The sequence below is a fragment of the Enterobacter sp. MALB-1 genome (genome assembly GCF_041021625.1).
GTDB classification, from domain to species: Bacteria; Pseudomonadota; Gammaproteobacteria; order Enterobacterales; family Enterobacteriaceae; genus Enterobacter; species Enterobacter oligotrophicus.
Map to the genome: position 1 here is coordinate 1,721,477 of NZ_JBDPJL010000001.1, position 228,835 is coordinate 1,950,311.

Here is a 228,835-nt window from a genome sequence, read left to right on the forward strand (position 1 = left end):
ACTTCAATAATAGGATTACCAATTAATAGTGGGGAATATCATCCATCTATATCAACATCAACCCACGATGGCCCGGTAAAGATATTTTATAGCAAAAAACCGCATATGGGTGATTATTATAAGAAAGGATATAAATATTTCGATGAAGCCCTTGCGATTTTAGATGAAAAGAAAATCTCTTATCAGTTAGTCACTGCTAATGGTATACCCTTCGAACAGTATAAAGCATTGTTAGCCGACTGTGATATCTTGCTGGACCAGACATTATCTTATGACAAAGGTATGTCGGGCATCATCGGTATGGCAAACGGTATGATCACATTTAGCGGAAATGAACCAGATATCGAAAAATTCTATGGTCGAAAGATACCCTGTATCAATGCTGAACCTGACGCTAAAGCATTAGCAATAAAATTAACACATATAATTGAAAATTATGAGGACTATAATTCTCTGCGAATTTCTGCTAAAGAGTATATAGATAAATACCACTCATCTGATGTGATTTGCTCAAAGTATATTGAGGTATGGAATAAAGAATGATTTTTTTCATTTTTATTATTTGCATCACGATGCTTGTCATTTTATGTCGAAATCGCGTCACCCTCGCATTTTGGTTTTTACTGGCTTTAATTGCTGCAATCAGATTTGAGGTTGGCACCGATTATCCAAATTATGTTAATTTATTCTATGATATAAGAGATGGATTCCAGAGTTATTTGCATATGGAGCCTTTCCATCTTGCAGTAAATGAGTTCGCTTTATACGCGGGATTTGGGCCACAATTTATATTTTTTATTTATGCAGTCTTAACGACATTATTCTTTGCGATGTTCTTCTATAAAATGTCGAATGCATTTACTGACGTTGAACCAAAAATAGTATTTGCATTATGTACAATTCTGTATTTAGGTAATTATTATTTCTTGAGTTTGAATAGTATTAGATCTTGCCTTGCTGCGAGTCTTTATGTATTAGGCTTATACTATTACATACAGCGAAGATCGTTCCTTACTATCCTGACATTTATTGCAGGCTGTTTTATTCACTTCAGCATGATACCCATTGCGTTAATAACCTGGTTGTCATTGGCCTTTATCTTTCCGGTCAAACGCAAGACGTTTATTGCTTTTGTAACAATAATTCTCCTTAACCCGTTGAGTCTGGTTGCTTATATTTTTGTAAATTATAAGCTAATGTATTACAACTATTTCCTTTCAGATACTTATGCTGTACCGGCAACATTTATTGGACAACTTTCGGCCTATGGTGGTGTTGCCCTTGCTCTGTTATTTTACTATTTCTTTATGAAAAAAATTGGTATCAAAGATAACAGAACAAAAGGAATTTTCCAGCTTTCAATTATCCTGTTTATCGCTTTCAGGATCTTTTCAAATGAACTGTTTATTTTTGCAAGGTTATCGAGGTATCTTTCTCCTGTACTCTATTTGTTTACTGCTTATAGTATCGCCTATTTTATTAAATACAAAATTGCAGACAATTCAAAATCGCTGGCATTGCTTGGCTTTGTTGTATTCTTAACTATAACTAATATCATAATGTTTGTGCCTCGTGGTCTGGAAGATGATTCCTATGGTAATTATAAAATAAACTACTGTATATTAAGTAATGAAATATGTGATGTATCAATTGATACGAGAAATTAAATAAAACTTTTGGATTTGATTCGTTATGTTATATATTTTGGTGGATGATATAGTTAAAGCTCGTTTTTTTTCGTGTTTTCAACAAGTTAATAATGTAATTTATTTAACGAATAAGATATCGTGCTTTCTTTTTCTAAGAAAAAAAACAAATAAAAAAGTCATCTTGCTTTCTGGATCTTCAAAGCATGAATCTGATTCCATTGTGGATCGTGCTCGTTTGTCAAAAACCATCTCTGTTCTGAATGGTCGGCAAACTTTGGACGATGCCATTAAAAACTATTGCGCTGTAAGAGCATCGTTATTTTCTAAAGTTATAAATAATATCGGTTGCAATGATACGGTGATTGTTTTCAATGGTAATCATGCCAGTGCTATTGCAACAACTGATGTTTTTAACAGCAAAGGCGCTAAAACACTTTATGCTGAGATAAGCAATCTTCCAGATAAAATGGTATTTGACCCTAAAGGCGTTAATGCACAATCCATACTCTATTCAAAACCCGAGGTATTGGACTCTCTGGAAAGTGTATCAGACGCTCAACATGAAGCATGGGTAAATGATTATATTACCTATAAAGAAAAACCCATTCCACAGTCAAAAATAAACGTCCCAACGTATTTATTGCTTGCTGTTGATGATATATTCGCAAGGCTTTTTAAAAATATAATAATAAAGGAAGACTCTCTCTCCTTTATCGATAAAGTCAAAATGTTTCGCAGTAAATTTAAATCAAGAAAAATCCTCAATTCTGCTGAGCACGCTGATTTAACTCAACCCTATATTTTCTTCCCTACGCAAGTTACCTCTGATACGCAACTTAAAATTAATAGCGATATTGATAACCTTCAGGCTATGAGTATTATTTTAGAGCGTGAAAAAGATATCGATATATACGTTAAAATCCATCCAGCTGAATCAAATATTGAAACTATTAATTATTTTTTAGAGTTAGCGAAACAAAAAAGAATCCGAATTGTAAGTAACAATACTATTGCATTGATTAAAAATGCCAAAAGAATATATACAGTTAATTCGACGGTAGGTCTTGAGGCACTGATTTTTGAAAAAGAACTAACTGTTTTAGGGCGTGCAATTTACAGTAATTTCGATAAGACCAGATTGAGACTATATATTCATAGGTATTTAATGGATTTAAACTATTTTGGTGAAAATACATTAACTGAAATTCATTTCGATAAATTATCCAGGCTGAGTGAGCTATAACTTATGTATGATTATATTATTGTAGGGTCCGGGCTTTTTGGATCGGTTTTTGCTCATGAAGCTAAGAAAGCCGGAAAAAAAGTCAAAGTAATTGAAAAACGTTCCCATCTTGGTGGTAATATATATTGTGAAAATATTGAAGGCATTAATGTCCACAAATATGGTGCGCATATTTTCCATACCAGTGATAAAGAAGTTTGGGACTATGTCAATAAGTTTGTCGAATTTAATCGTTTCACAAATTCGCCTGTCGCTATCTCAAAAGGCAAAGTGTATAATTTGCCTTTCAATATGAATACATTTAATCAGCTTTGGAACGTTGTCACTCCTGAACAGGCAAAAGAAAAAATTGCCTTACAGAGTTCCGAATTAAATGGAAAGGAACCTGAAAATTTAGAAGAACAGGCAATTTCTCTGGTTGGAAGGGATATTTATGAGACTCTTATAAAAGAATATACCGAAAAGCAGTGGGGCCGTCTTTGTAAGGAATTACCTGCTTTTATTATCAAGCGTTTGCCTGTGCGTTTCACCTACGATAACAACTACTTCAATGATAAATACCAAGGGATTCCTACTGGTGGCTACAATGCTTTGATTGATGGGTTGCTGGACGGCATTGAGGTCGAAGTTAATACCAATTATTTTGATCGGAAAGAATATTGGGATTCATTAGCTGATAAAATTGTATATACAGGCCCAATTGATTTGTACTTTGATTATTGTTTCGGTGCCCTTGATTATCGATCACTTAGATTTGAAACTGAGGTATTAGAGACTGATAATTATCAAGGTAATGCTGTTGTTAACTATAATGATAAAGAGTTTGCGTTTACCAGAATTATAGAGCATAAATTCTTTGAATTTGGGCAGCAACCTAAAACTGTTATAACACGTGAATTCCCAAAAGAATATGCTGTAGGTGATGAGTATTATTACCCAGTGAATGATGAAAAAAACATGCATATTTATAAAAAATATCGTGAAAAATCAAAAGAATTGGATAGCGTGATTTTTGGCGGCCGACTAGCAGAATATAAATATTATGACATGCATCAGGTCATAAAATCGGCGTTGACCAGTTTCCGAAAAGAGGCGAATATTAGTGAATAAGGATGTTGTCGCAGTTATTGTAACGTATAACCGTAAAGAGTTATTAGGTAAGGTTATCGATGCGGTTGCTAATCAAAGCTATCCATTGAAAAAGATCCTTATCATCGATAATAACAGCTCGGATGGTACGAAAGAGAGCGTAACCAGTAAATTGTCCTCCGTCGTTGAATATATCAATACTGGTGGCAATTTAGGTGGAGCGGGGGGATTCCATTTTGGCTTTAAAGAGGCAGAGAAGCATAGTTATGATTATCTGTGGCTGATGGATGACGATTTGATGCCCGCTCATGATTGCCTTGAAAAATTATTATCAACAAACCCTTTGGGGATTGCTCAGCCTGTCCGTTATAATCTGGATGAAACTTGTGCTGAATTATCTCCATTGCGTTATGATCTTTCCAATCCGTTAAAACTAAATCCGAAAGGTACTCCGCTCAAGGTTTATCTTGAGCAGAATAAAGAAACAGATCGGCTGATAAATATCGAAGCAATTCCATTTGAAGGGCCTTTAATCTCAAGAAAAGCCGTTACGGAAATCGGACTTCCTAATCCTGCGTTTTTCATCTTCTGCGATGATATTGAATACGCGATTAAAGCCAAAAGGAAAGGCATCCCTATCGTTTGTGACCTTGAAGCTAAAGCCTATCGTTTACTGATAAACAATCAGGGAAACGATCTGCTTTCCTGGAAAGGTTACTTTATGCTCAGAAATTTGTTCTACCTTCACAAGAATTACGGTACAAATGTTTTCGTGCGTAATAAGCCGATAGTTCTGGCAATTGGCTATGGTTGTTCTTGCCTCGTTAAAGGGCAATTTAAGCAATTGAAAGTGCTTTGGCGAGCATTCTGGGACGCTGGTTCGCTAAAAAATACTGACCTATTCAAGCCTGGGGCGAAAAAGTAAAAGCATCTTCCGCTATCACCATCACTTTGACCTGAGTTAACATCTAAGCCACATTTAAAACCGCGCACGTCTCGCGCGGTGACCACACCTGACAGGAGTATGTAATGTCTAAGCAACAGATCGGCGTCGTCGGTATGGCAGTGATGGGGCGCAACCTGGCGCTCAACATCGAAAGCCGTGGTTATACCGTCTCCGTTTTCAACCGCTCCCGTGACAAAACCGAAGAAGTGATTGCCGAAAATCCAGGCAAGAAACTGGTGCCATTCTATACGGTCCAGGAGTTCGTTGAGTCTCTGGAGACGCCTCGTCGTATCCTGTTAATGGTGAAAGCGGGTGCGGGTACAGATGCTGCCATCGACTCCCTGAAACCTTACCTGGAAAAGGGCGACATCATTATTGATGGCGGTAATACCTTCTTCCAGGACACTATTCGTCGTAACCGGGAATTGTCTGCTGAGGGCTTCAACTTCATCGGAACCGGTGTATCCGGCGGTGAAGAGGGTGCGCTGAAGGGGCCATCTATCATGCCTGGCGGTCAGAAAGAAGCGTACGAGCTGGTTGCGCCGATCCTGACCAAAATCGCTGCTGTCGCAGAAGATGGCGAGCCGTGTGTGACCTATATCGGTCCGGACGGTGCGGGTCACTACGTGAAAATGGTTCACAACGGTATCGAATACGGCGACATGCAGCTCATTGCCGAAGCCTATTCCCTGCTGAAGGGCGGCCTGAACCTGTCCAATGAAGAACTGGCTGAAACCTTCACCGAGTGGAACAAAGGTGAGCTGAACAGTTACCTGATCGACATCACCAAAGACATCTTCACGAAGAAAGATGAAGAGGGTAAATACCTGGTTGATGTGATTCTGGACGAAGCGGCGAACAAAGGTACGGGTAAATGGACCAGCCAGAGCTCTCTGGATCTGGGTGAGCCACTCTCCCTGATCACTGAATCCGTATTCGCACGTTACATCTCTTCTCTGAAAGAACAACGTGTTGCGGCATCTAAGGTGCTGTCTGGCCCACAGGCTAAACCAGCCGGTGACAAAACCGAGTTCGTTGAGAAAGTTCGTCGCGCACTTTACCTGGGTAAAATCGTCTCTTATGCGCAAGGCTTCTCCCAGCTGCGCGCGGCTTCAGATGAAAATAACTGGGATCTGAACTACGGCGAAATCGCGAAGATCTTCCGCGCAGGTTGCATCATTCGCGCTCAGTTCCTGCAGAAAATTACCGATGCTTACGCTGAAAATGCGGGCATTGCAAACCTGCTGCTGGCACCGTACTTCAAGAAAATTGCTGATGAATACCAGCAGGCGCTGCGCGATGTCGTAGCTTACGCGGTACAGAACGGTATTCCGGTTCCAACCTTCTCTGCGGCTGTGGCGTACTACGACAGCTACCGTGCTGCTGTTCTGCCTGCGAACCTGATTCAGGCGCAGCGTGACTATTTCGGTGCACATACCTACAAACGCACTGATAAAGAAGGTGTGTTCCACACCGAATGGCTGGATTAAGTTAATCTGCTTTAAGCCATCAAGACCCGGAGATCTCTCCGGGTTTTTTTTACACTAAAATTGACGATTGTTATTCGAAGTAGTCTGAATGTCGCCCCATTAGCGGGGAATCATCCCGCTTCGCCTTGACAGTTCTGTCGGCCAGGAGGTACAAAGCCCAACAGTTATGTTTATCGCGATGGTCAGATGACCATCTGTACAGTTAACTCACAGAAGTCATTAGCGAATGAAAATAACAATCTCCGGAACAGGTTATGTTGGTCTTTCAAACGGTATCCTGATTGCGCAGAACCATGAAGTGGTCGCGCTGGATATCGTGCAGGCCAAAGTGGATATGCTTAATCAGAAGAAATCCCCGATTGTTGATAAAGAGATCCAGGATTACCTTTCGAATAAACCGCTGAATTTCCGTGCAACGACGGACAAAGAAGATGCTTACCGCAATGCGGATTATGTCATCATCGCGACGCCAACTGATTACGATCCGAAAACCAACTATTTCAATACCTCCAGTGTTGAAGCTGTGATCAAAGATGTCACGGCTATCAATCCAAACGCGGTAATGATCATCAAATCGACCATTCCGGTGGGATTCACCAAATCAATCAAAGAAGAGCTGGGTATTGAGAACGTTTTCTTCTCACCTGAATTCCTGCGTGAGGGGAGGGCACTCTACGATAACCTGCATCCGTCGCGCATTGTGATCGGTGAACGCTCTGAGCGTGCAGAGCGGTTTGCGTCGCTGCTGCAGGAAGGTGCCATTAAGCAAGATATCCCGGTGCTGTTTACTGATTCCACCGAAGCAGAGGCAATTAAACTCTTCGCTAACACCTATCTGGCCATGCGCGTGGCTTACTTCAATGAACTGGACAGCTACGCAGAAAGCCTGGGGCTGAATACCCGTCAGATCATTGAAGGCGTCTGCCTCGATCCGCGTATCGGTAACCACTATAATAACCCGTCATTTGGTTACGGTGGTTACTGCCTGCCTAAAGATACCAAGCAGTTGCTTGCCAACTACCAGGCTGTACCAAACAACCTGATTTCGGCCATCGTCGATGCGAACCGTACGCGTAAGGATTTCATTTCGGATTCTATCCTCGCGCGCCAGCCTAAGGTTGTGGGGGTGTATCGCCTGATCATGAAGAGCGGTTCTGATAATTTCCGCGCCTCTTCCATTCAGGGGATCATGAAGCGTATTAAGGCGAAAGGTGTTCAGGTCATTATTTATGAACCAGCGATGCAGGAAGACGAGTTTTTCCACTCTCGCGTCATTCGCGATCTGAATGCCTTTAAAAAAGAAGCCGACGTTATTATCTCTAACCGAATGGCAGAAGAACTGGCGGATGTGGCAGATAAGGTCTATACCCGCGATCTGTTCGGCAGTGACTGATACAATAAAAAACCCGGCGTCGTTGCCGGGTTTTTTGTATTACACCTTATAGAAGTTGCGATACCAGTCCACAAAGTTCTTCACCCCGTCTTTTACGGAGGTTTGTGGTTTAAAGCCAATAACGTCATACAGCGCTTTAGTGTCGGCGCTTGTTTCCAGCACATCGCCTGGCTGGATCGGCATCATGTTTTTCTCTGCCTCTTTGCCCAGGGCATCTTCCAGCGCGGTAATGTAATCCATCAGTTCAACGGGTGAGCTGTTGCCAATGTTATAAACGCGATACGGCGCGGAACTGGTAGCGGGTGAGCCCGTCTCGACAGTCCAGTTCGTATCGGCCTGCGGAATCACATCCTGAAGGCGGATAATCGCTTCAGCGATATCATCAATATAGGTAAAGTCGCGTTTCATCTTCCCGTAGTTGTAGACGTCGATACTCTTACCTTCAATCATCGCTTTGGTGAATTTAAAGAGCGCCATATCCGGGCGGCCCCACGGCCCATAAACCGTAAAGAAGCGCAGGCCTGTCGTCGGTAGGTTATAGAGGTGCGAATAAGTATGCGACATCAGCTCGTTTGCTTTTTTGGTGGCCGCATAGAGTGATACCGGGTGATCGACTGAGTCATCCGTTGAGAACGGCATCTTGCGGTTAAGACCATAAACGGAGCTGGAAGAGGCGTACAGAAGGTGTTGAACCTTATTATGACGGCAGCCTTCAAGGACGTTGAGATGCCCCGTCAGGTTAGCATCCGCATACGCATGCGGGTTCTCAAGGGAGTAACGCACCCCGGCCTGGGCCGCCAGATGGATAACGCGATCGAATTTTTCATCAGCAAACAGTTTCGCCATACCTTCCCGATCGGCCAAATCCAGTTTCTGGAAAGTGAAATTGTCGGATGACAGAAGATCAAGGCGTGCTTGTTTCAGGTTGACGTCATAATAGTCATTCAGATTATCAATCCCGACAACCTGGTGGCCCGCTTCCAGAAGACGTTGGCTGACGTGGAAGCCGATAAAGCCCGCAGCGCCGGTGACCAGAAATTTCATACCTTTCCTCATCATATATCTACTCTGTAGGTGCGAAAACGCACCGGAATGGGGCTAATGATAGCGCGATGTACCAGGGTTACCAAACCTATCTTTTCGATATAACTAACAGGATTCCTATAGAAAATTTCACAACAGGCGATACACTAGTAAGCAAATATAATTATGCGATTTTTTGTCTTTTAAGGATTGTATGACGCAGAGCAACAATAACGTGGTCGACCGAAGCAATGACCCAGAGCAGATTGATTTAATTGATTTAGTGATGCAACTTTGGCGCAGCAAATGGACTATCGTTACGTTTGTTGTCATTGCTATCGTGTTGGCAGGAGCGTATTTGCTCATTGCAAAAGAGAAATGGACGTCAACGGCAATCATCTCCCAGCCTGATGCTGCACAAGTTGCCACCTACAATAACGCCCTCAACATTCTGTATGGCAATGCTGCGCCTTCCATGACGGAGGTTCAGACCCGCGTTATTGGTCGTTTCAACTCTGCATTTTCAGCCCTTTCTCAGGCGCTGGATAATCAGGAAGTTCCTGAAAAACTGTCTATTGAACCTTCCGTTAAAGGGCAACCTTTGCCTTTAAGCATCACATACACCAGTGATAGTGCAGAAGCTGCGCAGAAGCAACTGGCACAGTATATTCAACAGGTGGATGAGCAGACGGCGAAAGAGTTGGGCGTTGACCTGAAGGACAACATCAAACAACAGATTACGATACTGAATGACTCTCTTGAGAACCAGGAGAAAGTTGCCCAGGAGCAAAAGGATCTGCGTATTAAGCAGATTTCCGAGGCCTTAAAGTTCGCTGATGCGGCGAAAGTTTCTACCCCTCAGGTACAGCAAACACAGGATGTCACCCAGGAAACCATGTTCCTTCTGGGAAGCGAAGCGCTGAAATCGATGATTGAAAACGAATCGAGTCGCCCGCTGGTTCTCTCCCCGGCGTATTATCAGACTAAACAGAATTTGCTGGATATTGAAAAACTTAAAGTGGACCCTGCCACTATCCATGTGTACCGTTACGTGATGAAACCGGATCTGCCAATCCGCCGGGACAGCCCGAAAAAAGCCATTGTCTTGATCCTTGCCGTACTGCTCGGTGGGATTATCGGTTCCGGCGTCGTGTTAGGACGTAACGCACTGCGGAACTACAAGCCAAGAGGCTGATTCGCAGACAAAAAAAGACCGGGTTTCCCCGGTCTTTTTTTATTTGTGCCGTTTGCGAAGATTCTCTATCACCGCGGTTAAATCCAGCGACTGATCCTGCAGTAGCACCAGCAGGTGATACATCAGATCCGACGCTTCGTTAGTCAGCTCTTCCCGGTCATGCACCGTCGCGGCCAGCGCCGTTTCAACACCTTCTTCACCCACTTTTTGCGCAATACGCTTAGTCCCGCTGGCATACAGCTTTGCAGTATATGAACTCGTTGGGTCAGCCGTTTTACGCTCCGCCAGCAATTGTTCCAGTTGATACAGGAACAACCACTGGTGACTCGCCTCACCGAAGCAACTGCTGGTTCCTTTGTGGCAGGTTGGGCCAATCGGATTGACCAGTACCAGCAGGGTGTCATTATCGCAGTCCGGCGTAATGCTAACCACATTCAGGAAGTGGCCGGAGGTTTCCCCTTTGGTCCACAGGCGCTGTTTTGTGCGTGAGAAGAAGGTCACTTTGCCGCTGTCGAGCGTTTTCGCCAGCGCGTCCTGGTTCATATATCCCAGCATCAGCACTTCGCCTGAAACCGCATGCTGTACAACCACCGGCAGTAATCCGTCGGTTTTTTCCCAGTCCAGCTGTGCCTGTTGTTGCTCTGTTAACATACCCTGATCTCCACGCCCTGGCCTGCCAGGTACGTTTTTAACTCACCAATATTGATAATCTGTTTGTGGAACACGGAGGCGGCCAGCGCCCCGTCGACGTTCGCATCACGGAACGCTTCGAGGAAGTGTTCCATGGTTCCCGCACCGCCGGAGGCAATCAGCGGGACGTGGCAAACCGCCCGGACTTTTTTCAGTTGCTCAAGGTCGTAACCGTTACGCACGCCGTCCTGGTTCATCATGTTCAGTACGATTTCACCGGCACCGCGTTTTTGAACTTCCTGCACCCAGTCCAGTGTCTCCCACTGGGTGACGCGGGTGCGGCTTTCATCGCCAGTGTACTGATTGACGTGGTATTTGCCCGTCGCGGCGTCGAACCAGGTATCAATACCCACCACAACACACTGCACGCCAAAGCGATCCGCCAGGCGGGTAATAAGCTCAGGATCGGCCAGAGCAGGGGAGTTAATGGAAATTTTGTCGGCACCAAAAGAGAGTATTTTGGCTGCATCGTCGGCGGATTTAATCCCGCCCGCCACGCAAAACGGAATATCGATCACCTCCGCCACGCGTGCCACCCAGCTTTTGTCCACCACGCGACCATCGCTGGAGGCGGTGATGTCATAAAACACCAGTTCGTCTGCACCTTCATCGGCGTAGCGTTTTGCCAGTGGAACAATGTCACCAATGATCTCATGGTTGCGGAACTGCACGCCTTTCACTACCTGACCATCGCGCACGTCCAGGCAGGGGATTATCCGTTTTGCCAGCATTGAATCGCCTCCGTTACCGTAAATTTGCCTTCCAGCAGAGCGCGACCAACAATCACGCCACGCACACCCGTTCCGCGCAGTGCTGCGATGTCGGCTAAATCGCCGATGCCGCCAGACGACTGAAACGCCACCTGCGGATAACGCGCGCAAACTTCTTCATATAAAGAGACGTTCGAACCCGCCAGCGTCCCGTCACGGGAGATATCCGTACACAGCACGTGCTTCAGGCCAACGGGCTGATATATATCCACCAGTGCTTCCAGCGTCACGCCGGAGTTCTCCTGCCAGCCACTGACCGCCACCTGCTTATTTCCTTGCTCGTCAATGCGTACATCCAGCGCCAGCACCAGCGCATCCGCACCAAAGCGGCGGAACCAGCCTTTGACCTTTTCAGGATCGTTAACGGCGGTAGAACCAACCACCACACGCGCCACACCAGCGTCCAGCAGCGAGGCAACATCCTCTTCCGTACGCACGCCACCGCCGACCTGCACGGGAATATCCACGCCAGCGACCAGTTTTTTAAGCAGAGGGATCTGGCGTTTCGCCGGATCTTTCGCACCGGTCAGATCGACCAGGTGCAACACCTCCGCACCCTGGGCGGCATAATCCTGCAGACGCGGCAGCGGATCGTTACCGTAGTCGCGCTGCTGGCCGTAATCGCCCTGATGGAGGCGGACAACCGTGCCGTCAATTAAATCTAAAGCGGGAATAATCATCACATCTCCAGGAAGTTTTTCAGCAACTGTGCGCCTGCGGCACCAGAGCGTTCCGGGTGAAACTGCACGCCGTAAAAATTATCTTTCTGCACCGCCGCAGTGAAAGCCTCGCCATAATTGCACTGGGCGATGGTGTACGGATTTACCGGCATGGCGTAACTGTGGACGAAGTAAAAATACGCGCCGTCTTCGATACCGCGAAACAGCCGGTCGCCCGCTTTCGGGTAGACACGGTTCCAGCCCATATGCGGCAGAGGGAGGCCGTGGTCAGCCATCTTTGGCACGTCTTCTTCAATTATCCCGAGCAGGTCGATGCCGTTCGACTCTTCACTACGCCGCCCTAACAGCTGCATCCCTAAGCAAATGCCCAGCACTGGCTGAGTACAGGCTTTGATAAGCTCAACCAGCTCACGCTCGTGGATCTGATCCATCGCCGCCTGCGCTGTCCCCACGCCCGGCAAAAAAAGTTTATCCGCGCGCAACACCACATCGGGATCGCGGCTTACCACCGGCTCATAGCCGTGGCGAATGATTGCCGATTTCACGGAGTTCAGGTTGGCGCATCCGGTGTCCAGAATCACCACGTTCATTACAGCACTCCTTTCGACGAGGGAAGGGCGTCACCTTCAACGCGGATCGCCTGACGCAGGGTACGGCCAAAGGCTTTGAACAGGCTCTCCACGCGGTGGTGATCGTTCTTGCCTTTGGTTTTGAGGTGCAGCGTCAGCCCCATGGTGTAGGAGAGCGAACGGAAAAAGTGTTCCACCATTTCGGTGCTGAGATCGCCCACGCGCTGGTAGGTGAAGTCGGCTTTATATTCCAAGTGCGGACGCCCGGAGATATCCATCGCGCAGCGTGCCAGGCACTCGTCCATCGGCAGGACAAAGCCAAAACGGTTGATGCCGCGTTTGTCACCCAGCGCCAGCTTCAGCGCTTCGCCCAGCGCCAGACCGGTGTCTTCAACGGTGTGGTGATCGTCAATATACAGGTCGCCTTTAACGGTAATTTCCATGCGGAAGCCGCCGTGCGTGGCAATCTGGTCCAGCATGTGGTCGAAGAAGCCGACGCCAGTGTGGATCTTGCTGCCGCCTTCGCGGTCCAGCCAGACCTTCACGTCAATCTGCGTCTCTTTGGTGATGCGCTCAATGTGCGAGTAGCGGTCACGTTTGGTTAGCTGCTCGCCAATCATCGCCCAGCTCAGGTTGTCGCGGTTGTAGCGCAGGCCCGAAATCCCCATGTTTTCGGCAAGCGTAATATCGGTAACACGATCGCCAATGACATAGCTGTTGGCTTTATCCAGCACCTCTTCTGCCAGGTAGCGCTCAACCAGTTTCACCTTCGGCTTACGGCAGTCGCACTCATCGGCGGGAAGATGAGGGCAAATCAGCACTTCATCAAACGCCACGCCCTGCGAGGTGAGGATCTGCATCATCAGGTTATGCGGACCATCAAAGTCGGCCTGCGGGAAACTGTCCGTCCCCAGGCCGTCCTGGTTGGTGATTATCACCAGCTTAAAACCGGCCTTCTGCAGCTTAAGCAACACCGGGATCACGTCGGGTTCAAAGGCCAGTTTGTCGAAACGATCGACCTGAAAATCGGTTGGTGGCTCCGAAATAATGGTGCCGTCACGATCGATAAAGAGGGTCTTCTGACTCATACTTTCTCCGCTTTCAGGGCGTCAATGACGCGCTGGCTCTCTGCACGGGTGCCTACGGTAATCCGCAAACAGCCGCTTAAGGATGGTTGTTTATTTTGGTCTCGTAAGATAATGCCCTGATCCCACAAAGATTTAAATATGGCGCTGGACGCGGTGAAGCGTACCAGTATGTAGTTGGTTTCAGAGTCAAACACCTGTTCAACGCAAGGGATCTCTTTCAGGGCGCTGACCAGGTACTGGCGTTCCACCAGAATCTGCGCCACGCGCTCGCGCATCGCGTTGATACCCTGCGGAGCCAGTGCCTGGGCGGCAATATCGGCGACTGGCGTCGAGAGCGGGTAGGGGGCGATCACTTTCAGCAGCAGGTTGATAACTTCTTTATTGGCCAGCGTAAACCCACAGCGCAGGCCAGCGAGGGCGAAGGCTTTGGACAACGTGCGCAGCACCACCAGATGCGGGTACTCCTCAAGCCAGCCTGCCAGCGTCGCCTGCGGGCAGAACTCAATATAGGCCTCATCAGCAACCACCAGCGCTTTGCCGCGGGTCATTTCCAGCAGGGTACGGATATCCTGCGGATTGATAATTTGTCCTGTCGGGTTGTTTGGGCTACAAACAAACACCACTTTCACACCGTCAAGATTATCGGCAATGCCCTGCAGATCGAGCTGCCAGTCGTCCAGCGCCTGCACGTTACGACACGCCACGCCGAAGGTTTCGGCGCTAACACTGTACATCCCGTAAGTGGGCTGGCAGTACATCACCGCATCTTTGCCAGGCTCGCAGAAGGCGCGGATCAGCAGTTCAATGCCTTCATCCGCGCCACGGCTAACTAACACCTGCTCAGGCTTTACACCCGCGTATTGCGCGTAGTTTTCAATAACCGCTTTTGGCTGACACTCCGGGTAGCGGTTCAGCGTTTGCTGCGATAACTCAAAGGCGACCGCCGTCGGGAATTCGTTGGCGTTCAGCCAGACATCACCGTTACCGCCCAGGCGGCGGGCAGACTGATAGGGCGTCAGTCGACGGACATTTTCACGCGCTAATTCTTCAATGTTCATGCTTGCTCCTTCAGGGCTGCCACGCGCAGCGTCACGGCGTTTTTGTGGGCGGTCAGGCGCTCGGCAGCGGCCAGGGTTTCAATGGTGGAAGCCAGTGACGCAAAGCCTTCACGAGAAAGCTCCTGCACGGTCATGCGCTTCTGGAAATCCGCCAGCCCGAGGCTTGAGCAGGTTGAGGTGTAGCCATACGTCGGCAGGACGTGGTTGGTGCCAGAGGCGTAATCACCCGCCGATTCCGGTGACCAGTCACCGAGGAAAACCGAGCCTGCACTGGTGATGCTGTCGACCAGATCGCGCGCGCTGCGGGTCTGAATGATCAGGTGCTCCGGGCCGTACTGGTTGGAGATGGCAATGCACTGGTCGAGATCGCGGGCCACAATCAGGCGGCTGGAAGAGAGAGCCTGACGTGCCGTTTCAGCACGCGGCAGATCGGCCAACTGACGCTCAACGGCTTCACCTACGCGTTTCGCCATGTCCGCATCCGGTGTCAGCAAAATGACCTGTGAGTCCGGGCCATGTTCCGCCTGAGATAACAAGTCAGATGCCACGAAGTCCGGCGTGGCACCGCTGTCGGCAATTACCAGCACTTCAGACGGTCCGGCAGGCATATCGATGGCCGCACCGTCCAGACGCTGGCTGACCTGACGCTTGGCCTCGGTTACATACGCATTGCCTGGCCCGAAAATTTTGTCTACTTTCGGAATGGATTCGGTGCCAAACGCCAGGGCAGAGATGGCCTGCGCACCGCCCACTTTGTATACCGCCTGTACGCCACAGAGCTTAGCGGCATACAGAATTTCATCGGCAATCGGCGGTGGGGAGCAAAGCACCACTTTCTGGCACCCGGCGATACGCGCCGGTGTCGCCAGCATTAATACGGTGGAAAACAGCGGAGCTGAGCCGCCGGGGATATAAAGCCCCACGGACGCGACCGGACGGGTCACCTGCTGGCAGCGAACGCCTGGCAAGGTTTCCACATCAACGGTCTGCAATTTCTGCGCGGTGTGGAAGGTATCAATGTTTTTCACTGCGACGGCCATCGCCTGTTTGATGTCATCTCCCAGACGATTGCTGGCATCAATGATTTCCTGTTCGGCAACCTGTAATGCGCCGACGTCCGTCTTATCAAATTTTGCACTGTATTCACGCAGCGCATCGTCGCCACGGGCTTTGACGTTATTGAGGATCTCAGCCACGGTACGGGTGATGCTTTCAGATGCGGAAATCGCCGGGCGCATCAGTAATTCACTTTGCTGCTCTTCAGTACAGCTATTCCAGTCGATGATGGTATTAAAGCTCATAATCGTCTTCCTTTTTTGCCGGATGGCTGGTTGTTTATCCGGCCTGCGGGTCTTGTAGGCCCGGTAAGCGAAGCGCCACCGGGCAGCATACGTGGAATTACTCCATCATCTTCTCAATCGGCAGCACCAGAATGGAGCTTGCCCCCAGCGCCTTCAGTTTTTCCATGGTTTCCCAGAACAGGGTTTCGCTGCTCACCATATGCATCGCCACGCGCTGCTGATCGCCCGCCAGCGGCAGAATGGTTGGACGCTCAGCACCTGGCAGCAGGGCAATCACTTCATCCAGACGTTCGGTTGGCGCGTGCATCATGATGTATTTGGATTCACGTGCCTGAATCACCCCCTGAATACGGGTCAGCAGCTTGTCGATGAGTTGCTGTTTGGCATCGGCCATTTCGCCGTCGCGCTGGATCAGGCAGGCTTTGGAGCGATAGATGACTTCCACTTCGCGCAAACCGTTTGCTTCAAGAGTCGCACCGGTAGAGACGAGGTCACAGATGGCATCGGCCAGACCCGCGCGTGGAGCCACTTCAACGGAGCCGTTCAGCAGGCAGGATTTAAACTGTACGCCTTTTTGATCCAGGTAGCGCTTCAACAGGTGCGGGTAAGAGGTGGCAATGCGCTTGCCGTTCAGTGCTGCCGGGCCGTCCCAGGCTTCATCAGCCGGCGTTGCCAGCGACAAGCGGCAACCGCCAAAGTCCAGACGACGCAGGGTAAAATAGCGAGGATCTTCGCCCTGGGCGCGGCGGGTCAGAAGCTCTTCTTCCAGTACGTTTTCGCCGATGATCCCCAGATCCACCACGCCGTCCATCACCAGGCCCGGAATGTCGTCATCACGTACGCGCAGAATGTCGATGGGCATATTTTCAGCAAGGGCAATCAGGCGCTGGGTATGCAGGTTGATTTTAATCCCGCAGCGGGCCAGCAGTTCGCGTGAATCGTCACTTAAACGGCCTGATTTCTGAATAGCTATGCGTAAACGTGAGTTATCTAACATTCTTTATTCCTCGTTAACCTGTTTTAACCTGTCTGAATGCGGTCCAAAAAAAAGCCCCCGGAAGATGATCTTCCGGGGGCTTTCTCATGCGTTCATGCACCACTGGAAGATCCAAACGTCTTCCAGCACACATCGCCTGAAAGACTAGTCAGGATGATGGTGATGATGGTGGTGTTTAAATTGAACGCGTGTCATATAAATTCTCGATGAATGCTTATTCATTTGATGTCTTTTAACCTAAACCACTTGCACCGCAGAAAGCAAGGGCTTTTTTTAATCATTAATTCATTTCATATTGATGCTATGAATTGAGTGTTCGCCAGTGCTGGCGTAGCCTTAATAAAAACGTGTGTAAGCCTGGAGAATTCGCATGAAAAAGGTCGCGATTGTCGGTTTAGGGTGGTTAGGAATGCCGCTGGCGATGTCATTAGCCGCGAAAGGCTGGCAGGTGACCGGGAGTAAAACCACGGCGGACGGGGTGGAAGCCGCGCGGATGTGCGGTATTGACGGTATTCAGTTGCGTCTTGAGCCAGAGCTTGTTTGCGATGCCGACGAGCTGGACGAATTAATGAACGTTGACGCGCTGATCATCACCTTACCGGCGCGGCGCAGCGGGCCGGGTGAGTCGTTCTATCTGCAGGCCGTGCAGGAGATTGTCGATAGCGCGCTGGCGCACCATATTCCGCGCATTATTTTTACCAGCTCAACATCGGTCTATGGTGATGTTGAGGGAACGGTGAAGGAAAATAGTGAACGGCACCCGATCACCGCAAGCGGCCGGGTGCTGAAAGAGCTGGAGGACTGGCTGCATAATCTGCCGGGAACCCAGGTGGATATTTTGCGCCTGGCAGGGCTGGTAGGGCCGGGGCGTCATCCCGGCCGTTTCTTTGCCGGTAAATCGGCTCCGGACGGACAACATGGCGTCAATCTTGTGCATCTTGAAGACGTTATCGGCGCAATTGAGTTGCTATTACAGGCTCCGAAAGGAGGGCACATCTATAATATATGTGCGCCTTCTCATCCGGCGCGTAGTACCTTTTACCCTCTGATGGCGCGCCAGCTTGGGCTGGCTCCGCCGGTATTTGGTGACGCGCAGGGTGAAAGCAAAGGCAAAATCATTGATGGTAATCGTATTTGCCATGAACTGGGATTTGAGTATCAGTATCCCGATCCGCTGGTCATGCCCATGGAATAGTGTCATAGCGGAGGACGATTGCGCACCGTAAGGGGGCGAACATGAAACCGCTGCTGGATGTTCTTGTTATTCTTGATGCGCTGGAAAAAGAGGGGAGCTTTGCTGCAGCGTCGGCGAAGCTCTATAAAACGCCCTCGGCGCTGAGTTATACCGTTCATAAACTGGAAAGCGATCTTAATATCCAAATCCTCGATCGCTCCGGGCATCGCGCTCGTTTTACCCGTACCGGGCAGATGTTGTTGGAAAAAGGGCGCGACGTTCTTCACACCGTTCGCGAGCTTGAAAAGCAGGCCGTGAAACTTCATCAAGGCTGGGAAAATGAGCTGGTGATTGGCGTCGATGATACGTTTCCCTTCTCGCTGTTGACCCCGCTTATCGAGGCTTTCTATCAGCGCCATAGCGTGACTCGGCTGATTTTTATTAATGGTGTGCTGGGTGGTTCATGGGATGCCTTAACGCAGGGACGGGCAGATATTATCGTGGGGGCATTGCGGGAGCCGCCCCCATTGAGTGAATTTGGTTTTGCCCGTTTGGGCGTGCTTGAGCAGATCTTTGCTGTCGCCCCACATCATCCTTTAGCAAACGAGCCGGAACCGCTTAATCGCCGGGTTATTAAGGGATTTCGCGCTATCGTCGTGGGTGACAGTTCCCGCCCGGAATGCGCCGTCTCTTCGCAGCTGCTGGATGAACAGGAAGCTATCACCGTTTTCGATTTCAAAACTAAGCTGGAGCTGCAAATAAGCGGGCTGGGCTGCGGTTATCTTCCCCGTTATTTAGCGCAACGGTTTATTGAAAGCGGAGCGCTGGTTGAGAAACAGGTTATGGCGCAAAGCAGTAATGAATCGGTATGGGTGGGCTGGAATGAACAAACCGCTGGCCTCGCCAGCGCCTGGTGGCGGGATGAGATTTTAGCAAATAGTGCTATCGCTGCCGTTTACACACAGGCTGATATTGGTAAATCAAACGGTTAGTGAAAATAATTTATTGATGAGTTTCTCAATCTATTGCCTTTTGTATCCAAAGTGGGGCAAAATGCCGCCGCTGCAAACAAATGAATAATCGACGATATAAAAGGCGTCGGTTATTTTTTTTTGCATGTACGAAACGAAACTAAAAACCAAGAGGCCGGGCTTCGTACCGGATAGATATTTACTAAAATCCGACAGTTGTTGTCGCTGAGGAATAAAGAAATGGGGCAATTTTTCGCTTACGTGGCGGTTATCACCGTAAAGGAGAATAACTATGTCGCATAACGCAACTCCAAACACCTCTCGCGTGGAATTACGTAAAACGCTTACGTTGATTCCGGTTGTTATGATGGGCCTGGCCTATATGCAACCAATGACGCTGTTCGATACATTCGGTATCGTATCAGGCCTTACTGACGGTCACGTTGCGACGGCATATGCCTTTGCGCTGGTCGCCATTCTCTTTACGGCGCTGAGCTACGGTAAACTGGTTCGCCGTTTCCCGTCTGCAGGCTCTGCCTACACCTATGCTCAGAAATCCATTAGCCCGGCGGTTGGCTTTATGGTGGGCTGGTCATCTCTGCTGGACTACCTGTTCATGCCGATGATCAACATTCTGCTGGCAAAAATTTACTTCGAAGCGCTGGTGCCTTCCGTGCCGTCGTGGATCTTCGTTGTGGCGCTGGTGGCCTTTATGACCATCTCTAACCTGCGCAGCATCAAGACCGTGGCTAACTTCAACACCCTGATTGTTATTCTGCAGATGGGTATCGTTGCGGTTATCGTGGGTCTGATCATTTATGGTGTATCCCACGGTGAAGGCGCAGGTACGCTGACCAGCACCCGTCCGTTCTGGTCTGAGGGTGCACACGTGGTGCCGATGATCACCGGGGCGACCATTCTGTGCTTCTCGTTCCTGGGCTTCGACGGTATCTCTTCTCTGTCTGAAGAGACCAAAGACGCGGAGCGCGTGATCCCGAAAGCGATTTTCCTGACGGCGCTGATTGGCGGCCTGATCTTCATCGGTGCGTCTTATTTCCTGCAGCTGTATTTCCCGGACATCTCCCGCTTCAAAGATCCGGACGCGTCACAGCCTGAAATCATGCTGTACGTGGCAGGTAAAACCTTCCAGTGGGGCGTGCTGATCTTCTCAAGCGTAACCGTTCTGGCCTCTGGTATGGCGGCGCATGCCGGCGTTTCTCGCCTGATGTACGTGATGGGCCGCGACGGTGTGTTCCCGACCCGTTTCTTCGGTTACGTTCATCCGAAATGGCGTACTCCGGCATGGAACGTACTGCTGGTTGGCGCAATTGCACTGCTGGCGATTAAATTCGACCTGGTTACCGCAACCGCGCTGATTAACTTTGGTGCGCTGGTGGCGTTCACCTTCGTTAACCTCTCCGTGATCTCTCAGTTCTGGATCCGTGAGAAGCGCAACAAAACGCTGAAAGACCACTTTAACTACCTGGTTCTGCCGGTGTGTGGTGCGCTTACCGTTGGTGCGCTGTGGATTAACCTGGAAGAAAGCTCTATGGTTCTGGGGCTGATTTGGGGCGCTATCGGTCTGATTTACCTGGCCTGCGTTACCAAAAGTTTCCGCAACCCAGTGCCTCAGTACGAAGACGTTGCGTAATATCATGTCGGGCGGCGGCTACGCCTTACCCGACCTACAAACCCGCAGGCTCGCGTAAAAGCGCAGCGCCACCGGGCAAAAAAAAGCCGGAGACATCGCCTCCGGCTTTTTTTTTACCCATCACTCAAACAATCTCTTGCGCGTACTGGAACAGCGCTTTCAGCAGTGCCTGCTTCTCTGCATCCCCTTCATACTGGCTATAAAGCATCTCCAGCTCCTGGGCATAAGCATGCAGGAATTCCGGCGTAAAGACGTTACGGCGATGCTGCAGCCAACGTTCCTGCTCCACTTCATCCAGCGTGCCGGGATAGTTTCGCGCACGATAATTAAACATCAGTTTCTCGATGCGCTTGTCAGCAAAGGTAATATCCAGCGCCGGTAAATTGCGCGGGTCGGTTTGCAAAACAATCTTCATGGCGGCACGGTCAGCATCGCTAAAGAAGCCGTTATAGAGCTGCACATCGACATTTTCAGACGGTACAAACGGCTCCGCTTCAGCAAAGATCGCCACGACTTTTTCACGCACCTGAGGGTTGTCACGCAGGATTTTGAGGTTATCCAGGCAATGCTGGCGGTTTATGCCCAGTCTGTCGGCATCCTCCGGACGCAGCGTATTGGCTTGCGCCAGCACCGGGCATTTATTGATATGAACCAGTTTTACCGGTACTGCAGGCAGGTCACCCAGTTCATTTTTCGGCGTATAGAGCCGCTCACGCAGGGTATCGCTGTCAAGTTCCAGCAGCGGTGAGATATCACCGGCCAAATCCACCATGATGACGGCATTCCGGTTGTCAGGATGCCAGGCCAGAGGAGCGACCCAGCTTGTATTTCCCCGCCATGCGCCGAACATGCCGGAAATATGCACCAGCGGTTTCATTTGCGGGACATCAATCAGGGTGATGAGTTTATGTTTGCTGCGGTGGCTCAGCAGATAGTCGAACAGACGCGGTTGCGCGCGCTTCACCAGTTTCGCCATTGCGATGGTGGCATAGACGTCGGCCATTGCGTCGTGGGCATTACTGTGCTCAATGCCATTAGCGCGTGTCAGGTGTTCCAGCCGGAAACTCGTTAACCCTTCGTCATTTTCCGGCCAGGTGATCCCCTCCGGGCGCAGGGCATAGCACGCGCGCATGATGTCGAGTAAATCCCAGCGCGAATTGCGGTTCTGCCAGCTCCAGGCATAGGGATCGTAGAAGTTGCGGTAGAAGATATTGCGCGTCACTTCATCATCAAAGCGGATGTTGTTGTAGCCCACCACGCAGGTATCAGGCACGGTAAACAGGTCGTGGATACGGCGGGCGAACTCGGCCTCGTTTACGCCTTTGTCACGCGCTTCCTGAGGCGTAATACCCGTGACCAACACCGCGCCTGGCTGTGGCAGGTAGTCATCGGCGGGCTTGCAGTAAAAGACTTCTGGCTCGCCAATAATATTGAAATCATCGTCAGTGCGAATGGCGGCAAACTGCGCAGGGCGATCCAACGCCGGATGGGTGCCAAAGGTTTCGTAATCGTGGAATAAAAAAGTGGGGCGCGCGGCAGAGTCAGACACCAGTAATACCATCCTGTTAAAAAATGACATTGCTATGGTAAACGATCGTGATGCACAGACCGAATAAAAAGCGCCTTTATCAATGAAATTTGCGAGCTGACTTCAGGGGAAAACATGCCTCCTGTCACATTTTTTTGCAATTAAGGCAGGTAAGGACATCAGAACTCCCGTAAAAAGGTCAACGATTTTTAATGACCTGAGGATATACCGTTGAAACGCCGTCTGTTTATTGCTGTTTCTTTACTCGCTTCGAGTATTTCATCTGCGCTGGCTGCCGAACCACTGGATTTTTCACCGCAGCCTCCGACCATCCAGGCTGGCTCCTGGGTACTGATGGATTACACCACGGGTCAAATCTTAACGGCGGGCAACGAACATCAACAGCGCAACCCGGCAAGCCTGACCAAGCTGATGACTGGCTACGTCGTCGATCGCGCTATTGATAGCCATCGCATTAGTCCTGATGACATTGTTACCGTAGGCCGCGATGCATGGGCAAAAGGTAATCCGGTGTTTGACGGTTCATCGTTGATGTTCCTGAAAGAGGGCGATCGCGTCTCCGTGCGTGACCTGAGCCGTGGCCTGATTGTTGATTCCGGCAACGACGCCTGCGTGGCGCTGGCTGACCATGTGGCCGGAGGGCAGCCACAATTCGTGAATATGATGAACGACTACGTGCAAAAACTGCACCTGCGCGACACTCATTTTGAAACCGTGCATGGCCTGGATGCACCGGGACAACACAGTTCTGCCTATGACCTGGCGGTACTTTCACGCGCGATCATTCACGGTGAGCCTGAGTTCTACCATATGTACAGCGAAAAAAGCCTTACATGGAACGGCATCACCCAGCAAAACCGCAACGGCCTGCTATGGGATAAAACCATGAACGTTGACGGGTTAAAAACAGGCCATACCTCAGGTGCCGGTTTTAACCTTATCGCTTCAGCGGTAGACGGCCAGCGTCGTTTGATTGCCGTGGTTATGGGCGCGGATAGCCCGAAAGGCCGGGAAGAGCAGGCTCGCAAACTACTGCACTGGGGGCAACAGAATTTCGATACCGTGCAAATTCTGCATAATGGCAAAAAAGTGGGCACCGAGCGCATCTGGTACGGCGATAAAGAGCAGGTGAAATTAGGCACCGATCAGGATTTCTGGCTGGCCTTACCGAAGGCGGAAGTGCCCAATATCAAAGCAAAATACGTCCTGGATAAAAAAGAGCTGGACGCACCGATTGCCGCGCATCAGCGCGTCGGGGAGATCCAGCTATTTGACCGCGACAAAGTCGTCGCGCACTGGCCGCTGGTGACGCTGGAAAGCGTTGATAAAGGTGGATTTTTCTCACGGATGGGTGATTACCTGCATCATAAACTCTGACGCTGCAGATGAGCCGCGACGAGCAGACTGGCAGGGTTGCGAGTCTGCTCGCATAATAAACACTCCTTGTTTGCTGAACAGCGAAAATCTGCTTTATAGTGTATAAATACACAGTAATAAACGGAGGCAGCATGAACTACAGCATCAGACAGCAACAGAAACGTAAGATCGCGGGTTTTCACCTTGTCGGACCATGGGAAAACACGGTCAAACAAGGCTTCGAACAGCTGGTCATGTGGGTTGATGGTCGTCATATTCAACCTCTGGAGTGGGTTGCGGTTTATTACGATAATCCCGATGAGGTTCCGGCAGAAAAATTACGCTGTGATACAGCCGTCACGGTGCCCGATGATTTTGTCATCCCTGAAAACAGTGAAGGGGTGATGCTCACTGAAATCGCCGCGGGGGATTATGCCGTGGCAACGGCGCGTGTCGAAAACCACGACTTTGCCACACCCTGGTATCAGTTTTTTAATTCCCTTCTTGAAGACACACACTATCAAATCGCGCCAAAGCCCTGTTTTGAACGCTACCTGAACGACGGTAATGCGGATGGCTACTGGGATATCGAAATGTTTGTGCCGGTTGAGCACAAAGCGGGTTAGGCCTGTAAATAACAGGGTTTTTCAACCGGGTGTGATCCACCCGGCTGAAAACACAGTACAATTGTGGTTTGCCGTGTAGCTGGAGAGCGGGTGTGCGTCCCGACAAATCATTAACGCCTTTTGAAATCCGGTTGTATAAACATTACCGCGTGGTACATGGATGCCGTATCGCGCTGGCGTTTATTCTGACTTTTGTTCTGGTCCGTTTGCTGGATGTCCCTGAAGGAACATGGCCGCTGATCACGCTGGTGGTCATCATGGGGCCCATCTCATTTTGGGGAAATGTTGTCCCGCGTGCTTTTGAGCGTATAGGCGGCACTGTCCTCGGTTCAGCGCTGGGGCTTATCGCCCTGAAACTCGAACTGATCTCATTCCCGGTCATGCTGTTGTGGTGCGCGGCGGCGATGTTCCTCTGCGGCTGGCTGGCGTTGGGCAAAAAACCGTATCAGGCCTTACTGATTGGTATCACGCTTTCTGTTGTTGTTGGTGCTCCGGCAGGAGACATGACGACCGCGCTATGGCGAAGTGGGGATGTTATCCTCGGCTCGCTGCTGGCAATGCTGTTTACCGGCATCTGGCCCCAGCGCGCGTTCCTGCACTGGCGTATTCAGATGGCAAACTATGTCACAGCGTTTAATCGGGTCTACCAGGCGGGGTTTTCGCCAAACCTGGTCGAACGGCCGCGGCTGGAAAAACATCTGCAAAAAATCCTCAGTGATGTGGTTAAGATGCGTGGGTTGATCACGCCGGCCAGCAAAGAGACCCACATCCAGAAAGCCATTTTCGAAGCGATTCAGACTGTGAGCCGTAATCTGGTTTGTATGCTGGAGCTGCAAATCAATGCTCACTGGGCATCCCGTTCCAGCCATCTCTTAATGCTTAACGCGCATACGCTGAAAGAGACGCAGCAGATGACGCAGCAAACGCTGCTAACCATTGCCCACGCGCTGTATGAAGGCAACCCACAGCCAATCCTGGCGAACAGCGAACGTCTGAATGAAATCGTCGCCGAGCTGAAACAACTGATTAACGAGCGGCAGGGCGATAACGTGGCGGAAACGCCGATTCATGGTTATGTCTGGTTGAGCATGGAGCTGGCGCGACAGCTAGAGCTGTTGTCACATCTGATCTGCCGGGCGCTGCGCAAATAAAAAGCAGCTATTGCCATATGTGACGCCTGCTGCTTCGATTCAGCAGCAATTGGGGTTATGATAGCTTTAAACGATATACTCATTGTCATTCGCGGCCGCTGTCAGTAAGGTTACTGTTACAACGGTTGCTTTAACGAATCCGAATCTCACATTATCAGGGGTGTAAAAATGGAAACTACCAAGCCTTCGTTCCAGGATGTTCTGGAATTCGTCCGCCTGTTCCGCCGCAAAAACAAACTGCAGCGTGAAATCCAGGACGTTGAGAAGAAGATCCGTGACAACCAAAAACGTGTTCTGCTGCTGGACAACCTGAGCGACTACATCAAGCCAGGCATGAGCGTTGAGGCTATCCAGGGCATCATCGCCAGCATGAAAAGCGATTACGAAGACCGTGTTGACGACTACATCATCAAGAATGCTGAGCTGTCCAAAGAGCGTCGCGATATCTCCAAAAAACTGAAAGTGATGGGCGAAATCAAAAACGCTGAAGTAAAAGGCGAATAATCGCGTAGCATTGTGAAAAAGGCTCCCTGGTGTCAGGGAGCCTTTTTTATATCTGCAGGTGGCAGAAAAGCAAAAAGCCTGCTTTAAAAGCAGGCTTTTTAAATTTGGCTCCTCTGACTGGACTCGAACCAGTGACATACGGATTAACAGTCCGCCGTTCTACCGACTGAACTACAGAGGAATCGTGTGAACGGGGCGCATATTATCGATGCTCACCCATGATGTCAAAGGCAGAATGCAGATTTCTGATCGTTTGCCGATTTATTCTCCACTTCGTGCATTTGTCAGGCATTCTGGCGTTTCAGCGGCAACAGGTTCGGGTTTTATGCGCGGGTATTTCCATAACCAGCGTCCGCTCACCATTCGCCAGTAGAACAGCGTACCGCGCACTGCCCAGTCAAGGAACATCCCCAGCCAGACGCCCACTACGCCCATTCCCAGCATGATCCCTAGCGTATAGCCCGCAACCACGCGACAGCCCCACATACCAAGCATTGATACCCACATCGCAAAACGGGCATCACGTGCCCCTTTCAGCCCGGCGGGCAGAACCCAGGACGCCGCCCAGATCGGCATAAACGCGGCGTTCAGCCAAATCAGAATTTTAACGACTTCTTTTACGTCATTCTCATGGGTATAAAACGATGCCATCAGTCCGGCAAAGGGGGCCGTTCCCCAGGCTATCGCCGTTAGCCCGATAGTCGATAACCAGAAAACATGACGCAGTTGTCGCTCCGCCTGCCCTATCTGCCCTTTCCCGAGACGTTTGCCGGTGATGATGGTGGATGCAGATCCAAGCGCGTTACCTGGCAGGTTAATCAAAGAGGCGATGGAGAAGGCAATAAAATTACCGGCGATAACGTCGGTTCCCATACCGGCAACAAACATTTGCGTCAGCAGCTTCCCTCCATTAAACAGCACCGATTCAATACTTGCCGGAATACCAATCCCCATCACTTCCCAGATAATGGCAAAATTGAGTGGACGGAAATAACTTTTCAATGTGAGGCGCAGGGATGGTGTAATGCCGGTCATCAATACGCCTACGATTGCCGCCGCACCGATGTAGCGCGAAATGGTCAGCCCAAGCCCGGCTCCCACAAAACCCAGGCCGTCCCAGGAAAAAACACCATAGATCAAAACGCTGCTGATAATAATATTCAGGATGTTCATCCCGCCGTTGATCAGCAGCGGGATTTTGGTATTTCCTGCACCACGCAGTGCCCCGCTGCCAATTAAAGCGATAGCGGCTGCCGGATAGCTAATGACCGTCATTTCCAGATAGGTTAGCGCGAGATCTTTAACGTCATTTGTCGCTTCGCCCGCGACGATGTCGATAATTTCTTTACCGTAGTAATGAATCACAGCCGCCAGCACGATCGAAAAAAGGGTCATGATCATCAGCGACTGCCGGGCTGCTTCGCGTGCGCGTTTCGGATCGAGCTTGCCCAGACTGAATGCGACGACAACGGTCGTCCCGAGATCGATAGCGGCAAAGAAAGACATCACCACCATATTAAAGCTGTCCGCCAGGCCGACACCTGCCATCGCCTCCTTCCCGAGCCAGCTCACCAGAAACGTGCTCAGTACACCCATCAACAGGACGCAGGTGTTCTCCAGGAAAATAGGTACAGCAAGGGGGGTGATTTCACGCCAGAACAAAACACGATAGCTTTTACGTTTTGCATACCAGGGAGTGCGCATAATCGCCTGGCGTAGGGGGGCTGTGACGTTCAAAATGGACCTTAGCGAGAAAGTTGAAACTCCATTTCAAATGATGGGGTAGAAATGCCCATCCTGCAAAGTATTTTCCATAAAATATGTTTGGTTTTACAACAAACTGTCGACAGAAACAGCAAACAGCCGTGATTCCCAAAGATCGGGTTTGACAAAACTTTTTTCGCCGCTAAGATAAGCCTCCACAACGATTCCTCTGTAGTTCAGTCGGTAGAACGGCGGACTGTTAATCCGTATGTCACTGGTTCGAGTCCAGTCAGAGGAGCCAAATTTGAAAAGCCTGCTTTTAAAGCAGGCTTTTTGCTTTTCTGCGCCAGAGATTACCGGCTCACACGAATCGGCGCGGTCGCTTCAAATAGCCACGGACGCGCATCACTATCCACCAGCGGCGACAGCGCCTCACGCACTTTCTGGTGGTACTCATCCAGCCACTGTTTTTCCTGCTCGTTTAACAGGTGTAGCTCAGCCTGGCTTAGATCAATTGGGATCAACGTCAGCGATGCAAACGCGCAAAATCCCGGACGACTTTCCACGATTTCCACCTGGTTTTCAATGCGAATGCCGTGACTTCCGGCCAGATAATACCCCGGTTCAATGGTCATAATATTGCCTGCCATCAGCGGCCACGGGTTGACCTTTTTCGCAAAACGGTGCGGATTTTCGTGGATCAGGAGCTGATGTCCCACGCCATGCCCGGTGCCATGATCGTAATCCAGCCCCATCTCCCACAACGGACGGCGCGCAAAGGCGTCGAGCTGATGTCCCTGGCTGCCGGACGGGAACTGCAGCGTAATCAGAGACAAAAAGCCCCGTAATACCGCGGTGTAGTGTAAGCGCTGCTGCGGGTCGACCTTGCCCCACGCCAGCGTGCGCGTCGCATCAGTGGTGCCGTTGTGGTACTGGCCGCCAGAATCATTGAGATAAAAATGATCGTGACCGAGGGTTTTATTGCTGGCTTCGCTTGAGTGGTAATGGCACATCGCCGCATTGCTGGAAGATGCGGAAATTGTCGCAAAACTCTGCTCAATAAAGCCCGGTTGCTGCTGACGGAAAGCAAGCTGCTTTGCCTGTACTTCAAGCTCCGTCAGGGGCTGCCCAGCGGCCTGCCGCTTAGGCACCTCGCGGCTCAGCCAGGCGAGGAAATTGACCCACGCAGCACCGTCCTGATGATGGCACTCACGATATCCCGCCAGCTCCACTGGGTTTTTATGGGCTTTCATCAACGTGATGGGATCGGTCTGCCAGATAATTTCCCCGTCGGGTTCAATGGCAAAGCGCAACGCTACCGGGGCGGAATCGGCGTCGACCATTACCCGCTTACCCTTCGCAAGCTGCTGACAGCGTCCGATAAAGGCGTCCTGCGGCGCAATCGTGACAGTATGTCGAAACGAATCCGGTAAATTGCTCAGCTTGTTGTCGTTAACAAACCACTCGACGTGCCCGTCGCGGCCAAGCAGCGCAAATGAGAGCGGGACCGGGCTGGTAGAGATATCTGAGCCGCGCACGTTCAGCAGCCAGGCGATATTGTCCGGCTGGGTGATGGCCAGGTAGTCGGCCGCTTTCCCGGCCAGGATTTCAGCCACGCGCTGGCGCTTGTCGGCACTGCTTTCGCCGCTGATATCGTCTGGCATTTCACGGATAAGCCCCGCCGGTGCGGCAGGGCGGTCAGTCCAGAGCGTATCAAACGGCGACAGGTCAAGCGGCACCAGCTCGCACGGTGTAGCTGAAAGCTGCGTGAATTCTGCGTTGGTCATCAATAGCGCTTCAAAGCCAATCCGCATTCCTGCTTCCGCATTTTTCAACAGCCACTCGGCCAGCGGTTCGTTATGCAGATGATGAATTGCAATGTCATCCATGTTGACCTGTACGCGAGCCTGAACCTGATAGCGACCATCGACGAATAACAGGGCTTTGTCTTTCAGTACCAGCGCCAGCCCGGCTGAACCGTCGAAGCCGGTCAGCCAGGCCAGTTTTTCGTCGTACGGTGCACAGTATTCGCTTTGCCAGGCGTCCGCGCGCGGGACGATCATTCCGTCGAGGTTGTTTTCCTGTAGCCACTGACGCAGGGCGGATAACGGTGATGTGGTATGCATAGCTTTTCCTTACTGATATCAGCGGAATGGCGGTTCGTTGAAGGTGCGCAGCTTGCGGGAGTGCAGCTTGTCGCCTTCTGCCCGAAGTAAATCAATGGCACGAATACCAATTTGCAAGTGCTCAGAAATAGCGCCTTCGTAGAAACGGTTAGCCTGACCTGGCAACTTAATTTCGCCGTGCAGCGGCTTATCGGAAACGCACAGCAGCGTGCCGTAAGGGACGCGGAAACGGTAACCCTGCGCGGCAATAGTGGCGCTTTCCATATCGATGGCAACCGCGCGGCTCAGGTTGAAGCGTAGCGCCGAGGCGGAGTAGCGTAACTCCCAGTTACGGTCATCGGTGGTCACGACGGTGCCTGTGCGCAGGCGTTGTTTAACCTCTTCCCCTGGCATTCCGCTCACCTCTTTCGTGGCGTCATACAGCGCACGCTGCACTTCTGCGATGCTTGGGATCGGGATATCCGGTGGAAGCACTGCGTCCAGCACATGATCGTCACGCAGATAAGCGTGAGCCAGCACGTAGTCGCCAATCAGCTGGCTTTCACGCAGGCCGCCGCAGTGACCAATCATCAGCCAGACGTCCGGGCGCAGCACTGCGAGGTGGTCGCAGATGGTTTTGGCGTTCGACGGACCGACGCCGATGTTGATCAGCGTGATCCCCTGACCATCGGCAGTGATCAAGTGCCAGGCGGGCATTTGATGTTTCTTCCAGGCCAGATCGGAAATGGCCTGCTCGGGGGCTTCGGTTTCAGCGGTGATCCAGATCCCGCCCGCGCACGAGAGCGCAATGTACGGGCTGTCCGGGTCAAGAATTTGGCTGCAGCCCCAGCGGACAAACTCGTCAACATAGCGGGTGTAGTTGGTGAACAGCACAAAAGGCTGGAAGTGTTCGGCTGGCGTACCGGTGTAATGACGCAGGCGTGCCAGCGAAAAATCCACACGGCGGGCATCAAAGTGCGACAGCGGCGAGAATTCCGCCGGATGATAAATACCATCCGCCGTCTCATCGCCAATCTGCGAAAGTTCGGTGGTTGGGAAATGACGCGTCAGTCCCGCGCTCATAGAGCGGTCGAGCGTCAGCGCAGAGCCGTCGATCACATACGGATACGGGATCTCATGCAGCGAAGGCTCAACGGAAATATGTGCGCCGTAATCCTGATAAAGCAGCGTGAGTTGTTCTTCAAGGTAGGGCCGGAAAAGTGCCGGACGGGTGACGGTGGTGCTGTAACAGCCGGAGTGGGTAAAGCGCGCATAGGCACGGGTTTTTGGCGTTGTGCTGGCGCTGCCGTCCCAGGTTACAGAGAGCGATGGATAAACAAAAAGGCCCTGGGTTCTGGCCTTTTCGTCGGGGAGTTTCCCTGTTTCAATGTATTCACTAATGGCGCTGCGCAGTGCATTGACGGACTGTTCGTACAGCGCGTCAAGTTTTTCCAGCGCCTGAGCCGGGGTCAGGCTGGAGCCCTTATTATTCATGTCTGTCTCCTTGTTCCACAGGTGTGCGGCGTTACCCGATAGTATGTCACACGCTTGTGAAACAAAAGTGAGATCAGCTGTGGCTCGTCTCTTTCATAAACAGCGCCGTGGCGGCAGACAGCAGGCAACCCACCAGCAGATAAATCGCCACGCTGTGCCAGTTCCCGCCGGAGAAAGTCACCAGCGCGGCAGCAATAAACGGTGTAAACCCGCCACCGACCACGCTTGCCACCTGATACCCTACGCCTGCACCGCTGTAACGATAGCTCGCGCCAAACAGTTCGGTGAACATCGGCTGCTGTACGCACACCACCATGTCATGGGCGATGTTAGCCAGCATGATGGCGAAGAAGACAATCCAGAATACCGACTGCGCTTCCAGCGCCATAAAGAACGGCCAGGCGCTGAGTGTGCCAATCAACGCGCCAGTAATGTAGACCCGGCGACGGCCGAACCGGTCCGCCAGCCAGGCGAAACACGGAATGGTCAGGCAACTGATCCCACCAACCACCAGACCAATGTTCAGAAACAGTTCACGTGGTAAGCCGAGGTTTTGCGTGGAATAGTTCAGGGCAAACGCGGTAACGATATACATCGTCAGCAGCTCGCACAGGCGCAGGGCGATAATTTTCAGAAAAGCGCCAGGGTGCTGGACCAACGCTTCCATTACCGGCAGCCGTTTTTGGGTAGCGGGCTTTTCCCGCTGCTGCTGTTCAAATTCCGCAGACTCTTCCATTCCGTTGCGTATCCACAGCGCGGCGATCACCAGCACGATGCTGAAGATGAACGGAATGCGCCAGCCCCAGCTCAAAAACTGTTCGTCCGTTGTGAGCTGGCTTATCAGCGACACCAGCCCGGTGGAGAGCAGCAGTCCGACGCCATATCCCACCTGCACACCGCTGCTGTAGAACGCCTTCTTGTTTTTCGGTGCGCTCTCGACGGACAACAGTGCCGCGCCGCCCCATTCGCCACCCACGGCAAAACCCTGAATGGCGCGCAGCGTGACCAGCAGCACCGGAGCCCACCAGCCGATGGTGGCAAACGACGGTAAAATACCGATAAGCGCGGTGGCGATCCCCATCATCCACACGGTGAGCATCAGCATGCGTTTGCGGCCCAGCCGATCGCCAAAGTGGCCGAAAATCACCCCACCCAGAGGGCGGAACAGAAAGCCCACGCCAAAGGTGGCAAACGCGGCGAGCGTGCCCATGGCGGGGCTGATCTGGGGGAAAAATTCACGGTTAAACACCAGCGCGGCGGTGATGCCATAGAGCAGAAAATCATACCAGTCGACAACCGCACCAGCGAAGCTACCCAGTGCGGCGCGGCGGGCGCGGTTAAGCGAAGATGTCTCCTTGCGGGAACGATCGGAGATGAGGGTGGAGTCCATAGTTGTCCTGTCTGTACTGATTTTTAATTATTGGTATAAGAAAAGGTTACTCACATTGCAGCCATCATTGATGGAACGTATGAGACTACCGCGACAGGAGGCGAGAGAAAACTGATTTTATTTCCTGATGGGGATGCAAAGCGGCTACGCTATGTTTATCAAATATCGGGAGCGACTAAGGAAGGGATTATGCGTCGTCATATTCTGTTGGGCTGTTTAAGCGCGTTATTCATGAGTCAAACAGTGCTGGCGGTGAGTTATCCTCTGCCGCCTGAAGGAAGCCGCCTCGTTGGTGCGCCAATAACCATCACCGTACCTGATGGCAACACGCTGCCGCTCGAAGCGTTCGCTGCACAGCACGGGCAAGGGCTCAGCAATATGCTGGAAGCGAATCCGGGAGTCGATCCGTTTCTGCCTAAAGCCGGTACGCAACTGGTGGTGCCCCAGCAAATCATTCTGCCCCCCACGGTACGTGAGGGGATTGTGGTGAACGTCGCGGAAATGCGCCTCTACTATTACCCAAAAGAGGGCAATACCGTTGAGATCCTGCCGATTGGCATAGGCCAGGCCGGGCGCGAAACGCCGCGTAACTGGGTGACGACCGTTGAGCGCAAGCAGGAAGGGCCGACCTGGTCGCCAACGCCGAATACGCGTCGTGCGTATGCGAAAGAGGGGAAAACCCTGCCTGCATTCGTTCCCGCCGGGCCAGATAACCCGATGGGGCTGTATGCTATTTATATTGGCAGGCTGTACGCCATTCACGGTACAAACTCGAATTTTGGCATTGGGCTGCGCGTGAGTCAGGGCTGTATACGCCTGCGCAATAGCGATATCAAATACCTGTTTGACAATGTGCCTGTCGGGACGCGCGTGCAGCTTATCGATCAGCCACTGAAAATGACCACGGAGCCGGACGGCAGCCGCTGGATAGAAGTTCACGAACCGTTGTCGCGCAATCGTGCGGAATTTGAGTCGTCGGAGAAAGTACCGCTGCCCATCGCGCCCGCGTTGCGGACACAGCTAAAAAATGAGGGAGCCGATGCGGAACTGGAACGCCGGTCGGGAATGCCGGTGAAGATTGGTATTTAAGCCTTGCTGCGCGGTAATGTTTCAAAAGCAAAAAGCCTGCTTTAAAAGCAGGCTTTTCAAATTTGGCTCCTCTGACTGGACTCGAACCAGTGACATACGGATTAACAGTCCGCCGTTCTACCGACTGAACTACAGAGGAATCGTGTGAACGGGGCGCATATTATCGACGTCTGCCGGGCTTGTCAAAGGGTGGCACCACGCATTTGGTTCGTTTGCTGACAAAACAGGCAAAGTGGCTTTTTTGGCAACGAATTGCACCGTTATTGTGCAGATATACCTCTTATGGGGCAGATCATAAACCGCTGTTTCAGTAATAAAAGGGGCGTCAGTAATTAGGTTTCCTTATTTTCAGGCAGTTAGCGAACATATCAGACCTCTTCCCAAAACTGGCATTCATATTGCAAAACCTGTTTAAACAATGACAGCCGGTTCCGGCACAGCATGACAACAGGGGGCAAAATGAACTTAAGACGACTGAAATACTTCGTAAAAATCGTCGATATCGGCAGCCTGACTCAAGCGGCAGAAGTGCTGCATATTGCGCAGCCTGCCCTGAGCCAGCAGGTGGCTACGCTGGAAGGTGAGATGGATCAGCAACTGTTGATTCGCACCAAGCGCGGCGTAACGCCAACCGAAGCAGGAAAAATTTTGTATACCCATGCCCGGACGATTTTGCGTCAGTGTGAACAGGCGCAACTGGCGGTGAATAACGTAGGGCAGACCTTAAGCGGGCACGTCTCCATTGGTCTGGCTCCCGGAACCGCTGCCTCCTCTATCACGATGCCGCTGCTGCAGGCTGTGCGATCTGAACTGCCTGAGGTGCTGGTTTATCTGCATGAGAACAGCGGTTCTGTGCTGAATGACAAGCTGCTCAACGGCCAGCTGGATATGGCCGTGCTTTACGACCGTTCTCCGGTAGCCGGGATCACCAGCCAGCCACTGCTGAAAGAAGATCTTTATCTGGTGGGTACCCGCGACTGTCCGGGGCAAAGTGTCGATCTGACCGCAGTTGCAGAGATGAATTTGTTCCTGCCGCGTGATTACAGCGCCGTGCGCGTGCGTGTGGATGAAGCCTTTTCGCTGCGTCGCCTGACGGCTAAAATTATCGGTGAAATCGACTCCATCTCGACGCTGACGGCCGCGATTGCCAGCGGAATGGGCGTTACCGTATTACCTGAATCCGCCGCACGTTCGCTATGCAGCGCAGCAAACGGCTGGATGGCACGTATCACGACACCGTCCATGAGTTTGCCGTTGTCGCTGAATATGTCCGCGCGCGGCTCGCTGACACCACAGGCGCAGGCGGTGAAAGAGATTTTGATGTCTCTGGTGAGCAAGCCGTCGCTGGAGAATCGCGAACTGCAGCTTGTGAGCTGATATTCCATAAAAGCATAAGATGCTGGTTTTTATTATTTGTTCTGCAGCCTGGCTAACTCTAACAATAGAGCCATGTCACAAGCGCCGGAGTGAATCGTGAATTTCCAGCAACTTAAAATTATTCGTGAGGCGGCCAGGCGGGATTACAACCTGACTGAAGTCGCCAATATGCTTTACACCTCGCAGTCGGGCGTGAGCCGCCATATTCGTGAGCTGGAAGAAGAGCTCGGTATTGAGATTTTCATCCGCCGCGGTAAGCGTCTGCTGGGGATGACGGAGCCTGGCAAGGCATTGCTGGCTATCGCTGAGCGTATTCTCAACGAGGCCAGCAACGTTCGCCGTCTGGCCGATCTCTTCACCAATGACGCCTCGGGCGTGCTGACCATCGCCACTACCCACACGCAGGCACGCTACAGTTTGCCGCCCGTGATTAAAGCATTTCGCGAGCTTTTCCCTGACGTCCGTCTGGAGCTTATCCAGGGCACACCGCAGGAAATTGAAGTGCTGCTGCAGAATGGTGGAGCAGATATTGGTATCGCCAGCGAACGACTCAGCACCGATCCACTGCTGGTGGCTTTCCCCTGGTTTCGTTGGCATCACAGCCTGCTTTTGCCAGCCGATCACCCGCTTAACCAGGTATCACCGCTGACGCTTGAAGAGATCAGCAAATGGCCGTTGATTACCTATCGACAGGGCATCACCGGGCGTTCACGTATCGACGAAGCCTTCAACCGCAAAGGGTTGACGCCGGATGTGGTGCTCAGCGCTCAGGACTCCGATGTGATCAAAACGTATGTAGCGTTAGGGCTGGGTATCGGTCTGGTGGCGGAGCAATCCGGTGGCGAGCAGGAGTCAGGAGAACTGGTGCGTCTTGATACCCGTCACCTGTTTGATGCGAATACCGTCTGGCTTGGCCTGAAACGTGGTCAACTGCAGCGCAACTACGTGTGGCGTTTTATCGAGCTATGCAATGCGGGATTATCGGTCGATGAGATCAAACGCCAGGTGATGGAGCCGGAAGAAGTGGCGATTGATTATCAGATTTAAATATGGCTGAAGCCGATGGCGTTGCTGACCGGGTTATTCACCAAAAGCAAAAAGCCTGCTTTAAAAGCAGGCTTTTCAAATTTGGCTCCTCTGACTGGGATCGCCTTTGCCATTAACTGGCTGATTGTTAAGCTAAATCTAAAATTTAGGGTTGTCAAGACCACCAGAATGACCACCTTTTTAGCCAACATCGAACACACAATGAGTAAGCCTTGTAGATTCAACTATTCCATATATTTCTTAGCAAAATTTGCCAATTCTTTCGCCCTGGCAGGTTCCCAGCCGTTATTGACTGCAAACTGTCTGATTGCCTCTTCAGTTGCTCTGAATCCTTGCTTTTTTAGGTCAGAAAAAATTCGCTTTGCCATGTCTTTATCACATGGATGGCTGAGCCCTGTTGCCATGTTGATGCATCTGACCTGCTCCCCGTTGATTAACACACCCCGATGTTAGTAATGTCTTCATAAGCCACATGAGGACATCCCCATGAAGAAGCGTTTTTCCGACGAACAGATCATCAGTATTCTTCGCGAAGCGGAAGCCGGGGTTTCTGCCCGTGAGCTCTGCCGTAAGCACGCCATTTCCGATGCCACTTTCTACACCTGGCGCAAGAAGTTTGGTGGCATGGAAGTTCCTGAGGTGAAGCGGCTTAAATCTCTTGAAGAGGAGAACGCCCGCCTCAAGAAGCTGCTTGCCGAAGCCATGCTGGATAAGGAGGCGCTTCAGGTGGCTCTGGGGCGAAAGTACTGACGACAGACCACAAGCGGGAAGCCGTTAAGTTTATGTGTGATGCGACCGGTCTGTCGCAACGTCGTGCCTGCAGGCTTACTGGTTTGTCTCTGTCGACCTGCCGCTACGAGGCTCAGCGTCCGGCGGCTGATGCGCATTTATCAGGGCGCATCACTGAACTGGCATTGGAGCGCAGGCGTTTTGGCTACCGCCGTATCTGGCAGTTGCTGCGTCGGGAGGGCCTTCACGTCAATCACAAGCGGGTATACCGTATTTACCACCTTAATGGACTGAGCGTAAAACGCAGACGACGCCGTAAAGGGCTGGCAACCGAACGGTTTCCGCTTCTGCGCCCGGATGCGCCGAACCTGACATGGTCGATGGATTTCGTTATGGACGTACTGGCCAACGGTCGGAGGATCAAGTGCCTGACCTGTGTGGATGATTTCACTAAGGAGTGTCTGACGATCACCGCTGCTTTCGGTATTTCAGGCGTTCAGGTCACGCGTATTCTGGACAGCATCGCGCTGTTTAGGGGCTATCCGGCGACAATAAGAACCGATCAGGGCCCGGAATTTACCTGCCGCGCGCTCGATCAATGGGCCTTTGAGCATGGTGTGGAACTACGGCTTATCCAGCCAGGTAAGCCAACGCAGAACGGATTTATTGAGAGTTTTAACGGATGCTTTCGCGATGAGTGTCTGAATGAACACTGGTTCAGCGATATTCTTCATGCCCGGAAAACGATTAATGACTGGCGGCAGGATTATAACGAGTGCCGTCCCCATTCATCGCTGGATTACCAGACACCAGCTGAATTCGCAACGGACTGGCGAAACAGGAAATATGAAGAAAAACCAACCGACATTACTAACTGAAGGTTGTATCTAATCCTGGGGGCAGGTCAGTTCCAGTAGTCGAAGGGCACGGCGAGCCGCCCAAAGATAATGAAACTGATCGCCATCTCTACTGGTGCGAACAAGCAGGCTGTCAGACATTGAGCATCGTCCTTATGTCAGTTAGGCTACGAGAATTATAACTTCTTATTTTTTAATACACTATCTCTATAAATGATTCCGATAATACCCACTCCATCCATTCTGCTCTCTGTGAGCCTAAAAAATCTGATTCTGACAATGAACATTACTTATTGGAGTCTTCTCTGTGGTTATAACCCTCATATCTGACAGCGATTTGTATTATTTCTCTTTCGCTTCACAACGGAGTTTACCGGGCTGATTGACTTACACCTGTTTTGGTAGGGCAATGAACAGGTTTTACAGTTGGCGCCTGACAATCGATACCCTTTAAGTACTTATGAATATATGTATTTTATATATTGTGAGTTATCTTTATAGTATGTTTCATTATTTTATCCGATAATTTGAAAACATCGTGCGCTGAAATTTTATATTTTTCTGAAATCTTAAAAATATCCTCTGCATCATTTTCTTTACCAGAACCTGGGTCTGGATATCGACCAGCCCAATAAACAAAGTGTGTCAGCCCACGAAGAATTGCCAACTCTTTTTCACTTAAGTCGGGAATGAAAGTAGCTAGCTGATGTAATCTGTGATGCCGGTTTTGTGCCTCCATGGCTTTGTATCCTTCTATACCTTCCTTCATAATTATCATCGATTTAAGGCATATTTCTAAGCTATAGCCAACAAGCATTAAACCCACAGCGCAGTATTGGCTGTCGCAAACTCCGCGGATCAATACAGGCATGCTTTCAAAGTCTTGGTCTTTTCTTAAAACAGCAACCGCAGCTTCAGATAGCGCATGAGCCTGTGATAACCAAAGAATTGGGTTCTTTAATTCATCACTTGTCGCTGGTTTTGTTATATCCACAGGAAATCCTGCACTAGTGCTAGCCATTCCTAACATTTGGCGAGCGAATGCACTGTATCCGAAGGGATCGCTGGCGAAAATAGATCTATTTGGTTCTATATGTTTGCTGAAATTATTCATGTGATTTATCTATCATTGCATCAAAAAATGTTGGTTTGTACTGATTAGTCAGTATAAATATGAAAGCCTATGTTCTTATTGGTTTTTTGCTCTGTTAGCAGCATTCTCTTGACTTTAAACCGAAATACTATTCCAGCCTCAGCCTCTCCCTGAGTTCCTTCACCAGCGACATATCATCCAGCTCCGCGCTAATCTCATGACGAATAGCATTACTGAACTGCTCGCTACGCTCACAGCTATCATGATAACCATGTGACAGCCAGTTCCAGCTCCCGAGAACAATGTAGCGGCCATCGATCATCAGCACCTTTTCATGAGTACCTTCGGTCAGGCGGATAACATTGTCTTTTCCCAGTTGTTCGCGGTACTCAGCAATCAGAGTTTCATCATTATCCTCTTCACGGTCCAGACGTTGATGGTAATACCCGTAATAGACTTTAACGCTGACACCACGCCGCTGTGTTGCCACCAGTTGTGCCAGTTCCGGCCTTTGATATTGTTTACCGCCCCGACGGATCCATGGAGTGATAATAACCAGCTCCTGTTCACACTGGCTCGCCAGAGCACTGAATGCGGCGATATGTTCGCAGTCGCGGTAATAACGCTGCAAACGCGGTGTCTGGCTCAGGCTGGCGAAATTTGGATGCTGGCTGCCCTGTTCAAGAAGGAAATCTTCAGCAACAGTGTCCGCAAGAACTTTCAGGTATCCACCTGCCTGTCGCAACCGGTGGTGGTTACCTACCACGATAAACTGCTGTTTTGCGCGTGAAACCACGACATTCAGCATGTTTGGCGCATCGTTCTGAAAATTTGGATTATCAAGAGGATGAAAAATTACCGGGCTGTAAATGATGACCTCAAAGCCCACGCCCTGGAACTGATGCACTGTACCAATGCAGTTTTTCTGCCAGTGATTCATTCGCTGGGCAAGGCGCTTGATCAGTAATGATTTCTGATTGCTATAGGGAGTGACGATGCCCACATCGGTAGTCAGATCGTAACCGGCTTCTTCCAGCTTATTCAGCAGTAGCTCAATAGCATCGACTTCATCCAGATTAGTGTTAACCATATCGCCTTTCTGGCCTTCTACGCTGTAGAACATCAAATGATGCCCGCCAGACTTTTCAAAGGCACTGGCAATGCGGTCGGAAGGGGAGGACGTTTCCACGCTGACGCCATGATAGCCCGCCAGCCGGATAAAGAGATCGGCAATAGGTTTCTGGCACCGACGATGCTCATCGAGAATAATACCGTTGCCGGTATCATCCACTCGTCCGGAAAGTGTACCTGCCGCGCGGTGCCAGCCTGTAACGCTTGCAGGTGAAACCCGCTCATATAACGTATTATTGTCAGCAAAATGACGATCACGCAGTTGTGTTTGCAGGTTTTCTGACAGGTTTCTGATGGGTTCGATTTGCAGGGGATCTCCGACAATCATCGCTTTTTCGCTGCGACTCAATAGTGGCACCAGAGATTCAAGCGAAATCATGCCTGCTTCATCGCACAGTGCCAGATGCCAGGGTTTGTGCCCCCTGAGTTCATCAAGTTTACGATAACCCGCCACTTTCCACGCGGAGACCAGCGTGGTAGCCATTACCGGATACACCAGTGACAGTGCGCGAAAGAATTCATCCAGCTTGTCCAGCCAGCGATAGTAGCCCGCGCTGCGGCGATTACTCATCAGAGCCCGCCAGTGGGTCAGCACCTCTTCCAGCTCAATTTTTCGCTTCAGTTGTTCCTGCCAGAGATAGCCGATAGCAGCTTCAAACATTTCCCGGTGTTGCCTGATGAAGCGTTTACGCAAAATGTCACACCAGTTACCTTCGGGATAATGCTGTTGATACTGAGCCATAACCTGCTGTGTCCGGGTGACTTGCTGCCATTGTTTCCTGAGCGTTGTGATATCAGCACACAGCTTCACCAGATTTTCTTCCTGCTGCCCATCGGGTTCGTCCTGCATGAGCAGTTCCAGCAGGGCCAGATTGTCTGGCTGATGTGACAGCATCTCTCCCGCATCAGCCAGAGCCGCTAACTGGCGATGGGGCAGGGAAGAAAGACTGAAATGCTGAAAGTCCTCCGGTGCAGCAAGGCTCATTTGTTGCAGCCGTGCCGGATATTTTCCCTCGAACAGGCGGGCCAGATGACGTTTTATCCCCTTACGCGGATAGTCACGGTAATGCAGTTCCAGTGCGGGGCGTAGTGGTGAATCCATCCAGCGCAGTATTTGCGCCAGATCATGTCGTTGTGGCCATGTCGCCTGCAATGTCTGGTAAATTCTGCTGGCCTGCAAACGCTGGGCTTTTATCCCGCGAAGTTCCTGCAGGCGTTGTTCCAGCAGGCTGGTTAAGTTGTCCAGGTCGTCAGGATGATGCAGTGAAACGTCAATCCCCAGTCGTTGTGCATGAGCGGCTACCGGCGGGATTTTTGCCATAAAACGTGCCGGAAGCTCTTCTGCGTTTGTGGTGTTCAGATCACAATCCACAACAGACTGTATCGCGGTTGCCTTTTCATTCAGATACGCCCGGTAACAGGAGTTTAACTCGTCGCGGTGCCTGAGCAAAACAGCCAAAAAATCGCGCTGGTGCTGTTCATCATAGCTTTCCTGCCGCCAGCGGCTGAACAACTGCTCAAGCCGGGTAAGCTCATGCTGAACCTGTTCGTTCGATCCGCTATGAAACCATAACCAGTCAAGATCCCGGGTTGCAGGGTCACTTCGCAGATCGTCGATGATATTCTCCACCGCTTTTATTGCCGTGGAAGTTACCAGCATGCCGAAGTTCTGGTCCTTTCCATCAGCGATTGCCAGTGCTCTGGCAACCAGTTGTTGTGCGATGAGTGACTTGAACAGCGTTGTTTTACCCGTATCCTGGACGAATTACCGCGGGTGACAACTCTCTTTCTGAAGCCAGTGCCTGTGGAGGATGATGCTGCATTGCAGGAACTTCATGAGGCTGATGATGTGGCTGAAATGGCTGAAAATTATTTCCGGCATTTCCAGGTCCGGGCGGATGATTTCTCTGTCGATAATTATTATCCCTGGCGAACGAAGCCAGTATTTTCCTGCAAAACGGTCACGCAAAAGAAATCGCCTCTGACAATCCGCATGTTTATTGAATCTGCCAGGGCAGGACACTGGTTATATAAATAATTTCAGACTGCCCGTTCCGGGGCAGTCAGGTAAAACAGATTAACACCACGGAGTCATTATTATGAGTCTGACGGATACGTTGCAGAATACCCTTTCCGGTTTGATTAATACCACCCTGAATCGTTATCAGCTTGACATTCCCTCCTGTACCTCACCGCTTGATGTCGAAGATTTTTGCGGGACAGAAACACTGAGCCAGCTCTACCGCTATGACATCAGTTTCACCAGTACGGACAGGAATGTGGATGCCAGCCAGCTACTGAGCAAACCGGCGACGCTGACGATGGGCGGCAGCATATTACAGAGCCTGACTGAACATAAGCGGGTACATGGCGTGGTCACGCATTTTGAGCGAATCAGCAGTTCTGCTGACCAGACAGAATACATGATAACCCTCGAACCGTTCCTGTCCCTGCTGGATAAACAGTTCCGCAGCCACCGTTTCTTCGTCAACAAATCGGTGCCGGAGGTGGTGGAGCAGGTATTGCAGGAACACGGTCTGCACGGCTGGGAATATGAGTTTAACCTCAGACAGAGCTACCCGAAGCGCGAGCAGATAAACCAGTACCAGGAAAGCGACCTGGCGTTTATTCAGCGCCTGCTGGCAGAGGTGGGGATATTTTATTTCTTCACCTTACAGGAAGATGCGCAGAGTGAAGTGGTGCATTTTGCCGATGCGCAGCGGGCGCTGATGTTTGGTAAGACCCTCCCCGTAAACAGCCCGTCCGGGATGAGCGACAGCGGGGCCGACTCGGTGTGGGGGCTGAACGTCACCCATAACGTGGTGGAGGCGAGTGTCACCGCCCGGGATTACAACCACCGCGATGCTCAGAGCATCCTTCAGTCTGCGCCTGCAGATATGACCCGCGGCGACGGTGAAGGGGTAACCTATGGTGATGTTTATCACTACCGGCTGCGTCATCTGGCGCGCGGCGATAAAATCGACCCGCAGGCAGAAACCGCCAACTTTTACGCCCGCCTCGACCATGAGCGCTTTCTGGCGAACCGGACGCTGATTACCGGCAGCAGTACTGCGGCATGGCTTGCGCCGGCACAGATACTGACCATCACCGACGGCCTGCCGCCAACCCTGCCTGCACTTCTGCAGGATCCGGTATTAATCACCGGCACCGGGTTTACCGCCAGCCGTAAGGAGGCACTGCGGGTGACACTGCTGGCCGTACCCTACAGCGAAACGGTGTGCTGGCGTCCGCCGCTGCTGCCGCGCCCGAAGGTGACCGGGACCATGACGGCGCGGGTGAGCAGCGCAAAGGTCAATGATATCTACGCCTGGCAGGATGCGTCCGGTCTGTACCGGGTGAAATTTGACGCCGATCGTGACGGGAAAAGCCTGGGCCAGGAAAGCATGCCGGTACGCCTCGCCAGACCTTATGGCGGCGACGTGTACGGCTTTCACTTCCCGCTGATCCAGGGCACGGAAGTGGCGATCGCGTTCCATGAAGGCGATCCCGACCGCCCGTATATCGCTCATGCAATGCACGACTCCCGCCACGTTGATCACGTCACTGAAGCCAACAGCACCCGAAATGTTGTCAGGACTGCAGGCCTGAACAAACTGCGGATGGAGGACAAGCGCGGCGAAGAGCATGTCAAGCTCAGTACGGAGTATGGCGGAAAGACCCAACTCAACTTAGGCCACAATGTAGACGCCTCTCGCACCCTTCGTGGCGAAGGTGCGGAGTTACGCACCGATAAATGGGTGGCCGTTCGTGGCGGAGCCGGTGTATTCATTAGTGCGGACAAACAACCATCCGCCAGTGACAAAATGCTTTCTATGAAAGAGGCTGTGGCACAGCTTGAAAATGCGTTAAGTATCGCCAGAAGCCTTTCCGATGCGGCAGAAAGTGCTCTGGCGTATCCGGCGGATATCCAGAGCCAGAAAATGCTGACGGATGCACTGACAGAACTGGTACAGCCGGGGATGGTATTGAATGCACCGCAAGGCGTTAGCATCAGCAGTCCGGAAGGTGTACGCGTTTCCTCGGGTAGTGCCAGCGTGGGGATTGTAGCGCAAAATAATGCAGACATCAGCGCTATGAAGCGTTTCACGGTTGCGGCAGGTGAAGCTATCAGTATGCTGGCCCGTCAGGCGGGTATGAAGCTGTTTGCGGCGAAGGGGAAAGTCGAAATTCAGGCGCAGGATGATGCACTGGACGCTATCGCCAAGAAAGATGTTACGGTAACGAGCGCCGAAGGCAAAATTGAAATCACAGCAGCAACGGAACTGGTCGTTAACTGTGGTGGTGCCTATATCAAGTTAAGTGGCGGAAATATTGAGCTAGGTTGCCCAGGGAATATTTTACTGAAATGTACCAATGTCCAGAAAATGGGAGCAGCCTCGCTGAACACACCTGCTTCTGAATTTCCAAAAGGGTATGGTGGAGTTTACTCTCTGACTGACGAAGAAGGGAAAATTATCTCTCAGACTGAATATAAAGTGACGACAGCTGATGGGCAGGTATTCCATGGAATTTCAGATGATAATGGCAAAACACTGCCGATTTATACCACAATGCCCGGAAAATTAAAAATTGAGATCCTTGGAACCGGCAATTCAACAACAGGAAGTGAATAAGTATGAGTGATTACCATGCATGGGAAGCCAGTGATTGCGAGCATTTCACTGATGTTAATATTTCCGAGAAAACAGTTGTCTGCAAACGAAAACCCGTTCCGGGGATAACCATCACGATCGGGATGTTTTTTGATGGAACAGGGAATAATGTGTTTAATACCCAGAATCGCATCCTGGAGTCCTGTTCTCATCTTGACGTTGGAATGAAGCCAGAAGACGCTGAAGCCTGTGCCAAAAAACTAGGGAAAAATGTTGATAATGCGGGGAGTTATATTGGCTATTATTCAAATATTCACTGGCTCAATACACTTTATGCTACCAATGATGAAGTAATTGAAGGGCAGTCAGATTATCAACGTGCTATCTATGTTCAGGGGATCGGTACCGATAAAGGTAATAGCGATAGTGCTATCAGTATGGGGACCGGCGGTTGGTTTTATGGTGTCGTTGAAAAAACTGATGAAGGCGTCAGCCTTATTTCTGAACAAATTTCGAAATTCCTGGTTCTTAACCAAGGGCAAAATTTTGCAATTGAGAAAATCCAGTTTGATGTTTTTGGATTTAGTCGCGGTGCGGCGGCGACTCGCCACTTTGTTAACCGTGTAAGAAACAACGATAAAGCCATACAGCAGGCTATAACGAAAGGGCTTGGTGGTCGAAATCAGCATGGGAAACCTGCAGGTGAAACCCGCTTTCTGGGGTTATTTGATACCGTGTGCGCGGTAGGTACAGTCAGTAATCTATTTGATGTTCATAGTGGTGTGAACCCCGGCGTTGAGCTGGGCCTGCCTCCAGATATTGCACAGAAAGTCTTTCAGATCTCGGCAATGCATGAGTGCCGATACAACTTCAGCCTGAACAGTATTAAGGAATCCTGGCCGGAACTGGCTTTGCCGGGAGTTCATTCGGATATCGGCGGTGGCTATAATCCAAAGGAAAAGGAGTATCTTTTTCTGACCCAGCCCCAAAATGAAACTGTCAGTGAGAGTATCCCTCCTGAAGTGACCGATATCTACCGGCGTTCAGCGGCTGAAATACCTGACTTAAAGAGCCTGCCAGCGTTAAGTGCGATAATTCCGGGTGGTGAAGTAAAAACAGAAACCTGGTACGACTATCTTGTTAACGAGGATAGAAAACGTGGTGGCATCACACAAAAACGTGTTGGTGCGGCAGTCACTATTGAGAGGGTAGTAACTAATGACTGGAGTAAAGTTAGTTTACGAGTGATGCTGGATGCGGCACAAGAGGCTGGGGGAGTGTTTAATGAGATCCTCCCCAAGGATGAGAATTTCTCTTTACCGCCTGAGCTCGAAGCTTTATGTCAAAAAGCAATTGACCAGGGAAAGGCTGTGAGAAATGGTGGTGTGCTGACGCCTTTTATCTCACCAGAATTACAGTTAATTGGCAAATATATTCACTGCTCTGCTCACTGGAACCCTGTGGTTGTAAAAGATGTCTGGCTGGACGGGAATAAAGTGAAAACCATCTACGGGGCAGTGAAATCATCCGATCTATTTTTTTATATCAATCGCCCAAATCCGGGGTGGCTTCGAGCTGTCTGGAATATGCAGGGAGGTAAATCATGAAATCAATCGCCAGAATAATTTCGATCTTATTTCTTTTGGACTCTGTTAATGCCTGTGCTAGTGAGAAAACTAACAGCCTCAAAACTCCCTGGGACAAGTGGTATTTCGCTTTTACCACACCAAAAGCTTTACCAGCACAGGTTACATTGTTAAAACTGTTGGATGTTGATGGTTATGCATCGACGTATCGGACTATCGATCAGCCACAAGGGATCAGTGTAGATAAATGGAGTAAACGTAACTCTGCGGGGAATACACAATTTAATAAAGCCAACAGGTTGCCACAGATAATGATATTCTGCTGGGATTCGATTATTGATAAAAAAACATATCAGTCAACTTTATTTTTTACGCATGATACATGGGCTAAAATGATTAACCCTTACCCTGATGTCTTAGAACCTGGGAAAGATGCATACCGGCAGACGATGCTGATAGGGTTGGCCCCGGAGGGGAAAGTACGAGTCTGGCTAAGACAATATGGCCATTCGGACATCTCATTGAATGATACAAAAATAACGACTGTTTCAGGTAAAGACCTTGACATGTGCAAAGGTGAAACGAACTTTCCTAATGGCTATGAATATAGCGAGGGTATAATGAAATTTATAAATGGGAAAAAATACCCTTATGGGTCTTGGTGATAACTCACTAAAATAACTCCATTATTACGAGATCTGCCTGCTGAGTGCCCATGCAGTTAATCCATAGTTGCCAATGCTATTTATCTTGGCTTGCACGAGGTTTGATCGTGATGTTCTAAAGTGAGGTGAACTATGAAATGTAATATATTTAAGGCATTTTACGCTCTATTGATTGTGTTCGGACTCACGTCTTGTCTTCCTCCGATGTATGCGAATGGGTATAACCCTACATCAAGTAGCGATGATACTGGGTATATAATACACCCCTTAACATTTAATGTTGGGGCCTTTATAAATCAATGTTGGCAATCAAAGTATTATACTGATGAATTGCATGATGAAATGCTGTCTGCCTATATTGCAGAGCATGAAAAAATAACAGGCTTGAAACCAGTTGTAACCGACTATAAGCAGTATGTTGATTACAGCATTTGCAAAAAGCTTGTCTGTAATTTTGTTAATCTAGGATACATTCCAAGCGTAAATAAGAGAGAAGAAAAATGGTATAAGAAACCGGAAGGGGGAACTTGGGAGCTTGTAAAATAAATATGCTATTGGATATGGATAAGCGTTATTTGGCTTTGATTTACTGGGTGAGATGCATGCATTGCATTAAAATTATTTAATAGGTCTCTTATGTCTAAAGGCTTTGTATTGATTGGTGATAACACCACGCACGCCGACCAGGTCATTTCTGCCTCATCAACAATGGTAGTAAATGGAAAAAATGTTGCCCTCGTGGGTGATAAGGTCAGTTGCCCAAAAGATGGGCATGGCATTAATGCCATTATTGAGGGATCGCCTGAATGGACCTCTGACGGTAAAGCTGTGGTTGTGGATGGTTGCCATTGTGAGTGCGGTTGTCAGGTGATCTCCAGTGCACCGGATTGTGTAATAGGATAAGTAATGAGCTGGGAGCGTCAGAAATCAACAATATCGACTAAGCCTGAAGAGCCTTCATTTATCTTGTGGATGATGCTAGGGGTTTTCGCGCTGGTCGGTTGTGTACTGCTGTTTGTCCTGCATGCCAATAAACTGGCCGGGTCACTTCAAACATTTAATCTTTGGGCTGTCACCGCAGGCCCTGCAGTTGTCTGGTTTTTCTTTCTGTGTCTGCGTGGCTGGATCTATAACAATGCTTTTGACAGACACGAATTTGAAACCAATGAGGCAGAGTATGCGCAACAACAGTGGATGGAGTGGTCTGGACGCAATATCGCAGTATTACACAGTGGTGTAATGCTGCCTGCAAATCTGACACCTCAAAATTTTATTGCAGCCCCGCCAATGCTGGAGCAGAGCACATCTCTGACCCAACGAATGTGTCTGCAAGATCATGAGACACATTTTTCAGTTCTGTTGACCGGGTTAAGTCCTGTACTGGCAAAGTTGCCTTTAGATTTAATACCCGCTGTCACGCTACTGACAGATTTCCACGATGACATTCTGGTATTGCAGGATGCATTTGTGCAGGCCTGGCAGACAGCCATTCTGGATCTCCCTGTTCCACAGTTGACGATTCTTACGTCAAAGACCTTCCTCTCACTGGATGAGCGAATTAAATCACCAACGCTGGATGTGGATTTAATCCTTATTCACCAGACACAGGGACGGGACGCGTACAGTGATGCACTCGCAATCCTGTTGTTGACCTCTGATGATGTCGCCACAAAATATAATCTTTCGCTTAATGCCCGTCTTTTGCGTCCAATGGCTCTTGATATGGCGATTTCAGAAAAATCGCTGGATACATTTTTCTCGACACAAACTCAGGCTTGTGCCACTGCCAGTATTGTCGGCGACAGAGTGGAATGGGGTAATGCATTTTCTGATTTACTCGCAGCGACACAGGATTATGGCGGTCACTGGAAACCTGAACAACTCCACTGGCTGGAAAAATATGCCGGGCTCAGCGGCCCCTTTTCTCCATGGATAATGGCAGCAGTCGCCAGCGATATCGTGAACATACAAAAAGCAGACTGTCTGATGCTTTCTACAGATGGTGAGCAGAAATTTATTAATACAGTGCAAACAGGGAACCGAAACGATGACCACGGGTGATTCAGCATGGCGCGGAGGCTGGGGAAGACTGGGCTTCTCTGCGCTTTTATCAGGCGGAATTGCCTGGGGTATCTGGCACTTTGGCGATCAAATGGGGCTGCATACTCCGTTACTTAAAGGGCTGGTCATTGCCGGTGCCCTGGTTTTATTGATGCTGTTGCGCCATGGCAAAACCATTACACTTGCCATCAAACAGGGCTGGCATCGCTTTCAGTCAAAACGCAAAAATGTTCTGCCCGTCGATGAGGGACGTGTTGAGCAGACTGCCCCCCGTAACGTCACCGTTGACACCATCCGTGACGCCATGCGTAACCTCTACGGTCGTAGTTGGGGCCGTAAAACACGCTTTCTGCTGATAACCGGCACCGCCGCTGAGGTGGAACAACTGACTCCAGGCCTGACGGCTCAGCTCTGGCAGGAAGACCGCGGCACGCTGTTGTTGTGGGGCGGTGACCTCAATACGCCAGCGGACAGTGCCTGGCTGACCGCGCTGCGCAAACTGCGCCGCCGCCCGGTGGACGGGCTGGTGTGGGTCACCTCGGCTTTTGACCAGCTCTCAGCACCAGGGCTGGAGCAGCCGCTGCCGGTACCGTCTGAAAGCACCATGGATTCCCTGTCTCACGCCATCAGCGCTCGTATGGAAGCGCTTGGCTGGAAGCTCCCGCTGTATATCTGGTCACTGCACCCGCGCGCCGGTAAACCGGAAGGGCGCATTACTCAGGCTACCGGTTGTCTATTACCTGCCGGTTGCCGTACCGAAGGGCTGGCTGAGCAACTGTCCGCCCTGGCGCCGGACCTGACCTCGCAGGGTCTGCAGCAGACCTGTGGTGAGGTGAAACATAACTTCCTGCTGACGCTTGCCGACCAGCTCATTCGTGAGCCGGAAAGCGTGACCGCACCACTGTCGGTGATGCTCAATCCGTACCGCCCGCTTCCACTGGCCGGCGTGGTGTTCAGTCAGCCTTCAGCCGGTGCCGAACGTGCTGTGCCGCACCACTGGGGCATGGATAAACGCTGGGATGCCCTGCCTGAGTCTGTCCGGACACTCCCTGCCGGACTACGTCCGTGCAAGCCCGGCATTCCCTGGCGCAAAGTGTTTGCGTCGGTTGTCGCCCTGTCGATGGTGGGCTGGGCCGCGTGGATGGGGCTTGCGTATATAACAAACCGCAGCCAGATCGACGGCGCTAATGTCCAGGCTGCACTTGCCGCCCGGCAGAACCAGCCGCTGGAGCAGCGCCTGCACGCGCTGTCTGAACTGCAGAAAACGCTGGCCCGCCTGCAGTACCGCGCGGAGCATGGCGTGCCGTGGTACGAGCAGGCCGGACTGAGCCAGAACAATGCGCTGCTGGCCGCACTCTGGCCTCGTTACCAGCACAGCGCACTGCCGCTGTTGCGGGATGCCGCCGCTGACCATCTGCAGGGACAACTGAATGCCTTTAATGCGTTGCCGCCGGGCAGCCCGCTGCGCGAGCAGATGGCCAGAACCACTTATGACCAGCTCAAACTCTATCTGATGCTGGCCCGCCCGGAGCATATGGATGCATCCTGGTTCAGTTCTGCGTTGATGAATGACTGGCCTACGCGTGATGATGTGAAAGACGGCGTCTGGCAGGGTATGGCCCCGTCGCTGCTGTCATTCTATGGCGCACAGCTGGTCACACATCCTGAGTGGAAACTGCGAGCCGATGAAAACATGGTCAGCCAGGCGCGTTCCCTGCTGGTTCGCCTGATGGGGGTACGTAACAGCGAATCGACCCTGTACCAGAAAATGCTCTCTCAGGTGGCGCACCTGTATGTCGATATGCGGCTTGAGGTACAGGCCCGTCATCTGAAACTCCTGCGGCTGAAAGCTGGTCGCAGTGAGGCTGACAAGGCGCGACTAACACCAGTGATGGATCTGTTACTGTCCGGACTTATTCACCTTGATCCGGCACGAGCCGCTATTTTATGTGGATGATGAATAATGAATAAAAATGTCGGAACAAGTTACCTGGAAGGGTGGAAGAAAACATTTATCTATAAAGGGAATGCAACGCGCCAGGATTTTTGGTCTTTTATTTTAATTAATATAATTGTGGTTTTAATTATTGCAGCAGGAAGTTACTTAATCCTGGTTGGCGTTATCGCTGATCATACCAGTAGAGGTGGTATGGCGCTGGTATGGATGTATTTTGTTTATCTACCTCTTTGCGGTTTTGTCCCATTGATTTTATTCCTGCCCATTCTGTCTCTTGGTGTCAGGCGTATGCATGATATTGGGAAGTCAGGATGGTGGTTTAGTGGTCCACTGCTCATTGAATTAGTGGGAGGGCCCATCATCATCTCTGCTGTTTATTATCTATTGGTGAAATTCCTTAGTGAAGAAATGAGTCTGTTAATATTAAATGTAATTAACATGATATCTTCTGCTATTATTGTTATTGGCGTTATTTGGTTATGTTGTCAACCAGCAAACCCAAATTCTTCTGTATCACATTCTGAATTGTGACTTTTTATTGTTTCTCTTGAAAACTAATTTTTATTGATAAGGATGTTTACATGGTTCGCAAGAACAGAATTTTGGCAATGTTACTGGCATTTTTCTTTGGTTTCTTAGGTCTGGATCGTTTTTATCTGGGAAAAATCAAAACAGGAATATTGAAAATCATAACTTTAGGTGGCTTTGGTATCTGGTGGTTTATTGATGCCACACTGTTACTTTTGGATGCATTTCTTTATTCCTTGGGAAAAGATCATGGGTTTGTGAAAGATAAACTCGGACAGGATCTTAAATATGGTCTTTCTGCATATCGTTTTAAAGCAGGAGCATTCCACAAGGACTGGTTTGCAGATGATCTAAATACTGCGGATAAAGAGCCCACAGTATCACATGGGGATGTTCAGTCTCAGACGGTCCCTAAAAACTGGCTGGGGAGGAACTGGAAATGGGTAATTCCCTTTACCTTTGCTAGTCTGATTGCTGCTGTCTTTATCGGCATAATGTCGATGATGAAAAGTAGTGAAGTATACATAGTGTCTATGGCAGCAGTAAAAAATGATACCCGTATCACCAGTTTACTGGGTACAGATATCTCTGATGCATTTTTCGTTTCCGGGGAATTCAGCGGTAGTGCTGCCAGCATGAAGATCCCGGTCAGTGGAAGTAAAGGCAAAGGAAATGTTTATGTACAGGCCACAAACACCACCGGGCACTGGGAATACCTGATTCTGACGCTACATACTGAAAGTGAAGACATCGATCTTCTGACAAAAGAATAATTCCTGACGTAATGTCAGTGGCGCGACTTTCCCGGCGTTATTTAATAATGGAATCTCAAAGAAGTTGATTTCTACGGAAATACAAATGAAAGACCTGACTCTGCGTTACTACGATGCAGAAATGCGCTACCTGCGTGAAGCCGCAAAAGAGTTCGCGCAAACCCATCCCGATCGTGCAGCGATGCTCGACCTGGATAAAGCTGGTACACCGGATCCGTATGTCGAGCGTCTGTTTGAAGGCTTTGCTTTCTCGATGGGGCGACTGCGCGAAAAGATAGACGACGACCTGCCGGAACTCACCGAAGGGCTGGTCAGTATGCTCTGGCCGCATTACCTGCGCACAATTCCGTCGCTTTCGGTGGTGGCGCTGACGCCGGCACTTAATGCTGTGAAAATGGCCGAAGTCGTGCCCGCGGGGCTGGAGGTGTACTCCCGCCCGGTGGGGCCGAAGAATACGGTCTGCCGCTATCGCACCACGCAGGATGTGATGCTCAACCCGCTGAATATTTCAGGGGTGACCATGACCACTGAGCCTGACGGACGTTCGCTGTTGCGGATGCGCCTGGCCTGCAGCAGCCAGGCCGACTGGTCACACGCTGACCTCAGCCGTCTGAGCCTGTACCTCGGGGCGGATGCGCCGGTCAGCAGCCAGTTACACCTGATGCTGACGAAGCGCCAGGTGGCGCTGTACATGCGCCTGCCCGGGCAGACCGACCGTATCCGGCTTGACGGCTGGTTCTCGCCGGGAGGATTTGCGGAGGAAGACGGGCTGTGGCCGAAGGGTGATACCGCCTTCAGCGGCTACCAGCTGCTGCTGGAGTACTTCACCTTCCGCGACAAGTTTATGTTTGTCCACCTCAACGGTCTGGACGGCATCACACCGCCTGCCGGGGCAGAGTACTTCGATATTGAAGTGGTGTTCAGCACGCCGTGGCCGTCTGATCTGCCGTTCAGCAGCTTTCGTCACAAGGGTGGGATGATGCGCCGCCAGGCGCCACCGCGTTACTACCATACCCGCTTGAAGCGCAGTGTGACCGGGCTGTATGACACCTGGCTGATTCTGGGGGGGCACCAGTGGCAAGATGACCGCCTGTTTAGGCGCGAAGCTTCTATGTCTTTCAGTAAGGCAGTGAAATGCTGCGTTTTCAGCAGGGTAACGGGCAGATGGCCAATAACGGGGAAAATATGGTTGTTCATACTGGCAAGCAGACGAGCGGCATAATCAGCAGACCATTTTTTATCGGCTCTGCTTTTATGCCATTCCAGCGCCACGACTTTAAAGCATTTATCCGGGGAACGAGCAATCCGTTCGTTGGCCCGGTGCCGGGTGGGGTTGATGTTCTGGGCAAGGAGTTTACGGATCCCTTCCCGTTGTTGCCGGGCCTCGGAAAGAGAAACCTGAGGATACGGACCTAAGGCAATGCGAGATTCTTTACTGTTAAAGCGGTATTTCAGGTACCAGAGACGTGAACCGCCGGGATTGATAAGTAAGTACAATCCATGAGCATCAGTCAAATTAAAGGGAGATGTAGATGGTTTTGTATTGCGGATTTTTGTATCGGTAAGAGACATATGGTGGTCACTCCATTATCGAACTGAAATGACCCCAAATCAGACCACCAATTTGTCCCGATGCGGAGAGATAAATCAATATGCAATGAGACAAGTTTCTGTGCTAACTCCTTGAATCAAAATACTCTTGAGACATCCTGAGATGCATAGAAACAAGAATTTGGCTCCTCTGACTGGACTCGAACCAGTGACATACGGATTAACAGTCCGCCGTTCTACCGACTGAACTACAGAGGAATCGTGTGAACGAGGCGCATGTTAATGGCCTCGCTAATGTGTGTCAACACTAAAATTAACTCGCTGATTCAACTGGTTAATTAAGATGCAAACTGCTGTTTTAGTGTACCTGAGTGGCTATATTACCGCCGAGGGCATCATTTTTACGTAAACGCTGAAGCGGATCTTGCTGATAGAAATGGCAAAAACGTTGCCACAGTGCCGGGAAACGAGGAGCGAAAAGTTCCGGGGCGCTGAAGAAATACTCAGACAGCACGGCAAAACATTCCGCCGGGTCGCTTGCGGCGTAGGCATCAATGCTGGCGGCGCTTTCACCGACGAGATCGATCTCATCCTGGATATTGTCCATTGCTGCATGCAGATCATGCTCCCAGCCAGCCACTTCACGTAGCGGAATGAGCGGCACACCGCTGGCACGATCGCCATTGCGGGTGTCCAGTTTATGTGCCACTTCATGGATAATCAGGTTGAAGCCGGATGCATCGAATGAATCCTGAATATCCAGCCAGTTCAGGATGATCGGCCCTTGCTGCCAGCTTTGCCCGGACTGAACAACACGCTGATTATGCACAAGACCAATATCATCTTCCCATTCGTCGTCCACGATGAACGGAGCCGGGTAAATGAGCACTTCGTGGAAGCCATCCAGCCACTCGATACCGAGTTCCAGTACCGGTAAACAGAAGAGCAGGGCGATACGCGTGCTTTTTAACGGTTCCAGTTCGAAGCCCTGAAGAGGAACCAGCCGTTTTTGCTGCAAAAAACGATCGGCCAGGTGAATCAGCTTTGACTGTTCTTCCGGCTGGAGATTAGCCAGCACAGGAATCGCCAGCGCCTCATCCCAGGGCAGTGCCATATTTCGACCAGTATCATTCGATTTCCAGGGCCACTTAATCATCGCTTTGCTCGCAAACTCGTCACTTGAACAAAATTGAAAGGTCAGGTCTGTTAACATGCCAAACAACCCGGCATGATAGCAACCCTCGCCACACACGTTACCACTTCGCTTCTGTCTCAAGGTAGTGCTTTGCCACTATGTCATTCATTTTGTGAAGTAAGTCGTAGCTTGCTTTGTAACCGCTGTAGAGAAATCATTCAGCATTGCTGGCTTTACACCAACTCTCTGTCTTGTCAGTGTTAATCAGATTAATGGGCAATGCATTAAGAAAGTTCAGATCCGAATATTGAGCAGTGAGCCATCCATGGCCATATTCGCGGCTAACGCAATTCTCTCGCTATCGCGCTAAACGTGCAGAGAATCTTTTCCTGCAGGATCACGGTTTGCCGCATTCATCTTCAGGCAACCAGTGGAAAACCTCAGCGCTGTGAACATCCGTTGCACTGTTTATTCTGGATCTGCTGGAAAAAGTCGTTGCCTTTGTCATCCACCAGGATAAACGCCGGGAAGTTTTCCACCTCAATTTTCCAGATGGCTTCCATACCCAGCTCAGGATACGCCACGCACTCCAGGCTCTTAATGCTGTTTTGCGCCAGCACCGCCGCCGGGCCACCGATGCTGCCGAGGTAGAAACCGCCGTGTTTGTGACAGGCGTCCGTTACCTGCTGGCTGCGGTTGCCTTTCGCGAGCATGATCATGCTCGCGCCGTGGGATTGCAGTAAGTCCACATACGAGTCCATACGGCCCGCGGTGGTTGGGCCTAACGAACCGGAGGCATAACCTTCTGGCGTTTTGGCCGGGCCAGCGTAATAGATCGGATGATCTTTTACGTACTGCGGCAGCGCTTCGCCGTTATCAAGCAGCTCTTTCAGCTTCGCATGCGCAATGTCGCGCGCCACGATGATGGTGCCGTTCAGTGACAGACGGGTAGAAACCGGATGGGCAGAGAGCTGCGCCAGGATCTCACTCATCGGTTTATCGAGATTAATACTGACCACGTCGCCTTCGCCCTGTTGACGCAGGGTTTCAGGAATATACTGGCCTGGGTTGTGTTCCAGCTTTTCGATCCAGATACCGTCACGGTTAATTTTTGCTTTGATGTTGCGGTCAGCCGAGCAGGAGACACCCATGCCGATCGGGCAGGAGGCACCGTGGCGTGGCAGGCGGATCACGCGGATATCGTGGGCGAAGTATTTGCCACCAAACTGCGCGCCGAGGCCGAGGTTCTGCGCTTCCTGGAGCAGCTCCTGTTCCAGCTGCACATCGCGGAATGCCTGGCCGTGTTCGTTGCCTTCGGTTGGCAAAGCATCGTAATAGCGCGTCGAGGCGAGCTTGACGGTTTTTAGCGTGGCTTCCGCAGAGGTGCCGCCGATGACAAACGCAATATGGTACGGCGGGCAGGCTGCGGTGCCCAGTGTGCGCATCTTCTCAACCAGGTAGTTTTTCAGCTTCGCCGGGGTGATCAGCGCTTTGGTTTCCTGATAGAGGTAGGTTTTGTTGGCAGATCCACCGCCTTTGGCCATGCACAGGAATTTATACTCGTCGCCGTCGACGCTGTAGAGGTCAATCTGTGCAGGCAGGTTGGTGCCGGTGTTCACCTCTTTATACATGTCCAGCGCCGCATTCTGGGAGTAGCGCAGGTTATCTTCGATGTAAGTGTTATACACGCCCTGGCTCAGCGCCGCTTCGTCACCGCCGCCGGTCCAGACGCGCTGGCCTTTTTTGCCCATGATGATCGCCGTGCCGGTATCCTGACAGGTTGGCAGCACGCCTTTCGCCGCAATGTCAGAGTTGCGCAGGAACTGCAGGGCGACGTATTTGTCGTTTTCGCTGGCTTCCGGGTCGGTGAGAATGGCGGCAACCTGTTTCTGGTGCGAAGGACGCAGCATAAAGGCGGCATCGTGGAAGGCCTGCTGTGCCAGCAGGGTCAGGGCTTCCGGCTCCACTTTCAGCACTTCCTGACCGTCGAATTCCGCAACGGAGACGTGTTCTTTGGTCAGCAGGTAGTATTCGGTGTCATCGTGTGCGAGAGGGAAGGGGTTCTGGTAGTAAAAGGGTTTGTTTGACATAGCTTGCTCCACAAAAATAAAACCGCCGGAGGGTTACCCCGGCGGTCAGAAATCAGAACATCATGGACATCCACGGATAACCAATCAGCAGCAGGGCCGCCAGGAAGATGGCACCGAAGATGGTGCCCAGACGCCAGTAGTCTTTGGTTGGCAGATAACCGCTACCGTAGTAAATCGGGCTTGGGCCAGTTCCGTAAGGCGTGATGATCCCCATGATACCTAGCGACGTCACCATCAGCAGGACGAATACTTCCATATTCATGCCCGGAATGGTGGAGGCGATGGTCAGCATCGCGGGCAGCAGCGCCGTGGTGTGCGCGGTGGTGCTGGCAAACAGATAGTGCAGCAGATAAAACGCCAGCAGCAACACAATGGTGGCGACACCCGGAGAGATACCGCTCATCAGCATGCCCCCCTCTTTACCCAGCCAGCCGATGAAGCCGGTGGAGGAGAGGCCGTCTGCCAGCGCAACCAGCGTGGCGAACCAGACGAAGGTGTTCCATGCCGCTTTGTTACCGGTGATGTCGTTCCACTCCAGCACGCCGGTCCACAGCATCAGGCCGACGATCAACAGGGCAGCCATCGCGGGTTCAATCCACGCGGCCGCAAAGATCCACATCAGCAGGGCACAGCAGACGAAGACCAGCAGAAGGATTTCGTTACGGGACAGTTTTCCCAGTTTCTCCAGTTCACGGCTTGCCCACAGCGGCACTTCGTCGTTCACTTTCACTTCGGGTGGATAGAACCAGTACGCCAGCAGCGGCATGGTCAGAATCAACAGCACACCGAGCGGCAGGAAGGCGATAAACCAGGTGCCCCAGGAGATGTTAATCCCTACGGTGCTTTTCACCAGCGCCAGGGCCAGCAGGTTAGGCGCGAGAGCAGAGAGGAACATCGAGCTGGTGATACAGGCTGCGGTGATCGCCACCCACATCAGATACGAGCCAATTTTACGCGCGCTGGGATCGTTTGGTTTTGAACCGTACAGCGGCGGCAGGTTAGCGATAATCGGGTAGATGGTCCCGCCGCTGCGTGCAGTGTTGGATGGGGTAAACGGTGCCAGCAGCAGGTCCGCGAAGGTGATGGCGTAACCGAGCGTCAGGCTGCGACGGCCCAGATATTTCACCAGAATCAGCGCCAGACGGCGGCCGAAGCGGGTTTTATCATAGCCTGCGGCGAACATAAAGGCTCCGAAAATCAGCCACACAGTCGAGTTGCCAAAGCCACCGACAGCCCATTTAAAGGAGGCTCCTGCCAGCTTGAATTTCGGGTCGGCCAGTTGCTCCGGGCTGAACAGCACCCACTGGCTGCACAGGGCAATCGCCACCACGCCGGTCAGGCCAATGACGGCACCCGGCAGCGGTTCGAAGATCAACCCGACGATCACGCCGACAAAGATCGCGAAGTAATGCCACGCATAAGGCGGCAGCCCTTCAGGAACGGGAACAAACAGCAGCAGCACGGCGACGATAATCGGCAGCGCCATCATCAGCAGACGTTTTGCATTTCCGTCTGATGCTTTACTCGCCGCAGGAGGCGTTACAGCAGTTTTTGTGGTCATAGTTTTCACGTCTTAAGTTGTCAAAAATTCGTTCGTACGGTGAAATGACAAATCCGCTTTATTTAGTTGCTTTGCTTTTTTTAGTTATTAAACGTGCGGTTTTGTTATTTCAGTAAATAGTATTTGACGCATTTTTATATGCGCTAAATTAAAAAATATGATGTTTATATATTGCGCCTTCGGAGACCAGATCTGTTGATCGCGATCAAATAAATAGAATCTGAGGTGTATTTTTATTCGTTTTCAAATAACCACTCGGATGTATGTGGGTATTAGGTGTTTTCTGCTTTGTTTTTTATCATTGTGATAACATGATAAAATTGGTTTTTTTCTATCTTGTTGATATTTATTGTTTTTATGTATCTTGTTGTAATTGGTCTTACCTTCAAAATTTTAACGAATTTTAAATTGTTGTGAATGATGCAATCTATATTGCTAACACCAATGTGTTATTGATGTTATCGCAGGGATTAAATAGTTTTTTAACTAACGTAATATCTTTGGAAACTAAAAAAATCATTATATTACTATCATGACATCGGCATAAAAAAACGAAATAAAACTGAGCCCGATAACGAATTCTTAATTTTAAAGTTTGGAGTTTCTATTATGAGCACTAACGAACGTATTCTAAGCCCTTTCACATTACCGAATGGCACTGAACTAAAAAACCGTTTGTTAATGGCCCCCATGACAACCTGTACGGGCTATTACGATGGCACAGTCACCAGCGAGCTGGTGGAGTACTATCGCGCGCGTTCGGGCAGCATTGGCACCATTATTGTGGAGTGCTGCTTTGTGGACGATCTCGGCCTCGCGTTTCCGGGGGCGATTGGTATCGATAGCGACGAGAAAATCGCCGGGCTGGCGAAAATTGCCGAGGCTATTAAATCCAACGGCTCAAAAGCCCTTCTGCAGATTTACCACGGCGGCCGCATGGTCGATCCTAAACTTATCGGTGGCCGCACACCGGTTGGCCCAAGCGCCGTTGCCGCGCCGCGTGACGGTGCTGCGACGCCGGTGGCCCTGACCACGGCAGAAGTGGAAGGCATGATCGGTAAGTTTGGTGAAGCGGTGCGTCGTGCCATTCAGGCCGGTTTCGACGGTGTGGAAATCCACGGGGCAAACACCTATCTGATCCAGCAGTTTTACTCGCCAAACTCAAACCAGCGCGACGACGAGTGGGGCGGCAGCCGCGACAACCGTGCGAAGTTCCCGCTGGCGGTGCTGGATATTACCCACAAAATGGTGCGCCAGTACGCCGATGATGCCTTTATTATTGGCTACCGTTTCTCTCCTGAAGAGCTGGAAGTTCCCGGCATTCGCTTTGAAGACACCATGTACCTGCTGGAAAAACTGGCGGCGCGTGGCGTCGATTATCTGCACTTCTCCGTCGGTGCCACCCTGCGCCCTTCCATTGTCGACACGCAAGATCCCACTCCGCTTATCGAAAAATACTGTGCAATGCGTTCTGAAACGCTGGCACAGGTTCCGGTGATGGGCGTGGGCGGCGTGGTGAATGCAGCCGATGTGAATGAAGCGCTGGATCATGGTTACGACCTGATCGCCGTGGGTCGTGCCACCATCGCCTACCCGGACTGGACCGACCGTATTGCAGCCGGTGAAAACCTGGAGCTGTTTATGGACAGCACCAAACGCGAAGAACTGAACATTCCTGAACCGCTGTGGCGCTTCTCGCTGGTGGAGGCGATGATCCGCGACATGAGTATGGGAGAGTCAAAATTCAAACCAGGCATGTTCGTTGAGAAAGTGCAGGACGACGCAAACGAACTGGTGATTAACGTCAGCCTGGACACGGACCGCATTGCCGATATCGAACTGGCCTCTGGCCCGAGCGAAGACGTTGAGTTCGTTACCAGCTTTGAAGAGATCCGTACCCGCATTCTGGATGCGAACACGCCGCATGTGGATGCCATCACCGGCGCAACCAGCCAGAGCGAAGCGGTGAAAAAAGCGGTATCAAAAGCCATGCTGAAATCCAGCAAAGCGCTGGCGGCGGAAGAGGGCGTTGACCCGAACGAAACCAAAAGCGTGGACGTGGTGGTGGTCGGTAGCGGCGGGGCCGGTCTGGCGGCAGCGATTCAGGCGCACGATGAAGGTGCGAGCGTACTGATTATCGAGAAAATGCCGACCATCGGCGGCAACACCATCAAAGCATCTGCCGGGATGAACGCGGCAGAGACTCGCTTCCAGCGTGTGAAAGGCATTCAGGACAGCAAAGAGTTGTTCTATCAGGAAACGCTGCAAGGCGGCGGAAACAAGAACAACCCGGAACTGCTGCGCCGCTTCGTGGAGAATGCGCCAGAGGCCATCGAGTGGCTGGCAACGCGCGGTATCATGCTGAACGACATCACCACTACCGGCGGGATGAGCATCGACCGTACTCACCGCCCGAAAGACGGCTCTGCAGTCGGTGGCTATCTGATCAGCGGCCTGGTACGTAACGTTAACAAACGTAACATCGACGTGATGCTCGATACCTCGGTCAGCGATATTATTTTCGAAAACGGTGAAGTGACCGGCGTGCGTCTGACCACCGAAGAGAATGAAGCCATCACGGTGGCAACCAAAAGTGTGATTGTGGCGACGGGGGGCTTCAGCGCTAACAGCCAGATGGTGGTGAAATACCGTCCCGATCTGGCAGGGTTCGTCACCACCAACCACAAAGGGGCCACCGGTGGCGGCATCGCGCTGCTGGAACGCATCGGGGCGGGCACCGTGGATATGGGTGAAATTCAGATCCACCCGACCGTCGAGCAGAAAACGTCGTACCTGATTTCTGAATCCATTCGTGGTGGCGGGGCGATTCTGGTGAATCAGCAGGGGAACCGTTTCTACAACGAAATGTCGACACGCGACAAAGTGTCCGCGCAAATCATCGCGCTGCCAGAGAAATATGCCTACATCGTCTTTGATGAGCATGTTCGTACTAAAAATAAAGCGGCGGATGAGTACATTGCCAAAGGCTTTGTCACCAGCGCCAGTTCACCAAAAGCACTGGCTGAAGCACTGGGGATGGATCACCATGCCTTCCTGGCGACGCTGGAACGCTATAACGGTTTTGTGGAAAAACAGCACGATGATGACTTTGGCCGTACCACCGCGCTGCGTGCGCCGATCAACGAAGGGCCGTTCTACGCCATTCAGATTGCGCCGGGCGTTCATCACACTATGGGGGGCGTGACCATCAACACCGAAACCTGCGTGCTGGATAATAACCACAACGTGCTGCCAGGGGCGTTTGCCGCCGGTGAAGTGGTCGGTGGTATCCACGGTGGCAACCGCATCGGCGGTAACGCAGTGGCAGACATCATTATTTTTGGTACGCTTGCCGGACATCAGGCGGCGATGCGCGCGAAAAGAGCATAAGTCAGCCGTTATGGTTTGCCGGATACGCGTCGTGTATCCGGCATTTCAACCAGGGAGCTTGCACCATGTCTTCTGATCATCGCGTTTACAGCTATTCCGCCGTCCTGATGGGCTCTCCCATCCTCCTGAAACTCTTTTCCCATGACGAGGCGCTCGCCTCCCGCGTGTTTCGCCTGATCAAGCAGTATGAAGATCTGCTTACCGTCAATCGCGCCCACTCGCAGGTCATGGATATCAACCATGCTGCCGGTCAGCATCCGGTTTCTGTCAGCCGCCCGGTGTTTGAACTGATCCGCTGCGCAAAAGCGGCAAGCCTGTTCAAAGAGAGCGCATTTAACCTGGCGATTGGACCGCTGGTGAAGCGCTGGAAGATCGGTTTTAAGGGTGACAGCGTGCCGCCAGCCGCTGAAATCGCCGCGTTACTTAGCATTACCCGTCCGGAAGATGTGGTGCTGGATGAAACCTCCGGCAGCGTGTTTCTGGCAAAAGCCGGGATGGAGATTGATCTTGGGGCTATCGCTAAAGGGTATATTGCCGACCGCGTGCGGGATTATCTTCGTAAAGAAGGTACGACGCTGGGCCTGATTAACCTGGGCGGTAATATTCAGACGCTAGGCTCGCCGGAAGGGGGCTGGCACGTAGGGCTTAAAAAACCGTTCGCGGAAAATGAGCTGATTGGGTCGATGACGGTAGAAAACCGATCCGTCGTGACATCGGGAACCTACGAGCGTTACTTCGAACAGAACGGCAAACGCTACCACCACATCCTCGATCCGCGCACCGGGTATCCGCTGGATAACGAACTGGATAGCGTCACCATTCTGTCAAAAGAGTCCATCGACGGTGATATCTGGACCACGCTGCTGTACGGCATGGGCGTAGAGAAGGGCTGTACTGCGTTGCGAGCCCGTCCCGATATTGAAGCCATCTTTGTGACGAAAACCAAAGAAGTGGTGATCTCATCAATGCACCACTTCCGCTTTACGCTTCTGGATGACCGCTATCGCGTTACTGACAATACTGTTTGAGTAGCCCTGTCTGCTCCGGCTGGAGCCGGTAACGATACACCGGACGCCCGGTCGCACCGTAGTGAATGCTGGTGAACAGAATGTTAATCTGCGCCAGCCAGATTAAGTATTTACGGCAGGAGACGCGCGAAATATTGACCGCGTTTGCCAGGTCATCGGTAGAAAACTCCATTTCCGGGTGCGCGTCAATCCACTGGCAAATGGTGCGCAGCGTTTGCGGCGTTAACCCTTTCGGTAATTTCTTGCTGTCTGCCAGTTCCGGCGCACCGCCGTGGATCAGTCTGTCGACATCGGCCTGCTCATAATACTGGTGTGATCCCATCATGTTGTGCTTCGCCTTCCAGCCGTTCAGCGCCTCTTCAAAGCGCGGAAACTGGAAGGGCTTAATCAGATAGTCCACCACGCCATAGTGCATGGAGGTCTGGATGGTGGTGGCATCCGAGGCCGAGGAGATCATAATCACGTCGATCGGGCGGCCTGAAGCCCGGATGACGGGCAGCAGATCCAGGCCGTTATCCTGCTGCATATAGACATCCAGCAGCACCAGATCAATGGGCTGGTCGGGATTATTGATCAACGCCTCGGCCTGGTTGAGCGTGGAGGCGACGCCGCAGCAGCGAAAACCCTCAACGCGGTTCACGTACAGGCGGTTGAGGTCGGCTACCATAGCGTCATCATCGACAATTAAAACATTTATCACGCGATATTCCTCTCGCTATCCCAGGGGATCTGAACAAAAAATTGGGTAAATACGCCAGGTTCCGACTCGACGGTAATATCACCGCCCAAATTCTGGATCTGCTGGCGTGCAAGGAACAGCCCAACGCCACGGTTTTCACCTTTTGTTGAGTAGCCTTTGGTAAAAATAGCCTCCAGCTGCACCGGATCGATACCGGGGCCGTCATCGCTGACTTCGCAACTGAGCCAGCCATTCTGGTAATGCAACAGCAGGCTGATCTCGCCTTCTGGCTGGCCTTCCATTGCATCCAGCGCGTTTTCTATTAAGTTACCCAGCACGGTGATCAGCACTGCCACCTGCTCTTCGCTGGCAGTATCCGGCAACTGACACTCATCAGCCAGCGTCAGGGTGAATCCTGCTTCTTTAGCCCGATTGATTTTACCCAGCAAAAAGCCCGCGATCACTGGCGATTTAATTTTGCGCTGGATAATCCCAATGTCAGTCTGGTAATGATGCGCCGTTTGCAGGATGTACTCTTCCAGCTTGTCGTAACGCTTCATGTGTAAAAGCCCCAGGATCACATGCAGTTTGTTCATAAACTCATGCGTGTGGGCGCGCAGGGCGTCGACGTAATTGACCATGCCATCAATGCGCTGCATCAGCTGGCTGATTTCGGTTTTATCACGGAAGGTGCTGATAGCACCGATCACCTGGTTCTGGCTTTTCACGGGCACCATATTGCACAGCAGCAGTCGCCCGTTACAGCTGATCTCCTGATCCTGTCGCGCAATACCGGTCTTCGAGACTTCCCGCAGGCTTGCCAGCAGCGGTTCGCTGGTATTTTCAGAGTGCTGGCCGGAAGGCAGAAGTAAAATTTCGCGGGCGGCATGGTTAATCATCGTCACACGGCCATGAATGTCCACCGCCATCACGCCTTCCCGGAGCGACTGCAGCATTGCCTGGCGCTGTTCAAACAGTGCAGAGATCTCGTAAGGCTCCAGCCCGAACAGAATGCGTTTCAGGACGCGAACCAGGCCCCAGATCGCCAGCGAACTCATCAAAATACTGAACAGAATGGTCCATATGGCATTCAGCCGCCCGCGGGCGATCTGCTCTTCCACTTTATTCAGGGAGATCCCTACCACCACAACGCCAATTTGCTCATGCCGGGCATCATAAATGGGGGTAAATACGCGCAGCGCTTCGGCGAGTACGCCCCGGTTAACAGAGACGTTCTCTTTTCCTTCCAGTGCAGGCGTGAGGTCATCGCCGATAAAATGCAGGCCTAATAGCGCCTCGTTCGGGTGCGAATAACGGATGCCCCGCATGTCGGTCACGACTGTAAACAGCAGATCGTTGCGGGTTGTTACGGCCTGGGCAATGGGCTGAATGATATCCGCCTGCGGCGATTGCAGCAGGCCGCGCTTCACGTCCGGGCTGTCGGCAAAGGTCCGGGCAATACCCAGCGCCGTATCTTTGACATCATCGCGTGTGGCGCGCGTGATTTGCACGGAATAGAGTGCAAACACCAGCAACAGAACAGAGCCGATAATGGCACAGACCATCAGCGTGACCAGCGTGTTCAGTTTCATGGGGCGCTTGCGCGTCGGGGGGAAGGGCTGCAAATCGCTCATCAATACTCCGCGATGAAGAAGTAAGGGCTAATTATCACCGATGAAGCGCTTTTCTTAAAGCCATGTAAAAGCATGCATTCTGTCCTCTTTTCGTGAGGCTCCTCGCAGGTCATCTATATAAAACACTTTATAGTGTGTGGGAACTCATAATAAGGAGGCTGTTTATGAGCATTATGCTTACCGGTTCAGTCAAGGAAAGACGGCACGCCAGCACGATGAATATCGATAGATTGTCCACGCTGGACATGCTGAACGTCATTCACCAGGATGATGCACAAATCTCCGATGCTATTACTCCCTTTTTAACAACCCTTGCCCGTGTGGTCGATAACGCGGCGGCAACACTCAGCCATGGTGGTCGTCTGGTGATTGTCGGGGCGGGGCCATCCGGACGCGTGGCAGAGCAGGCAGCAGAAGAATATGCCCCCGGAAAACATCCCGTTTTAGCCATCTCTGCTGGCAACGATGCCGGAAACTATGAGCGCGGAGTTGCCGACCTGCAGACGATGACGTTTGGTGAGCACGATATGATGCTGGCCCTGACGGTCAGCGGTAAAACGCCCTGGGTCTGGGGGGCAATGCGGCATGCATGGTCGCTGGGCGCAGCCGTTGCCGTCATTACGGGCGATCCGCAAAGTGAAGCCGCGCAGCTGGCGAGTATGGTCATTGCGCCGGATCTGGGGGCGGATGTGGTCGCAGGGTATGCGAATACCAAAGCGGGGATAGCCCAAAAAATGATCCTCAATATGGTGATGACCGGACTGGCGATCCGCACCGGGCGCGTATACAGCAACCTGCGTGTGGATCTGGAGGCAAGCAACACCCGATGGGCAGAGCGGCAAATTGCCATTGTGATGGAAGCCGGCGGATGCACCCGCGCCGTAGCAAAAGCGGCACTGGAAAGCTGTAATCACAATTGTAAAACGGCGGTCCTGATGGTGCTGACGGGGCTGGATGCATGGAAGGCGCATGAACTGCTGGCGCAGAACAATGGCTTTATTCGGGTTGCGCTGCAGGAAGCGCCGTAACGATTGAGTGCATGAGATAAAAAAAGCCCGCAGAGCGGGCTTTAGTATTTATGGGGATTAGAACTGGTAAGTCATACCAACGCCAACAATATCGTCGGTCGCAATACCGTTGTCATTGTAGAAGGCATCGTCTTCATCCAGCAGGTTGATTTTGTAATCAACATAGGTGGAGAAGTTTTTGTTGAAGCTGTAGGTCATGCCCAGGTCGATGTAGTTAACCAGATCCTGGTCCACATAGTCATAGCCATTGCCTGGGTGGTAATCGTTGCCGCCCAGATCGATACCTTTTGAGTAAACCCATGCCAGGGATGGACGCAGACCGAAGTCGAACTGATACTGCGCTACGGCTTCGAAGTTCTGCGTTTTGTTGGCAATGCCAGTGTCGCCGTATGGCGTCATGTTGCGGGTTTCAGCATACATCATCGCCAGGTAGTAACCCTGCGCGTCGTATTTCGCGCCGATGGTCCAGGCTTCTGCCGTTTCACCACCAGCAAATTTGCTGAAGCGGTTATTGCTGCCTGCACCGTAAGCAACTTGCTCATTAGTACGATCGGAAGAAGAGTATGCAGCACCCAGGCTCAGACCGAAGTCGAAGTCATAGGTCGTTGACATACCGAAGCCGTCGCCATTCTGGAAACGAACATTTTCGTGACCATTTTTGGTGCCTTCCTGATCTTCGTTAATATTCGTACCTTCGTTGTTGCCCTGATATTGCAGCGCGAAGTTCAGACCATCAACCATACCGAAGAAATCATTATTACGGTAAGTCGCCAGACCGTTAGCACGGCCATTCATAAAGTTGTCAGTCCAGGTGTAAGAGTCGCCACCAAATACTGGCAGCATATCGGTCCATGCTTCGACGTCATACACAACGCCGTAATTACGACCGTAATCAAATGAACCGTATTCACCATATTTCAGGCCAGCGTAAGCCAGACGGTTAAAGGAGGTATCGCCCGCGCCTTCGGTATCGTTAGCGTAGGTTTTATATTCCCACTGACCATAGCCAACCAGACCGTTGTTGATCTGCGTTTCGCCTTTGAAACCAATCTGGACGTAGGTTTCATCGCCATCATCACCCGCGTGGTCAGAGAAAGTATGACGCGCGTCGACTTTACCGTACAGGTCAACTTTATTACCGTCTTTATTGTACATTTCTGCCGCATTTGCTGCGCCAGCCATTAATAACGCGGGTACAAGAATTGCCAAAACTTTTCTTTTCATTATATATTCCCTTTAAAGATAATTTATATGAATATATGTAATCACCCTCCGTAATTACATCGTCGATACTATTCTACGAAGAATGATTTTGGTTCAAAAATAAATGTAATTAAATTATATAAAATATTGCAAAATATTTCTTATTGTCACTTTATTATTCTCGCGAATTGATATATAAAATATATATGTCGTAATTATTATTAAGTATTTGGCGGTTCTATTTTTTAATTGAATTAATTCGGTTGTGTTATAGTTCGTTCTCTTTTTAGTGACTGGGCAGGGTTATGGATCTCGCACTGTGGCAACACCGCTTTGAACGTTGGCTCAAGGACAACCACGCGACGGATGACGCGGCGCATGATATTTCTCATTTCCGCCGAGTCTGGATGACGGCGCAGAAAATGCTGTCTCACCAGACGGTCAATCCGCTGGTGGTGCTTACCGCCTGTTACTTTCATGACATTGTCAGCCTGCCGAAAAATCATCCCGAACGACACCAGTCATCAAGGCTGGCCGCGCGTAAAACACGTGACATTCTGTGCCACCATTTCCCGGACTTCCCGCCAGAATGCTATGCCGCCGTCGAACATGCTATTGAAGCGCACAGCTTCAGCGCCGGGATTGCACCGCAAAGCCCTGAAGCCAAAATTGTGCAGGATGCTGACCGGCTGGAAGCGTTAGGCGCTATCGGCCTGGCGCGCGTCTTCGCCGTGTCCGGTGCGCTGGGCGTGGCACTGTTTGATGCGGACGATCCGTTCGCGGAAACGCGCCCTCTGAATGACAAAGCCTACGCGCTCGATCATTTCCAGACCAAGCTGCTTCATTTACCTGAAACCATGCAAACGGAGGTCGGGCGCGAACTGGCGCGACATAACGCCGATTTTCTGATCCAGTTTCTGGCGAAACTGAGCGCCGAATTGCAGGGCGACTGCCTGGGATTAGACAGCCAGGTGCAGCGTCGTTTCCATCGCAGCTTGAGATCCTGAACTGTGGTACTCTGTTTTCAGTCTTTATTGTCCGGTTAAGAGAATGCAGGAAAATCGATCTGTGACTGAGCCCGCGCCTGAGCGGAGTGAGAAATCAACGGCAGCGGTGCAGGCATTACTGCGTCAGCTGATGGATATCTATGATGCCAGAACGCTGGCGAACCAGCTGGAGGCTCACGGAGAAAGTCACTGGAGCCCGGCAATCCTGAAGAGACTCCTGAACAGCGAGCGGGCAGGGCACCGCCTGAGCGAAGGTGAATTTCGTTATCTGCAGAACCTGCTCCCGCGGCCTTCTGCCGCACACCCGGATTATGCCTTCCGTTTTATCGATCTCTTCGCCGGTATCGGCGGCATCCGCCACGGCTTTGAAGCTATCGGCGGCCAGTGCGTCTTTACCAGTGAATGGAATAAACACGCGGTACGCACCTACAAAGCCAACTGGTACTGCGATCCGCACGCGCACCATTTTAATGCCGACATCCGGGATGTGACCCTGAGCCATAAAAGTGGCGTCACCGATGAAGAGGCCGCAGCGCATATTCGCAACACCATCCCCGCCCATGACGTGCTGCTGGCGGGCTTTCCGTGCCAGCCTTTCTCGCTGGCCGGTGTGTCGAAAAAGAACGCCCTGGGACGCGCGCACGGTTTTGCCTGTGATACGCAGGGAACGCTCTTTTTCGATGTCGCCCGCATTATCGATGCCCGTCGTCCGGCGATTTTTGTGCTGGAGAACGTCAAGAATTTAAAAAGTCATGACGGCGGAAAAACGTTCCGCATTATTATGCAAACGCTGGATGAGCTGGGCTACGACGTAGCGGATTCACAGGATATGGGGGCAGATGATCCGAAAATTATCGATGGCAAACATTTCCTGCCCCAGCATCGCGAACGTATTGTGCTGGTGGGGTTCCGCCGGGATCTTAATCTGAAGGGCGATTTTACCCTTCGGGATCTCCCGTCGTTATACCCGGCGCGCCGTCCGACTATCGCTGATTTGCTGGAACCCGTCGTTGACGCGAAATTTATTCTCACGCCGGTGCTGTGGAAATACCTGTATCGCTACGCCAAAAAGCATCAGGCCAAAGGCAACGGCTTTGGTTTTGGCATGGTGAACCCTGATAATCCGGATAGCGTGACCCGCACGTTGTCTGCCCGTTATTACAAAGATGGCGCGGAAATCCTTATCGACAGAGGGTGGGATAAAACACTCGGTGAAAAAGATTTCGACGATCCGCAGAACCAGCAACATCGTCCGCGTCGGTTAACGCCCCGCGAGTGCGCCCGCCTGATGGGATTTGAGACGCCACAAGGCTACAGTTTTCGTATTCCGGTATCGGACACTCAGGCGTACCGCCAGTTTGGTAACTCGGTCGTGGTGCCCGCGTTTGCGGCGGTGGCGAAGCTGCTGGTTTCACGCATCAATAAAGCGGTGATGTTGCGAAAAAGTGAGGCCGTCAATGACGGATGTACACGACAAAGCAACGCGCAGTAAAAACATGCGTGCGATTGGCACGCGTGATACTGCCATTGAAAAGCGGCTGGCCGGGTTGCTGGCCGGGGCGGGGTTTACGTTTCGGGTGCAGGATGCGGCGCTGGCCGGACGCCCTGATTTTGTGATTGACCCGTACCAGTGCATCATCTTTACCCACGGCTGTTTCTGGCATCATCACGACTGTTATCTGTTTAAAGTGCCCGCCACGCGCACCGATTTCTGGCTGGAGAAGATAGGCAAGAACGTGGAGCGTGATAAACGGGATGTCGAAACGCTTTTGGCGGAAGGCTGGCGGGTACTGATCGTCTGGGAGTGTGCTCTGCGCGGCAGGCTGAAACTCAGTGATGTGGCGCTGACGGAGCGGCTGGAAGAGTGGATCTGCGGCGGCGGTCAGGCGGCGCAGATCGACACTCAGGGCATTCACCCGGTTACGGTTTCTCAACCTCACACGGTGCCACCACGGGCTTAGCGGGCAGCAAATATTTGCCCAGCGTCACCAGCACCACGGCAAAAACAATCACCCCCAGCGCCAGCCATTCAATGGTCGACAACACTTCGCCAGCAAAACCGGTGCCCAGCAGCACGGCGACCACCGGGTTAACATACGCATAGCTGGTGGCGACAGCCGGGGAGACATTGCGGATCAGGAACATATAAGCATTAATGGCGATGATGGAGCCAAACAGTGCCAGATAACCGACGGCGAGCAAGCCAGACAGATCCGGCATTGCCGTCAGCCTTTCCCCGGTCAACGCTGAGGCAATCAACAGCACAATACCCGCCGCAAGCATCTCAATGGCACCCGCCATCATGCCGGAAGGCAGTTCGATACGTGAGCCGTAGACCGAGCCAAAAGCCCAGCTCATGGAGCCAATCAGGATCAGCAGCGCCCCCCACGGATTCCCGCTCAGATTACCGCCACTGTTGAGCATAATAATCCCGGCCAGACCGATTGCGATCCCCAGCCATTCCAGTTTTCGTGTGCGAATGCCAAACAGACGGCTAAAGCAGAGCGTAAACAGCGGCACGGTGGCGACCACGACGGCCGCAATACCCGACGGCACGTTCTGGTGCTCGGCGACGGTGACAAAACCATTCCCCACCGCCAGCAACAGCAGGCCAATCAGCGCCGCGTTGAGCATCGGGCGCAGCGGTGGAAGTTTATGCCCACGTAGCAGTAAAAAGGCCATCAGCAGCACGCCTGCCGAGAGGAAGCGAACGCCTGCCATCATCAGCGGAGGCCAGCTCTCCACGCCGATACGAATGACAAAATAGGTCGAGCCCCAGATGATATACAGCGAAAAAAGCGCTCCTGTGAGCGGTAATAAGTGCCGGAAACGCATAGTCCCTCACGACGGAATAAAAAGGTCGATCATAGTAAACGTGAAAACTATCGCGCTGGCGAGTCCTTTAATTGTGGCGTTGATGTGAATTTTTTGTTGACTTGAGCTACCTGTTTCAGGGTTTCCGGTTTTGCTCCATACTATTCACTTAATTACCAAAAAAAGAAGGATAGAGATTTTGGCAGGAAGTAGCTTATTAACATTGCTCGACGATATCGCCACCTTGCTGGATGACATTTCCGTCATGGGAAAACTGGCAGCGAAAAAGACCGCTGGCGTACTGGGGGATGATTTATCACTGAACGCGCAACAGGTGAGCGGGGTCAGGGCGAACCGCGAGCTGCCGGTGGTGTGGGGCGTGGCGAAAGGCTCCTTTATCAACAAGGTGATCCTGGTTCCGCTGGCGTTGCTGATCAGCGCTTTTATTCCCTGGGCCATTACACCGTTGCTGATGATTGGCGGGGCGTTTTTGTGCTATGAGGGCGCAGAGAAAATAGTGCACTCCTTCGCTGCACGCAAAGAGAGCGATACACCCGAGGCGCGACAGCAGCGTCTGGAAGCGCTGGCCGCGCAGGACCCGAAAACGTTTGAACGCGATAAAGTCAAAGGCGCTATCCGCACTGACTTTATTCTGTCAGCCGAGATCGTTGCCATTACGCTGGGGATCGTCTCGGACGCGCCGTTGTTCAACCAGGTGCTGATCCTCTCCGGTATCGCGATTCTGGTGACAATAGGCGTATACGGCCTGGTTGGGCTGATTGTGAAGCTGGACGATATTGGCTTCTGGCTGGAAGAGAAATCAAGTGTGCTGGCGCGAGGTATCGGCAAAAGCCTGCTGGTGCTGGCTCCCTGGTTAATGAAGAGTTTATCCATTGTGGGCACGCTGGCGATGTTCCTCGTCGGGGGCGGAATTGTGGTGCATGGTATTGCGCCGTTGCACCATGCGATCGAACATTTTGCCGCAGCGCAGGGCGCTGTTGTGGCGGCTATTCTGCCGACGCTGCTCAATCTGGTGCTGGGTTTTATCCTTGGCGGTATCGTTGTGGCTGTCGTGACGCTGGTCGAAAAAATGCGCGGAACGTCGCACTAATTGTTTCTTTCTGAAGGATGCAAAAAGGCCATTCCTCGTCTAAATTGAAACAGTTTCACCCTGATACAGGAGGCAGGTATGGTCTTTTTGGTCAGTGATGAAGTAAAGCCTAAGAATGGCGGTCCACGCATGATCGTTACCGGTTATTCCAGCGGAATGGTGGAATGCCGGTGGTATGATGGGTACGGCATCAAGCGGGAGGCGTTTCGTGAAGACGAGCTTCAGCCGGGTGACAGGCGGCAGAACCGCGACAAGGCTTAATCACTTAACGCCCGGCCTGGCCGGGCGTTTTTACTGACGCAGGCTTATCGTATTGGGTAAAGAGTGGCAATCAGGGAGTGTGTGTGCAGCGCGATACCAACCGTGTAAAACGATCTTTTCTGCAATGGCTGCATAAGCGCAGCAATCCCGGTCTGATTGTTAATAGCTGTTTTCTGATCGTGCTGATCTTTTCCACTCTTCTGACCTGGCGTGAAGTTGTCGTGCTGGAAGATGCCTACATTTCCAGCCAGCGTAACCATCTCGAAACGGTCGCGAATGCGCTGGACCGACAGCTACAGTTCAGCGTCGATAAAATGCTTTTTTTCCGTCACAGCATGGGCGATGCGCTGCAAACGCCGCTGGCGTTCGGCGTATTGCATGATGCAGTGCTGCGCTTTAGTAGCCTGCGGGCCACCCCAAACTGGCAGATTGCACTGGACCGGAAACGCACGCTGCCGATAAATGGCGTTTCCGACGCGTTTGTCGAAAAAACCACGCTTCTTAACCGCGACAACACCCGTCTTAACAGTGAGCTTTCTGCCGCCCTGGAAGTGGGGTATCTGCTGCGCCTGGCATCGTCAGATAAACGCAAAGAAGTGCGCGTGGTGTATGTTTCTCGCGCCGGGTTCTTTCTCGCAACCGATGCGACGGATAAATCAGAGGATATTGCGCCTCGCTATTATCAACTGGTCACTCAACCCTGGTTTACCCAACAGTCTGAGCGCGGAAACCGGGCGCGTGCCGTGCGGTGGTTTATTTCACCGGCTTCGGCTTTTGTCGGGAAAGAACCGCTGATCACCGCCAGCGTGCCAATTTATTACGACCATTTCTGGTACGGCGTGGTGGCGATGGATTTCACCTTTGGCACCATGAAGCGTCTGCTTGAAGATGCCATGGATGATCATACGGAAGGGGAGTACCAGCTTTACGACACTCGCCTCAACATGATTGCTACCTCGGAAAGACCAGACAATCAGGCAAGCCGTTTTGATAAGCGTGAGACAGCGCAGATCGCCCGCGCCATTGAGAGCGATACGCAGGGCGGTATTCGCCTGGGAAGCCGCTTTATCAGCTGGGAGCGGCTCGATCATTTCGATGGCGTTGTCCTGCGTATCCATACCCTGAACGAAGGCGTGCGCGGGGATTTTGGCAGCATCAGTATTGTGCTGGCGCTGTTGTGGGCGCTGTTTACCGCCATGCTGCTGATCTCCTGGCTGGTTATTCGTCGCATGGTCAGCAATATGTATACCCTCCAGCATTCCCTTCAGTGGCAGGCCTGGCATGATCCGTTAACCCGGCTGCATAACCGTGGAGCCTTGTTTGAGCGAGCAAAAATTCTCGCCATGCAATGTCAGCAGCAGTCGCGACCGTTTTCCGTCATCCAGATCGATCTTGACTGTTTTAAGAGCATTAATGACCGCTTCGGGCACCAGGCCGGCGACAAGGTTCTTTCCCACGCCGCAGGGATTATTGCGAGCGGATTACGTGAGGGCGAACTGGCAGGGCGTGTCGGGGGAGAAGAGTTTTGCGTGGTTTTACCTGGCGTGGCGCTGCCGGAAGCGGCGGCAATTGCTGAACGTATTCGCTCACGTATCAACAGCAGAGAAATTCTGGTTCAAAAAAGTACGACGTTACGTATCAGTGCATCATTTGGGGTGAGTTGTGCGCATGAGAAGGGCAACTATGAGTTTGAACAGCTACAGTCTATTGCTGATACGCGGCTGTATCAGGCAAAACAGGGCGGGCGCAACCAGGTCGTCTGGCAGGATCACCCCAGGAAGTGATCGAGGCCCTCGCTCCAGCCCGCCGGACCGGGAAGCTGAGTGTGGTAAACCCGCTCAGGGTTATTATCCTGAAGCGTTATGCCGAGTCGGTTAATACCTTTGACGACAACGGCGAAGTCAACGCAGTCCAGCAGAGGGGCATCGTTAGGGCCATCACCGAGCCCCAGCGTCGTTGGCTCTCTGTCTTCATACTGGCGATAGCGTTCAACCATCCACTCAATCGCGATATCTTTACCACAGCGGGCATCCAGAACATGCCAGAAGCGTGCCCCCTGTACCAGTTTCAGGCCAGCCTGTTCCAGCGAGTCTTCAAAGCATGCGAGTTGCCGGTCGCTGTCGCGCCAGATTAACGTCACGGAGGCTTCATGCTTGCGCGCAAGCGTGGAACGCGCGCGGTTAAGCCCCGTCCAGTCGCTAATGATCTGTACATCCACATCATCAAACGTGGTGAATTTATAGCCCTCACGCGCGCGAACCTGCTCAATCACGCGGCGGATGTCAGGGTGCGGTATACCTCTGAGCAACCGTGATGCATTTTCCCAACGAATGTCAGGCTGAATAACCGCACCGTTTTCAGCAATGAACGGAAGTCCTTCCAGCCCCAGATCCTGCTGAATCTCGTGCATTTCCGCTGCGGTTTTGCTGCTGCATAAAATGACAGGGATCTGTTCATCCTGGAGCCTCTCCAGCCAGGACGCCGCAGGTTGCCAGTCATAGGTATGAATATCCAGCAATGTTCCGTCGAGGTCGGTGAAAATCAGTAAGGTCTCCTGCAGCGAAAGCATAATGGCTCCTGGTGATTGATAGCGGGAGGTTCTAAGAAAAATCCTAAATAACGGACACGGCAGAGGAGGGCTGGTTATGGAAACGATCCCGTCAAACCCATACGCCACGCACGTTTATGCTCATAACCAAAAATCACATGTATAAAATATTATATTCGTCAGAAGAATATATGCTTGTCAGGCAATTTTGTTGGGGATAATGTTTTCGTACATCAGATTTCCTGGTGTAACGAATTTTCAAGTGCTTCTTGCATAAGCAAGTTTCATCCCGGCCATCCCCATGACCGGGATTTTTTTCGCCTCAACGGTTCGCTTCAGACACGCTAAAGTCATGGATATCGAGCTCGAAGGCCTCGGCCAGCTCACGGTAGGTGTGGTAATCCCTGCCGTTCACAATCACTCTGTCGGAACCATCGTCCGTGCGACGAACCTCAGATTCGCTGATCTCATTGATAGCGGCGAGCAGGGCATCAACATCCACTTCCACGTCGCGTTTGATGGTGTCGCTGTACTCTTTATCGGTCTTCATTACGGGGTCCTCATTTAACCGTGTCCGTTTTTAAGTATAGACCGCACACAAAAACGCCATTCGAACCCGACGTCGATGCCAGGAAATGCGTTTTGTTCTACACTGGCTCAAAACCACAGGAGGAATGTATGAAGGTCAACGATCGGGTAACTGTCAAAACGGACGGTGGACCGCGCCGCCCCGGTGTGGTGCTGGCAATAGAAGAGTTTAATGAAGGCACGATGTACCTGGTGTCACTGGACGACTACCCGCTCGGCATCTGGTTCTTCAATGAACTGGGTCACCCGGATGGTATCTTTGTGGAAACGGCAGAATAGCAGGTGGTCGGGTGGCGTTCAGCGTACCCGACTTCTGCTGCTGTAAAAGCAAAAATCTCTGGCCAGGCCAGAGATCAAGGTAGGGTACGACAGCAGTGAGGCACACTAGCGCATATTGACGAAAATTCCATTTGTCACATTATCAGTCAGGCGAACGACGTGATAGATCACTTGCTTATTATGCGTTTTAATCTTCCTCTTAATATTTCCTTTGTGTGATGAAACGGTTTTTGCTTTGATATTCATCTGGTCAGAGATCTGAATTGTCCCTTGCCCAGCCATCCACATTCGTAACATACTTGATTCAGTTCTGCTTAATGATAGGGTGGGTAAGTTAACCGCCCCTACATTCTTCACTTCTTTATTCAAATAATCACCCAGGATGTCATCCAGCGACTCTGGTTTAATCGACTTAGAACTGATCAATAAATTTTTACGGACCAACAAATATTCATCGAAATGGATATTCGCGATCGCCATAAAAACAATAAACAGGGTTTTAGGATGCTGATTAATGATCTGCTTAATGTGCTGACTGTTGGCTGGATCGTGAATGAAACAGTCCTCATTAATAAACACCACGCCGGGCTTGTGTTCATCACAAGCGGCTGCAAGTTCGTCAACGGTGTGTGCATCGTTGATGTCTCTCTTTCTTACCCCTCTGCTTGCTAAGTACCCGGTTAACCCTAGCCGGGTGTAGCTGCATAAATCCATAATGATCGTTGACATGGCATACCCTCACTCAATGCGTAACGATAATTCACCATCTGCCTGAGAGCTCATAAACAGCCATACGGGATGGAAAAACGTAATAAAACCTGTGAGCATGACAAAGACTTTCAGGCGAACTCACTATCCCGTAAAGTTACGTATAATTTGCCAGGAATCATCTTAAAGTAAAGTAAATATTAAGTATTGTGAGGTGGTTAGAAACAATTAAACCGCGTCAGATATATCCTGGAAGATGTTTTTCGATTTTTATTTTAGGAATATCCTCAGAAAGACACCGTAAAGATTGCGGATTATTATTTGCGTGGTAATTCGCTAACAATATCTGCTAAGAGATTGAATATCTCGCTGAATAAATGTTCGCAGAAGGGGGCGATAAGTGGCATTAGCAATGACATTAATAAAAGTCCGACCGTCAGCGTCACCGGAAAACCGATAACAAATACCGATAACTGTGGTGCCATTCTGTTCAGTAAACCTAATGACAGGTTAACGGTCAGCAGCAGAGTGATGATCGGCAGCGCCAGCATCAGTCCGTTGAGGAATATAAGCCCGGCTGCACGGACGAGGGCCAGAAATGCGTTACTGTTCACCGGGTTCTCTCCAATTGGCAGGGTATGGAAGGTGTCTACCAGCATTGAGATCAGCCACAGGTGGCCATTGAACGAGAGAAACAGCAGCATCGCCAGCAGATCGATAATACGCGCCAGTACCGGCATGTTGAGATGGCTGCCGGGGTCGACGAAGGTCGCAAAAGATAAACCCATCTGCAGGCCGATCAGTTCGCCCGCAGTACGCACGGCAGCAAAAGCCAGCTGCATGGTAAACCCGACCGCGACGCCAATCATCACCTGCTGCAGGGCAACCCACACGGCGTTAGGGGAAAAAATGGGGATATCAACCGGCGGCAGTGAGGGCGCAACAATAATCGTGATGATGATGCCCAGCCCCACTTTGACGCGTTTAGGGACGGTTTTTTCACTGAGAATCGGCGCGGTTGAGATGAGCGCCATAATGCGCAGCATCGGCCAGAAGTAGACGCCAAGCCACTGAACCCACTGGTCGCTGGTGAAATGCAGCATCGTGATATCAGCCGATGATGTACGGCAGATTGGTAAACAGGTTGCGCATGTAGTCCAGCAGCAAATTGAGCATCCACGGCCCGGCGACGATAATCGCCACGAACACGGCGATGATCTTCGGAATAAATGACAGCGTCATTTCGTTAATTTGCGTGGCGGCCTGCAGGATACTGATAATCAGGCCGGTGACGAGCGCAACAAGTAACAGGGGCGCGGCGACGGCAATGGCCACTTTCATCGCTTCCGTGCCCATCATCATGACCGATTCTGGCGTCATTACGCGCTCCTCAACTGTAGAAACTCTGCGCCAGCGAACTGACCAGCAACTGCCAGCCATCGACCAGAACAAAAAGCATGATCTTAAAGGGGAGGGCAATGGTTGCAGGGGGCACCATCATCATACCGAGTGCCATCAGGACGCTTGCGATCACCAGGTCGATAATCAGGAACGGGATAAAAATGGTAAAGCCAATCTGGAACGCGGTTTTCAGCTCGCTGGTGACATACGCAGGCAGCAGAATGCGCATCGGCACCGCTTCCGGCCCCTGTAACTCACCGGTATTGGACAGGCGGGCAAACAGGGCCAGATCCGCTTCACGCGTCTGACGCAGCATAAATTCACGCAGAGGTTGAGCGCCTTTTTCCAGTGCATCCTGCATGGAAATTTTGTCTTCGCTGAATGGCTGGTACGCGTCGGTATAAATCTTGTCAATAACCGGCGACATAATGAAAAAAGTCAAAAACAGAGCCAGGCCAAGCAGCACCTGGTTTGGCGGTGCCGACGGTGTGCCTAATGCATTACGCAGCAGACCAAACACAATGATGATGCGGGTGAAGCTGGTCATCATCAGCAGGATCGCCGGAATAAACGTCAGGGAGGTGATGAAAACCAGCGTCTGAACCGGAAGCGACCAGCTTTGCCCGCCACCTGCCAGTGGCGTTGAAACCAGGCCAGGCAGTTGCGCATAGACGGCGGGAGCAAACAGGGCCAGGCCCGCAAGCGTAAGGGATAACAAACGGCGCATCAGGATCTCCCGGAACGCTTAAGCAAACTCTTCATAACGGACTGAAAATCCGCGGGTGTGTCGGCGCTGGCGTCCGCAGTTTCAGGCGCAGGCGGCAATGTATGTAATACGTTGATATGTGAAGCCGTCACGCCCAGCACCAGACGCGCATCTTCCACATCAACGATGACCACGCGCTCGCGCGGCCCCAGTGAGGTACTGGCGCTGACCTTCAGGCCACGCGCACCGGCGGTTTTACCCGCCAGACCAAAGCGCTTTGCCAGCCAGGCGGCGATCAGAATAAAGGCAATAATACCGAACAGAGCACCGCTCACCTGGAGCAGCGGCGAACCCGGTACTGCGGAGGGTTGGGATATTGTTGCCTGGGTTTTCATGCTTAACGGCTCAGGCGACGCATACGTTCAGACGGCGTGATGATGTCGGTGATACGCACGCCATATTTGTCGGCCACGACCACGACTTCACCCTGCGCAATCAGATAACCGTTGATCAGGATATCCAGCGGCTCACCGGCCAGGCCGTCAAGCGCCACCACAGAACCCTGCGTCAGGCGCAGCAGCTCTTTAATGGTCATGCGGGTGCGACCCAGTTCAACGGTCAGCTTGACCGGGATATCCATAATCAGATCGATGTCCTGCAGCGTGCCGCTGACGTCGCCGCCGCCTAGCTGCTGGAATACCGCATCTGCCGCGCTTTTGCTCGGGGTGGTTTTTTGCTCGTTTAATGCGTCAGCCCACAGATCGTCCAGTGCTCCGCTGTTTTCATCGGACGGATTGTTCATGTCACTCATTTGGGCTGTTCCTCATTCAGCGAATTCAATATCGGGTTGATCAAGTGCTCAACGCGTAACGCATACTGACCGTTTATCGTGCCGTACTGGCTTGTCAGCACGGGTACGCCATCCACATGGGCAATAATGCGGTCGGGTTTGTCTATCGGCAGAACATCGCCGGGTTGTAATTTCAGGATCTGGGATAACCGCATGGAGATGTCGGCAAAATTCGCCACCAGCTCCAGCTGAGAGTGCTGCACCTGACGTACCAGGTTTTCACGCCAGTTCTGATCTTCATGACGTGAGTTCTCCAGCGGCGGGTTCACCAGCAGCTCGCGCAGCGGTTCAATCATGCTGAACGGCAGGCAGATATTGAACTCACCGGTCAGGTTACCAATCTCTACGTGGAACGGCGTGTTCACCACGATATCGTTCGGCGAGGTGGTGATGTTGGTGAACTTCACCTGCATCTCGGAACGGACGTACTCCACTTCCAGCGGGTTAATCGCTTTCCACGCGTCGCTGTAGGATTCCAGCGCCAGCTTCAGCATGCGGTTAATGACGCGCTGCTCGGTATGGGTAAATTCACGGCCTTCCACTTTGGTCGGGAAACGGCCATCGCCACCGAACAGGTTATCAACCGCAATGAACACCAGGCTCGGCGAAAACACCACCAGCCCGGTGCCGCGCAGCGGTTTCAGATGGATCAGGTTAAGGTTGGTTGGCACCGGCAGGTTGCGGGCAAACTCATGATACGGCTGAATGCGGATCGCACCGACCGTGATATCCGGGCTACGACGCAGCAGGTTAAACAGCCCCATACGGAACTGACGCGCAAAACGTTCGTTAATGATCTCCAGCGCCTGCAGACGTTCACGTACCACGCGACGCTGGGTATTCGGGTCATAGGGACGAATATCACTATCGCCGCCAATACCCGGTTGCGGATCATCACTCTTATCGCTGTCGCCGTTAAGCAGCGCATCGATTTCTGCCTGAGAAAGAATACTGTCGCCCATGTCGTTACCGCAGTATGAAGGCTGTATACAGAACGTCAGTGACTTCCTGCTTAGGTTGGCCGTTTACCAGCGGTGTCGCCAGCGTCTGTTTAATGGCGTCGACCAGCTTTTGCTTGCCTTCATCGGTGGCAAGCGTCGAGGCATCCTGACGAGAGAACAGCAGCAGTAAACGGCTACGCACTTCAGGAAGATAATCGTTCAGACGAGAACGGGTTGCTTCGTCTTTCAGGCGCAGCGTAATCCCCACGTACAGCACACGATCCGCATCACCCAGGTTAACGGTGAACGTATCCAGTGGAAAGAATACCGGAGCCGGTGGTGGTGGGGGTTCTGCGTTGGCCGCCGTGGCGGCCGGTTCCTGCTGCATACGCCAGTAACTATAGCCCGCAGTAGCGCAGGCGGCGAGCGTGATCAACACCAGCAGCGGAACCCAGATGGAACGCTTACTTTTTTTGGTGATAGCGGAGTCAGTCATCTGATACGAGCTTCCTGTTTCGGTACAGCTTAATAAGGTGATTATCCCGTGTCCGGCTTAGGTCAAAGCGTGGAAAAGACGGAGATAATCACGTTACCTCTGGCGTTTAGGCGAAGATGTCTACGGCACTGTTGCCACGTGCGGCAGATTGCAGTGCGGCAGGCGTCGGCAATAACTCGTCGCTCTCTTCATTAAAGCCGCCATGCTGACCGGAACGCGACGCCTGCTGTTGCTGCTGAGAAGATGACTGCTGCTGCCCGGCGAAGCTCTCACTGCTGACGCTGCTTTGCGATAGCTGAATGCCATTTTCAGCAAGCTGAGTGCGCAGTATCGGCAGAGCCGCTTCCAGCGCGGCGCGCACATGGCTGTGTGGAGAAACCATCTGCAGCTGGGCCTGGTTATCATCCAGCTTGAGCGAAATTTGCACCTGACCCAGATCTTCCGGGTGCAGACGCAGTTCCGCTGTTTGTTGCCCTTGCTTAGTGAATAGCGTGATGTGCTGGCTCAGCGTCTGCTGCCATTCGCTGGTTCCGAGCGGCTGGCTCAGCACTGGCGCGGTAGCCACGGTTGCGGCAGGCTGTGCTGTCGCCTGGCTGCTGACAATCGGAGCCAGTGTTGAGGTCGGCGTCGTGGATGAGGCGTTACTTGCAATATCCTGCTTCTCAGCAACCACCGCCACGGCAGGTGTGACGGAGGCTGTAACCGGTTGTGAATCGTCTGGCGTCAGTGCCTGATAGGGAGACTGCGCTTTTTCATGCCCGGCAGTATTGTTCAGCGTCGCAGGCTGTTGACCGATGCCGGTCTGTGCCAGCGTCGACGTTGCAAGTGCTTTGGTGCTCACACCATCAATGCCGCTGGCCTGTGGCGTCATCGCGGTGGCGGTCTGCTGGTGTGGCAGCATCGCCATCAGTGCGCTTAAGCCTGCCAGCTCTTCTTCATTCAGCTCGGTTTTACGCTCATCCTGGGGTGCTGCGCCGGTCAATGATTTCAGGGCGTCGCTGTGTGTCGTCGGGACCAATCCGGAAATCAGCGTCTGCAGCGCATTGGTTTGCGCAGCGTCATTGCCGGTCAGGGTATCCTGACGCGAAAGCAGGTCGGCAATTTTTGCCTGCAGTGTGGCCTCGCCATCTTCCTTCTGCGCCGCTTTCGCCAGCTTACTTCCGGCGGCTTTCAGGTCAGCCAGGGTCAGCGGCGCATCCTTGCCCTGACCAGTGGCGTCGGTCAGCGCGCCCGCCAGCAGGGAGAGAAAATCTTGTGCACCCTCGGTGCCTTTCCCCGTCTGCGTGCTGCCTGACAGGTCACTGTCGGTCATCAGCAGTTGTTGCAGTGTGATCATTCCGGTTTCCTCATTGATGCGCGCTGGGCAAACTCATCCATTTTTTTCTGATCCAGGCGGTTTTCCGCCAGGGTTGTCGCGGCTACCTGCCGGTCCTGTAACGTTTGCCAGGCCTGCAGCCGCTGTTTTTTCTCGCGCCAGAAATTCAGCGCGTTATCGACTTTTTCAGTCCACTGGTTTAGCTGCTGGCGATGCTGCTCTATCGCCTTTTCCAGCGTCTGGATAAACTGCTGATAGTTAATCCAGCGCTGGCTGCCAATGCCCTTTGTCATATCGGTATTAAGGTTGGTGCGATATTCATGCTGATAGTCGATTAACATCTTCAACTGTTCTTCAGCCTGCTGACATCCGCGTCGCATTGCGCCAAGCTGCAATGCGGCATCATCAACTTCTTTTTCAGCCAGATCTTTTAGCGTTGATAACGCGCTGTTTTGCGCCATGACCTTCGCCCTCCACCTGTGTTACACCTGCGGGAAAATCAGTTCCAGAGCCTGAATTGAGTCTTCCCAGTCGGCGCGTTCAAAAATGCCTTGTTGCAAAAACGCCTCCAGCTGCGGCCACAGGGAAATCGCTTTGTCGAGCATTGGGTCGCTGCCTTTGGCATACGCCCCAACGCTCACCAGATCGCGGTTACGCTGGAAGCTGGAGAGCAGTTGTTTGAAGTTACGCACGCGGGCGTAGTGCTTCTCGGTGATCAGTGCCGTCATGGCGCGGCTGATTGAGGCTTCGATATCAATGGCCGGATAGTGCCCGGCTTCGGCCAGACGGCGCGATAACACAATATGACCGTCGAGGATTGCACGCGCGGAGTCGGCAATCGGGTCTTGCTGGTCATCGCCTTCGGTCAGTACCGTATAAAACGCCGTGATGGAGCCACCGCCGCTAATGCCGTTTCCGGCGCGTTCAACCAGGGCGGGCAGTTTGGCGAAGACAGAAGGCGGGTAGCCTTTGGTCGCCGGTGGCTCGCCGATAGCCAGCGCGATTTCACGCTGTGCCATCGCGTAACGGGTCAGGGAGTCCATGATCAGCAACACATGCTGGCCACGGTCGCGGAAATCTTCGGCGATACGGGTAGCGTATGCGGCACCCTGCATACGCAGCAGCGGCGATACGTCAGCAGGTGCGGCGATGACCACCGAGCGGGCACGGCCTTCCGCACCCAGAATGTTTTCGATGAAATCTTTTACTTCGCGGCCACGTTCGCCGATCAGACCGACGACAATCACATCCGCCTGGGTATAGCGCGCCATCATGCCGAGAAGGACGGATTTCCCCACGCCGGAACCTGCAAACAGGCCCATACGTTGCCCACGCCCAACGGTCAGCAGGGCATTAATCGGACGCACGCCGGTATCCAGCACATGCTCGATAGGGGTACGTTGCAACGGGTTAAACGGCTGAGTAATCAGCGCGCCGGTTTCGGTGGTGTCCGGGGAGGGCAGACCGTCGAGCGGTTTGCCGCTTCCGTCCAGCACGCGCCCCAGCAGCGCCGGGCCCAGCGGCAACTGTTTGCCACTTTGCAAACCATCGCCGGAATTATTTTTCGCGTAAACGCGCGCGCCGGGCAGAATGCCTTCGACTTCCTCAAGCGGCATCAGGAACAGGCGCTGGCCGTTGAAACCGACCACTTCGCTTTCCACTTCGCGCGTTTCCAGCCGGTCCTGGCGCTCTATCACGCAGGTGGCACCCAGCGGAAGCTGCAGGCCCGTTGCTTCCAGCACCAGACCGGTCGCGCGGGTTAGCCGACCGTAACGACGCACAGAGGGCAGTTGCGCCATCTTCGCTTCAAAATTATCAAGCGTATTGAGCCAGCGGGTGAGGCGAGCGGTCATCAGATGACTCCCGGTGCCGCCAGGCGGCACAGTTCCTGCCAGCGGGTGGCAACGCTGGCATCGAGATCGCCTTCATCGGCAGAGACTTTGCAGCCGCCGTGATGCAGCGACGGGTCGCCGCGCAGCCGCCAGCCGTGCAGGCTGAGGGTTGCACCGAGGCTCTCTTCAACGCGCTGTAAATCATCAGGGTGAACGCGCAACTGCGGTTTTCCGCTGAACAGCGGCTCCTGCTGGAGCAGCCCCTGGATCTGTTTGATGAGTGCGGCGTTATCCACCACGGGCGTCTGGCCGATCACCTGACGGGCTGCTTCCAGCGCCATTTGCATCAGGCGTGAGGCAATCACGCTGTCCAGCGCGTCCAGCGTGTGCTGGAATTCGCTGACCAGTTGCTGCATGCGGGCGTGAAGCGGTGCCTGCTGCTGACGCGCCTGTTCAATGCCTTGCTCTAAACCTTTTGCCAGACCCTCCTGATAACCCTGTTCCTGTCCTTTCTGGCGGCCTTCATTCAGCCCTGCATTAAAACCCTGCTCATGCGCCTGCATTTGCAGCTGTGCCAGCATCTGGGCTCGTTGCTCCTCTTCGCTCAGCGAAGGCTCGTCAGTGTCTGAGTCGCCCGTTTCGGGCGACATCATGGCAGGCGTGAATTCCGAGAGAGGAGGGGCCAGATCGTCGGGCGTCCAGCGTTTCCACGACAGCTCATCAGACATAGGTGTCGTCTCCGCTGCCAATCACCATCTCGCCGGTTTCCGCCAGACGACGAACAATAAGCAGGATCGCTTTCTGTTCGTTTTCCACCTGAGACAGACGGACCGGGCCGCGGTTGGCAAGGTCGTCGCGCAGGATATCTGCCGCACGCTGAGACATGTTGCGCAGGAATTTCTCGCGCAGTGGCTGTTCGGCACCTTTGAGGGCGATAAGCAGCGATTCGGAGTCCACTTCCTGGAGCAGGCGCTGGATGCTGCGATCGTCCACTTCGACCAGGTTTTCGAACAGGAACATCTCGTCGATAATTTTCTGCGCCAGTTCGCCGTCGAACTCGCGAACCGCCGTGATAACCGCTTCTTCCTGCTGCGTTTTCATCAGGTTGATGATCTCGGCCGCCGTTCTCACGCCGCCCATTTTGCTGCGCTTGAGGTTCTGGCCGTCGAGCAGGTTGTTCAGCACTTCGGTCAGTTCCGCCAGCGCGGCTGGCTGGACACCGCCAAAGGTGGCAATACGCAGCATTACATCGTGACGCAGACGCTCTTCGAACAGCGCCAGAATATCGGCCGCCTGGCCCCGTTTGAGGTGTACCAGAATGGTGGCGATAATCTGCGGGTGCTCGTCGCGAATAAGGTCGGCGGCACTCTGCGGCTCCATAAAGTTGAGCGTCTCGATACCGCTGGCGGTATCGCGGGTTTCCAGAATATCTTCCAGCAGGCTGGCGGCACGTTCTTCGCCCAGCGCCTTGACCAGCACGGAGCGCAGATATTCGTTGGCGTTGACGTTGAGCGCGGCAAACTGTTCGGCTTCCTGCTCAAACTCAGCCAGTACGTCGGTCAGCTGTTTATTGGAGATCTGACGCACGCTCGCCATCGCCGCACTGAGGATTTGTACTTCCCGCTGGGAGAGGTGTTTAAACACCTCTGCCGCACGGTCTTCGCCAATGGTCATCAGCAGGATGACGCTTTTTTCAGTACCTGTAAGCGTATTACTCATGTTCGTTACCCATCCAGCTGCGGATGACCAGCGCAACGACGCGCGGATCGTTATCTGACATTTCGCGAATACGCTGGCTCATAACCTCAGCGCCCATGCGCTGGTTAGCTCGGCGCTGCTGCATTTGTTCGTCTTTACTGAGGCGAACTTCAACGGCTTCTTCGACATCTTCACGCGCATTCAATTGCTCCAGCGCGGCTTTCTCTGCTTCAGCACGGCGCTGGAGCTGCGGGCGAATGCCCTTACGCCACAGCAGCCACGCGACAATCAGCACCAGTAACCAACGGCCTGCGGACATCAGCTGGTCGATAAACGCCTGCTGTTGCCAGAACGGCAGTTCGCCACCCGTTTCATCAACCGAGTTGAACGGCGAGTTCACCACGTTGAGGGTATCGCCACGTTTTTCGGAATAGCCCATCGCTTCGCGGGTCAGGTCTTCGATCTGTTTCATCTGCTCGGCGGTCAGCGGCAGCGGTTTACCATCCGGCAACGTTTTGTAATTCACCACGACGGCAACAGAGAGGCGCTGAATATCGCCCACGTTCAGTTTCGTGTGGCGGATAGTACGGTCAACTTCGTAGTTCGTGGTTTCGTTGCGGCTGCTGTTACGTGGCACGCCGTTATTCGCCGTTGACGTCGTCTGCTGATTATTTTGCTGGCCATTCTGCTGGTTTTGGTTGGCAGCAGGCGTGGTGATAGGCGCAGCGTTAGCCGGAGCCGGTTGGTTCGAGAGCGCACCCGGAACACCTCCAGGATAAGGGCCTCCCACCTGTTCGTTCTCATTGATCTGGCGGGAGCGCATCACGGCCTGAGACGGATTACCGTTCGGGCTGTACTGCTCTTCAGTCTGTTCTTTATTGGCGAAGTCAATCTGCGCGGTAACCTGAGCGTGAACGTTGCTGTTGCCCACTACCGGGCCGAGGATCGCTTCGATACGACGCTGCAGGCGGCCTTCCACATCAGCAGCATATTTTAACTGAGCATCATTCAGATCACGGCCTGCGCTGTTGTTTTGTGTCAGCAGATGTCCGCTCTGATCGACCAGCGTTACGTTACCCGGCGGTAAACCGGCGACCGCACTGGACACCAGATGCGTAACGGCACTGATTTGCCCTTCGTCAAGCGCACGACCCGGTTCGAGATTGACGGTCACTGAGGCCGAAGGCGATTTTTGTTCACGAACAAACAGAGACGGTTTAGGCATCGCCAGGTGCACGCGGGCACTCTTGACCGGGCCTAAGGTTTCAATGGTACGGGCCAGCTCGCCTTCCAGTGCACGCTGGTAGTTAACCTGCTCGCTGAACTGGCTGATACCGAATTTTTCTTGATCCAGCAGTTCAAAGCCCACCGCGCCACCTTTTGGCAGACCCTGTTGCGCCAGGCGCAGGCGCAGCTCATGAACTTTATCTGCTGGAACTTCAAGCGCACCGCCGTTATCGGCGAAGCGATACGGGATGTTCATCTGTGTGAGTTGGGTGACGATGGCACCGCCATCCTGATCGGAAAGGTTACTGTAAAGCGTGCGGTAATCAGGGCTTTTTGCCCACAGGACCATCGCTACAAGGATCGCAATGGCGGCGGCACCTGCCACGATCAGCGGGATTTTAGGGTTCGCGCGAAGGCGGTTCATCCACTCGAGTGATTTATTTTGTGGCGCTGTCGATGCTGCTGTCGCACTCATTGCGCACCTCTTAAATCCTGGTGGTTTACGTTATTCGTGTAGAGAAACAAAACTGACTCCCGGGTCGGCAAACACGACAAAAGTTCCATAGTGATGGCCCTGCCATTATTTGATGATTCAGAATTTTCTATGCGTCAAATAACCTGGTTTTTTCATGCTATTTACCGCCATTATCTTATTGACAAGCTGTTAGTCTTGACCGCGTAAAAAACCATCCAGGGGAAAGTCATGGCTATACAGGGCATTGAAGGGGTCATCAGTCAGTTGCAGGCAACGGCGATGACGGCCCGTAATCAGAACGTGATGGACGAACAGCCGACCATCAGCTTTGCGGGGCAACTGAACGCCGCGCTTGACCGTATTAGCGAAAAACAGACTGCGGCGCGTACTCAGGCGGAAAAATTTACCCTTGGTGAACCGGGCGTGGCGCTGAACGACGTAATGGCCGATCTGCAAAAAGCGTCGGTTTCCCTGCAGATGGGGCTTCAGGTGCGTAATAAGCTGGTGTCGGCGTACCAGGAAGTGATGGGCATGCAGGTCTAAAACGGCGGATCTTACGCTGGCAGCCTTACCGCTTTAATGCCACAATATTTTTTTCTTCGCATGCAGGAAACATGATGAAAAAAATAGCAATTGCTGGCGTGCTGCTGGCCTTGACCGGATGCGTTCAGGTTGATAACTATCAGGCCGTCATTAAGCATCCGGTGCCGTCAAATCTGGCCGGATACTGGCAGTCAAAAGGACCGCAAAGCCGTATGGTAAGCCCGGAAGCAATCGCCACGCTGGTGGTGACGGAAGAGGGTGATACGCTGGATTGCCGTCAGTGGCAGCGCGTGGTGGCCGTGCCGGGTAAGATTATGCTGCGTTCGGACAGCTACTATAACGTGACCCGTAAACTCGATGTCTATCCGCTTGAGCGCGAGGGGACTACGCTTGAATACGACGGGATGGCGCTGCAAAAAGTTGACCGCCCGACCGTGGAGTGCGCTGACTACCTGAGCAAAAATCCGCTGGAGAGTAAACTGCCTTAACGTTTTTGCCGGGTAGCGCTCGCCGCTACCCGGCTCCTGTCTACAGTACATCCTCTATGACCCACACGCTGACACTTCCGCCGTTACAGAAGAACGTCCCTTCGCCGTCGGCTGCTGTGGTGACCGTCTCTTCCCGGTTTCCGAGAAAATCACGCCATGTCTTGTTGCCGTAATTTTCACCCAGGCAGATCACCTTTTCCCCGTCGTCGCCATTCGACAGTACCACGACGCACCCTGGCGACTCATCTGTACCGCTGCGGCTAAACGCGATGCAGTTCGGGTGGTCAAAAAAGAGTGTCTGAACGCCGTGGGCGAAGCGCTGACGGGCCAGGATCAGCTCGTGCAGTTGCTCGATAACGGGCATGTCGATGTGGTACGTTTCGCCATCGCCGCCGGTGTCGTCGTAACTGGCTCCGAAGAGATCGGGGTAAAACACGCTTGGGACTCCGTTCTCCCGTAGCAGGATCAGCGCATAGGCCAGCGGTTTGAACCAGGCCTCGACAGGGGCTTCCAGCGCCTGCAAAGGTTGGGTGTCATGGTTGGCAACCAGCGTTACCGCATGGAACGGATCGGCTTCCACCAGCGTTCCGGTAAATATCTGGCTCATGTCGTAGTCGCGGCCCTGACGCGACGCTTCATGGAACTTCATCTGCAGCGGCGCATCGAACAACATGGTTTTGCCGTCAACCTGATCGATGTAGTTTTGCAGCTTATCCACTTCATGCGACCAGTATTCCGCGACAATGAACAGCGGTTGTTCTGCAACTTCCTGTATGTGCTCAATCCACTCTTTATAAAACCAGGCCGGAATGTGTTTTACCGCATCCAGACGAAAACCGTCGCAGCGCGTTTGTTCCATCACCCAGCGCGCCCAGTATTTAATCTCCTCGGTTACCGCGTGATTGCGAAAGTCGATGTTCTCACCCATCAGGTAATCGAAATTACCCATTTCATCATCGACCTGATCGTTCCAGCCTTCGCCGGTATAGTCGTTGACGATTTTAAAGATGCCGTCTTCATCAGGGTTTTCAATGTGATCGACGCCGCTGAAACATTTAAAATCCCAGATGAATGCCGAATACTCTCCGGCACGGGCAGGGAAGGTGTAGCGTGTCCAGGCCTCACACTCGATGATCTCGTCCTCGATTTGTGTGCGATCTTGCTCATTGACCCGCTGCACGCGAATTGTCTCTTTCTCATCGGCCCCCATTTTATGATTCACCACGACGTCCAGCAGCACTGCAATGTGATTGCTTTTCAGGGCATCAATCGCTTCCAGTAGCTGGGCTTTATCACCGTATTTGGTGGCAACGGTGCCTTTCTGATCAAACTCGCCGAGATCAAACAGATCGTAAGAGTCATATCCGACGGAATGACCGCCCGATGCGCCTTTGTACGCGGGAGGCAGCCAGATCATATTAATGCCGATTTCGTTGAGGTTAGGGGCTAAAGCTGTAACTTCCCGCCACAGTTCACCGCCTGCGGGGTAATACCAGTGAAAGCACTGCAGTAAGGTTGGATTGCGCATGCACCATCTCCATGAGGTCGCGAAACTCAAGTATGGAGCAGGTTTTGCAGAAATGCCTGGCGAACGAAGCGCGTAATGTTCGTTCGCCAGGTAAGAAGCTAATTTATATCGATATTGCTCTGCGGGACCAGGACATGGCCGCCCTGGTTGCTATAGGTGGAGAGAACCGTTTTCTGGATGGACGATTGGCCTACCAGCTTTGCCAGCTCGTCCATTCGGGTTTGCAGCAGCGCTTTCACCTGGGTTTCATTATCCAGGATCACGCGCAGCGTGGGACGAAGCTGCTCCTGCAATTGGCCTGAAGGTTCAATCTCCTGCGTGAGACGAGCCAGCGAGTGCACCGCATTGACATAATCGGTTTCACAGGTAATGAGGTCATCCCATAAGCCCTGGCGAGCCAGTCGCAACATCAACTGGCTCTGCTCAAGGAGTTGCTGATAAAGGGTATAGAGTTGCGGTGCATTACTCATTAGACGGCGTCCTGAATCAGTTGTGGCGTACCGGCAACCTCCTTCCACCCGTCAGCGATATTGCGCAGCAAGGTTTCCACCTCTTCGATGGCGCTGGCGTCGTTATTCACGTTGGCGTGCAGGAGTCGGCGTACCATATAGGCATAAAGGGCAATCAGGTTTTGTGTCAGCTCATCCCCATTTTCTTCAACCAGCCCAATTTTGAGCCCGTTCTCGATAATATTGATGGCTTTCGAAAGCGCTTGCCCTTTTGCCGGGATATTGCCGTCCTGCAAGAACAGACGCGCGCGTACCAGCGCGCTGAGGGCACCATCAAATAGCATGATAACCAGCTGCTGCTGGCTGGCGCTCATCACCGCGCTTTCAACCTCTATTTTTGCGTAGGCTTGCGTGCCTTTTGCGCCGTACATGTTATCCCCCTCGGGTCTGATTAGCGTTTACTACTTGCTGCTGGACGATGTGTTTTCGAACTGCTGCGTCAGATAGCTGCTGGTGTTGTTCAGTGAGGTCATCAGTACGTCCAGCTGAGTAAACTGGGCTTTGTACTGCGCCACGGTCGCATCAATACGTTCGCTCACGGCGTTGTATTGATCCGTCAGATTGTTCAGCGTTTTACTGACGCCGTCTTTGGCCGCCTGAATAATGCCTTTGCTGGAAAGCCAGTCGGTCAGGTTGGTGGCCATGCTGGTGGTGATACCGGTGGTTTTACCGTCACCGACAACCAGCTCTTTTACGGCTGCCGGATTATCGGTCAGCGCTTTTTCAAGTTTGGTACTGTCCAGCTCCAGCTTGCCGGAACTTGGGTCAGTGGTAATGCCCAGTTGCGACAACGTTTTATACGCTGTACCGCCGACGGTGTTGCTCAGCATGGTTTTCAACTGCGTCTGAATGGTGCGCAACGTGCTGTCGCCGAGCAGGGCACCGTTGCTGGCGTCCTGTGCGTCCGTACCTGCATCAACCGCGGTATATTTTGTTAATGTCGCGAAGCTGTCCTGAAGCGTGTTATACGCATCCACCCAGGCTTTCATCGCCGTTTCGGCTTTAGAGGTGTCCTTGGTGATCGTCAGCGTCTGGTTGCCGGTGGTCACGTCATTCAGGTTCAGGGTGATATCTTCCAGCGCATCACTGATGGTGTTGCTGCTGTTTTCGATATCAACGTTGTTCACCTTCAGCTTCGCGTTTTGCGCGGTGACGCTTTCGGTCATGCCGTTGCTGGTATCGGTGCTGGTGCCGTTGTAACCCATGAAGGATTGCAGGGCGCTGTCACCGCTTACGCTGATGCTGACGGCATTGTCCGCACCGGTTTCGGTGGCGGTGATGGACAGGCGATACTGACCATTACCGACGTTAATAATACTGGCGGTCACACCGGCATCGGCTTTGTTAATGGCATCGCGAATGCCAGACAGCGAGGAGTTCGCTGCGCTGATATCCACCGTAACCGGATCTTTACCATTACCCGCCGTAAAGGTGATTTTGCTGTCCGTTGTGGCAATCGCCGTTTTGCTGTCAGTCTGGGTGTTTTTGGTGGTCAGCGTTTGCGCCTGCGCCAGCTGTGACACGCTGATAGTATATTTCCCGGCAATCGCGCTGCCGGTTGTGGTGGCGCTAAATGCCGTGGTGCTGCTTGCCGTGCTGGTTGCCGTAAACAGGTCGGCTTTATTCAGTGCGGTATTTGCAGTCTGGAACGCTTCCAGCGAACTTTTTAACGTGCCGTAAGCGCTTAGCTTGGCGGTATAAGATGACTGCTGATTCGAAATCGGCGTCAACTGGGCTTTTTCAGCTGCTGTCAGGCTGTCCAGAATATCTGCTAATTGAAGCCCTGAACCGATTCCCAATGATGAAATACTTGCCATATTTATTCCTTAATCTATCGACACGTAGAACGAATAGTGGGGTTATCGGCTTTAATGGCGGAAAGTTTACGGTTAAATTCTTTTTTTTAATGGCAGGAATAACGCTAATAGAGAAGAGTATTTCTGTGGCTAAAAAAATTATCGAGATCCTGAAAAAAAATCTAAAGGTTGTTTTGGACCAGACGATAACACCTTTGACGGCGATGAAGCCGAAGGGTGGAAACCCAAATCTAACCAAACAGATTTGATGAACAACAGGAAACGTAATCATGGCACAAGTCATTAATACCAACAGCCTCTCGCTGATCACTCAGAACAACATCAACAAGAACCAGTCTGCTCTGTCTTCTTCAATCGAGCGTCTGTCTTCTGGTCTGCGTATCAACAGCGCAAAAGATGATGCGGCGGGCCAGGCGATTGCTAACCGCTTCACGTCTAACATCAAAGGTCTGACTCAGGCTGCACGTAACGCCAACGACGGTATCTCTCTGGCGCAGACCACTGAAGGCGCACTGTCTGAAATCAACAACAACCTGCAGCGTGTTCGTGAATTGACCGTTCAGGCAACTACTGGTACTAACTCTGATTCTGACCTGTCTTCAATCCAGGACGAAATCAAATCCCGTCTTTCCGAGATTGATCGTGTATCTGCTCAAACTCAGTTCAACGGTGTAAACGTACTGGCTAAAAATGGCACTATGTCTATTCAGGTCGGTGCGAACGATGGTCAGACGATTAATATTGATCTTCAAAAAATTGATGCGTCTAGCCTGGGATTAAGTGGTTTCGCTGTTTCCAAAAACTCACTGAAAGTTAGTGATGCAATCACCCAAATGGGTGCAGCTGGCTCCTTGGTTGATGTAGATTTGAGCTCCGTTGCTGCATCTCTGTCAAGCTCTTTGGGTACCACAGTAAGCAAAGACGACTTGACATTACATAACGTTCAGACTTCTGCGGGTGCAAGCACAGGCGTTTATGTTGTTAGCTATGGTAATGATAATTACGCTGTGTCTGTTGATGATACTGCCGCTACTGCAAACGTTAAGCTTAACACTGCTGATATCGATTATACCGATGCGAATGGTGGTACTGGTACCCTGACTGGTGTTGCAGTTAAAGTTGGCTCGGATTCTGCGGGTACTACAACTGCTTATGCTCAAGTACAAGGCAAAAACTATAAATTAAGTACTGGTTCCCTTGTTAATGATACTACTGCGAATACCAACTTAACTGAAACAGTAGATATGAGCAGTACTACTGATGCCGATAAAGACGGTGTTCCTGATGTTGAATTTACAGGTGTTGCTACCGCAGATCCACTGGCTCTGCTGGACAAAGCTATCGCGTCTGTCGATAAATTCCGTTCTTCTCTGGGTGCGGTGCAGAACCGTCTGAGCTCTGCTGTAACCAACCTGAACAACACCACCACCAACCTGTCTGAAGCGCAGTCCCGTATTCAGGACGCCGACTATGCGACCGAAGTGTCCAACATGTCTAAAGCGCAGATCATCCAGCAGGCCGGTAACTCCGTGCTGTCCAAAGCTAACCAGGTTCCTCAGCAGGTTCTGTCTCTGCTGCAGGGCTAATCGCCTGAATAAGCTCAAACCCCGCTTCGGCGGGGTTTTTTTCCTCTCTATATTATTTGTAACCCCTAAATAACCCCTCATTTCACCCACTATTCACCCGATTAAAACCCCTGCAGAATCGGATAATCATGCCGATAACTCAATTAATGCAGGGCTGTTTATCGTGAATTCACTCTATACCGCTGAAGGTGTAATGGATAAACACTCGCTGTGGCAGCGTTATGTCCCGCTGGTGCGTCACGAAGCATTGCGCCTCCAGGTGCGTTTGCCGGCGAGCGTGGAACTGGACGATCTGCTACAGGCGGGCGGTATCGGGTTATTGAATGCAGTTGACCGATACGACGCTCTGCAAGGAACGGCATTTACGACTTACGCAGTTCAGCGTATTCGTGGTGCGATGCTGGACGAGCTGCGCAGCCGCGACTGGGTGCCGCGCAGTGTTCGCCGCAACGCGCGCGAAGTGGCGCATGCGATGGGGCAGCTGGAACAGGAACTGGGACGCAACGCGACGGAAACAGAAGTAGCGGAGCGTCTTGGGATCGCTGTTGAAGAGTATCGTCAGATGTTGCTCGACACCAATAATAGCCAACTCTTCTCTTATGATGAGTGGCGAGAAGAGCATGGCGATAGTATCGAGCTGGTGACGGATGAGCATCAGCAAGAAAACCCGTTACACCATTTACTGGAAGGTAATTTACGCCAGCGCGTAATGGAAGCCATTGAAGCGCTACCAGAACGCGAACAGCTGGTGTTGACCCTCTATTACCAGGAAGAACTTAATCTCAAAGAGATTGGTGCGGTGCTGGAAGTAGGGGAGTCGCGGGTTAGCCAGCTGCACAGTCAGGCCATTAAACGCCTGCGCACGAAACTGGGTAAGTTATAGGTGATTGATTCACCTGAAAAATGCCGCACAACGTATTGACAACCAGGAGTTATCATGACGGTGCAGCAATCTAAAAGACGGCCTTTAAGCCGCTACCTGAAAGACTTTAAACACAGCCAGACGCATTGCGCCCACTGTAATAAATTACTCGACCGTATCACGCTGGTTCGTCGTGGCGAAATCGTGAATAAGATTGCGATTTCGCGTCTCGACACGTTGATGGATGAGGCTGCGTGGCTCGAAGAGCAAAAAGAGTGGGTAGCGCTTTGCCGTTTCTGTGGCGATCTCCACTGCAAAGAGCAAAGCGACTTCTTTGACATTATCGGCTTTAAACAATTCCTGTTTGAACAAACGGAGATGAGCCACGGCACCGTGCGCGAATATGTGGTTCGCCTGCGTCGTCTCGGCCAGCATCTGACCGTGCAAAACATTTCTCGCGATCTGCTTAAAACCGGGTATCTGGATGAAAATCTGGAGCCGTGGTTGCCTGCAACCAGCACCAACAATTACCGAATTGCGCTGCGCAAGTATGCACAATATAAGGTCCAAATGCCGGGTGCGGTAAAGCAGAAAGTCCACACCGGGACAACTTCTGATATATATTAAAAATGAATAAGATGTAGCGGAGTCGCCTTTGACGTTACAGGTGAAATCTCTACACTACTCAAAAATTCCACTGTATCGGGGTATATATGAAATTAGCACTTCTGGGTCGTCAGGCGCTGATGGGGGTGATGGCCGTTGCGCTGGTCGCGGGTATGAGCGTGAAAACGTTCGCGGCAGAAAATCTGCTGAATAAAGTGAAAGAGCGCGGCACGCTGTTGGTTGGGCTGGAAGGAACCTATCCTCCGTTCAGCTTCCAGGGCGATGACGGTAAACTGACCGGGTTTGAAGTGGAGTTTGCGGAAGAGCTGGCGAAACATCTGGGCGTGAAAGCGTCCCTGAAGCCGACCAAATGGGACGGTATGCTGGCGTCGCTGGACTCTAAACGTATCGATGTGGTGATTAACCAGGTAACCATTTCTGACGAGCGTAAGAAGAAGTATGACTTCTCCACGCCGTACACCGTGTCCGGTATTCAGGCGCTGGTGAAGAAAGGGAACGAAGGCTCCATCAAATCAGCGGCTGATCTGAAAGGCAAGAAAGTCGGCGTGGGTCTGGGCACGAACTATGAAGAGTGGCTGCGCCAGAATGTGCAGGGCGTGGATATCCGCACCTATGATGATGACCCGACCAAATATCAGGATCTGCGCGTTGGCCGTATTGATGCCATTCTGGTTGACCGCCTGGCGGCACTGGATCTGGTGAAGAAAACCAACAACACGCTGGCGGTTGCCGGTGATGCGTTCTCTCGTCAGGAAGCCGGTGTTGCCATCCGTAAAGGTAACGACGATCTGGTGAAAGCCATTGATGGTGCCATTGCGGACATGCAGAAAGATGGTAGCCTCAAGGCATTGTCTGAGAAGTGGTTCGGAGCAGACGTCACCAAATAAGTCTTTGATGGTAAAAAAAAGGCGCTTTTAAAAGCGCCTTTTTTATTTCTGGCACGACTACGTGCATAATAAAAAAAGTGCCTATTTACAGAGTTACCGGAGGTTTCATGTCACTGCAGAATTTAACGCGCTTTCCCCGCCTGGAGTTTATCGGCGCACCCACGCCGCTGGAGTATCTGCCGCGATTTTCCGACTATTTAGGACGCGATATTTTTATTAAGCGTGACGACGTGACGCCAATGGCGATGGGCGGCAACAAGCTGCGTAAGCTGGAGTTTCTGGCGGCTGACGCACTGCGTGAAGGTGCGGATACGCTGATTACCGCAGGGGCCATTCAGTCCAACCACGTTCGTCAGACGGCGGCAGTCGCGGCAAAACTTGGGCTCCACTGTGTGGCGCTGCTGGAAAACCCCATCGGCACGCGAGCAGAAAACTACCTGACCAACGGTAACCGCCTGCTGCTGGATCTGTTTAACGTGCAGGTCGAAATGGTCGACGCGCTGACCGATCCAACCGCACAGCTCGACGAGCTGGCCACGCGTCTGGAAGCGCAGGGATTTCGTCCCTATGTCATACCTGTCGGCGGCTCGAACGCACTGGGGGCGTTGGGCTATGTCGAAAGTGCGCTGGAAATTGCCCAGCAGTGTGAAGGGGCGGTGAGTTTATCTTCGGTGGTGGTGGCGTCCGGAAGTGCAGGCACCCACGCCGGGCTGGCGGTCGGCCTGGAGCAGCTGATGCCGGACGTTGAGCTGATTGGCGTCACCGTGTCCCGTAGCGTTGCGGATCAAAAGCCAAAAGTGGTGACCTTACAGCAGGCGGTGGCAGAGCAACTGGAGCTGCAGGCGAAAGCGGAGATTGTGCTGTGGGATGACTACTTTGCGCCTGGCTACGGTACGCCAAACGACGAAGGGATGGACGCAGTGAAGCTGCTGGCGCGCCTTGAAGGTATCCTGCTCGATCCGGTTTATACCGGTAAGGCAATGGCGGGGCTTATCGACGGCATTGCGCAGAAACGCTTTAAGGATGAAGGTCCGATTTTGTTTGTTCACACCGGCGGAGCACCTGCGCTGTTCGCCTATCATCCGCATGTCTAAAAATCAGGTCGAAAAATAATAATGCAAGAAAGTATTCAACTGGTTATTGATTCGTTGCCGTTCCTGCTGAAGGGGGCGGTGTTTACGTTACAGCTCAGTATTGGCGGGATGTTCTTCGGGCTGGTGCTCGGGTTTGTGCTGGCGTTGATGCGCATGTCGCCCGTCTGGCCGGTGCGTTGGCTGGCGCGGTTCTATATTTCCGTGTTTCGCGGAACGCCGCTTATTGCTCAGCTGTTTATGATTTACTACGGTCTGCCGCAATTCGGTATCGAGCTTGATCCGATCCCGGCGGCGATGATTGGCCTGTCGCTGAACACCGCGGCGTACACCTCGGAAACCCTGCGTGCGGCAATCTCCTCCATTGATAAAGGCCAGTGGGAAGCCGCCGCCAGTATCGGTATGACGCCGTGGCAGACTCTGCGCCGGGCAATCCTGCCGCAGGCCGCGCGCGTGGCGTTGCCTCCGCTGAGCAACAGCTTTATTAGCCTGGTGAAAGATACGTCGCTGGCGGCAACCATTCAGGTGCCAGAGCTGTTCCGTCAGGCGCAGCTGATCACCTCGCGTACACTGGAAGTGTTCACCATGTATCTGGCGGCCTCGCTGATTTACTGGGTCATGGCGACGGTGCTTTCCGCGCTGCAGAACTATTTTGAAAACCAGCTTAACCGCCAGGAGCGTGATCCGAAATGAGTGCAATCGACGTCAAAAACCTGGTGAAAAAATTCCACGGGCAAACGGTGCTCCACGGTATCGATCTGGAAGTGGAGCAGGGTGAGGTAGTGGCGATTATCGGGCCAAGCGGTTCCGGTAAAACCACGCTGCTGCGCAGCATTAACCTGCTCGAACAGCCTGAAGGCGGGACGATCCGGGTAGGGGATATCACCATTGATACCGGCAAATCCATTAGCCAGCAGAAAGGGTTGATCCGCCGTCTGCGCCAGCATGTTGGCTTCGTTTTCCAGAGTTTCAATCTTTTCCCGCACCGGACGGTGCTGGAAAACATTATTGAAGGCCCGGTTATTGTGAAAGGCGAACCGAAGGAAGAGGCGACGGTTCGCGCACGGGAATTGCTGGCAAAGGTCGGGCTGGCGGGCAAGGAGACCAGCTACCCGCGCCGTCTGTCGGGCGGCCAGCAGCAGCGCGTGGCGATTGCGCGTGCGCTGGCAATGCGTCCGGATGTGATCCTGTTCGATGAACCGACATCCGCGCTCGATCCAGAACTGGTGGGTGAGGTACTGAATACCATTCGCCAGCTGGCGCAAGAGAAGCGCACGATGGTGATTGTGACCCATGAAATGAGTTTTGCCCGCGATGTGGCTGACCGGGCTATTTTTATGGATCAGGGGAAAATTGTGGAGCAGGGGCCCGCGAAAAGCCTGTTTGCGAATCCGCAGCATCCGCGAACCCGGCAGTTCCTTGAAAAATTCCTTATGCAGTAGCATTTATGCGCTAAATTTGCTCCAGATTATCCCGCTGGAGCAAATTATCCTCCCCTGAAGTCCCTTTCGCTGTTCCTTTTATTCGGTTCATTCTGGCTAACTCATTTTTAAACTGAAGATAATGGGTTTGCGGCCGATATTTTGTATTAATAAATAAGTTTTATGTGTTACGTTATATTCACCATAATAATGATTATCTTTATCAGGGGCTTCATTCAGTCAGTATGAGGGATTCAGACTTTTTCACATGGCGGCGGGAATGCTTCCTCCGGTTTCAGGAATTGACCTGTGCCGACGAGGTATATCAGGAACTTCAGCGACAAACGCAGGCACTCGAATTCGATTATTTCGCACTCTGCGTTCGTCATCCTGTACCTTTTACGCGCCCTAAAATAGCAGTACATTCCACCTATCCGCAGCAGTGGATGGCGCAATATCAGTCAGAGAATTATTTCGCTATCGATCCGGTGCTCAAGCCTGAGAATTTCATTCAGGGGCATTTACCCTGGACAGATGAATTATTCGCTGATGCGCAGGAATTATGGGATGGCGCGCGCGACCACGGTTTGCGTTCGGGAATAACGCAGTATCTGATGTTACCCAATCACGCGCTCGGTTTTCTTTCCGTCTCGCGAGATGGTGCGCAGGTCAGTATGACCCGTAGCGAAGAAATTGAGTTGCGTTTGCAAATGCTGGTGCAAATGGCATTGACCTCTCTGCTCCGTTTTGAACACGAGATGGTGATGCCGCCTGAAATGAAATTCAGCAAGCGTGAGCGGGAAATTTTAAAGTGGACGGCGGAAGGGAAAACGTCAGCGGAAATAGCCATCATTCTCTCGATTTCAGAGAATACCGTTAACTTCCATCAGAAGAATATGCAGAAGAAATTCAATGCACCGAACAAGACGCAGATCGCATGTTATGCCGCGGCGACGGGGCTTATCTGATCAACCCAACGTTCTGCGTGTCAGACAAGACAACGGCTGAATGCATTGCATCCAGCCGTTTTTTTTACTGACGGTAAGCCTGTTTAATTTGCTTAACAGTATTAGCAAATACCGCGGACTCCGCTTCATCTTCCATCTGCGCGATCTGTTTTTCCATTTTAATGATCACACGTCCGGCGTCGGCCTGGCCCATTGCCTGCAGCATGAGTGTCAGCAGCGATTTCAGGCAGTTTACTTCCTGTGCCAGCTCTTGGTTATTCTCCGCAGTGGCGAATTCAGGTGTGCTCATTTATTTTCCTCATTATAAAACAGCGCTCGAGCGCGACGATGAAAGTTAAGGCGGCGGAGTATACCACAACCTGGGGCAAAAAAAGCAGTGGTTGTTTTTTGTACTTTTCTGCATTTTGTTTATTTGCGTAAACAATGTTCGGGGGTAATCTTTACCGCATGTCATCTGCAATTAATTGTTTATCACCGGTTCGCTTGCCGTTAATTGTTGTTACAAAAAGTTGAAAGCTGTTTTGATGTGAGGCTTCAATGCGTATTTTTTGTAACTTTTTGAATACAGATGCTTAAAAATAGCCGCTAAGGCTCTGGCCGCGCGGGTTTTCCTTTCCACTGTCTGTACAGGCTAATTTCCAAAAACGAGAGCAAAATCGAAGCGCGGGTTTTTTAGCGTTTTAATCTTGCGAGGAAAACCGTTAATATAAACGTAATTAGCAGTCAGTAGCGTTATCCCTATTCTGGAGACATTTCCTTTGATCAACGTCCTTCTTGTTGATGACCACGAACTGGTGCGCGCAGGGATACGACGCATTCTTGAAGATATAAAGGGTATCAAAGTTGCTGGTGAAGCATGCTGTGGCGAAGATGCTGTTAAATGGTGTCGTGCCAACTCAGCAGACGTCGTGTTGATGGATATGAACATGCCCGGCATTGGCGGGCTTGAAGCAACACGTAAAATCGCCCGCACGTTTGTTGATACCAAAGTCATCATGCTGACCGTACATACCGAAAATCCTCTGCCCGCGAAAGTGATGCAGGCAGGCGCGGCCGGGTATCTGAGTAAAGGGGCCGCCCCGCAGGAAGTTGTCAATGCCATCCGTTGTGTATATGCCGGGCAGCGCTATATTGCCTCTGACATTGCCCAACAAATGGCGTTGAGTCAGATTGAGCCGGAGAAAACGGAGTCGCCGTTTGCCAGTTTGTCTGAGCGCGAATTGCAGATTATGCTGATGATCACTAAAGGTCAGAAAGTGAATGAGATCTCTGAACAGCTGAATCTCAGCCCGAAAACGGTTAACAGCTACCGCTATCGGATGTTCAGTAAATTAAACATTCACGGTGATGTCGAGCTGACTCACCTGGCTATTCGTCATGGTCTGTGTAATGCGGAGTCGTTGATAAGTCAGTGAGTGAAGCGTTCGATTCAAAAGCATTTCTGAAAACCGTGACCAGCCAGCCAGGCGTCTATCGCATGTATGACGCTGGCGGTACGGTTATCTATGTGGGTAAGGCAAAAGATCTCAAAAAACGCCTTTCCAGCTATTTCCGCAGCAATCTGGCCTCCCGTAAGACCGAAGCGCTGGTCGCATTGATACAAAATATTGATGTTACCGTGACGCACACCGAGACGGAAGCGCTGCTGCTTGAACACAACTACATTAAGCTCTATCAGCCGCGCTACAACGTACTGCTGCGTGATGACAAATCCTATCCCTTTATTTTCCTGAGCGGCGATACCCATCCGCGTCTGGCCATGCACCGTGGTGCCAAACATGCGAAGGGTGAATATTTCGGTCCCTTCCCGAACGGATATGCCGTGCGGGAAACGCTGGCGCTGCTGCAAAAAATCTTCCCCATTCGCCAGTGCGAGAACAGCGTCTACCGGAACCGCTCGCGTCCGTGTCTGCAGTACCAGATTGGTCGCTGCCTCGGGCCTTGCGTTGCCGGGCTGGTGAGTGAAGATGAGTATGCCCAACAGGTAGAATATGTGCGCCTGTTTTTAGCCGGTAAAGACGATCAGGTCCTTACCCAGCTGATTGCCCGCATGGAAAAAGCCAGCGCTGCGCTGGAGTTCGAAGAGGCTGCGCGCATTCGCGACCAAATCCAGGCGGTGCGCAGGGTCACCGAGAAGCAGTTTGTCTCCAATACGGGTGACGATCTGGATGTTATCGGCGTTTCGTTTGACGCCGGTATGGCCTGTGTTCACGTGCTGTTTATCCGCCAGGGGAAAGTGCTCGGCAGCCGTAGTTACTTCCCGAAAGTGCCTGGTGGTACAGAACTGGGTGAAGTGGTCGAAACCTTTGTCGGGCAGTTTTACCTGCAGGGGAGCCAGATGCGCACGCTGCCATCGGAGATCCTGCTCGATTTCAGTCTTGATGACAAAACCCTGCTGGCAGATTCCCTTTCAGAGCTGGCTGGCCGTCGCGTCAATGTGCAGACCAAACCGCGTGGGGATCGCGCGCGCTACCTTAAACTGGCGCGTACCAACGCGGCCACGGCGCTGACCACTAAACTTTCGCAGCAGTCGACGGTCCACCAGCGTTTAACCGCTCTGGCAACCCTGCTGAAGCTGCCGGAAGTCAAACGTATGGAGTGTTTCGATATCAGCCATACGATGGGTGAGCAGACTGTGGCGTCGTGCGTGGTATTTGATGCCAACGGGCCGTTGCGGGCGGAGTACCGTCGCTACAACATCACCGGGATCACGCCAGGTGATGACTATGCGGCGATGAACCAGGTTTTGCGCCGTCGCTATGGCAAAGCGATTGAAGAGAGCAAAATTCCTGACGTCATCCTGATCGACGGTGGCAAAGGGCAGCTTGGCCAGGCGAAGGCAGTATTTGCATCTCTTGACGTTGAGTGGGACAAAAACCATCCGTTACTGCTCGGTGTGGCGAAAGGGGCGGATCGTAAAGCAGGACTGGAAACGCTGTTTTTCGAACCGGAAGGTGAGGGCTTTAGCCTGCCGCCGGATTCCCCTGCGCTGCATGTGATCCAGCATATCCGCGATGAATCGCACGATCATGCGATCAGCGGCCATCGTAAGAAACGGGCGAAAGTCAAAAATACCAGTACACTTGAGACCATCGAAGGCGTTGGGCCAAAGCGTCGGCAAATGCTGCTGAAGTATATGGGCGGATTGCAAGGATTACTCAATGCCAGCATGGAGGAAATTGCAAAAGTGCCGGGTATTTCGCAAGGGCTGGCAGAAAAGATCTACTACTCGTTGAAACATTGAGGGCTCTGTAGCAACATAGAGCTAAATTTTACTGACAACAGACAGTTACCGTCATTATGCGATTTAATATCCCTACGTTGCTCACTCTCTTTCGCGTCGTGCTTATCCCGTTCTTTGTACTGGCATTTTACCTGCCGGTTGTCTGGGCTCCTTTCGCCTGTGCGCTGATTTTCCTGATTGCCGCCGTTACGGACTGGTTTGACGGCTATCTGGCACGTCGCTGGAATCAAAGTACCCGCTTTGGCGCGTTCCTCGATCCGGTTGCCGATAAAGTGATGGTGGCGATCGCGATGGTGCTGGTTGCTGAGCACTATCATACCTGGTGGGTAACGCTGCCTGCGGCAACGATGATTGGTCGTGAGATCATTATCTCTGCCCTGCGTGAGTGGATGGCGGAGCTGGGTAAACGCAGCAGCGTGGCGGTATCGTGGATCGGCAAAGTGAAAACCACTGCGCAAATGGCGGCGCTGGTCTGGATGCTGTGGCGTCCGAACGCGTGGGTTGAATGGGCAGGGATTGGCCTGCTGTGGGTTGCCGCGGTGCTGACGCTGTGGTCAATGCTGCAGTATTTAAACGCTGCTCGCGGAGATTTGCTTGAACAGTGATCGTTTCGACGTAATTTTCAGCAAACGATCCAGGGATGTAAAAAATAACGTTGACTCAAAACGTCATATCAGTAGAATGCAACGCATCGAACGGCGGCACAGTTAGCCGGACGATAATGAAATCAAGTGGTTAGATGTTAACTTGATAACATGCGGGAATAGCTCAGTTGGTAGAGCACGACCTTGCCAAGGTCGGGGTCGCGAGTTCGAGTCTCGTTTCCCGCTCCAGATTAAATACATCGGCAATCGCGGGTGTAAGTCGAAAGACAACAGATTTAAGGCGCGTTAGCAAAGCGGTTATGTAGCGGATTGCAAATCCGTCTAGTCCGGTTCGACTCCGGAACGCGCCTCCACTTTCTTCCCTGGCCGGATGGTGGAATCGGTAGACACAAGGGATTTAAAATCCCTCGGCGTTCGCGCTGTGTGGGTTCAAGTCCCACTCCGGCTACCATGGGAAAACAAAGAATAATCAAAGCAATAAGCAGTGTCGTGTAAACCACCTACGGGTGGTTTTTTTATTGCCTGAAATTCACCTCTCCGAAAATGAATCTCCTCCAACTGCGCCATACCCTGACGGGCTAAAAAAAATTTCCTGGCAGGGCTTGAAAACGGTGTGAGTGGAATTATTTTATTTATCGGACAAGCAATGCTTGCCTCTATGTTGAGCTTTTGAACAGGAATTCAGGAGGTTAATTATGGCACTCAGAACCTTGTCAGCACTCCCGGTATTTGCTGATTCTATTTTCTCAGACCGATTCAACAGAATCGACAGATTGTTTAGTCAGCTAACAGGTGACACCCCTGTCTCTGCTTCGCCTGCATACGATCTCAGGAAACAGGATTCGAATCGCTATCAACTTACGGTAAGCGTTCCAGGCTGGAAGGAAGACGAGCTTGAAATTGAAACCGTGGGGGGAAATTTGACTGTTTCTGGTAAGCGGGCCGAAGAATCGACAGAAGAAAACGAAAACTGGATATATCGTGGTATTCGACGTGCGGATTTCCAGTTGAGCTTTTCATTACCTGAGCACACCAAAGTGAATGGTGCAAGGCTGGAGAATGGTCTGCTGCAGGTCGATATTTACCAGGAGATCCCGGAAAGTGAAAAACCTAAAAAAATAGCGATAGAGAATAACCAGAAAGTGATAGAACATAAATCATAATCGGGTGAGTGCTCAGCGCACGTCACACACTTTATTTCAGAATAACAAACAGTTATGCACTTCATATTTTGACCTGCCTGCGCAGGTCTTTTTTTTGGGCAAAACATGTCAGTTCGGTGGCGGAATGGTCAGGAATTATTTCATGTGCGTGGCCTGTCCCGTTACGGGATGATGCTGAATGATTGTTTTACGTTCGTTTACTCCAGGTTTATGTTTAAATTTGGTGGAGTCATCTTTATGGGATATAACCTTCAGAGGTTTATAAAGGAGGTTGTTATGAAAAGAGTTAACGCTCTCGTTCTTTCTTCATTCGTTCTTGTCTCATTTTCTACATTGGCCGCAGAGGATCTGCACAACAAACTTGTTATCCAGGCAATCCCTGAATCCGAAGGGACGGTGGTTATTGAGGGGCAACCTAAATATGAGAAAACCTTCAACCTTGTCGTTTCGAGTAAGGTTGATGCGCCAATTGAGCTTACAGGTTTTGTTGGGTGTTACAGGGCGTTCGATGAGAAAGGTAAAGAGTTCGATGAACGCACGGTGCAGTTAGATCTGTTAGGGACATTAAAAGATGGCGCGGCAAAAGTTGGTCATGCCTCTTTCGTCAGTGACGATGACGCCGTTTACAACGCTAAATTTGTAAAATGGTCAAAAGAATGTCCTAATCTGCCGCAGAAACCAAAGTAATACGGACATGGATTATCAAACAACCCGCTCAGGCGGGTTTTGTCGCGCTCAATCCAGGCGTCATTGCACGGATTCTTCACACACCACCCAGATACGCCTTCCTCACTTCCTGATTTCCCAGCAGTTCTTCACCGCTGCCGCTCAGCCGTATTTGCCCGTTGACCATCACATACCCTCGGTCAGAGAGCTTCAGCGCATGGTGTGCATTCTGCTCTACCAAAAATATCGTCATGCCATTCCGGGCCAGCTCGCGCAGTGTATGGAAGATCTGTTTCACCACAATCGGTGCCAGCCCCAGGCTGGGTTCATCCAGCAACAGGAGCTTTGGTCGGCTCATTAATGCGCGGGCGATAGCCAGCATCTGCTGCTCTCCGCCAGACATGGTCATGGCGCGCTGTTTACGCCGTTCTTTCAGGCGTGGAAACAGATCGAACATGCTTTGCATATCTTCCGCCGCATACTGACTGCCGATGGGGATTGTCCCCATCAGCAGGTTCTCTTCAACCGTCATATCCGGAAAGATACGCCGTCCTTCAGGTGCCTGGGCGATACCGCCGGAGGCGACATAGTGGGTGGATTGATGGCTAATATCCTCCCCACAAAAGAAAATCTGACCGTTGCGAATACGCGGCTGCCCGAAGATTGACATCAGCAGCGTCGATTTACCCGCGCCATTGGCACCAATCAGCGCCACGGTTTCGCCTTTATTGACCTCAAGGGAAACCTGTTTTAGCGCCTGGATCACGCCATAAAAAACGTCGACGTCACGAAACGCCAGCATCGGTTCGCTCACAGGTTGACCTCGCTTTCTTCGGTGCCCAGATAGGCGGCAATCACTTTTTCATCATGCTGGATCTGCTCTGGTTTTCCCTGAGCAATCACGTCGCCATGGTCGAGCACAATAATGTCGTCTGAAATCCCCATTACCATTCCCATATCATGCTCAATCAGTAAGACCGTCATGTTATGGTGATCGCGCAGAAAACGAATAATGTTACTCAGCTTGTGCGTTTCCACCGGGTTCAGGCCCGCGGCGGGTTCATCCAGGCAGATCATCTCCGGGCCGGTGCACATTGCGCGCGCAATTTCGAGCCGTCGCTGTTGCCCGTAGGACATCTCGCCCGCCAGACGATTCGCGCAATCCACCAGGTCAACCACTTCCAGCCAGTAAAAGGCCCTGTCCAGTGCGTCACTTTCTGCGCGACGGTAAGCGGGTGTGTTTAGCACGCCCGCGAGCAGATTGCGGTTGACGCGCATATGCTGTGCAACCAGCAGGTTTTCAATGACCGACATTTCGCGAAACAGACGGATGTTCTGGAAAGTGCGCGCAAGACCGGCGCGGTTAACCAGATGAGTCCCGCCAAACATTTTATAGAAAAGACGTTGCCCCAGCTGCGCCGGGTTGACCCAGTCACCTGGCTGGAACTTCTGCCCGAGCACCTGAATGACGTTGGTGGTTTTGTGGCGCGTATTGAACAGAATGCTGCCGCCGGATGCCCTGTAAAATCCGGTCAGGCAGTTAAATACCGTTGTTTTCCCCGCGCCGTTCGGCCCGATCAGGGCGGTAATCGATCCGCGTTGCACGTCAAGGTTGACGTCGTTTAACGCCTTAATCCCGCCAAAGTGCATCATCAGATGTTCAACGCGTAATATCGTCCCGTTCATGGCGCGACTCCCTTACGCACGGCGAAACCGCTGCGGTTAATGCGGATCAGGCCGCGAGGCCGCCAGATCATCATTACCACCATCAGCATGCCAAACAGCAATACCCGGTACTCCGCAAAGCTGCGTAACAGCTCCGGGGTGACGGTGAGCACGAAGGCGGCCAGAACCACGCCCACAGTGGAGCCCATACCTCCCAACACCACAATCGCGAGAATGAGTGCCGATTCAAAAAAAGTGAATGACGTCGGGTTCACAAATCCCTGATACGTAGCAAAGAACACTCCGGCAATGCCTGCCGTCGAAGCACCCAGCGTAAAGGCCGAGAGCTTGACCAGCACATGGTTCAGCCCCATCGAGCGGCAGGCGATTTCGTCTTCGCGCAGCGCTTCCCACGCCCGGCCAATCGGCATTCGCGTCAGGCGGTGCTTGATGTAAAGCACCAGCAACACCACCAGAAACAGCACTGCGTAGATAAAGATAAACTTCATGTTCGGGTTATAGGTCAGGCCGAAAAACTCGTGGAACGGTACGCCGCCTTCTTTTGCCCGTCGGCCAAATTCAAGGCCGAAAAAGGTAGGAGGCGGGGCAGAAACGCCGTTCGGCCCGCCGGTGAAAGAGAGCCAGTTGTTCAGGACCAGGCGGATGATCTCCCCGAACCCGAGCGTCACAATAGCCAGATAATCCCCGTGCATACGTAGCACCGGGAAGCCGAGCAGGGCACCGGCGGCAGCGGCCATGATTGCCGCCAGCGGTAGCATGCTCCAGAATCCGAGCCCCAGATACTGGTATCCGAGCGCCAGGCCATACGCACCGATGGCGTAAAAAGCGACATAGCCCAGATCCAGCAGCCCGGCAAGACCGACCACGATGTTCAGCCCGAGCCCGAGCAACACGTAGATCAGCCCAAGAATGGCAACGGTCAGCACGTATTTGGTGGCAACAAACGGGAAGCAGATCGCAAGAGCAATAATCAGGGGAATAATCCAGCGCATACGGCTCTTATATTCAGGAGGGCGGACATAAACGCCAGCGCTGTCCGCCTCAAAACGCGCCTGAAAACGCCGTCCGTAAGCCGTCCCTAAAAACGCACTCAGCAGAAAACGCCCCAGCATAACGATGGCGATGATCCATGCCAGCCGCCGACCTTCGAAGTTAAAGCTGTACCCGTCCAGCACTACGCCCGCGATGGGGCCAAAAATAATCAGAGCCACCAGTCCGGAAAAAACGGCATCCAGAATGCAGCGCTTAAGGGAAAACCCGGCAGATATCATTGTTTTCACCTTTACACTTTGGCCACGACAGGGCGGCCAAGCAGCCCCTGAGGACGGAAAATCAGGATCATGACCAGTAAGCCAAACGAGAACACGTCTTTATAATCTGAGTTCACCATCCCGGAGAATTGCGCTTCGGCCACGCCGAGTATCAACCCGCCGAGCATGGCACCCGGCAGAGAGCCAATGCCCCCCAGCACCGCCGCCGTAAACGCCTTAATACCGATGACAAACCCGACGTAGAAATCGAAGGTGCCGTAATTCATGGTGATCAATACGCCTGCCAGACCGGCCATCGCTGCGCCGATAACAAACACCAGCGAAATGATTCTGTCAGTATTAATTCCCAGAATGGATGCCATTTTGCGATCCTGCTGCACCGCGCGGCACATACGTCCCAGCCGGGTATGGCTGATTATCCAGGTCAACAGCAGCATCCCTGCGAACGAGGCGAGAAGAATAAACACTTTGGTGTAGGTTATCTGGACAAAACCCTCCCCGAGATGGAGGCGGAATACGCCGTCCAGCATGGTTGGAACGCCCTGCTGACGCGGGCCCTGGCTGAGCTGGGCGTAGTTTTGCAGGATGAGCGACATCCCGATGGCGGAGATCAGCGGTGCCAGACGGGTCGAGTTGCGTAGCGGTTTATAGGCGATGCGCTCGATAGTCCAGCCATAGACGCCCGTCACCACAACGGTAAATACCAGCGTACCCAGAATCAGCAGGGGAAAGGATTCCAGACCAAAGAAGGAGAGCAGCGCCAGTCCGATGGCACAGAGATAAGCGGAAATCATATACACTTCGCCGTGGGCGAAATTGATCATGCCAATGATGCCATACACCATCGTATAACCGATGGCGATTAACCCGTATACGGAACCCAGCGTTAATCCATTGATCAGTTGTTGCAAAAAGAATGTACTCATCATCGCGCGCTCGTGTTCTGGGCCGCGCGTTGCGCGCAGCCTGATGTTTATTACGCGTCGACAGGCGAACCTGCCGACGTTGAGCGTGACTCCGTCCCGTTACTGCACTTCCTTATATTTTCCTTTGTCGTCCCACTGATACACCACATAGTCAGAAACTTTCAGGTCGCCTTTGCTGTCCCAGGCTTTTTTACCCATCACCGTGTCAACGGAATTGGCTTTCAGCCATTCGCTGGCTTTGGCGGAATCGGTTCCTTTTGTGGCGTTAAATGCTGCCGCGATGGCCTGGATTGAGGCATAGGCGTAGAGAGTGTAGCCTTCAGGTTCGAACTTACCGGCGCGGAATTTATCGATAACGGCTTTGCCATCCGGGATCAGGCGTGGATCTTTCCCGAAGGTCATGTAAATACCTTTAGTGTATTGCGGGCCACCTGCCGCCGTGACCATCTCTTCATTGACGATGCAGTCGCCGGAGAAGAACTTGGCCTGCACGCCCTGTTCACGCATCTGACGAACCAGCGGGCCCGCTTCCGGGTGGCAGCCACCGAAGAAGACCACGTCCGGTTTTTGTGCGCCAATTTTGGTCACCAGTGCGTTAAAGTCCTTTTCCCCGCGCGATAAGCCCTCGTACATCACATCCTGAACACCGCGTTTTGCCAGCGCGGCCTTAGTGGCGTCTGCCAGCCCCTGCCCGTAGGTGTCTTTATCGTGGATGATCACCACGCGTTTGGCTTTCAGCTTATCGATAATGAAATCGCTGGCGACCTGGCCCTGCTGGTCATCGCGACCACACATGCGGAACATATCACTCATGCCGCGTTCGGTAATCAGCGGGTTTGTCGAACCGGGGGTGATGGAGATTATTCCTGCGTCGCTGTACACCTCAGAGGCGGGCATGGTGGAAGAGGAGCAGAAATGGCCGACCACGGCGTTGACTTTATCCTGGTCAACTAAGCGGTTGGCGACGGCGACCGCCTGCTTTGGCTCGCATGCGTCATCGCCCTGAACCAGTTTGATTTTCTCGCCGTTGATCCCGCCCGCGGCGTTAATGTCTTCTGCGGCCTGTGTTGCACCATGCCAGTACTGATCGCCATAGGTTGCATTCGGCCCCGTAAACGGCCCGGCCACGCCAATGACTATATCGGCCTGGGCGGAAAATGCCGTCACCAGACAACCAGCCAGCACAAGAGAAAGGGGACTTCTGATAAATTTCAGCGACATTATTATGTTCCTTAGCAAAGAGGTTTTTGCACCACGGTATAAACCTGAACGCCTGCTGGCGTTGTCAATCCAAAAACAAAAGCGAGAACAAAATGCACGAAACGAACGAGATCCAGACATTATTCAGCTCAGTACGGCGAGTTTTTCCGGCGTGGTTACGCGCGAAAAAGACTAAGCAAGAATGTTGCCAGAATGGTTAACCCGTTGAGTGGGTTGCGACATGTTTGAGTATAGAGCGCCGTTTTACGCAGCCTTCGGGGATGGCGCGAAATTACAGCGAAGATCACATCCCGTTAACAACAATGCCCATAAGTTGTGCAACGGTCACGATTTGCACGTTTTTACGGCAGCCCCGGCCTAAACTTCAGATAGGCATCGACTGCAATATATGTCAGGATCGTTTCCTTTTTATCAGGAGTGTCAGTAATGACTGAAGGCCCATTAAATGAAAGTGAAATGGAGTGGCTGGAAGAGACGTTAATGTCTTACGGTCATGACGATGCGTCCGTGATTGACGTGTCCGAACTGGACGGCATGCTTACCGCAGTGCTTTCCGGCCCCGTTGTGGTTGAACCCGATACCTGGCTGGTGGCGGTATGGGGCGGAGAGAAATATATTCCGCGCTGGAAAAACGATCGTGAAATGAACCGTTTTATCGATCTCTGCTTTAAGCATATGAACGACATTGCTGAGCGCCTGAGCGAATACCCGGATCAGTTTGAACCGATGTTTGGCTATAACGACGTTGACGGCCAGAGCTACACCGTGGTGGAAGAGTGGTGCTACGGCTATATGCGCGGCGTGGCGCTGACAGACTGGTCCGCATTGCCTGACGCGTTAAAAGCGGATCTGGATGTTATTGCGCTGCACGGTTCAGAAGAAAACAGCGAGACGCTGGATGACCTGACCGAAGCGGAATACACTGCCAGCATTGAGCGTATCCAGCCAGCGGCGTTGCGTTTGTACAACTACTGGGTGGAAAATCCGCAGCAGCCGGAAGCGAAAAAGCCAACGGTGAACGGGACGAAGGTTGGCCGTAACGATCCGTGTCCGTGCGGCAGCGGGAAGAAGTTTAAGAGTTGCTGTTTGCACTGATAAAAAGAGGGGCTCATTCAGAGCCCCTTTCGTTATCCCACTTCCGGCAGCATCCCCGCTGCGATCAAAAACTGCACCAGAATAATGACCACGCCGCAGGTAAAGACAATACACAGCAGCGGCTTACCGCCCGCTACGCGATACCCTTGCTGAGGATGCTGCTGACGGCTTTTCCACGCCAGCAGGGAAGGCAGCAGCAGCGCCAGTACCGATAACGCCACACCTGCATAGCCCAGCGCCATCACAAATCCTCGCGGATAAAACAGCGCGAAGGCCAGCGGGGGCAGGAAGGTGATCGCCCCTGTCTGTAAACGTCCGGCAACGGTGTTGCGACGCTGGAACAGATCCGCCAGGTAATCAAACAGACCGAGCGCCACGCCCAGGAATGAGGTGGCCAGCGCCAGGTCTGCGAACAGATGTACCGCCAGCTCGACGTGTGGGGAAGTGACGACCTCACGCAGCGCCAGCAGGAAACCATTCAGGCCCGAATGCGCCGCCATTAAACCGATAAAGGTCGGGGAATCAATGCTGCCGAGCGTCACCAGTTGCCAGAAGATATAGGCGATCAGCGGAATGGCACTGCCGATAACAAAGACGCGACGCAGCTTGCGTATGTCCCCCTTCATATAGCTAACAATGCTCGGTACGCTGCCGTGGAAACCGAATGAGGTGAAAATCACCGGGATGGCGGAAAGCGCCAGCCCCTTCTCCAGCGGCAGCGTCAGCAGGTTGACCTTGTGAACATGCGGTGCCAGCAGAACCAGCATCACAATCAGGAAGAGAATTTTGGCACTGAACAAAAAACGGTTAAACAGATCGACCAGTGAGGTCCCTGCACAGACGACACCGCCGCCAGTCAGCGCGAAGAACATGGCACCGGTCGCCGGTGAAATGTCAAAGCCGAACCCGTCATTAACGCTGGAGGCGATCAGCTCCCCGGCACCGCTAATGTAAGCGGCGGTGAGGGCGTACATCAGAAACATCATGCTAAAGCCGGTGAGCCACTTCCCGTAGCGTCCGAGATAGCGTGCCGCAAGCGAGCCCAACCCTGTATCAGCAGGAACATGCTGATAAACCTCCAGCAGTAGCAGGGCGGTGTAACACATCAGTGCCCAAAGCCCGGCCAGTAACAGCAGCGTGACGCTAAATCCAACGCCTGCGGCTGCCAGTGGCATTGCCAGCATTCCTGCGCCAATCGTCGTACCGGCGACGATAAAAATACTTCCCAGAGTTCTGTTTTTCACGCTTTCCTCTACAACCGTTCCATATCGCGACAAAATCTGCGGCGCAGAGTAAGGGAAAAGCCGTAACTCGTCAAATCACCGTTACAACCCATGTAATTAAATGTTTACGGTTCGACAGAGGGGCACAAATTGGGGCTGGCGCTAAGCGATATCTGGCGATGAGAAAGTGATGTGTTTAATTGTGTGCGAGGGGAAAAAAAAGGTAATACGTAGCGTGGATGTCATGAAAACGGTGCTGAAAGATCAGCACCGTCAGAGAATTAATTCTGCGTATCGAGCGTGGAAAGTTCTTTATCAATAAAGTAAAGACCTTCACCGGATTTACCTGCCAGAGATAATTTATCCAGCACGGATTTAAACAGTTTCTCTTCTTCATGTTGCTCTGCAACATACCACTGCAGGAAATTAAAGGTTGGATAGTCCTGGCCGATCATAGCGGCATGAACCAGTTCGTTAATTTTCTGGGTGATCAGCTGCTCATGCTCGTAGGTGGCGCGGAACAGCTCATCAAGAGAACCGTATTCCGCAACCGGGGAAGCCACCGGTTCAATACGCGGCAGGCTGCCGGTATCGGTCATGTAGTCAAACAGGCGCTGCATGTGGGTCATCTCTTCCTGCGCATGGCGACGCAGAAATGCCGCAGCACCTTCAAAGCTGTGGTAGCTGCACCAGGCGCTCATTTGCTGGTAAAGGAGAGAGGAATAAAGCTCAAGGTTCATTTGTGCATTGAGCTTGTCGATCATTTCAGTTTTCAGCATGGTGCAGCTCCGGTTTATTATTTCTGGTTCACGATGAGCGACACTATAATTTGTTATTTAATTATTTGCAAAAAGTAAAATAAATATTTCTTTATTAAAAATACGAATGGGAATAAAACGCATTGACGCTTTGTATTTATATTAATGAGAATTATTTTTGTTCTTAATTAAACAGACTGCCAGCGGTGCTGGCAGCAGAGATTATTACCACGGATTGGTTGCATTAGGGTTAACGGCGTAGCCCATGCATTTATACTGGATCGTCACGCTCTCATTAAGACACAGAGAGCCACTAATGAGGGTACATGTTTTGACGGGTTGACCATAGGCGGAGGCGGTGGCATATCCCATGCTCTGACAGGCTTTAACGGCTGTACCGTTATTCACATACTCATCGGAGTGGGCGTTTTGCAATATGGCCTGGCCGAAGTCAAGGCGGACAATCCCGTTGGGTGCGTCAAGATGGCTGACCTCAGCCTGGCGGTTAATGTTACACCCAGCGAGAAGCAGGATCGTGCCAGCTATGATTACTCTTTTCATGGTTCACTCTGCGTGAAGGGGAAATACGTTATTTTAACGTCCACCGTTCAGGTCAATGGCTGGAATAGCCGGAGGATCAACCCTTTCTCTTCGCAACGAACAGCATCAGGTCGAGAAATTGTGAGCGCATCTGTGTTTTTTAAAACAAGTTTTCACTTAATTTGAAAGCATGTTTGTTTGATAGTAAGGTTACTGATGAAAAGGTATCCACAGCGGGACTTCCCGCCATGCATTCAGGAGAGAAAAGATGAAAATTGCACTGATGATGGAAAACAGCCAGGCAGCTAAAAATCCCATCATCCTTAATGAGTTAAAAGCCGTCGCCGATGAGAAGGGCTTCCCGGTGTATAACGTGGGCATGAGTGATGAGAACGATCATCACCTTACCTATATTCACCTTGGAATCATGGCGAGTATTCTGCTCAATTCAAAAGCCGTTGATTTTGTTGTCACCGGCTGCGGTACGGGTCAGGGTGCGCTGATGTCTCTGAATATTCATCCGGGCGTGATTTGTGGCTACTGCATCGATCCTGCTGATGCCTTCCTGTTCGCGCAGATCAACAACGGTAACGCGCTCTCCCTGCCGTTTGCGAAAGGCTTTGGCTGGGGTGCGGAGCTGAACGTGCGCTTTATCTTTGAAAAAGCCTTCACTGGCCGTAATGGCGAAGGTTATCCGCCAGAGCGTAAAGAGCCACAGGTGCGTAACGCCGGGATACTGAACCAGGTGAAAGCCGCCGTGGTAAAAGAGAACTATCTCGATACTCTGCGTGCGATCGATCCTGAACTGGTGAAGACTGCCGTTTCCGGCCAGCGTTTCCAGCAGTGCTTCTTTGAAAACTGCCAGGACAAAGAGATCGAAGCCTTTGTTCGCGGGATTGTGGGCTAACTGTGTCATTGCCGGGCCGTGTTGCCCGGCTTATAACATCACCTCTTCGTCGATACGGCGCTGCCCGCATCTTTAGTCAGGTGTAGCGTGTCAAACATCCCCACCAGGCAAATGAGCGCGATGGCGACAAACGCCAGCCGGAAACTAATGCCGGGTATGGCTTCAAGCCCAAACGCCTCACTGATTTTTTCACCAATGCGAATACCAATTGCGCCCAGCGTGATGCCCAGCCCCACGGCAAGCTGCGTGGCGGTGGAAAACAGCGTATTGGCGTAACTCATCTGGGCTGAGGGCACATCGGCAAAGGCGAGCGTGCTTACTGCCGTAAACTGAATCGAACGAAATACCCCGCCGAGGTAAAGGATCAGCATAATCAGCCAGACGGGCGTGTCGGCGGTAAGAAACGCGCAGGCCAGCAGCGCCAGCACGTTTAATGCGCCGTTGATCAGCAGCAAGCGCTTAAAGCCTAATCCACGGATTAAGGGCGTGGTGGCGGGTTTAATAGTGAGATTCCCGACGAACACGGCAAGAACCAGCAGGCCAGAGTGAAAGGCATCCATCCCAAAGCCAACCTGAAACATCAACGGTAGCAGGAAGGGAACGGCGCTGATTGACGCGCGGAACAACGATCCGCCGTACATTGTCACGCGGAACGTGGGAACCTGCAGTGCATCAAGCCGAATCATCGGCCATTCCGTGCGCCTGAAATGGCGCAGAGCGAATACCAGCGAAAGTAAACCCACAACCATCAGTGCAAGCGTTATCCCTTCCTTCACATGCTGCCCGCCCAGGGTTTCCATCGCATAGACCAGGCTGACCATCGCAATCGTTGTTGCAACAAAGCCCGTGAGGTCGAAGGGGCGACGAGCATCTTCATGCAGGTCGGGAATAATACGCAGCGCCAGAATAATGGCCACAATCCCCAGCGGAACATTAATAAAGAATATCCAGCGCCAGTCGGCATAGCTGGTAATAAACCCGCCCAGCGGTGGGCCAATAATCGGGGCAACCAGCGCGGGCCAGGTCAGTGTGGCGATGGCTGTAATCAGCTGGTGTTTCGGTGTCGTGCGCAGGACGGCCAGACGACCGACGGGCACCATCAGCGCGCCGCCCATCCCCTGCAGGACACGCATGGCGACAAACTGATCGACCGTGTTCGACAGCCCGCAAAAAACAGAGGCCAGCGTGAAGATCGCCAGTGCAAAGGCAAATACTTTGCGCGCGCCGAAGCGGTCGGCAATCCAGCCGCTGGCGGGGATGAGCACGGCAAGCGTAATGAGATAGGCGCTGATCCCGATATTCAGATCCACCGCCTGCACGCCGAAACTCTTCGCCATGTCGGGCAGGGCGGTGGCAATCACCGTCCCGTCAAGAAACTCCATAAAGAAAGCACCGGCAACCAACAGCGCCGCAGGCGATAAGCCACGACGCTCTTTGTCAGTTATGTTCTCGCTCATTTTTCCTGCCATATCAAAAAATTTTATAAAAATTTACTGGAATTTATACGATCGTAACTAACGGATTTATCGTCATTTTTATTAACATCTCAGCCGCGCAGTGAGTTTTATGTCTGTGACTTGAGTCACAAAAGTATTGATTTTTGTGATGGTGGTCATATTATAAGCGCATTGACAATAACACCTGCATAACAAATTACCGGAGCATCATAATGAAACTGCGCAAAATCCTGAAAAGCATGTGGGCTAACTACTGCAACACCTTTAAAGACGTCCCACCGGGTGCGATGTTCTGATAAAAAAACCTGCTTCGGCAGGTTTTTTTATGCCTGCAGACGACGAGAGTGAGATGAAAGGGCGTGCGTTTTGCTACTATGGCGGCCTTTGAATAAGGAGAAAGCCCATGTCACAAAACCTGAGCGCCGATCAGGAACTGGTGTCTGACGTCGTCGCATGCCAGTTGGTTATCAAACAGATCCTTGATGTACTGGACGTTATCGCGCCAGTCGAAGTGCGCGAGAAGATGTCCACCCAACTGAAAAACATCGATTTCACCAGCCATCCTGCTGCGGCCGATCCGGTCACGCTCCGTGCGATTCAGAAAGCTATCGCGCTGATTGAGCTGAGATTCACGCCGCAGGGTGAGTCTCACTAAAATAAACCGATGTTTTGAAATTAGAAACAGATTTCTGCTCAAACGTCGAAGGGCGACACAGGTTGTCGCCCGGAGAAAGGATCAGAAGAAGGTCTGGACCAGCAGATAACTCACGACGCATGCCGAGCTTACGCCAATCAGCCCCGGCAGAATAAAGCTGTGGTTGATGATGAATTTGCCGATACGGGTGGTGCCAGAGCGATCAAACCCGATACACGCCAGATCGCTCGGATAGGTGGGCAGAACAAAATAGCCATACGACGCCGGGAAGAAGGCGATGAGCATTTTCGGGTCAATACCCAGCATTAACCCCATGGGCGCAACAGCGGTTAGCGCCGCTGCCTGGCTGTTCACCAGCTTGGAGACCAGGAACAGCACAATGGCATACGTCCACGGATGGCTTTTCACCACGCCTTCCAGCGCCATTTTTAGCTCATCAAGATGTGCCTGAAAGAAGGTATCACTCATCCATGCCACGCCGAATACTGAGAAGATAGCGACCATACCCGCTTTAAATACCGCACCGTTCGAGATGGCAGAGGCGTTGACCTTACAGGCCACGAGCATTACGGCACCGGCAATAAGCATCATCATCTGGATGACAAGGTTCATCGACAGCGCGGTCATTTTACCTTTGACCTCAAAGGCAGGACGCAGCTCCGGCAATGCACCCAGCAAAACAACAACGGCGATCCCGGCGAAGAAAATCCATGTGGACCAGTACGCCTGTTTCGGGAAACGCTGGTTCATCAACGTTTCCGTACTGCCATAAATGAACTCCCGCTGTTTCGGATCTTTTAGCTTTTCCTGGAACTCCTGGTCATCGGCCAGATCTTTGCCACGACGCAGGCTCCACATCGCGGCAATGGCGACGCCACACAGCGAGGCGGGAACGGACACCGCGAGGATTTCTAGTATCCCCCACGCGTGACCGATCCCATGCTGCGCACCCAGTATCGACACCAGCGAAACCACGGCAACGGAAACCGGGGAGGCGGTGATCGCCATCTGCGAGGCCACCGACGCCACGGCCATCGGGCGCTCCGGACGAATCCCTTTTTTCAATGCGATATCGGCAATAATAGGGAACATGGTGTAGACCACATGCCCGGTCCCGCACAGGAAAGTCAGCATCCAGGTGGTGAAAGGCGCAAGCAGGGTAATGTGCTGCGGGTGTTTACGCAGCAGGCGCTCAGCGAACTGCATCATCACATTCAGGCCACCCGCTGTCTGCAATGTTGCCGCACAGCCAATAACGGCGAGGATCGTGAGCATGACGTCAACCGGCGGTTTACCGGGTTGCAGGCCAAAGACAAAACTCAGAATAAACAGGCCAATACCGCTTATCAGCCCAAGCCCCATACCGCCGAATCGGGTGCCTACCAGCAGGCAGAGGATAATGACAATAAACTCAATGGTGATCATGATGCTCTCTCGTCAATGATTGTTATTAAACAAATCATTACACGATGTGTGGTTATTCATTGGGAGCAAGATCAGATTTGTTAAACTTCAGCAAAAGCAGGGCATTGTGGGAAGAAGAACCTGCCCCCGATCGGGAGCAGGGGGTAAATGTTTAGTGATGTTGCACCGTCACCAGATCGAGCAGATGGCGATCGGTTTGTTCCAGACATAAGCCGTTGCGTCTGGCATTGCGAATTTCATCGGCGAGCGTTTTGAGCAGCATGCCGTCCTGCTGTTGCTCTTTATCCATATCGCGTAAGAAATTCAGGGTCGTGCTGTCCTGCTGTGCTTTCGCTTCTTCGGCCAGATTGCTGAGCGTGGTGCAACGTTGCTCATACTCTTCAAGCGTTTTCTGAACCAGCTCTTCGAGAGAAGAGTAGCTGTCATCGATCGTATCTAGTGCTTTGACGATTGGGTTCGCCCCGGCAGTTTTCATAAAATTAAACACGCGCATCATATGCGTGACGTTGCTTTGTGCCTGCGTACGAAAGAAGGTGGCCGTACCGTTGAGACTGTTCTCAGAACACCATTTGCTCAAATGCAGGTGCAGATTTGATGCATAGAACTCCAGGTTCATCTGGGCATTGAGTTTTTGAATCATCGTTTGGGTAGCCATACAAATATCCTTATTGACTGAGGGACACGATGTCCGCTGCTTAACCTGACCCGGCAGGCTCATGCGATTGACGGGCAGAAATGTCATTTCTGCGCTGAATAAGGTGACCGAATATTCACTTCCTGTGTTCGATATAAATAAGCATACCCTTGTCTCTGGTCTAAGAAAACTCTTAACGTCGCTGTGTTTACCATAGATTACAAATTTTAATATAGTCCAAATTTTCGAATCAGCATGCATAAATTAAAAATATATAATCTTATGATTTTTATGGGATTAATTTTGGTTATTGAGCAAGAGACGTTTTTTAAATAATTAATGATGTAGTGGCGATAAGGAAAAGGTGAATGCGGATTAATAACTCCGAATATATGATGTAATAGAAAAAATGAGTCAGATCAAATTAGCATGATAAGCGCGTTATGTGATCTCCGTGCAGGTATGTTTCTGCGCATAATGATAAAATGAAACAGTGTTTTATAACTTTTATCACTGAGGTTAAAAATGGCTAAAGTTGCTGTGCTACTGGCTCCTGGGTTTGAAGAAGCGGAAGCAATCATCACAATTGATATCCTGCGTCGTCTGGAGATTGAGGTGGAAACACTGGCCTGTGCGGAGTCCCGTGCGGTGGTGAGTTACCACAATATCCCCATGGTGGCAGACAGCACGTTAACAGAGCGTATCAATACGCTTTATGACGCCGTGGTCTTACCGGGCGGGCCACAGGGGAGCATGAATCTGGCGGCTAGCCGCGACGTAGTGCGCTTTATTACAGCACATGATGAGAGTGGCAAACTGATTTGCCCAATCTGTTCCGCGGCGGCGCGCGTTCTGGGCGGGAACGGTCTGCTGAAGGGACGTCGTTACGTCTGTTCTGGCGACTTATGGGAAACGGTAAAAGACGGTGAATATGTTGATGCACCGGTTGTTGAGGATAAAAACCTGATCAGTGGCAAAGGGCTTGGACATGCTTTCGATTTTGCACTGACGCTTTCTGCCCGCCTGCTGGGTGACGAGGCACCGGTTCGCGATCACGCCGATCACATCTACTACGCCTGGTAATTTCCTCGCCGGACGCTATGGCGTTCGGCTGACAAGGATTTCTTAGCTGACCTTATGGATAATTCTGCTTAACCCCCTTTCATTTGTCCGACAATACCCTCCTTTTTTATGTCATTTTCCGCTGAATTTATGTACGCAATTACTGTAATTCTGCGGTGTGATGTCGCTCTCTTATGGATGATTAATTTCCCGCTAAAACTATCACCAGCACTAACGCTTATGACGAGGTAAGCGCTAATGCCTTGTTTTAAGTCCGATTAAATAAGAAGCACGCAATTATTCCCTACAGAAAAGAACGCTAATGCTGGAGTTTACCATGCACAAATTTACTAAAGCGCTGGCGGCCATCGGTTTGGCTGCCGTTATGTCACAATCCGCTATCGCAGAAAATTTAAAACTCGGTTTTTTGGTGAAACAACCCGAAGAACCCTGGTTCCAGACCGAATGGAAATTTGCTGATAAAGCCGGGAAAGATTTAGGTTTTGACGTTATTAAAATCGCCGTGCCGGATGGAGAAAAAACCCTGAACGCCATCGACAGCCTGGCGGCCAGCGGCGCGAAAGGGTTTGTGATCTGTACGCCGGACCCAAAACTGGGTTCAGCCATTGCAGCAAAAGCGCGCGGTTACGACATGAAGGTGATCGCTGTTGACGATCAGTTCGTGAACGCCAAAGGCAAACCGATGGACTCCGTACCGCTGGTGATGATGGCGGCGACTAAAATCGGCGAGCGTCAGGGCCAGGAACTCTATAAAGAGATGCAAAAACGCGGCTGGGATGTCAAAGAGACCGGGGTAATGGCTATCACCGCTGATGAGCTGGATACCGCGCGCCGCCGTACCACCGGTTCAATGGACGCGCTGAAAGCTGCCGGTTTCCCGGAAAAACAGATCTATAAAGTGCCGACCAAATCCAACGATATCCCCGGCGCATTCGATGCCGCGAACTCCATGCTGGTGCAGCACCCTGAAGTTAAACACTGGCTGGTGGTCGGCATGAACGATAACACCGTACTGGGTGGCGTGCGCGCGACAGAGGGGCAGGGCTTCAAGGCACCTGATGTCATCGGGATTGGCATCAACGGCGTGGACGCGGTCAGCGAGTTGTCCAAAGCACAAGCCACCGGCTTCTACGGCTCGCTGTTACCAAGCCCGGACGTACACGGCTACAAATCCAGCGAGATGCTCTACAACTGGGTGACCAAAGGGGTTGAGCCACCGAAATTCACCGAAGTGACCGACGTGGTGCTCATCACCCGCGATAACTTCAAAGAGGAGCTGGCGAAAAAAGGACTGGGCGGTAAGTAATACGCAGTGATTGCGCCCCTCGCCCATCGTGAGGGGCCAGACGTACACACTACTGGAATCACGGAGACGTTATGCGACAGTCTGATCCGTATCTCTCATTTCGCGGCATCGGGAAAACCTTCCCCGGTGTTAACGCGCTGACCGATATCAGTTTCGACTGCTATGCCGGCCAGGTTCATGCGCTGATGGGGGAGAACGGCGCGGGGAAATCCACGCTGTTGAAAATCCTCAGCGGCAACTACACGCCAACAACCGGAACACTGGCTATTCGCGGCGAAGAGATGGCCTTTGCCGACACCACGGCGGCGCTAAACGCCGGGGTCGCCATTATCTATCAGGAACTGCATTTGATCCCTGAGATGACCGTGGCGGAAAACATCTATCTGGGCCAGTTGCCGCACAAAAGCGGCCTGGTTAATCGCTCGCTACTCAATTATGAAGCGGGGCTGCAGTTAAAACATCTTGGTCTGGATGTTGATCCCCAGACGCCCCTGAAATACCTCTCTATCGGTCAGTGGCAGATGGTAGAAATTGCCAAGGCTCTGGCACGCAACGCCAAAATTATCGCCTTTGACGAGCCGACCAGTTCGCTCTCTGCGCGTGAAATTGAAAATCTGTTCCGCGTCATCCGCGAGCTGCGCAAAGAAGGCCGCGTCATTTTGTATGTCTCTCACCGTATGGAAGAGATTTTTGCCCTAAGCGATGCCATTACCGTGTTTAAAGATGGCCGCTATGTGCGCACGTTTACCGACATGCAGCAGGTTAACCATGATCAACTGGTGCAGGCGATGGTGGGTCGCGAGCTGGGGGATATTTACCACTGGCAGCCGCGTGAATACGGCCCTGAACGTCTGCGGCTGGACAATGTGAAAGCGCCAGGGGTGCGGACACCCGTTTCGCTTTCGGTGCGCAGCGGTGAAATTGTCGGGCTGTTTGGCCTGGTTGGGGCCGGGCGGAGTGAATTGATGAAAGGGCTGTTTGGCGGCACGCGCATTACCGGGGGGCAGGTCTCCATCGACGGAAAAGCGGTTGATATCCAGAAGCCGGCCCACGCTATCAACGCGGGCATGATGCTTTGCCCGGAAGATCGCAAAGCGGAGGGGATTATTCCGGTCCACTCGGTGCGCGACAACATCAATATCTCGGCAAGGCGTAAATACATCCGGGCGGGCTGCCTGATCAACGACAGCTGGGAAGCGAGCAACGCCGATCGCCATATCCGTTCGCTCAACATAAAAACGCCGGGGGCGGCGCAACTGATCATGAATCTTTCCGGCGGTAATCAGCAGAAGGCGATTCTGGGCCGCTGGTTGTCGGAAGATATGAAGGTCATTTTGCTGGATGAGCCGACACGCGGTATCGACGTGGGGGCGAAGCATGAAATCTATAACGTCATTTATGAACTGGCAAAACGCGGCGTGGCGGTGTTGTTCGCCTCCAGCGATCTGCCTGAGGTGCTTGGCGTCGCTGACCGCATCGTTGTGATGCGTGAAGGTGAAATTGCCGGTGAGTTGCAACATGAACAGGCGAATGAACAACAGGCGTTGAGTCTCGCCATGCCTAAAGTTAGCCAGGCTGTCGCCTGAGTAAGGAGTCAATGATGTCCTCTGTTACTACATCCGGAGCGCCGAAGTCAGCTTTCAGTTTTGGCCGCATCTGGGACCAGTACGGCATGCTGGTCGTTTTTGCCGCGCTGTTCATCGCCTGCGCGATTTTTGTGCCTAACTTCGCCACCTTTATCAATATGAAAGGGCTGGGGCTGGCGATCTCTATGTCCGGCATGGTGGCCTGCGGGATGCTGTTCTGTCTGGCCTCCGGCGATTTCGACCTCTCTGTCGCCTCGGTGATTGCCTGTGCGGGCGTGACAACGGCGGTGGTCATCAACATGACCGAAAGTCTGTGGATTGGCGTTTTCGCTGGTCTGTTGCTGGGCGTTCTCAGTGGGCTGGTGAACGGGTTTGTCATTGCCCGCCTGAAAATTAACGCTCTGATCACGACGCTTGCGACGATGCAAATCGTGCGTGGTCTGGCTTACATCATTTCCGATGGTAAAGCGGTCGGGATTGAAGACGAACGTTTCTTCACCCTGGGCTATGCGAACTGGCTAGGCTTACCCGCCCCCATCTGGCTGACGGTGGCATGCCTGATCCTGTTCGGCTTCCTGCTCAACCGTACCACCTTTGGTCGTAATACCCTGGCGATTGGCGGTAATGAAGAGGCTGCGCGTCTGGCCGGTGTGCCGGTTGTACGCACCAAGATCATCATCTTCGTGCTCTCCGGGCTGGTCTCTGCAGCGGCGGGGATCATTCTGGCTTCGCGTATGACCAGCGGCCAGCCAATGACCTCTATCGGTTACGAGCTGATCGTCATTTCAGCGTGCGTATTGGGTGGTGTTTCCCTGAAAGGCGGCATCGGAAAAATCTCATATGTGGTGGCCGGTATCCTGATTCTGGGGACGGTGGAGAACGCCATGAACCTGCTGAATATTTCACCGTTCTCGCAGTACGTGGTTCGCGGCCTGATCCTGCTGGCAGCCGTGATTTTCGACCGTTACAAACAAAAAGCGAAGCGTACCGTCTGAGTCACTTCCTGCCTTTATTCTGCTCAACTATTAACCATAGTTGACCTCCTGACCGGCCCGCCAGTTTCACAGGCGGGCCGGTTGTCAAATGGCGAGCACCGTCACACTGTCTATACTTACATGGTTGTTTACTCACTGTAAGGAGGAAAAGGGTGGCTGACTTGTTAACCGCACCGCCTGTACTGCCCGGAAAATTTGCTTTCTTTTTTGACCTCGACGGGACTCTCGCCGGGATAAAACCGCATCCCGATGAGGTCGTCGTACCGGATACGGTATTAGAGAATTTGCAGCAGCTCTCCCGAATGAACGAGGGAGCACTGGCATTGATTTCAGGGCGCTCAATGGCCGAGCTGGATGTGCTCGCCAGTCCATACCACTTTCCGCTGGCTGGTGTGCACGGAGCGGAGCGCCGCGATATCCATGATCAACTGCATGTGGTTTCACTCCCCGATACCTTAATCCAGATGCTGCATACGCATCTCGCTCAGGCGCTTGAAAAGCTGCCGGGTACTGAGCTGGAACCCAAAGGTATGGCTTTTGCCTTGCACTACCGCCAGGCCCCACATCATGAAGCGGCAATCTTTGCCATTGCCAGAAGCGTGGCCGAGGCACATCCGCAGCTCGCTCTGCAGCCGGGAAAATGTGTCGTTGAGATAAAACCGCAAGGGATCAACAAAGGCGCTGCAATCGCGGCGTTTATGGCTGAGCCGCCCTTCAGGGGCAGGACGCCAGTATTTTTTGGGGATGACCTGACCGATGAGGCCGGGTTTACCGTGGTAAACAAGGCCGGCGGGATGTCTGTCAAAGTCGGCCCTGGAGAAACAATTGCCGAATGGCGGCTGGAAAGCGTCGCCAGCGTCTGGCAATGGATATCTGACGTCGCTAACCAGCAACAACAACAAATAGCGCAAAACAACGGGAGAAATCATTATGGGTCGCTTAGTCGTCGTCTCTAATCGCATTGCACCGCCGGATGATAAAAAAGCCAGTGCGGGTGGCCTGGCGGTAGGGGTGTTAGGTGCCTTAAAAGCCGCCGGTGGCCTGTGGTTTGGCTGGAGCGGTGAAATCAGTAATGACGAGAAACCGCTGGAAAAAGTCACGCAGGGCAATATCACCTGGGCCTCGTTTGCTCTCAGTGAAAAAGATTATGAAGAGTATTACTCCGAGTTCTCCAACGCCGTATTGTGGCCTGCGTTTCACTACCGCCTCGACCTGGTGAAGTTCCAGCGGGAGTCATTCGAAGGGTATATGCGCGTCAATGCGCTGCTGGCGGATAAACTGCTGCCATTAATCCAGGAGGACGATATTCTATGGATACACGATTATCATCTTCTTCCCTTCGCCAGAGAGCTGAGAAAACAGGGCGTGAATAACCGGATCGGCTTCTTCCTGCATATTCCTTTCCCGACACCGGAGATATTCACCGCGCTGCCGCCGCATGAAGAGCTGCTTGAGGCGCTGGCAGATTATGATCTGCTGGGTTTCCAGACGGAAAATGACCGTCTGGCCTTCCTTGACAGCGTGTCCGGTAAAACGCGTCTGACGACGCACAGCGGGAAATCGCATGCGGCATGGGGTAAGACGTTCCACACCGAGGTTTATCCTATCGGCATCGAACCGGACGAGATTGCCGAACAGGCGTCAGGCCCGCTACCGCCGAAGCTGGCACAGCTTAAAAACGAGCTGAAGCATGTGAAGAACATCTTTTCGGTAGAACGTCTGGATTACTCAAAAGGCTTGCCGGAGCGTTTTCTGGCTTATGAGACGCTGCTGGATAAATACCCTGAGCACCACGGAAAGATCCGCTACACGCAAATCGCGCCCACATCACGGGGTGAAGTGCAGGCCTATCAGGATATTCGTCATCAACTGGAGACGGAAGCGGGCCGAATTAATGGCCGATACGGGCAACTGGGCTGGACGCCGCTTTTCTATCTGAATCAACACTTTGACCGCAAGATCCTGATGAAGGTCTTCCGCTATGCGGATGTCGGGCTGGTAACGCCGCTGCGCGACGGGATGAATCTGGTGGCGAAGGAGTATGTTGCAGCACAAGATCCTGCCGACCCTGGCGTGCTGGTCCTGTCACAGTTTGCCGGTGCAGCGAATGAACTGACGTCCGCACTGCTTGTCAATCCTTATGACCGCGATGATGTCGCGAATGCGCTCGATCGTGCGCTGAAAATGCCCCTTACCGAACGTATCTCACGACATGCGGAGATGATGGAAACCATTCGCACGAACGATATTAATCACTGGCAGGCGCGCTTTATGAGTGATTTACGCGAGATTACGCCGCAAAACAGCGAAGGCCATCTGCAAAAGAAGATCGCGACATTCCCTAAACTGGCATGATATTCCTCGGGGGCATTACCGGCCCCCGAGAGGCACTAACAGTACATCCACCTGGCTTGACGCAACAATTGATTTAGCCGAACAGGCTGCACGCGAAAAAAAGCTCTGGTTATGATTACCGCAAATAACCAAATCAATATTCTGTTTACGACATATATCCAGAATATGTTGATTTAATTCCCCCGTCGCAATAACGGTTTCATGAACAGGATATTGCGCCTTTTCTACCAGTTCCCGCAGAAATTGCTGTGTTTCTTCCTGCAGGACATCACGAATATCTTCAAGCATGGGCGCAGCCAGTTGATTGTACATCTCAGGCTCGGCGGCCAGCGTGATCAGGCTGATACGGGCATTGGTGGGTCTGGCAATGGAAACAGCACGGGCGACGAGTTGATGGCTTTCCGGTGAAACTGCTACAGAAACAAGAAGATGGCTGTAACTCATCACGCACTCCTTTGATGTCTGAAAGACAATGTTTTCTCAGCTTTACCGCGAATTTGCCACTTCTGCAAGTGGGGAATACGATAATAGTGTGAACCTTATCATAATTATTCATTAATTATTCTTATAAGAAGAATACTGCAAACGTGCTCCTGAATGAGAAAAATTAACATCTTAACCTAAATCACACATTTAACATTCTGCCTGGCTAAATCGTTTTAACGCGTTATTAACACGAGCGAGATGATTTCAGTGTGAAACTTCCTGCGGCTTTTTTAAGGATAACTCCCTGTTTTTCATGATTAATGAAACTTCGTTTCTGACAGCGCAGCCTCTCCAGCGTCTGGCCGCGTCATCGTTAGGGTGGTAAGCAATTCCTGTACCCATTTAACTCAGCCTTCTGCATCAGTATTCGTCCTGCTGGAATACAAAAGCGTGTCGATTGAGCATAAATTAGCCAACTTACAAGTCGTGCTGATGGATTTATAGGATATATTCGCTTAAATTATGTGATGTGGATCACATTTTTTTTAAATTTCAGGGGAGGCTGCATTGTATGTGTCAAAACTGACGAGTAGAGTTTGCGTCGAATTAGGAAAAATCTTAGTTATTTGTAAGAAATGATAAAAGGTGTAAGCAACGCATCCGCGTGCTGAGTTGCTGCGCGTTTTACAGCATACAACCTTAATTCAACTATGCATTTGGCCTTTTCTTTTTATACCGGGTGATTTCCCGGCGACATCACGGGGTGCGGTCTTTCCGCATAAAAATAATAGTTGGTTATTCGGGATGGGAAAAATGCATACATCCGAGTTGCTAAAACATATCTATGACATCAATTTGTCATATTTACTGCTCGCGCAGCGTTTGATTAGTCAGGACAAAGCGTCCGCGATGTTTCGTCTGGGTATTAACGAAGAGATGGCAACCATGCTGGGTGGATTAACCCTTCCACAAATGGTAAAGCTGGCTGAAACGAACCAACTGGTTTGTCAGTTCCGTTTTGATAATCCGCAGACGATTACGCGTCTTACTCAGGAATCCCGTGTTGACGATCTGCAACAGATCCATACCGGTATCCTGCTCTCAACTCGCCTGCTCAACGAAATCAGCCAGACTGATGACGCAGCCCGTAAGAAAAGGGCGTAAAAATGAGCGAGAAAAGCATTGTTCAGGAAGCCCGTGACATACAGCTGGCAATGGAATTGATTACGCTGGGTGCTCGTTTACAAATGCTGGAAAGCGAGACTCAGCTGAGCCGTGGTCGCCTGATTAAACTGTATAAAGAGTTACGTGGCAGCCCTCCACCGAAGGGGATGCTGCCGTTTTCAACGGACTGGTTTATGACCTGGGAACAGAATATTCATGCCTCGATGTTCTGTAACGCCTGGCAGTATCTGCTGAAAACCGGTTTGTGTAGCGGTGTCGACGCCGTGATCAAAGCGTATAAACTTTACCTTGAGCAATGCCCACAGCAGGAAGGAGGCCCCCTGCTGGCGCTGACCCGCGCATGGACGCTGGTGCGTTTTGTTGAAAGCGGAATGCTTGAATTGTCACACTGCAATTGCTGTAACGGTAATTTTATTACCCATGCGCACCAGCCTGCTGGCAGCTTCGCCTGTAGTTTATGTCAGCCACCATCCCGTGCAGTAAAAAGACGTAAACTTTCCCGACAGGCTGCCGATATTATTCCACAACTGCTGGATGAACAGATCGAACAAGCTGTTTAACCCGAACGTGTGGGCAAGATTCCAGCAGCGGTAAGTGATTACCGCTGCTTTTTTTTACCCTCCATTCCGGTAACCCGTTCGAGATGAACGTCCTGCCATAGTCACTAGCGGAAGGATGATGTCGTGCTTATCTTATTAGGTTACCTGGTAGTTCTCGGTACAGTTTTCGGCGGTTACATGATGACCGGCGGGCACCTTGGAGCACTCTATCAACCGGCTGAACTTATTATCATCGGCGGCGCAGGGATAGGGGCTTTTATCGTTGGCAACAACGGTAAATCGATCAAGGGGACGCTAAAAGCCATTCCGTTGCTGTTCCGTCGCTCGAAATACACCAAAAGTATGTACATGGATCTGCTGGCGCTGCTCTATCGTCTGATGGCGAAATCCCGTCAGCAGGGGATGTTCTCGCTGGAGCGTGACATCGAAAACCCAAAAGAGAGTGAAATTTTCGCCAGCTACCCGCGCATTCTTGCGGACGCGATGATGCTGGATTTCATTGTCGATTACCTGCGCCTCATTATCAGCGGCAACATGAATACCTTCGAAATCGAAGCGTTGATGGACGAAGAAATTGAGACCCACGAAAGCGAATCTGAAGTGCCGGCCAACAGCCTGGCATTGGTCGGTGACTCGCTTCCGGCGTTCGGTATCGTTGCGGCGGTTATGGGTGTGGTTCATGCCCTGGCGTCAGCGGATCGTCCGGCGGCAGAACTGGGGGCGCTGATTGCCCATGCGATGGTCGGTACCTTCCTCGGTATTTTGCTGGCCTACGGTTTTATCTCACCGCTGGCAAGCGTCCTGCGCCAGAAGAGCGCGGAAACCACCAAAATGATGCAGTGCGTGAAGATCACGCTGCTCTCTAATCTCAACGGTTATGCGCCACCGATCGCCGTCGAATTTGGCCGTAAAACGCTCTACTCCAGTGAACGTCCATCGTTTATCGAACTGGAAGAGCACGTGCGTGCGGTGAAAAACCCAAACCAACAGACGACCACTGAGGACGCATGAAAAACCAGTCCCATCCGATCGTCATCGTAAAAAAACGCAAGCACAAGGGGCATGGGCACGGTGCGCATGGCTCCTGGAAGATCGCGTATGCCGATTTTATGACCGCCATGATGGCGTTCTTTCTGGTGATGTGGCTGATCTCCATCTCCAGCCCGAAAGAGCTTATCCAGATTGCGGAATATTTCAGAACGCCGCTGGCCACAGCGGTGACAGGGGGACAACGCATTTCAAACAGCGAGAGTCCCATTCCTGGCGGTGGCGATGATTACACCCAGCAGAAGGGTGAGGTGAAAAAAGAGCCTAACATCGACGAGCTGAAAAAACGGATGGAACAGGCGCGCCTGAAAAAACTGCGTGGTGACCTGGATCAACTGATCGAAGCGGACCCGAAACTGCGCGCGCTGCGCCCGCATCTGAAGATTGACCTCGTGCAGGAAGGTCTGCGTATTCAGATTATCGACAGCCAGAACCGCCCCATGTTTAAAACCGGGAGTGCGGAAGTTGAACCCTATATGCGCGATATTTTGCGCGCGATTGCCCCGGTGCTGAACGGCATTCCTAACCGAATCAGCCTGTCAGGACACACGGATGATTTCCCGTATGCCACGGGTGAGAAGGGATACAGCAACTGGGAACTTTCTGCCGATCGTGCCAACGCCTCGCGTCGCGAGCTGGTGGCGGGTGGGCTTGATGATGGCAAGGTACTGCGCGTGGTCGGCATGGCAGCAACCATGCGTGTCACCGACCGCGGGCCGGATGACGCCATCAACCGTCGTATCAGTCTTTTAGTGCTGAACCAGCAGGCGGAGCAGGCCATCCTGCATGAAAACGCCGAAAGTCAGAATGAGTCACTGGACGATTTAAAACAGCCTGGGGCCGTTCCTTCGGCTGCCGTTCCAACATCGCCACCAGCCAATCCGAGGTGATAGCGTGAGCATGGATATTAGCGATTTTTACCAGACATTCTTTGATGAAGCCGACGAATTGTTGGCCGATATGGAGCAACACCTGTTGGATCTGGTGCCCGAAGCACCCGATTCAGAGCAACTCAATGCCATCTTCCGTGCGGCGCACTCCATTAAAGGCGGAGCCGGAACCTTTGGCTTTACCATTTTGCAGGAAACCACGCACCTGATGGAGAACCTGCTTGATGAAGCACGACGCGGTGAGATGCAGCTCAATACCGATATTATCAACCTGTTTTTGGAAACCAAAGATATTATGCAGGAACAGCTCGACGCCTATAAAAGCTCGGCAGAGCCTGATGCCGCCAGCTTTGAATACATCTGCAATGCGCTGCGTCAGTTAGCGCTGGAAGCAAAAGGTGAAGTCGCCGCGGCTGTTGTCCCTGCGGCAAAACTGAGCGTGGTCGATGCGGTTGCCGCCCAAGACGCTGCGCCAGCGGCTGCACCCTCGGGCAAATTGCGCGTGGTGCTGTCTCGCCTGAAAGAGAACGAAGTTGACCTGCTGGAAGAAGAGCTGGGCAACCTGGCGACGTTAAGCAACGTGGTGAAAGGCAAAGATAGCCTGGCTGCGACGCTTGATGACGGGATCAGCCAGGACGACATCATCGCGGTGCTGTGCTTTGTTATCGAAGCGGATCAGATTGCTTTCGAGACGGAAACCGCGGCCGTTGATGCGCCTGCGGTGGTGGAGGCCGAAGCCCCTGAAGCGGCTGCGCCCGCCGTCGTGCCTGCGGTACCTGTGCTGAAGGCCGTACCGAAAGAGGCGGCTGCGCCTGGTCGCGGCGAAAAACCGGCGGCGCGCTCCAGTGAATCCACCAGCATTCGCGTGGCGGTTGAGAAGGTTGACCAGCTGATTAACCTGGTGGGCGAACTGGTGATCACCCAGTCGATGCTGGCGCAACGTTCTAACGAACTGGACCCGGTCACCCACGGCGATCTCATCACCAGCATGGGTCAGTTACAACGTAACGCCCGCGATCTGCAGGAATCGGTGATGTCCATCCGTATGATGCCGATGGAATATGTCTTTAGCCGCTTCCCGCGTCTGGTGCGTGACCTGGCCGGTAAGCTGAATAAACAGATTGAGCTGACGCTGATGGGCAGCTCTACCGAGCTGGACAAGAGCCTGATCGAACGCATCATCGATCCGTTAACGCACCTGGTGCGTAACAGCCTTGACCACGGGATCGAACTGCCGGAAAACCGTATTGCTGCCGGGAAATCACCGGTCGGCAACCTGATCCTCTCCGCGGAACACCAGGGCGGCAACATCTGCATCGAAGTGACCGATGACGGGGCTGGCCTGAACCGCGAGCGCATTCTGGCGAAAGCCATTTCGCAGGGGATGGCGGTCAATGAAAACATGACTGACGAAGAAGTGGGCATGCTGATCTTCGCGCCGGGCTTCTCCACCGCCGAGCAGGTGACGGACGTTTCCGGGCGTGGCGTGGGGATGGACGTGGTGAAACGTAACATCCAGGAGATGGGCGGCCACGTTGAGATCCAGTCTAAGCAAGGCTCCGGCACGACCATTCGCATCCTGCTGCCGCTGACGCTGGCAATCCTCGACGGTATGTCCGTCAAAGTGGCGGACGAAGTCTTCATTCTGCCGCTGAACGCGGTGATGGAATCACTCCAGCCGCGCGAAGAAGATCTGCATCCGCTGGCGGGCGGCGAGCGCGTGCTTGAAGTGCGCGGGGAGTACCTGCCGCTGGTGGAGCTGTGGAAAGTGTTTGAGGTGGACGGCGCGAAAACCGAAGCCACGCAGGGCATCGTTGTGATCCTGCAAAGCGCCGGACGCCGCTATGCGCTGCTGGTGGATCAACTGATTGGTCAGCACCAGGTGGTGGTGAAGAACCTCGAAAGTAACTACCGCAAAGTGCCAGGTATTTCTGCCGCCACCATCCTCGGTGATGGTAGCGTCGCGCTGATCGTCGATGTTTCGGCGCTTCAGGGATTAAATCGTGAACAACGTGTGGCGTACACAGCCGCCTGATTAAGTAGAAGGTAATAACATGACCGGTATGAGTAATGTAACGAAACTGGCGGGCGAGCCATCAGGACAGGAATTCCTGGTTTTCACTTTGGGTGACGAAGAGTACGGTATCGACATCCTGAAAGTGCAGGAAATTCGTGGTTATGATCAGGTTACGCGCATTGCTAACACTCCCGCCTTTATCAAAGGTGTGACCAACCTGCGCGGCGTTATTGTGCCCATCGTTGACCTGCGCGTGAAATTCAGCCAGGGCGATGTGGAGTACAACGACAACACCGTGGTGATTGTGCTCAACCTGGGGCAGCGTGTGGTCGGCATCGTCGTTGACGGCGTATCCGATGTGCTGTCGTTAACGTCCGATCAAATCCGTCCGGCACCGGAATTTGCGGTCACGCTGTCGACCGAATACCTGACTGGCCTGGGTGCACTCGGCGAGCGTATGCTGATTCTGGTGAATATTGAGAAGCTGCTGAACAGCGAAGAGATGGCGCTGCTGGATATTGCGGCGAGCCATGTAGCGTAGGTAAATGCAAAACGGCAACCAGGTTGCCGTTTTTTGTGTTTGCCCCCTCTCCCTGTGGGAGAGGGCTGGGGTGAGGGCATCAGGCCTCACCCTTTTTTTCACCTTACGCTTCCTGCTCCACCAGTTCAGCTTCTTCTTCAAGCAACCCTTCGTTTTGCGCCAGCATTGCCGTTGCAATCCCGTTACCCAGCACGTTAATTGCTGAACGGCCCATATCCAGGAAGTGATCGATCCCCATCAGCAGCAGAATCCCCGCAACAGGAATATTAAAACCCGGAATGGTTGCTGCCAGTACCACCAGTGCAGAACGTGGCACACCGGCAATCCCTTTCGAGGCCAGCATCAGGGTTAGCATCAGTACCGTCACTTCCGAAAAGCTCAAATGAATGTTGTATGCCTGGGCGATAAACATCGAGGCGAAAGAGCAATACACCATGGAGCCGACCAGGTTAAAGGAATAACCAATCGGCAACACGAACGACACGATGTTGCGCGAGCAGCCAAAGCGCACCAGCTGCTCCAGCGTTTTTGGATAAGCCGCTTCAGAACTGCTGGTTGTAAAGGCAACCAGCACCGGATCTTTCAGCATGCTGACCAGGCGGAACACCTCTTTTTTCAGCATCATGTAACCGACCGCCATAAGCACCATGCAGGTCAGTACAATCGCGACATAATAGCCGCCAATGAAAGAGGCGTAATTCAGGAGAATGCCCAGCCCCTGGGTTGCGACAACCGACGAGATAGCCGCGAAAATAGCCAGCGGCGCAACATACATCACGTAACCGGTCACCTTCAGCATGATGTGAGAGACCACATCCAGCACGGCCACCAGCGGGGCGTTGAATTTCTGCCCTAGCGACGCACCGCCAATACCGAAGAACATTGAGAACACCACAATTTGCAGGATCTCGTTATTTGCCATCGCCCCGGCGATGCTGGTTGGAATGGTATGAGTCAGGAAGCCCTTCAGCGTCATTCCGCCGACGGCCAGGCCGGTGTCCACCGATTCAGCAGGAATCGCCAGATTCAGCCCGCTGCCCGGATGTTCCAGCGTGACGATAAACAGCCCCACCAGGATGGAAAGCACGGATGAGCTGATAAACCACACCATTGCTTTGCCCCCTACGCGGCCAATGGTGGACGTTTCGCCCAGTTTCATAATTCCGACCGTCAGGGTGCTGAAGACCAGTGGCGCAATGACCATTTTGATCAACCGCAGGAAGATGTCGGTGAGGAGCGTGATGTTATCAGACCAGGCGTTGATGGCATCCGGTGAGGCGTACTCATGAATTGCGGCCCCCGAAAGAATACCCGCCAGCATGAATATCACGATGAAGAGTGTGAGTTTGTTTGCACTTGCCACGAAAAAAGACCCTCTATGCGCTTACGATATATTCCACGCTGATGTATATGGATTTTTTATTGCAGCGTGGGAATTCATTCGGCACATAAATTGAAGTAAAGCGGGAAGGGATACAACTCTTTTTTAATTTTTATTGATTTTGTTGTGAGCGCCTGGTTGAAGCGGTAGCCATAAACGACATTCTCGATCCTCCTTCTCCTTTTCCCTTTCGCAAATGTAAAGTTCCTGTGGCGGGTGCCGATAACACCGTTAATAAATCTATGAGAAGGTGTTGTATGTTGAACCGTATCCGCGTTGTCACAATGCTCATGATGGTGCTGGTCATTTTCGCACTACTTCAGCTCATCTCCGGCGGGCTTTTTTTCTCGTCTTTAAAACAAAATCAGGACAGTTTCGCCGCGTCGAACGATCTCCGTTTACAGCAAAGTGAACTGACGTCGACGTGGGATCTGATGCTGCAAACGCGTATCAACCTGAGCCGCTCGTCCGCTCGCATGATGATGGACCCGAACAATCAGCAGAGCAGTGCGAAAACTGATCTGTTGAAAAATGCCCGTACCACCCTTGCCGATGCCGCAAAACACTACGACGCCTTTAAAAAGATCACTCCGCAGCCTGCGATGGCGCAGGTGAGCGCCAACATTGATGAAAAATATAACGCCTATTTTGCGGGCCTGACGGAGCTGGTGCAGTTCCTGGAAAGCGGCAATATGGACGCCTATTTTGCGCAGCCAACCCAGGGGATGCAAAACGCCCTCGGCGCGGCGCTGGGTGACTACGCCAAAGCCAGTAGCGAGCTTTATCACTCGGCGTTTGCCGAAAGCCAGAATGACTATCGCTTCGCCAAATGGCAGATGGCGGTTCTCGCGCTGGCGCTGGTTATCGTGCTGGTGGCCGTCTGGTATGGCATTCGCCATATTCTGCTTAACCCGCTTGGCCGTGTGATTGCTCATATCCGCGATATTGCCAGCGGCGACCTGACCAAAACCCTGACAGTTACCGGGCGTAATGAGATCACGGAGCTGGCAAACAGCGTGGATCATATGCAGCGCTCGTTAATTGATACCGTCGCCAATGTGCGTGAAGGGTCGGATGCTATCTATACCGGCACCAGTGAGATTGCCATGGGTAACAACGATCTCTCCTCGCGCACCGAGCAGCAGGCTTCCGCGCTGGAAGAGACGGCGGCCAGCATGGAAGAACTCACCGCCACCGTGAAGCAGAATGCCGATAACGCTCGCCAGGCTTCGCAACTGGCTGAAAGTGCCTCCGAAACGGCGCAGCGCGGGGGGCGTGTGGTCGATGGCGTGGTGAAAACCATGCACGAAATTGCCGACAGCTCGAAAAAAATCGCTGACATCATCAGCGTGATCGACGGCATCGCCTTCCAGACCAATATCCTGGCACTGAACGCGGCGGTAGAAGCGGCGCGTGCCGGTGAGCAGGGACGTGGTTTCGCAGTGGTGGCCGGTGAAGTACGCAACCTTGCCAGCCGCAGTGCCAATGCGGCGAAAGAGATCAAAGCGTTGATTGAAGACTCCGTTTCACGCGTGGATACCGGCTCGGTGCTGGTGGAAAGTGCGGGTGAAACCATGAATGACATCGTGAATGCCGTGACTCGCGTAACGGACATCATGGGTGAAATCGCCTCTGCATCGGATGAGCAGAGTCGGGGTATTGACCAGGTTGCCCTGGCGGTATCGGAAATGGACCGTGTGACACAGCAAAACGCCGCGCTGGTGCAGGAGTCCGCCACGGCGGCCGCTGCGCTGGAAGACCAGGCGAGCCGCCTGAAAATGGCCGTCTCGGCGTTCCGTCTTACTTCCAAAACAACAAAACCGGTCAGCTCGCGTTCATATAACGAGACACCGTCCGCGCCGGTGGCAACACGCACCCGCGCAGTCGTGGCCGGACAAGATGATAACTGGGAAACATTTTGACTGACATTTAAACCGCGGCTGCTTGCCGCTTGATGGGAGCGTGGATGTTAAATCGTATTCGTATCTCGACCACACTGTTTTTGATTCTGATCCTGTGTGGTGTGTTGCAGGTTGGCAGTAACGGGTTGTCTTTTTGGGCGTTTCGCGATGGCTATCAGAATTTGCAGGAAGTCGAGACGAGTAATCAGCAGCGTTCCGCACTGGCACAAACGCGTGCCGTGCTGTTGCAGGCAAGCACTGCGCTGAATAAAGCAGGGACGTTAACTGCGTTGAGCTATCCGCCGGACGATATCAAGGCGTTGATGGTAACGGCGCGCGACAGCCTCAGGCAGGCCGATGCGCAGTTTAAAACCTTCATGTCGCAGGACGCGGTGAACGAGAAAGGAAAAGCGCTGAAGGCGGCCATGAAGAAGAACTTTGCACAGTGGCACAGCGATCTGGAGCATCAGGCGACCTGGCTTGAGAACAACCAGCTCTCTGACTTTATGACCGCGCCGGTGCAGGCGTCTCAGGACGCGTTTGACGGCAGTTTTAACGCATGGCAGCAGGAGATTAACCAGTTTGTCGAGCGTGCAGGAGAAGGCAGCCGCAAAAGCTACCACATGTCGGGCGTGATTTTTGCCGTGATGGTGATCCTGGCGGCGCTGTTAACCGGCGGTGCGCTGTTCTGGTCACGCAAGATGATCGTACAGCCGCTGGCCATTATCAGTAGCCACTTCGACAGCATCGCTAAAGGGGATCTGGCGCGCCCGGTGGCGGTGTACGGTAAAAACGAAATCTCCGCAATTTTTGCCAGCCTTAAGGCAATGCAGGGATCGCTCAGGGAAACGGTGACCGATGTGCGCCAGGGCAGTTATGCCATGCACACCGGGATCTCAGAAATTGCGGCCGGGAATAACGATCTCTCTTCCCGAACCGAACAACAGGCGGCCTCGCTGGCACAGACGGCCGCGAGTATGGAGCAGTTGACCGCAACGGTGAGTCAGAACGCCGACAACGCGCGTCAGGCGTCTGACCTGTCAAAACAGGCGGCGTTGACGGCGAAGAAGGGGGGCGATCAGGCCTCCCACGTCGCGACCACCATGCAGGACATTGCCGCCAGCTCGCAGAAAATTGGCGACATCATTAGCGTGATTGACGGTATTGCCTTCCAGACCAACATTCTGGCACTCAACGCGGCGGTTGAGGCTGCGCGCGCCGGTGAGCAGGGACGTGGATTTGCGGTAGTGGCTGGCGAAGTTCGTAACCTGGCGAGCCGCAGCGCCAACGCAGCGAAAGAGATTAAGGGGCTGATTGAAGAGTCGGTCTCCCGCGTTCAGCAGGGCTCAACGCTTGTGGATACGGCGGCGAAAACCATGACCGAGATCGTCACCTCCATCACGCGGGTTAACGACATCATGGGTGAGATTGCCTCTGCGTCTGATGAGCAGCGTCGCGGGATTGAGCAGGTGGCGCAGGCGGTCAGCCAGATGGATCAGGTGACGCAGCAGAACGCCTCGCTGGTTGAGGAGGCGGCGGCGGCCACTGAGCAGCTGGCAAACCAGGCGGACCATCTGACCGGGCTGGTGGCGGTATTTAATGTGAAAGAGCACGTAGAAGCAGTAACAGAAGTCGGGCGGTCGCAGGCCGTGCCAGTTGTATCCTGAATGTGATTAAGAAGGCGCTATGACATCACCCATGCCCTCAGGGCAAACGTCATTATTGTTGCAGATGACACAGCGCCTCGCGCTGTCCGACGCGCATTTTCGTCGGATATGTCAGTTAATCTACCAGCGTGCGGGGATCGTGCTTGCCGATCATAAGCGAGACATGGTTTACAACCGACTGGTGCGGCGCTTGCGCACGCTTGGGCTGGATGATTTTGGCCGCTATCTGAGCATGCTCGAAGCGAACCAGAACAGCGCCGAATGGCAGGCATTTATCAACTCTCTCACCACTAACCTGACCGCGTTTTTCCGCGAGGCTCACCACTTTCCGGTGCTGGCGGAACACGCGCGTCGTCGTAGCGGGGAGTATCGCGTCTGGAGTGCAGCGGCATCGACCGGGGAAGAGCCGTACTCTCTGGCGATCACCCTTGCCGATACCCTGGGAATGGCTCCGGGGCGCTGGAAAGTGTTCGCCAGCGATATCGACACTGAGGTACTGGAGAAAGCCCGTAACGGCGTTTATCGCCAGGATGAACTGAAAACGCTGTCACCTCAGCAACTGCAGCGTTACTTCATGCGCGGCACAGGCCCGCATGAAGGGCTGGTGCGCGTGCGTCAGGAACTGGCGAACTGTGTCGAGTTCGCCCCCATCAATCTGCTTGACAAGCAGTACAACGTGCCGGGGCCTTTCGACGCCATCTTTTGCCGTAACGTAATGATTTATTTTGATAAAACGACGCAACAGGACATTCTGCGTCGCTTTGTTCCGTTGCTCAAGCCTGACGGTTTACTGTTTGCCGGGCACTCGGAAAACTTTAGCAACCTCGTGCGTGAGTTTAGCCTGCGTGGGCAAACGGTTTATGCGCTGAGTAAGGAAAAAGCATGAGTAAAATCAGGGTATTGTCTGTCGATGATTCGGCGCTGATGCGCCAGATCATGACTGAAATTATCAATAGCCACAGCGATATGGAGATGGTGGCGACAGCCCCTGATCCTTTAGTTGCGCGGGATTTAATTAAAAAATTTAACCCCGACGTGCTGACGCTGGATGTCGAAATGCCGCGCATGGATGGCATCGATTTTCTGGAAAAATTAATGCGCCTGCGTCCGATGCCGGTGGTGATGGTCTCCTCGCTGACGGGGAAAGGCTCTGAAATTACCCTGCGCGCGCTGGAGCTGGGGGCGGTGGACTTTGTCACCAAGCCACAGCTTGGCATTCGCGAAGGGATGCTGGCCTACAGCGAGATGATAGCGGAGAAGATCCGCACTGCGTCGCGCGCGAAGCTGGCCGCCCACAAACCGTTGGCTACCCCGGCAACCCTGAAAGCCGGGCCCTTACTCAGCTCGGAAAAATTGCTGGTGATTGGCGCGTCAACCGGGGGAACAGAGGCAATTCGTCATGTACTCCAGCCATTGCCGCTTTCAAGTCCCGGTATTCTTATCACTCAGCATATGCCGCCAGGCTTTACCCGCTCGTTCGCGGAGCGTCTGAACAAACTGTGTCAGATCAGCGTGAAAGAGGCGGAAGACGGTGAGCGCGTACTGCCGGGGCACGCCTATATTGCGCCGGGTGATAAGCATATGGAGCTGGCGCGAAGCGGTGCGAACTATCAGATCAAAATTCATGACGGGCCGCCGGTCAACCGGCACCGCCCGTCGGTGGATGTGCTGTTTCATTCGGTGGCGAAACATGCGGGGCGCAACGCCGTTGGGGTGATCCTGACGGGGATGGGCAACGATGGTGCCGCCGGAATGCTTGCAATGCACCAGGCCGGAGCCTGGACGATTGCGCAGAATGAAGCAAGTTGTGTGGTGTTCGGCATGCCGCGCGAGGCCATCAATATGGGTGGCGTGAGCGAAGTGGTCGATCTTAGCCAGGTAAGCCAGCAGATGCTGGCGAAAATCAGTGCCGGACAGGCAATACGTATTTGACTCAGGAGTATTATTTTATGGCGGATAAAGAGCTTAAGTTTTTGGTTGTGGATGACTTTTCCACCATGCGTCGCATCGTGCGCAACCTGCTGAAAGAGCTGGGCTTCAACAATGTTGAAGAAGCAGAAGACGGCGTGGATGCGCTGAATAAACTGCAGGCTGGCGGATTTGGTTTTGTTATCTCCGACTGGAACATGCCAAACATGGATGGTCTGGAACTGCTGAAAACCATTCGTGCAGATGCCGGTATGGCCTCTCTGCCGGTACTGATGGTGACTGCGGAAGCGAAGAAAGAGAACATCATCGCCGCTGCACAGGCGGGCGCAAGCGGCTATGTGGTGAAGCCATTCACCGCAGCGACCCTGGAAGAGAAGCTCGGCAAGATCTTCGAGAAACTCGGCATGTGAGGTGTTGGTTATGATGCAACCTGCTATGAAACCCGTTGAAGAACATTCGCCCAGCGATATTATTGCCCGCATTGGTAGCCTGACGCGCATGCTGCGCGACAGCCTGCGTGAACTGGGGCTGGATCAGGCTATTGCTGAAGCGGCAGAAGCCATTCCCGATGCCCGTGACCGTCTGGACTACGTTGTCCAGATGACCGCGCAGGCGGCGGAACGTGCGCTGAACAGCGTTGAAGCATCACAGCCACACCAGGATGCGATGGAGAAGGGTGCGAAGGCGCTGACTAAACGCTGGGACGAGTGGTTTGAAAACCCCATCGAGCTGGCAGATGCCCGCGAGCTGGTGACCGATACCCGCCAGTTCCTGGGGGATGTGCCGGGTCACACCAGTTTCACCAACGCTCAGTTGCTGGACATCATGATGGCGCAGGATTTCCAGGACCTGACCGGTCAGGTGATCAAGCGCATGATGGACGTGATTCAGGAAATTGAACGTCAACTGCTGATGGTGCTGCTGGAGAACATCCCGGAACCGGCTGCCCGTCCAAAACGCGAGAACGAAAGCCTGCTCAATGGCCCACAGCTCGACGCGACCAAAGCGGGCGTCGTGGCAAGCCAGGACCAGGTGGATGACCTGCTGGACAGCCTCGGCTTTTAAGTCTGCAGTGAAACCCTGCTCAGGCTGCGTGTCAGCCTGAGCAGGGTGTATTAACGCAAATCCATTTTTACCGTGACGTTGCCTTCAAAACTACCCGGTTCGGGTGTCGCATTCGTGGTGCTCACCGGTACGGCCTGAATTTTAACCACGCCATTTCCCTGTTCATCCATCGTAACCGGAAACTCATAGCTCCCGTCCAGAGCGACGTCATGGTTGTTTTCATCGTATACCCGCACGCCAAGGTCGTTTCGTTCAAGCAGCCTGGCGATGTACGGTGTACTGCTGTCCGCAACGCCCTGATCGGCAGTGAGCGTGAACTTAATCCTGTCGGTATTGCCGATGGCATTGTCATCACAGTGATAAGTAATATCGACATTTTTGAGCGCATAGCCCTGTGGCGGCTGGTCCTTGCTGGTGAACTGCTTGCTGACGATGCTGCCAAACTCGACTTCGATGGTACTGCCTTCGTTAATGGTGCAGCTCAGCGGGGCTGACAAGGTACCGCCGAACCAGATACTGGAGACCTGTTGCGCCAGTGAGGGATCGCAGCTACCGGAGCTAAAATAGAGGCAGGCATAGTTCTGGACGATAATTGTCGGTGGAATCACCTCTTCACCCAGAATGGGTTTTTTAACGTGCAGCATAACGCCCACCACGTTCCAGCGAAATTTACGCTTCACGGAGGTGGAATCTGCGGGGCGCGTCTCGTTGCTACACACGCTGGCTTCGCCCTCCGTTATCCTCGCCGTCTCAAACGTGACAGGCATATTTCCCCGTGACGTAGGGTATTCGTTGATTCTCAGGGGATTAAGATAGCTGCCATCAGGAGAATGGATCGCATCGGCGTAGCCGGTCACGTCGATGTCGATTTTATCGGTGAGATAGCCGTAACCATTTGTTCCCGGATTAAGCGGGCTGCCCGCCAGCGTATCTTCATAAACGATTGTGGAAGCATACAGATTGCCAGGACAACTGCAGTTTGCCTCCATTTCAGGACCTGCCCCTACCAGATGTCCCGGAATATCGTAGTCTTTATTGGCGACGTTATCGCTGGCTGCAAATTCATGATCGTACGAGATCGTGTAGGTTTGCGGCGCGTCAAAACAGTTATGCAGTACCGTTACCGCCCATACCGGCGTGGTGGACTGCGAAAGCCAGTGAAGCTGCGGTGAGCCGTCTCTTCAGTTTATTTTCCATGCGAGTGTTCCTGCTGGCAAAGCGCGCTAACCGAACGGATTCCGTTAGGGCTTACGTTTTGCCGATCTGACTGTTGTGAAATTCGGGCGCTGCACTGCTGATCGGGGGCGTTGCCCCATTTCACCGTAAGCTGCGCGGTTTCTGCTACGCCTGCCAGGTAAACGGTGCCGGTATCGTCAACGATACCGCTCAGCGCCGGAGAGGTGAGGGTGGCGATAGCGCCGAAGGGTACATGCTGGCCGTCAGGACGCGTCAACGTAATCAACAGGCGGTAGCCTACGTGGGCATCAAAATTCGCCATCACCGCCGCGTTGCGGGAAGGGATAACGGTGGCCGTGGTGTCGCCGCTGTCCACATCTTCCGGCAGGCTGGATGTGTCGATGCGTATGCGGTTTTCCTGATAAGGCGTCAGCGACGGGATGATGGCATTGCCCTGCCAGTCTGTCTGAATCCCCTGTTGGTTCTGGAAGCGAACCCCGGCGGCGTCGTTAGCGTTAACGATGGCAAACTGGCTGCCCAAAGGCTGAGCCAGGGTGAGGCCATGGGGATGTGCCACGATACCGCCGCTGATCCCATAGCTGAGCTGCTGTGAATCGTCTGTCGACGTGTAATACCCGGCGTTCAGGTTGGCATATTGCGAACGATAGCTGCCGTAAACGCTGCTGGTATCTTCCCCGTCGTGGTTGGAATGACTCTGCTGCAGCGAATAGCTTAAGCGTTCATCGTCCAGCAATGTTCCATTGACCCCCAGGTTTTGCCGCGTGTAGCCGCCTCTGGTGTTGCTGATGTTGTAGCTGCTCCAGGCGTGTGGCAGCAATCTGGCGAGCGGTAAGCTAAAGCCAAAGGAGACCATCCGGTCGTCATCTTCACCGTTGGTTTTGCTGTAGGTGTAGGCCAGGTGGTAGCTAATGCCAGCATAGACGGTGTTAAAACCGGCTGACAGGCTGCGTTCTTTTTTGGACGTTCCCCAGTAATCCTGCTGATAACCATTCAGGTAAAGACTTATCCCTGAAATCGTCTGGCTCATGCTGGCCTGAATACGGCTACGTTTGTTGTACTGGAACAGCAGATCGTCTTCATGCCCGTCCATTTTTTGATTGGCGTCGGCAAAGCTGTAGTACCCACGGCTGGAATAGCGATAACTGCCAAGAGTGAAGTTAGTATTGGTGCTGTCGATTTTGCCGGTATAGAGAAAACGCCAGGACTGGCCGGTATGCTCGCTGTCATCGTCAAGTTTTGCGCGGGCCAGGGTAACATCCGCCGACAGCGACCCCAGTAACCCCAGCGCCACGCCGACGCCGGTATTCACGGCATTATAATCTTTTGAAAGCGTCAGCCCGCCAAATCCGGTGAGGCGGTTGTTTAAACCGTAAATCAGGCTTCCCTGCAGAAAATCGGGTTCGTTTTGATCGCTGCCGCTGTCCGCCCGGTAACGCCCGGCCGTAAATTCGTATTTGAAATGCCCTGGACGCTGCATCACCGCGATACTGGAGTATGGTTGCGTAAAGTGATGCTCGGTACCGTCGGCCTCTTTTACCGTGACCTCCAGATCGCCGCTATTGGTGGTGGAGTAAAGATCGTTGATTTCAAACGCGCCCGGTGCGACGTTCTGTTGATAGATAAGATAGCCATTCTGACGAACGGACACTTCGGCATTTGAACTGGCGATACCGCGTATAACAGGCGCGTAGCCGCGCTGGCTGTAAGGCAGCATTTCTTCATCTGAGCTGAGATTCACGCCGCGGTACTGCAGGCTGTCAAATACTTCGCCCCGGCTGTTGCTTTCACCCGCCGTAAACTGCGCTTTCAGTACGTCAATGTCGTGCTGAAGGAACGTATTGATGGTATCCCATTGATTATCGGTGTCGGATTTACTCCACGTCGAGTAATTGCGCAGCCGCCAGCCGCCCAGATTAGCGCCGGTGCGCAGGTTCAAATACTGGTTCTCAGTGGTGTTGTGCTCGCTGTCTTCATTCTGCGATCCGGAAAAGGCGTAATCGGTGAACAATACGGGCACACCGTCATCCCAGCGAGAAGGGTCAATATAGTCGCGTCCATTGCTGGACATGGCCGCCTGGGGGACGCTTAACTGCAGCGTCATGGTTGAAAAATCAAGCTGTGCCGACGCCAGCGGTATGTAATTGCTGAGGGGCTGCGGCAATATTTCCTCAGCGGGAAGCTCAGCAAGCTGCGGGTAGCGATCGACGTTGATGCCCCATGCCCGCAGCATATTCGGCGTCAGTTGTGGTGCCAGCGCGCCTTCAGACGTACTGATATAGGCGATCTCCGCATCGCTCCTTCGGTTGTTGTTGATCACCACGCGAGATGAATAGGTGCCGGGTAACTGGGCGTTCGATTTCGAGAACAGCGAGAGATCGATATCCTGTTGGGTCAACATATCCCCTTCGAGCGAGGAAGGGGAAAAACGATACTCGCGGGCGTGCGCGGAGCAACTCGCCATAATTAAGATGCTGCTCAGGAAGCGAAGAAACGGATTCAGCTGAAACTGTCGCGGACCTGGCAAGGAATATCGTTCTGCAATCATGAAATGTTTTAATCCTGCGCCAGAATGGAAGAGAATTTTTCGGAAGCGTTGCCGTAGTCCGTGATGCAGCGCCAGCTGACGTGCGTTCCTTGTACTCTGGCGGGCAGCGCGATGTCAGCGCGGGAGTGAGGCGCGACCATGTCGGCTTTTTCCACTTTCTGATTGTCCAGCGTCAGGGAGTCAAAAATGCTGTAATACGCGCCGTCGTTTATGGCCGTAAGCTGCTGACCCTGGCGAATAAAACGCAGTTTCTGGCATGTATCAATGGGTGTGCCGCTCAGTCCTGCCGGACGCCAGAAAAGTTTCAGGCGCGTTTTGTAGATAAGACGCAGAACGTTTTTAGCTTCGTCATCCGCAGCCGTGGCAGGCACCGTGCGCACATTCAGATAAAAAAGCGTCTCTTTATCGGTGGGAAGCGGTGTGCCATTCCAGGTGATACGCAGGCTTTGCTCCTTTTGCGGATCAAGACGAAAAAGGGGCGGCGTAACGATAAAAGGCCCGCGTGTTTTACCGTCGCCCGTATCCGTCCAGGACTGTACCAGCCAGGGAAGTTCTTTATCATTGTTTAGTAGAGGCAGAGCAACTTCCTTTTTATTGGCATCGTAGATTACGCGGGTACGACCAATTTGTACGCCCGTTGCGTGACAAAATGAGCCTGTAATTAATGGAAGGCATAATAAAAGTCGCGTTGCGATGCGCATAGTAGAACCTTTTATAATGGCGATTAAGCGAAAAAGATAATAGTCCGGAAAAATACCGGAACTATTATCGGAGCATGACTCCTTAACGTCATGACGCGTATATAAGCATGCTGGATATAAATTAGCTGATGATTAACGATAAAGAATGTTTACCGTCATATCAGCATCGGCAGGGCCGGGTGTGACTTCATTCGCGAAAGATTTGTATCGCGCATTAAAGTCAGCCTGAATGGTATCTGTAGATTTGGTGGCCAGTTCGATATAAACCTGCTCTTCGGCACCATCCATGGTAATAAGACGCATATTTTCACCTTTAGGGCTGACGGCAATACCGATGCCGGTGGCTGCGGTATCACCTGTCGTGGTGATTGTACTGACGTCGAGCAGCGTGTTGGTGTTGGTCAATGCGGTGGGGCCATTGAAGGTTAACTGAATGGCTGGCAGACCATCGCTTCTTAACGGGCAGTTAGCCAGAACGATGGAGAAGGGGGTGAGGGGGGTTTCTGTCCCAACGCTGGTGAAGAGTGAGGTAGGATAAGTACCCAGAGGAATGGTACTGTCAGTACCGTCGTTTCCTTGAATGGTACAGCTTGGTTCAATAATTTCACCGGTGAAGTGGATTGTTCCGGCATTCATTTCTGCGGCAAACGTGCTCGTTGAAAGGGCCGCAAGCGCAATGCCTGCAAAAAAATGTTTTTTAAAGTCCATCTGATAAAATTCCTGAATATGAAAAACATGTGTGGTATGCCATTTGAATTTTTTTAAATCAAATTACACCACGCAGGAGTATAACGCGTTATTTTCTTCAGGTAAGGGTGGGTCATAATTAATATTAAATAAGATAAAGCATTTTTGATGTGTTGGAAATTAATTTAACTTCGGTTTTCAATATGTATGGTCTATTGAATTTACATATTTTTATCTTTTCTGAAAAGATATGAAGATAAAATCACCGACAATGTTAACGTCTTTTACGTGAAAGGGTATTGAGGCGAGGAATGTTGAGTTTTTTTAATTTCATTTTAAAGTAAAAATCACGCCAAAAAACGCTGGAATATTTCTGAATGATCATTATTTGCCCTGTCTGAACCTTCATCAACTGAAGGTGTAGCCCGTAAACTGGCTAAAAAGACCCGGTTATAGGGTTTTTTCAGCCCATTGATGACACGGTGCGATGGCATGATAAGCGTGACGTAATGGGTAGCGAGCGCGCGCTGTGGCAGAAGAAAACGACGACAAAACAGAAGCCCCCACCCCCCACCGACTTGAAAAAGCGCGTGAGGAAGGGCAGATCCCCCGATCCCGAGAATTGACCTCCCTGCTGATCCTGGTTGTAGGCGTGTGCATTATCTGGTTGGGTGGGGAGTCGCTCGCCCGCAGACTGGCGGGGATGCTCTCTGCCGGGTTGCGTTTTGACCACAGTATGGTCAACGATCCCAACCTTATCCTCGGCCAAATCATTATTTTGATTAAAGGCGCGATGATCGCCTTGTTGCCGCTGATCACGGGCGTGGTGCTGGTGGCTATTGTGTCACCGATCATGCTGGGTGGCCTGGTGTTTAGCGGCAAATCGCTGCAGCCCAAGTTTTCCAAACTTAATCCGTTTCCGGGCATTGCGCGTATGTTCTCCGCGCAGACCGGCGCGGAACTGATTAAAGCTATCCTCAAATCTACCCTGATGGGAAGCGCGGCAGGCTTTTTCCTGCTGCACAACTGGCCGGAGATGATGCGCCTGATTAGCGAATCACCGTTAAGCGCCATGAGTAACGCCATGAACCTCATCGGGTTATGCTCGCTGCTGGTGGTACTCAGTATTATTCCCATGGTCGGCTTCGACGTTATCTTCCAGATTTATACCCACATCAAAAAACTGCGCATGTCACGTCAGGATATCCGCGACGAATACAAGCAAATGGAAGGCGACCCGCACGTGAAAGGGCGTATTCGCCAGATGCAGCGTGCCGCCGCGCGTCGTCGCATGATGGATGATGTGCCAAAAGCCGATGTTATCGTGACCAACCCGACGCATTACTCCGTTGCGCTGCAGTATGACGAAAACAAAATGAGCGCGCCGAAAGTGGTGGCGAAAGGGGCGGGGCTGATAGCGCTGCGTATCCGTGAAATCGCGACGGAAAACCGCGTCCCCATTCTTGAAGCACCGCCGCTGGCACGTGCGTTATACCGGCATGCGGAAATCGGACAACAGATCCCTGGGCAACTTTACGCCGCCGTGGCGGAAGTGCTGGCCTGGGTGTGGCAACTGAAACGCTGGCGTTTAGCAGGCGGTCAACGACCTGTGAAACCTGAAAACCTTCCGGTGCCTGACGCGCTGGATTTTTTGAACGAGAAGGACACTGATGGCTAATCTGGTGGCAATGTTGCGCCTGCCCGGCAACCTGAAATCGACCCAATGGCAGATCCTTGCCGGACCGATTCTGATCCTGCTAATACTGTCGATGATGGTGCTGCCGTTACCTGCATTCATCCTCGACCTGCTTTTCACATTCAACATTGCGCTGTCCATCATGGTGCTGCTGGTGGCGATGTTCACCCAGCGTACCCTGGAATTCGCGGCATTCCCGACCATTCTGCTGTTTACCACCTTACTGCGCCTGGCGCTGAACGTGGCCTCCACGCGTATCATCCTGATGGAAGGGCATACCGGTGCGGCGGCGGCAGGTAAAGTGGTTGAAGCCTTCGGCCACTTCCTTGTCGGCGGTAACTTTGCCATCGGTATCGTGGTGTTCGTGATCCTCGTGATTATCAACTTCATGGTTATCACCAAAGGGGCGGGACGTATCGCGGAAGTGGGCGCACGCTTCGTGCTGGACGGGATGCCGGGTAAGCAGATGGCGATCGACGCCGACCTGAACGCCGGTTTAATCGCTGAAGATGAAGCGAAAAAGCGCCGTGCGGAAGTGACGCAGGAAGCGGACTTCTACGGTTCGATGGACGGTGCGAGTAAATTTGTGCGCGGTGATGCTATCGCGGGCATTCTGATCATGGTGATTAACGTAGTGGGCGGCCTGCTGGTGGGCGTTCTGCAACACGGTATGGACATGGGTCATGCGGCGGAAAGCTATACGCTGCTGACCATCGGTGACGGTCTGGTTGCCCAGATCCCGGCGCTGGTTATCTCCACTGCGGCGGGCGTTATTGTTACCCGCGTCAGTACCGATCAGGATGTGGGTGAGCAGATGGTGGGGCAGTTGTTCAGCAACCCACGCGTCATGCTGCTGGCGGCGGCGGTGCTGGGCCTGCTCGGGCTGGTGCCGGGGATGCCAAACCTGGTCTTCCTGCTGTTCACGGCTGGTCTGTTGGGGCTTGCATGGTGGATGCGTGGCCGTGAAACCAAACCGGCCGCTGAACCCGCACCGGTTAAAATGCCGGAGAACACCCAGGCCGTTGAAGCGACCTGGAACGACGTTCAACTGGAAGATACCCTCGGGATGGAAGTGGGGTATCGCCTGATCCCGATGGTGGACTTCCAGCAGGACGGCGAACTGCTCGGCCGCATTCGCAGTATCCGCAAAAAATTTGCTCAGGACATGGGCTTCCTGCCGCCGGTTGTTCATATTCGTGACAACATGGATCTGCCCCCCGCGCGCTATCGCATTTTGATGAAAGGCGTGGAAATCGGCAGCGGCGACGCCTATCCGGGCCGCTGGCTGGCCATTAACCCTGGAACGGCCGCCGGGACATTGCCGGGGGAACAAACCATCGATCCGGCCTTTGGCCTGGCAGCGATCTGGATTGAGAGCGCGCTGAAAGAGCAGGCGCAGATCCAGGGCTACACCGTGGTAGAAGCCAGTACCGTGGTGGCGACCCATCTAAATCACCTGATTGGGCAGTTCTCGGCCGAGCTGTTTGGACGCCAGGAAGCACAGCAGTTGCTTGACCGCGTGACGCAGGAGATGCCGAAGCTGACGGAAGACCTGGTGCCGGGTGTGCTGACATTAACCACGCTGCACAAGGTGCTGCAAAACCTGCTCGACGAAAAAGTACCGATTCGCGATATGCGTACCATTCTGGAAACGCTGGCCGAACATGCGCCGCTGCAGAACGATCCGCACGAGCTGACGGCGGTGGTTCGCGTGGCACTGGGCCGTGCTATTACCCAGCAGTGGTTCCCTGGTACTGGCGAAGTGCAGGTGATTGGGCTTGATACGCCACTTGAGCGCCTGTTGTTACAGGCCCTGCAGGGCGGCGGCGGTCTGGAGCCGGGGCTGGCCGATCGGTTGCTGGCACAAACTCAGGAGGCGCTGGCCCGGCAGGAGATGCTCGGTGCACCGCCGGTACTGCTGGTGAATCATGCCCTGCGTCCGCTGCTGTCGCGCTTCCTGCGTCGTAGCCTGAACCAGCTGGTGGTGCTGTCGAACATGGAACTGTCGGATAACCGTCATATTCGTATGACGGCGACCATCGGAGGAAAATAATGCGTAAGTGGCTATGGATACTCTTTTTCCCGCTGGCGGCGCAGGCTGCTGGCGAGGGGATGTGGCAGGCGAGCAGCATGGGGGTGACGCTCAGCAATCGTGGCGTTTCCATGTCTTCACGCCCGCTGTCCCCGCCTGAACCCGCCTCTGGCCTGATGACCCTGGTGGTCTGGAATTATAAGCTGATTGGGCCAACGCCTACCGGGTTGCGGGTACGCCTGTGCTCCCAGACCCGGTGTACGGAAATCGACGGTGAAAATGGAACCACACAGGCGTTCAACGGCGTCCCTGCGGTTGAACCTTTACGCTTTATCTGGGAAGTGCCGGGTGGGGGACGTTTGATCCCGGCGCTGAAAGTGCAGAGCAATTCTGTCATCGTCAACTACCGCTAACTGCCTGCCTTTTCACCAGCCATCGGGCAATTCTGATGGCTGGCTCGCAAAAATGACCTCGCCTTTTGATGCAATAGAAACGCTGTTTTATAAATCAGTGACACGCGTGACGACACTCTTTGCATTTTTGCCATCCGGCACTTTGTGATGGCAGAAACAGAAAGGTATCGGCAGGTCGATACTTTTACTGTAGCCGTGTAAAAACTCCCGGATGAGGTTTGCTTACAGGGAGTCTCCCAAAACTGATTAGGGTTGACGGCAATGAAAACACGTAAAATTGGACTCGCAAATTATCTTGCTTATGGGTCAGGGGATTTCCTCGGGGCGGGAACGACCGCGCTGACGGCGGCCTGGCTTTTATATTTTTATACGACCTTCTGTGGACTCACACCGATTGAAGCAACCTTTATCTTTGCCGCAGCAAGGGTGCTGGACGCTGTTGTCAGCCCGTTAATGGGCTTTTTGACCGATAACTTTGGCACCACCTGGCTCGGTAAGCGCTTTGGTCGCCGTAAATTCTTTATTCTTCTGGGTATTCCTTGTGTGTTCAGCTACTCACTGATGTGGGTTGGCGACATGAGCTTCTGGTACTACCTGTTGACTTATCTGGTGTTTGATATCGTCTACACCATGATTCTGGTGCCTTATGAAACGCTGGTGCCGGAAATGACAGATGACTTTAAACAGAAAACCAAGTTCTCCGGCGCGCGCATCTCTATGGCGCAGATGTCTGCTATTCTGGCGTCATTCCTGCCGGGGATATTGCTGACCCACTTCGGCAAAGACAACGCCATCTCCTTCTTCTATGCGAGCCTGGTCTTCTCCGTGCTGTGCGCGCTGATGCTGACTTTCGTCTGGTTCTTTACCTGGGAGCGCCCGCGCGAGGAGTGGTCTGAAGCGGCGCTGCGTGCCGAAGAAGAGAAGAAGAAACTGACGCTGGGGCAGAGCCTCAACCGTCTGTTTGTGGAGTTAAGCTCTACGCTGCGCATCAAGATTTTCCGTCAGCATCTGGGGATGTACCTCGGCGGCTATATTGCGCAGGACGTTTTCAATGCGGTCTTTACGTACTACGTGGTCTTTGTCCTGATGCAGGAAGCGTCTATGGCTTCTAACCTGCTGGGTACGATGGCTATCTTCCAGTTCCTTGCCGTCATCGGCATGATCCCGCTCTGTATTCGCTTTGGGCCAGCGCCGTCTTACCGCATGGTGGTGGTACTGTTCGGTCTGGCGTCCCTCTCTTATGCTCTGCTTTATTACGCGGGTCTGAGCGATATCTATTCTCTGTTGTTGCTGGTTTCTGCCGTTGCCGGTCTTGGCCGTGGTGGTATCAACTATGTGCCGTGGAATACCTACACCTACATTGCTGACGTGGATGAAGTGATCACCGGTCAGCGCCGCGAAGGGATCTTTGCCGGCATCATGACCCTGACCCGCAAAGCGTCGCAGGCCGGGGCGGTGATGCTGGTCGGGATTGTGATGCAGATGTCCGGTTTTGTCAGCGGCCAGAAAGTTCAGCCTGCGGAAGTCAGCCACACCATCCTGATGATCCTGAGCGTAGGCACGATTCTGGTCCTGTTCTGTGGTTTCCTGGTCTCCCTGCGCTTCAAACTTAATTTGCAGACCCACAGCACGCTGCGTGAAGAGACGGCCAAAATGCGCGAGTCTGGCCGCGCGATGCCGGAGACGGTGACCCCGCAAGCCCGCGCCACCGTTGAGATGCTGGCCGGTATGCCGTACGAATCGCTGTGGGGCAACAACAATATTGGTTATCTGAATCGCAATAAACCGGCGGCACCTTCCCTGAAGGATCGTGCGGTACTGAATTCGACATACAACAGAGGTTAAGATGATGAAAGTTTGGCCTGTCAAACATAGCCCGTTACTGCGTCAGCCTGAGCGTTTTATCGCCAGGGATGAACTGAAATCGCTGATTCAAAAGGTGACGCATAACCTGGTCAACATCCACGATAAAACGGGTGAATTTTTGCTGCGGCTGGACGACGGACGCGTGATCGACACCAAAGGCTGGGCAGGATGGGAATGGACGCATGGCGTTGGTTTGTACGGTATCTGGCAGTATTACTGCCAGACCGGCGACGAAGCGATGCGCGATATTATTGACCGCTGGTTTGCCGATCGTTTTGAGGAGGGGGCGACCACAAAAAACGTCAACACCATGTCACCGTTCCTGACGCTGGCGTATCGCTACGAAGAGACTAAAAACCCGGCCTGGTTGCCATGGCTGGAAAGCTGGGCTGAGTGGGCGATGAACGAGATGCCGCGCACCGAACACGGCGGTATGCAGCACATCACCCTGGCGGAGGAGAACCATCAGCAGATGTGGGATGACACGCTGATGATGACCGTGCTGCCGCTGGCGAAAATTGGCAAATTGCTCAACAAGCCGGAGTACGTTGAAGAGGCGGTGTATCAGTTCCTGCTGCACGTGCAGAACCTGATGGACCGTGAAACCGGGCTGTGGTTCCACGGCTGGAATTATGACGGGAACCATAATTTTGCCCATGCCCGCTGGGCGCGCGGCAACAGCTGGCTCACCATCGTGATACCGGATTTCCTTGAACTGGTGGATCTGCCGGAAAACAACGCCGTGCGCCGCTATCTGGTGCAGGTATTGAATGCGCAGATTGCCGCGCTGGCGAAATGCCAGGACGACAGCGGTCTGTGGCATACGCTGCTCGACGATCCTGACTCTTATCTGGAGGCATCGGCCACGGCAGGGTTTGCCTACGGTATCCTGAAAGCAGTGCGTAAGCGTTATGTCGGGGCGGAATATGCTGAGGTCGCTGAGAACGCGATTCACGGGATTGTGAAAAACATCTCTCCGGAAGGTGAACTGCTGCAAACCTCGTTCGGCACAGGGATGGGAAGTGATTTAGACTTTTACCGCCAGATCCCGCTGACGTCGATGCCGTATGGACAGGCAATGGCGATTTTGTGTTTGACCGAATACTTACGGAAATACTTCTGATAATAAAAAACCCGGCGATTGCCGGGTTTCTTTTTTACATACGCTCTACGGTTTCGATACCCAGGGTATCCAGACCCAGCTTCAGGGTCTTCGCCGTCAGTTGCGCCAGCTTCAGACGGCTGTTGCGAACGGTTTCGCTTTCTGCAGAGAGAATAGGGCAGTGTTCGTAGAAACCGGAGAACAGACCGGCCAGATCGTACAGGTATGAACACATGACGTGCGGCGTACCGTCGCGCGCGACGACCGCGAGGGTCTCTTCAAACTGCAGCAGACGGGCTGCCAGCTGCGCTTCGCGATCTTCCGTAATGGAGACCGTGGCGTTAGCCAGCACGCTCTCGTCAATGTTGGCTTTGCGGAACACGGAGAGCACGCGGGTGTAGGCATACTGCATATACGGCGCGGTGTTACCTTCGAACGCCAGCATGTTATCCCAGTCGAAGATATAGTCGGTGGTACGGTTCTTGGAAAGATCCGCGTATTTCACAGCACCGATACCCACGGCGTTTGCCAGTTTTTCCAGCTCATCGGCAGGCATGTCCGGGTTTTTCTCGGCCACCAGGCGACGGGCACGTTCCAGCGCTTCATCCAGCAGGTCAGAAAGTTTAACGGTGCCACCTGCGCGGGTTTTGAACGGCTTGCCGTCTTTGCCGAGCATCATGCCGAACATGTGGTGTTCCAGCGGCACGGAATCCGGCACGTAACCGGCTTTACGCACGATAGTCCACGCCTGCATCAGGTGCTGGTGCTGACGGGAGTCGATGTAATACAGCACGCGATCGGCATGCAGGGTTTCGTAACGGTACTTCGCACAGGCGATATCGGTGGTGGTGTAGAGGTAGCCGCCATCCTTTTTCTGGATGATGACGCCCATCGGTTCGCCTTCCTTGTTTTTGTACTCATCAAGGAACACGACCGTTGCGCCTTCGCTCTCAACCGCCAGACCTTTGGCTTTCAGGTCAGCCACAATGCCAGGCAGCATTGGGTTGTAGAGGCTTTCACCCATCACGTCGTCACGGGTCAGCGTCACGTTCAGGCGGTTATAGGTGAGCTGGTTCTGGGACATGGTGATATCAACCAGCTTGCGCCACATCTCCAGGAAATACGGATCGCCGCCCTGCAGTTTCACCACGTAGCTGCGCGCACGCTCGGCGAAGGCTTCATCTTCGTCGTAATGTTTTTTCGCTTCGCGGTAGAAACCTTCCAGGTCCGCCAGCGCCATTTCGCCGGCATTTTCCTGCTGTTGTTTTTCCAGGTAAGCGATCAGCATTCCGAACTGAGTACCCCAGTCACCCACGTGGTTCGCGCGGATCACTTTATGGCCGAGGAATTCATTGGTACGCACCGCCGCATCACCGATAATCGTGGAGCGCAGGTGACCCACGTGCATCTCTTTCGCCACGTTAGGTGCAGAGTAGTCAATCACCACGGTCTGCGCTTTCGGCTGTGTGACACCCAGACGGTCAGACTTCAGCGCTGCGTCAACGTGGCTTGCCAGGAAGGCAGGCTCAAGGAAAATGTTGATAAAGCCCGGACCGGCGATTTCGGTTTTGCTGGCAATGCCGGTGAGATCCAGATGCGTCAGTACCTGCTCAGCGAGTTGTCGCGGCGGCATGCCCAGTTTTTTAGCCACTGCCATCACGCCATTAGCCTGATAGTCGCCAAACTGTACTTTTGCTGACTGACGAACCTGTGGTTCGCAATCCGCAGGCGCACCTGCGGCAATCAGTGCCTGACTGACTTTTTCTGAGAGAAGAGCCTGAATATTCACCTGGATACCTTACGTTTTTGATGCGGGTTAATAACCACCCGCGCCAGTTAAAGAATTTAGGGCGGGAGTATACTGCAAATGCCCTCTGGCGTCAGCAATGCAGGGGCCGAAGATTGCTCAGAATCCAGGCTAAGAAGGTGTGCATAATCATGCAGTCAGCAAAACTCTGATTCTGCGGTTGGTCGAAAGGGGCTAACAGAGTAAATTAGCGGCTTTGCGACACGATAAGAGACTGATTTATGGCGAACTGGCAATCCATTGACGAACTGCATGATATTTCCGCAGATTTACCGCGCTTCACCCAGGCGTTCACAGAACTTGCCACCCGCCTCGGTCTGGATATCGCGCCATTAGAAGCCGATCACATTTCGTTGCGCTGCCATCAGAACGCGACCGCAGAACGCTGGCGTCGTGGGTTTGAACAGTGCGGTGCGCTGCTTTCGGAGAACATCATTAATGGTCGCCCTATTTGCCTGTTCAAACTGCATGAGCCGATCTGCGTGGCGCACTGGCACTTCACCGTGGTCGAACTGCCGTGGCCGGGCGAGAAACGCTATCCGCATGAAGGATGGGAACATATTGAAATTGTGCTGCCGGGTGAGCCTGAAACGTTGAATGCACGCGCGCTGGCGCTGCTATCAGACGAGGGCCTAAGCAAGCCGGGTATTTTTGTGAAGACCAGTTCCCCGAAAGGTGAGCGCGAGCGTCTGCCTAACCCGACGCTGGCCGTCACTGACGGACAGGTCACCGTGAAATTTCATCCCTGGACTATCGAACAGATCGTTGCCAGCGAAGCGTAAGAGTTGTGAGTTTACGCCGGGACCGTAAGTATAAGGCGTGTCATGATGGTGCGTTGAGTGGATTTTAAGGAGGATTACATGGCGCTGCTGGAGATTTGTTGTTACAGCGTGGAGTGTGCCGAAACTGCACAACAGCAGGGAGCCGATCGCATTGAACTGTGCGCGGCTCCGAAAGAGGGGGGCTTAACGCCCTCTTATGGCGTGCTGAAGTCTGCCCGTCAGGTCGTGACGATTCCGGTTCATCCGATTATCCGTCCGCGCGGCGGTGATTTTTGTTACACGGCGGGCGAGTTCAGTGCCATGCTTGAAGATATCGCCCTCGTTCGCGATCTGGGGTTCCCAGGGCTGGTTATCGGCCTGCTTGATGAGGACGGTCATGTTGATTTACCGCGTATGCAACAGGTAATGAGCGCGGCGAAGGGAATGGCTGTCACTTTTCATCGCGCGTTTGATATGTGTAAAGATCCTGTGCAAGCCTTTGATACGCTAGCTGAACTTGGCGTGGCGCGCATCCTGACATCAGGACAGCAGTCGAGTGCTGAAAAAGGACTGCAATTAATTACGGAACTAAAAGCACATTCCGGTGTTCCAATAATCATGGCGGGCGCAGGAGTACGCGCCAGTAATCTGGAACTGTTTTTGAACGCAGGGGTAGAGGAGCTTCACAGCTCGGCGGGGAAATGGACACCGTCACCCATGCGTTATCGCAATACAGGGTTGTCAATGTCGACGGATGCTGAAGCGGATGAGTACTCGCGCTACGGTGTAGATGGAGAGTCGGTTGCGGTAATGAAATCGTTGATTGAACGTCATCACGTGTAGCAACGTACCGATTTTTACCGCGCATCATGTCGCCCAATATGATGCTTGCTTGTACCAGGCCCCTGCAATTTCAACAGGGGCCTTTTTTTCTTTTTTGCCCGGTGGCGCTGCGCTTACCGGGCCTACGAAATCACGCGTAGGCCGGGTAAGGCGCAGCCGCCACCCGGCACAAACTACGGCTTCGTCGCAATCAACACCGCACGCATCGGTGCCGGATAGCCTTCGATGGTTTTGCTGTGATCGGTCGGGTCAAGGAACTGCTCCAGCGATTCGGTGATCATCCAGTCGGTGCGGCGCTGCTCTTCAATGGACGTTACGCTCACGTCCGCAATGCGTACATCCACGAATCCGCACTTCTCCAGCCAGTTCTTCAGCGCCAGCGCGGAAGGGATAAAGTAGACGTTGCGCATCTGCGCGTAGCGGTCACCCGGTACCAGCACCGCATTTTCATCGCCTTCAATCACCAGCGTTTCGAGCACCAGCTCGCCACCGCTCACCAGCTGATCTTTCAACTGCCAGAGATGCTCAAGCGGAGAACGACGGTGATACAGCACCCCCATGGAGAACACGGTATCAAACGCTTTCAGCGCCGGAAGTTGTTCGATGCCGAGCGGCAGCAGGTGCGCGCGCTGATCGTTACCCAGCAGTTTACGCACCGCTTCGAACTGGCACAGGAACAGCTGCATCGGATCGATACCGACGGCCAGATGCGCACCTGCGCCAATCATGCGCCACATGTGATAGCCGCTGCCACAGCCCACGTCCAGAATGGTGCGCCCGGTCAGGTCGGACAGGTGCGGCAGAACGCGCTCCCATTTCCAGTCTGAGCGCCATTCGGTGTTGATGTTCACGCCGTAGAGAGAGAACGGCCCTTTGCGCCACGGCATCAGGTTACGCATTAACGTTTCGATGCGGTTTATCTGCCCGGCCGGGAGCGGTTCTTCACTCTCTGCCGTCACGCTGTGCAACAGATCCAGACGGTGCGGCGTCAGTTCCGGCAGAAACTCAACCGCGTTGGACCACTGCTTTAACAGGCCATGCTGCTGATCGCGCTGCCAGGTGGCGATCTGCGCGGGCAGGGTTTCCAGCCAGTGGGAGAGGTGGTTTTTGGCAATCAGCTGATAGAAGTTACCGAACTCGATCATGCCGCATCCTCAGCTTTCAGCGCCACCAGAGAACCAAAATTGAAGCACTGGAACCACAGTTCGCTGTGCTCAAATCCGGCTTTACGCAAGCGTGCTTTATGCGTTTCAACGGAGTCCGTCAGCATCACGTTTTCAAGCATGCTGCGCTTCTGGCTAATTTCCAGCTCGCTGTAACCGTTCGCCCGTTTGAAATCGTGGTGCATATTGAACAGCAGTTCGCCCACCTGAGCGTCTTCAAAGCTGAATTTCTCGGATAACACCAGCGCACCGCCGGGGTTCAGACCTTTATAAATTTTGTCCAGCAACAGCTGGCGGTCTTCTGGCGCAAGGAACTGCAGGGTAAAATTCAGGACGACCATGGAGGCGTTGTTGATTTCGATATCACGAATGTCGCCTTCCACCACCTCGACCGGTGTTGGCGCTTTCCAGGCGTCAATGTGGCGACGGCAGCGTTCAACCATGGCGGGGGAGTTATCCACGGCAATAATTTTACAGCCTTCGTGGGGAATGTTACGACGTACCGACAACGTTGCCGCGCCAAGCGAGCAGCCCAGGTCATAGACCTGCGTGCCGGGTTGAACGAAGCGCTCAGCCAGCATGCCGATCATGGAGATAATGTTGGAGTAACCGGGAACAGAGCGCTGGATCATATCCGGGAAGACTTCAGCTACCCGTTCATCAAAAGTCCAGTCGCCCAGGCTGGCGATAGGCGCGGAAAAAAGCGTGTCGCGATCTGACATAACGTAAAAATCCGGGAAAAATAAAGTGGCGTATTGTGCGCTAATGGAAGGAGAAAACCAACTCCCACGGCATATACCAAAGGTTAGCCAGCACCATCAGCAAAAGCGAACACCATGTCGCGCTCATGCCGGAACGACGCCAGCGGAATAAGCGATGGTGAAAGCCGTAATAATGCATTAACCGGCCGGCAATCAGAAGCAGGCCACAGACGTGAACCATCCACGTTTCTGCGCCATCCATCTCCATAAACAGCAGCAAAATTAATGCAATGGGGATGTACTCGACCGCGTTGCCGTGAATGCGAATAGCGCTCTGCAGTTCCGAAAAACCACCGTCACCGTAGGAGACGCGGTACTGCATTCTCAGGCGCACAACATCAAATGAAAACTTAATCAGCAGTAATGCACCTAACACCGCATACAGCGCGCTGACCATACAAACTCCCTGTTTTTGGCAGATGGCACGTCTCTATGATAGGGGCTGATTTCAGAAAAGAGAAGATTGTTGTGGGATAGAGGGGGCGTTGCCTACCGACGGAACCGCAGCCTGCAAGGCCTGCCAGAGAGCATCGACCAGTTCGGGAGCCTGAGCGATATCCGGCGTATGCAAAAAGAGATACGGCGTGGTGGTTTGCTCCCATTTTGGCAACGTTTGCAGCCAGACATTAAATAATGCCTGATTTTGCTGCATGTTATCGCTGCCGATAAACCGGACCATCGGGTTTTTTGCCGTCACGACGGCATGCACCGGGACTTTGGGTTTTTTACGCTGGGCATCAATAATCGCTTCGTTATGCGGAACGGCGCTGTGCACGGGGCGGCTGTCGAGGATCACCCGGTTAATGGCGCGCTCATGCAGGCCGCGATTAAGCGCTTTTTCAGCCTCACCTTTGGCAAAGAATGTGGCGTGTCTGACCTCAACCCCGTAAGTAAACTCGCGGGGGAGGGTGTCCAGAAACTGCCACAAAGCAGGAAGATCGCGTGGTGCAAACGCGGCGGGCAGTTGTAACCAGTATTGACCAATCCGGTTTGCCAGCGGCGACATTCTGTGAAAGAACTCGTCGGTTAAATCGCCGCAGTTACGCAGCGCAGCAGTATGAGATATGGTTGCCGGAAATTTAAAACAGAAGCGGAAATCATCGGTAGTTTGCTCACGCCAGCGCTGGACGATCTCGGCCCGTGGCAATGCATAGAGCGTGGTGTTCCCCTCAACACAGTTAAAGTGTCGGGCATACTCTTCAAGGCTGGTGATGCCCAGACGCACCCATTTCGGGTGCGACCACTGGGGAAGGCCCACATACATCATAAGGCGTTTACGATCTCATCCGTGCTGCGCACACGGCCGATACGCGGGAAAATATGGCTCATGCTGCCCTGATGCTGCTCCGCAGACGCTGCACTGCAGGCATCTTCGGCAATCACCAGATTAAAGCCCAGTTCCCATGCGTTACGGGCGGTGGATTCCACGCCGATATTGGTGGAGATCCCGCACAGAATAATGGTATCAATGCCGCGACGGCGCAGCTGTAGCTCCAGATCGGTGCCGTAGAATGCGCCCCACTGGCGTTTGGTCACTTCGATATCGCTGTCACGTTTGCCGAGTGAAACCGGGTAGTTCCACCAGTTGGCGGGCAGAGCCTGTGCCGCCGCCTGCGCATCGACAGGTTGTTTCAATGCTTCGGCGAAATCTGCTGACCAGCCGACACGCACCATGACAACAGGCGCACCGTTGGCGCGGCATTTTTCCGCCAGACGCGCGGCACGGCTAACCACCTCGTCAGCGGTGTGCGGGCCGCCAGCAAAGGGGAGGATCCCTTCCTGTAAATCAATCACCACAAGTGCGGTTTTGGTGGCATCAAGTGTCAACATAATAACTCCAGTTAAATAAAGGTGTTGGCTACACCTTACGACGTTCTGACCTGTTATCGGGCGGATAATTTTGTTAATTTTTGTGAGAATGCGCAATAAGAGCGCAGCAAACGTGCGTCAGGCCGCGCTTCTCTCTTATCGTCAGGCGGAATTTCCAGTATAATAGCCGCCTTTTTTCATCCAGTTGTGACATACAGTAAAGCTGCGACAATCAGCCTGCGGCTAATTAAGGGATATCTCATGCGTACAGAATATTGCGGGCAGCTGCGTCAGTCCCACGTGGGACAGCAGGTGACCCTGTGTGGTTGGGTCAACCGTCGTCGTGATCTTGGTAGCCTTATCTTCATCGATATGCGCGACCGCGAAGGTATCGTTCAGGTGTTCTTCGATCCGGATCGTGCGGACGCGTTGAAACTGGCTTCTGAGCTGCGTAATGAGTTCTGCATTCAGGTCACCGGCACCGTTCGTGCGCGTGACGAGAAAAACGTAAACGCAGACATGGCGACCGGCGCAATTGAAGTGCTGGCGTCTGACCTGGTGATCATCAACCGTGCTGAAGCGCTGCCGCTGGACTCTAACCACGTCAACACCGAAGAAGCGCGTCTGAAATATCGCTACCTGGATCTGCGTCGCCCGGAGATGGCCCAGCGCCTCAAAACCCGTGCGAAAATCACCAGCCTGGTGCGTCGCTTTATGGATGACCACGGTTTCCTCGATATCGAAACCCCGATGCTGACCAAAGCCACGCCGGAAGGCGCGCGCGATTACCTGGTCCCGTCCCGCGTTCATAAAGGCAAATTCTACGCGCTGCCACAGTCTCCTCAGCTGTTCAAACAGCTGCTGATGATGTCCGGCTTCGACCGCTACTATCAGATCGTAAAATGCTTCCGCGACGAAGATCTGCGTGCTGACCGTCAGCCAGAATTTACCCAGATCGATGTGGAAACCTCCTTCATGACGGCCGGGCAGGTGCGTGAAGTGATGGAAGCGCTGGTGCGTAGCCTGTGGAATGACGTGAAAGGCGTGGAGCTGGGCGATTTCCCTATCATGACCTTCGCCGAAGCCGAGCGTCGCTACGGCTCTGACAAACCAGACCTGCGTAACCCGATGGAGCTGGTGGACGTTGCGGACCTGGTGAAATCCGTTGAGTTCGCGGTATTTGCCGGCCCGGCTAACGATGCGAAAGGGCGCGTGGCTGCCCTGCGCGTACCGGGCGGAGCGGCTCTGAGCCGTAAGCAGATTGACGACTACGGCAACTTCATCAAAATCTACGGCGCGAAAGGTCTGGCCTATATTAAAGTGACCGAGCGTGCGAAAGGTCTGGAAGGTATCACCAGCCCGGTAGCGAAGTTCCTGAACGCAGACATCGTGGAAGCGATCCTTGAGCGCACCGGCGCGCAGGATGGCGACATGATCTTCTTCGGTGCAGACAACAAGAAAGTCGTTGCGGATGCGATGGGCGCGCTGCGTCTGAAGCTCGGTAAAGACCTGAACCTGACCGACGAAAGCAAATGGGCACCGCTGTGGGTTATCGACTTCCCGATGTTTGAAGACGACGGCGAAGGCGGCCTGACCGCAATGCACCACCCGTTCACCTCGCCAAAAGACATGACGGCGGCAGAGCTGAAAGCGGCACCGGAAGATGCGGTCGCAAACGCCTACGATATGGTGATCAACGGTTACGAAGTGGGCGGCGGTTCCGTGCGTATTCACAGCGGTGACATGCAGCAGACCGTGTTCGGTATTCTGGGCATTAACGAGCAGGAGCAGCGCGAGAAATTCGGCTTCCTGCTGGATGCCCTGAAATACGGTACGCCGCCGCATGCGGGCCTGGCATTCGGTCTTGACCGTCTGACCATGCTGCTGACCGGCACCGATAACATTCGTGATGTTATCGCCTTCCCGAAAACCACTGCCGCGGCGTGTCTGATGACCGAAGCGCCAAGTTTCGCTAACCCGGCAGCTCTGGCTGAGCTGGGTATCGATGTGGTGAAAAAGGAAGAGAAAAACTGATATGACATATAAGCGTCCCGTTTCTGTTCTGGTCGTCATTTATGCAGAAGACACGAAGCGGGTGCTGATGTTGCAGCGGCGCGACGATCCTGATTTCTGGCAGTCGGTTACCGGCAGCCTGGAAGAGGGAGAAACCGCGCCGCAGGCCGCCGCGCGCGAAGTAAAGGAAGAGGTCACCATTGATGTTGCTTGCGAGCAACTGACCCTGAAGGACTGTCAGCGTACGGTGGAGTTTGAAATTTTTAGCCATTTACGTCATCGCTATGCGCCGGGTATTGAGCGCAACACGGAATCGTGGTTTTGCCTTGCGCTTCCCCATGAACGGGAGATTGTGTTCACGGAACACCTGACTTACCGCTGGGTGAATGCGGCGGAGGCTGCCGCGCTGACCAAGTCGTGGAGCAACCGGCAGGCGATTGAAGAATTTGTAATTAACGCTGCCTGAAAAGGCGCGCTCTTTGAGGATACTTTTATGGCAGGTCATAGTAAGTGGGCCAACACCAAACACCGCAAAGCGGCACAGGATGCCAAGCGCGGTAAAATCTTTACCAAAATCATTCGTGAGCTGGTGACAGCCGCGCGTCTGGGTGGCGGCGATCCGGCGTCTAACCCACGTCTGCGTGCAGCGGTTGATAAAGCGCTGTCGAACAACATGACGCGTGACACCCTGAACCGTGCGATTGCGCGTGGCGTGGGCGGTGACGAAGACGCGAACATGGAAACCATCATTTATGAAGGCTACGGCCCTGGCGGTACGGCGGTGATGGTTGAATGTCTGTCTGACAACCGTAACCGTACCGTTGCGGAAGTGCGTCATGCATTCAGCAAAACCGGTGGTAACCTGGGCACTGACGGCTCCGTCGCTTATCTGTTCAGCAAGAAAGGCGTCATCTCCTTCGAGAAAGGTGATGAAGACGTTATCATGGAAGCGGCGCTGGAAGCGGGTGCAGAAGACGTTGTGACCTACGATGATGGCGCAATCGACGTTTACACCGCATGGGAAGAGATGGGCGCGGTGCGTGATGCGCTGGAAGCGGCTGGCCTGAAAGCGGACAACGCAGAAGTGTCCATGATCCCGTCTACCAAAGCGGATATGGATGCAGAAACGGCACCGAAACTGCTGCGTCTGATCGACATGCTCGAAGACTGCGACGACGTGCAGGAAGTGTATCACAACGGTGAAATCTCTGATGAGGTTGCAGCGACTCTCTGATGAGAGCGTGTAAACCGTCTACAGGAGACGCGTGATGTCGATTATCCTCGGGATTGACCCTGGCTCACGCGTCACCGGTTATGGCGTCATCCGTCAGGTTGGACGCCAGTTAACCTACCTCGGCAGTGGCTGTATTCGTACCAAAGTGGACGATCTGCCGTCGCGCCTGAAGCTCATTTACGCGGGCGTGTCGGAGATTATCACCCAGTTTCAGCCCGACTATTTCGCCATCGAGCAGGTCTTTATGGCGAAAAATGCTGATTCGGCGCTGAAGCTCGGCCAGGCGCGCGGCGTAGCGATTGTTGCTGCGGTGAACCAGGATCTTCCGGTGTTCGAATACGCGGCAAGACAGGTTAAGCAGACGGTGGTGGGGATTGGTAGCGCGGAGAAAAGCCAGGTGCAGCACATGGTGCGCACGTTACTGAAGCTCCCTGCTAATCCGCAGGCCGATGCCGCCGATGCGCTGGCGATTGCGATTACCCATTGTCATGTGAGCCAGAACGCGATGCAAATGAGCGAGTCGCGGCTTAATCTGGCGCGAGGCAGGTTACGATAATGACAAATCAGGCTGGATGTTTATCCAGCCTTTTTTTATTATGTCGCATATCAAATTTTCCAGAACGCAGGAGCGTCACGTGATAGGCAGACTCAGAGGCATCATCATTGAAAAACAACCCCCGTTAGTGCTGCTGGAAGTGGGTGGCGTGGGCTATGAAGTCCATATGCCGATGACCTGCTTCTACGAGCTGCCGGATGCGGGCAAAGAGGCGATTGTCTTTACCCAGTTTGTGGTGCGTGAAGATGCTCAGCTGCTGTACGGTTTCAACAATAAACAGGAACGCATGCTGTTCCGCGAGCTGATCAAAACCAACGGCGTAGGGCCCAAGCTGGCGCTGGCGATTTTGTCCGGTATGTCTGCACAACAGTTCGTGAATGCTGTTGAGCGCGAAGATCCTGCGGCGCTGATTAAACTGCCGGGTATTGGCAAAAAAACCGCAGAGCGTTTGATTGTCGAAATGAAAGACCGCTTTAAAGGGCTGCATGGCGACCTGTTTACGCCAGCCGCTGACCTGGTGCTGACCTCCCCAGGCGCGCCAACGTCGGATGACGCCGAACAGGAAGCGGTTGCTGCGCTGGTGGCGCTGGGATATAAACCTCAGGAGGCCAGCCGGATGGTGAGCAAAATCGCCACGCCGGATGCCAGCAGTGAAACCCTGATTCGTGAAGCGCTGCGCGCCGCATTGTGAGGTAAAGGATGATTGAAGCAGACCGCCTGGTATCGGCAGGCACCCTTCAGGCAGAAGACGTGGTGGATCGCGCTATCCGCCCGAAACTGCTTGATGAGTACATTGGCCAGCCGCAGGTTCGTTCCCAGATGGAGATCTTCATCCAGGCGGCAAAGCTGCGCGGTGATGCGCTCGATCACCTGCTGATTTTCGGCCCGCCGGGTTTAGGTAAAACCACGCTGGCGAATATCGTTGCCAATGAAATGGGCGTTAACCTGCGTACCACCTCCGGTCCGGTGCTGGAGAAAGCAGGCGATCTGGCGGCGATGCTGACCAACCTTGAACCTCACGACGTGCTGTTTATCGACGAAATCCACCGCCTCTCTCCGGTGGTGGAAGAGGTGCTTTATCCGGCGATGGAAGATTACCAGCTGGATATCATGATTGGCGAAGGGCCGGCAGCGCGCTCTATTAAAATCGATCTGCCGCCGTTTACCCTGATTGGCGCGACGACGCGTGCCGGGTCGCTGACTTCGCCGCTGCGTGATCGCTTTGGTATTGTCCAGCGTCTGGAGTTCTATCAGGTGCCCGATCTCCAGCATATTGTGGGCCGCAGTGCGCGCTATATGGGGCTGGAAATGAGCGAAGAGGGTGCGTTTGAAGTCGCGAAGCGTTCCCGTGGTACGCCGCGTATTGCTAACCGTCTGCTGCGCCGTGTGCGTGACTTTGCCGAAGTGAAGCACGATGGGTCGATTTCAGCCGAAATCGCTGCCCAGGCGCTGGATATGCTGAATGTGGATGCCGAAGGCTTTGATTACATGGATCGCAAGCTGCTGCTGGCGGTGCTGGACAAGTTCTTTGGCGGACCGGTCGGGCTGGATAACCTGGCGGCAGCAATTGGGGAAGAGCGCGAAACGATCGAGGATGTGCTGGAGCCGTATCTGATCCAGCAGGGCTTTTTACAGCGCACGCCGCGTGGACGTATGGCGACGGTGCGGGCGTGGAATCATTTCGGGATAACGCCGCCAGCGATGCCTTAAATAATGCCGGGTGGTGGCTACGCCTTACCCGGCCTACGGAACGTTTTTGTAGCCCCGGTAAGCGAAGCATCACCGGGGACATGCTGGCTACTGCGCGGTCTTTTTCATCATACTGAAAATAAACAGCACTGCCGCGCACAATACCACCGACGGTCCCGCCGGCGTGTCATAGAACGCCGAGAAGGTTAACCCTCCTGTAACCGCAATCATCCCGATTATGACCGCCACGCTTGCCATCTGCTCCGGTGTGCGGGCAAAGCGACGCGCCGTGGCAGCAGGTATGATTAGCAGTGACGTAATAATCAGCGCTCCGACAAACTTCATTGCCACGCCAATGGTCAATGCCGTCACAAGCATCAGCAGCAACTTCACGCGCTGCAACTTCACGCCATCAACAAACGCCAGATCCGGGCTGACGGTCATCGCCAGCAGGTTACGCCACTGCCACAGCAGAATACCCAGTACCACGACGACACCAATGGCAATGGAAATCAGATCTTCCGGCGTAACAGCCAGCAGGTCGCCGAACAGGTAGGCCATCAGGTCAACGCGAACATTCGACATCAGACTCACCACCACCAGGCCGAGCGAGAGCGCACTGTGGGCCATAATGCCAAGCAGCGTATCAATGGCGAGGTGAGGGCGTTTTTCCAGCCAGACCAGACCGGCGGCCAGCAGCAGTGTAACCACAATCACGGCATAAAACGGGTTGACGTCCAGCAGCAGGCCAAAGGCAACGCCCAGCAGAGAGGCGTGTGCGAGGGTATCGCCGAAATAGGACATTCTGCGCCAGACCACAAACGAGCCGAGTGGGCCCGCAGCGCAGGCAAGCATAACCCCGGCCAGCCAGCCGGGCAGTAACAGTTCAATCATGAGTGTCCATTTCCCCGGCGCAGGACAATTCGTCCCTGTAAATCATGGCGGTGATTATGATGATGGCGATATATTCCGAGCTGTTCGGCACCGCGAGGGCCAAACATAGAGATAAACTCCGGGTGCATCGACACCACTTCCGGCGTACCGGAGCAGCAAATGTGGTGGTTCAGGCACAGCACTTCGTCGGTTTTTGCCATCACCAGATGCAGGTCATGTGAAACCATCAGCACCGCGCAGTTAAGCTCGCGGCGAAGCTGGTCGATCAAATCATAAAGCGCAACCTGGCCATTCACATCGACACCCTGCGTCGGTTCGTCCAGCACCAGCAACTGGGGGCTGCTTAGCAGGGCGCGGGCGAGTAAAACGCGTTGCGTTTCACCACCTGAGAGTTTCTGCAGTGGCGCATCAACCAGATGACCTGCCTGCACGCGTTTCAGCGCCGGAAGGATATCCGCTTTACGGGTGCCAGGACGCAGACGCAGAAACCGGCTGACCGTCAGCGGCAGCGTGGCATCCAGGTGTAATTTTTGTGGCACATAGCCAATACGCAAGGCGTTGTCGCGTTTGATCACACCTTCATCCGGTGCTACCAGCCCTAACACCACGCGGACAAGCGTCGATTTTCCTGCCCCGTTGGGGCCGAGGAGCGTCAGTATTTTACCGGGCTTCAAATCCAGCGACACGTCAGAGAGGACGCGGCGCTGACCAAAAGAGACCGAAATATTTTCGAGAGAAACCAAAGTCGTCATGTCAATTTATGCTTGCAGAAGTCATCGAATGTTATAATATCACATTCCACGCATTCATTACGATGATTAGTCGCATTATGTTACATAAAAATACGCTTCTTTTCGCAGCATTATCCGCTGCCCTTTGGGGTACAACAGCACAAGATGTTAACGCTGCCGTTGTCGCTTCGCTTAAACCGCTTGGATTTATCGCGTCTGCCATTGCAGATGGGGTAACGGAGACCGAGGTATTACTGCCTGATGGTGCCTCTGAGCATGATTACTCATTACGGCCTTCTGATGTAAAACGCTTAAAAAACGCGGACTTAGTTGTCTGGATTGGCCCAGAGATGGAAGCGTTTATGCAGAAGTCGGCAAAACAGGTTCCTGAGGAAAAGCAGGTCACCATTGCCGATCTTTCCGGTGTGAAACCGTTGCTCATGAAAGGGGCTGAAGACGACGGCGACGAACACGATCACGATCATGCTCACGGTGAAAAAGGTGACGGTCATCACCATCATGGCGAGTACAACATGCATCTTTGGCTCTCCCCAGAGATAGCGCGGCTTTCGGCGGTTGCAATCCATGACAAATTAGTGGAACTTATGCCGCAAAGTCGAGCCAAACTTGACGCCAACCTGAAGGATTTTGAGGCACAATTAGCCGCAACCGATAAGCAGGTAGGTAACGAGCTGACACCGCTGAAAGGAAAAGGGTATTTCGTTTTTCATGACGCCTATGGCTATTACGAAAAACACTACGGACTGACCCCGCTGGGGCATTTTACCGTCAACCCTGAAATTCAGCCTGGTGCGCAGCGTTTACATGAAATCAGAACACAGCTGGTTGAGCAAAAAGCAACGTGCGTTTTTGCTGAGCCACAGTTCAGGCCAGCGGTCGTAGAAGCCGTGGCCAGGGGAACATCCGTGCGCATGGGGACCCTTGACCCGCTAGGAACGAATATCCAGTTGAGCAAAGCGAGCTATTCGCAGTTCCTCAGCCAACTGGCGAACCAGTATGCGAGCTGCCTGAAAGGAGATTAACGAGGAAGTGAATACGTGCAACAGATAGCCCGCTCTGTCGCCCTGGCATTTAATAATCTGCCCCGACCCCACCGCGTTATGCTGGGGTCGCTTACAGTTCTCACTTTAGCGGTCGCCGTCTGGCGGCCCTATGTTTACCACCCGAGTTCTGCCCCTATCATCAAAACCATCGAGCTTGAGAAGAGCGAAATTCGTTCTTTGCTGCCTGAGGCCAGCGAGCCAATCGACCAGGCGGCTCAGGAAGATGAAGCTATTCCTCAGGATGAGCTGGATGACAAGATCGCGAACGAAGCAGGTATCCATGAATATGTCGTCTCAACCGGGGATACGCTGAGCAGCGTTCTGAACCAGTACGGCATCGAAATGGGTGATATCAGCCAGCTCGCCGCATCGGATAAAGAGTTACGTAACCTTAAAATCGGTCAGCAGCTCTCCTGGACATTAACCCCGGAAGGGGATTTGCAACGCCTGACGTGGGAAATGTCGCGTCGCGAAACCCGCACCTACGATCGCACTGCCACTGGTTTCAAGATGACCAGCGAACTGCAGCAGGGCGACTGGGTTAACAGCGTGATGAAAGGGACTGTCGGCGCGAGTTTTGTGTCCAGCGCGCGCGATGCGGGGCTGACCAGTGCTGAAATTAGCTCGGTTATCAAAGCCATGCAGTGGCAAATGGACTTCCGCAAGCTGAAAAAAGGTGATGAATTCTCTGTTCTGATGTCCCGTGAAATGCTGGACGGCAAACGCGAACAGAGCCAGCTGGTGGGTGTACGCCTGCGTTCTGCGGGTAAAGATTACTATGCCATTCGTGCCGAAGACGGTAAGTTCTATGACCGTAGTGGGACAGGGCTTGCGAAAGGTTTCCTGCGCTTCCCGACGGCAAAACAATTCCGTGTGTCATCCAACTTCAACCCGCGTCGTCTGAATCCGGTAACCGGTCGCGTGGCACCTCACCGCGGTGTGGACTTCGCCATGCCGCAGGGGACGCCAGTGCTCGCGGTGGGTGATGGTGAAGTCGTTATGGCGAAACGCAGCGGTGCGGCAGGGTATTACGTCGCCATCCGTCACGGTCGTACTTACACCACCCGTTATATGCACCTGCGCAAACTTCTGGTAAAACCAGGGCAGAAGGTGAAGCGTGGCGACCGTATTGCGCTCTCAGGCAACACCGGACGTTCCACGGGTCCACACCTGCACTACGAAGTGTGGATTAACCAGCAGGCGGTGAATCCGCTGACGGCAAAACTGCCTCGTACCGAAGGGCTGACCGGTAAAGATCGTACTGATTACCTGGCTCAGGTCAAAGAGGTCATGCCGCAGCTGCGCTTCGACTAAGCCATCCGTTTTGTTAAAAAGCCGGCGTCTGTATGCGCCGGCTTTTTCTTTTGTGCGTAAGCGGCTGCCTCGCTACACTATCTCAATGAATTTTTGCGTCACCAGACCCTGGAACCCGCATGGAAACCAAAAAAAACAATATTGAATATATTCCTGAGTTTGAAAAATCTTTCCGCCATCCACGCAACTGGGGGGCATGGCTTGGCGTTTACGCGTTTGCTGGCATCGCGATGTTACCCGCGTCTGTTCGCGATCCCGTGCTGGGCAAAATTGGCCGCCTTGCAGGACGAGCAGGAAAAAGCGCTCGCCGCCGTGCGCAAATCAATCTCTACTACTGCTTCCCCGAGAAAAGCGACGCCGAGCGTGAAGCCATTATTGATGCTATGTATACCACCGCCCCGCAGGCAATGGCGATGATGGCCGAACTGGCGCTGCGCGGCCCTGAAAAGCTCCTGAAGCGTGTGGACTGGAAAGGACTGGAAATCATCGACGACATGCGTCGCAATGATGAGAAGGTGATTTTTCTGGTGCCACATGGCTGGGGCGTGGATATCCCGGCAATGCTGATGGCATCCCAGGGTCAGAAGATGGCAGCCATGTTCCACAACCAGGGAAACAAGATTTTTGATTTCGTCTGGAATACCGTTCGTCGTCGCTTTGGTGGACGGCTCCACGCGCGAAACGACGGAATTAAGCCATTTATTCAGTCTGTGCGTCAGGGCTACTGGGGCTACTATCTACCGGATCAGGATCACGGTCCTGAGCACAGCGAATTTGTGGATTTCTTCGCCACGTACAAAGCCACGCTGCCCGCGATTGGTCGCCTGATGAAAGTCTGTCGTGCCCGCGTTATTCCGCTTTTCCCGATTTATGACGGTACAACGCATCGCCTGACCATTGAGGTGCGTCCGCCGATGGACGACTTGCTGACCGCAGACGATCACACCATCGCGCGTCGTATGAACGAGGAGGTGGAGCTGCTGGTGGGACCGCATACTGAACAGTATACGTGGATACTCAAACTGCTTAAAACGCGTAAGCCGGGCGAAAAAGAGCCCTACAAACGCAAAGAGCTTTTTCCGAAGAAATAAATAATACCCCTCTCCCTGGGGGGAGAGGGGATCAAACCTTATTCCACGGTCAATACGCGGGTGGTGTTGGTCGAGCCGATGGTGCTCATCACGTCACCCTGCGTCACGATAACAATATCACCGGACACCAGGTAGCCTTTGTCGCGCAGCAGGTTCACTGCATCGTGCGCGGCCGCGACGCCGTCATTGGTGCTGTCGAAGTGAACCGGGGTGACACCGCGGTACAGCGCCGTCAGGTTCAGCGTACGTTCGTGACGAGACATCGCGAAGATCGGCAGACCGGAGCTGATACGGGAGGTCATCAGCGCGGTGCGGCCGGATTCGGTCATGGTGATGATTGCCGTTACCCCTTTCAGGTGGTTCGCCGCGTACATGGCGGACATCGCAATCGCTTCTTCCACGTTGTCGAACTGAATATCGAGGCGGTGTTTAGAGACGTTAATGCTTGGGATCTTTTCAGCGCCCAGGCACACGCGCGCCATCGCCGCCACGGTCTCTGCCGGATACTGACCTGCAGCCGTTTCTGCTGACAGCATGACCGCATCCGTGCCGTCCAGCACGGCGTTGGCTACGTCCATCACTTCCGCGCGGGTTGGCATTGGGTTGGTGATCATCGACTCCATCATCTGGGTCGCGGTGATCACCGCGCGGTTCAGCTGACGCGCACGACGGATCAGCGCTTTCTGGATACCGACCAGTTCCGGGTCGCCGATTTCCACACCCAGGTCACCACGGGCAACCATCACTACGTCTGACGCCAGAATCACGTCGTCCATTGCATCCTGGTCGCAAACGGCTTCAGCACGTTCAACTTTGGCAACGATTTTCGCATCGCAGCCCGCGTCGCGTGCCAGACGGCGCGCGTAGTTCAGGTCTTCGCCGCAGCGCGGGAAGGAGACGGCCAGATAGTCGACGCCAATTTGCGCCGCGGTCACGATATCCGCTTTGTCTTTTTCGGTCAGCGCTTCTGCAGAGAGACCTCCGCCGAGTTTGTTGATCCCTTTGTTGTTGGAAAGTGGGCCGCCGACGGTCACTTCGGTGAACACTTTCATCCCCTGAACTTCCAGCACTTTAAGCTGTACGCGACCGTCGTCGAGCAGCAGGATGTCGCCAGGTACAACGTCAGCGGGCAAGCCTTTGTAGTCGATGCCGACTTTTTCTTTGTCGCCTTCGCCTTTGCTCAGGTTGGCATCAAGCAGGAACTTGTCGCCAATATTGAGGAAAACTTTCCCTTCTTTGAAGGTTGATACACGAATTTTTGGACCCTGCAGGTCACCGAGGATAGCAACATGACGGCCCAGTTTAGCCGCGATCTCACGGACCTTATCTGCACGTAATTTATGGTCTTCTGGTGTACCGTGAGAGAAGTTCATACGCACCACGTTGGCACCTGCGGCAATAATTTTTTCAAGGTTATTATCGCGATCGGTGGCCGGACCTAAGGTGGTGACGATCTTGGTTCTGCGAAGCCTTCTGGACATGTAATACTCCGTTGACTGAAACAACTTTGGTGTTGCGTGAACAATAAATCGGCCATCTTCTGCTGCAAGGCAACAGGGAGGGGACCGAATGCCGTGAATTGTTACATCTTCGTTATAAACTTTTAGGGAACATCGCTCTTTATAAGCAATTCTTTATCAAAACGCGATTCCTTCAGCGCTTCCTTGACCCGCTTCAAGTTATCTCTGAATTTTGCGCCACGACGCAGGGTAAATCCGGTCGCCAGTACATCAATCACCGTGAGCTGCGCAAGGCGGGAAACCATTGGCATATACATATCGGTGTCTTCCGGGACGTCCAGAGTAATGGCGAGCGTCGCTTCTCGTGCCAGCGGCGTACCGGCCGTCGTCAGGGCGATGACCATGGCATCGTTTTCACGCGCCAGTTGCGCCAGTTCAACCTGACTTTTGGTGCGTCCGGTGTGTGAAATCAGAACCACGACATCATCTTCGCTACAATTCATACAGCTCATGCGTTGCAGGACAATGTCATCGGAATAAATGACGGGAACATTGAAGCGGAAAAACTTGTTCATGGCATCATGGGCGACGGCAGCAGAGGAGCCAAGGCCGAAAAACGCAATCCGTTTGGCCTGGGTCAGTAAATCCACCGCACGATTCACTGAACTCATATCCAGCGACTGGCGGACATGGTCGAGTGTCGCCATGGCCGACTCAAATATTTTCGCCGTGTATGCATCAACGCTGTCGTCTTCATCCACATTGCGATTAACATACGGAGTACCGTTTGCCAGACTTTGCGCAAGATGCAGTTTAAAATCAGGGAAGCCGCGCGTTTCCAGGCTTCGGCAGAATCGGTTTACCGTCGGCTCGCTGACGCCCGATTCCTGAGCCAGAGCGGCGATGCTTGAATGAATCGCCTGAGCGGGAGAGGCGAGAATAACTTCAGCCACTTTTCGCTCGGATTTGCTAAGGTGTTCCAGTTGAAACTGGATTTTTTCCAGCATGTTCATTGTTAACAAGGCGCTCATGTGTGGAAACGATTTCATTTATAGATGAAACCATGATTCGATTTAGCCGATATTACCCCTGTGACTTCCCTAAAGGGTAACAGTCGGCAAGAAATGTTGTTGTTTTTTTTCATTACTTGATCGCTGTCGGGTTTTGCTGCGGCGTATCAGTACAAAGAATCAACGCTTTTTGCGTGATAACCGTCTCCTGCGCCTTTGAGTGGTGAAAAATCGCGGTATCGCACGTGACGCTAAGCGCTAATGGTTTCGGGAATGACGTAAAAGCAGTACAGTGCATTGTAATAAAATTACAACGATACCTGGCAGAAGTACCAGGTGATCCAACTGAGGAGAATGACATGGCGGTAACGCAAACAGCCCAGGCATGTGACCTGGTCATTTTCGGCGCGAAAGGCGATCTTGCACGCCGAAAATTGCTGCCTTCCCTGTATCAACTGGAGAAAGCGGGCCAGCTTCATCCGGATACCCGTATCCTGGGTGTTGGGCGCGCCGACTGGGACAAGGACGCTTATACTAAGGTTGTACGCGAAGCGCTCGAAACCTTCATGAAAGAGAAAATTGATGAAAGTTTGTGGGACACGCTGAGCGGACGCCTCGATTTCTGTAACCTGGATGTGAATGACGTGAGTGCGTTTTCCCGTCTGGGCGAGATGCTGGATCAGAAAAACCGCGTCACCATTAACTACTTCGCCATGCCGCCAAGCACCTTCGGCGCAATCTGCAAAGGTCTGGGCGAGGCAAAACTGAATGCCAAACCTGCGCGCGTGGTCATGGAAAAACCGCTGGGGACATCGCTTTCAACCTCGCGTGAAATCAACGACCAGGTGGGCGAATATTTTGAAGAGTGCCAGGTCTACCGTATTGACCACTATCTCGGTAAAGAGACGGTACTGAACCTGCTGGCGCTGCGTTTTGCCAACTCCCTGTTTGTGAACAACTGGGATAACCGCACCATTGATCACGTGGAAATCACCGTGGCCGAAGAGGTGGGTATCGAAGGGCGCTGGGGTTACTTTGACCAGGCCGGTCAGATGCGCGACATGATCCAGAACCACCTGCTGCAGATCCTGTGCATGATCGCCATGTCTCCGCCGTCAGATCTGACCGCAGACAGCATCCGTGATGAAAAAGTGAAAGTGCTGAAATCGCTGCGCCGCATCGATCGCTCAAACGTGCGTGAGAAAACCGTCCGCGGGCAGTACACCGCCGGGTTTGCCCAGGGCAAAAAAGTGCCTGGCTATCTGGAAGAAGAGGGTGCTAACAAGTCCAGCAACACCGAAACGTTTGTCGCAATCCGCGTGGATATCGATAACTGGCGCTGGGCGGGCGTACCGTTCTACCTGCGCACCGGCAAACGCCTGCCAACTAAATGTTCCGAAGTGGTGGTGTACTTCAAAAACCCTGAGCTGAACCTGTTCAAAGAGTCATGGCAGGAGCTGCCGCAGAACAAGCTGACCATCCGTCTGCAGCCGGACGAAGGTGTGGATATTCAGATCCTGAACAAAGTGCCGGGTCTGGATCACAAACATAACCTGCAGACCACCAAACTGGATCTGAGCTACTCCGAAACCTTTAACGAAACGCACCTGGCCGACGCTTACGAGCGCCTGCTGCTGGAAACCATGCGTGGTATTCAGGCGCTGTTCGTGCGTCGTGATGAAGTGGAAGAGGCGTGGAAATGGGTCGACTCCATTACCGAAGCGTGGGCTGCCGATCAGGATGCGCCAAAACCGTATCAGGCGGGCACCTGGGGACCGGTCGCCTCTGTTGCGATGATCACCCGCGATGGTCGCTCCTGGAACGAGTTTGAGTAAGCATTCCGGGTAATCCAAACGGGTTATTTTACCGGTAACATGATCTGGCACAGATTGTGGCACAATTTTTAATCATTTAAGCTCCGTGTGGATTCACCCACGGAGCTTTTTTTATTACACTGCCTCCAGTAATTTTGCCCACTGGCCCTGACTGCAAGCGTTTCAGCCTTGTTAATACATGCGCCTTACCTTGTTAATATTCGAGCCAGGGAAAACAAATTTTAGGAGCTTTTATGAATCCAGTATTGTTACGGGTAACACAGCGTATTATTGATCGCTCGAAAAAGACACGTACTGCCTACCTCGCACGTATCGAACAGGCCAAATCAGCAACGGTTCATCGTTCACAACTGGCGTGCGGCAATTTAGCCCACGGCTTTGCAGCCTGCCAGCCCGATGATAAAGCGTCGCTGAAAAGTATGCTGCGTAACAATATTGCGATCATAACCTCCTACAACGACATGCTTTCCGCGCACCAGCCGTACGAAGTCTATCCGGAGATCATCCGTAAAGCGCTGCACAGTGTGAATGCGGTAGGTCAGGTGGCGGGCGGTGTGCCAGCCATGTGCGACGGTGTGACGCAGGGTCAGGACGGGATGGAGTTGTCCTTGCTGAGCCGCGAAGTGATTGCCATGTCTGCAGCTGTGGGCTTGTCACACAATATGTTTGATGGTGCGCTCTATCTGGGCGTGTGCGACAAAATCGTTCCCGGCCTGGCGATGGCCGCACTGTCGTTTGGTCATCTGCCTGCGATTTTCGTGCCGTCCGGCCCGATGGCAAGCGGCCTGCCAAACAAAGAAAAAGTGCGTATTCGCCAGCTGTATGCTGAAGGCAAGGCGGACCGACAAGCGCTGCTGGAAGCAGAAGCGGCGTCTTACCACGCACCAGGCACCTGCACCTTCTACGGTACGGCCAACACGAACCAGATGGTGGTGGAGTTTATGGGGATGCAGCTTCCGGGTTCGTCCTTTATTCAGCCAGATGCACCACTGCGTCAGGCGCTGACGGAGGCCGCAGCTCGCCAGGTTACGCGTCTCACCGGCAACGGCACTGAATGGATGCCGCTCGGCAAAATGGTTGATGAAAAAGTTGTGGTGAACGGCATCGTTGCTCTGCTGGCGACCGGTGGCTCAACCAACCACACCATGCACCTGGTGGCGATGGCGCGGGCTGCAGGCATTCTGATCAACTGGGATGATTTCTCCGATATCTCTGCCGTTGTGCCATTGTTGGCACGCCTGTACCCGAACGGTCCGGCAGATATCAACCACTTCCAGGCCGCGGGTGGCGTACCGGTGCTGATGCGCGAGCTGCTGAAAGGCGGTCTGCTGCATGAAGACGTGAACACCGTAGCAGGGTTTGGTCTGCAGCGTTATACCCTGGAGCCGTGGTTGAACAACGGTGAGCTGGACTGGCGTGATGGGGCTGCCACCTCTCTTGATGCGCAGGTTATCGCCACTATCGATAAACCTTTCTCTCATCATGGTGGGACGAAAGTGCTGAGCGGCAATCTGGGCCGCGCGGTCATGAAAACCTCTGCCGTACCGGAAGAGAATCAGATTATCGAAGCACCCGCAGTTGTCTTCGAAAGCCAGCATGACGTTTTGCCCGCTTTCGATGCCGGCCTTCTCGACAAAGATTGCGTTGTTGTGGTGCGTCATCAGGGGCCAAAAGCGAACGGGATGCCAGAATTACATAAACTTATGCCACCACTTGGTGTATTATTGGACCGCCGTTTCAAAATTGCGCTAGTGACCGATGGACGCCTCTCTGGCGCATCAGGTAAAGTGCCTTCGGCGATCCACGTGACTCCCGAAGCCTACGACGGCGGCCTGCTGGCGAAAGTCCGGGATGGCGACATGATCCGCGTCAACGGCAAGACAGGTGAGTTAACGCTGCTGGTGGATGAAGCAGAACTGGCGGCACGTAAGCCATATATTCCTGACCTGAGCGCGTCGCGCACAGGCACCGGACGCGAAATGTTCGGTGCGCTGCGTGAGAAACTCTCCGGCGCGGAGCAGGGCGCAACCTGTATTACGTTTTAAGACGACTTGATTTTATCGATCTGGCGAGAGAAAACTCTGATGAAAAACTGGAAAACAAGTGCAGAAGCAATCCTGACGACTGGCCCGGTAGTGCCGGTTATCGTGGTGAACAAACTGGAGCACGCTGTTCCGATGGCGAAAGCGCTGGTTGCAGGGGGTGTTCGTGTTCTGGAAGTGACGCTGCGTACCGCCTGTGCAATGGACGCGATCCGCGCGATTGCCAAAGAAGTGCCGGACGCAATCATCGGTGCGGGGACCGTTCTGAACGCACAGCAACTGGCTGAAGTGACTGAAGCGGGCGCACAGTTCGCGATCAGCCCTGGCCTGACCGAGCCGCTACTGAAAGCGGCAACCGAAGGGACAATCCCTCTGATCCCTGGTATCAGCACTGTGTCTGAACTGATGCTGGGTATGGACTACGGCCTGAAAGAGTTCAAATTCTTCCCGGCTGAGGCTAACGGTGGCACCAAAGCGCTGCAGGCCATTGCAGGCCCGTTCTCACAGGTTCGTTTCTGCCCGACTGGCGGTATCTCTCCGGCGAACTACCGTGACTACCTGGCGCTGAAAAGCGTGCTGTGCATCGGTGGCTCCTGGCTGGTTCCGGCTGACGCGCTGGAAGCCGGTGACTGGGATCGCATCACCAGACTGGCCCGCGAAGCGGTCGAAGGTGCGAAGCAGTAAAGCACCATGAAAAACGGGCCGCCTGGCCCGTTTTTTTTACCCTGCGACTTTCACATTCGCGGCGGCTGTTTTGGCTCTTGTCACGGCTTCGTCCACATTATCCCCGCTCGCTAACGCCACACCCAGTCGACGTGTCCCGTCGATTTCCGGTTTACCGAACAAACGTACCTGCAAGCCTGCTCCCAGTGCCCCTTCAATATTATCAAAGGTGACATTCTGGCTGGTCAGTTGCGGCAGGATCACTGCCGAGGCTGCCGGACCATACTGACGAATGCCGCCCACGGGCAAACCGAGGAATGCGCGAACGTGCAGGGCGAACTCGGAGAGATCCTGCGAAATCAGCGTCACCATGCCGGTATCGTGCGGGCGAGGGGAGACTTCGCTGAAAATCACCTCGTCACCGCAGACAAACAGTTCCACGCCGAACAGCCCATAGCCGCCCAGCGCCAGCACCGTCTTGCGGGCAATCTCCTGCGCCCGTGCCAGCGCCAGGGCGCTCATCTGCTGCGGCTGCCAGGACTCGCGATAATCGCCATCTTCCTGACGATGACCAATCGGATCGCAGAAATGGACGCCATCTGTGGCGCTGACGGTCAGGAGGGTGATTTCGAAATCAAACTTTACGACGCCTTCTACAATCACGCGGCCGGCACCGGCGCGGCCACCCTGTTGGGCGTAGTCCCAGGCGTTGTCCAGCGCGCTGCTGTCGCGGATAAAGCTCTGTCCTTTCCCGGAAGAACTCATCACTGGCTTAATGATGCACGGGTAGCCAATCTCCCCGACGGCCTGCAGGAATTCATTTTTATCACCGGCAAAACGGTAGCTGGACGTCGGGAGCTGAAGTTCTTCAGCCGCCAGGCGACGAATGCCTTCACGGTTCATGGTCAGCTTTGCGGCTTTAGCGCAGGGCACTATGCGCTGGCCTTCCTGCTCAAGTGCAATGAGCGTGTCGGTAGCAATGGCTTCGATTTCAGGCACCACGAAATCGGGCTTTTCTGTGGCAATCAGCGTGCGCAGGGCATCGCCGTCAAGCATATTGATCACATGTGAACGGTGGGCAACCTGCATGGCCGGTGCGTCAGCGTAGCGGTCGACGGCAATGACTTCCACACCTAAACGCTGGCACTCAATCGCCACTTCTTTACCCAGTTCGCCCGATCCCAATAACATGACGCGCGTCGCTGAAGGTCGCAGCGCGGTTCCTAAACGAGTCATAATAATCCCCCTGAAAAAGTTGCGCGCAGTATAAACGAAAACGTTTGCGTCTGTCTTGCTCAGGGGCTGTGAGGGGGGTAAGAAATTTGCGCTTCTTTAGTACCGCCAGACATTTCCTGACACGCGCTCGCTTAGTCTGTGAAGATTATGCACTGTTAAGCGAGGGACATCATGTCAGGCTGGTTGAATCAATTGCAATCCATGTTGGGCCAGAAAGCCTCGTCATCTGGCGAGCAAGGGCTGAGTAAGCTGCTGGTGCCGGGTGCGCTTGGGGGGCTGGCGGGTCTGCTGGTTGCCAATAAGTCATCACGTAAGCTGCTGGCAAAATACGGGACCGGCGCACTGCTGGCCGGTGGCGGTGCGATTGCAGGGACTGTGTTGTGGAACAAATATAAGGACAAAGTCCGCACTGCGCATCAGGATGAACCGCAGTATGGGCAGCATACGTCGCCACTGGACGTGCGCACCGAGAGGCTTATCCTCGCGCTGGTATTTGCTGCAAAAAGTGACGGTCATATTGATGACAAAGAACGCTCGGCGATTGAACAGCAACTGCGTGAAGCCGGTGTGGAAGCGCAGGGCAGAACGCTGGTAACGCAGGCGATTGAACAGCCGCTCGATCCGCAGCGCCTGGCACAAAGCGTTAAAAACGAGGAAGAGGCGCTCGAACTCTATTTTCTGAGCTGTGCGGCCATCGATATCGATCACTTTATGGAGCGGAGTTACCTGAATGCGCTGGGGGATGCACTGAAAATTCCTCAGGATGTTCGCGAAGGGATTGAGCAGGATATTCAGCAACAAAAACAGGCATTACAGGTCACGTAATGTCTTACCGTGGTCATGTTTCGCTTGCATCATGCGTGTGTTTTGCCAACCTTATAGGGTGTAAAACGAAAAAGAATTCATGACATGCCACCGAAAGCCCCACGTACTGCTTATGCGATCACCACGCATGGTGATACGCGTATAGATCACTATTACTGGCTGCGGGACGATTCCCGTTCCCGGCCAGAGGTGCTTGACTATCTGCACCAGGAAAACGACTACGGCCGCAAGGTTATGTCCAGCCAGCAGGCGCTTCAGGACCAGTTGCTCAATGAAATGGTACAGCGTGTCCCCCAGCGTGATATTTCCGCGCCGTGGACAAAAAACGGCTACCGCTATCGCCATATCTATGAGCCGGGCAATGAATATCCCATCTACCAGCGGCAGTCCGTATTAAGCGCCGAGTGGGACGACTGGGACATTCTGCTGGATGCGAATAAACGCGCCGCCCACAGTGAGTTTTATACGCTGGGCGGCATGTCCATCTCCCCGGATAATGCCATTATGGCGCTGGCGGAAGATTACCTCTCGCGCCGCCAGTATGGTCTGCGTTTTCGCAATCTGGAAACGGGAAACTGGTATCCGGAAATGCTGGATAATGTCTCCCCCGATTTTGTCTGGGCGAATGATTCCGAAACGGTCTACTACGTTAAAAAACATGCTTCCACGCTGCTGCCTTACCAGGTCTGGCGGCATACCGTGGGTACGGATTCCGCTGACGATGAGCTGGTCTACGAAGAGAAAGACGAGACCTTTTATGTCAGCCTGCATAAAACCTCGTCGCGGCACTATGTGATTATTTTCCTTGCCAGCGCGACCACTTCAGAAGTTCTGCTTCTGGATGCCGAGCTGCCGGACGCGCAGCCGCTTTGCTTCCTGCCGCGCCGCAAAGATCATGAATACAGCCTGGATCACTTTCAGCACAGTTTTTACCTGCGTTCTAATCGCGAAGGTAAAAACTTTGGCCTCTATAAAACCAAAGTGCGAGACGAACGAAAGTGGGAAGTGCTCATTCCCGCGCGCGAGCAGGTGATGCTGGAAGGCTTTACGCTGTTTACCGACTGGCTGGTGGTGGAAGAGCGTCAGCGAGGGTTAACCAGTATCCGGCAAATCAACCGGAAAACGCGGGAAGTGGTGGGGATTGCGTTTGACGATCCGGCCTATGTCACATGGATTGGCTTTAACCCTGAGCCAGAATCTTCACGACTGCGTTACGGCTATTCGTCAATGACCACGCCGGACACGCTGTTCGAGCTGGATATGGATACCGGGCAACGGCAGGTGATTAAACAGGCCGAGGTGAAAGGATTTGACGCCGACAACTACCGCAGTGAGCACGTGTGGGTGATCGCCCGCGATGGCGTAGAGGTGCCCGTTTCTCTGGTGTATCACAAGGCGCATTTCAACAAAGGTAAAAACCCGATTCTGGTCTATGGCTACGGCTCTTATGGCTCCAGCATGGATGCGGATTTCAGCAGCAGCAGGCTGAGCCTTCTCGATCGCGGCTTTGTGTTTGCCATCGCCCATGTTCGCGGCGGCGGAGAGCTGGGGCAGCACTGGTACGAAGACGGTAAGTTCCTGAAAAAGAAAAACACCTTCAACGACTATCTTGATGTCTGTGATGCGTTGATTGAACAAGGTTATGGCGATCCGCAGCTTTGCTTTGGAATGGGCGGCAGTGCGGGAGGGATGTTAATGGGCGCGGTGATTAATCAACGTCCCGAACGCTTTAAAGGCATCATTGCGCAGGTTCCATTTGTGGATGTGGTGACGACAATGCTGGATGAATCCATTCCGCTCACCACCGGTGAGTTTGAAGAGTGGGGGAATCCGCAGGATGAGATCTATTATCGCTATATGAAAGAGTACAGCCCTTACGACAACGTAGAGGCGAAAGCGTATCCGCATATGCTGGTAACCACCGGCTTGCATGATTCGCAGGTGCAATACTGGGAACCGGCAAAATGGGTGGCGAAACTGCGTGAACTGAAAACCGACGATAATTTGCTGTTGCTGTGTACCGACATGGACTCGGGGCATGGCGGTAAATCGGGGCGGTTTAAATCCTATGAAGGGGTTGCGCTGGAGTATGCTTTTTTGATCGGCCTGGCGCAGGACACGCTGCCAGGCCGTGCGGAGCGTCAGGCTTCGCCCAGATAGTGCTTCAGCGTTAAGCGTAATTCCGGGCTCATTCTGTCGAGGTTGTTGTACAGCCAGCGCAGATAGCCCGGATCTTTATCAGCCACTTCAGATACCGCTTTACCGCGATATTTGCCGAAGGTAAAGGTGGTCAGCAACGCGGGGCGTCCTGTGATCGTCGCCATGTCATCTGGCGTCCAGCCGGAGGTATTCATGATATCGATCAGCAGTGCAGCGGTAATATAGCAGTCGTACAGGGCGCGGTGATGATGCAACCCTTCCGGCGTTCTGACGCTGAGCTTGCGGGATTTATACAGCGCCATATTGCTGTATTTAATTCCCGGCCACAGACGGCGAGCCAGTTTCATGGTGCAGATCCACTCACCCGGCATTTCCGGCAATACGCGACGGTCAAAGCTGGCATTATGTGCCACGTACCACTGGCTGCCGTGGTAGTGAGGAATAATCTCTTCAATCCACGGTTTATCCGCCACCATTGATTCCGTAATGCGATGGATGGCCATCGCCTGCGGGCTTATCGGGCGGTCTGGACGTACCAGGTGGCTCATTGGGTTGACTATCTTTCCGTCAACCACATCGACAGAGGCCACTTCCACAATTCCACCCTGAAGATCGCATGTTTCGGTATCGATGACGCGCAGCATTGATCGCTCCTGACCATAAAACGCTTAGCCTAATGGAATGATATCGCCTTGCCAACCCTGTCGACCCAGAGATCCGGTTAATAACAGCTCCCCTTTGTCGGCGCGGACAATCAGTTGGCCTTTTTCGTCCCATAAGGCGCTACCGCTACGCGCATTCGCCATTAACACCGCAATGGCATACTTATGCGCAAAACGCTGTAACGTATTGATGGATTGCCGCCAGCGGTTATCACCCACCGCCTGGCTACTGGTAAATAACGTCGCCAGCGGGTCGAGATTGGGGGCGTCAGACGGGCTTTCGATGATGGTTAACTGCTTGTCGCCGGGAATCAAACTTGCTCCACTTCCTTGCGGGTAACGCAGTATGGTATCGAGGTGTGGTGTGAAGAGCGCGAGCCCTTTCTGAGGCTGGCCGTCCTGAAGAAGCGTAATCCCCGCAATGACGCTGATATTCAACGACTGCGCGGCGTGAAGCAGTGGGGCAAGCTGTAGATCGTCTGGCGGGGCGGGTAACGTTGCCTCACCCGGACCGGTTAATGAGAGTTCAGGAAACACCACTAAATCGCACTTTTGCCGGGCTGCTTCGGCAATAAAACGGAGATGGTGTTCAACATGGTCATTAACGCTGTGGTGCTGTCGGGCATATTGGGCGGCAGCAATATTCCATCGTGACATCGTGACTTCCTTTTACACTAAGTCGCTGGGGTTTAAGAATACACCTAATTTAATAAGGGTTTTCTTATCCTGCCAGAATACATGTAAGGAAGTGTAACGAGTCGTTAAGGTTATTTCACTTTAGGTTCATACGGTAAACGCGAGAGGTTTACAGAGGCCAGGCGGTGGGCGATTAAGCGCTCACGAAACCAGTCACGCAGGTGCGCGGGTTGCTCACGTTCTACCACTTCCGCCACGACAGGCATGTTGTAACGCTCTTTGAATGCGACGCCAGCGGCAGCGAGATCGACATTCACTTTGTCCATCTCGTCCTGAGGAAGGGCGGCCAGATTGATCTTCATTACCTTCTCCTTTTTATGCGGCGGCAACGTTACCGCGATTGCACGATGATGACAAGCAGGCGCAGGATGATCCTCGACTCGCTTATTATACAGAGTTATTCTTTACCATACAGGCATAACAAAAAGGAATGATTGCGATGCGTTTCAACTCCTCCCGCGTGGTGTGCGCACTGGCTTTACTGATCTCCTCGGCAATGACGCCATCTGTTCTGGCCCATGCGCATCTTAAACAGCAAACTCCCGCAGCGGATTCTCTGGTTGCGGCCCCGCAGACACTGACGCTGAATTTCTCTGAAGGCATTGAACCGGCGTTTAGTGGCGTGGTAGTGACCGACGCACAACAGCAGCCGATCAAAACCGGCACAGTGAAGCGTGACGAAAAGAACAACGCGCAGCTCATTGTTCCGCTTGAACAACCGCTGAAGGCGGGTAAATACCAGGTCGACTGGCATGTGGTCTCTGTGGATGGCCACAAAACCAAAGGCAGCTATCACTTTAGCGTGAAATAGAATGCTGGCTTTGTGCTATGTCGCGTTGCGCTTCATCCATTTTGGCGCATTGATGCTGATTTTCGGCAACGCGTTATATAGCGTCTGGTTTGCGCCTTCTTCCCTGCATCGCCTGATGGTGAGACGCTTCCAGTTACAGCAGAAAATCGCCGCCGTAATCAGCCTGACGGCTGCACTCCTGATGTTCTCGGTTCAGGGGGGATTGATGGGTAACGGCTGGAGCGACGTACTTCGCCCGGCTATCTGGCATAGCGTACTCGGGACGCAGTTTGGTAGCGTCTGGCTGTGGCAAATAATTCTCGCTGTTATCACTGCCGGTGCCGCGTGGCTGGCACCGCAAAGGGGAGCGCGGCTATTGCTGTTGTCGCTGGGGCAATTTGTTCTGCTGGCGGGCGTCGGCCATGCGACGATGAACGAAGGTGCGGCGGGGGCGCTGCAGCGTCTGAACCATGCCATTCACCTTTTATGCGCAGCAACCTGGCTTGGCGGATTACTGCCTCTGCTGTTTTGTATGCATCTTGCAAAAGGGCGCTGGCAGACGGCGGCTATCTATACCATGATGCGCTTTTCCCGCGTAGGGCATTACGCCGTGGCGGGTGTATTGCTGACCGGGATTGTGAATGCACTCTTTATCCTCGGTTTTGCTGTGCCCTGGCACACGGCTTATGGACAACTGTTGTTGTTCAAATGTGCGCTGGTGGTAATGATGGTGGCAATTGCGCTGGTGAATCGGTATTTTCTGGTGCCACGCTTTCGCCCGGACGCCGGGCGGGAACAACAGATTTTTATCAGGATGACACAGACAGAAGTGGTGCTGGGCGCGCTGGTACTGGCAACGGTCAGTCTGTTTGCGACCTGGGAACCCTTCTGACAAGGTTAAAGAACATATGAAAAAGACACTGCTTTCTCTCTTACTGTTGGCCTGCGCCGGAAATGCGCTGGCGGCACCGCAGATTATCACCGTCAGCCGTTTTGAAGTGGGTAAGGATAAATGGGCGTTCAATCGCGAAGAGGTGATGCTGACCTGCCGTCCAGGGCACGCGCTGTATGTGATTAACCCCAGTACGCTTGTGCAGTATCCGCTAAACGACACCGCTGAACAGCAGGTCGCCAGTGGAAAGAGTAACGGCCAGCCTGTCAGCGTGATCCAGATTGATGATCCGGCGAACCCAGGGCAGAAAATGAGCCTCGCACCGTTTATCGAGCGGGCCAACACGCTCTGCTAGCCGTCTGGTTTCCAATAAAAAACCGCAGGCGCTTGTGAAAGCTCTGCGGTTTTTCAATTTTAATGATGCTGTGACGCTTTTTTTCAGGCCACTTTTGCTGTGGACTGGAAAACCTGGCGTCGTCATCTATTCTTAAAAGGCAAGGCGATTGAGCCTGCATTAATGCCAACTTTTAGCGCACGGCTCTCTCCCAAGAGCCATTTCCCTGGACCGAATACAGGAATCGTATTCGGTCTCTTTTTATCTGCATAAAAGTAAACGATAAAATCCACCAATCGACTTTCGCAGAGCGTACACTTCCTGTGCAACTGCTTCAACCATACCACACTACAGCGGGCGAAAGTCCAGCCCTTTTTGACTGTTTTGTTAAATTCTTGTGCGTAGTTAGCGAAAGGCGTCAGTGAACTTAAAAGCGTGATTTTACTGACGCTTCAATTTCATCAAGCAGTGCGAAGCGGCGACGGTATTCAGCCCGTTTTTTACTGGCAATCTCGTCGAGGGATTTACGTTCCATCTGCAGGGGCAACTGCCAGCAAAAATTCGAGAGCTTTTTACCATCAAGCGAGTCCCAGAATTCATCGTAGCTGGCATGGAAATGACGGCCTTTGCTCAGCCGGTAACGCAATGCGCGGAAAACGTGGCCTTCGTCGCTGACGGCAAAAATGGCATGGATGCGGGAGTGGGTCGCCAGTTGAAAAAGCACTTCCATCAGCACGCGCTTGGGGAACAGACCGTGACAGGCACGTGTTGCATGCTTAATCACGTCACGAGAGACATTGCGGCGTGGACCCTGAAGGCCGCCAATCACCAGCACGGACTGCCCGTTGCTGCGGGCAACGCTAAAGGTCAGGCTTGCAAGCAGCGTGTTATCGTTATCTCGCAGCCACAGGGTGCTTTCGCCTTCGCGTTCGGCTTTTCGGGCGGAAGACGCGTTGACGGTATAGATAACGTCGTTTTTCGCCTGAAATTGCACAACCGACTGCTCTTGTGGGCTCGTCAGCGCATGGGCGAGGACGGCGTCTTTCAGGCCATCGATCCAGTGATAGTGGCTAATGATAGCGTCCGCACGATCGCTGGCGTGCAGGCCACGCATCAGGTACTGGCGATGGGTTTTGCTCGGTAGGGTGATTTGAGAGGCCAGCAGACGGTCGAAATCATCACGGCCCGAGAGGGCATCCAGCATGCGATGGGTGGAAGACCAGAACAGAAGCGAACGTAAAAGAAACTTCAGCCGGTAATCGCGTTTCTGCCAGATGGGGCCCGGAATGAGCTTTCCTTTCACCAGACCGGAAATGATATTGGTGCGATGCGGATACAGCACATCGTTTTGCAGGTGTGTATTTGACACGTGAAGACCTCTTGTTATTTTCACCTCTTATTCTAAAGGGCAGGAAAAAACGGATTAATACCGCGGAGATCTTTATTTGCGGTTGGTTTACCGTTTGTTTGGCTTTGTGAAATCAACACGCGTCTGGTGTCATTTTCGGGTGCAGCTATACTTTTTAAAGGAGGCGTTATGTATCAGCGAATCGACGGTGAACACTGGCGTCATGTCTGGGTTGTGAGCGATATACATGGCTGCTATCAAGCGCTTGTGGACGAACTGAAGCGTCGTCATTTTAATCCTTATGAAGATCTGCTGATCTCCGTCGGGGATATTATCGATCGCGGTCCGGACAGCGTGAAATGTTTACAGCTTATGCATGAAAAATGGTTTTGCGCAGTACGAGGTAATCATGAACAAATGGCGTTGGATGCGCTCGAATATAATGATTTTGCCCTCTGGACAATCAATGGCGGTATTTGGTTTGCGAGGCTTGATAGCGAACAACAAAAACTGGCGCTGACGCTACTCGAAGAGTGCCGGGCCTTACCGCATATTATCGAGACGACCTGTGCAAACGGCCTGAATGTGATTGCTCATGCGGATTATCCCGCACCGGAGTATGTCTGGAACAAACCGGTGAGCGCCCAGCGTGTGCTGTGGGATCGCGATCGGCTGATGGGATTGATGGCCGGGAAGGGGCAGGGAATAACCGGAGCGGACCACTTCTGGTTCGGTCATACGCCTATTGAACGACGTTATGACTTCAATAACCTGCACTATATCGATACCGGGGCGGTGTTCGGCGGGGTGCTGACGCTTGTTCAACTCCAGTAATAAATAACCCGCCTTCGGGCGGGTTCTCTCTGGTCAGGCAAGACGCAAGACCCAGGCATCGGTTTTACTATCGTAATGCTCACGGTAAAGGACGGAATGTTCACCATCAAGAATTGCTGGAACGCTGGTGTCTGCATCCCAGGCATCGAGTTGCATGCACAAATCCGGGTCGGATTTGCAGGGAATACTTAACGTTCGATCGCCCTGAGCTTCGCCGCGCAGTTCCGCGTCGTCGATCTCAAAAGCGCCAATACGCACGCTGGTTTTCGTCATATTGCTCTCCGGGTTTGGGTTAAAATTCTGGTATGACCAGTTAGGCCGTCCATTTTTTAGCCTAGACAAGGAGAGCAAATTCGCCAGTAAAAAAGTGCGTTTTTTTTCAGGCGGTGAGATCGTTACCGGTAAACAGACGCCCGTCGCGCACCAGCTCTCGCGGATAGCTATTCTTCAGGCGGGAGCCTACCTTTTTCGCAAGTCCTAACGGATATCCCTGATATGTCACGATAACCTCATCCTGAGACGGGGCGTTTTCCGGATAAACATCGCGGCCGCGATACCATTCTTCGGCTTCCTGATGCGTCAGGGCAAAGGTATTTTCACTTCCGGCCAGCGCAATAACCGCTTCGTGCTGCCAGCGATAGCCTTTGTTATGGACTTCCGCGAGGCGAATGCCCAGGCGCGAGAAACGGACTTTGCCAATCAATGGCTCGATGTGAGTCGGGAAAAGCCAGATTTCTTTATCGCGCATCCACAGGCGCAGGCTCTCGTCCCAGACCAGCCCGACCTTGCTGGCGGCCGCTTCCGCTTGCGCCGCTTCGCGGCCTTTGAGCGGTGCGAACGGGAAATTACCTACCTTGAATGCAGGAGCAGGCAGGGGGGCGATTGCGTGGGTTTTCCGCAGGCGAGCAACGAAAAAACCTTCACAGTCATAAATCTGTGGGAAAACGTGCAGGAAACCTTCAGGCGTGATGGCCTCTCTGGCGGAGGCGAATAAGCCCTCCAGCGGCAGAAATTCGACGGCCTCCGGGTATTGCGCCTTCAGCCAGAGACAGACATCTTCATTCTCGTCGCGATTCAGCGTGCAGGTGGAATAGACCAGCGTCCCGCCGGGGCGAAGGGCATGGAACGCACTGTCGAGCAGTTCCCGCTGCGTGGCGGCGATCTCAAGGTTGCTCTCAACGGACCAGTTTTTTAATGCGTCGGGATCTTTACGTACCACCCCTTCGCCGGAGCAGGGGGCGTCCAGCAGGATAGCGTCAAAGGCCTCCGGTAAAGCGGCACCAAACACCCGCCCATCAAAGTGCGTGAGGGCCACATTATGGAGCCCGCAACGGCTGATATTGGCGTGCAGAACCTTAACGCGGCTGGCAGAAAACTCGTTGGCGAGAATAGCGCCGCGATTCCCCATCTTCGCGGCAATCTGGGTGGTTTTGGAGCCTGGTGCAGCGGCAACATCCATCACCCGCTCGGGCGCATTGCCCTCCGCGAACAGTGCGGCAACCGGCAGCATGGAACTGGCTTCCTGAATATAAAACAGCCCGCTCAAATGCTCCGCAGTGCTGCCCAGTGGCAGCGTTTCTTCATCATCCCGTTCGATCCAGAAACCCTCTTCGCACCAGGGAACCGGCGTTAGCTGCCAGTGGTATGGTGATACCAGCGTCAGAAAATCGGCCACGCTGATTTTCAGCGTGTTAACGCGGATACTGCGACGTAACGGACGCTGACAGGCCGCGATAAAATCGTCGAATGAGAGATGAGCAGGAAGCGCCTCGCGCATCTGCGCCAGGAATTGTTCAGGAAGAAATACGGAGTTTTGAGCCACGGAGACACCACACGGAAAAATTCAGACGCGCAGTGTAGCATAAAGGCTCCGGTGCGGTGACACCGGAGCCTTTGATATTAACGTGGCAGTGCGGTTCCCCACTCGCGCCACTCTTTCGGTTCGCTTTCCAGCAGCAGGAAGTGTTTACCCGGCTGTGCTTTTGGTGCCAGCGGTGTGCCCGGAGGCGTCGCAAAGGCGATACCACCGCGAATAAACTGGTTGAACGTACCGGTTTTCACGACGCCCCCAGTCAGGCCGAAGTCCAGTGAGTAGCCTGACGCCAGCCAGAATACGGAATTGTTCCGCACCAGATGCTGGTAACGCTCGCTGATACGCAGCCCCACCATCACGCGGTCGGACAGCGTGCCCAGCGTCAGGCCCGTTACCGTCCCCACCTCAATGCCACGGAACAGGACCGGCGTGCCGATGGCGAGGCCTCCCGCTTCCGGGACCTCCACCACAATGCTCAGGCCATCCAGATAGCGAGAGTCGGTAATCGTCGCTTCCTGAAGTTCAAAGTCACGACGGGCATTACCACGCCCAGGTTCAACGTTAATGTACGGCTGCAAAATTGTGTCGAGATGCTCAACGCCTGCGGCAGAAATTTGCGGTGTTACCACGGAGAAGCGCGAGCCTGCGCGGGCAAACGTCTGCACATATTCCGGGTAGAGCACGGCGGTGGCCTGCACTTCGTTGCGTGACGTGATTAGCGTCAGCTTCTGGATCTGCCCGATATCAATGCCGAGGTAGCGGATAGGCATCCCTTCGGACAGTTTACCCGCATCGAAAGCATGCAGGGTGATCTGTCCGCCCACGGCACGTGCCGCAGTTTCAGACGGGAAGAGAATACGCTTGTCACCCTTGCGCATATTGCCGCCCGCACCGGTCAGGTTATCGAAGCTAATCGCGCCGCGCAGCGCACGGGAGAAGGGGGACGCCTGTACGGTCAGGCCGCTGCCGTTAAGTTGCACCTTCGCGCCACCTTCAGCCCAGAACACGCTGTTTGGCGTCAGCAGCTTGCGATATTCCGGTTTGATATGCAGTTCGATATCAAACGCGTCCGCGCGTGGGCGAACGGCGATCACTTCCCCGACCTCAAACTTGCGATAGAGCACGACGGAACCGGCCTGGACATCAGGCAGCGTTTCGGCGGTTAATGTCAGCGTGGTGGTCGGCATGTCGCTCAGGCTGTTTTCAATCGCTTTGTCCAGATTGGCATACAGCGGGTAGCTTTCGCGCAGGGGGCCTTTGTTGCCCGGCAGAATGCGGACGCCACCGTTTACCCACTCGCTGGCGCTGGCCCCGAGGAACTCCACACCATCCAGCCCGACTTTCACATCGACGCGGCTGTTAACCACAAATTTACTGTCACCATGAACCAGATCGCTGTACTGCGGATCAATGGCGGCAGAGAAGGAAACACCCTTTTCCGACAGCTTGCGCTCCAGTATCTGGCCGACCTGCACGCCGTGTAAGATCAGCGGCTGACCGGCTTCAATGCCGTAACTTTCTGGCGCATTCAGCGTCACCGTTACGACGCCTGGCTTTTGCAGAAGTGCTTTGTCTGCCGGGGCGACGACAAAATTATTACTCGGCTGACCTTCACCGGGAATCAGCTCAAAGGTGCTGCCTGTGAGCAGGCTGCTGATACTGGCATCGCTCAGCGACAGCTTCGGGCTGCGCATTTCAATACGCGTTTTCTCACGCAGAAGATCGACCACGCTCGGGTCGACCGTCATCTCACCGGTAACAGAGCCGCCAGGGTTGAGCGTCATTTTGGTGAGCTGACCAACCTGTAAGCCCTGATACATCAATGGCGTTGAGCCCGCTTTTAATCCTTTTGCATCCGGCAGAGCCAGTTTGACGATCACGCCTCGCTGGCTGTGCGCCAGATCGGCATACAGTCCGAACGTATCATCGGCTTTGGCAGGGCTTGAGTTTTCCGGGGAATCAAAGGCGATAGCGCCATTAACCAGCGCCGCCAGACTCTCAAGTTTCACCTTTGCTCCGCTCAGGCTGACATCGGCGTCCACGCCAGAGACGTTCCAGAACCGGCTGCCTTTTTTCACCAGATTGGTAAAACGTCGCTCAATCAGGACATCAATGGTCACGCCCTGTTTGTTGGGATTAATGGCGTAATCGTAAACGCGGCCGACCGGGATTTTACGGTAATAAACCAGCGAGCCACTGTTCAGTGAACCTAAATCCGGTGCCTGCAGGTGGATCATCAAATCCCCGTTGTTAAGCCGGTATTTCGGCTGCGTATCCAGCGCAACGAAATGATCCTGCGGCTCACCTTTGCCCGGCATCATGCCGATATAGTTCCCGCCAACCAGCGCATCCAGCCCTGAAACGCCTGCGAGAGAGGCTTTCGGCGTCACCAGCCAGAACTGGGTTTCGCTGCGGAGCGCGTCCTGCATATCGGACTTAATGCTGGCCCGAACCTGAATTTTATTCAGCCCTTTTCCGAGCGTAATATCCTGAACCGTACCGACTTCAACGCCCTGGAAACGCACAGGCGTGCGCCCTGCGACAATACCGTCGGCAGACTGGAAATCGATGGTGATGGTACTTCCGCGATCTTCATAGCTCGTCCAGATAAGCCAGCCTGCAATCATCAGCGCGATGACAGGCAGCAACCAGAATGGCGAAATGCGGCGTTTTGTTTTAATTCTCGCTTCAGTCGGCGAAGCGGGCGTTTCCTGACTCATGTGCGTCCCAAAGTAAGCGGCTGTCCAGCCATTCCACTGCAAGAATAGTCAATATCACCGCAGAGCCGAAATAAAAAGCTGCGGGTCCCATTGTAAAAGCAAGCAACTGATCGCGATTGATGAGTGACATCATCAACGAAATCACGAACAGATCCAACATCGACCAACGACCAATCCAGGTGACGAATCGCAGGAGCAGAATACGGGTGCGTAAGCCCTGCTCGCATTTGAAGTGGATGCTGATGAGTAGCGTAAACATCACCACCACCTTGGTAAATGGCACCAGAATACTGGCGATAAAAACAATCGCCGCCACAGCCACGTTACTGTGGGCGAGGGAGATAATACCTGAAAGGATAGTATCTTCCTGGCGGCCTCCGTTCACATAAATAATGGAAATCGGCAGCATATTAGCGGGGATCAGAAATACCATTGAGGCAATCAGCGCCGCCCAGCATTTTTGCAGACTGTTGTTGCGACGTAGCCTTAACGGGATATGGCAGCGTGGACAGCGTCCACGGGCGTCAGGCAGCCCGGTGTAATGGCAGCCCAGGCAGACGCGCAGGTTTTCATCGGGCCGTGTGGCAGGGCGCTGCGGGTAAAAGCGCTCCCAAAGCTGTTCCACATTGAGGTGGATGAGCGTCAGGATGCTCAGCAGCACCAGCGAGATAAAGGCGAACAGGCCAATACCTGGCTGCAAAAAGGCGTAATCCTGGACTTTAATCGAGGCGACACCCACGCCGACGAGGTAGATGTCCAGCATCACCCACTCTTTGAGTTTATCCAGCATCAGCAGGACAGGGCGCAGGTTCATCCCCAGAATATTGCCAAACCACAGATAGGCGATGGCGGCAACCAACACCAGCGGCGCACCGACGGTGCAAAACAGCACCATCGCGGCGGTGAGCGGATCGCCCTGACGTGTCATCTGCCAGATCCCCTGCAGCACGTTGGCATCGATACGGACACCGAGAAGATAGAGCTTCAGCAGCGGCTCGCTCCACGCAAACGGCATCAGCAGCAGCATCGTCACCGCCATGGCTGCGAGTCGCGTTAAAGACCAGTCGCGTCCGTCGCGGATTTTGGCATCACAGCGAGGGCAAAAGGCACTTTGGTGCGATTTCATCTTCGGCAACATAAAAAGCGTATCGCACTGAGGGCAACGCTGATAATGTGCACGAGGCAACGATTCGCTTACCGCATGGACGGTGATCTTTCGTGTCGGCGTAATTTTGGGTGTTTTTAGAGCCATGAGTCGCGCACAGATAAGTATTGTTGAATGTTATAGTAACGCATGAATTGATTCACCTTGAGCATGAGCGCATTTAATGCTTATTTTAATAGGCAAAGCGGTAAATTTGTTAGACAACTAAGTGATTGAATAATGAACAAAACAGAATTCTACGCGGATCTTAATCGCGATTTTCAGGCATTGATGGCAGGTGAAACCAGCTTCTTAGCCACTCTGGCAAATACAAGTGCATTACTGTTTGAACGTCTCTCCGGTGTGAACTGGGCTGGTTTTTACCTTCTCGAAGGTGACACACTGGTGCTCGGGCCATTCCAGGGGAAAATCGCCTGCGTGCGTATTCCTGTAGGTCGCGGCGTGTGTGGTACTGCGGTTGCCACAAACGAGGTTCAGCGTGTAGAAGATGTTCACGCCTTTGATGGACACATTGCGTGCGATGCCTCCAGCAATTCTGAAATCGTACTGCCTCTGGTGGTAAAAAATCAGATTATTGGCGTTCTGGATATCGACAGTACAGACTTCAGTCGCTTTACAGCCGAGGACGAACAAGGGTTGCGCGAGCTGGTGGCAAATCTGGAAAATGTTCTGGCAGCAACCGATTATCAAAAATTCTTTGCGAGCGTCGCAGGATAATCAACGGATAACGTAGCATTTACTGATAGCGTCATTATAATGTCGCCTGTTCATGCCTGCGCTTGTTGGCAACGTCCGTTGTAATCAGGAAATTTCATGGAAAATCAACCTAAGTTGAATAGCAGTAAAGAAGTTATCGCATTTCTGGCCGAGCGTTTCCCACAGTGCTTCAGCGCTGAAGGTGAGGCTCGTCCCCTGAAAGTCGGTATTTTTCAGGATCTGGTCGCGCGCGTTGAGGGGGAGATGAACCTCAGCAAAACTCAGCTTCGCTCTGCCTTACGTCTTTATACTTCGAGCTGGCGTTACCTGTACGGTATTAAACCGGGCGCGACCCGTGTCGATCTCGACGGCAACCCATGTGGTGAGCTGGATGAGCAGCACGTAGAGCACGCTCGCAAGCAGCTGGAAGAAGCCAAAGCGCGCGTTCAGGCGCAACGCGCTGAACAGCAAGCGAAAAAACGCGAAGCTGCAGCGGCAAATGGCCAGGAAGACGCGCCACGTCGTGAACGTAAACCGCGTCCTGCGCAGCGTCGCAATGAGAATAACGATCGCAAACCGCGTGCTGACAAACCAGCCGCTAAAGCTCCGCGTGCGCCACGTGAGGAGCCGCGCCATACTCCGGTTTCTGACATCACTGCGCTGAGCGTAGGCCAGACACTGAAGGTCAAGGCGGGTAACAATGCGATGGACGCCACCGTACTGGAAATCACCAAAGATGGCGTTCGTGTACAGCTGACTTCTGGTATGTCAATGATTGTACGCGCAGAACACTTGTTGTTCTGAAACGGAGGCCAAGCCTGGCATGAACACTTTTTTTAAGCTCACCGCGTTAGCGGGCCTGTTTGCCATAACAGGCCATGCTTTCGCAGTGGACGATATTACGCGTGTTGACCAAATTCCGGTCTTAAAGGAAGAGACTCAGCATGCGACGGTCAGCGAGCGCGTGACGTCGCGCTTCACTCGTTCGCACTATCGTCAGTTCGATCTCGATCAGGCCTTTTCGGCCAAAATTTTCGACCGCTATCTGAACTTGCTGGATTACAGCCATAACGTGCTGCTGGCCAGCGATGTTGAACAGTTCGCCAAACGTAAAACCGAAGTGGGTGACGAACTCCGTTCCGGTAAACTTGACCTGTTTTACGATCTGTACAACCTTTCGCAAAAGCGTCGTTTTGAACGTTATCAATACGCGCTGAAAGTGCTGGAACGCCCAATGGACTTCACCGGCAACGACACCTTTAATCTGGACCGCAGCAAAGCGCCCTGGCCGAAAGATGAAGCCGAGCTGAATGCGCTGTGGGACGGAAAAGTGAAGTACGACCAACTGAGCCTCAAGCTCACCGGCAAAGATGAGAAAGAGATTCGTGACACGCTGACGCGTCGTTACAAATTTGCTATCCGTCGCCTGGCGCAGACCAACAGTGAAGATGTGTTCTCACTGGCGATGACCGCGTTTGCCCACGAAATCGATCCGCATACTAACTATCTCTCTCCGCGCAACACCGAACAGTTTAATACCGAAATGAGCCTGTCTCTGGAAGGTATCGGTGCGGTGCTGCAGATGGACGATGATTACACCGTGATCAACTCCATGGTGGCGGGTGGCCCGGCATCCAAAAGCAAAGCGATTAGCGTAGGCGATCGCATTGTGGGTGTGGGTCAAACCGGGCAGAGCATGGTTGATGTCATCGGCTGGCGTCTTGACGACGTGGTTGCGCTGATTAAAGGGCCGAAAGGCAGCAAAGTTCGCCTGGAAATTCTGCCTGCCGGTAAAGGCACCAAAACCCGTATCGTTACCCTGACCCGCGAGCGTATTCGTCTTGAAGACCGCGCGGTGAAAATGTCGGTGAAAACCGTGGGTAAAGAGAAGGTTGGCGTGCTGGATATCCCTGGCTTCTATGTTGGCCTGACCGACGATGTGAAAGTGCAACTGCAGAAACTTGAGAAGCAGAATGTCAGCAGCGTGATCATCGATTTGCGCAGTAACGGTGGTGGGGCGCTGACTGAAGCGGTTTCACTCTCTGGCCTGTTTATCCCGTCCGGCCCGGTTGTTCAGGTGCGTGATAACAACGGTAAAGTGCGTGAAGATGCCGATACCGATGGCGTGGTCTACTACAAAGGTCCGCTGGTGGTATTAGTGGATCGCTTCAGTGCTTCCGCGTCTGAAATCTTTGCTGCCGCAATGCAGGATTATGGCCGCGCGCTGATCGTGGGTGAACCGACGTTTGGTAAAGGCACCGTGCAGCAGTACCGCTCTCTGAACCGTATTTACGATCAGATGCTGCGCCCGGAATGGCCTGCGCTCGGCTCCGTGCAATACACCATTCAGAAGTTCTACCGCGTGAATGGCGGCAGTACGCAGCGTAAAGGCGTGACGCCGGACATCATGATGCCGACGGGCACCGAAGAGACGGAAACGGGTGAGAAGTTTGAAGATAACGCATTGCCGTGGGACAGCATCAATGCCGCGACATTTGTGAAGTCTGGCGACATGACCCCGTTTGGCCCTGAGTTGCTGAAAGACCATAACGAGCGCATCGCGAAAGATCCGGAATTCCAGTACATCATGAAGGACATTGCGCGTTTCAATGCCCTGAAAGAAAAACGGAATATTGTCTCTCTTAACTACGCTCAGCGTGAGAAAGAGAACAACGAAGATGACGCGACGCGTCTGGCGCGCATCAACGACCGCTTCAAACGTGAAGGTAAGCCGCTGCTCAAAAAACTGGACGATCTGCCAAAAGATTACCAGGAGCCGGACCCGTATCTTGATGAGACGGTCCACATCGCGCTCGACCTGGCGAAGCTGGAAAAAGAGAAGCCTGCCGTGCAACCGACACCGGCAAAATAACCCCCGGACAGGCACAAGAAATTGTGCCTGTTTTTTTAGTTCTGCATCCTCACGTCAACCTGAATTTCAATTGTGTAAAGTTGTGTCTTTCTGGTGACTTACGCGCCCCGAAACCTTGAAAATAGCCACAATACCCATACGATGTGGGTAATCGCATAGTGCGCTTTGTTAAACTGAGGTTAAAAGAAAATTATGATGCGAATCGCGCTCTTCCTGGCCACTAACCTGGCGGTTATGGTGGTTTTCGGGCTCGTGCTAAGCCTGACGGGAATTCAGTCGAGCAGCGTTCAGGGCCTGTTAATTATGGCGCTGCTGTTTGGTTTCGGTGGCTCCTTTGTTTCCCTGCTGATGTCAAAGTGGATGGCACTCAAATCTGTAGGGGGTGAGGTTATTGAACAGCCGCGCAACGATATGGAGCGTTGGCTGATGAACACGGTTGCGCAGCAGTCGCAGCAGGCGGGCATCGCGATGCCGCAGGTGGCGATTTACCATGCGCCGGATATTAACGCCTTTGCCACGGGTGCCCGTCGCGATGCGTCGCTGGTTGCGGTAAGTACCGGCCTGTTGCAGAACATGAGCCGTGATGAAGCCGAGGCGGTGATTGCCCACGAAATTAGCCACATCGCTAATGGCGACATGGTGACCATGACTCTCATTCAGGGCGTGGTGAATACCTTCGTTATCTTTATCTCACGTATTCTGGCGCAGATCGCGGCAGGCTTTATGGGGGGCAATCGCGACGAAGGTGAAGAGAGCAACGGTAACCCGCTGATCTATTTCGCCGTTTCGATGGTACTTGAACTGGTATTCGGTATTCTGGCAAGCATCATTACCATGTGGTTCTCCCGTCACCGTGAATTCCACGCGGATGCGGGCTCTGCAAAACTGGTTGGGCGTGAGAAGATGATTGCTGCGCTGCAGCGCCTGAAAACCAGCTACGAGCCGCAGGAAGCGAACAGCATGATGGCCTTCTGCATTAACGGTAAATCGAAATCGCTGAGTGAGTTGTTTATGTCCCACCCGCCGCTGGATAAACGTATCGAAGCGCTGCGCAGTGGTGAATACCTGAAGTAACGCGAAAGACAGAACAAAGCCGGGCAGGAGAGCACTCCGCCCGGCTTTTTTTATGCCTGCGCGCCGGGCTGCGTCACGCGAAGCCCGCTGACAATCGCGGCGACAGTCGCCAGCGTTCCGGCGGTGAACAATGCAACGTGAGTACCGTTTTGTCCGGCGAGGTTAAACATTAAGGCCACCAATGCCGCGCCGGTGCTTTGTCCCAGAAGGCGAGCTGTACCCAGCATTCCACTGGCTCCACCACTGCGATGGCGTGGGGCAGAAGTAATAATGGTGTGATTGTTTGGTGACTGAAAAAGACCGAAACCGGCACCGCACAGGATCATCCGCCAGATAATATCCAGATCGGTTGGCGAAGCGGGAAGCAATGCCAGAGCAAACAATCCTGCGGCCATCACGACCAGCCCGAGTGCGCCCAGCAGCCCGGCATGCACACGCTCAATTAAATAGCCTGCCAGCGGTGCCATCACCATCGTCGCCAGTGGCCACGGCGTTAACAGTAAACCTGTTTCCACCTCTGAACGGCCAACCACGCTTTGTAAAAAGAAGGGCAGAGAAACCAGTGCCAGCATCTGGGCGCAGAATGAACAAATTGAGGTGCAGATAGAGAGTGAAAACAGCGGGATACGTAAGAGGTCTACCGGCAACAAAGGTACAGGCAATGCCAGCTGGCGACGCACGAAGAAGAAGCCGATCGCCAGCATGGCGGCCACTTCAGCGGCAATTAAACTCAGTGACTGGCCTTGTGCAAAGCCGCTCAGCGCAGTGATAAGCAGGCCGAAAGTCAGTGCGTTCATCACTGCACTTGGCAGATCGAAACGTGGCATGGTGCTTTTAGGGCCATTAGCCGGGAGATAGCGTAGGGCAAAAACGATTGCCACAATGCCCAGCGGCACGTTGATTGCAAACAGCCACTGCCAGGAGGCGACAGAGAGAATTGCCGCCGCAATGGTAGGCCCGGCTGCCGATGAAACCGCCACAATAAACGAGTTAATCCCCATACCGCGCCCAAGATGGCGTTGCGGATAAATGAGCCGTATCAGCGCAGTATTCACGCTCATCAGGGCCGCGCCACCGAAACCCTGAGCAATACGCGCCAGCGTCAGGGTATGCAATGAATCCGAAAGCGCGCAAAAGAGTGAGGTCAGGGTAAAGACCACCAGTCCACACTGGTAGACCCGACGGTAGCCAAACATATCGCCCAGGAATGAGAGTGACAGTAGTGAAACCACAATGGCTATCTGGTACGCATTGACGATCCAGATGGAGCTGGCAGGCGAGGCATGCAGGTCGCTGGCGATGGTTGGAAGCGCGACGTTGGCAATAGCCCCGTCGAGAACCGCCATTGAAATGCCGATAATAATCGTGGCAATTGCGCCATACCGCTGCGGTAAGGGCAGGCCATCGGAAGGATTTTTTTCCATGGGAAATGAAAGACTCAAGGTGAAATTATTCTCAGAGTAACTATTTTAGCATCGTTAATTCGGTTTTATGTCGCAGATTTGTAACGAAGTAAACGCAGATTGATTGCAGGTAACATGACACGAATTTATAATAAAAACCGGTTCTGAATTTTATAAAACACTCTCCATGAGGTGATAAATGGCAATCGCAGATTTGGATAAGCAGCCAGATTCTGTTTCTTCCGTGCTGAAGGTGTTTGGCATCTTACAGGCGCTCGGAGAAGAGCGTGAAATTGGTATTACAGAGTTGTCGCAGCGTGTAATGATGTCGAAGAGCACCGTTTATCGCTTTTTGCAAACCATGAAATCGTTGGGTTATGTCGCTCAGGAAGGCGAATCGGAAAAGTATTCTCTGACGCTGAAGCTGTTTGAGCTGGGCGCGCGGGCGCTGCAAAATGTGGATCTGATCCGTAGCGCAGACATTCAGATGCGTGAACTTTCTCGTCTGACGAAAGAGACCGTCCACCTGGGGGCGCTGGATGAAGACAGTATCGTCTACATCCACAAAATTGACTCCATGTATAACCTGCGCATGTATTCCCGTATTGGTCGTCGCAACCCGCTGTACAGTACCGCGATTGGTAAAGTGCTGCTGGCATGGCGCGATCGCGAAGAGGTGAAACAGATCCTCGAAGGCGTTGAATACAAACGCAGCACCGGGCGTACCATCACCAGCACTGATGAGCTGCTGGCCGTGCTCGATAAAGTGCGTGAGCAGGGTTACGGTGAAGATAACGAAGAGCAGGAAGAAGGCCTGCGCTGTATCGGCGTGCCTGTTTTTGACCGCTTTGGCGTGGTGATTGCGGGCCTGAGCATTTCATTCCCGACACTGCGTTTCTCGGAAGAGCGTTTACATGAGTATGTCGCTATTCTGCATACTGCTGCCCGTAAAATTTCTGAGCAGATGGGTTATAACGATTATCCCTTCTAAACCTTGCTGAGAATAAAAAACGCCGCATCTGTTGCGGCGTTTTCGTGGTTACGTTGAAGCGTTAGCCGTTATCAACGACTACGGCCATTTTTCGCAGAACCGGGCAGTTCGTTAAGCCAATGATCCCACTATCCGAATGCAAATACTGTGCTGTGCTCACGCCCTGGGCTGTCAGGTACTTACACTGGATACCTAATCCTGCAGCGTTTTCGTTGCTTCCCACAAGTACACCGTATCCGGTTAACAGAAGGCCAATCCATAAAATGGCCAGTACAATAATGGTACGAATGATAAACTTCATCATTGCCTCTTTATCTTTGTTGTCATGTGCTAAGCGTAAACGGTTCACCCTGTGAAACAAGTGCATGATTCCGAAAAGAGTTTGATAGGGTTACAGTTAGCCCTTGTTTAAGATAACCGTGATAACCTGGTCGCATCAGGTCATAAGACGGAGTGTGGAGTGAAAAAAATACGCTGGGTAATTCTGGTTATCGTGTTGATTGCATGTGTGGTGCTCTGGACACAGACGATCAATGTGATGTGCGATCAGGATGTACAGTTTTTTAGTGGCATTTGTGCAATCAATAAGTTTATCCCGTGGTAGAACGCATTTTTTCTTAAGGTGATTTCCTTCCTTCGCGCCAGTGGTAAAATAGCTGTTTTTATCGAGGTGGTGAAATGGGTGAGTTACTGAATTCGGGGCTGCTAAGCATCGCATCCCTGGCGATCGCATTGGTGATCCTGGTGGTGGGTCTGGTGTTGTGGTTTTTCGTTAACCGCGCCAGTTCTCGCACGAACGAGCAAATTGAACTGTTAGAAGCGCTACTCGATCAGCAGAAACGCCAGAACGCGCTGCTGCGTCGCCTGTGTGAAGCCAACGAGCCAGAAAAAGAAGCACCGAAAGAAGCGGTTGTTGAAAATAAAGACGACGAAGACGATTTCATTCGCCTGGTGGCAGAACGTTAATCTGTCATATGCGGGAGGCGGCCTGGCCATGTCAGGGTAAAACCCTCCCGTGATCGCGAACAAAAAACTGCCATGCCTTATCGCGCTAAAACCGTATGTTCCGGGTTCATGCGTCCCACGCAAATGTAGTATCAGTTAATAATTCATTCAGGATACTGAAAACTGGCGAATATTTATCCTTATCGCTCAGGCACCATTAAGTTGCATATATTCTGTATTTGAACCTATCAACACCGGGTTTATTTTTATCGAAACGTTTTGCTTGCCTTCTTTTGAGGCAGAGTCATAAAAATTTCATTATTTTAGTGCAAAAGATGTTTATTAAACGGTGAAAATTAATACAGCCAGTGCGACACCGTTAACCCCGTATTTTTCTTGTAACATTCCCGACGTGTTACAAAGATTTCAGCATAAGTTTTCACAATTTGTTCTAACTCAATCATTGCGTTGAGAAAACTTTAACCGGGATCTGGACGCTTTAAAATGATTGAGCTATGGTAAAAATGTCTTAGATTACAGCGGTTGCGAATGCAGTCGTAAGGCAGTTAAAACTGGAAAGCCTCCTTTAGCAACACGCATAATTGTGCAGAACGTTGCAGGGAAGCCCCAGAATTTGTGCGGCGGATCGAGACACGTTTAAAAATGGCTTGCCATATTAAACGTTGTATGTGATAACACGTTTTGGGTCAAACGAGGTACAGTTCTGTTTATGTGTGGCATTTTCAGTAAAGAAGTCCTGAGTAAACACGTTGTCGTTGAATACCGCTTCTCTGCCGAACCTTATATTAGTGCCTCATGCAGTAATGTCTCAGTTTTATCTAAGTCAATGCCCGCGGGCTAAGAAAACACTCTAAGGAATTTTGCAAATGGCAAAGATTAAAGGTCAAGTTAAGTGGTTCAACGAGTCTAAAGGTTTTGGTTTCATTACTCCTGCTGACGGTAGCAAAGACGTGTTCGTACACTTCTCTGCAATCCAGGGTAACGGCTTCAAAACTCTGGCTGAAGGCCAGAACGTTGAGTTCGAAATTCAGGACGGCCAGAAAGGCCCAGCTGCAGTTAACGTAACTGCTATCTGATCGAACCACTGCTGACTGAAGTGCTTATGCGCTTCGATCTCAGACATGAAGCCTCGCATCGTGCGGGGCTTTTTTATTGCTTTATCTTTCAAAATATTACGTTTGCCTCTCTTGTTAGTAACTTGTTGCAAAGCTACGAGGTTATTAGCATTGTTTTCGCTCCCTTCAGATGTTTTTTCCCGTTAAATCAGGCCGTTGTTTAACAGTCCTGGGGTTCAGGTGAAAAAGAAAACGATAATGACCACCGGAAATTTCACTCCGGCGCGTTTTGCTCTACTCTGTCTTGCCATCTTTTGTAGTCTCGCTTTCCTGTTAGGCCGCGTGGCCTGGCTGCAAATCATCAAACCAGACAACCTGGTAAAACAGGAAGATATGCGCTCTTTGCGTGAAGTCGCGATTGATGCCCCGCGTGGCATGATCGTTGACCGCGAAGGCCGACCGCTTGCCGTGAGCGTGCCGGTCAGAGCTGTCTGGGCAGACCCGAAAACGGTACTGGCAAAAGGGGGCGTAGGGTTTGATGACCGCTGGCAGGCGCTGGCGAATGCTCTGCATCTCTCTCTGGGTACGCTGGCGTCCCGGATTAACAGTAATCCAAAGGGGCGATTTATCTATCTTGCGCGCCAGGTGGACCCTTCTCAGGCGCAGTGGATCGACAAGCTGAATCTGCCAGGTATTAATCTGCGCGATGAGTCTCGACGCTTTTATCCGGCGGGTCACGTGGCGGCTAACCTGATTGGTTTCACCAACATTGATGGTCAGGGTATTGAAGGCGTCGAGAAGAGTTTTAATACACAACTTACCGGTAAGGCCGGCGTCAGGCAGGTGAGGGAGGACCGCTACGGACATGTGGTCGAAAATCTGACGGAAGTGGCTCCTGTGCCTGCGCATAATATTCAACTGAGCATCGATGAGCGCCTGCAAACTATTACCGAAGATGCACTGGATAACGCGGTGGCCTGGAATAAAGCCGAGTCAGGTGCTTCAGTGCTGATTAACGTGCAAACGGGCGAAATTCTCGCGATGGCGAGTTTCCCGGACTTCAACCCAAACAACCGGGAGGGTGCGACGTTAGATGATTTTCGCAACCGTGCGATCAGCGACACCTTCGAGCCCGGCTCCACCGTTAAGCCCCTGGTGCTGATGACGGCGCTGCAGCAGGGGCTGGTACAGCCAGACAGCGTAATCGACACCCGACCCTATATGCTTGATGGTCACCGCATCCGTGATGTGGGTTACTATCCGGAGCTGACGATGACCGGTATTCTGCAAAAATCGAGCGATACGGGTGTCTCACGTCTATCTCTGGCGATGCCCATCCAGCGGTTACTGGATACCTATAAGAATTTTGGCTTTGGCACGAGCACCGGGCTTGGCTTAACGGGCGAGAGTGCCGGGCTATTGCCACAACGTAAATTCTGGAGCCAGCTCGATCGCGCCACGTTTGCCTTTGGCTATGGTTTGATGGTGACGCCGCTGCAGCTGGCGCATGTTTACGCCACCATCGGGAGCTACGGTCTTGAGCGCCCTCTGTCGATCACCCGTATCGATCCTCCTGTAATGGGCCACAGGGTAATGCCTGAAGAGATCGCCCACGAGGTGGAACATATGATGGAGAGCGTTGCGCTTCCAGGCGGTGGGGGCATTAAAGCGGCTGTGCGTGATTACCGCGTGGCGGTAAAAACCGGCACGGCGAAAAAAATCGACGATAGGGGGCAGTACGTTGATAAATATGTGGCCTATACCGCAGGCGTTGCGCCCGCCAGCGATCCGCGTTTTGCGCTGGTGGTGGTAATAAACGATCCACAAAACGGGGCATATTACGGCGGGGCGGTTTCTGCACCGGTTTTCAGCGAGATCATGGGTAACGTTCTGCGGCTGGAAAACGTGAAACCGGACGGCCTGGCGGCAGATTCTGAACATCTCATCGTCATGCGTTAACCCAGCCGTTTATAACCCTGGCGAATAACGGTACACTTTCGCCCTTTGAAGAATGCCCGGAGTCACCATGTCTTTCAGTTGTCCCCTTTGCCACGCGCGGCTCGCGCGCTCAGCGAAAAGTTTTGTCTGTCCGCAGGGACACCAGTTTGATATGGCGAAAGAAGGGTATGTGAATCTTCTGCCGGTGCAGCATAAGCGTTCCCGCGATCCGGGTGACAGCGCGGAGATGATGCAGGCGCGGCGTGCGTTTCTTGATGCCGGGAACTATCAGCCGCTCAGAGATACTGTCGCGGCGGTGCTGGGTGAACACCTGTCGGTGAACGCAACGGCTATGCTCGATATCGGCTGTGGTGAAGGTTACTACACTGCAGCGTTTGCTGAGATGGCTGGTGAGAAAGGCGCAGAAACGTATGGGCTGGATGTCTCAAAGGTTGCCATTCGCGCGGCGGCAAAACGCTATTCAGCCGTAACGTTCTGCGTAGCCTCAAGCCACAGGCTGCCGTTCGACGATGCCAGTATGGATGCCGTGGTACGTATCTATGCGCCCTGTAAAGCGGAAGAGCTGGCGCGCGTCGTGAAACCGGGCGGATGGGTGATTACCGTCACGCCGGGTCCGCGGCATCTGATGGAGCTGAAAGGGCTGATCTACGATGAAGTACGCCTGCATGCGCCACATTCAGAGCAACTGTCGGATTTTTCGCTCAGGCAGGCGCAGTCGGTAGCGTATGAGATGAAGCTGAAAGGTGAGGAAGCCGTGGCATTGCTTCAGATGACACCGTTTGCATGGCGGGCAAAACCTGAAGTGTGGAAAACGTTAGCGACGCAGTCAGAATTTCGCTGCCAGACGGATTTCAGTATCCACTGCTGGCAGCGCGACGTTTAACCCGCGAAGTGTGCCCAGAGGATCTGGGCACCAATCCCAATTAACACGATGCCACCTAAGATCTCGGCTCGTTTGCCCAGCAGCGGACCAATAAAGCGGCCGACCATCATTCCCACCGTAGACATAATCAGCGTGGCGCAACCAATTGCCAGCGCGGTGGCAATAATATTGACCTGCAGGAATGCCAGACCGACCCCAACCGCCATCGCGTCAAGGCTGGTGGCAATCGCAGTTGTTACCAGTAGCCAGAAGCCGTGGCGGTGCTGAGGCTCGTCATCTTCATCGCTGTTACCGCGAAAACCTTCAAGAACCATTCGGCCGCCGAGGAACACCAGCAGCACAAACGCGATCCAGTGATTCCACTCCAGCACAAACTGGCTGGCGAGCATGCCAAGACCCCAGCCGATAAGCGGTGTCAGCGTTTCGATAGCGCCAAAGATCAGACCGGTACGCAGTGCTTCAGAGAATTTAGGTTTGTGGAGCGTGGCACCTTTGCCGATCGACGCAGCAAATGCGTCCATGGACATGCCGAAAGCCAGAAGGATCGTAGCGGAGATATTCATAAGAGCGTCCAGACCGGGGATATCCATATGACACATCACTGCCCCCAGTAAACAGCAGTTGATGTATCTATGGTCTCGCCTGACCACCCTGCACGTAAATGTGCTGAAAGCGATCCGTACGTGCCACGTTTTTCAACGAGTATGTTGACACGTACATTTCCTGTGAGCAGGAAATCGGCTACTCCCCAACGACGGGCGCAACCTTAACATATTTTGAGAATATAAAACAACAACAGAGAAGTATTATTTCATTAACTCGTTGATAACGATTTTCATTTAGATTTATGCGTAAAAATAACGTTAATAAGTATAAGTGAAATATCTCTTCGGAATATAGCTCAGGCTATATTCATTGTATGAGAAAACGCCAGAATATAGCCAAAGCTATGTGTTTAACTTATTGAGTTTTAACAAGTAACTTATATATTTTTTCGAGGTCGTCTATATTCCTGACGCGAATAAGCAGGCGGCGCTGTTCTAATTGCATCACTAATACACCGTCTTCAGATAAATTCATCTCTTTAATACGGTTATATTCTATCCACACATTGGCGAAGAAGAATCCCGCTTTTTTGAAAATGATTTTAGGCGTACGGACCCAGAAGAGATAAACGGCCATTAATGCCAGCGCACATAATAACCATGTGGTTAATATTGCACCGTGGCTGGTGACGTTGTTGTAAATCAGAATGACGATCAGGCCAGCGAAGATAAACGCATCAACGCGACCGCGTCGCAGGAGGGGAAGGGCAAGTAGCGTCTCGCCGTGGCGGCGGGGCATGATGAACTCGTCATAGATCGCGTAAGCCAGAAGGGCAACAATAAACAAAACCAGTACGATGTCCGTGACAGTCATTCATCCTCCAGATAAAAAAACCGGGGGCAAGCCCCCGGCGTATATAACGTTATGTCTTACAGACCCAGCAGGCCGATAGCGTAGCCCGCGATACCGATGACGAAGAAGCCAACGATGATCCAGAGTGGGTTAACTTTCTTACGCAGCAACCACATACAGGCGAAGGTCAGCAGCAGCGGGACAAGGCCCGGCATCAGCTGGTCCAGAATGGTCTGTACGGTGGTGACACGGGTCTGACCATCCTGACCGGTGATGGTCGATACCACCAGCGGGATGTTCACGTGTGTCCACTTGTTAACCAGCGCCCCCATGACAAACAGGCCGAGGATTGACGCCCCCTCAGTCAGTTTTTGCAGGAAGCCGCCGCCCATATCCTTAACGATATCCACGCCTTTACGGTAGCCGTAAGCTACGCCGTAGTAACGGGTCAGCAGACGCACCGCATTGAACAGGATGAAGAACAGCAGTGGACCAAGCAGGCTGCCGCTCATCGCGATACCGGCACCCAGTGCCGCAAAGACCGGACGCACGGTACCCCAGAAGATTGGGTCACCTACGCCAGCCAGCGGGCCCATCAGACCGACTTTGATACCGTTGATGGCACCATCGTCAATCTCTGCGCCGTTGGCACGTTGTTCTTCCATCGCCAGCGTAACGCCCAGTACCGGTGCTGCTACATAAGGATGGGTGTTGAAGAATTCCAGGTGACGCTTAATCGCCTGACGACGCGCTTCGTTGTTTTCCGGATACAGGCGTTTGATTGCCGGCACCATGGAGAAGCAGAAGCCCAGCGCCTGCATACGTTCGAAGTTCCATGAACCCTGAAACAGGTTAGAACGGATGAACACGCCACGAATATCACCCGGAGTGAGTTTTTTCTCAGTGGTAGTTTTAGTCATATCAACCATTTCGCTCACCTGCTAGTCCAGTTCGTTATCGAGATCGTTATTACCAGCAGCCTGCGCTGGGGCACCCGCAACGCGGTTATATTTCGGGCTCAGCTGGATGTAGAGAATCGCCATCACTGCGCCAATCACACCCAGAGCAACCAGGTTAAAGTTAGTGAATGCAGCGGTAACGAAGCCGAGGTAGAAGAACGGCATCAGGTAGCCTGCGCGCATCATGTTGATAACCATCGCATAACCTACTACCACGATCATACCACCGGCAATGTTCAGACCGCTGGTGACCACTTCAGGGATCGCATTCAACATGCCCTGAACTTCACTGGTTCCTACAGAGATTGCAACGATTACGGCCGGGATAGCGATACGCATCGCCTGCAGGAACAGGGACGAGACGTGAATCCAGGATAGCGCCGTCAGGTTGCCATTTTCGGCCGCCTTATCTGCCGCGTGCTGGAATGCAACGGTGATAGTACGAACGATGATGGTCAGAACCTGGCCTGCTGCTGCCAGCGGGATAGCCAGGGCGATACCTGCACCGATGCTTTGGTGACCGGCAATAACCAGAACGGTTGAAATAATGGACGCCAGCGCGGCATCAGGCGCAACCGCCGCACCGATGTTCATCCAGCCGAGGGCGATCATCTCCAGCGTACCACCGATGATGATACCGGTTTTCATATCACCGAGAACGGCACCAATCAACGTACAGGCCACCAGAGGACGGTGGAACTGAAATTCATCAAGTACGGATTCCATACCCGCAATACACGCGACGATGAACACCAGCACAATCTGAAGAGTGGTAATCTCCATTGTACTTCTCCTATTACCTATGCTTTATGTGAAAAACCGGCGCGGGCTTATTTCCCAACTTTGCCGATCAAATCCATCATTTTCAGTTTCTGATCTGTGGAAACCTTACGGGCTTCCAGCTCAATACCGCGCGCATTCAGTTTGTTGAATGCCTCGATATCTTTCTCGTCGACTGAAATCGCGTTGTTGACCTGCGTTTTGCCCTGACGGAAAGCCATACCACCAATGTTGACGGAGGTGATTTTCACGCCGCCTTCAACAATGCGCTCGACGTCTGTCGGGTTTGTGAACAGGAGCATCACGCGTTCACCCGCATATTTCGGGTTGTTATAAACGCGGATCATTTTGGCGACATCCACCACGTGCGCGGTAACGCCCGGCGGTGCAACCTGAGTCAGAAGGGTACTACGCACCTTGTCGGCGGCGACATCGTCGCTGACCACGATAATGCGCTTAACGTTCGTTTCTTTGGTCCAGCGCGTTGCCACCTGGCCGTGGATCAGACGGTCATCGATACGGGCAAGGCCGATAACCATATAATCGTTCGGGCCCATCGGCTTCGCGGGTGCTGCAGCTTTCGGTGCCGCAACGGCTGGAGCGGGTTTCTCAACTGGCTGTGCTTTCAGCGCTTTCACGCCTTCGCGACCGGTTTCAACGGCCAGCGCCACCAGTTCATCGAAACTCGGGTTATCGTCACGTGCCATGAAGGTTTCCACCAGCATCGGGATATTCACCCCTGCGACGACTTCATAATGCTCTTTATCGACGACAATACGGCTGGCCGCGTTAAACGGACTGCCGCCCCATGTATCAACGAGAAACAGCACGCCTTTGCTGGTATCCAGCTTTTCCAGTTGAGCAGTGTACTTCTCTATCAGCGTCTCGGCGTTTTCACCGGGAACGAAATCGATCCAGCCGACGTTTTCCTGCTCGCCTAACAGCATCTCTGCGGTTTTGAGTAGCTGTTCTGCAGCCCAACCATGTGTGCCTATGACAATAGCAATGGTCACTTGCTACCTCCTTTTATTATCATTAATACGCCTGCCGGGCAGTCGTACTGAGAATCGTATCTCGTAAACCGAATCGATTCAGATAAGGGTTAGAGTTCAATAAACTAAGACTTCCGCGAATTATTTTAGATAGTGAAAAAATAATTTATGTGATGAAGATCCGTAATTTAGCTTCGCATTACAGAATTTCCTGTAGGGTAAAGCACTTGTGTTACAGATCTTTGCAAAGGAACGTAAATCTTTGCTAAAAAGCTGTTGTCTCTGATATGTTTAGCCTCCGTTTAATTGTTCAGGAGTAGAGGGCAGCAGCCCACTGTATGGATCGTCACCGACGTCAGTCATCTACCAGGCCATTTCGCGCCTTTTTCACCGGCGAACCTCGCCACGCATCAACTCTGTCTGCCATTGATTCGCCCACTCTAATCGGGGCACCGTTTGGTCATTCCTTTAGCAGGAGCTTGTCATGGAATTCTTAATGGACCCGTCAATCTGGGTGGGATTGCTCACGCTGGTTGTGCTGGAGATCGTTCTCGGCATTGATAACCTGGTGTTTATCGCCATCCTCGCGGATAAGCTACCGCCAAAACAGCGTGATAAAGCACGTCTGATTGGCCTCTCGCTGGCGCTGGTTATGCGTCTGGCACTGCTGTCCGTAATTTCGTGGATGGTTACGCTGACGAAACCGCTGTTTACCGTCATGGATTTCACCTTCTCAGGACGTGACCTGATCATGTTGCTGGGGGGGATATTCCTGCTGTTCAAAGCCACAACAGAGCTACATGAACGGCTGGAGAACCGTCAGCACGATGACGGTCACGGTAAAGGCTATGCCAGCTTCTGGGTTGTTGTTCTGCAGATTGTCGTGCTGGATGCCGTCTTCTCATTGGATGCGGTGATCACGGCGGTCGGCATGGTGAACCACCTGCCGGTCATGATGGCGGCGGTTGTCATTGCAATGGCGGTCATGCTGCTGGCCTCGAAACCGCTGACGCGTTTCGTGAACCAACACCCGACGGTGGTGGTGCTGTGTCTGAGCTTCCTGCTGATGATTGGTCTGAGCCTGGTGGCGGAAGGCTTTGGCTTCCATATTCCGAAAGGCTACCTGTACGCCGCGATTGGCTTCTCGATTCTTATCGAGCTGTTTAACCAGATTGCGCGTCGTAACTTTATTAAGCAGCAGTCCACATTGCCGCTGCGTGCCCGCACCGCGGACGCCATCCTGCGTCTGATGGGCGGTCGTCGCCAGGTAAACGTGCAGTCTGATTCCGAGAGCCGCAACCCGGTTCCGGTTCCTGAAGGCGCATTTGTGGAAGAAGAGCGCTACATGATTAACGGCGTACTCTCCCTGGCGTCCCGCTCGCTGCGCGGCATTATGACCCCGCGCGGTGAAATCAGCTGGGTGGATGCCAATCTGAGCGTCGATGAGATCCGCCAGCAGTTGCTCTCTTCACCGCACAGCCTGTTCCCGGTTTGCCGCGGTGAACTGGATGAAATCATCGGCGTGGTGCGTGCAAAAGAGATGCTGGTGGCGCTGGAAGAGGGCGTCAACGTTGAAGCCATTGCGGCCGCGTCGCCTGCTATTGTCGTACCGGAAACGCTGGACCCTATTAACCTGCTGGGTGTGCTGCGCCGCGCGCGCGGGAGCTTCGTCATCGTGACCAACGAGTTTGGCGTGGTGCAGGGCCTTGTCACGCCGCTGGACGTACTTGAAGCGATTGCCGGCGAGTTCCCGGATGCGGACGAAACGCCGGAAATCGTTGCTGATGGTGAAGGCTGGCTGGTGAAAGGAACGACCGACCTGCATGCGCTCTCGCATACGCTGGGTGTAGAGAACGTCGTTAATGACGATGAAGACATTGCCACCGTGGCAGGGCTGGTCATTGCTGTTAACGGGCAAATCCCGCATGTCGGCGATGTCATTGAATTGCCGCCGTTACATATCACGATTGTCGAAGCCAACGATTATCGCGTTGATATGGTGCGCATTGTTAAAGAGCAATCAGCACATGACGAAGAAGAATAAGCCTTTCTAACGTAATGGCATCAAGGGCACGATGTGTCCGTTATGATGCGCTGGCGGGGGCGTGCTCCCCGCCAGCCATTTCGGAAACTCCCGCAGCGGCATGGGCCGGGCATAGAAAAATCCCTGCAAGATATGCACACCGTGGTGACGCAAATACCGCGACTGCTCCTCGGTTTCAACCCCTTCTGCAACCAGTTCAATATTCAGCCGTTGCCCCAGAGCGATAATGATATCCATCACCGTCGAATTCACGGCATCGGTACCGATTGCAGTGGTGAAGGACCGGTCAATTTTCAGCACGTCCGGATGAAGTTTTTCGAGCCAGGAGAGGGAACTGTTCCCGGTGCCGAAGTCATCAATGGCAAGTTTCACTCCTTTATGATGCAGCTCACGGACAATGCGATAATCCACATCCTTCAGCGCATCACGCTCTGTCAGTTCAATCACCAGTTGCTGAATCGGCCTGGCGCTGAACCAGGAGCGGTTGAGATCCTGCAGCAGGGTGGCGTGACGAAAATGGCTGGCGGCAACGTTGATGCCAATATGAAAACCGCTTGATGCCGGGAAATACCCTATCTGGCGTACCGTTTCGCTGATGACGTAGCGGGTCAGCGGCACAATCAGGTTATGTTCCTCCGCCAGTGGGATAAACACATCGGGTGAGATCCAGCCCTGACGTGGGTTCTTCCAGCGCAGCAGGATCTCAACACCGATGCAGTCCTGGGTGCGGGCATTCACCAGCGGCTGGCAGAAAAGCTCAAATTCCCGCGCCGCAAGCCCCATATTGATCTCCCAGGTGAAGCTCATCCGGCGTGCGGTGGCCAGCCAGACAATATAACCCACCAGTAAACTGAGCATTAGCGCCAGTGGAAGTTGCGTGGGGAGATTTTTTAGCGCCATTTTGCCCGGACCAGGGCTGCTTACGGTAATAGTGAAAGGATAATGCGCTGAGGCTTGCTGCATCCGCGCGTCGTTGCTGCTCAACGTTAATTTGTCAGTGACCTGCTGGCCGTAACGCAGAAAACTGTCGCCCACCCTCAGCACAACGTCAGTAATCAGCGGTCGTTGTGGCTCAAGTATCATTTTGGTGATGAGATCGATATTCACAATCTCCATCACCCCATCCTGACCGCTCAGAGAGACGGGATACCACTGGACAAGGATCGGGCTGCCTTTCAACAGCCACTGATCCGTCGATAAAATTAGCTTTGGCTCTGCGGCGGGCAAAACCGCTTGAAAATCGTTTATCGGGACACGCCGCGTTCCGAAAATACTTGAACAGTAGAGGATGCCTTCTTTAATCAGGGCAATAGAACGCACGGTCTGCAGAATGGCGGCTTGCTTTCGCAACACAAGGTGAGCCTGTGGGCAGGGTTGCCCCACCAGAGGGAGTAGCGCGTCACGGCTGTTTTCCAGTGAAAGCAAAATATTATCCAGCGAGTGAACGGTATGGCTGGCAAATTCGAGTATCCGATCCTGATTACTATTACGCTGTGAAATAAAGCGGATGCCCAGCGTGAGGATGAGCGTAAGGAGCGCAACCGTCCCACAGACGATAACGCGTTTTCGGCGATATTTTTTGATTATCGTTTGTGCATTTTGCATGACACGGTCGCCCGTTACGCTGCCAGCCCCAAAAGCCGGAAGCAACAGAGAAAGTGTAGTGGGGAATGCGTCATCAGACGAGACGTGAGGAAAAAATTCGCCCATCCGTTGCAGACGGGCGAAAGGAGTATTAGTCGCACTGCACCTTAATAGCCAGACCGCCACGGGAGGTCTCACGGTACTTCGCGTTCATGTCTTTGCCGGTTTCGTACATGGTTTCGATAACCTTATCCAGCGATACGCGAGGTTCGCTGGTACGGCGCATGGCCATACGCGAGGCGTTGATCGCTTTCACCGAGGCAATGGCGTTACGCTCAATGCACGGCACCTGCACCTGGCCCGCAACCGGATCGCAGGTCAAACCGAGGTTATGCTCCATGCCGATTTCCGCTGCCACGCACACCTGCTCAGGGCTCGCGCCCAGCAGTTCTGCAAGGCCCGCAGCGGCCATGGAACAGGCCACACCCACTTCACCCTGGCAGCCCACTTCAGCACCCGAGATCGACGCATTCATCTTATACAATGCGCCAATCGCGCCTGCCGCCAGGAAATAACGAATGTAGATGTCTGCAGTCACAGGCTCGATAAAGTGGTCATAGTAAGCCAGCACTGCCGGAACGATACCGCAAGCGCCGTTCGTTGGCGCGGTAACAACACGCCCACCTGCCGCATTCTCTTCGTTCACCGCCAGCGCAAACATATTCACCCAATCCACCACGTTCATTGGATCGTTGGAGTATTTGTCGGTGGTGACCAGCATACGGCGCAACGCTGAAGCACGGCGCGGTACGCGCAGAGGGCCCGGCAGCACGCCTTCGGTGTTCATGCCGCGGTCGATACAGGCACGCATGGTCTGCCACACGTTGGCAAAATAGTCTTCAATCTCTTTTTTGCTGTGCAGCGCCAGTTCGTTCTGCATCACCATGCCGGAGAGCGACAAGCCCGTCTCTTTGCAAAACGCAAGCATCTCAGTCGCCGATTTGAACGGATACGGCACGTTGACATCGCCTGCGGACTCTTTGCCAAAGTGCTCTTCATCGACGATGAAACCACCGCCAATGGAGTAATACGTTTTGCTGTAAATTTCTTTCTCGCCGTTCCAGGCGTGGATGGTCATGCCGTTTTCATGCAGCGGCAGGTTGTCGCTGCGAAAACGCATGCCGTCATCCTGCGGGAAATCCACTTCGTGCTGGCCGTTCGCCAGCAGCAGGCGTCCGCGCGTTTCCACGTCGCGGATGAATGCCGGAATGGCATCAATATCAACAGTGTCCGGCATGTTACCTGCCAGACCCATAATAATGGCGATATCGGTGTGGTGGCCTTTACCCGTGAGAGACAGCGAGCCGTAGACATCCACGGCGACACGGGTAACGCTTTCCAGTAATCCTTTTTCGACCAGATCATCGACGAACTGTTTACCGGCCTTCATCGGCCCGACAGTATGGGAAGAAGAAGGACCAATTCCCACTTTGAACATGTCGAATATACTAATCACTTTCACACTCCTGACAGGGTTACCGGGGTTCCAGTAACGATGTTATAACTGCGCATAGTGTAAGAGGGAACATCCACCTCGGCTTAACTATTCACATGAATTAAACTAATGGTTAACGATGGTTTTGCTAATAGCGCGACGCCGATCGCAAACCTGGCAGAAGAGGGTGGAATGTAAAGTATAGTCAAGGCTTCAGGCCGATTTGCAGCGCCAGCTCACGAATGATGCCCGCCGTCATGCCCCAGACAAAATAATGCTGATACCAGGACAACCAGACCCGATGGGCATGGCCCCGACGCTGGATATCCAGTGGGTGGTAACGCCCCAGGCGAAGCGCCTCTTCCAGCGGCATTTCAAACACGGCAGAGACTTCATCGACACTGGCGTGGTACTGAAGATCGGGCGGAATAATGCCGACCACCGGCGTTACCTGAAAGCCGGTGACACTGTCGACCGGTGGCAGGACGCCAATAATTTCGACGGCTTCAGGCGGAATGGCGACCTCTTCCTGCGCTTCACGGAGTGCTGCGGCAATTAACGACGCATCGGTGCTGTCCACCGCGCCTCCCGGAAAAGCAACCTGACCCGCGTGTTTACGCATATGCGGTGAACGTTGCGTGAGCAGCAAACCGGGCTGCTCACGGCGTACCACCGGGATCAGCACCGCAGCCTGGCGGCTGTTCAAGGTTTCACGGTTCACTTGCGGACGTAACAGCTGAAAGCGTGATAAAAAATCATCCAGCGTCAGGTTCTCTTTTTCCACCCGTTAGTTCTCCAGTTGTTTCAGGATACGGTTAACTTTATCAAAGGTTTCCTGATATTCCGCCTCGACCTGACTATCGGCAACAATGCCGCCGCCTGCGGAACAGTACAGGTTTCCGTTGCAGGCGGTGAGGGTGCGGATGGTAATGCTGGTATCCATGGTGCCGCACAGGCTCACATAGCCGATGCTGCCACACCAGGCATTGCGGCGGTGCGGCTCCAGCTCATCGATGATCTCCATTGCCCGCACTTTTGGTGCACCGGTGATGGAGCCACCGGGAAAGGCGGCTCGCAGCAGATCGCAGGCGGTGCGAGCTTCGGGTAAGCGCGCGATAACGGTGCTGACCAGATGATGCACCGCGGGGAACGGCTCAACAACGAACAGTTCGGGCACGCGCACGCTGCCCGGTTCCGCGACGCGGCCAATGTCATTGCGCATCAAATCGACAATCATCAGGTTTTCGGCGCGATCTTTTGGTGACGCAGCCAGCTTTTCTGCCTGAAGGCGATCGGCAACGGGATCGGCCAGACGCGGAAGCGTGCCTTTGATCGGGCGCGTCTGAATGGTGCCATCCGCAAGATGGATAAACCGCTCGGGGGAAAGGCTGAGGATCGCGCCGTGTTCGAGACGTATGAACGCGCTAAACGGTGCGCGGTTACTGGCATTAAGGCGGGTAAACGCCTGCCACTCGTCGCCCTGATAGGTTGCCTGGAAACGCTGAGCGAGGTTGACCTGGTAACAATCGCCGCTTTGCAGATAAGCCTGAACGCGTGCGAATTTCTCTGCATATTCCTGCCTGCTCATGTTTGAACGCCAGTCTGAGGTCAAGCTGAATGCGTCGGCGGGTGCAGGCTTTTGCGCCTCAAGCCAGGCGAGACGGGCATTCACATCTGAATGGCTAAGCAGGGAAACCACCTGACGGTGGTGATCGACAATCAATGCCCAGTCGTACAGCCCCACAGCCATATCGGGCAGCGGGATATCCTCTTTCGCGTGGTTCGGCAGCGTTTCGAAACGGCGACCCAGATCGTAGCCAAACAAGCCCAGCGCCCCACCCTGGAAAGGGAGGTCCGGGTTCGGTGTAGCGGATAATTTCAGCGCGCTGATTTCTTGCTGAAGCTGCATCAGCGGATCGTCCGTCGGCGACTGGTCATCGGTTGTCAGCGTCTTTAGCGGATCGGCCACCAGAATATCAAAACGGCTGTATGGGTGCGCCGCGTAGCCAGAGTGCAGCAGCATCGCAAAAGGAAGGTGGCTCAGGCGGGCAAACCAGAATTCCGCGGCGTCAGAACGCCAGGGCAAAGTAATGACAGTGGGGAAGCGCATGTTCATGTGTGGCATACTACCGGGCAGCGTGAAATAATTAGCGCGAATAATTTAGCAGGAGTTGACGATGTTTGCAGGTTTACCTTCTCTCAGTCATGACCAACAGCAGAAAGCCGTTGAGCGCATCCAGGAGCTGATGTCCCAGGGGATGAGCAGCGGGCAGGCGATTGCGCAGGTGGCGGAAGAACTTCGCGCCAGCCATACCGGCGAGCGGATCGTGGCGCGTTTCGAGGATGAGGACGAAGAGTAATCCGGCTCAGACCGCCGCGATAATCTTAATCTCTACCTTGTATTCCGGTTTCATCAGTGTGGCCTGTACGGTGCAGCGTACAGGCGCATGACCCGCTACGACCCACGCATCCCACGCTTTATTCATCGCCGCGAAATCGTCTTTATTCGCCAGGAAAATCGTCGCATCCAGAATGCGGGATTTATCGCTGCCCTGTTTTTCCAGTACGGCGTCGATCTGCGCCAGGGTGTTCGCCGTCTGCTCAAAGGCATCGGCGTCAAGATTAGCCGGAACACCAGTGTAGTAAAGCGTCTGGTTATGGATCACCACATCAGACCAGCGGGCTTCGGCATCAATGCGCACGATTGTCATAAACGTTTCCTCGTTATTTTCATATCAGGCGGCAAGACTGCCATATTGTTCTCCCTTCGTCACTATTTGGGGTGGCACAGGAGAGAATGGGCTGACATAATCCCTGTGCAAAAATACAGTGAGAGAGCACCGTGGCAGACGATTTTTCCCCTGAAGGTCAGTTAGCGCAGGCCATCCCCGGCTTCAAACCGCGTGAACCACAGCGTCAGATGGCGCACGCCGTTGCACGCGCAATCGATAACGCACAACCGCTGGTGGTTGAGGCCGGAACCGGCACGGGTAAAACCTACGCTTACCTCGCCCCGGCGCTTCGGGCGAAAAAGAAAGTGATTGTCTCGACAGGGTCGAAAGCTCTGCAGGATCAGCTCTACAGCCGTGATTTACCGACGGTTGCAAAAGCGCTGAAATATAAAGGTCGTCTGGCGCTGCTGAAAGGGCGGTCTAACTATCTCTGCCTGGAAAGGCTTGAACAGCAGGCGCTGGCGGGAGGCGACCTGCCGGTACAAACCCTGAGCGATGTCATTATCCTTCGCGCCTGGGCCAACCAGACGGAAGAGGGGGATATCAGCACCTGCGCGAGCGTACCGGAAGATTCCCCTGCCTGGCCGCTGGTCACCAGTACCAACGACAACTGCCTCGGCAGCGACTGCCCGCTGTATAAAGACTGTTTTGTGGTGAAAGCGCGTAAAACCGCCATGGACGCCGATGTGGTGGTGGTTAACCACCATCTGTTCCTCGCGGATATGGTGGTCAAAGACAGCGGCTTTGGCGAACTCATCCCTGAAGCGGACGTGATGATCTTCGATGAAGCCCACCAGCTTCCGGATATCGCCAGCCAGTATTTCGGCCAGTCGCTCTCCAGCCGCCAGTTGCAGGATCTGGCGAAAGATTTCACCATCGCCTATCGCACCGAATTAAAAGATACCCAGCAGCTACAGAAATGTGCCGACCGTCTGGCGCAAAGCGCGCAGGATTTCCGCTTACATCTTGGCGAGCCAGGTTATCGCGGCAACCTGCGTGAACTGCTGGCGGACAAAAATATCCAGCGCGCCTTGTTGCTGCTGGATGATGCGCTTGAACTCTGTTACGACGTGGCAAAATTGTCACTCGGTCGCTCCGCGCTGCTGGATGCCGCTTTTGAGCGCGCCACGCTCTACCGCGGACGGCTCAAAAGGCTGAAAGAGATCAACCAGCCAGGGTTTAGTTACTGGTATGAATGTACCTCGCGTCACTTCACGCTGGCCCTGACGCCGCTGACGGTCGCGGATAAATTTAAAGAGGTGATGGCGCAAAAACCGGGGAGCTGGATCTTCACCTCGGCAACGCTGTCAGTGAATGACGATCTGCACCACTTTACCGAGCGTCTGGGGATTGAGCAGGCGGAATCACTGCTGCTGCCAAGTCCGTTTGATTACGAAAAGCAGGCGTTGCTCTGTGTGCCGCGCAATTTACCGTTGCCGAATCAGCCCGGTGCAGCGCGCCTTCTTGCGGCGATGCTGAAACCGATGATTGAGGCCAACAATGGCCGCTGCTTTATGCTCTGTACCTCCCACGCCATGATGCGCGACCTGGCAGAACAGTTCCGTGCCACCATGGCACTGCCGGTTCTGCTGCAGGGGGAAACCAGCAAGGGACAACTGCTGCAACAGTTTGTCAGTGCGGGTAACGCGTTGCTGGTGGCAACCAGCAGCTTCTGGGAAGGGGTGGACGTGCGCGGCGATGCGCTTTCACTGGTGATCATCGACAAACTGCCGTTTACCTCCCCGGACGATCCGCTGCTGAAAGCGCGAATGGAAGATTGCCGTCTGCGCGGGGGCGATCCCTTCGACGACGTGCAGTTACCCGACGCGGTGATAACCCTGAAACAGGGTGTCGGGCGTCTGATCCGCGACGTCACCGATCGCGGCGTGCTGGTGATCTGCGACAACCGACTGGTGATGCGCCCTTACGGTGCCACCTTTCTGGCAAGCCTGCCGCCCGCGCCACGCACGCGTGACATTAAACGCGCAGTCCGTTTCCTGGCTAACCCAACGGCGGAGTAATTTGCCCCGGAGTATGCTAAGATGCGCGCCATTTTGTGACTGACCACTGCGAGAGCGCGACGACTGATGCGAATTCTGGCTATTGATACCGCTACAGAGGCCTGTTCTGTTGCCCTGTGGAACGACGGTGCTATCTGTGCTCATTTCGAAGAGTGCCCACGGGAACACACCCAACGTATTCTGCCCCTGGTGAAAGCGATTTTGACCGAGGGCAACACTGCCTTAACCGAACTTGATGCGCTGGCCTATGGCCGTGGCCCTGGCAGCTTTACGGGCGTGCGCATCGGGATTGGTATCGCGCAGGGGCTGGCGCTGGGCGCTGATCTGCCGATGATCGGCGTCTCCACGCTGGCGACCATGGCGCAGGGCGCATGGCGAATGACCGGCGCAACCCGCGTACTGGCAGCGATTGATGCCCGCATGGGGGAAGTCTACTGGGCTGAATATACCCGTGATGAAAACGGCGTCTGGCACGGTGAAGAGACAGAAGCGGTACTTAAGCCGGAGGCGGTAACTGAACGTCTGCAGCAGTTGTCCGGCGAGTGGGCAACGGTCGGTACCGGCTGGCCCGCCTGGCCGGAGATGGCGAACGGCACCGGTTTAACGCTGGTGGATGGCAACATGCTTCTTCCCGCTGCGGAGGATATGCTCCCAATTGCCCGTCAGTTGCTGGCGGCAGGAAAAACCGTGGCCGTTGAACACGCCGAGCCGGTTTATTTGCGAAACACGGTTGCGTGGAAGAAACTTCCAGGCCGCGAATGAATCTCAGTAACAGGAACTGAGAAAAAAGGAGTCGCATCATGGCGGTTCAGACTAAAGTTGTACGCCTTTTTATGGCAGGCGTGGTTGCCATAGCACTGAGCGGGTGTGTAACCGTTCCTGATGCGATTAAGGGCAGCAGCCCTACGCCACAGCAGGATCTGGTTCGCGTGATGAATGCGCCTGAGCTGTATGTCGGCCAGGAAGCGCGGTTTGGCGGTAAGGTGGTTGAGGTCGTAAACCAGCAGGGCAAAACCCGCCTGGAGATTGCGACTGTGCCACTGGATAGCGGTGCGCGGCCAATGCTGGGCGAGGCTTCGCGTGGGCGGATCTATGCTGACGTCAGTGGCTTCCTTGACCCGGTTGATTTCCGTGGGCAACTGGTCACGGTGGTAGGGCCCATCACCGGTTCGGAGCAGGGTAAAATCGGCAATACGCCGTACAAATTTATGACCATGCAGGTGAACGGTTACAAACGCTGGCGCATTGCGCAGCAGGTGGTGATGCCGCCGCAGCCGATCGATCCGTGGATGTGGGGTCCACACCCGTATCGTTACGGTTATGGCGGATGGGGCTGGTACAACCCTGGTCCAGCACAGGTTCAAACCATCGTAACTGAGTAACTTACTGTTATTACTAGAAAAGAGACAGCGGCTCAGCCGCTGTCTCTGTTTTTTTACGGATAAAACGAAAAAAAAGAGTGACGCGCTTCGCAACCTTAAATCTGGGTAATTAATAAACTGGTACGCTGAGTTAATATAATGTTAACGAACTGTTTATTATCGGGGTTGTGATGACGACGAACGCTCATTTCAGAGGTGATGCATTGAAGAAGGTTTGGCTTAACCGTTATCCCGCAGATGTGCCTGCGGAGATCAACCCTGACCGTTATCAATCCCTGGTTGAATTATTTGAACATTCGGTAAGACGCTACGCTGACCAGCCGGCATTTGTGAATATGGGCGAAGTCATGACCTTCCGTAAACTGGAAGAGCGTAGCCGGGCGTTTGCTGCTTATCTGCAGGAAGGGCTGGGGTTGCAAAAAGGGGACCGCGTCGCGCTGATGATGCCAAACCTGTTGCAGTACCCGGTGGCGCTGTTCGGGATACTGAGGGCAGGGATGATTGTCGTCAACGTCAACCCGCTCTACACGCCGCGCGAGCTTGAACACCAGTTGAATGACAGCGGCGCGGCCGCGATTGTCATCGTCTCGAACTTCGCCCATACGCTGGAAAAAGTGGTCGAGAGAACGCAGGTTAAACACGTTATCCTGACGCGCATGGGCGACCAGCTCTCCACGGCGAAAGGCACGCTGGTGAACTTCGTCGTTAAGTACGTTAAGCGTCTGGTGCCAAAATATCATTTGCCGGATGCCATCTCGTTCCGCCGCGCACTCCATGCTGGCTACCGTATGCAGTACGTCAAACCGGAGGTTGTTTCTGAAGATCTGGCGTTCCTGCAATACACGGGGGGCACCACAGGTGTTGCCAAAGGGGCAATGCTTACGCATCGCAACATGCTGGCAAACCTTGAGCAGGTGAACGCGACCTATGGACCGCTCCTGCATCCAGGCAAAGAGCTGGTGGTGACCGCGCTACCGCTGTATCACATTTTCGCGCTTACAATGAACTGCCTGCTGTTTATTGAGCTGGGCGGGCAGAATCTGCTGATCACCAACCCTCGCGATATTCCGGGCCTGGTGAAAGAGCTGGCGAAATACCCGTTCACCGCCATGACGGGCGTAAACACGCTGTTTAACGCGCTGCTTAATAACAAAGAGTTTCAGCAGCTTGATTTCTCCACGCTGCACCTTTCCGCAGGCGGCGGGATGCCTGTTCAGCAGGCAGTTGCTGAGCGCTGGGTGAAGCTCACCGGGCAATATCTGCTGGAAGGTTACGGGCTGACGGAATGCGCGCCGCTGGTCAGCGTTAACCCGCACGATATCGACCACCACAGCGGCAGCATCGGCTTGCCGGTGCCATCGACCGAAGCCAAACTGGTCGATGATGACGGTAATGAAGTACCCCATGGCGAGCCGGGCGAGCTATGCGTCAGAGGCCCACAGGTTATGCTGGGCTACTGGCAGCGCCCGGATGCTACCGACGAAATCCTTAAAGACGGCTGGCTGCACACTGGCGATATCGCCGTGATGGATGATGAAGGCTTCCTGCGCATCGTTGATCGTAAAAAAGATATGATCCTCGTCTCCGGTTTTAACGTCTATCCGAACGAAATTGAAGACGTGGTGATGCAGCACAGCGGTGTGCTTGAGGTGGCGGCAGTGGGCGTCCCTTCCGGCAGCAGCGGTGAGACGGTGAAGATTTTTGTGGTCAAAAAAGATCCTTCGCTGACAGAGGACGAGCTGATCACCTTCTGTCGACGTCAGTTGACAGGCTACAAGGTGCCGAAGCTGGTTGAATTCCGCGATGAGCTGCCAAAATCCAACGTCGGGAAGATATTACGACGAGAATTACGTGACGAAGCCCGTGCCAAAGTGGACAATAAGGCCTGAGCTTCACGTTAATCGCCCAGACGCCGGTTAAGCCGGCGTTTTTTATGGGCGCAAACAAAAGAGAGTCCGATTTGAATTACCAGATGATCACTACCAATGACGAGCTGGCTTCGCTGTGCGAGGTGACGCGCGATTTTCCCGCTATCGCTCTGGATACGGAATTTGTCCGTACCCGCACGTATTATCCGCAGCTGGGGCTGATTCAGATGTACGACGGCAAACACGTCTCGCTGATCGACCCTCTCGGTATTACCGACTGGACGCCGATGCGTGAGTTGCTGCTCGATACTGCCGTGACCAAATACCTGCACGCGGGCAGTGAAGATCTGGAAGTGTTTCTCAACACCTTTGGCATCATGCCGCAGCCTCTGATTGATACGCAGATCCTCGCCGCCTTCAGCAATCGCCCGCTGTCGTGGGGGTTTGCGGCCATGGTGGAGGAGTACACGGGCTTAGTGCTGGACAAAAGCGAATCCCGCACCGACTGGCTCGCCCGCCCGCTGACGGCGCGTCAGCTGGAATATGCGGCGGCTGACGTATTCTACCTGCTGCCCATTGCCGGACAGCTGATGAAAGAGGCCGACGCCTCCGGATGGCTGCCAGCCGCACTGGATGAGTGTCGTATGACGCAGCTACGCCGTCAGGAAGTGGTTGATCCAAAGGATGCGTGGCGCGATATCACCAACGCATGGCAGCTCCGCACGCGTCAGCTGGCATGCCTGCAGTTGCTGGCCGACTGGCGTCTGCGTAAAGCGCGCGAGCGCGACCTGGCCGTTAACTTTGTGGTGCGTGAAGAGCATCTCTGGGCGGTTGCGCGCTATATGCCTGGCAGCATGGGCGAGCTGGATAGCATCGGGCTTTCCGGTAGCGAGATCCGTTTCCATGGCAAAACGCTGCTTGCGCTGGTGGCAAAAGCGCAGCAAATGCCGGATGACGCACTGCCGGAGTCACTGCTGAATCTGATGGACATGCCGGGCTATCGTAAAGCGTTCAAGGACATAAAGGCGCTGGTGCAGGACGTGGCGAGCGAAAGTAAACTGAGCGCGGAACTGCTGGCCTCACGGCGTCAGATTAACCAGTTGCTGAACTGGCACTGGAAGCTGAAACCACAAAATGGGCTGCCGGAGATGGTGGCGGGCTGGCGCGGGGAATTGATGGCCGATCGCCTGAATACGCTGCTGGAAGCATACCCACGATAAAGACTATGCCGGGTCATGAAACCATGCCCGGCACATTTTCCCGGTGACGCTACGCTTACCGGGGCTACGAAATCACAAACCTACGGACGCGACTCTTCCGCTTCCGGGAGCGTCACATTAAGCTCCAGAATCGAAATATCCCCGTCTTTCTGCTCAAGCTGTACGGTGACCATTTCCGGGTCAATCTGCACGTATTTACAGATCACTTCCAGAATGTCCTTGCGCAGCTGCGGCAGGTAGTGCGGCTCGGCGTCGCTACGACGACGCTCCGCAACGATGATTTGCAGACGCTCTTTAGCGATGTTGGCGGTGCTTTTTTTCCGCGAGAGAAAAAAGTCCAGTAATGCCATAACTTATCCTCCGAACAGGCGTTTGAGGAAACCTTTCTTCTCTTCTTCAATGAAGCGGAAAGGACGTTCTTCTCCCAGCAGACGGTCTACGGTATCCGCATACGCTTTACCCGCGTCTGCCTGTGTATCCAGAATAACCGGTTCACCCTGGTTAGACGCGCGCAACACGGACTGATCTTCCGGGATCACGCCAACCAGCTTGATGCGCAGGATCTCCAGCACGTCTTCCATGCTCAGCATATCACCCTTGTTCACACGACCCGGATTGTAGCGGGTCAGCAACAGGTGTTCTTTGATCGGCTCCTGGCCATTTTCCGCACGGCGGGATTTGGAGGCCAGAATACCCAGAATTCGGTCAGAGTCACGAACGGATGAGACTTCAGGGTTGGTGGTGATGATCGCTTCATCGGCGAAGTAGAGTGCCATCAGCGCACCGGTTTCGATACCGGCAGGGGAGTCACAGACCACAAAGTCGAACTCCATCTTTTTCAGATCGTCGAGCACTTTTTCCACGCCTTCGCGGGTCAGCGCGTCTTTATCACGGGTCTGAGAAGCCGGGAGAATGTAGAGATTCTCGGTGCGTTTGTCTTTAATCAGCGCCTGGTTAAGCGTGGCATCGCCCTGAATGACGTTAACGAAGTCATACACAACGCGACGCTCACAGCCCATGATCAGGTCCAGGTTACGCAGGCCGATATCGAAATCGATAACGACAGTTTTCTTTCCCTTCTGGGCCAAACCAGTAGCGATGGCCGCGCTGGAGGTGGTCTTGCCAACGCCTCCTTTACCCGAAGTCACAACAATAATGCGTGCCATAGAAATTCCTTGTTAAAAGGGATCAATTTAACGGTTGAACGGTCAAAGCGTTGTCTGCTAACAGCAGGCGAGCCGCTTTGCCATAAAATTCGGCTGGGATCTTGTCGCTCAGCCAATATTCACCTGCGATGGACACCAGCTCCGCCGTCAGGTGAGTACAAAATATTTGTGCATCCCGATCGCCACTTGCACCTGCGAGCGCTCGCCCACGCATCATACCGTAGACGTGAATATTGCCATCTGCAATCAGTTCTGCGCCAGCGCTGACGTGGCTTGTAACAATAAGATCACAGTTTGGCGCATAAATACGCTGACCGGAACGAACCGGCACATCAATCAATCGTGTTTTTGTGACGGAAGTAGCGTTTTGCACCGGAGGCGGGGCTGTTTGTGCGGCGACAGGAGCCTGACGTGGGGCTTTTTCTTTACCTTCGTTAAGAAGCGGCAGCCCTGCGCGGTCAATTTCTGCTTTTAACTCAGCGTCTTTACAGCCGCTGATGCCAACAATACGCAGCCCGGTCGACGAGACGGCCTGCTGGAGCAGCTCCCAGTTAACGGGAGCGTCCAGGCTACTGACATTGACGACGACGGGGGCATGTTTCAAAAATGCGGGAGCCTGCGCAATTTTGTCTTCTAACGCCTGACGAATAACCTCGGGTTTTGCATCATGCAAATGAACCACTGATAAGGTGAAGCTACTGCCTTTAAGCTCGATGGGCGTGTTTGACATCCTGGCCTTACTCAATTTGCTATTAACCGCAACACGTCGCTGCGATATTCCGAAGAGTATCAGGCATGTTATAGTCAGGAGTATATTGAGGCAAGCAACCACCCATTAATTCAGAGTAAAAACATGTTTTGTGTGATCTACAGAAGTACAAGCCGCGACCAGACCTACCTGTATGTCGAAAAGAAAGACGATTTTTCCCGCGTGCCTGAAGAATTAATGAAAAGTTTTGGCCGGCCACAGCTAGCCATGCTGTTACCGCTGGATGGGCGTAAGAAACTGGTGAATGCCGATCTGGAAAAAGTGAAAACGGCATTAACCGAGCAAGGCTATTATTTACAGCTTCCACCACCACCCGAGAATTTATTAAAACAGCATCTTGAGGTGAACGGAAAGAAATAGTCCGGGACGCTTCCGGAAACAACACATCAACCGTTTAGGGGTCGACCATGTATCAACATCATAACTGGCAAGGTGCATTACTGGATTATCCCGTCAGCAAAGTGGTCTGCGTCGGCAGCAACTATGCCAAACACATTCAGGAAATGGGCAGCGCGACGCCAGAAGAGCCGGTGCTGTTCATAAAGCCAGAGACCGCGCTTTGCGATATTCGTCAGCCGCTGGCGCTACCGCAGGGACTGGGGTCCGTTCATCATGAAGTGGAGCTGGCCGTGCTCATCGGTGCAACCCTGCGTCAGGCTTCCGAAGAGCATGTGCAGAAAGCCATTGCCGGTTACGGTGTCGCTTTGGATCTCACCCTGCGTGACGTTCAGGGTAAAATGAAGAAAGCAGGGCAGCCGTGGGAAAAAGCCAAAGGTTTTGATAATTCCTGCCCGATTTCGGGCTTTGTGCCGGCAGGAGAGTTTACCGACGATCCGCAGAACACCCCGCTCAGCCTGAAGGTGAACGGCGAGATCCGCCAGCAGGGAACAACCGCAGATATGATCCACAAGATCGTGCCGCTGATAGCCTATATGAGCCGCTACTTTACCCTGAAACCGGGCGATGTGATTCTGACCGGTACGCCTGAAGGCGTCGGCCCGCTTCACGGTGGCGACGAACTGGACGTCAGCTTTAATGGCCTTTCCCTGAAAACCCGCGTGCTGTAAAAGCATATTGCCGCCTTTATCGGGCGGCAAAACTTGCATCAACGTGCCAGACTCGTTATAAGGTGCGCTTTCTTTTGACGTGTGGACATCCTGATGAACGACATCCCTTTCTGGCAACGTAAAACGCTCGACGAAATGACCGACGTGGAGTGGGAGTCGTTATGCGACGGCTGCGGGCAGTGCTGCCTGCATAAGCTGATGGATGAAGATACCGACGAGATCTATTTCACCAACGTTGCCTGCAAGCAGCTCAACATCAAAACCTGTCAATGCCGCAACTACGAGCGCCGCTTCGAATATGAGCCGGACTGCATCAAGCTAACCCGCGAAAACCTGCCAACGTTTGAATGGCTGCCGCATACCTGCGCCTATCGTCTGCTGGCGGAAGGAAAGGATTTGCCGACATGGCATCCACTGTTGACCGGCTCTAAAGCGGCGATGCACGGCGAGCGTATTTCCGTGCGCCACATTGCGGTGAAAGAGTCTGAGGTGCGGGACTGGGAAGACCACATTATGAACCATCCCAATCGTTGATAATAAAAAACCCGCTAAGGCGGGTTTTTTTATGCGCTGTTGTGTCGGGTGGCGCTACGCTTACCGACCTACACAATCGTAGGCCCGCGCAAGCGAAGCGCCACCGGGCAAATTAGCGCCCAAAAAGATCGCGTTTCTTCGGTTTGAACGGCTGCGCAATCAATACCAGCAGCGCCACAACGAAGTAGGCCACAAAGATACCCACCAGCCATTGTGGCATCTCCAGCGTCAGGAATTCCCACTGACGGACTGAACAGTCACCGGATGCCACAAACACCTGCGGCAGCCATTTATCCAGCGGTAGCCAGCTCGGGAAGCGGGCGGCGAAATCACAGGTCATAAACGGTGACGGATGCAGCTGCATCATGGTGTGCTGCCAGGAAAGCTCAATCCCTTTCCAGGCGCTGTACAGCCAGACAGCAATACCGACGTAGCGTAACGGCGATTTTGGGGCAATCGCACCCACCAGGCCTGCCCCCATAATGCCGAACAGCGCGCAGCGTTCATAAATGCACAGCACGCAAGGTTTCAGCCCCATCACGTGCTGGAACCACAGCGCGACCATTTCCAGCGCAAAGGCGGTCAGGGCCATTAACAACCACGCTCCGCGACCGCGGGAGCACTGGTTTAAAAATCTCAACATAATCATTTCCCTGGAACATGCTTAGAAAGCGCAGTGTAAACGAATTCGTTTTTCGCGCCACCTGTACCTGACGAAATAAACGTAATTGGATGTTTATCATGCGAAAAGGCAAACGGGCAGCAAACTGCCCGCTATGCGTGTTTTAAGGCGCAGCAAGTATACCCGCTTGTATC

Annotated in this window: 221 protein-coding genes, 7 tRNA genes, 5 pseudogenes, 1 riboswitch and 1 other annotated feature (2 of these 235 cut by a window edge); of the genes and pseudogenes, 128 read left to right on the forward strand and 105 right to left on the reverse strand. The window is 53.0% G+C overall.

Going from position 1 to position 228,835, the window contains the following annotated elements; all coding sequences use genetic code 11:
* From ABGB15_RS08155 to ugd, 7 genes are all read left to right on the forward strand, one after another.
* Positions 1-543: the end of a glycosyltransferase gene (locus ABGB15_RS08155; RefSeq protein WP_215722313.1), read on the forward strand. Its footprint begins 591 nt before the window's first position; the window shows 543 of its 1,134 coding nt (coding positions 592-1,134); the start codon falls outside the window, past its left edge; its stop codon occupies positions 541-543.
* Positions 540-1,667 (forward strand): EpsG family protein, encoded by a 1,128-nt coding sequence (locus ABGB15_RS08160; protein WP_215722312.1) that lies wholly within the window; start codon positions 540-542, stop codon positions 1,665-1,667. Before ABGB15_RS08155 ends, ABGB15_RS08160 begins: the two co-directional genes overlap by 4 nt.
* A 25-nt stretch (positions 1,668-1,692) precedes the next feature.
* Positions 1,693-2,892 carry a hypothetical protein gene (locus ABGB15_RS08165; RefSeq protein WP_215722311.1) on the forward strand — a complete coding sequence of 400 codons (1,200 nt, stop codon included), beginning with the start codon at positions 1,693-1,695 and terminating at the stop codon, positions 2,890-2,892.
* Positions 2,893-2,895: 3 nt separating this feature from the next.
* Entirely contained in the window at positions 2,896-4,002 is a 1,107-nt protein-coding gene (gene glf / locus ABGB15_RS08170; protein WP_215722310.1) for a UDP-galactopyranose mutase, read from the forward strand.
* Entirely contained in the window at positions 3,995-4,906 is a 912-nt protein-coding gene (locus tag ABGB15_RS08175) for a glycosyltransferase (protein ID WP_215722309.1), read from the forward strand. Before glf ends, ABGB15_RS08175 begins: the two co-directional genes overlap by 8 nt.
* A 104-nt stretch (positions 4,907-5,010) precedes the next feature.
* A complete protein-coding gene (gndA, locus tag ABGB15_RS08180) occupies positions 5,011-6,417 on the forward strand; it encodes an NADP-dependent phosphogluconate dehydrogenase (protein WP_152081538.1) in 1,407 nt (468 codons plus the stop codon).
* A gap of 226 nt (positions 6,418-6,643) precedes the next feature.
* Positions 6,644-7,810, forward strand: coding sequence for a UDP-glucose 6-dehydrogenase (ugd, locus tag ABGB15_RS08185; protein WP_215722308.1), 1,167 nt, complete (start codon positions 6,644-6,646; stop codon positions 7,808-7,810).
* 39 nt (positions 7,811-7,849) lie between these two features.
* Here the strand turns inward: ugd and ABGB15_RS08190 are convergent, their stop codons facing one another.
* Positions 7,850-8,854, reverse strand: coding sequence for an NAD-dependent epimerase (locus tag ABGB15_RS08190; RefSeq protein WP_152081536.1), 1,005 nt, complete (start codon positions 8,852-8,854; stop codon positions 7,850-7,852).
* Positions 8,855-9,047: 193 nt separating this feature from the next.
* Here ABGB15_RS08190 and wzzB point away from each other — a divergent pair, with 193 nt between their 5' ends.
* Complete coding sequence (wzzB, locus tag ABGB15_RS08195; protein ID WP_215722307.1) at positions 9,048-10,028, forward strand: LPS O-antigen chain length determinant protein WzzB; 981 nt, start codon at positions 9,048-9,050, stop codon at positions 10,026-10,028.
* Between the two features lie 39 nt (positions 10,029-10,067).
* Here wzzB and hisIE read toward each other — a convergent pair whose 3' ends face one another.
* The 9 genes from hisIE to hisL all read right to left on the reverse strand — a co-directional run bounded on the left by hisIE (position 10,068) and on the right by hisL (position 17,376).
* Complete coding sequence (gene hisIE, locus ABGB15_RS08200; RefSeq protein WP_152081534.1) at positions 10,068-10,679, reverse strand: bifunctional phosphoribosyl-AMP cyclohydrolase/phosphoribosyl-ATP diphosphatase HisIE; 612 nt, start codon at positions 10,677-10,679, stop codon at positions 10,068-10,070.
* Complete coding sequence (hisF, locus tag ABGB15_RS08205) at positions 10,673-11,449, reverse strand: imidazole glycerol phosphate synthase subunit HisF (protein WP_152081533.1); 777 nt, start codon at positions 11,447-11,449, stop codon at positions 10,673-10,675. The genes hisIE and hisF overlap by 7 nt, the downstream gene beginning before the upstream one ends.
* Entirely contained in the window at positions 11,431-12,168 is a 738-nt protein-coding gene (hisA, locus tag ABGB15_RS08210; protein WP_215722306.1) for a 1-(5-phosphoribosyl)-5-[(5-phosphoribosylamino)methylideneamino]imidazole-4-carboxamide isomerase, read from the reverse strand. The genes hisF and hisA overlap by 19 nt, the downstream gene beginning before the upstream one ends.
* Positions 12,168-12,758 (reverse strand): imidazole glycerol phosphate synthase subunit HisH, encoded by a 591-nt coding sequence (gene hisH / locus ABGB15_RS08215; RefSeq protein ID WP_215722305.1) that lies wholly within the window; start codon positions 12,756-12,758, stop codon positions 12,168-12,170. Before hisH ends, hisA begins: the two co-directional genes overlap by 1 nt.
* Positions 12,758-13,825, reverse strand: a complete 1,068-nt coding sequence (gene hisB / locus ABGB15_RS08220; RefSeq protein WP_369064159.1) for a bifunctional histidinol-phosphatase/imidazoleglycerol-phosphate dehydratase HisB — start codon at positions 13,823-13,825, stop codon at positions 12,758-12,760. The genes hisH and hisB overlap by 1 nt, the downstream gene beginning before the upstream one ends.
* Complete coding sequence (gene hisC, locus ABGB15_RS08225; RefSeq protein ID WP_152081529.1) at positions 13,822-14,883, reverse strand: histidinol-phosphate transaminase; 1,062 nt, start codon at positions 14,881-14,883, stop codon at positions 13,822-13,824. The genes hisB and hisC overlap by 4 nt, the downstream gene beginning before the upstream one ends.
* Positions 14,880-16,184, reverse strand: coding sequence for a histidinol dehydrogenase (gene hisD / locus ABGB15_RS08230; RefSeq protein WP_215722303.1), 1,305 nt, complete (start codon positions 16,182-16,184; stop codon positions 14,880-14,882). Before hisD ends, hisC begins: the two co-directional genes overlap by 4 nt.
* A gap of 97 nt (positions 16,185-16,281) precedes the next feature.
* Positions 16,282-17,181: an ATP phosphoribosyltransferase gene (gene hisG / locus ABGB15_RS08235; protein ID WP_152081527.1), complete on the reverse strand. Its 900-nt coding sequence runs from the start codon at positions 17,179-17,181 to the stop codon at positions 16,282-16,284.
* A gap of 45 nt (positions 17,182-17,226) precedes the next feature.
* Positions 17,227-17,350 (reverse strand) — a sequence feature (His leader region).
* Entirely contained in the window at positions 17,326-17,376 is a 51-nt protein-coding gene (hisL, locus tag ABGB15_RS08240; protein WP_001364200.1) for a his operon leader peptide, read from the reverse strand. It overlaps the preceding feature by 25 nt.
* Before the next feature lie 175 nt (positions 17,377-17,551).
* Between hisL and ABGB15_RS08245 the strand changes: the two genes are divergently transcribed.
* From ABGB15_RS08245 to ABGB15_RS08260, 4 genes are all read left to right on the forward strand, one after another.
* Positions 17,552-18,376 carry an SDR family oxidoreductase gene (locus tag ABGB15_RS08245; protein ID WP_152081526.1) on the forward strand — a complete coding sequence of 275 codons (825 nt, stop codon included), beginning with the start codon at positions 17,552-17,554 and terminating at the stop codon, positions 18,374-18,376.
* Between the two features lie 41 nt (positions 18,377-18,417).
* Positions 18,418-19,347 carry a LysR substrate-binding domain-containing protein gene (locus ABGB15_RS08250; RefSeq protein ID WP_215722302.1) on the forward strand — a complete coding sequence of 310 codons (930 nt, stop codon included), beginning with the start codon at positions 18,418-18,420 and terminating at the stop codon, positions 19,345-19,347.
* A gap of 219 nt (positions 19,348-19,566) precedes the next feature.
* A complete protein-coding gene (gene yoeI / locus ABGB15_RS08255; RefSeq protein WP_099458931.1) occupies positions 19,567-19,629 on the forward strand; it encodes a membrane protein YoeI in 63 nt (20 codons plus the stop codon).
* Complete coding sequence (locus ABGB15_RS08260) at positions 19,619-20,977, forward strand: APC family permease (RefSeq protein WP_167515527.1); 1,359 nt, start codon at positions 19,619-19,621, stop codon at positions 20,975-20,977. The genes yoeI and ABGB15_RS08260 overlap by 11 nt, the downstream gene beginning before the upstream one ends.
* 124 nt (positions 20,978-21,101) lie before the next feature.
* On the opposite strand, the gene sbcB is transcribed toward ABGB15_RS08260, so the two are convergent.
* Complete coding sequence (gene sbcB / locus ABGB15_RS08265; protein WP_215722412.1) at positions 21,102-22,529, reverse strand: exodeoxyribonuclease I; 1,428 nt, start codon at positions 22,527-22,529, stop codon at positions 21,102-21,104.
* 207 nt (positions 22,530-22,736) lie between these two features.
* Between sbcB and dacD the strand changes: the two genes are divergently transcribed.
* The 4 genes from dacD (at position 22,737) to ABGB15_RS08285 (ending at position 26,163) form a co-directional block, all read left to right on the forward strand.
* Positions 22,737-23,903 (forward strand): serine-type D-Ala-D-Ala carboxypeptidase DacD, encoded by a 1,167-nt coding sequence (gene dacD / locus ABGB15_RS08270; RefSeq protein ID WP_215722301.1) that lies wholly within the window; start codon positions 22,737-22,739, stop codon positions 23,901-23,903.
* A 131-nt stretch (positions 23,904-24,034) separates the two neighbouring features.
* Positions 24,035-24,508 carry a DNA gyrase inhibitor SbmC gene (gene sbmC, locus ABGB15_RS08275; protein WP_215722300.1) on the forward strand — a complete coding sequence of 158 codons (474 nt, stop codon included), beginning with the start codon at positions 24,035-24,037 and terminating at the stop codon, positions 24,506-24,508.
* Between the two features lie 92 nt (positions 24,509-24,600).
* Complete coding sequence (locus ABGB15_RS08280; RefSeq protein ID WP_215722299.1) at positions 24,601-25,659, forward strand: FUSC family protein; 1,059 nt, start codon at positions 24,601-24,603, stop codon at positions 25,657-25,659.
* Positions 25,660-25,827: 168 nt separating this feature from the next.
* Positions 25,828-26,163 (forward strand): DUF496 family protein, encoded by a 336-nt coding sequence (locus ABGB15_RS08285; protein WP_152081519.1) that lies wholly within the window; start codon positions 25,828-25,830, stop codon positions 26,161-26,163.
* Between the two features lie 105 nt (positions 26,164-26,268).
* Here ABGB15_RS08285 and ABGB15_RS08290 read toward each other — a convergent pair.
* The 3 genes from ABGB15_RS08290 to ABGB15_RS08300 form a co-directional block, all read right to left on the reverse strand.
* Positions 26,269-26,344: transfer RNA gene (locus tag ABGB15_RS08290), tRNA-Asn, on the reverse strand.
* Positions 26,345-26,424: 80 nt separating this feature from the next.
* Complete coding sequence (emmdR, locus tag ABGB15_RS08295) at positions 26,425-27,900, reverse strand: multidrug efflux MATE transporter EmmdR (RefSeq protein WP_215722284.1); 1,476 nt, start codon at positions 27,898-27,900, stop codon at positions 26,425-26,427.
* Positions 27,901-27,993: 93 nt separating this feature from the next.
* On the reverse strand, positions 27,994-28,086 hold the full coding sequence (locus ABGB15_RS08300) for a DUF5951 family protein (RefSeq protein ID WP_369064160.1): 93 nt from the start codon (positions 28,084-28,086) through the stop codon (positions 27,994-27,996).
* A gap of 6 nt (positions 28,087-28,092) precedes the next feature.
* Here ABGB15_RS08300 and ABGB15_RS08305 point away from each other — a divergent pair.
* A tRNA-Asn gene (locus tag ABGB15_RS08305) sits at positions 28,093-28,168 on the forward strand.
* 52 nt (positions 28,169-28,220) lie between these two features.
* Here the strand turns inward: ABGB15_RS08305 and ABGB15_RS08310 are convergent.
* From ABGB15_RS08310 to shiA, 3 genes are all read right to left on the reverse strand, one after another.
* Positions 28,221-29,993: an aminopeptidase P family protein gene (locus ABGB15_RS08310; protein WP_215722283.1), complete on the reverse strand. Its 1,773-nt coding sequence runs from the start codon at positions 29,991-29,993 to the stop codon at positions 28,221-28,223.
* Positions 29,994-30,011: 18 nt separating this feature from the next.
* A complete protein-coding gene (locus ABGB15_RS08315) occupies positions 30,012-31,466 on the reverse strand; it encodes an AMP nucleosidase (RefSeq protein WP_152081516.1) in 1,455 nt (484 codons plus the stop codon).
* Positions 31,467-31,539: 73 nt separating this feature from the next.
* The gene (shiA, locus tag ABGB15_RS08320; RefSeq protein WP_152081515.1) at positions 31,540-32,856 is read right to left on the reverse strand and encodes a shikimate transporter; all 1,317 of its coding nucleotides are present in this window, start codon (positions 32,854-32,856) and stop codon (positions 31,540-31,542) included.
* A gap of 189 nt (positions 32,857-33,045) precedes the next feature.
* Here shiA and ldtA point away from each other — a divergent pair, with 189 nt between their 5' ends.
* Positions 33,046-33,945: a L,D-transpeptidase gene (ldtA, locus tag ABGB15_RS08325; protein ID WP_152081514.1), complete on the forward strand. Its 900-nt coding sequence runs from the start codon at positions 33,046-33,048 to the stop codon at positions 33,943-33,945.
* A gap of 63 nt (positions 33,946-34,008) precedes the next feature.
* On the opposite strand, the gene ABGB15_RS08330 is transcribed toward ldtA, so the two are convergent.
* A tRNA-Asn gene (locus tag ABGB15_RS08330) sits at positions 34,009-34,084 on the reverse strand.
* Between the two features lie 320 nt (positions 34,085-34,404).
* Between ABGB15_RS08330 and nac the strand changes: the two genes are divergently transcribed.
* Both nac and cbl read left to right on the forward strand, forming a co-directional pair.
* Positions 34,405-35,322 (forward strand): nitrogen assimilation transcriptional regulator NAC, encoded by a 918-nt coding sequence (gene nac / locus ABGB15_RS08335; RefSeq protein ID WP_152081513.1) that lies wholly within the window; start codon positions 34,405-34,407, stop codon positions 35,320-35,322.
* A gap of 96 nt (positions 35,323-35,418) precedes the next feature.
* Positions 35,419-36,369 (forward strand): HTH-type transcriptional regulator Cbl, encoded by a 951-nt coding sequence (gene cbl, locus ABGB15_RS08340; RefSeq protein ID WP_215722282.1) that lies wholly within the window; start codon positions 35,419-35,421, stop codon positions 36,367-36,369.
* Here cbl and ABGB15_RS08345 read toward each other — a convergent pair.
* Positions 36,366-36,560 (reverse strand): hypothetical protein, encoded by a 195-nt coding sequence (locus tag ABGB15_RS08345; protein ID WP_313326381.1) that lies wholly within the window; start codon positions 36,558-36,560, stop codon positions 36,366-36,368. The two genes, cbl and ABGB15_RS08345, sit on opposite strands and share 4 nt — an antisense overlap.
* Before the next feature lie 33 nt (positions 36,561-36,593).
* Complete coding sequence (locus ABGB15_RS08350; RefSeq protein WP_369064161.1) at positions 36,594-36,809, reverse strand: DUF1889 family protein; 216 nt, start codon at positions 36,807-36,809, stop codon at positions 36,594-36,596.
* Positions 36,810-36,855: 46 nt separating this feature from the next.
* Here ABGB15_RS08350 and ABGB15_RS08355 point away from each other — a divergent pair.
* Positions 36,856-37,976 (forward strand): IS3 family transposase gene (locus ABGB15_RS08355; RefSeq protein WP_313326379.1). Its coding sequence is split into 2 segments (ribosomal slippage): positions 36,856-37,114 and positions 37,114-37,976, totalling 1,122 coding nucleotides; the frame shifts between segments, so codons are not numbered across the junction.
* A gap of 454 nt (positions 37,977-38,430) precedes the next feature.
* On the opposite strand, the gene ABGB15_RS08360 is transcribed toward ABGB15_RS08355, so the two are convergent.
* Positions 38,431-39,069 carry a hypothetical protein gene (locus ABGB15_RS08360; protein WP_313326378.1) on the reverse strand — a complete coding sequence of 213 codons (639 nt, stop codon included), beginning with the start codon at positions 39,067-39,069 and terminating at the stop codon, positions 38,431-38,433.
* Between the two features lie 127 nt (positions 39,070-39,196).
* Positions 39,197-41,839 carry an AAA domain-containing protein gene (locus ABGB15_RS08365; RefSeq protein ID WP_369064162.1) on the reverse strand — a complete coding sequence of 881 codons (2,643 nt, stop codon included), beginning with the start codon at positions 41,837-41,839 and terminating at the stop codon, positions 39,197-39,199.
* Positions 41,840-41,953: 114 nt separating this feature from the next.
* Here ABGB15_RS08365 and ABGB15_RS08370 point away from each other — a divergent pair, with 114 nt between their 5' ends.
* From ABGB15_RS08370 to tssF, 11 genes and pseudogenes are all read left to right on the forward strand, one after another.
* A complete protein-coding gene (locus ABGB15_RS08370) occupies positions 41,954-42,217 on the forward strand; it encodes a DUF1493 family protein (RefSeq protein WP_369064163.1) in 264 nt (87 codons plus the stop codon).
* A 61-nt stretch (positions 42,218-42,278) separates the two neighbouring features.
* Positions 42,279-44,813, forward strand: a complete 2,535-nt coding sequence (locus ABGB15_RS08375) for a type VI secretion system tip protein VgrG (protein WP_313326372.1) — start codon at positions 42,279-42,281, stop codon at positions 44,811-44,813.
* 2 nt (positions 44,814-44,815) lie between these two features.
* On the forward strand, positions 44,816-46,399 hold the full coding sequence (locus tag ABGB15_RS08380) for a DUF2235 domain-containing protein (RefSeq protein ID WP_369064164.1): 1,584 nt from the start codon (positions 44,816-44,818) through the stop codon (positions 46,397-46,399).
* The gene (locus ABGB15_RS08385; protein WP_369064165.1) at positions 46,396-47,043 is read left to right on the forward strand and encodes a DUF2931 family protein; all 648 of its coding nucleotides are present in this window, start codon (positions 46,396-46,398) and stop codon (positions 47,041-47,043) included. The genes ABGB15_RS08380 and ABGB15_RS08385 overlap by 4 nt, the downstream gene beginning before the upstream one ends.
* Positions 47,044-47,175: 132 nt before the next feature.
* Positions 47,176-47,589: a hypothetical protein gene (locus tag ABGB15_RS08390; protein ID WP_369064166.1), complete on the forward strand. Its 414-nt coding sequence runs from the start codon at positions 47,176-47,178 to the stop codon at positions 47,587-47,589.
* A gap of 90 nt (positions 47,590-47,679) precedes the next feature.
* Entirely contained in the window at positions 47,680-47,946 is a 267-nt protein-coding gene (locus tag ABGB15_RS08395; RefSeq protein WP_369064167.1) for a PAAR domain-containing protein, read from the forward strand.
* Between the two features lie 3 nt (positions 47,947-47,949).
* The gene (locus ABGB15_RS08400) at positions 47,950-49,104 is read left to right on the forward strand and encodes a hypothetical protein (protein WP_369064168.1); all 1,155 of its coding nucleotides are present in this window, start codon (positions 47,950-47,952) and stop codon (positions 49,102-49,104) included.
* A pseudogene (locus ABGB15_RS08405) lies at positions 49,091-50,917 on the forward strand (ImcF-related family protein); the annotation flags it as partial. The gene ABGB15_RS08400 and the pseudogene ABGB15_RS08405, both read left to right, overlap by 14 nt.
* Positions 50,918-51,067: 150 nt before the next feature.
* Complete coding sequence (locus ABGB15_RS08410) at positions 51,068-51,592, forward strand: DUF805 domain-containing protein (protein WP_313326369.1); 525 nt, start codon at positions 51,068-51,070, stop codon at positions 51,590-51,592.
* A gap of 50 nt (positions 51,593-51,642) precedes the next feature.
* Complete coding sequence (locus ABGB15_RS08415) at positions 51,643-52,362, forward strand: cytochrome c oxidase assembly factor Coa1 family protein (protein ID WP_313326367.1); 720 nt, start codon at positions 51,643-51,645, stop codon at positions 52,360-52,362.
* 85 nt (positions 52,363-52,447) lie between these two features.
* Positions 52,448-53,467: pseudogene (gene tssF / locus ABGB15_RS08420) on the forward strand (type VI secretion system baseplate subunit TssF); the annotation flags it as partial.
* A gap of 2 nt (positions 53,468-53,469) precedes the next feature.
* Here the strand turns inward: tssF and ABGB15_RS08425 are convergent.
* From ABGB15_RS08425 to ABGB15_RS08445, 5 genes and pseudogenes are all read right to left on the reverse strand, one after another.
* Positions 53,470-53,934, reverse strand: a pseudogene (locus ABGB15_RS08425) (tyrosine-type recombinase/integrase); the annotation flags it as partial.
* A 161-nt stretch (positions 53,935-54,095) separates the two neighbouring features.
* A tRNA-Asn gene (locus ABGB15_RS08430) sits at positions 54,096-54,171 on the reverse strand.
* A 100-nt stretch (positions 54,172-54,271) separates the two neighbouring features.
* A complete protein-coding gene (gene mtfA, locus ABGB15_RS08435; RefSeq protein WP_215722281.1) occupies positions 54,272-55,069 on the reverse strand; it encodes a DgsA anti-repressor MtfA in 798 nt (265 codons plus the stop codon).
* A 419-nt stretch (positions 55,070-55,488) separates the two neighbouring features.
* Positions 55,489-57,138 (reverse strand): class I fumarate hydratase FumA, encoded by a 1,650-nt coding sequence (gene fumA, locus ABGB15_RS08440; RefSeq protein WP_215722280.1) that lies wholly within the window; start codon positions 57,136-57,138, stop codon positions 55,489-55,491.
* A 52-nt stretch (positions 57,139-57,190) separates the two neighbouring features.
* A complete protein-coding gene (locus ABGB15_RS08445; RefSeq protein ID WP_215722279.1) occupies positions 57,191-58,699 on the reverse strand; it encodes an anion permease in 1,509 nt (502 codons plus the stop codon).
* A 609-nt stretch (positions 58,700-59,308) separates the two neighbouring features.
* On the opposite strand from ABGB15_RS08445, the gene ABGB15_RS08450 reads away from it, so the two are divergent.
* Both ABGB15_RS08450 and ABGB15_RS08455 read left to right on the forward strand, forming a co-directional pair.
* Positions 59,309-62,089 carry a flavocytochrome c gene (locus tag ABGB15_RS08450; protein WP_215722278.1) on the forward strand — a complete coding sequence of 927 codons (2,781 nt, stop codon included), beginning with the start codon at positions 59,309-59,311 and terminating at the stop codon, positions 62,087-62,089.
* Positions 62,090-62,154: 65 nt separating this feature from the next.
* Positions 62,155-63,117, forward strand: coding sequence for an FAD:protein FMN transferase (locus ABGB15_RS08455; RefSeq protein ID WP_215722277.1), 963 nt, complete (start codon positions 62,155-62,157; stop codon positions 63,115-63,117).
* On the opposite strand, the gene dcuR is transcribed toward ABGB15_RS08455, so the two are convergent.
* The gene (gene dcuR, locus ABGB15_RS08460) at positions 63,098-63,817 is read right to left on the reverse strand and encodes a two-component system response regulator DcuR (RefSeq protein ID WP_215722276.1); all 720 of its coding nucleotides are present in this window, start codon (positions 63,815-63,817) and stop codon (positions 63,098-63,100) included. The genes ABGB15_RS08455 and dcuR overlap by 20 nt on opposite strands.
* Positions 63,814-65,430: a sensor histidine kinase gene (locus ABGB15_RS08465; protein WP_152081506.1), complete on the reverse strand. Its 1,617-nt coding sequence runs from the start codon at positions 65,428-65,430 to the stop codon at positions 63,814-63,816. Before ABGB15_RS08465 ends, dcuR begins: the two co-directional genes overlap by 4 nt.
* Positions 65,431-65,594: 164 nt before the next feature.
* On the opposite strand from ABGB15_RS08465, the gene ABGB15_RS08470 reads away from it, so the two are divergent.
* Entirely contained in the window at positions 65,595-66,458 is an 864-nt protein-coding gene (locus tag ABGB15_RS08470; RefSeq protein WP_215722275.1) for an N-acetylmuramic acid 6-phosphate etherase, read from the forward strand.
* Positions 66,459-66,515: 57 nt separating this feature from the next.
* Here ABGB15_RS08470 and ompC read toward each other — a convergent pair whose 3' ends face one another.
* The gene (gene ompC / locus ABGB15_RS08475; protein WP_215722274.1) at positions 66,516-67,682 is read right to left on the reverse strand and encodes a porin OmpC; all 1,167 of its coding nucleotides are present in this window, start codon (positions 67,680-67,682) and stop codon (positions 66,516-66,518) included.
* A gap of 284 nt (positions 67,683-67,966) precedes the next feature.
* Between ompC and ABGB15_RS08480 the strand changes: the two genes are divergently transcribed.
* The 3 genes from ABGB15_RS08480 to ABGB15_RS08490 all read left to right on the forward strand — a co-directional run bounded on the left by ABGB15_RS08480 (position 67,967) and on the right by ABGB15_RS08490 (position 70,629).
* Positions 67,967-68,668 (forward strand): phosphohydrolase, encoded by a 702-nt coding sequence (locus tag ABGB15_RS08480; protein ID WP_215722273.1) that lies wholly within the window; start codon positions 67,967-67,969, stop codon positions 68,666-68,668.
* A gap of 61 nt (positions 68,669-68,729) precedes the next feature.
* Complete coding sequence (locus ABGB15_RS08485; RefSeq protein WP_313326365.1) at positions 68,730-70,160, forward strand: DNA cytosine methyltransferase; 1,431 nt, start codon at positions 68,730-68,732, stop codon at positions 70,158-70,160.
* Positions 70,126-70,629, forward strand: coding sequence for a very short patch repair endonuclease (locus tag ABGB15_RS08490; protein ID WP_215722271.1), 504 nt, complete (start codon positions 70,126-70,128; stop codon positions 70,627-70,629). The genes ABGB15_RS08485 and ABGB15_RS08490 overlap by 35 nt, the downstream gene beginning before the upstream one ends.
* On the opposite strand, the gene yedA is transcribed toward ABGB15_RS08490, so the two are convergent.
* Entirely contained in the window at positions 70,589-71,503 is a 915-nt protein-coding gene (gene yedA / locus ABGB15_RS08495) for a drug/metabolite exporter YedA (RefSeq protein WP_215722270.1), read from the reverse strand. The genes ABGB15_RS08490 and yedA overlap by 41 nt on opposite strands.
* Before the next feature lie 178 nt (positions 71,504-71,681).
* Here yedA and ABGB15_RS08500 point away from each other — a divergent pair, with 178 nt between their 5' ends.
* From ABGB15_RS08500 to dgcQ, 3 genes are all read left to right on the forward strand, one after another.
* Positions 71,682-72,593 (forward strand): DUF808 domain-containing protein, encoded by a 912-nt coding sequence (locus tag ABGB15_RS08500; RefSeq protein ID WP_152081499.1) that lies wholly within the window; start codon positions 71,682-71,684, stop codon positions 72,591-72,593.
* 78 nt (positions 72,594-72,671) lie between these two features.
* A complete protein-coding gene (locus ABGB15_RS08505; RefSeq protein ID WP_152081498.1) occupies positions 72,672-72,854 on the forward strand; it encodes a YodC family protein in 183 nt (60 codons plus the stop codon).
* An 83-nt stretch (positions 72,855-72,937) separates the two neighbouring features.
* The gene (dgcQ, locus tag ABGB15_RS08510) at positions 72,938-74,638 is read left to right on the forward strand and encodes a cellulose biosynthesis regulator diguanylate cyclase DgcQ (protein ID WP_215722269.1); all 1,701 of its coding nucleotides are present in this window, start codon (positions 72,938-72,940) and stop codon (positions 74,636-74,638) included.
* Here the strand turns inward: dgcQ and ABGB15_RS08515 are convergent.
* Both ABGB15_RS08515 and yodD read right to left on the reverse strand, forming a co-directional pair.
* A complete protein-coding gene (locus tag ABGB15_RS08515) occupies positions 74,623-75,423 on the reverse strand; it encodes a mannosyl-3-phosphoglycerate phosphatase-related protein (RefSeq protein ID WP_215722268.1) in 801 nt (266 codons plus the stop codon). The two genes, dgcQ and ABGB15_RS08515, sit on opposite strands and share 16 nt — an antisense overlap.
* Positions 75,424-75,724: 301 nt before the next feature.
* Positions 75,725-75,952 carry a YodD family peroxide/acid resistance protein gene (yodD, locus tag ABGB15_RS08520; RefSeq protein WP_152081495.1) on the reverse strand — a complete coding sequence of 76 codons (228 nt, stop codon included), beginning with the start codon at positions 75,950-75,952 and terminating at the stop codon, positions 75,725-75,727.
* A gap of 128 nt (positions 75,953-76,080) precedes the next feature.
* Between yodD and dsrB the strand changes: the two genes are divergently transcribed.
* The gene (gene dsrB, locus ABGB15_RS08525) at positions 76,081-76,269 is read left to right on the forward strand and encodes a protein DsrB (RefSeq protein ID WP_152081494.1); all 189 of its coding nucleotides are present in this window, start codon (positions 76,081-76,083) and stop codon (positions 76,267-76,269) included.
* A 105-nt stretch (positions 76,270-76,374) separates the two neighbouring features.
* Here the strand turns inward: dsrB and rcsA are convergent, their stop codons facing one another.
* From rcsA to fliF, 14 genes and pseudogenes are all read right to left on the reverse strand, one after another.
* Positions 76,375-76,998 (reverse strand): transcriptional regulator RcsA, encoded by a 624-nt coding sequence (rcsA, locus tag ABGB15_RS08530; RefSeq protein ID WP_152081493.1) that lies wholly within the window; start codon positions 76,996-76,998, stop codon positions 76,375-76,377.
* 289 nt (positions 76,999-77,287) lie between these two features.
* A pseudogene (fliR, locus tag ABGB15_RS08535) lies at positions 77,288-78,080 on the reverse strand (flagellar biosynthetic protein FliR); the annotation flags it as partial.
* Positions 78,081-78,087: 7 nt separating this feature from the next.
* Positions 78,088-78,357, reverse strand: coding sequence for a flagellar biosynthesis protein FliQ (gene fliQ / locus ABGB15_RS08540; protein WP_003859587.1), 270 nt, complete (start codon positions 78,355-78,357; stop codon positions 78,088-78,090).
* A gap of 10 nt (positions 78,358-78,367) precedes the next feature.
* Positions 78,368-79,105: a flagellar type III secretion system pore protein FliP gene (gene fliP / locus ABGB15_RS08545; RefSeq protein WP_152081491.1), complete on the reverse strand. Its 738-nt coding sequence runs from the start codon at positions 79,103-79,105 to the stop codon at positions 78,368-78,370.
* Positions 79,105-79,479, reverse strand: a complete 375-nt coding sequence (gene fliO / locus ABGB15_RS08550; protein ID WP_152081490.1) for a flagellar biosynthetic protein FliO — start codon at positions 79,477-79,479, stop codon at positions 79,105-79,107. The genes fliP and fliO overlap by 1 nt, the downstream gene beginning before the upstream one ends.
* Positions 79,480-79,481: 2 nt before the next feature.
* Positions 79,482-79,895 (reverse strand): flagellar motor switch protein FliN, encoded by a 414-nt coding sequence (fliN, locus tag ABGB15_RS08555; protein WP_101737389.1) that lies wholly within the window; start codon positions 79,893-79,895, stop codon positions 79,482-79,484.
* Positions 79,892-80,896 carry a flagellar motor switch protein FliM gene (gene fliM / locus ABGB15_RS08560; RefSeq protein WP_152081489.1) on the reverse strand — a complete coding sequence of 335 codons (1,005 nt, stop codon included), beginning with the start codon at positions 80,894-80,896 and terminating at the stop codon, positions 79,892-79,894. Before fliM ends, fliN begins: the two co-directional genes overlap by 4 nt.
* Before the next feature lie 4 nt (positions 80,897-80,900).
* A complete protein-coding gene (gene fliL, locus ABGB15_RS08565) occupies positions 80,901-81,371 on the reverse strand; it encodes a flagellar basal body-associated protein FliL (protein ID WP_152081488.1) in 471 nt (156 codons plus the stop codon).
* Positions 81,372-81,477: 106 nt separating this feature from the next.
* A complete protein-coding gene (gene fliK, locus ABGB15_RS08570; RefSeq protein ID WP_215722267.1) occupies positions 81,478-82,707 on the reverse strand; it encodes a flagellar hook length control protein FliK in 1,230 nt (409 codons plus the stop codon).
* A complete protein-coding gene (fliJ, locus tag ABGB15_RS08575; RefSeq protein WP_152081486.1) occupies positions 82,704-83,147 on the reverse strand; it encodes a flagellar export protein FliJ in 444 nt (147 codons plus the stop codon). The genes fliK and fliJ overlap by 4 nt, the downstream gene beginning before the upstream one ends.
* Positions 83,148-83,168: 21 nt before the next feature.
* Positions 83,169-84,539, reverse strand: coding sequence for a flagellar protein export ATPase FliI (fliI, locus tag ABGB15_RS08580; RefSeq protein WP_215722266.1), 1,371 nt, complete (start codon positions 84,537-84,539; stop codon positions 83,169-83,171).
* Entirely contained in the window at positions 84,539-85,246 is a 708-nt protein-coding gene (gene fliH / locus ABGB15_RS08585) for a flagellar assembly protein FliH (RefSeq protein ID WP_152081484.1), read from the reverse strand. Before fliH ends, fliI begins: the two co-directional genes overlap by 1 nt.
* Positions 85,239-86,237 (reverse strand): flagellar motor switch protein FliG, encoded by a 999-nt coding sequence (gene fliG / locus ABGB15_RS08590; protein ID WP_152081483.1) that lies wholly within the window; start codon positions 86,235-86,237, stop codon positions 85,239-85,241. Before fliG ends, fliH begins: the two co-directional genes overlap by 8 nt.
* Complete coding sequence (gene fliF / locus ABGB15_RS08595) at positions 86,230-87,918, reverse strand: flagellar basal-body MS-ring/collar protein FliF (RefSeq protein ID WP_152081482.1); 1,689 nt, start codon at positions 87,916-87,918, stop codon at positions 86,230-86,232. Before fliF ends, fliG begins: the two co-directional genes overlap by 8 nt.
* A gap of 228 nt (positions 87,919-88,146) precedes the next feature.
* On the opposite strand from fliF, the gene fliE reads away from it, so the two are divergent.
* Both fliE and yedD read left to right on the forward strand, forming a co-directional pair.
* Positions 88,147-88,461 carry a flagellar hook-basal body complex protein FliE gene (gene fliE / locus ABGB15_RS08600; RefSeq protein ID WP_152081481.1) on the forward strand — a complete coding sequence of 105 codons (315 nt, stop codon included), beginning with the start codon at positions 88,147-88,149 and terminating at the stop codon, positions 88,459-88,461.
* A gap of 74 nt (positions 88,462-88,535) precedes the next feature.
* Positions 88,536-88,949 (forward strand): lipoprotein YedD, encoded by a 414-nt coding sequence (gene yedD, locus ABGB15_RS08605; protein WP_215722265.1) that lies wholly within the window; start codon positions 88,536-88,538, stop codon positions 88,947-88,949.
* Positions 88,950-88,989: 40 nt separating this feature from the next.
* Here yedD and amyA read toward each other — a convergent pair whose 3' ends face one another.
* From amyA to fliD, 4 genes are all read right to left on the reverse strand, one after another.
* Complete coding sequence (gene amyA / locus ABGB15_RS08610; RefSeq protein ID WP_215722264.1) at positions 88,990-90,477, reverse strand: alpha-amylase; 1,488 nt, start codon at positions 90,475-90,477, stop codon at positions 88,990-88,992.
* A gap of 98 nt (positions 90,478-90,575) precedes the next feature.
* Positions 90,576-90,947, reverse strand: coding sequence for a flagella biosynthesis regulatory protein FliT (fliT, locus tag ABGB15_RS08615; protein WP_152081478.1), 372 nt, complete (start codon positions 90,945-90,947; stop codon positions 90,576-90,578).
* On the reverse strand, positions 90,947-91,357 hold the full coding sequence (gene fliS / locus ABGB15_RS08620; protein ID WP_215722263.1) for a flagellar export chaperone FliS: 411 nt from the start codon (positions 91,355-91,357) through the stop codon (positions 90,947-90,949). The genes fliT and fliS overlap by 1 nt, the downstream gene beginning before the upstream one ends.
* A 30-nt stretch (positions 91,358-91,387) precedes the next feature.
* Positions 91,388-92,803 (reverse strand): flagellar filament capping protein FliD, encoded by a 1,416-nt coding sequence (gene fliD, locus ABGB15_RS08625; protein ID WP_215722262.1) that lies wholly within the window; start codon positions 92,801-92,803, stop codon positions 91,388-91,390.
* Positions 92,804-93,072: 269 nt separating this feature from the next.
* On the opposite strand from fliD, the gene ABGB15_RS08630 reads away from it, so the two are divergent.
* From ABGB15_RS08630 to sdiA, 8 genes are all read left to right on the forward strand, one after another.
* Complete coding sequence (locus ABGB15_RS08630) at positions 93,073-94,389, forward strand: FliC/FljB family flagellin (protein WP_215722261.1); 1,317 nt, start codon at positions 93,073-93,075, stop codon at positions 94,387-94,389.
* 163 nt (positions 94,390-94,552) lie between these two features.
* Entirely contained in the window at positions 94,553-95,272 is a 720-nt protein-coding gene (locus ABGB15_RS08635; protein ID WP_152081474.1) for an RNA polymerase sigma factor FliA, read from the forward strand.
* 54 nt (positions 95,273-95,326) lie between these two features.
* On the forward strand, positions 95,327-95,878 hold the full coding sequence (fliZ, locus tag ABGB15_RS08640; protein ID WP_152081473.1) for a flagella biosynthesis regulatory protein FliZ: 552 nt from the start codon (positions 95,327-95,329) through the stop codon (positions 95,876-95,878).
* Between the two features lie 86 nt (positions 95,879-95,964).
* The gene (gene tcyJ / locus ABGB15_RS08645) at positions 95,965-96,765 is read left to right on the forward strand and encodes a cystine ABC transporter substrate-binding protein (RefSeq protein WP_152081472.1); all 801 of its coding nucleotides are present in this window, start codon (positions 95,965-95,967) and stop codon (positions 96,763-96,765) included.
* 107 nt (positions 96,766-96,872) lie between these two features.
* Positions 96,873-97,859: a D-cysteine desulfhydrase gene (dcyD, locus tag ABGB15_RS08650; protein ID WP_152081471.1), complete on the forward strand. Its 987-nt coding sequence runs from the start codon at positions 96,873-96,875 to the stop codon at positions 97,857-97,859.
* 21 nt (positions 97,860-97,880) lie between these two features.
* Positions 97,881-98,549 (forward strand): cystine ABC transporter permease, encoded by a 669-nt coding sequence (tcyL, locus tag ABGB15_RS08655; protein WP_013096022.1) that lies wholly within the window; start codon positions 97,881-97,883, stop codon positions 98,547-98,549.
* The gene (gene tcyN, locus ABGB15_RS08660; protein ID WP_313326356.1) at positions 98,546-99,298 is read left to right on the forward strand and encodes an L-cystine ABC transporter ATP-binding protein TcyN; all 753 of its coding nucleotides are present in this window, start codon (positions 98,546-98,548) and stop codon (positions 99,296-99,298) included. Before tcyL ends, tcyN begins: the two co-directional genes overlap by 4 nt.
* 224 nt (positions 99,299-99,522) lie before the next feature.
* Positions 99,523-100,245 (forward strand): transcriptional regulator SdiA, encoded by a 723-nt coding sequence (sdiA, locus tag ABGB15_RS08665; RefSeq protein ID WP_152084392.1) that lies wholly within the window; start codon positions 99,523-99,525, stop codon positions 100,243-100,245.
* Positions 100,246-100,309: 64 nt separating this feature from the next.
* Here the strand turns inward: sdiA and ABGB15_RS08670 are convergent, their stop codons facing one another.
* Complete coding sequence (locus ABGB15_RS08670) at positions 100,310-100,534, reverse strand: DUF2594 family protein (RefSeq protein WP_152081469.1); 225 nt, start codon at positions 100,532-100,534, stop codon at positions 100,310-100,312.
* Positions 100,535-101,003: 469 nt separating this feature from the next.
* Here ABGB15_RS08670 and uvrY point away from each other — a divergent pair, with 469 nt between their 5' ends.
* From uvrY to ABGB15_RS08710, 8 genes are all read left to right on the forward strand, one after another.
* On the forward strand, positions 101,004-101,660 hold the full coding sequence (gene uvrY, locus ABGB15_RS08675; RefSeq protein WP_152081468.1) for a UvrY/SirA/GacA family response regulator transcription factor: 657 nt from the start codon (positions 101,004-101,006) through the stop codon (positions 101,658-101,660).
* Positions 101,657-103,489, forward strand: coding sequence for an excinuclease ABC subunit UvrC (gene uvrC / locus ABGB15_RS08680; protein ID WP_215722259.1), 1,833 nt, complete (start codon positions 101,657-101,659; stop codon positions 103,487-103,489). The genes uvrY and uvrC overlap by 4 nt, the downstream gene beginning before the upstream one ends.
* Before the next feature lie 56 nt (positions 103,490-103,545).
* Positions 103,546-104,094, forward strand: a complete 549-nt coding sequence (pgsA, locus tag ABGB15_RS08685) for a CDP-diacylglycerol--glycerol-3-phosphate 3-phosphatidyltransferase (protein WP_003859652.1) — start codon at positions 103,546-103,548, stop codon at positions 104,092-104,094.
* Between the two features lie 152 nt (positions 104,095-104,246).
* Positions 104,247-104,322, forward strand: a tRNA-Gly gene (locus ABGB15_RS08690).
* Positions 104,323-104,373: 51 nt separating this feature from the next.
* Positions 104,374-104,447: transfer RNA gene (locus ABGB15_RS08695), tRNA-Cys, on the forward strand.
* Positions 104,448-104,458: 11 nt separating this feature from the next.
* Positions 104,459-104,545: transfer RNA gene (locus tag ABGB15_RS08700), tRNA-Leu, on the forward strand.
* Positions 104,546-104,789: 244 nt separating this feature from the next.
* On the forward strand, positions 104,790-105,257 hold the full coding sequence (locus ABGB15_RS08705) for an Hsp20 family protein (protein WP_215722258.1): 468 nt from the start codon (positions 104,790-104,792) through the stop codon (positions 105,255-105,257).
* 276 nt (positions 105,258-105,533) lie between these two features.
* Positions 105,534-105,944, forward strand: a complete 411-nt coding sequence (locus ABGB15_RS08710; RefSeq protein ID WP_215722257.1) for a DUF4354 family protein — start codon at positions 105,534-105,536, stop codon at positions 105,942-105,944.
* Positions 105,945-106,020: 76 nt separating this feature from the next.
* Here ABGB15_RS08710 and ABGB15_RS08715 read toward each other — a convergent pair whose 3' ends face one another.
* The 5 genes from ABGB15_RS08715 to ABGB15_RS08735 form a co-directional block, all read right to left on the reverse strand.
* A complete protein-coding gene (locus ABGB15_RS08715) occupies positions 106,021-106,737 on the reverse strand; it encodes an ABC transporter ATP-binding protein (RefSeq protein WP_215722256.1) in 717 nt (238 codons plus the stop codon).
* A complete protein-coding gene (locus ABGB15_RS08720; protein WP_215722255.1) occupies positions 106,734-107,609 on the reverse strand; it encodes an ATP-binding cassette domain-containing protein in 876 nt (291 codons plus the stop codon). Before ABGB15_RS08720 ends, ABGB15_RS08715 begins: the two co-directional genes overlap by 4 nt.
* Entirely contained in the window at positions 107,606-108,880 is a 1,275-nt protein-coding gene (gene livM / locus ABGB15_RS08725) for a high-affinity branched-chain amino acid ABC transporter permease LivM (protein ID WP_152084391.1), read from the reverse strand. The genes ABGB15_RS08720 and livM overlap by 4 nt, the downstream gene beginning before the upstream one ends.
* An 11-nt stretch (positions 108,881-108,891) precedes the next feature.
* A complete protein-coding gene (locus ABGB15_RS08730) occupies positions 108,892-109,806 on the reverse strand; it encodes a branched-chain amino acid ABC transporter permease LivH (RefSeq protein ID WP_152084390.1) in 915 nt (304 codons plus the stop codon).
* Positions 109,807-109,905: 99 nt separating this feature from the next.
* Positions 109,906-111,027, reverse strand: a complete 1,122-nt coding sequence (locus ABGB15_RS08735) for a branched-chain amino acid ABC transporter substrate-binding protein (RefSeq protein ID WP_215722254.1) — start codon at positions 111,025-111,027, stop codon at positions 109,906-109,908.
* Positions 111,028-111,453: 426 nt separating this feature from the next.
* Between ABGB15_RS08735 and ABGB15_RS08740 the strand changes: the two genes are divergently transcribed.
* Positions 111,454-112,122: a YecA family protein gene (locus ABGB15_RS08740; protein WP_152081461.1), complete on the forward strand. Its 669-nt coding sequence runs from the start codon at positions 111,454-111,456 to the stop codon at positions 112,120-112,122.
* Between the two features lie 32 nt (positions 112,123-112,154).
* On the opposite strand, the gene tyrP is transcribed toward ABGB15_RS08740, so the two are convergent.
* From tyrP to yecR, 3 genes are all read right to left on the reverse strand, one after another.
* Positions 112,155-113,306 carry a tyrosine transporter TyrP gene (gene tyrP / locus ABGB15_RS08745; protein WP_263974466.1) on the reverse strand — a complete coding sequence of 384 codons (1,152 nt, stop codon included), beginning with the start codon at positions 113,304-113,306 and terminating at the stop codon, positions 112,155-112,157.
* 320 nt (positions 113,307-113,626) lie between these two features.
* Positions 113,627-114,124: a non-heme ferritin gene (ftnA, locus tag ABGB15_RS08750; protein WP_152081459.1), complete on the reverse strand. Its 498-nt coding sequence runs from the start codon at positions 114,122-114,124 to the stop codon at positions 113,627-113,629.
* 204 nt (positions 114,125-114,328) lie between these two features.
* The gene (gene yecR, locus ABGB15_RS08755; RefSeq protein WP_152081458.1) at positions 114,329-114,664 is read right to left on the reverse strand and encodes a YecR family lipoprotein; all 336 of its coding nucleotides are present in this window, start codon (positions 114,662-114,664) and stop codon (positions 114,329-114,331) included.
* A gap of 247 nt (positions 114,665-114,911) precedes the next feature.
* On the opposite strand from yecR, the gene ABGB15_RS08760 reads away from it, so the two are divergent.
* The gene (locus tag ABGB15_RS08760; RefSeq protein ID WP_126545470.1) at positions 114,912-115,550 is read left to right on the forward strand and encodes an RpiB/LacA/LacB family sugar-phosphate isomerase; all 639 of its coding nucleotides are present in this window, start codon (positions 114,912-114,914) and stop codon (positions 115,548-115,550) included.
* 38 nt (positions 115,551-115,588) lie between these two features.
* Here ABGB15_RS08760 and ABGB15_RS08765 read toward each other — a convergent pair whose 3' ends face one another.
* On the reverse strand, positions 115,589-117,007 hold the full coding sequence (locus ABGB15_RS08765; RefSeq protein WP_215722252.1) for an MFS transporter: 1,419 nt from the start codon (positions 117,005-117,007) through the stop codon (positions 115,589-115,591).
* A 212-nt stretch (positions 117,008-117,219) separates the two neighbouring features.
* On the opposite strand from ABGB15_RS08765, the gene azuC reads away from it, so the two are divergent.
* Both azuC and ABGB15_RS08775 read left to right on the forward strand, forming a co-directional pair.
* Positions 117,220-117,303 (forward strand): stress response protein AzuC, encoded by an 84-nt coding sequence (gene azuC / locus ABGB15_RS08770; protein WP_014832437.1) that lies wholly within the window; start codon positions 117,220-117,222, stop codon positions 117,301-117,303.
* Positions 117,304-117,410: 107 nt separating this feature from the next.
* Positions 117,411-117,662: a DUF2766 family protein gene (locus ABGB15_RS08775; RefSeq protein ID WP_014832436.1), complete on the forward strand. Its 252-nt coding sequence runs from the start codon at positions 117,411-117,413 to the stop codon at positions 117,660-117,662.
* Between the two features lie 81 nt (positions 117,663-117,743).
* On the opposite strand, the gene ABGB15_RS08780 is transcribed toward ABGB15_RS08775, so the two are convergent.
* Positions 117,744-119,087, reverse strand: a complete 1,344-nt coding sequence (locus ABGB15_RS08780) for an anaerobic C4-dicarboxylate transporter (protein ID WP_215722251.1) — start codon at positions 119,085-119,087, stop codon at positions 117,744-117,746.
* A gap of 151 nt (positions 119,088-119,238) precedes the next feature.
* Positions 119,239-119,742: a non-heme ferritin-like protein gene (locus ABGB15_RS08785; protein ID WP_152081455.1), complete on the reverse strand. Its 504-nt coding sequence runs from the start codon at positions 119,740-119,742 to the stop codon at positions 119,239-119,241.
* 504 nt (positions 119,743-120,246) lie between these two features.
* On the opposite strand from ABGB15_RS08785, the gene ABGB15_RS08790 reads away from it, so the two are divergent.
* The 6 genes from ABGB15_RS08790 (at position 120,247) to otsA (ending at position 127,046) form a co-directional block, all read left to right on the forward strand.
* Positions 120,247-120,804 (forward strand): DJ-1 family glyoxalase III, encoded by a 558-nt coding sequence (locus ABGB15_RS08790; protein ID WP_215722250.1) that lies wholly within the window; start codon positions 120,247-120,249, stop codon positions 120,802-120,804.
* 316 nt (positions 120,805-121,120) lie between these two features.
* Positions 121,121-122,110: an arabinose ABC transporter substrate-binding protein AraF gene (araF, locus tag ABGB15_RS08795; protein ID WP_152081453.1), complete on the forward strand. Its 990-nt coding sequence runs from the start codon at positions 121,121-121,123 to the stop codon at positions 122,108-122,110.
* Between the two features lie 71 nt (positions 122,111-122,181).
* Positions 122,182-123,696: an L-arabinose ABC transporter ATP-binding protein AraG gene (araG, locus tag ABGB15_RS08800; RefSeq protein ID WP_215722249.1), complete on the forward strand. Its 1,515-nt coding sequence runs from the start codon at positions 122,182-122,184 to the stop codon at positions 123,694-123,696.
* 14 nt (positions 123,697-123,710) lie between these two features.
* Positions 123,711-124,691, forward strand: coding sequence for an arabinose ABC transporter permease AraH (gene araH, locus ABGB15_RS08805; RefSeq protein WP_215722409.1), 981 nt, complete (start codon positions 123,711-123,713; stop codon positions 124,689-124,691).
* 152 nt (positions 124,692-124,843) lie between these two features.
* Positions 124,844-125,647, forward strand: a complete 804-nt coding sequence (otsB, locus tag ABGB15_RS08810) for a trehalose-phosphatase (protein ID WP_215722248.1) — start codon at positions 124,844-124,846, stop codon at positions 125,645-125,647.
* Entirely contained in the window at positions 125,622-127,046 is a 1,425-nt protein-coding gene (gene otsA, locus ABGB15_RS08815) for an alpha,alpha-trehalose-phosphate synthase (protein ID WP_215722247.1), read from the forward strand. Before otsB ends, otsA begins: the two co-directional genes overlap by 26 nt.
* Before the next feature lie 15 nt (positions 127,047-127,061).
* Here otsA and uspC read toward each other — a convergent pair whose 3' ends face one another.
* Complete coding sequence (uspC, locus tag ABGB15_RS08820) at positions 127,062-127,490, reverse strand: universal stress protein UspC (protein ID WP_152081448.1); 429 nt, start codon at positions 127,488-127,490, stop codon at positions 127,062-127,064.
* Positions 127,491-128,285: 795 nt separating this feature from the next.
* On the opposite strand from uspC, the gene flhD reads away from it, so the two are divergent.
* From flhD to cheW, 6 genes are all read left to right on the forward strand, one after another.
* Positions 128,286-128,636: a flagellar transcriptional regulator FlhD gene (gene flhD / locus ABGB15_RS08825; RefSeq protein WP_198440046.1), complete on the forward strand. Its 351-nt coding sequence runs from the start codon at positions 128,286-128,288 to the stop codon at positions 128,634-128,636.
* 2 nt (positions 128,637-128,638) lie between these two features.
* Positions 128,639-129,217 carry a flagellar transcriptional regulator FlhC gene (gene flhC, locus ABGB15_RS08830; RefSeq protein ID WP_152081446.1) on the forward strand — a complete coding sequence of 193 codons (579 nt, stop codon included), beginning with the start codon at positions 128,639-128,641 and terminating at the stop codon, positions 129,215-129,217.
* A gap of 123 nt (positions 129,218-129,340) precedes the next feature.
* On the forward strand, positions 129,341-130,228 hold the full coding sequence (gene motA / locus ABGB15_RS08835; protein WP_152081445.1) for a flagellar motor stator protein MotA: 888 nt from the start codon (positions 129,341-129,343) through the stop codon (positions 130,226-130,228).
* Positions 130,225-131,154, forward strand: coding sequence for a flagellar motor protein MotB (gene motB / locus ABGB15_RS08840; protein WP_152081444.1), 930 nt, complete (start codon positions 130,225-130,227; stop codon positions 131,152-131,154). The genes motA and motB overlap by 4 nt, the downstream gene beginning before the upstream one ends.
* 4 nt (positions 131,155-131,158) lie before the next feature.
* Positions 131,159-133,189, forward strand: a complete 2,031-nt coding sequence (cheA, locus tag ABGB15_RS08845) for a chemotaxis protein CheA (RefSeq protein ID WP_215722245.1) — start codon at positions 131,159-131,161, stop codon at positions 133,187-133,189.
* A 19-nt stretch (positions 133,190-133,208) separates the two neighbouring features.
* Positions 133,209-133,712 (forward strand): chemotaxis protein CheW, encoded by a 504-nt coding sequence (gene cheW / locus ABGB15_RS08850; RefSeq protein WP_152081442.1) that lies wholly within the window; start codon positions 133,209-133,211, stop codon positions 133,710-133,712.
* Between the two features lie 103 nt (positions 133,713-133,815).
* On the opposite strand, the gene ABGB15_RS08855 is transcribed toward cheW, so the two are convergent.
* Positions 133,816-135,075: a dicarboxylate/amino acid:cation symporter gene (locus tag ABGB15_RS08855; RefSeq protein WP_215722244.1), complete on the reverse strand. Its 1,260-nt coding sequence runs from the start codon at positions 135,073-135,075 to the stop codon at positions 133,816-133,818.
* Between the two features lie 275 nt (positions 135,076-135,350).
* On the opposite strand from ABGB15_RS08855, the gene tar reads away from it, so the two are divergent.
* Genes tar through cheZ form a run of 6 tightly spaced genes read left to right on the forward strand, consistent with a single transcriptional unit; the run spans position 135,351 to position 141,655 of the window.
* On the forward strand, positions 135,351-137,015 hold the full coding sequence (gene tar / locus ABGB15_RS08860; protein WP_215722243.1) for a methyl-accepting chemotaxis protein II: 1,665 nt from the start codon (positions 135,351-135,353) through the stop codon (positions 137,013-137,015).
* A 44-nt stretch (positions 137,016-137,059) separates the two neighbouring features.
* Positions 137,060-138,661: a methyl-accepting chemotaxis protein IV gene (gene tap / locus ABGB15_RS08865; protein ID WP_215722242.1), complete on the forward strand. Its 1,602-nt coding sequence runs from the start codon at positions 137,060-137,062 to the stop codon at positions 138,659-138,661.
* Between the two features lie 19 nt (positions 138,662-138,680).
* The gene (cheR, locus tag ABGB15_RS08870; RefSeq protein ID WP_215722241.1) at positions 138,681-139,547 is read left to right on the forward strand and encodes a protein-glutamate O-methyltransferase CheR; all 867 of its coding nucleotides are present in this window, start codon (positions 138,681-138,683) and stop codon (positions 139,545-139,547) included.
* The gene (locus tag ABGB15_RS08875) at positions 139,544-140,593 is read left to right on the forward strand and encodes a chemotaxis response regulator protein-glutamate methylesterase (protein WP_152081437.1); all 1,050 of its coding nucleotides are present in this window, start codon (positions 139,544-139,546) and stop codon (positions 140,591-140,593) included. Before cheR ends, ABGB15_RS08875 begins: the two co-directional genes overlap by 4 nt.
* Positions 140,594-140,610: 17 nt before the next feature.
* Positions 140,611-141,000, forward strand: a complete 390-nt coding sequence (cheY, locus tag ABGB15_RS08880; protein ID WP_000763862.1) for a chemotaxis response regulator CheY — start codon at positions 140,611-140,613, stop codon at positions 140,998-141,000.
* 10 nt (positions 141,001-141,010) lie between these two features.
* Positions 141,011-141,655 (forward strand): protein phosphatase CheZ, encoded by a 645-nt coding sequence (gene cheZ / locus ABGB15_RS08885; RefSeq protein WP_013096065.1) that lies wholly within the window; start codon positions 141,011-141,013, stop codon positions 141,653-141,655.
* 50 nt (positions 141,656-141,705) lie between these two features.
* Here the strand turns inward: cheZ and ABGB15_RS08890 are convergent, their stop codons facing one another.
* The 4 genes from ABGB15_RS08890 to ABGB15_RS08905 form a co-directional block, all read right to left on the reverse strand.
* A complete protein-coding gene (locus ABGB15_RS08890; RefSeq protein ID WP_225903366.1) occupies positions 141,706-142,644 on the reverse strand; it encodes a fimbrial protein in 939 nt (312 codons plus the stop codon).
* Between the two features lie 197 nt (positions 142,645-142,841).
* Positions 142,842-145,313, reverse strand: a complete 2,472-nt coding sequence (locus ABGB15_RS08895) for a fimbria/pilus outer membrane usher protein (protein WP_225903365.1) — start codon at positions 145,311-145,313, stop codon at positions 142,842-142,844.
* A gap of 92 nt (positions 145,314-145,405) precedes the next feature.
* Positions 145,406-146,098 carry a molecular chaperone gene (locus tag ABGB15_RS08900; RefSeq protein ID WP_215722239.1) on the reverse strand — a complete coding sequence of 231 codons (693 nt, stop codon included), beginning with the start codon at positions 146,096-146,098 and terminating at the stop codon, positions 145,406-145,408.
* 132 nt (positions 146,099-146,230) lie between these two features.
* The gene (locus tag ABGB15_RS08905; RefSeq protein ID WP_215722238.1) at positions 146,231-146,806 is read right to left on the reverse strand and encodes a fimbrial protein; all 576 of its coding nucleotides are present in this window, start codon (positions 146,804-146,806) and stop codon (positions 146,231-146,233) included.
* Between the two features lie 508 nt (positions 146,807-147,314).
* On the opposite strand from ABGB15_RS08905, the gene flhB reads away from it, so the two are divergent.
* The 5 genes from flhB to ABGB15_RS08930 all read left to right on the forward strand — a co-directional run bounded on the left by flhB (position 147,315) and on the right by ABGB15_RS08930 (position 153,915).
* The gene (gene flhB / locus ABGB15_RS08910; RefSeq protein ID WP_152081432.1) at positions 147,315-148,463 is read left to right on the forward strand and encodes a flagellar biosynthesis protein FlhB; all 1,149 of its coding nucleotides are present in this window, start codon (positions 147,315-147,317) and stop codon (positions 148,461-148,463) included.
* Positions 148,456-150,534 carry a flagellar biosynthesis protein FlhA gene (gene flhA / locus ABGB15_RS08915; protein WP_152081431.1) on the forward strand — a complete coding sequence of 693 codons (2,079 nt, stop codon included), beginning with the start codon at positions 148,456-148,458 and terminating at the stop codon, positions 150,532-150,534. Before flhB ends, flhA begins: the two co-directional genes overlap by 8 nt.
* A complete protein-coding gene (locus tag ABGB15_RS08920) occupies positions 150,531-150,926 on the forward strand; it encodes a flagellar protein FlhE (RefSeq protein ID WP_215722407.1) in 396 nt (131 codons plus the stop codon). Before flhA ends, ABGB15_RS08920 begins: the two co-directional genes overlap by 4 nt.
* A 261-nt stretch (positions 150,927-151,187) precedes the next feature.
* A complete protein-coding gene (locus ABGB15_RS08925; protein ID WP_215722237.1) occupies positions 151,188-152,771 on the forward strand; it encodes an MFS transporter in 1,584 nt (527 codons plus the stop codon).
* Positions 152,772-152,775: 4 nt separating this feature from the next.
* A complete protein-coding gene (locus ABGB15_RS08930) occupies positions 152,776-153,915 on the forward strand; it encodes a glycoside hydrolase family 105 protein (protein WP_215722406.1) in 1,140 nt (379 codons plus the stop codon).
* A 34-nt stretch (positions 153,916-153,949) separates the two neighbouring features.
* Here ABGB15_RS08930 and argS read toward each other — a convergent pair whose 3' ends face one another.
* Positions 153,950-155,683, reverse strand: coding sequence for an arginine--tRNA ligase (argS, locus tag ABGB15_RS08935; RefSeq protein WP_152081428.1), 1,734 nt, complete (start codon positions 155,681-155,683; stop codon positions 153,950-153,952).
* Between the two features lie 239 nt (positions 155,684-155,922).
* Here argS and ABGB15_RS08940 point away from each other — a divergent pair, with 239 nt between their 5' ends.
* Both ABGB15_RS08940 and cutC read left to right on the forward strand, forming a co-directional pair.
* Entirely contained in the window at positions 155,923-156,483 is a 561-nt protein-coding gene (locus ABGB15_RS08940; RefSeq protein WP_215722236.1) for a VOC family protein, read from the forward strand.
* A 78-nt stretch (positions 156,484-156,561) separates the two neighbouring features.
* Positions 156,562-157,305 (forward strand): copper homeostasis protein CutC, encoded by a 744-nt coding sequence (gene cutC, locus ABGB15_RS08945; protein WP_152081426.1) that lies wholly within the window; start codon positions 156,562-156,564, stop codon positions 157,303-157,305.
* 173 nt (positions 157,306-157,478) lie between these two features.
* Here cutC and cmoB read toward each other — a convergent pair whose 3' ends face one another.
* The 5 genes from cmoB to ABGB15_RS08970 are packed head-to-tail and all read right to left on the reverse strand — an operon-like array spanning position 157,479 to position 161,059.
* Positions 157,479-158,450, reverse strand: a complete 972-nt coding sequence (cmoB, locus tag ABGB15_RS08950; protein WP_215722235.1) for a tRNA 5-methoxyuridine(34)/uridine 5-oxyacetic acid(34) synthase CmoB — start codon at positions 158,448-158,450, stop codon at positions 157,479-157,481.
* Complete coding sequence (gene cmoA, locus ABGB15_RS08955) at positions 158,447-159,190, reverse strand: carboxy-S-adenosyl-L-methionine synthase CmoA (RefSeq protein WP_152081424.1); 744 nt, start codon at positions 159,188-159,190, stop codon at positions 158,447-158,449. The genes cmoB and cmoA overlap by 4 nt, the downstream gene beginning before the upstream one ends.
* Before the next feature lie 40 nt (positions 159,191-159,230).
* Positions 159,231-159,626, reverse strand: coding sequence for an MAPEG family protein (locus ABGB15_RS08960; protein WP_152081423.1), 396 nt, complete (start codon positions 159,624-159,626; stop codon positions 159,231-159,233).
* Between the two features lie 51 nt (positions 159,627-159,677).
* Positions 159,678-160,496, reverse strand: coding sequence for a DUF72 domain-containing protein (locus tag ABGB15_RS08965; RefSeq protein ID WP_215722234.1), 819 nt, complete (start codon positions 160,494-160,496; stop codon positions 159,678-159,680).
* The gene (locus tag ABGB15_RS08970) at positions 160,493-161,059 is read right to left on the reverse strand and encodes a hydrolase (RefSeq protein ID WP_215722233.1); all 567 of its coding nucleotides are present in this window, start codon (positions 161,057-161,059) and stop codon (positions 160,493-160,495) included. The genes ABGB15_RS08965 and ABGB15_RS08970 overlap by 4 nt, the downstream gene beginning before the upstream one ends.
* Positions 161,060-161,299: 240 nt before the next feature.
* On the opposite strand from ABGB15_RS08970, the gene aspS reads away from it, so the two are divergent.
* The 6 genes from aspS (at position 161,300) to ruvB (ending at position 166,551) form a co-directional block, all read left to right on the forward strand.
* Entirely contained in the window at positions 161,300-163,072 is a 1,773-nt protein-coding gene (gene aspS, locus ABGB15_RS08975) for an aspartate--tRNA ligase (protein ID WP_152081420.1), read from the forward strand.
* A gap of 1 nt (position 163,073) precedes the next feature.
* On the forward strand, positions 163,074-163,517 hold the full coding sequence (gene nudB / locus ABGB15_RS08980; RefSeq protein ID WP_152081419.1) for a dihydroneopterin triphosphate diphosphatase: 444 nt from the start codon (positions 163,074-163,076) through the stop codon (positions 163,515-163,517).
* A gap of 27 nt (positions 163,518-163,544) precedes the next feature.
* Positions 163,545-164,285, forward strand: a complete 741-nt coding sequence (locus ABGB15_RS08985) for a YebC/PmpR family DNA-binding transcriptional regulator (RefSeq protein WP_152081418.1) — start codon at positions 163,545-163,547, stop codon at positions 164,283-164,285.
* A gap of 34 nt (positions 164,286-164,319) precedes the next feature.
* A complete protein-coding gene (gene ruvC, locus ABGB15_RS08990; protein WP_003859749.1) occupies positions 164,320-164,841 on the forward strand; it encodes a crossover junction endodeoxyribonuclease RuvC in 522 nt (173 codons plus the stop codon).
* 79 nt (positions 164,842-164,920) lie between these two features.
* On the forward strand, positions 164,921-165,532 hold the full coding sequence (ruvA, locus tag ABGB15_RS08995; RefSeq protein ID WP_152081417.1) for a Holliday junction branch migration protein RuvA: 612 nt from the start codon (positions 164,921-164,923) through the stop codon (positions 165,530-165,532).
* Positions 165,533-165,540: 8 nt separating this feature from the next.
* Positions 165,541-166,551, forward strand: coding sequence for a Holliday junction branch migration DNA helicase RuvB (ruvB, locus tag ABGB15_RS09000; protein ID WP_047345932.1), 1,011 nt, complete (start codon positions 165,541-165,543; stop codon positions 166,549-166,551).
* A gap of 87 nt (positions 166,552-166,638) precedes the next feature.
* Here ruvB and znuB read toward each other — a convergent pair whose 3' ends face one another.
* Together znuB and znuC are read right to left on the reverse strand one after the other, a co-directional pair.
* Complete coding sequence (gene znuB, locus ABGB15_RS09005) at positions 166,639-167,424, reverse strand: zinc ABC transporter permease subunit ZnuB (RefSeq protein WP_152081416.1); 786 nt, start codon at positions 167,422-167,424, stop codon at positions 166,639-166,641.
* A complete protein-coding gene (gene znuC / locus ABGB15_RS09010; protein WP_152081415.1) occupies positions 167,421-168,176 on the reverse strand; it encodes a zinc ABC transporter ATP-binding protein ZnuC in 756 nt (251 codons plus the stop codon). The genes znuB and znuC overlap by 4 nt, the downstream gene beginning before the upstream one ends.
* A gap of 77 nt (positions 168,177-168,253) precedes the next feature.
* Here znuC and znuA point away from each other — a divergent pair, with 77 nt between their 5' ends.
* The 3 genes from znuA (at position 168,254) to lpxM (ending at position 171,624) form a co-directional block, all read left to right on the forward strand.
* Positions 168,254-169,198 (forward strand): zinc ABC transporter substrate-binding protein ZnuA, encoded by a 945-nt coding sequence (gene znuA, locus ABGB15_RS09015; protein ID WP_215722405.1) that lies wholly within the window; start codon positions 168,254-168,256, stop codon positions 169,196-169,198.
* A 15-nt stretch (positions 169,199-169,213) separates the two neighbouring features.
* Complete coding sequence (gene mepM / locus ABGB15_RS09020; RefSeq protein ID WP_152081414.1) at positions 169,214-170,533, forward strand: murein DD-endopeptidase MepM; 1,320 nt, start codon at positions 169,214-169,216, stop codon at positions 170,531-170,533.
* 119 nt (positions 170,534-170,652) lie between these two features.
* A complete protein-coding gene (gene lpxM, locus ABGB15_RS09025) occupies positions 170,653-171,624 on the forward strand; it encodes a lauroyl-Kdo(2)-lipid IV(A) myristoyltransferase (RefSeq protein WP_215722232.1) in 972 nt (323 codons plus the stop codon).
* 38 nt (positions 171,625-171,662) lie between these two features.
* On the opposite strand, the gene pyk is transcribed toward lpxM, so the two are convergent.
* Positions 171,663-173,105, reverse strand: a complete 1,443-nt coding sequence (pyk, locus tag ABGB15_RS09030) for a pyruvate kinase (RefSeq protein WP_112012431.1) — start codon at positions 173,103-173,105, stop codon at positions 171,663-171,665.
* Positions 173,106-173,227: 122 nt separating this feature from the next.
* The gene (locus ABGB15_RS09035; RefSeq protein ID WP_119937233.1) at positions 173,228-174,097 is read right to left on the reverse strand and encodes a MurR/RpiR family transcriptional regulator; all 870 of its coding nucleotides are present in this window, start codon (positions 174,095-174,097) and stop codon (positions 173,228-173,230) included.
* A gap of 356 nt (positions 174,098-174,453) precedes the next feature.
* On the opposite strand from ABGB15_RS09035, the gene zwf reads away from it, so the two are divergent.
* From zwf to kdgA, 3 genes are all read left to right on the forward strand, one after another.
* Positions 174,454-175,929: a glucose-6-phosphate dehydrogenase gene (zwf, locus tag ABGB15_RS09040; RefSeq protein WP_152081412.1), complete on the forward strand. Its 1,476-nt coding sequence runs from the start codon at positions 174,454-174,456 to the stop codon at positions 175,927-175,929.
* Between the two features lie 233 nt (positions 175,930-176,162).
* On the forward strand, positions 176,163-177,974 hold the full coding sequence (gene edd / locus ABGB15_RS09045) for a phosphogluconate dehydratase (RefSeq protein ID WP_215722231.1): 1,812 nt from the start codon (positions 176,163-176,165) through the stop codon (positions 177,972-177,974).
* Between the two features lie 39 nt (positions 177,975-178,013).
* Complete coding sequence (gene kdgA / locus ABGB15_RS09050) at positions 178,014-178,655, forward strand: bifunctional 4-hydroxy-2-oxoglutarate aldolase/2-dehydro-3-deoxy-phosphogluconate aldolase (protein WP_134350674.1); 642 nt, start codon at positions 178,014-178,016, stop codon at positions 178,653-178,655.
* 36 nt (positions 178,656-178,691) lie between these two features.
* On the opposite strand, the gene purT is transcribed toward kdgA, so the two are convergent.
* On the reverse strand, positions 178,692-179,870 hold the full coding sequence (purT, locus tag ABGB15_RS09055) for a formate-dependent phosphoribosylglycinamide formyltransferase (RefSeq protein ID WP_215722230.1): 1,179 nt from the start codon (positions 179,868-179,870) through the stop codon (positions 178,692-178,694).
* Between the two features lie 171 nt (positions 179,871-180,041).
* Between purT and ABGB15_RS09060 the strand changes: the two genes are divergently transcribed.
* On the forward strand, positions 180,042-180,695 hold the full coding sequence (locus ABGB15_RS09060; protein WP_215722229.1) for a tellurite resistance TerB family protein: 654 nt from the start codon (positions 180,042-180,044) through the stop codon (positions 180,693-180,695).
* 84 nt (positions 180,696-180,779) lie between these two features.
* On the forward strand, positions 180,780-182,855 hold the full coding sequence (ptrB, locus tag ABGB15_RS09065) for an oligopeptidase B (protein ID WP_215722228.1): 2,076 nt from the start codon (positions 180,780-180,782) through the stop codon (positions 182,853-182,855).
* Here the strand turns inward: ptrB and exoX are convergent.
* From exoX to ABGB15_RS09080, 3 genes are all read right to left on the reverse strand, one after another.
* Positions 182,837-183,499 carry an exodeoxyribonuclease X gene (exoX, locus tag ABGB15_RS09070; RefSeq protein ID WP_152081407.1) on the reverse strand — a complete coding sequence of 221 codons (663 nt, stop codon included), beginning with the start codon at positions 183,497-183,499 and terminating at the stop codon, positions 182,837-182,839. The genes ptrB and exoX overlap by 19 nt on opposite strands.
* A 24-nt stretch (positions 183,500-183,523) precedes the next feature.
* On the reverse strand, positions 183,524-184,174 hold the full coding sequence (locus ABGB15_RS09075) for a carbon-nitrogen hydrolase family protein (protein WP_152081406.1): 651 nt from the start codon (positions 184,172-184,174) through the stop codon (positions 183,524-183,526).
* Positions 184,175-184,284: 110 nt separating this feature from the next.
* Positions 184,285-184,515, reverse strand: a complete 231-nt coding sequence (locus tag ABGB15_RS09080; RefSeq protein ID WP_008500465.1) for a DNA polymerase III subunit theta — start codon at positions 184,513-184,515, stop codon at positions 184,285-184,287.
* Positions 184,516-184,652: 137 nt separating this feature from the next.
* Here ABGB15_RS09080 and yobA point away from each other — a divergent pair, with 137 nt between their 5' ends.
* Genes yobA through ABGB15_RS09095 form a run of 3 tightly spaced genes read left to right on the forward strand, consistent with a single transcriptional unit; the run spans position 184,653 to position 186,250 of the window.
* Positions 184,653-185,024 (forward strand): CopC domain-containing protein YobA, encoded by a 372-nt coding sequence (gene yobA, locus ABGB15_RS09085; protein ID WP_215722226.1) that lies wholly within the window; start codon positions 184,653-184,655, stop codon positions 185,022-185,024.
* A 1-nt stretch (position 185,025) separates the two neighbouring features.
* Positions 185,026-185,895: a copper homeostasis membrane protein CopD gene (copD, locus tag ABGB15_RS09090; protein WP_152081403.1), complete on the forward strand. Its 870-nt coding sequence runs from the start codon at positions 185,026-185,028 to the stop codon at positions 185,893-185,895.
* A gap of 16 nt (positions 185,896-185,911) precedes the next feature.
* A complete protein-coding gene (locus tag ABGB15_RS09095; protein ID WP_215722224.1) occupies positions 185,912-186,250 on the forward strand; it encodes a YebY family protein in 339 nt (112 codons plus the stop codon).
* 406 nt (positions 186,251-186,656) lie between these two features.
* On the opposite strand, the gene ABGB15_RS09100 is transcribed toward ABGB15_RS09095, so the two are convergent.
* Positions 186,657-187,598 carry a VirK/YbjX family protein gene (locus tag ABGB15_RS09100; protein WP_152081401.1) on the reverse strand — a complete coding sequence of 314 codons (942 nt, stop codon included), beginning with the start codon at positions 187,596-187,598 and terminating at the stop codon, positions 186,657-186,659.
* A 168-nt stretch (positions 187,599-187,766) separates the two neighbouring features.
* On the opposite strand from ABGB15_RS09100, the gene pphA reads away from it, so the two are divergent.
* Entirely contained in the window at positions 187,767-188,411 is a 645-nt protein-coding gene (pphA, locus tag ABGB15_RS09105) for a protein-serine/threonine phosphatase (protein ID WP_313326315.1), read from the forward strand.
* 33 nt (positions 188,412-188,444) lie between these two features.
* Here the strand turns inward: pphA and ABGB15_RS09110 are convergent, their stop codons facing one another.
* The 4 genes from ABGB15_RS09110 to yebS all read right to left on the reverse strand — a co-directional run bounded on the left by ABGB15_RS09110 (position 188,445) and on the right by yebS (position 194,196).
* Positions 188,445-188,684 carry a YebV family protein gene (locus ABGB15_RS09110; protein ID WP_006176013.1) on the reverse strand — a complete coding sequence of 80 codons (240 nt, stop codon included), beginning with the start codon at positions 188,682-188,684 and terminating at the stop codon, positions 188,445-188,447.
* A gap of 106 nt (positions 188,685-188,790) precedes the next feature.
* Entirely contained in the window at positions 188,791-190,233 is a 1,443-nt protein-coding gene (gene rsmF, locus ABGB15_RS09115) for a 16S rRNA (cytosine(1407)-C(5))-methyltransferase RsmF (RefSeq protein ID WP_215722222.1), read from the reverse strand.
* Between the two features lie 77 nt (positions 190,234-190,310).
* Entirely contained in the window at positions 190,311-192,944 is a 2,634-nt protein-coding gene (locus tag ABGB15_RS09120) for a PqiB family protein (RefSeq protein ID WP_152081398.1), read from the reverse strand.
* A complete protein-coding gene (yebS, locus tag ABGB15_RS09125; RefSeq protein ID WP_152081397.1) occupies positions 192,913-194,196 on the reverse strand; it encodes a membrane integrity lipid transport subunit YebS in 1,284 nt (427 codons plus the stop codon). The genes ABGB15_RS09120 and yebS overlap by 32 nt, the downstream gene beginning before the upstream one ends.
* Positions 194,197-194,328: 132 nt before the next feature.
* Between yebS and ABGB15_RS09130 the strand changes: the two genes are divergently transcribed.
* From ABGB15_RS09130 to htpX, 4 genes are all read left to right on the forward strand, one after another.
* Complete coding sequence (locus tag ABGB15_RS09130) at positions 194,329-194,826, forward strand: GAF domain-containing protein (RefSeq protein ID WP_152081396.1); 498 nt, start codon at positions 194,329-194,331, stop codon at positions 194,824-194,826.
* A gap of 96 nt (positions 194,827-194,922) precedes the next feature.
* A complete protein-coding gene (gene proQ / locus ABGB15_RS09135) occupies positions 194,923-195,609 on the forward strand; it encodes an RNA chaperone ProQ (protein WP_152081395.1) in 687 nt (228 codons plus the stop codon).
* 19 nt (positions 195,610-195,628) lie between these two features.
* Complete coding sequence (gene prc, locus ABGB15_RS09140; protein WP_152081394.1) at positions 195,629-197,677, forward strand: carboxy terminal-processing peptidase; 2,049 nt, start codon at positions 195,629-195,631, stop codon at positions 197,675-197,677.
* A gap of 192 nt (positions 197,678-197,869) precedes the next feature.
* Positions 197,870-198,751 carry a protease HtpX gene (htpX, locus tag ABGB15_RS09145; protein WP_152081393.1) on the forward strand — a complete coding sequence of 294 codons (882 nt, stop codon included), beginning with the start codon at positions 197,870-197,872 and terminating at the stop codon, positions 198,749-198,751.
* Positions 198,752-198,801: 50 nt separating this feature from the next.
* Here the strand turns inward: htpX and ABGB15_RS09150 are convergent, their stop codons facing one another.
* Positions 198,802-200,175 (reverse strand): MFS transporter, encoded by a 1,374-nt coding sequence (locus ABGB15_RS09150; RefSeq protein ID WP_313326310.1) that lies wholly within the window; start codon positions 200,173-200,175, stop codon positions 198,802-198,804.
* 178 nt (positions 200,176-200,353) lie between these two features.
* On the opposite strand from ABGB15_RS09150, the gene kdgR reads away from it, so the two are divergent.
* Complete coding sequence (gene kdgR / locus ABGB15_RS09155) at positions 200,354-201,145, forward strand: DNA-binding transcriptional regulator KdgR (protein ID WP_152081391.1); 792 nt, start codon at positions 200,354-200,356, stop codon at positions 201,143-201,145.
* Positions 201,146-201,206: 61 nt separating this feature from the next.
* Here kdgR and ABGB15_RS09160 read toward each other — a convergent pair whose 3' ends face one another.
* Positions 201,207-201,446 (reverse strand): YobH family protein, encoded by a 240-nt coding sequence (locus tag ABGB15_RS09160; protein WP_152084387.1) that lies wholly within the window; start codon positions 201,444-201,446, stop codon positions 201,207-201,209.
* 159 nt (positions 201,447-201,605) lie between these two features.
* Between ABGB15_RS09160 and mgrB the strand changes: the two genes are divergently transcribed.
* The 6 genes and pseudogenes from mgrB to rlmA all read left to right on the forward strand — a co-directional run bounded on the left by mgrB (position 201,606) and on the right by rlmA (position 206,008).
* Positions 201,606-201,749, forward strand: coding sequence for a PhoP/PhoQ regulator MgrB (gene mgrB, locus ABGB15_RS09165; RefSeq protein WP_152081390.1), 144 nt, complete (start codon positions 201,606-201,608; stop codon positions 201,747-201,749).
* A 74-nt stretch (positions 201,750-201,823) separates the two neighbouring features.
* A complete protein-coding gene (locus tag ABGB15_RS09170; protein ID WP_152081389.1) occupies positions 201,824-202,111 on the forward strand; it encodes a YebO family protein in 288 nt (95 codons plus the stop codon).
* A 709-nt stretch (positions 202,112-202,820) separates the two neighbouring features.
* Positions 202,821-202,965: pseudogene (locus ABGB15_RS09175) on the forward strand (DUF2627 domain-containing protein).
* 12 nt (positions 202,966-202,977) lie between these two features.
* Positions 202,978-203,187, forward strand: coding sequence for a transcription antiterminator/RNA stability regulator CspE (gene cspE, locus ABGB15_RS09180; RefSeq protein ID WP_001062678.1), 210 nt, complete (start codon positions 202,978-202,980; stop codon positions 203,185-203,187).
* Between the two features lie 219 nt (positions 203,188-203,406).
* A complete protein-coding gene (ftsI, locus tag ABGB15_RS09185; RefSeq protein WP_215722220.1) occupies positions 203,407-205,125 on the forward strand; it encodes a peptidoglycan glycosyltransferase FtsI in 1,719 nt (572 codons plus the stop codon).
* Positions 205,126-205,192: 67 nt separating this feature from the next.
* Positions 205,193-206,008 (forward strand): 23S rRNA (guanine(745)-N(1))-methyltransferase, encoded by an 816-nt coding sequence (gene rlmA / locus ABGB15_RS09190; RefSeq protein ID WP_215722219.1) that lies wholly within the window; start codon positions 205,193-205,195, stop codon positions 206,006-206,008.
* Here the strand turns inward: rlmA and mntP are convergent.
* From mntP to manX, 5 genes are all read right to left on the reverse strand, one after another.
* Complete coding sequence (gene mntP / locus ABGB15_RS09195; RefSeq protein ID WP_215722218.1) at positions 206,005-206,571, reverse strand: manganese efflux pump MntP; 567 nt, start codon at positions 206,569-206,571, stop codon at positions 206,005-206,007. The two genes, rlmA and mntP, sit on opposite strands and share 4 nt — an antisense overlap.
* A 10-nt stretch (positions 206,572-206,581) precedes the next feature.
* Positions 206,582-206,770, reverse strand: a riboswitch (yybP-ykoY riboswitch).
* A gap of 198 nt (positions 206,771-206,968) precedes the next feature.
* A complete protein-coding gene (locus ABGB15_RS09200) occupies positions 206,969-207,427 on the reverse strand; it encodes a DUF986 family protein (RefSeq protein WP_215722217.1) in 459 nt (152 codons plus the stop codon).
* A gap of 56 nt (positions 207,428-207,483) precedes the next feature.
* A complete protein-coding gene (locus ABGB15_RS09205) occupies positions 207,484-208,335 on the reverse strand; it encodes a PTS mannose transporter subunit IID (RefSeq protein WP_045911197.1) in 852 nt (283 codons plus the stop codon).
* Positions 208,336-208,347: 12 nt separating this feature from the next.
* On the reverse strand, positions 208,348-209,148 hold the full coding sequence (manY, locus tag ABGB15_RS09210; RefSeq protein WP_003859914.1) for a PTS mannose transporter subunit IIC: 801 nt from the start codon (positions 209,146-209,148) through the stop codon (positions 208,348-208,350).
* Between the two features lie 47 nt (positions 209,149-209,195).
* Complete coding sequence (manX, locus tag ABGB15_RS09215; RefSeq protein WP_152081383.1) at positions 209,196-210,158, reverse strand: PTS mannose transporter subunit IIAB; 963 nt, start codon at positions 210,156-210,158, stop codon at positions 209,196-209,198.
* A gap of 463 nt (positions 210,159-210,621) precedes the next feature.
* On the opposite strand from manX, the gene yoaE reads away from it, so the two are divergent.
* Positions 210,622-212,181, forward strand: coding sequence for a CNNM family cation transport protein YoaE (gene yoaE, locus ABGB15_RS09220; protein ID WP_152081382.1), 1,560 nt, complete (start codon positions 210,622-210,624; stop codon positions 212,179-212,181).
* Positions 212,182-212,187: 6 nt separating this feature from the next.
* On the opposite strand, the gene ABGB15_RS09225 is transcribed toward yoaE, so the two are convergent.
* The 4 genes from ABGB15_RS09225 to pabB all read right to left on the reverse strand — a co-directional run bounded on the left by ABGB15_RS09225 (position 212,188) and on the right by pabB (position 217,376).
* Positions 212,188-213,786 (reverse strand): EAL domain-containing protein, encoded by a 1,599-nt coding sequence (locus tag ABGB15_RS09225; protein WP_215722216.1) that lies wholly within the window; start codon positions 213,784-213,786, stop codon positions 212,188-212,190.
* A 130-nt stretch (positions 213,787-213,916) separates the two neighbouring features.
* Positions 213,917-215,281 carry an L-serine ammonia-lyase gene (gene sdaA / locus ABGB15_RS09230; protein WP_152081380.1) on the reverse strand — a complete coding sequence of 455 codons (1,365 nt, stop codon included), beginning with the start codon at positions 215,279-215,281 and terminating at the stop codon, positions 213,917-213,919.
* A gap of 184 nt (positions 215,282-215,465) precedes the next feature.
* Positions 215,466-216,044, reverse strand: coding sequence for a CoA pyrophosphatase (locus ABGB15_RS09235; RefSeq protein WP_215722215.1), 579 nt, complete (start codon positions 216,042-216,044; stop codon positions 215,466-215,468).
* A gap of 3 nt (positions 216,045-216,047) precedes the next feature.
* Positions 216,048-217,376 carry an aminodeoxychorismate synthase component 1 gene (pabB, locus tag ABGB15_RS09240; protein WP_215722404.1) on the reverse strand — a complete coding sequence of 443 codons (1,329 nt, stop codon included), beginning with the start codon at positions 217,374-217,376 and terminating at the stop codon, positions 216,048-216,050.
* Between the two features lie 61 nt (positions 217,377-217,437).
* On the opposite strand from pabB, the gene ABGB15_RS09245 reads away from it, so the two are divergent.
* A complete protein-coding gene (locus tag ABGB15_RS09245; RefSeq protein ID WP_152081378.1) occupies positions 217,438-217,620 on the forward strand; it encodes a YoaH family protein in 183 nt (60 codons plus the stop codon).
* A 6-nt stretch (positions 217,621-217,626) separates the two neighbouring features.
* Here ABGB15_RS09245 and ABGB15_RS09250 read toward each other — a convergent pair whose 3' ends face one another.
* Positions 217,627-217,971 carry a RidA family protein gene (locus ABGB15_RS09250; protein ID WP_008500498.1) on the reverse strand — a complete coding sequence of 115 codons (345 nt, stop codon included), beginning with the start codon at positions 217,969-217,971 and terminating at the stop codon, positions 217,627-217,629.
* A 131-nt stretch (positions 217,972-218,102) separates the two neighbouring features.
* Between ABGB15_RS09250 and ABGB15_RS09255 the strand changes: the two genes are divergently transcribed.
* The 5 genes from ABGB15_RS09255 (at position 218,103) to rnd (ending at position 224,483) form a co-directional block, all read left to right on the forward strand.
* A complete protein-coding gene (locus ABGB15_RS09255; protein WP_215722214.1) occupies positions 218,103-220,013 on the forward strand; it encodes an ATP-dependent DNA helicase in 1,911 nt (636 codons plus the stop codon).
* Positions 220,014-220,079: 66 nt separating this feature from the next.
* The gene (gene tsaB, locus ABGB15_RS09260) at positions 220,080-220,775 is read left to right on the forward strand and encodes a tRNA (adenosine(37)-N6)-threonylcarbamoyltransferase complex dimerization subunit type 1 TsaB (RefSeq protein ID WP_152081376.1); all 696 of its coding nucleotides are present in this window, start codon (positions 220,080-220,082) and stop codon (positions 220,773-220,775) included.
* A gap of 38 nt (positions 220,776-220,813) precedes the next feature.
* Complete coding sequence (locus ABGB15_RS09265) at positions 220,814-221,395, forward strand: Slp family lipoprotein (protein ID WP_152081375.1); 582 nt, start codon at positions 220,814-220,816, stop codon at positions 221,393-221,395.
* Positions 221,396-221,598: 203 nt separating this feature from the next.
* The gene (gene fadD / locus ABGB15_RS09270; protein ID WP_215722213.1) at positions 221,599-223,284 is read left to right on the forward strand and encodes a long-chain-fatty-acid--CoA ligase FadD; all 1,686 of its coding nucleotides are present in this window, start codon (positions 221,599-221,601) and stop codon (positions 223,282-223,284) included.
* Between the two features lie 83 nt (positions 223,285-223,367).
* A complete protein-coding gene (gene rnd, locus ABGB15_RS09275) occupies positions 223,368-224,483 on the forward strand; it encodes a ribonuclease D (RefSeq protein ID WP_152084385.1) in 1,116 nt (371 codons plus the stop codon).
* An 80-nt stretch (positions 224,484-224,563) separates the two neighbouring features.
* Here the strand turns inward: rnd and minE are convergent, their stop codons facing one another.
* Genes minE through minC form a run of 3 tightly spaced genes read right to left on the reverse strand, consistent with a single transcriptional unit; the run spans position 224,564 to position 226,379 of the window.
* Positions 224,564-224,833: a cell division topological specificity factor MinE gene (minE, locus tag ABGB15_RS09280; protein ID WP_010432714.1), complete on the reverse strand. Its 270-nt coding sequence runs from the start codon at positions 224,831-224,833 to the stop codon at positions 224,564-224,566.
* A 3-nt stretch (positions 224,834-224,836) separates the two neighbouring features.
* Positions 224,837-225,649 (reverse strand): septum site-determining protein MinD, encoded by an 813-nt coding sequence (gene minD / locus ABGB15_RS09285; RefSeq protein ID WP_003859938.1) that lies wholly within the window; start codon positions 225,647-225,649, stop codon positions 224,837-224,839.
* A 22-nt stretch (positions 225,650-225,671) separates the two neighbouring features.
* The gene (minC, locus tag ABGB15_RS09290) at positions 225,672-226,379 is read right to left on the reverse strand and encodes a septum site-determining protein MinC (RefSeq protein ID WP_215722212.1); all 708 of its coding nucleotides are present in this window, start codon (positions 226,377-226,379) and stop codon (positions 225,672-225,674) included.
* A 123-nt stretch (positions 226,380-226,502) separates the two neighbouring features.
* Here minC and ABGB15_RS09295 point away from each other — a divergent pair, with 123 nt between their 5' ends.
* The 3 genes from ABGB15_RS09295 to ABGB15_RS09305 all read left to right on the forward strand — a co-directional run bounded on the left by ABGB15_RS09295 (position 226,503) and on the right by ABGB15_RS09305 (position 228,019).
* A complete protein-coding gene (locus ABGB15_RS09295; RefSeq protein ID WP_014832355.1) occupies positions 226,503-226,778 on the forward strand; it encodes a YcgL domain-containing protein in 276 nt (91 codons plus the stop codon).
* A gap of 47 nt (positions 226,779-226,825) precedes the next feature.
* Positions 226,826-227,485 (forward strand): fumarylacetoacetate hydrolase family protein, encoded by a 660-nt coding sequence (locus ABGB15_RS09300; protein ID WP_152081372.1) that lies wholly within the window; start codon positions 226,826-226,828, stop codon positions 227,483-227,485.
* 93 nt (positions 227,486-227,578) lie between these two features.
* Positions 227,579-228,019, forward strand: coding sequence for a YcgN family cysteine cluster protein (locus ABGB15_RS09305; RefSeq protein ID WP_152081371.1), 441 nt, complete (start codon positions 227,579-227,581; stop codon positions 228,017-228,019).
* 112 nt (positions 228,020-228,131) lie between these two features.
* Here the strand turns inward: ABGB15_RS09305 and dsbB are convergent, their stop codons facing one another.
* Together dsbB and nhaB are read right to left on the reverse strand one after the other, a co-directional pair.
* Positions 228,132-228,662, reverse strand: coding sequence for a disulfide bond formation protein DsbB (gene dsbB, locus ABGB15_RS09310; RefSeq protein ID WP_152081370.1), 531 nt, complete (start codon positions 228,660-228,662; stop codon positions 228,132-228,134).
* A gap of 142 nt (positions 228,663-228,804) precedes the next feature.
* Positions 228,805-228,835, reverse strand: the end of a protein-coding gene (nhaB, locus tag ABGB15_RS09315) for a Na(+)/H(+) antiporter NhaB (RefSeq protein WP_215722211.1). 1,508 nt of this gene lie beyond the right edge of the window; only the last 31 of its 1,539 coding nucleotides appear in the window; its start codon lies beyond the right edge, outside the window; the stop codon is at positions 228,805-228,807.

What these genes read in the sequence shown, in the direction of transcription:
- ABGB15_RS08415 (WP_313326367.1), top strand. Translation starts at nt 51,643, where the DNA reads ATGGTTCGCAAGAACAGAATTTTGGCAATGTTACTGGCATTTTTCTTT.
- fliM (WP_152081489.1), bottom strand. Translation starts at nt 80,896, where the DNA reads ATGGGCGACAGTATTCTTTCTCAGGCAGAAATCGATGCGCTGCTTAAC.
- ABGB15_RS08960 (WP_152081423.1), bottom strand. Translation starts at nt 159,626, where the DNA reads ATGGTCAGCGCGCTGTATGCGGTGTTAGGTGCATTACTGCTGATTAAG.
- ABGB15_RS09205 (WP_045911197.1), bottom strand. Translation starts at nt 208,335, where the DNA reads ATGGTTGATATGACTAAAACTACCACTGAGAAAAAACTCACTCCGGGT.
- exoX (WP_152081407.1), bottom strand. Translation starts at nt 183,499, where the DNA reads ATGCTGCGCGTCATCGATACCGAAACATGCGATCTTCAGGGTGGAATT.
- ABGB15_RS08260 (WP_167515527.1), top strand. Translation starts at nt 19,619, where the DNA reads ATGTCGCATAACGCAACTCCAAACACCTCTCGCGTGGAATTACGTAAA.
- sdiA (WP_152084392.1), top strand. Translation starts at nt 99,523, where the DNA reads ATGAGGGATTCAGACTTTTTCACATGGCGGCGGGAATGCTTCCTCCGG.
- minC (WP_215722212.1), bottom strand. Translation starts at nt 226,379, where the DNA reads ATGTCAAACACGCCCATCGAGCTTAAAGGCAGTAGCTTCACCTTATCA.
- yedD (WP_215722265.1), top strand. Translation starts at nt 88,536, where the DNA reads ATGAAAAAAATAGCAATTGCTGGCGTGCTGCTGGCCTTGACCGGATGC.
- fliO (WP_152081490.1), bottom strand. Translation starts at nt 79,479, where the DNA reads ATGAAAACCCAGGCAACAATATCCCAACCCTCCGCAGTACCGGGTTCG.
- ABGB15_RS08450 (WP_215722278.1), top strand. Translation starts at nt 59,309, where the DNA reads ATGAGCACTAACGAACGTATTCTAAGCCCTTTCACATTACCGAATGGC.
- otsA (WP_215722247.1), top strand. Translation starts at nt 125,622, where the DNA reads ATGGGTCGCTTAGTCGTCGTCTCTAATCGCATTGCACCGCCGGATGAT.
- ABGB15_RS09200 (WP_215722217.1), bottom strand. Translation starts at nt 207,427, where the DNA reads ATGACTGTCACGGACATCGTACTGGTTTTGTTTATTGTTGCCCTTCTG.
- ABGB15_RS09120 (WP_152081398.1), bottom strand. Translation starts at nt 192,944, where the DNA reads ATGAGTCAGGAAACGCCCGCTTCGCCGACTGAAGCGAGAATTAAAACA.
- ABGB15_RS09300 (WP_152081372.1), top strand. Translation starts at nt 226,826, where the DNA reads ATGTATCAACATCATAACTGGCAAGGTGCATTACTGGATTATCCCGTC.
- ABGB15_RS08160 (WP_215722312.1), top strand. Translation starts at nt 540, where the DNA reads ATGATTTTTTTCATTTTTATTATTTGCATCACGATGCTTGTCATTTTA.
- cheZ (WP_013096065.1), top strand. Translation starts at nt 141,011, where the DNA reads ATGATGCAACCTGCTATGAAACCCGTTGAAGAACATTCGCCCAGCGAT.
- ABGB15_RS08245 (WP_152081526.1), top strand. Translation starts at nt 17,552, where the DNA reads ATGAAAAAGGTCGCGATTGTCGGTTTAGGGTGGTTAGGAATGCCGCTG.
- ABGB15_RS08790 (WP_215722250.1), top strand. Translation starts at nt 120,247, where the DNA reads ATGGCTAAAGTTGCTGTGCTACTGGCTCCTGGGTTTGAAGAAGCGGAA.
- ABGB15_RS09305 (WP_152081371.1), top strand. Translation starts at nt 227,579, where the DNA reads ATGAACGACATCCCTTTCTGGCAACGTAAAACGCTCGACGAAATGACC.
- ABGB15_RS08705 (WP_215722258.1), top strand. Translation starts at nt 104,790, where the DNA reads ATGGCACTCAGAACCTTGTCAGCACTCCCGGTATTTGCTGATTCTATT.
- ABGB15_RS08900 (WP_215722239.1), bottom strand. Translation starts at nt 146,098, where the DNA reads ATGCGCATCGCAACGCGACTTTTATTATGCCTTCCATTAATTACAGGC.
- ruvC (WP_003859749.1), top strand. Translation starts at nt 164,320, where the DNA reads ATGTCGATTATCCTCGGGATTGACCCTGGCTCACGCGTCACCGGTTAT.
- ABGB15_RS08470 (WP_215722275.1), top strand. Translation starts at nt 65,595, where the DNA reads ATGAGCATTATGCTTACCGGTTCAGTCAAGGAAAGACGGCACGCCAGC.
- mtfA (WP_215722281.1), bottom strand. Translation starts at nt 55,069, where the DNA reads ATGATTAAGTGGCCCTGGAAATCGAATGATACTGGTCGAAATATGGCA.
- ABGB15_RS09295 (WP_014832355.1), top strand. Translation starts at nt 226,503, where the DNA reads ATGTTTTGTGTGATCTACAGAAGTACAAGCCGCGACCAGACCTACCTG.
- fliN (WP_101737389.1), bottom strand. Translation starts at nt 79,895, where the DNA reads ATGAGTGACATGAACAATCCGTCCGATGAAAACAGCGGAGCACTGGAC.
- cheR (WP_215722241.1), top strand. Translation starts at nt 138,681, where the DNA reads ATGACATCACCCATGCCCTCAGGGCAAACGTCATTATTGTTGCAGATG.
- fliQ (WP_003859587.1), bottom strand. Translation starts at nt 78,357, where the DNA reads ATGACGCCAGAATCGGTCATGATGATGGGCACGGAAGCGATGAAAGTG.
- gndA (WP_152081538.1), top strand. Translation starts at nt 5,011, where the DNA reads ATGTCTAAGCAACAGATCGGCGTCGTCGGTATGGCAGTGATGGGGCGC.
- flhD (WP_198440046.1), top strand. Translation starts at nt 128,286, where the DNA reads ATGCATACATCCGAGTTGCTAAAACATATCTATGACATCAATTTGTCA.
- tap (WP_215722242.1), top strand. Translation starts at nt 137,060, where the DNA reads ATGTTAAATCGTATTCGTATCTCGACCACACTGTTTTTGATTCTGATC.
- ABGB15_RS08735 (WP_215722254.1), bottom strand. Translation starts at nt 111,027, where the DNA reads ATGTCGCTGAAATTTATCAGAAGTCCCCTTTCTCTTGTGCTGGCTGGT.
- motB (WP_152081444.1), top strand. Translation starts at nt 130,225, where the DNA reads ATGAAAAACCAGTCCCATCCGATCGTCATCGTAAAAAAACGCAAGCAC.
- ABGB15_RS08455 (WP_215722277.1), top strand. Translation starts at nt 62,155, where the DNA reads ATGTCTTCTGATCATCGCGTTTACAGCTATTCCGCCGTCCTGATGGGC.
- ABGB15_RS08930 (WP_215722406.1), top strand. Translation starts at nt 152,776, where the DNA reads ATGAAAGTTTGGCCTGTCAAACATAGCCCGTTACTGCGTCAGCCTGAG.
- ABGB15_RS08480 (WP_215722273.1), top strand. Translation starts at nt 67,967, where the DNA reads ATGGATCTCGCACTGTGGCAACACCGCTTTGAACGTTGGCTCAAGGAC.
- ABGB15_RS09080 (WP_008500465.1), bottom strand. Translation starts at nt 184,515, where the DNA reads ATGAAGATCAATCTGGCCGCCCTTCCTCAGGACGAGATGGACAAAGTG.
- nac (WP_152081513.1), top strand. Translation starts at nt 34,405, where the DNA reads ATGAACTTAAGACGACTGAAATACTTCGTAAAAATCGTCGATATCGGC.
- fliZ (WP_152081473.1), top strand. Translation starts at nt 95,327, where the DNA reads ATGACGGTGCAGCAATCTAAAAGACGGCCTTTAAGCCGCTACCTGAAA.
- znuB (WP_152081416.1), bottom strand. Translation starts at nt 167,424, where the DNA reads ATGATTGAACTGTTACTGCCCGGCTGGCTGGCCGGGGTTATGCTTGCC.
- ABGB15_RS08490 (WP_215722271.1), top strand. Translation starts at nt 70,126, where the DNA reads ATGACGGATGTACACGACAAAGCAACGCGCAGTAAAAACATGCGTGCG.
- rcsA (WP_152081493.1), bottom strand. Translation starts at nt 76,998, where the DNA reads ATGTCAACGATCATTATGGATTTATGCAGCTACACCCGGCTAGGGTTA.
- wzzB (WP_215722307.1), top strand. Translation starts at nt 9,048, where the DNA reads ATGACGCAGAGCAACAATAACGTGGTCGACCGAAGCAATGACCCAGAG.
- htpX (WP_152081393.1), top strand. Translation starts at nt 197,870, where the DNA reads ATGATGCGAATCGCGCTCTTCCTGGCCACTAACCTGGCGGTTATGGTG.
- ABGB15_RS08925 (WP_215722237.1), top strand. Translation starts at nt 151,188, where the DNA reads ATGAAAACACGTAAAATTGGACTCGCAAATTATCTTGCTTATGGGTCA.
- ABGB15_RS08515 (WP_215722268.1), bottom strand. Translation starts at nt 75,423, where the DNA reads ATGCTTTCGCTGCAGGAGACCTTACTGATTTTCACCGACCTCGACGGA.
- fliD (WP_215722262.1), bottom strand. Translation starts at nt 92,803, where the DNA reads ATGGCAAGTATTTCATCATTGGGAATCGGTTCAGGGCTTCAATTAGCA.
- hisH (WP_215722305.1), bottom strand. Translation starts at nt 12,758, where the DNA reads ATGAACGTGGTGATTCTGGACACCGGATGCGCCAACCTGAACTCCGTG.
- ruvB (WP_047345932.1), top strand. Translation starts at nt 165,541, where the DNA reads ATGATTGAAGCAGACCGCCTGGTATCGGCAGGCACCCTTCAGGCAGAA.
- ABGB15_RS09265 (WP_152081375.1), top strand. Translation starts at nt 220,814, where the DNA reads ATGGCGGTTCAGACTAAAGTTGTACGCCTTTTTATGGCAGGCGTGGTT.
- araG (WP_215722249.1), top strand. Translation starts at nt 122,182, where the DNA reads ATGCGACAGTCTGATCCGTATCTCTCATTTCGCGGCATCGGGAAAACC.
- ABGB15_RS09225 (WP_215722216.1), bottom strand. Translation starts at nt 213,786, where the DNA reads ATGCAAAATGCACAAACGATAATCAAAAAATATCGCCGAAAACGCGTT.
- cutC (WP_152081426.1), top strand. Translation starts at nt 156,562, where the DNA reads ATGGCGCTGCTGGAGATTTGTTGTTACAGCGTGGAGTGTGCCGAAACT.
- rlmA (WP_215722219.1), top strand. Translation starts at nt 205,193, where the DNA reads ATGTCTTTCAGTTGTCCCCTTTGCCACGCGCGGCTCGCGCGCTCAGCG.
- kdgA (WP_134350674.1), top strand. Translation starts at nt 178,014, where the DNA reads ATGAAAAACTGGAAAACAAGTGCAGAAGCAATCCTGACGACTGGCCCG.
- ABGB15_RS08165 (WP_215722311.1), top strand. Translation starts at nt 1,693, where the DNA reads ATGTTATATATTTTGGTGGATGATATAGTTAAAGCTCGTTTTTTTTCG.
- aspS (WP_152081420.1), top strand. Translation starts at nt 161,300, where the DNA reads ATGCGTACAGAATATTGCGGGCAGCTGCGTCAGTCCCACGTGGGACAG.
- ABGB15_RS08785 (WP_152081455.1), bottom strand. Translation starts at nt 119,742, where the DNA reads ATGGCTACCCAAACGATGATTCAAAAACTCAATGCCCAGATGAACCTG.
- ABGB15_RS08360 (WP_313326378.1), bottom strand. Translation starts at nt 39,069, where the DNA reads ATGAATAATTTCAGCAAACATATAGAACCAAATAGATCTATTTTCGCC.
- tar (WP_215722243.1), top strand. Translation starts at nt 135,351, where the DNA reads ATGTTGAACCGTATCCGCGTTGTCACAATGCTCATGATGGTGCTGGTC.
- rnd (WP_152084385.1), top strand. Translation starts at nt 223,368, where the DNA reads ATGATCACTACCAATGACGAGCTGGCTTCGCTGTGCGAGGTGACGCGC.
- ABGB15_RS08410 (WP_313326369.1), top strand. Translation starts at nt 51,068, where the DNA reads ATGAATAAAAATGTCGGAACAAGTTACCTGGAAGGGTGGAAGAAAACA.
- yebS (WP_152081397.1), bottom strand. Translation starts at nt 194,196, where the DNA reads ATGGCTCTAAAAACACCCAAAATTACGCCGACACGAAAGATCACCGTC.
- pgsA (WP_003859652.1), top strand. Translation starts at nt 103,546, where the DNA reads ATGCGATTTAATATCCCTACGTTGCTCACTCTCTTTCGCGTCGTGCTT.
- ABGB15_RS08875 (WP_152081437.1), top strand. Translation starts at nt 139,544, where the DNA reads ATGAGTAAAATCAGGGTATTGTCTGTCGATGATTCGGCGCTGATGCGC.
- yobA (WP_215722226.1), top strand. Translation starts at nt 184,653, where the DNA reads ATGCGTTTCAACTCCTCCCGCGTGGTGTGCGCACTGGCTTTACTGATC.
- pphA (WP_313326315.1), top strand. Translation starts at nt 187,767, where the DNA reads ATGTATCAGCGAATCGACGGTGAACACTGGCGTCATGTCTGGGTTGTG.
- tcyN (WP_313326356.1), top strand. Translation starts at nt 98,546, where the DNA reads ATGAGTGCAATCGACGTCAAAAACCTGGTGAAAAAATTCCACGGGCAA.
- ABGB15_RS09130 (WP_152081396.1), top strand. Translation starts at nt 194,329, where the DNA reads ATGAACAAAACAGAATTCTACGCGGATCTTAATCGCGATTTTCAGGCA.
- ftnA (WP_152081459.1), bottom strand. Translation starts at nt 114,124, where the DNA reads ATGCTGAAAACTGAAATGATCGACAAGCTCAATGCACAAATGAACCTT.
- ABGB15_RS08730 (WP_152084390.1), bottom strand. Translation starts at nt 109,806, where the DNA reads ATGAGTACATTCTTTTTGCAACAACTGATCAATGGATTAACGCTGGGT.
- ABGB15_RS08890 (WP_225903366.1), bottom strand. Translation starts at nt 142,644, where the DNA reads ATGGAGGCAAACTGCAGTTGTCCTGGCAATCTGTATGCTTCCACAATC.
- cmoB (WP_215722235.1), bottom strand. Translation starts at nt 158,450, where the DNA reads ATGATCGAGTTCGGTAACTTCTATCAGCTGATTGCCAAAAACCACCTC.
- minD (WP_003859938.1), bottom strand. Translation starts at nt 225,649, where the DNA reads ATGGCACGCATTATTGTTGTGACTTCGGGTAAAGGAGGCGTTGGCAAG.
- ABGB15_RS08895 (WP_225903365.1), bottom strand. Translation starts at nt 145,313, where the DNA reads ATGGCGAGTTGCTCCGCGCACGCCCGCGAGTATCGTTTTTCCCCTTCC.
- ABGB15_RS09060 (WP_215722229.1), top strand. Translation starts at nt 180,042, where the DNA reads ATGTCAGGCTGGTTGAATCAATTGCAATCCATGTTGGGCCAGAAAGCC.
- ABGB15_RS08760 (WP_126545470.1), top strand. Translation starts at nt 114,912, where the DNA reads ATGAAAATTGCACTGATGATGGAAAACAGCCAGGCAGCTAAAAATCCC.
- ABGB15_RS08380 (WP_369064164.1), top strand. Translation starts at nt 44,816, where the DNA reads ATGAGTGATTACCATGCATGGGAAGCCAGTGATTGCGAGCATTTCACT.
- hisB (WP_369064159.1), bottom strand. Translation starts at nt 13,825, where the DNA reads ATGAGTCAGAAGACCCTCTTTATCGATCGTGACGGCACCATTATTTCG.
- araH (WP_215722409.1), top strand. Translation starts at nt 123,711, where the DNA reads ATGTCCTCTGTTACTACATCCGGAGCGCCGAAGTCAGCTTTCAGTTTT.
- ABGB15_RS08940 (WP_215722236.1), top strand. Translation starts at nt 155,923, where the DNA reads ATGGCGAACTGGCAATCCATTGACGAACTGCATGATATTTCCGCAGAT.
- fliI (WP_215722266.1), bottom strand. Translation starts at nt 84,539, where the DNA reads ATGACCGCTCGCCTCACCCGCTGGCTCAATACGCTTGATAATTTTGAA.
- flhC (WP_152081446.1), top strand. Translation starts at nt 128,639, where the DNA reads ATGAGCGAGAAAAGCATTGTTCAGGAAGCCCGTGACATACAGCTGGCA.
- ABGB15_RS09095 (WP_215722224.1), top strand. Translation starts at nt 185,912, where the DNA reads ATGAAAAAGACACTGCTTTCTCTCTTACTGTTGGCCTGCGCCGGAAAT.
- hisF (WP_152081533.1), bottom strand. Translation starts at nt 11,449, where the DNA reads ATGCTGGCAAAACGGATAATCCCCTGCCTGGACGTGCGCGATGGTCAG.
- fliG (WP_152081483.1), bottom strand. Translation starts at nt 86,237, where the DNA reads ATGAGTAATACGCTTACAGGTACTGAAAAAAGCGTCATCCTGCTGATG.
- fliS (WP_215722263.1), bottom strand. Translation starts at nt 91,357, where the DNA reads ATGTACGGCGCAAAAGGCACGCAAGCCTACGCAAAAATAGAGGTTGAA.
- ABGB15_RS08710 (WP_215722257.1), top strand. Translation starts at nt 105,534, where the DNA reads ATGAAAAGAGTTAACGCTCTCGTTCTTTCTTCATTCGTTCTTGTCTCA.
- edd (WP_215722231.1), top strand. Translation starts at nt 176,163, where the DNA reads ATGAATCCAGTATTGTTACGGGTAACACAGCGTATTATTGATCGCTCG.
- fliK (WP_215722267.1), bottom strand. Translation starts at nt 82,707, where the DNA reads ATGATCACACTGCAACAACTGCTGATGACCGACAGTGACCTGTCAGGC.
- ABGB15_RS08190 (WP_152081536.1), bottom strand. Translation starts at nt 8,854, where the DNA reads ATGAAATTTCTGGTCACCGGCGCTGCGGGCTTTATCGGCTTCCACGTC.
- ABGB15_RS08970 (WP_215722233.1), bottom strand. Translation starts at nt 161,059, where the DNA reads ATGTTGACACTTGATGCCACCAAAACCGCACTTGTGGTGATTGATTTA.
- cheW (WP_152081442.1), top strand. Translation starts at nt 133,209, where the DNA reads ATGACCGGTATGAGTAATGTAACGAAACTGGCGGGCGAGCCATCAGGA.
- fumA (WP_215722280.1), bottom strand. Translation starts at nt 57,138, where the DNA reads ATGTCAAACAAACCCTTTTACTACCAGAACCCCTTCCCTCTCGCACAC.
- lpxM (WP_215722232.1), top strand. Translation starts at nt 170,653, where the DNA reads ATGGAAACCAAAAAAAACAATATTGAATATATTCCTGAGTTTGAAAAA.
- yecR (WP_152081458.1), bottom strand. Translation starts at nt 114,664, where the DNA reads ATGAAAAGAGTAATCATAGCTGGCACGATCCTGCTTCTCGCTGGGTGT.
- araF (WP_152081453.1), top strand. Translation starts at nt 121,121, where the DNA reads ATGCACAAATTTACTAAAGCGCTGGCGGCCATCGGTTTGGCTGCCGTT.
- hisA (WP_215722306.1), bottom strand. Translation starts at nt 12,168, where the DNA reads ATGATTATTCCCGCTTTAGATTTAATTGACGGCACGGTTGTCCGCCTC.
- ABGB15_RS08445 (WP_215722279.1), bottom strand. Translation starts at nt 58,699, where the DNA reads ATGACCACAAAAACTGCTGTAACGCCTCCTGCGGCGAGTAAAGCATCA.
- ABGB15_RS08365 (WP_369064162.1), bottom strand. Translation starts at nt 41,839, where the DNA reads ATGCTGGTAACTTCCACGGCAATAAAAGCGGTGGAGAATATCATCGAC.
- ABGB15_RS08310 (WP_215722283.1), bottom strand. Translation starts at nt 29,993, where the DNA reads ATGCATACCACATCACCGTTATCCGCCCTGCGTCAGTGGCTACAGGAA.
- sbmC (WP_215722300.1), top strand. Translation starts at nt 24,035, where the DNA reads ATGAACTACAGCATCAGACAGCAACAGAAACGTAAGATCGCGGGTTTT.
- ABGB15_RS08720 (WP_215722255.1), bottom strand. Translation starts at nt 107,609, where the DNA reads ATGAACGGGACGATATTACGCGTTGAACATCTGATGATGCACTTTGGC.
- ompC (WP_215722274.1), bottom strand. Translation starts at nt 67,682, where the DNA reads ATGAAAAGAAAAGTTTTGGCAATTCTTGTACCCGCGTTATTAATGGCT.
- tcyL (WP_013096022.1), top strand. Translation starts at nt 97,881, where the DNA reads ATGCAAGAAAGTATTCAACTGGTTATTGATTCGTTGCCGTTCCTGCTG.
- ABGB15_RS09035 (WP_119937233.1), bottom strand. Translation starts at nt 174,097, where the DNA reads ATGAACATGCTGGAAAAAATCCAGTTTCAACTGGAACACCTTAGCAAA.
- tsaB (WP_152081376.1), top strand. Translation starts at nt 220,080, where the DNA reads ATGCGAATTCTGGCTATTGATACCGCTACAGAGGCCTGTTCTGTTGCC.
- kdgR (WP_152081391.1), top strand. Translation starts at nt 200,354, where the DNA reads ATGGCAATCGCAGATTTGGATAAGCAGCCAGATTCTGTTTCTTCCGTG.
- hisC (WP_152081529.1), bottom strand. Translation starts at nt 14,883, where the DNA reads ATGAACATTGAAGAATTAGCGCGTGAAAATGTCCGTCGACTGACGCCC.
- ABGB15_RS08285 (WP_152081519.1), top strand. Translation starts at nt 25,828, where the DNA reads ATGGAAACTACCAAGCCTTCGTTCCAGGATGTTCTGGAATTCGTCCGC.
- ABGB15_RS08400 (WP_369064168.1), top strand. Translation starts at nt 47,950, where the DNA reads ATGAGCTGGGAGCGTCAGAAATCAACAATATCGACTAAGCCTGAAGAG.
- hisD (WP_215722303.1), bottom strand. Translation starts at nt 16,184, where the DNA reads ATGAGCTTTAATACCATCATCGACTGGAATAGCTGTACTGAAGAGCAG.
- ABGB15_RS08985 (WP_152081418.1), top strand. Translation starts at nt 163,545, where the DNA reads ATGGCAGGTCATAGTAAGTGGGCCAACACCAAACACCGCAAAGCGGCA.
- pyk (WP_112012431.1), bottom strand. Translation starts at nt 173,105, where the DNA reads ATGTCCAGAAGGCTTCGCAGAACCAAGATCGTCACCACCTTAGGTCCG.
- livM (WP_152084391.1), bottom strand. Translation starts at nt 108,880, where the DNA reads ATGATATCTGCCGGGTTTTCCCTTAAGCGCTGCATTCTGGATGCCGTT.
- ABGB15_RS09110 (WP_006176013.1), bottom strand. Translation starts at nt 188,684, where the DNA reads ATGACGAAAACCAGCGTGCGTATTGGCGCTTTTGAGATCGACGACGCG.
- ABGB15_RS08345 (WP_313326381.1), bottom strand. Translation starts at nt 36,560, where the DNA reads ATGTTGGCTAAAAAGGTGGTCATTCTGGTGGTCTTGACAACCCTAAAT.
- ABGB15_RS08965 (WP_215722234.1), bottom strand. Translation starts at nt 160,496, where the DNA reads ATGATGTATGTGGGCCTTCCCCAGTGGTCGCACCCGAAATGGGTGCGT.
- dsbB (WP_152081370.1), bottom strand. Translation starts at nt 228,662, where the DNA reads ATGTTGAGATTTTTAAACCAGTGCTCCCGCGGTCGCGGAGCGTGGTTG.
- ABGB15_RS08775 (WP_014832436.1), top strand. Translation starts at nt 117,411, where the DNA reads ATGTCACAAAACCTGAGCGCCGATCAGGAACTGGTGTCTGACGTCGTC.
- ABGB15_RS08740 (WP_152081461.1), top strand. Translation starts at nt 111,454, where the DNA reads ATGACTGAAGGCCCATTAAATGAAAGTGAAATGGAGTGGCTGGAAGAG.
- ABGB15_RS08905 (WP_215722238.1), bottom strand. Translation starts at nt 146,806, where the DNA reads ATGGACTTTAAAAAACATTTTTTTGCAGGCATTGCGCTTGCGGCCCTT.
- azuC (WP_014832437.1), top strand. Translation starts at nt 117,220, where the DNA reads ATGAAACTGCGCAAAATCCTGAAAAGCATGTGGGCTAACTACTGCAAC.
- fliP (WP_152081491.1), bottom strand. Translation starts at nt 79,105, where the DNA reads ATGCGCCGTTTGTTATCCCTTACGCTTGCGGGCCTGGCCCTGTTTGCT.
- ABGB15_RS09150 (WP_313326310.1), bottom strand. Translation starts at nt 200,175, where the DNA reads ATGGAAAAAAATCCTTCCGATGGCCTGCCCTTACCGCAGCGGTATGGC.
- ABGB15_RS08375 (WP_313326372.1), top strand. Translation starts at nt 42,279, where the DNA reads ATGAGTCTGACGGATACGTTGCAGAATACCCTTTCCGGTTTGATTAAT.
- ABGB15_RS08505 (WP_152081498.1), top strand. Translation starts at nt 72,672, where the DNA reads ATGGTCTTTTTGGTCAGTGATGAAGTAAAGCCTAAGAATGGCGGTCCA.
- purT (WP_215722230.1), bottom strand. Translation starts at nt 179,870, where the DNA reads ATGACTCGTTTAGGAACCGCGCTGCGACCTTCAGCGACGCGCGTCATG.
- ABGB15_RS09160 (WP_152084387.1), bottom strand. Translation starts at nt 201,446, where the DNA reads ATGAAGTTTATCATTCGTACCATTATTGTACTGGCCATTTTATGGATT.
- hisG (WP_152081527.1), bottom strand. Translation starts at nt 17,181, where the DNA reads ATGTTAGATAACTCACGTTTACGCATAGCTATTCAGAAATCAGGCCGT.
- dsrB (WP_152081494.1), top strand. Translation starts at nt 76,081, where the DNA reads ATGAAGGTCAACGATCGGGTAACTGTCAAAACGGACGGTGGACCGCGC.
- fliE (WP_152081481.1), top strand. Translation starts at nt 88,147, where the DNA reads ATGGCTATACAGGGCATTGAAGGGGTCATCAGTCAGTTGCAGGCAACG.
- mntP (WP_215722218.1), bottom strand. Translation starts at nt 206,571, where the DNA reads ATGAATATCTCCGCTACGATCCTTCTGGCTTTCGGCATGTCCATGGAC.
- flhA (WP_152081431.1), top strand. Translation starts at nt 148,456, where the DNA reads ATGGCTAATCTGGTGGCAATGTTGCGCCTGCCCGGCAACCTGAAATCG.
- prc (WP_152081394.1), top strand. Translation starts at nt 195,629, where the DNA reads ATGAACACTTTTTTTAAGCTCACCGCGTTAGCGGGCCTGTTTGCCATA.
- cspE (WP_001062678.1), top strand. Translation starts at nt 202,978, where the DNA reads ATGGCAAAGATTAAAGGTCAAGTTAAGTGGTTCAACGAGTCTAAAGGT.
- glf (WP_215722310.1), top strand. Translation starts at nt 2,896, where the DNA reads ATGTATGATTATATTATTGTAGGGTCCGGGCTTTTTGGATCGGTTTTT.
- zwf (WP_152081412.1), top strand. Translation starts at nt 174,454, where the DNA reads ATGGCGGTAACGCAAACAGCCCAGGCATGTGACCTGGTCATTTTCGGC.
- ABGB15_RS08250 (WP_215722302.1), top strand. Translation starts at nt 18,418, where the DNA reads ATGAAACCGCTGCTGGATGTTCTTGTTATTCTTGATGCGCTGGAAAAA.
- yodD (WP_152081495.1), bottom strand. Translation starts at nt 75,952, where the DNA reads ATGAAGACCGATAAAGAGTACAGCGACACCATCAAACGCGACGTGGAA.
- ABGB15_RS08465 (WP_152081506.1), bottom strand. Translation starts at nt 65,430, where the DNA reads ATGAGCGATTTGCAGCCCTTCCCCCCGACGCGCAAGCGCCCCATGAAA.
- znuA (WP_215722405.1), top strand. Translation starts at nt 168,254, where the DNA reads ATGTTACATAAAAATACGCTTCTTTTCGCAGCATTATCCGCTGCCCTT.
- ABGB15_RS08630 (WP_215722261.1), top strand. Translation starts at nt 93,073, where the DNA reads ATGGCACAAGTCATTAATACCAACAGCCTCTCGCTGATCACTCAGAAC.
- ABGB15_RS08315 (WP_152081516.1), bottom strand. Translation starts at nt 31,466, where the DNA reads ATGAATAATAAGGGCTCCAGCCTGACCCCGGCTCAGGCGCTGGAAAAA.
- fliL (WP_152081488.1), bottom strand. Translation starts at nt 81,371, where the DNA reads ATGACTGACTCCGCTATCACCAAAAAAAGTAAGCGTTCCATCTGGGTT.
- minE (WP_010432714.1), bottom strand. Translation starts at nt 224,833, where the DNA reads ATGGCATTACTGGACTTTTTTCTCTCGCGGAAAAAAAGCACCGCCAAC.
- dcyD (WP_152081471.1), top strand. Translation starts at nt 96,873, where the DNA reads ATGTCACTGCAGAATTTAACGCGCTTTCCCCGCCTGGAGTTTATCGGC.
- hisIE (WP_152081534.1), bottom strand. Translation starts at nt 10,679, where the DNA reads ATGTTAACAGAGCAACAACAGGCACAGCTGGACTGGGAAAAAACCGAC.
- ABGB15_RS09250 (WP_008500498.1), bottom strand. Translation starts at nt 217,971, where the DNA reads ATGACAATCGTGCGCATTGATGCCGAAGCCCGCTGGTCTGATGTGGTG.
- ugd (WP_215722308.1), top strand. Translation starts at nt 6,644, where the DNA reads ATGAAAATAACAATCTCCGGAACAGGTTATGTTGGTCTTTCAAACGGT.
- yoaE (WP_152081382.1), top strand. Translation starts at nt 210,622, where the DNA reads ATGGAATTCTTAATGGACCCGTCAATCTGGGTGGGATTGCTCACGCTG.
- fliF (WP_152081482.1), bottom strand. Translation starts at nt 87,918, where the DNA reads ATGAGTGCGACAGCAGCATCGACAGCGCCACAAAATAAATCACTCGAG.
- amyA (WP_215722264.1), bottom strand. Translation starts at nt 90,477, where the DNA reads ATGCGCAATCCAACCTTACTGCAGTGCTTTCACTGGTATTACCCCGCA.
- ABGB15_RS08390 (WP_369064166.1), top strand. Translation starts at nt 47,176, where the DNA reads ATGAAATGTAATATATTTAAGGCATTTTACGCTCTATTGATTGTGTTC.
- ABGB15_RS09075 (WP_152081406.1), bottom strand. Translation starts at nt 184,174, where the DNA reads ATGTCACGATGGAATATTGCTGCCGCCCAATATGCCCGACAGCACCAC.
- fliH (WP_152081484.1), bottom strand. Translation starts at nt 85,246, where the DNA reads ATGTCTGATGAGCTGTCGTGGAAACGCTGGACGCCCGACGATCTGGCC.
- ABGB15_RS09170 (WP_152081389.1), top strand. Translation starts at nt 201,824, where the DNA reads ATGGGTGAGTTACTGAATTCGGGGCTGCTAAGCATCGCATCCCTGGCG.
- shiA (WP_152081515.1), bottom strand. Translation starts at nt 32,856, where the DNA reads ATGGACTCCACCCTCATCTCCGATCGTTCCCGCAAGGAGACATCTTCG.
- fliJ (WP_152081486.1), bottom strand. Translation starts at nt 83,147, where the DNA reads ATGGCGCAAAACAGCGCGTTATCAACGCTAAAAGATCTGGCTGAAAAA.
- ldtA (WP_152081514.1), top strand. Translation starts at nt 33,046, where the DNA reads ATGCGTCGTCATATTCTGTTGGGCTGTTTAAGCGCGTTATTCATGAGT.
- copD (WP_152081403.1), top strand. Translation starts at nt 185,026, where the DNA reads ATGCTGGCTTTGTGCTATGTCGCGTTGCGCTTCATCCATTTTGGCGCA.
- tcyJ (WP_152081472.1), top strand. Translation starts at nt 95,965, where the DNA reads ATGAAATTAGCACTTCTGGGTCGTCAGGCGCTGATGGGGGTGATGGCC.
- tyrP (WP_263974466.1), bottom strand. Translation starts at nt 113,306, where the DNA reads ATGCTGGCAATGCCACTGGCAGCCGCAGGCGTTGGATTTAGCGTCACG.
- nudB (WP_152081419.1), top strand. Translation starts at nt 163,074, where the DNA reads ATGACATATAAGCGTCCCGTTTCTGTTCTGGTCGTCATTTATGCAGAA.
- yedA (WP_215722270.1), bottom strand. Translation starts at nt 71,503, where the DNA reads ATGCGTTTCCGGCACTTATTACCGCTCACAGGAGCGCTTTTTTCGCTG.
- ABGB15_RS08765 (WP_215722252.1), bottom strand. Translation starts at nt 117,007, where the DNA reads ATGAGCGAGAACATAACTGACAAAGAGCGTCGTGGCTTATCGCCTGCG.
- ABGB15_RS09245 (WP_152081378.1), top strand. Translation starts at nt 217,438, where the DNA reads ATGTTTGCAGGTTTACCTTCTCTCAGTCATGACCAACAGCAGAAAGCC.
- ABGB15_RS08780 (WP_215722251.1), bottom strand. Translation starts at nt 119,087, where the DNA reads ATGATCACCATTGAGTTTATTGTCATTATCCTCTGCCTGCTGGTAGGC.
- manY (WP_003859914.1), bottom strand. Translation starts at nt 209,148, where the DNA reads ATGGAGATTACCACTCTTCAGATTGTGCTGGTGTTCATCGTCGCGTGT.
- proQ (WP_152081395.1), top strand. Translation starts at nt 194,923, where the DNA reads ATGGAAAATCAACCTAAGTTGAATAGCAGTAAAGAAGTTATCGCATTT.
- ABGB15_RS08385 (WP_369064165.1), top strand. Translation starts at nt 46,396, where the DNA reads ATGAAATCAATCGCCAGAATAATTTCGATCTTATTTCTTTTGGACTCT.
- fliT (WP_152081478.1), bottom strand. Translation starts at nt 90,947, where the DNA reads ATGAGTAATGCACCGCAACTCTATACCCTTTATCAGCAACTCCTTGAG.
- znuC (WP_152081415.1), bottom strand. Translation starts at nt 168,176, where the DNA reads ATGACGACTTTGGTTTCTCTCGAAAATATTTCGGTCTCTTTTGGTCAG.
- cmoA (WP_152081424.1), bottom strand. Translation starts at nt 159,190, where the DNA reads ATGTCAGATCGCGACACGCTTTTTTCCGCGCCTATCGCCAGCCTGGGC.
- uspC (WP_152081448.1), bottom strand. Translation starts at nt 127,490, where the DNA reads ATGAGTTACAGCCATCTTCTTGTTTCTGTAGCAGTTTCACCGGAAAGC.
- cheY (WP_000763862.1), top strand. Translation starts at nt 140,611, where the DNA reads ATGGCGGATAAAGAGCTTAAGTTTTTGGTTGTGGATGACTTTTCCACC.
- pabB (WP_215722404.1), bottom strand. Translation starts at nt 217,376, where the DNA reads ATGAACATGCGCTTCCCCACTGTCATTACTTTGCCCTGGCGTTCTGAC.
- ABGB15_RS08395 (WP_369064167.1), top strand. Translation starts at nt 47,680, where the DNA reads ATGTCTAAAGGCTTTGTATTGATTGGTGATAACACCACGCACGCCGAC.
- ptrB (WP_215722228.1), top strand. Translation starts at nt 180,780, where the DNA reads ATGCCACCGAAAGCCCCACGTACTGCTTATGCGATCACCACGCATGGT.
- ABGB15_RS08670 (WP_152081469.1), bottom strand. Translation starts at nt 100,534, where the DNA reads ATGAGCACACCTGAATTCGCCACTGCGGAGAATAACCAAGAGCTGGCA.